Below are 227,626 nucleotides of genomic sequence, written 5' to 3' on the forward strand. Positions count from 1 at the left end.
GGCGCGGCCACCAGTACCATCGATACCACGGCAGTGGCGAACGCTGCGCTCGGCGCGCTGCTGCGGGCGAATTCACCGAAGCGCTGCAGCAGGCCATCGCGCACCAGCGCGCGGGCGCGCGACAGGCGCTTGCGCACGGCGGCGTCACTCAGCCCGAGCAGGTCGGCCACCTGCTGCGAGCGCTGCCCTTCGCGGTAGTACAGCAACAGCACTTCGCGGCTGTCGGCCGGCAACGCGGAAATGATGTCCTCGGCGGCGATTTCCTCTTCCACCCGTTGCAGGCGGTCGGCCGCGCCCGGGGCCGGGTCGGCGGCCATGCCCAGTGCCACTTCGGCCGCCTCGCCGGTCAGTGGCCGGCCGCGCTGCGCGCGCAGCCAGTCGCGGGCCAGGTTGCGGGTGATCTGCCGCAGCCACGGCAGGAAGCTGGTCGAACTGCGCAGTTGATGCAGCTGCTGCCAGCCCTTCACGAACGCTTCCTGGGCGATGTCCTCACTGGCCTGGCGGTCGCGGGTAATGGCCAGCGCGATGGCGGTGACCGTGTTCTGGCAGGCCAGAACGATGCGCCCATAGGCATGCTGGCAGCCGCCAGCGGCCGCAGGCAGTTCGCGTTCCAGGGTCTGGTCGATCGATGCGGCGAAGGTCGTCATGGCGGCGGCTCTCCTGCTGGGATTGTGTCCCATGACGGAGCTGCGTGCCCAATGTGACCAGCATTCTGCGCGGTAGTGCCGGCCGCTGGCCGGCAACCTCATGACAAAAAAGGGGACGGAGGGGATTAAGTCGTTTGTGCCTCAAACGACTTAATCCCCTCCGTCCCCTTTTGCGGTTGCCGGCCAGCGGCCGGCACTACCCGTGCGTTATTTCGAGGGCTGGATGCGGACCCGGATTTCTTCCTCTTCCGGTGCGGCCTGCGGAGCCGATTGTGTCTGCTGCGGCTGGGCCTGCGGGGCAGGGGCCGGGGCAGCCGGCGCGGGGGCGCCACGATGGCGCAGGCCGATCACCAGCGCCACGCCGGCGATCACCACCAGCAGGCCGATGCGGATGCGCCAGGCCCAGCCGCGGCCGCCGCTGGGGGCGGCGACGTCATCGCGGAAAGCGAACTCGGCGGTGGGATGATCGCGGCGGGTTGTGTCGAGCAGGCGCGCGTCGCGCAGGATCTCGCGCGCCCGCGGCTGATCGTCGGCACGCACGATCCACACCGCCGGGTAGGCGTTGGCGTTGCCCAGTTCGGTATAGCTGAACTGGCCACGGCGACGGGTCTTGTACGAGCGCCCATTGGTCACCTTGACCTCGATACCATGCTCGCGCAGGAGCTCGGCGACGCCTTCGACGGTTTCCACGCGCTGGCTGCTGAAAATCTGACGCATCGGATCAATCCTTGGCCGGCACGGCGGCCGCTGCTGCCTGGTCGGGAACGACGCGGATCAGGCCTTCCTGCGCGGTGCTGGCGACGAGTACGCCATTACGGGTGAAGAACTGGCCGCGGGCCAGGCCGCGCGAATCCTGCGCGCTGGGGCTGTCCAGCGAGTACAGCAGCCAGTCGTCGGCGCGGAACGGGCGGTGGAACCAGATCGCGTGGTCCAGCGAGGCCATCTGCACGTGCGGGTGGTAGTAGCTGATGCCGTGCGGGAACGTGGCGGTGCCCAGCAGGTGGAAGTCGGAGGCATAGGCCAGCAGTGCCTGGTGCAGCTCCGGGGCATCGCCGACCGGCTCGCTCAGGCGCAGCCACACCTGGTGGTAGGGCGGGCGCTTGGGCGGGTTGAGTTCGTCACGCGGGTAGACGTGGCGGAACTCGAACGGGCCGCCGCGTGACAGCCAGCGCTGCACCTTGATCGGCAGCCGTTCCAGCACTTCAGCCGGCAGCGGCCGGTTCGGCTCGATGTCTTCCGGCTGCGGCACCTCGGGCATCTTGTGCTGATGCTCGGCACCGGTTTCGGCCTGCTGGAACGAGGCCGCGCAGAAGAAGATCACCTTGCCGTGCTGGATCGCAGTGACCCGGCGCACCGAGAAGCTGCCGCCGTCGCGGGTGCGGTCGACGTCGTAGACGATCGGGTGGTCGATGTTGCCGGCGCGCAGGAAGTAGGCGTGCAGCGAGTGCACGTGGCGGCCGTTGTCGACCGTGGCCTGCGCCGCAGCCAGCGCCTGGCCCAGCACCTGGCCGCCGAACACGTACTTGGTGCCGATGTCGCGGCTCTGCCCGCGGAACAGGTTGTCCTCCAGCCGCTCCAACGTGAGCAGGTCGATCAGCTCGGAGACGACGGGTTCGGGCGTGTCGTTCAAGGGGGCGGCCACAGCAATGAAGATGCCCCGATTATACCGGTGCAGGCCAGTCCATCATCGGTAGTGCCGGCCGCTGGCCGGCAACCTCATGATCCTCCTGGGGCACCTGCGGTTGCCGGCCAGCGGCCGGCACTACCGGTTACTTGCCCAGCCGGGCGACCAGTGCCTGCAGGGCGTTCTGCGCATCCGGGGCGAACCAGGCCTCGACAAAGCGGTCGAGCTGGATCAGGTCCGGCTGCAGCGCCACGTGCAGGTCGGCACGGGCAATCGCGCGGGTCAACAGCATCGGCTGGCGCGGTTGCTTGAGCAGGTTCTGCAGCCAGGCCACCGCACGTGCCACCACCAGGTCGCCCTCGGCCAGTTCATCGACCAGGCCGATCTGCACGGCCTGTTCGGCCGGCACCAGCGAACCGGTGGTCAGCAGGACGCCGGCGCGGTGCACGCCGACTGCGCGACGCAGCAGGCGCTGGATGCCCTCCGGCGCGATCAGGCCCACCTGCACTTCGTTCAGGCCGATCGCATACGGGCGCGACGGATCGGCGCTGCGCGCCATCACCCGGTAATCGCAGCACAGGGCCAGCACGCAGCCACCGGCCGGGGCGTGGCCGGTGATCGCCGCGACCACCGGAATGCGGCTCTCGGCCAGCGTGCGCACGGCGCCAAAGAAGGCGTTCCAGGTGTCCAACAACTTGTGCTTGTCATCGCCATGCGAGAGCAGATGCGGCACGTCCATGCCGCCGGTGAAGACACGCTCGCTGCCCGACAGCACGATGCCGTGCGCGTCTTCGGCCATGGCCAGTTCAATGGCGTGGATCAACTGCCGGCACAGTTCGGTGTCCAGCGCGTTGACCGGCGGCCGCGCCAGGCGCAGTTCGCGGATGGGGCCATGGTTGATCACCTCGATGAGCGTCGTCATGCTGCGGTCTCGTTGCGAAGAAGGAACCTGGGCGATGATAACCAAACCATTCGTTGGCGTACTGTTGGTTCTGTGTGCGGCCGCAGCATCGGCCTCGGCGGCGGAACCGGCCTGCGTCACGGTGGAGCAGGGCTGGGCGCGGCTGCCGCCGAACCCGGCGATGCCGATGACCGCCGGCTACGGCGTGATCCACAACGGCTGCAGCAAGGCGGTGGCGATCACCGGCGCGACCAGCAGCAGCTTCAACGATGTGTCGCTGCACGAAACCACGATCGTCGATGGGGTCAGCCGGATGCGCGCGATCGAGCGTCTGCCGCTGGCACCGGGCGCGCGCGCCGAGCTCAAGCCCGGTGGACTGCACCTGATGCTGATGCAGGGCAAGGGTGCGTTGAAGGAAGGCCAGGTGCTGCCGCTGCGGCTGCAGCTGGAGGGCGGTGGCGAGGCCAGCGCCACACTGACGGTGCGCAAGGTTGCCCCGTGATGCACTGCCCGTTCCGCCGGGCATGGCCCGGCGCTACCCAGGCATGGCCACCGGATCATCATCGGTAGCGCCGGGCCATGCCCGGCGAGCGCGTAGCGGGGTGAGGCTTTACGACCAGTCGTACGAGAACAGCACCGTGCGGCTCACCGGCTCGTACAGCATCACGATCGCGTCGGCGCCGGTGGCGCACCAGTTGTAGCCGGCTACGTCGGCTACGGCGAAGAACTTGTTGCCATCGCGGGTGATGATCACCGTTTCGGCATCGTCCGCAGCGTTGGGATCATCGGCAGCCTCGGTAAAGCCCAGTTCGAAGGCCGCGGGAATTTCTGCGGTTTCGGTCCAGTTGCCGAAACCGATCGGGCCACCGAGCGTATCCAGATAATCGCGCTCGCTGGCCTCACCCTTGCCGTAGCGCGAGTAGCAGGCGAGACGACCGTGTGTGGCATGGTAATCGCGGGCCTTGGCGTAGCTCTCGCGCATCTGCACGATGTGCTCCTGCGCATCCTTGTCCTGCACCGCATCGCCGATGAAATAACCCTCGTTGCCGAGGAAACGCATCTCGTTGCCAGCGGTCAGCTCGAAGGCGATCCAGTTGGTGCCGGTGAACGCGTTGTGGTGTTCTTCAGTGGTCTCGCCGATGCAGCCGTCATACGGCTCGATCGGGCACAGCATCGTCGCCACCTGGCCGGCCAGTTCCGGGCGCAGCACGCCCAGGTCGATCTTCAGCAGCGGCAGCAGGTGCTGGCCGAGCCAGGATTGGTCGGCAGTGAAGACGTCGGCGGGGAAGGGGACCATGCCGGGCAGCAGGTCGCGTAGTTCAGTCTGGTGGATCATGTCAGTCCTTTGAACGGGAACGGTAGCGCCGGGCCATGCCCGGCGGGGCCAATGCCGACCAAGGTCGGCATCTACCGAGGGCGCGTCAGCTCGACGCGTTGCGGATCGCCTCCGGCAGCGGTGCGCTCTTGCCGGTCTGCGTATCCATCCACACCACCACCACGTTGCCGTCGGAATACAGCTTCGACTCGTCCTGCTGGTCGACGATGCGGTGGCCGATGGTCACGCTGCTGTTGCCCAGGCGCTCGACGAACAGTTCGACCAGGATGTCGTTGGGCCATACGATCGGCAGCCGGTAGTTGACGTTGGTCGCGGCCACCACCGGTGCGATGCGGTCGGTCATCGACACGCCTTCCACACCCAGCATCCAGCGCACGCGCGCTTCTTCCAGGTAGGAGATGTACTTGGCGTTGTTCACATGGCCCATGCTGTCCATGTCACGCCAGCGCACGCTGATCGGAACGCGTGCCAGGATCTTGTGCTCGTTGCTCATCAGGCATCCTTCTTCTTGCGGGGCGAAGCGGTCTTGCTGGCCTTGCCGGTGCTCTTGGCAGCGGCCGCCTTCTTCGTCGGCTTCTCCGGCTTGACCTTGCGCGGCGGGCGCGCATCGGGCTTGTTGGCCACGGCGGCGGGCTGGTCCGGGCGCGCGCTGGTGGACGGCAGCATGCGGGCCAGGAACTGGCCGGTATACGACTGCGGGCAGGCCGCCACGTCTTCCGGCGTGCCGGTGACCAGGATGGTGCCACCGCGATGACCGCCTTCCGGACCGAGATCGACGATCCAGTCGGCGGTCTTGATCACGTCCAGGTTGTGCTCGATCACCACCACCGTGTTGCCTTCGTCGCGCAGCTTGTGCAACACGCCCAGCAGCGCTTCGATGTCGTGGAAGTGCAGGCCGGTGGTTGGCTCGTCGAGGATGTACAGGGTGCGGCCGGTATCGCGGCGCGACAGTTCCTTGGACAGCTTCACGCGCTGCGCTTCACCGCCGGACAGCGTGGTCGCGCTCTGGCCCAGCTTGATGTAGCTCAGGCCCACGTCCACAAGTGTTTCCAGCTTGCGCGCGATCGACGGCACCGGCTCGAACAGCTTCAGTGCATCCTCGACGGTCATTTCCAGCACGTCGCTGATGTTGAAGCCCTTGTAGACGATCTCGAGCGTCTCGCGGTTGTAGCGCTTGCCGTGGCAGACATCGCAGGGCACATACACGTCCGGCAGGAAGTGCATCTCGACCTTGATCAGACCATCGCCCTGGCAGGCCTCGCAGCGGCCACCGCGCACGTTGAAGCTGAAGCGGCCCGGCGAGTAACCGCGTGCACGCGCTTCGGGCACCTGCGCGAACAGTTCGCGCAGCGGGGTGAACAGGCCGGTATAGGTGGCCGGGTTCGAGCGCGGGGTGCGGCCGATCGGCGACTGGTCGATGTCCACCACCTTGTCGAACAGGTCCAGGCCATCGATCTCCTTGTAGGGGGCGATCGGGTGCGAGGCACCGTTGATCTCGTTGGCGGCCAGCGAGAACAGGGTGTCGTTGATCAGCGTCGACTTGCCCGAGCCGGACACACCGGTCACGCAGGTCAGCAGGCCCGACGGAATCGCCAGGTCCACGCCCTTCAGGTTGTTGCCGCTGGCGCCGCGCAGGTGCAGCGTCATCTTCGGGTTCGGCTTGTGCCGGCGCGCCGGGATCTCGATCGCACGCTTGCCCGACAGGTACTGGCCGGTCAGCGAACGCGGTGCCTCCAGGATGTCCTGCAGGGTGCCCTGGCCGACGATTTCGCCGCCGTGCACGCCCGCGCCCGGACCGATGTCCAGCACGTAGTCGGCCAGGCGGATCGCGTCCTCGTCATGCTCGACCACGATCACCGTGTTGCCAAGGTCGCGCAGGCGGGTGAGGGTGCCGAGCAGGCGTTCGTTGTCGCGCTGGTGCAGGCCGATCGACGGCTCGTCGAGCACGTACATCACGCCGACCAGGCCGGCGCCGATCTGGCTGGCCAGGCGGATGCGCTGCGCCTCGCCACCGGACAGGGTGTCGGCCTTGCGCTCCAGGGTCAGGTAATCGAGGCCAACATCGACCAGGAAGCCGAGGCGTTCGCCAATCTCCTTGACGATCTTCGATGCGATCTCGCCGCGCCAGCCTGGCAGGCTCAGTTCACTGAAGAACTTCAGGGCCTCGTCGATCGGCAGCACCACCAGCTCGGGCAGCGGGCGGTCGGCCACGAACACGTTGCGCGCGGCCTTGTTCAGGCGTGCGCCGTTGCATTCCGGGCACGGCCGTTCGCTGATGTACTTGGACAGCTCCTCGCGCACCGCCGGCGACTCGGTTTCCTTGTAGCGCCGTTCGAGGTTGGGAATGATGCCCTCGAAGCGGTGCTTGCGCTGGGTGCGGCCACCGGCTTCGGTGAAGTAGGTGAAGGTGATCGTTTCGTCGCCGCTGCCGTACAGCACGGCCTGCTGCACCTTGGCCGGCAGCGAGTTCCAGGCGGCGTCCACGTCGAACTTGTAGTGCTTGGCCAGCGAGGCGATCAGCTGGAAATAGTAGGCGTTGCGGCGGTCCCAGCCGCGCACCGCACCGGCGGCCAGCGACAGCTCCGGGTGCACGACCACGCGCGAGGGGTCGAAGAACTCGGCCATGCCCAGGCCATCGCAGCCGGGGCAGGCGCCCATCGGCGCATTGAACGAGAACAGGCGCGGTTCCAGCTCCGGCAGCGAGTAATCGCAGACCGGGCAGGAATACTTGGAGGAGAACAGCGTCGGCGTGCTGTCGGCAGTGTCCAGGCTCTGCACCGAGGCCATGCCGTCGCCCAGCTTCAGCGCAGTCTCGAAGCTCTCGGCCAGGCGCTGCTTGATGTCCTCGCGCGGGCGGAAGCGGTCGATCACCGCTTCGATGGTGTGTTTCTGGCGCAGTGCCAGCGCTGGCACCTCGTCGATCTCGTACAGCTCGCCATCCACGCGCACGCGCACGAAGCCCTGCGCGCGCAGCTGGTCGAACACCTGGGCGTGCTCGCCCTTGCGGTCGCGGATGACCGGCGCCAGCAGCATGTAGCGCTGCTCCGGATCCAGCGTCAGCACGTGGTCGACCATCTGGCTGACCGTCTGCGCTTCCAGCGGATAGCCATGGTCCGGGCAACGCGGAGTGCCGACGCGGGCATACAGCAGGCGCAGGTAGTCGTAGATCTCGGTGATCGTGCCGACCGTCGAACGCGGATTGTGCGAGGTCGACTTCTGCTCGATCGAGATCGCCGGGGACAGGCCCTCGATGTGGTCCAGGTCCGGCTTTTCCATCACGCTCAGGAACTGGCGCGCATAGGCCGACAGCGACTCGACGTAGCGGCGCTGGCCTTCTGCATAGATGGTGTCGAACGCCAGCGAGGACTTGCCCGAACCGGACAGGCCGGTGATCACGATCAGCTTGTCGCGGGGCAGGTCGAGGTCGAGGTTCTTCAGGTTGTGCGTCCGCGCGCCGCGGATGCGGATGAAATCCATCGCCATGGGGGATCCGGTTGTGGGGGCGTTGGCTGGATGCCGGGCCAGCAGGGAACGGCAATCGGTCAGCCTACCGAGGTGACCAGATGGGGGCAATGGGCGACAATGCCAGCCCGGAGTCTCACCTGCTGAGACCGCCCGACAGCTTTGTGTAGAGCCGAGCCATGCTCGGCTGCCTGGGCCCCGTGCCGTTCAGCCGAGCATGGCTCGGCTCTACAGGGGCGGGGGAAGGGCCGCCCGGGGCCATTCAGGGGGTTGACTTGACCCGCCATGTCCCCTCTGCGTACAATTCCGCTCCTGTCCGCCCTCGATGGCGACAGTCCATAGACCACAATAACTACAGAGGAAGTCTGGTCATGTACGCAGTACTGGTCACCGGCGGTAAGCAATACCGCGTGGCGCAGGGCGAAAAGCTCCGCATTGAAAAGCTCGAAGTCGAAGTCGGCAGCGAGATCAAGTTCGACAACATCCTGCTGCTCGGCGACAGCGATGGCATCAAGATCGGCGACGCCCTGAGCGGCGCTGCGGTCACCGCCACCGTCCTGTCCCAGGGTCGTGCTGACAAGGTCCGGATCATCAAGTTCCGTCGCCGCAAGCACCACATGAAGCGTCAGGGTCACCGTCAGTACTACACCGAAATCGAGATCACCGGCATTGCCGGTGGCAGCAAGTAAGGAGATAGGTCATGGCACATAAAAAAGGCGTAGGCTCTTCGCGCAACGGTCGCGACTCCAACCCGAAGTACCTCGGCGTCAAGATCTTCGGCGGCCAGGCCATCGAAGCCGGCAACATCATCGTGCGTCAGCGCGGCACCCAGTTCCACCCGGGTTCCGGCGTTGGCCTGGGCCGTGACCACACCCTGTTCGCCCTCGTGGACGGCAAGGTGGAGTTCTCGGTCAAGGGCGCCAAGAAGCGTCGCACCGTCAGCGTCGTGTCGGTCGAAGCCTGATAAGGCTTGGCCAGCTGCCATGCCCCGGCATGGCGTCGCTGGTCGAATCGCACGCTGCATGAAGAGCCCCGCTTCGGCGGGGCTTTTCGTTGGAATCAGTGGTACAACGGGCACGGCCCGATCGCGGGGCGCGGCCCCGACAGCTGGAGCGCATCCGGCACGACATTCAAGCAAGGCGGCGGCACGCAGGCCGCGCCCATCGCAGGCATCGAAACAATGAAACTGGTAGACGAAGCAGAAATCGAAGTGTTCGCCGGCAACGGCGGCAACGGCTGCATTGGCTTCCGTCGCGAGAAGTTCATTCCGCTCGGCGGCCCGGACGGCGGCGACGGCGGTGCGGGCGGCAGCGTGTACATCCGCGCCGACGAAAACCTGAACACCCTGGTCGACTTCCGCCATGACCGCATCTTCAAGGCGCAGCGCGGCGAGAACGGCATGGGCCGCCAGGCCTATGGCAAGGGCGGCGAAGACCTGACCATCACCGTGCCGGTTGGCACCGTGATCATCAACGTGGCCACCGACGAAATCATCGGCGACCTGACCCAGCATGGCGACCGCTTGCTGGTGGCGCAGGGCGGCCGTGGTGGACTCGGCAACATGCACTTCAAGAGCTCGACCAACCGCTCGCCGCGCCAGGCGCTGCCGGGCGAGCCGGGCGAAGAGCGCACGCTGAAGCTGGAGCTGAAGCTGCTGGCCGACGTTGGCCTGCTGGGCTTCCCCAACGCTGGCAAGAGCACCCTGATCCGTGCCGTTTCAGCGGCGACGCCGAAGGTGGCCGATTACCCGTTCACCACGCTGTACCCGAACCTGGGTGTGGTGAAGGTGGAGAATTACCGCAGCTTCGTGATTGCCGACATTCCTGGCCTGATCGAAGGTGCTGCGGATGGCGCCGGCCTGGGTGCGCAGTTCCTGCGCCATCTGCAGCGCACCCGCCTGCTGCTGCACCTGGTGGACATTTCCCCGATGGAAGGCGGCGTGGAAGGTATTTCCCCGGTCGAGCAGGTGCGTGCCATCGAGCGTGAGCTGGAGAAGCACGACCCGGAGCTGCTGCAGAAGCCGCGCTGGCTGGTGCTGAACAAGGCCGACCTGATGTTCGAGGACGAGGCCAAGGCTGCGGCCGAGCAGATCGTCGCCGAGCTGGGCTGGAAGGAGCCGTGGTTCCTGGTTTCGGCGCTGGGCCGCGAAGGCACCTTCCCGATCATGAGCCGGATCATGGCGTTCTTCGATCGCCAGAAGGAAGATGAGCTGGAAGCCCGCAACGCGCTGTAATGCCGTTGTGGTTCCGCGCGAAAAACCCGGCTTCGGCCGGGTTTTTTTTGTTGTGCTAGTGCCGGCCGCTGGCCGGCAGTTCACTGGGTTGCCGGCCAGCGGCCGGCACTACCGGATCGCGCGGACCCGGTGGATCGCCTGGATCGCAGGCAACAAAAAACCCGGCCGAGGCCGGGCTTTTGTCTGCAGCCCAACCCCGAAGGGCAGGGCGGCAACGCCGGATCAGGCGGCCGCGAGGGCCTTGATGCGGTCGTTCAGGCGGCTCTTATGGCGAGCAGCCTTGTTCTTGTGGATCAGGCCACGCGCGCTGAAGCGATCCAGGATCGGCTGGGCAACGGCGAAGGCGGCTTGGGCGCCGGCGGCATCGTTGGCGTCCAGCGCCTTGATCACTTTCTTGACAGCGGTGCGCAGCATCGAGCGCTGAGCCACGTTGCGCGCGTTGCGCACGACGGTCTGCTTGGCGCGCTTCTTGGCGGACTTGATATTGGCCACGGTGGTGGTTTCCTGAAAAAATCGGTGTTATGGGAACAGCAAGCTAGCTAGTATGATGGCCCGAGAAATGCACGTCAAGTCGATTGTCAAGAGGGACGCTGAGTGAGTTCACCGAAGATGTTGCGAGGCCTGCTGTCGTTCAGCAGCATGACCATGGTCTCGCGGGTGCTCGGACTTGTCCGTGACCAGGTGATCACCACCACGTTCGGCACCAATGCGGTTACCGATGCGTTCTGGGTTGCCTTCAGGGTACCCAATTTCCTGCGGCGATTGTTCGCCGAGGGCTCCTTCGCCACCGCATTCGTGCCGGTGTTCACGGAAGTGAAGGAGACCCGCAGCCACGCCGAACTGCGTGAACTGATGGCCCGCACCGCCGGCACCCTGGGTGGGGTGCTGATGCTGGTCACCGCGCTGGCGCTGATCTTCGCCCCACAGCTGGCCTCGGTCTTCTCAAGCGGTGTTGATACCGACCCGGTGAAGCAGGGCCTGCTGGTCGACCTGTTCCGGCTGACCTTCCCGTTCCTGTTGTTTGTCTCGCTGACCGCGCTGGCCGGTGGTGCGCTGAACAGCTTCCAGCGCTTCGCGATGCCGGCGCTGACCCCGGTGATCCTCAACCTGTGCATGATCGCCGGCGCGCTGTGGCTGGCGCCGCGGCTGGGCGGCACCCCGGAGAAGCAGATCCTGGCACTGGGCTGGGCGGTGCTGGCCGCCGGCCTGCTGCAGCTGCTGTTCCAGCTGCCTTCGCTGAAGGGCATCAACCTGCTGACCCTGCCGCGCTGGGGCTGGAGCCATCCGGGCGTGCGCAAGGTGATGACGCTGATGGTGCCGACCCTGTTCGGTTCCTCGGTGGCACAGATCAACCTGCTGCTGGACACCGTCATCGCCGCCAAGCTGACCGACGGCTCGCAGTCCTGGCTGTCGCTGGCAGACCGCTTCCTGGAGCTGCCGCTGGGCGTGTTCGGCGTGGCGCTGGGTACGGTGATCCTGCCGGCGCTGGCCCGTCATCATGTGAGCACCGACCGCGAGGGCTTCTCGCGCTCGCTGGACTGGGGCCTGCGCATGACCCTGCTGATCTCGGTGCCGGCCATGCTGGGCCTGCTGCTGCTGGCCGAACCGCTGATCGCGTCCATCTTCCAGCACGGCCAGTTCAGTGCCTTCGATACCCGCATGACCGCGCTGTCGGTGTACGGCCTGAGCTTCGGCCTGCCGGCGTTCGCCCTGCTGAAGGTGGTGCTGCCGGCGTTCTATGCGCGCCAGGACACCAAGACCCCGGTGCGCGCCGGCGTGGCCGCACTGGTGGCCAACATGGTGTTCAACTTCGCTCTGCTGGCGGTGCTGTACCAGGTGATGGTGCCGGACGAACTGAAGGCGCAGGGCGTGATGGCCGCCATCGGCAAGCAGCCGGGCCTGCACCTGGCGTTGGGCATCGCCAGCGCGCTGTCCAGTTACCTGAACCTGGGCCTGCTCTGGTACTGGCTGGGCAAGACCGATGTCTACCAGCGTCGGCCGGGTTGGGGCGGCTATCTGGTACGCCTGCTGCTGGCCTGCGCGGCCATGGTCGGCGTACTGCTGGCCCTGCTGTACTGGCTGCCGGGCTTCTCGGCGATGGGTGCATGGGAGCGGATCGGCGCACTGGCACTGCTGGTCGGCGGCGGTGGCGCGACCTATGCGGTGGCCATGGTGGCAATGGGCTTCCGCCCGCGCGACCTGCGCGGGCATTGATCGCGGCCTGTGGCGGCTATACTTCAGGGTTACACCATTGAAGCGGCGGCCCCGGTTGGGCCGGAACGAGAGTTGATGAGCAGGCTGTTCAGAAGCGTCGAGGGCGGGGAGCTGTTCCCCAACGGAAGCGTGGTCTGTATCGGTGCATTCGACGGCCTCCATCTGGGCCATCGTGCGCTGGTCCGCCACGCGGTTGCCCGCGCGCGCGCCTTGGGCGTGGCCGCAGTTGCCGTGGCGTTCGAGCCGTTGCCGCGTGAATTCTTCGCCCAGGGCACGCCGCCGCCGCGGCTGACCCTGGCGCGCAGCAAGGTCGAGATCCTGCGCGAGCTCGGCGTCGATGCGATCGGCCTGCTGCGTTTCGACGCAGCGATGGCGGCGATGCCGGCCGAGACGTTCGTACGCCAGCTGCTGGTCAATCGCCTGAGTGCGCGTGAGGTCTGGATCGGTCCGGAGTTCTGTTTCGGCAACCGTCGTCGCGGCGACCTGGCCCTGCTGCAGAAGCTCGGCGCCGAGCTCGGTTTCAGCGCTGGCGAGATCGAAGCGGTCGACCTGCATGGCGAGCGCATTTCCAGCACCCGCATCCGCCAGCTGCTGCAGGACGGCGACTTCGCCCGTGCCGGCGACCTGCTTGGCCGCCCGTATGCGATCAGCGGCCGGGTGGTGCGTGGGCGCCAGCTTGGCCGTACGCTGGGTTTCCCTACCGCCAACCTGCGTTTCCCGAAGACCCCGGCGTTGTCGGGCATCTACGCAACCTGGGTGCACGGCGTGTTCGACCAGCCGTGGCCGTCGGTGTCCAGCTTCGGCACGCGGCCGACCGTGGATGGCGTGGAGCCGTTGCTGGAAGCCCACCTGTTCGATTTCCAGGGCGATCTGTACGGGCGCCACATCGACGTCGAATTCGTCGCCAAGCTGCGCGACGAAGAAAAATTCAATGATCTGGCGGCGCTGACCGACCAGATGCACCGTGACGCCGAACAGGCGCGCGCCATCCTTTCCGAACATAGATTGCGAGCCACTGCGTGAGCCAGGACTACAAGACCACCCTGAACCTGCCAGCCACCGAATTCCCGATGCGCGGCGACCTGCCCAAGCGCGAGCCGGGCATTCTGGCGCGGTGGGAAGAGCAGGGGCTCTACCAGCAGCTGCGCGACAACGCCGCAGGCCGCCCGCTGTTCGTGCTGCATGACGGCCCGCCGTACGCCAACGGCCGCATCCACCTCGGCCACGCGGTCAACAAGATCCTGAAGGACATCATCGTCAAGTCGCGCTACCTGGCCGGCTTCGATGCGCCCTACGTGCCGGGCTGGGACTGCCATGGCCTGCCGATCGAGATCGCGGTCGAGAAGAAGTGGGGCAAGGTCGGCACCAAGCTCGACGCCGTCGAATTCCGCCAGAAGTGCCGCGAGTTCGCCGAAGAGCAGATCAACATCCAGCGCGTGGACTTCAAGCGCCTGGGCGTGACCGGTGACTGGGACAACCCGTACAAGACCCTGAGCTTCGACTTCGAAGCCAACGAAATCCGTGCGCTGGCCAAGGTCGTGGCCAACGGCCACCTGGTGCGTGGCGCCAAGCCGGTGTACTGGTGCTTCGACTGTGGCTCGGCGCTGGCCGAGGCCGAGATCGAATACCAGGAAAAGGAATCGCCGGCGATCGACGTGGCCTACGCCGCGCGCGATGCGCAGGCCATCGGCCAGGCGTTCGGCGTGAGCGTGCCGGCCGATGTGGAAGTGGCCGTGCCGATCTGGACCACCACCCCGTGGACGCTGCCGGCTTCGCTGGCGGTGTCGCTGGGCGCGGAGATCAACTACGTGCTGGCCGAAGGCCCGGCGCACAACGGCAAGCGCCGTTGGCTGGTGCTGGCCGCCGCCCTGGCCGAGCGCGCACTGCAGCGCTACGGCGTGGAAGCGGTGGTGCTGCACGGTGAGGCGGACGGTTCGGCGCTGGAAAACCAGCTGCTGGCGCACCCGTTCTATCCGGAGCGCGAGATCCTGGTGCTCAACGGCGAGCACGTGTCCGACGAGGACGGTACCGGTGCGGTGCACACTGCCCCCGGCCACGGCCAGGAAGATTACGTGGTCAGCCAGAAGTACGGCCTGCTGGACAAGTACAACGCTGGCCAGGTCACCCCGATCGACGGCCGTGGCGTGTACCTGGAATCGACGCCGCCGGCGGGTGACGTGGTGCTGGCCGGCCAGCATCTGTGGAAGGCGCAGGAGGCCATCGTCGGCGTGCTGCGCGACAACGGTGCGCTGCTTGCCTTCCACCCGATCCGCCACAGCTACCCGCACTGCTGGCGCCACAAGACGCCGGTGGTGTTCCGCGCCACCCCGCAGTGGTTCATCTCGATGGACAAGGCCAATCTGCGCAACGATGCGCTGGCCGCCATCGACACCGTCGGCTGGTTCCCGAGCTGGGGCAAGGCGCGCATCCAGAGCATGGTCGATGGCCGCCCGGACTGGACCATCTCGCGCCAGCGCACCTGGGGCGTGCCGATCGCACTGTTCACCCATCGCCAGACCGGCGAGATCCACCCGCGCTCGGTGGAGCTGATGCAGCAGGTCGCCGACCGTGTCGAAGCCGAGGGCATCGACGTGTGGTACTCGCTGGATGCCGCCGAACTGCTGGGCGCCGAAGCGGCCGACTACGAGAAGGTCACCGACATCCTCGATGTCTGGTTCGACTCGGGCGTGACCCATGAGGGTGTGCTCGCCGCGCGTGGCTTCGGCAAGCCGGCCGACCTGTACCTGGAAGGTTCCGACCAGCATCGTGGCTGGTTCCAGTCCTCGCTGCTGACCGGCGTGGCGATCGACAAACGCGCGCCGTACAAGCAGTGCCTGACCCACGGCTTCACCGTGGACGAGCACGGCCGAAAGATGTCCAAGTCGCTGGGCAACGGCATCGAGCCGCAGGACATCATGAACAAGCTGGGCGCGGACATCCTGCGCCTGTGGATCGCCTCGGCCGACTACAGCAACGAGATGTCGCTGTCGCAGGAGATCCTCAAGCGCAATGCCGACGCCTACCGTCGCCTGCGCAACACCGCACGCTTCCTGCTCGGCAACCTGGACGGTTTCGATCCGGCCCAGCACCTGCAGCCGCTGGACCAGATGGTCGCGCTGGACCGCTGGATCGTGCATCGCGCGTGGGAACTGCAGGAGAAGATCAAGGCGGCCTACGACGGCTACAACATGGCCGAGATCGTGCAGCTGTTGCTGAACTTCTGCAGCGTGGACCTCGGTTCGCTGTACCTGGACGTGACCAAGGACCGCCTGTACACGATGCCGACCGATTCCAGCGGTCGCCGTTCGGCACAGAGCGCGATGTACCACATCGCCGAAGCATTCACCCGCTGGGTCGCGCCGATCCTGACCTTCACCGCCGACGAGCTGTGGGGCTACCTGCCGGGCGAACGCGCCGAGCATGTGCTGTTCACCACCTGGTACGACGGCCTGGCGCCGCTGCCGGCCGATGCCCAGCTCAACGCCGCCGACTTCGACCAGCTGCTGGCCGTGCGCGAGCAGGTGGCCAAGGTGCTCGAGCCGATGCGCGCCAACGGCGCGATCGGTGCCGCGCTGGAGGCGGAGATCACCATCGCCGCCAGCGAAGAGCAGGCCGCGCGCTGGCAGCCGCTGGCCGATGAACTGCGTTTCCTGTTCATCAGCGGCGACGTGCAGGTGCGCCCGGCGACCACCGACGAGGTGTTCGTCAGCGCGCAGCCGACCACCAAGGCCAAGTGCGTGCGCTGCTGGCACCACCGCGCCGACGTCGGCAGCAATGCCGACCACCCGGAACTGTGCGGCCGCTGTGTGAGCAACATCACCGGTGCCGGTGAAGTGCGGAGCTGGTTCTGATGGCCGCGCCCCGTCCGCATCCGAACGCCCTGGTCTGGCTGCTGCTGTCGGCGGCCATCATCGGCCTGGACCAGTGGTCCAAGGCCTGGGTTCTGTCGAGCCTGCCGGAGTTCCAGCCGGTGGTGGTCATCGACGGCTTCTGGAACTGGTACCGCACCTACAACACCGGTGCGGCGTTCAGTTTCCTGAGCGACGCCGGTGGCTGGCAGAAGCACTTCTTCACCGTGCTGGCGATCGCCATCAGTGGCCTGATGGCCTGGTGGCTGCGCAGCACCGCCCGTGGCAACTGGAAGGCGGCGGTGCCGTATGCGCTGATCATCGGCGGCGCCATCGGCAACGTGATCGACCGCCAGGTGCATGGCCACGTGGTCGATTTCATCCAGTGGTACGTGGGCAGCTACACCTGGCCCTCGTTCAACATCGCCGATTCGGCCATCGTGGTCGGTGCCGTGGGCATCGCCCTGTTCGGCCTGTTCGAAGGCAAGTCCGCCAAAAAGGCGGATAATGCCAACCCGAAACCGTAAGCCGGCCGCTGCCGGGAGACTGAACTGATGGATGTGCTGCTCGCCAACCCGCGTGGATTCTGTGCCGGCGTCGATCGTGCGATCGAGATCGTCAAGCGCGCGATCGAAACGCTGGGCGCGCCCATCTATGTCCGCCATGAAGTGGTGCACAACCGCTTCGTGGTCGATGACCTGAAGCAGCGCGGTGCGATCTTCGTCGAGGAACTGGATGAAGTGCCGGACAACAACACGGTCATCTTCAGTGCGCACGGCGTGTCCCAGGCCGTGCGCCAGGAAGCCGAGCGACGTGGTCTGAAGGTGTTCGACGCCACCTGCCCGCTGGTGACCAAGGTGCACTTCGAAGTTGCCCGCCACTGCCGTGCCGGCCGTGACGTAGTGCTGATCGGCCACGCCGGTCACCCGGAAGTGGAAGGCACCATGGGTCAGTGGAACCGCGAAGCCGGTACCGGCCAGATCTATCTGGTGGAGGACGTGGAGCAGGTTGCCACGCTGCAGATCAAGCAGCCGGAAAACTTCGCCTACACCACCCAGACCACGTTGTCGGTGGATGACACGCGCGGCATCATCGATGCGCTGCGCGAGCGCTTCCCGGCGATGCAGGGCCCGAAGAACGACGACATCTGCTACGCCACGCAGAACCGCCAGGATGCCGTGCGCGACCTGGCCAAGCGCTGCGATCTGGTGCTGGTGGTCGGCTCGCCGAACAGTTCCAACTCCAACCGCTTGAGCGAGCTGGCCCGCCGCGAAGGCGTCGAGTCGTACCTGATCGATGGTGCGCACGAGATCGACCCGGCGTGGGTGGTGGGCAAGCAGCACATCGGCGTGACTGCGGGTGCCTCGGCGCCGCAGGTGCTGGTCGATGGCGTGCTGGCGCGGCTGGCCGAGCTGGGTGCCAACGGCGTGGGCGAGCTGGACGGCGAGCCGGAATCGATGGTGTTCGCGCTGCCGAAGGAACTGCGCCTGCGCCTGGTCGACTGACCGCGGCAGGTGTTCGCCGGGCATGGCCCGGCGCTACCGGGTGTGTGTCATCCACGCATGGTGTGGATCTACTGCGTTGGTGGGTGCGGACCGTTGGTCCGCACTGATGGTCGCACCACCATGACCTTCGGCCATGGGGCCGCGCACGCGACAGGCCTAGCATCAAAGGTTCTACCGCTGCTGGAACCTGCCCGATGAAGACCCGTGCCCTGGTGATGTCCGTGCTGTTCGCGCTGGCCGCCACGCCTGCGCTGGCGCAGACCTCGCCCCCGGCGAACGCAGCGGCCCCCGGCTTGCTGCGCATCGATGTGGACGCGCGTGACCTGGCCCGGCGCATCTTCAAGGTGACTGCCACGGTGCCGGCCAAGCCCGGCCCGATGACCCTGCTGTACCCGCAGTGGATTCCCGGCAACCATTCGCCGACCGGCCCGATCGACAAGCTGGCCGGGCTGCGCGTGACTGCCAACGGCAAGCCGCTGGCCTGGCAGCGTGACCAGTTCAACGTCTATGCGTTCAAGGTGAACGTGCCCGAGGGCGTGAGCGAGATCGTCGCCCACTTCGATTTCCTGTCCTCGCAGGGCGGCAGCCAGGGCCGGGTGGTGATGACCCCGGAAATGCTCAACCTGCAGTGGAACGCCAATTCGCTGTACCCGGCCGGAGTCGATGCGCGCAACCTGCAGGCGCAGGCCAGCGTGACCCTGCCCAAGGGCTGGTCGTTCGCCACTGCGCTTGAAACCGCACGCCGCGACGGTGACACCGTGGTGTTCAAGCCGATCTCCTATGACCATCTGGTCGATTCGCCGTTGTTCGCTGGCGAGCACTACCAGCGCATCGATCTCGATCCGGGCGCAAAGGTGCCGGTGCATCTCAATGTGTTTGCAGACGAAGCCAAGTCGCTGAAGCCGAGTGACGCGCAGATCACGATGCACCGCGCGCTGGTGCAGCAGGCCGACAAGCTCTATGGCGCGCGCCATTACAACCACTATGAGTTCCTGCTGGCGTTGACCGACCGCCTCGGCGGCATCGGCCTGGAGCATCACCGTTCCAGCGAGAACAGTGCCGACCCGGGGTACTTCACAGAGTGGGACAGCAACGCGTGGATGCGTGATCTGCTACCGCACGAGTACACCCATTCCTGGAATGGCAAGTACCGTCGCGGCGCCGATCTGGCCACCGCCAATTTCAACGTGCCGATGGGCGACAGCCTGCTGTGGGTGTACGAAGGCCAGACCCAGTTCTGGGGCCAGGTGCTGGCCGCGCGCTCTGGGTTGTGGTCGACCGCGCAGGCGCGCGACATGCTGGCCAACGTGGCCGCGACCTATGACCGTGGCCGCCCGGGACTGGCCTGGCGCCCGCTGCAGGACACCACCAACGACCCGACCATCGCCCAGCGCCGCACGCTGCCGTACCGCAATTACCAGATGAGCGAGGACTATTACTCCGGCGGCCAGATGCTGTGGCTGGAAGTGGAGGGCAAGCTGCGCGAGCTGAGTGGCAACCGTCGCAGCCTGGACGACTTCGCGCGTGCGTTCTTCGGCGTCGGCAATGGCGACTGGGACGTCAACCCGTACACCTTTGATGACGTGGTCGCGACCTTGAACGGCATCGCCCCGTATGACTGGGCCACGTTCCTGCGCGGGCGCCTGGACGGTCATGGTTCATTGACCGGCGGCCTGGAACTGGCGGGCTGGAAGCTGGTCTATCGCGATGCCCCGAACGATGCCTACAAGGCGCAGGAGAAGCGCGCCAAGGCGGCGCTGCTGGCGTATTCGCTGGGCGCGACCGTGCTCGACAGCGGCACGGTCGGTGATGTGATCTGGGACAGCCCGGCGTTCAATGCTGGCCTGGCGCCGGGCATGAAGGTGATTGCAGTTGGCGGGCGCGAGTACAGCAGCCAGCGGCTGAAGGATGCGGTGGCGGCAGCAGCAAAGGACAAGGCACCGATCGTGTTGCTGGTGAAGCAGTTCGACCGCATCGAAACGATGAGCATCGCCTACCACGGTGGCCTGCAGTACCCGGTGCTGGAGCGCATCACCGGCAAGCCTGACCGCCTGGCGGATCTGTGGAAGGCACGATGAAGCCGCGCGCCCGCGATGGCGTGATCCTGTTGATGGCGATCCTCGCCATCATCGGCGCGTTCCTGCACGGCGATGGGCGCTGGCTGCATTGGCTGGCCAAGCCGGCCACCACGCTGTTGATCGCCGCCATCGCCTGGCGCGTGCATGATCCGGCGCAACCGTTCTACCGCCGCGCGGTGCTGGCCGGCATGCTGCTTTCGTGCGTGGGCGACATTGCGCTGATGCTGCCGGTGGATGCGTTCGTACCGGGGCTGGTCGCCTTCCTGTTGGCGCACCTCTGCTACATCGTCGCATTCCACGATGGCTTGCGTGCCGGTCGTGGCCTGGTCGGCGCCAGTGTGCTGCTCGGTGCATTTGCCGTGCTCAACGTGCTGGGCCTGTGGCCGCACCTGCCCGCACCGATGCGTATTCCGGTACTGGCGTACGTGGTGGTGCTGGCGTCGATGGCGGTGCTGGCCCTGGCACGGCAGTGGGGCAGCCCGCAGCCCGACGCCGTGGAAGCCCGAAGCGCCCGCTGGGCCGCGGCGGGTGCATTGCTGTTCGTGGCCAGTGATTCCCTGCTGGCCTGGGACCGCTTCGCCGGTGGCCTGCCGCTGGCCAGCCTGCTGGTGCTGTCCACGTACTACGGCGCGCAGTACGCCATCGCGCGCTCGGTGAAGTAGCAAAAAGGGGACGGAGGGGATTAAGTCGCAAACCGCACCAAGGCACATGCGACTTAATCCCCTCCGTCCCCTTTTTTTTGTGGTCTACCGGCGGCTCACGCCGAGCACGGTGCCCTGCGCATCGAACTGCAGGCGCACCGATTCGCGGTCTCCGGCAACTTCATCCGGCAGCCACACCAGCTTGCCGCCCTTGCGTACGATCACGTAGACGTGGCCGACTTCAGATGCGGGGTTCTGCAGGGCATTGCGTTGTTGCTGCAGTGCCTGTGCCACGCGCGGCACGGCGTCGAAATCGATGCTGGCCAGGGATGTGCTGCTGCGCTGCAGGCTGATGGTCGGCGCGAACTGCTGCGGATTCACCGGATTGCCCTTGCGCCACTGGCCACGCTCGAAATGGTAGCTGTCGACGTGGGTTGGCTGCTGGGGATCGATCAGATCCAGGTTGATGCGACCATCATCGTAGAAGTGGATGCTGTGGAAGACCGTCAACCGCTGCCCGGCCAGCGCCGGCAGTTGCTCCAGTGCCTGGCGCGCGGCCTGCAGGTAGTCTGCATCGAACAGACGGTTGTTGCGTTCGGGAATCGGAATGGGGTGCGGATCCGGTACCGGCGCGAGCGATCCAGGATTCTCGCGCGACGGCTGCATGGTGACCGGCGCGGGCAACCGGTCGCGCTGCACCGAGTGGCCCAGCGTTTCGCTGATCGTCTGCAATCCGCCGCCAGCAACGGCCACGCCCGCCAGCACCAGCAGCACCAGCGAGAACACCAGCCGGGTGGAGGGCGGCTGCTTCATATCCCCTCCAGGCGCACGTTGCCACGATCATCCGGGTCGTACAGCAGCGTCACGTGCTCGCGCGGGATGTTGGCCAGTTCGATCAGCGGGATGAAGCGACGCACGCTCGCCTGCTGCACAGCGCCTTCGCGGTCGGTGTACTGCAGCTGGAATTCCACCTGCGGCTGTTCGTTGAGATAGGTGCCGGTCTGGCGCACCTTCAGCACCCTGGCTTCCACGCCGATGCCACGGTACTTCAGCGCGTCGCCACGTGCATCGGCGTGCAACAGTCGGCCGAGCAGGCGCAGGCCCAGTGCGTAACCGCACAGCACCAGCGGGCACATCAGCAACGGGTGGCCGAACGACAGGAAGGTCCAGCCCAGGCCTTCGCTCTGCAGCCTGTAGGTGAACACATAGGCACTGGCAACCACCACGATGGCGATGCCACCGCCGATCCCTCGCCGCCACAGGCTGGCAACATCCAGCTCGGGATGGGCGCCGTCGAGCACCACGTTGGGGAATTCGCCTGGCGTGCGGCTCAGGCGTGCATCGAGGTGATTGCCTGCGACGAAGCGCTGCAGCTGCGGTTTGCTGTCGACCACCAGCATCTGCTCACTGATCGGCGTGCCGGACAGGTTCTGGAAGGCCAGCTGCAGCTTCCACTGCGCGAAGCCATGCATATGCACGCCGGTCTGTTCGGCCTGCTTGATCAGTGTGGTGCGCGGCTCACCATCAGTGAGAATCGAGCGCACCCGGTACAGGGCGCGCAACGGGCCCAGCAGCAGGTAATGCAGGAACGCGAGCAGCAGGACCAGCCACAAGGCCAGTGACAACGCCAGCAGCAGCACGGCCAGCCACGGCGGGCTGCGATCGGCCAGCGCCACCGGCCATGACGTGCCGAAATAGAGGATGCAGGGGAAAGGCAACGCGAAGAACAGCAGGAACGCGCCCCAGAACCAGAGATAGGCCTTCATGGGGTGGAGGTGGCAGACCGGTGGAACAGGGCGCGTAGGTTACTACGCTTCAGCGGAATTGCAGGGTCAGCAGATAGTAGCGGCCGAGTGGGTCGTCCAGCCCCGGCATCTGCCCGCCGTTGCCGACCAGATAGTTCACCGGCTGCGTGTCGAGCACGTTGTGCACGTCCAGCGCGGCGACAAGGCGAGGCCCCAGCCGGCGTGCGAGGTGCAGGTTCCAGCGCAGCTGCCGCGGGTTCATGCAGTGGCTCAGTTCGATCTGCTCCTGCGGGCACTCGGCACCGGGCAGCCACGCGCGCGTGCGTCCGGTCTGGTTGCCACGCAGCGCGATATCCCAATTGCTGTTCTGCCATTGCACGTTCAGCACGGCGGCGATCTCCGGCGTAACATGGCCGCGCAGGTCCACCGCGGGTTCATGATCGCGTCGCCGACGCAGTTCCTGCTGCTTCAGCGCATCAACCGAGAACAGCCACTGGCCGTTGCTGCCGGCATCGATGCGGTACTCGCTGCGCAGCACCCAGTTGCGGGACGTGGTGCGGCCGATGTTGTCGAACGACAGGCGCAGGCTGCTCAGGTGTCCGTCTTCGTCCAGCTGCCAGGTGCTGCGGTTCCAGACTGCGTCGGATGGCTGCAGCGCCAGAATCTCGTTGCGCAGCTCGACGATGTTGTGGGTCAGCGACACCGAAAAAGTGTCGTTGGGTGTCCAGCTGGCGGCCAGCGAATGACTGCGCGAGCGCTCTGCTTTCAACGCGTCGTTCTCCACCACCTCGGCGGTGACGCTGCAACGACCATCACTGATGGTCATCGCGCATTCCGGCAGCGCGCTGGAGGCGGGCAGCGTGATCGAGCCGAAGTAGCCGGGCGGTCGCCGCTGTTCGAACAGGCTGGGAGCGCGGTAGCCGCGTCCGCTGGCCAGCAGGAACGACCACTGCGGTGTCGGGCTCCAGCGCAGGCCGGCCCGTGGCGAGAACGCCATGAAACCGCCATCACGATCCCAGCGAGCGGCCAGGTCCGCGCGCAGCGTGGGCGCAAGCGGCAGGCCGAGTTCGGCGTAGACGCCGCTGCTCTGCCGCGACAGGCGACGTTGCTGCTGTGGCAGGCCCAATGCGAGGTCACCCTGGCTGAGCAGCGCATCGGGACGCGACGTCCAGCGTTCATGGCGCAGGTCGATGCCGGTGGCCAGCTGCGCGGGGCCGCCAGGCAGCGGCATCAGTTCGCGCTGCATGCCCCACCAGCCCTGCCACTGTTCGGTACGTCCGCGGTTGCGGATGGACGGGAACAGCGTTTCCACCTCGGCTGCTGGTGGTGCGTCGAAGCCAGGGGTGAATCTGCGGGCCTGCGTCGCTTCCAGGAGCCGGGTCGCACGCACGGTGCCTGCCGTGGACAGCGTGACGTCACTGCGTTGCGAGCTGATTCCCGCTTCCCAGCTGCGTCGGCCCTGGTCACGGCCGAGACCGAAGGTGATATCTGCATCGGTGGCGCGAACGCTGGGGCGCACATTGCCTGCTTCATGCAAGACGCTGTTGAAGGTGATTCCGCGCGAGACCACGGCGATGGCGGTGGGGCCGAGATCGAAGCGCTGCCGGTTGTGGTTGGCGCGCGCTTCGACATAGGCATAGCGTCCTTCGCCGCGTTCATGCCGGTAATGCAGGTAGGCCGAAGCGGTATCCGAGGCGGGTTGCAACGAACGCGGGCGCGCACTGTCGAACCAGCAGCCATCCTCGCGCCGCTTCAGTGGAGGCTCGCAGCGCCGGGCCGGCAGATACCAGTTGCCGAAGATCGCGCCGATCGGATACAGCGAGGTTTCTGCATGCCAGTCGCGGCGATCACCGGCCACATGCTCGACCCGGTGCAGGTCAAGGCCTGCAAACCAGCGGTCACCGCCTTCGCGCAGCCCGCCGGTGGCCATCTGGACACGGTACTGGCCGGCGTCGCCACGGCTGCTCAGCCCGGTCTGCAGCATCGCTTCGGGACCATCGGCCTGGTCGCGCAGGATGATGTTGACCACTCCGGACATCGCGTCGGCACCGTAGATGGCGGAGGCACCACCGCGGACCAGTTCGATGCGATCGACGAAGCTCAGGGGAATGCCGCCCAGGTCGGTCAGCCCGCCCTGTTCCAGCGACACCATCGGGTAGCGCGGCAGTCGCCTGCCGTTGACCAGGAACAATGTTGCACGTGGCCCCATGCCATCGAAGCTGGTGGTGGCCGCGGCTCCCACCGGCAGGTACTGCGAATCACCACTGCGAGCGCTGCTCATCGCAGGAAGGCCGTTCATTCCGGGCAGATGGCGCAGCAGGTCGAACAGGCTGCCGTAGCCACTGCGCAGGATGTCGGCGCGATCGATCGTTGTCACCGGCAGGGTGGTCTGTACCGAGGTGCGTGGCAGGCGGCTGCCAGTGACATGGATTGGTGCCAGTTCCACCTGCGGCGGGCGCTCCGGTGCCGTGCGCGGGCCGGCCACGGGCGTTGCAGGAGATGTCGCTGCTGCGGGCGCGGGGGCCACTCGGATGCGTCGGATGACGAAACCGCCGGACGGCGTACGCAGGACATTCACCGGCATGCCGGCGACCAGTTGTTTCAGGGCCGTGGCAGGGTCTGCCTGGCCGTTGGCCCCATCGCTGTGCAGCCCACTGAGCTCGCGGGCGTCGAACAGCAGGGCGATGCCGCTCTGTCGTGCCCACTGCTGCAACGCCGACGGCAATGGGCCAGCACCGATATGGTAATCACGCGTGCCTGCCGCTTCACCGGCGCTGGCCACCGGCAGCACGGCCGCCAGCAGCGCCAGGTACAGCAGGGGGCGGAGCAGCCCCCACTGCCGCGCGCCCGGACCTGCTGCCATGGCTGGCACCTCTCAGTAGGTGCGACGCAGTTCCAGCGCGCCATCCGGGCGCGTCTGGCCAGCGACGGACCATCCCAGTTCCAGCGCGGACAGCAACTCCTGTGCGTCGCCTGCGCGGAACGTTCCACTTACCGCCAGATCGGTGATCTCCGGGTCGACAATCACCAGTGGCGTCCGGCCATAGCGGTTCATGCGTTCGACCACGATCGACAACGGTGTGGCATCGAACACCAGTTTTCCGCGCAGCCAACCTTCGGCCGCCACGGTGGAGGACAACGCCGGGCCAGGCTGGATGCGGCCGGAGGGCAATACCTGCAGCTGCTGGCCGGGCGCCAGCATGTGCTGGGCCGTGCCGTTGCTGACTTCAACCGCACCTTCCAGCAATGCCACTTCAACCAGTCCATCGCGCAGGCGCTCGACCTGGAAGGTGGTGCCGATGTCGCGGATGGTGCTGTCGCCGGCACGCAGCTGCAGCGCCTTGCTCGACGGCGCGACCTGCAGTTGCAGACGTCCGCGTTCCAGTTCCAGATCGCGATGACGCCAGCCGAAGCGCGCGCGCAGCGTGGTGCCGGCGTCGAGGGTGGCCAGGCTGCCGTCGGCCAGGGTCAACTGGCGCGGCAGACGGGTGTCATTGGCATACAGCTGCGGTGTCGGATTGCCATCCAGCGCAATCATCCAGCCGATGCCGATCGCCAGACAGATGCCGGCGGCTGCGGCCAGGCCGGGCAACAGGCGGCGGCGTGCAGGCCGCGCCACGCGCGCGGCCGCAGTGCGCAGCCACGGGTCGGAGCCCAGCGTCTCGCCCTGCTGGAACAGCGTCTCGGCCTGTACCCAGGCTTTGACATGGGCAGGATCTTCAGCCAACCAGTCTTCGAATGACTCGCGCTCGGCCGCGGTGCAATCCGGGGCTTCCAGGCGTGCCACCCAGTCGCTGGCACGTTCGTACAGCGAGGCATCTTCCTTGTGCCGGAGGCGGCTCATTCGGCGTCCCTGTCGTGATGCAGCGGGTCCGGTCCCAGCTCCTGACGCAGGCCCTGAAGGGCACGGGCAATATGTTTTTCCACGGTCTTGGCGGTGATTCCACAGTGCCGCGCGATCTGCGTATAGCTCATGCCGGTGATCCGGTTGAGCAGGTACACCTCGCGCGCGCGCTCGGGCAGTTTGAACAGGGCCTGCCGCAGCAGGGACAGCATCTGCCCGGACTCGGCCTGGCGCAATGGATCGGGCGACTGGCTGGTGGGCTCGTCGCTGCCATCATGCTCGGCCAATGACAGGTGCGGTCGCGATTGCGGCGAGCGGCCGCGATCCGCCAGGCGGTTGCGGGCGATACGATACAGCAGCAGGCGCAGCTCGTCGGGCCCGTGCGCGCGATAACGGATCAACCGCTCCATGCAGTCCTGCGCGATATCCTCCGCATCCTCCGGCCCGACCCCCCGAGTGCGCAGGAACGCGCACAGCGGCGTGCGTTCTTCGCGTACGAACGCGATGAAGGCGTCCGCGGGCACGGGCAGGTCCGATGCGCGATGGATCAGGGGGGACGGGGCGGACAGGGCTGGCCTCGGCTGGCTGTGGAGAATGCGTCATCGAGTTTTACGCGACGATGACCTGATGGGGAAGAGTGCATGTCGCTCGGGCTCTCATTGTGAATGCATTCATCTTCAGTGGCCTGGCATGCTGGGGGAGATCGGGCCGTTCCGACGTTTGACTCTCTACCCGCGTGTTGCGGGTGGAGAGAGAACGTATGAAGCATTCGAAGTTGAGCCTGGCCCTGGCCGGGCTGCTTGGCATTGGCGCCATCATGGCGGCTGATGACGTCATGGCAATGAGTTATCACGTGCAGGGCGACCGCATCTTCCTGAGCGGCGGCGTGACCTATGCAGACGTGGTGTCGCTGCCGGCGTTGCTGGCCAAGGCGCAGGCCGAGGGCCGGCCGATCCGCGAGGTGGTGCTGCGCACCTCCAATGGTGGCGCGCTGATCGCCGGCGAGTGGCTGCAGGGGGTGATCCGCACCTCCGGCCTGAACACCATCGTGTCCGGTCACTGCATTTCGTCCTGCTCGATCATGCAGTCCGGTGGCGTCGAGCGCTATCTGGCCGGCGACCTGCCGATCATCGACTCGGTGCAGATCCACGCGGCCAGCAGCGGCGGCAAGGTGATCTACACACCGTCGCCGCGCATGACCCAGATCTATACCGGCAACTACGGCGGCGGCATGGATGCCGGGCTGCTGCACAAGGCCATGTATGAAGTGGTGCAACCGAACGGGTTGCTGGTGTTCCGCGATCCGGCCCGTGGCACCGGTCCTTCGGTCACCTTCGATCCGGATGGCAGCGGAACCAAGCAGGAGTCGTTCCCCGGGCAGGACATCTACAGCAACAGGATCATCACCGCGAACGGTTACCGCGATCCGGGTGACACCCTCAACGTGACTGTGAATGTGAGCGGCGACATCAACCCCGGCTACCTGCGCACCGGGCGCCAGTTGCAGACCTTCGTCGATGATGATTTCGCACGGTGGAATACCAACATATCGTCGGCCTACATCAGTCTGGCGCAGGGCATCTACAACGCGTCTGGCAATGGGCCGCAGGGTATTGGCTCGAGATCGGTGCAGAGCTACCAGAACGATCCGCTCTACAAGGCTGCGCTGCTGTCGAGGCTGCGCCTGGCTGATCTGGACGTGTCCACGCTCGACAATTCCATGGGCGTGATCCGCGTCAGCAATGGCGCCACCTGGCGTACCTCCGCGACCACCGGTGCCGACTTCATGCTGGTCGACAACGGCACCATCGCACTGGAGGGGGGCGCCCTGAGAGCACCGGAAGTGCGGGTGCTGGGCGCGGGCATGCTGGTTGGCCATGGTGATGTGGCCGGTACCGCGACGGAATTCAGCGCACTGATCAGCGGCACCCGTCCGTCCTGGCGTGAGGACGGCTTCAACCGCCTGCGCGTGTTCGGGACACTGATGCCACGCGGCGGCGATCTGGTCACCCATGGCTACGTCAACATCATGCCGGGCGGCAAGGTGCTGTTCGACGTGACCGAGAACGGTGGCACTGGCAGTGGTCGCATACGCGTGGGCAGCTTCTTTGATCAGTCCAGTGGCAAGGTGAACGACGGTGCGCTGGTGATTTCCAAGGGCGCCTTCCTTGAACTGAACGTGGCGCAGGGCTACTACGGCCAGGATTTCCGTCGTGACCTGGTGCAGGGGCCGATCTACCAGGGCGGTTTCGAAGAGGCTGTACGCCTGGGCGACACCGGCTACAGTGCCAGCATCACTGGCGGTGATGTGTTCCGCCCGCGCCACAACTCGCTGCTGAGCTTCAACGTGAAGCAGACCGCTGACGGTCTGTGGTTGACCGCCAACCCCGGCTTCGACCAGGTGGGGCTGTTCGCTAATGGCACCTCCGGCGATGGCCTGGGGCGCGCGCTGGCGACCGCTTCCGATCGCCAGGACAACGGCCTGAAGTCGCTGCTCGGTGCGCTGCAGTTCGCCGACCGTGATGTGATCGCACAACAGGCCGGCGCCCTGCGCGGTGATGCGCACGCCAGCCTGCGCCTGGCCGACACTGCGCTGGTGGGCAGCATCGGCAACGTCGTGCAACAGCATCAGTCGGCCATGCGCAGCGGCGGTGATGCCGATGGCCTGGCCTCGCAGGTGGCACAGTCGGTCTCCTCCCAGCCGGGCATGCGTCATGGCAGCCTGTTCAACCAGCTGGCGATGCACCTGGTCGAGCCGGCGTCGGGAAGCGTTGCGGGCAGCGGTGATGCTGGACGCAGCCATGGCATCTGGGCGCGCGGTTTCGCCAGCCATGGCCGCATCGATGCTGACGGTGGCGTGGCCGGCCTGAGCCACACCATCGGCGGCATCGTGATCGGTGCCGACACCCGCGTGGCCGATGACCGCGTCACCCTGGGCGCCAGCGTGGCCGCGGCCGATATGTCGACCAAGGCCAGTGACGGCTCCGGGTTCACCGGCGATGTGCGCGCGCTGGACGTGGGCGGCTACCTGGATGCGACCTATTCGCGTGGCTACCTGTCGGCAGCGGTGCGCTACACCGACCTGCGCCACGACACCCGTCGCAGCATCGGCGGTATCGATGGCCTGCAGCAGCCCCTGCGCGCCAGGTACAGCAACGATGCGATCTCCGCGCGTGTTGAACATGCGTTCTCGTTCACCACCGGCAAGGGGCTGGTGATCCAGCCGTTGCTGCCGGTGGTGGACTACGCGCGCACCTCGGCCACCCGTTTCAATGAAGGGCAGGGTGCCGGTGCGCTGGTAGGTCGCAGCGGCAGCCTGGAGAGCATCCGCGTGGGCGCAGGCCTGCAGCTGTTCAAGACCTTCGAGGGCAACAACGGCGAGCGCATCACGCCGCGCGCCCGGGTGGTCTGGCAGAAGGAGCTGGGCGATTCGCGGGCCCGCTACAGCACCGGCTTCGCCGCGGCACCGGATCTGGTGTTCGGCGCCAGCAGCCAGCGCGTGGGCGAGCAGGTGCTGGCCTGGAACCTGGGTGTGACCAGCCGCGCCAGCGAGCGTCTCTCGATCATGGCCGACTATGTGGGCGAGCGCCGCGACGGGCAGATCCAGAATGGCGTGATGCTGGGGCTGGGCTACAGGTTCTAAGTGGTACACGGTACCGGCGATGCCTGCATCGCCGGTGCCATCCCCAGAGGGTGTGTTGCTGCGGTATGGTCGGCGTGGCATTCCATCCAGGCTCTTTCATGCAGATCGCCGTCTTCAGCGCCCGCCCTTACGATCGCCGTTTCCTTGAGGAGGCGAACCAGCGCGATGCGGCTGGGGACGGCTTTGCGTTCGTGTACTTCGATGTGGCGCTGGACGTGCACACGGCCGCGCTGGCGCAGGATTGCGCAGCCGTATGCGTGTTCGTCAATGACCGTCTCGACGCGCCGGTTCTGCGCGCGCTGCATGCGTTGGGCGTGCGGGCCGTACTGCTGCGCTGCGCCGGCTTCAACAATGTGGACCTGGCAGCCGCGAAAGCGCTGGATCTGTTCGTCGCACGCGTACCGGCCTATTCCCCGGAGGCGGTGGCCGAGCATGCGTTGGCGCTGGTGATGACCCTCAACCGGCAGACCCATCGTGCCTACAACCGTGTGCGCGAGGGCAACTTCATGCTGGATGGCCTGCTCGGACGCACCCTGCATGGCCGCACGGTTGGCATTGTGGGTACCGGCAAGATCGGGCTGGCCACCGCGCGCATCTTCAGGGGCATGGGCTGCATCGTGCTGGGGCACGATCCTTATCCGTCATCCGCGTTCGGCGGTATCGGCGAAATGGTCGGGCTGGATGAACTGCTGGCGCGTGCCGACATCGTGTCGCTGCATTGCCCGCTGACGCCTGAGACCCATCACCTGATCAATGATGCATCACTGGCGCGGATGAAGCCGGGCGCGATGCTGGTCAACACCTCGCGTGGCGCACTGGTCGATACCCATGCGGTGATCCGCGCGCTGAAGTCGCGCCGGCTGGGTCATCTGGCCATCGATGTGTACGAGCAGGAGAGCGCGTTGTTCTTCCAGGACCTTTCCGGCGAGATCATCGACGATGAGGCCTTCCAGCGCCTGATGACCTTCCCCAACGTACTGGTGACTGGCCACCAGGGCTTCTTCACCGTGGAGGCGCTGCAGGAGATCTCGGCGATCACGCTGGGCAACCTGCAGGACTTCGCCGCCGGCCGGCCCTGCGCCAACCGGGTACAGGCGGGCTGAGCCGGGTGGATTGACCGCCGGGGCGCCCAGCCCGTAAAATCGCGGGCTCCGCCGGAATAGCTCAGTTGGTAGAGCGGCGCATTCGTAATGCGTAGGTCGCAGGTTCGACTCCTGTTTCCGGCACCAGTTGTAATGAAAAGCCCCGGCCTTGGTCGGGGCTTTTTGTTTGGGTTGTGCTGACGGGCGCGGGCCCCAAGGCCAGCGCCAGCGTCCGATGGAACTGCGGGCATGTACCTGCTTGGTCGGGGTCATTACCATTGCCGAGGTGGATTGCTTGCGGCGCTGGACTGGGCAAGTCAGTTTCAATCAACAGGGGATGTCATGAAGAAGATCGTGGTGAGTCTGATTGCGTGCGTCGTTCTTGCCGGCTGTGCAACCCGCCAGATCAGCTCCGAACAGGCGCAGCCGGTGCCTGCCGAGCGGATTTTCGCCTTCAATGGGATGGGGGACAGTGCTTCCGGACAGGTCATCGTTACGCGCGACGTCGGCGCGGTTGGTGGGGCGTGCCCGCTTGCGCTGTATATCGACGGCACCCTGGCAGCCCATCTGCAGCGGGGAGAGTCTGTCTCGCTGTCTGTGCCTGCCGGCAATCGCATTGTCAGCGCAAGTTTCGCGGGTAAAGGGCTCTGTTCGTGGGGGGATGAATCGGCGCACAGGCGCGAGATTTCCCACGTGGTCACGGCGGGTGGCAGAACCAGGATCCGTCTCGCATTGACCCATGATGGTGTGATTCAAATCGGTCCGACCGCGTTCTAGACGCACTCCACGCAAGACGAGCAGTTACATCAACAGGAAGCCCTGGCCGTTGCCGGGGCTTTCTGTTTGTGCCCGAAGGGAAAGGTCGGTCGGCAACGTCACCGATGCAAACACACCTTCATTCACGTCCAACGATCCCCGCACCCCTTGCCAGCCACCAGCCGAGCTGCCGGAGATAACCACCCGCTGCTCCCGCCGATGCGCCGATCAGGAGGCGTGCAAGCATTCTGGTCCCGCGTGCGGCCCGCTCCCGCAACCACGGCAGCATCGCCATCACCTGTGCACCCAGCAACAGCGCCAGCACATCCAGCCCCAGCGCATCCACCACCGGCAACAACGGCAGCAGATCCGGATTGCAGGCCAGCACGATCACCAGCACGGTACCGAGCACAGCCATCACACGGCGCCCAGCGGGCAGGGTGGTCCAGTGCAGCAGTCTGGCAATCAGGCGCATGGCGTTCCTTGTGTCATGGGCGTGAGCCCTTACCAGAGCGCAAGCGCACCGGCTGCCGCAGCACGGTCTTCAACCGAGCAGCTTCGGTCCTGCGCGGGTCGCTCAGGTAGATCTCGTGATGGGGGCCGGCAAAGGCATATCCCAGTGCAGGCATCAGCTCGTCATGAAGATGCGCCAGGATCGGCCCCTCGTCATCGTAGGCACCCACATGCAGGGTCTGCAGGCAGAGACCTTCCTCGAGCGTTTCATGGCGAAGGCTGGCCGGCGCCTCACCCAGCTTCTTCCGCGCCTTGCCGAGGGCCGCTTCCAGCTGCTCTGGACTGATCCCTCCCGGCGTACGGATCATCACCGTCCACACCCACTCATCCTTGCGGCGTGCCACGAAGCTGGCGGGATCCTCGGCGGTCCACAGCGCTTCCAAGGGCGGCACCACGTAGTCCTGCTCCTCCGCTTTCAACGCGAACTTAAGTGCATAGCTCACCGCGTACAGCCACTGCACCGCCTCCAGATAGGCTGGCGCGCTGTTCGGGTCGCCGCGGCCGTCGGCCATCAGGTAGGGCAGGGGCGGCACCTGCACCGGAACGAAGTGGCCTGCCGGCGGCTGGTACAGCGCCCGGTCGCGTTTCTTGAAGTCGATCTTGTCCATGCACCTTCCTCCTGTGCCGAGCATCCCACGCCTTGCCTTCGCAGGGATGCCTGAACATGTTCAGTCGACTTTGCCGAACCCGGTCGGAGCCCCCGCCATCGCCCGATACCAGCATGCTGCGCTCGGGCGTTCTGCCCGCCATGCCGCGCAGTGCGACAACGTGTCGCAGTCAGAATCAGGCCTTTCCTGCGCTCGATCATTGTCAATGCCTTTCTTAAATGGTGCGTGACGGCCTAAAATTGAAAGGCTGACTCGACCCCACCTCCCTGCCTGTCTTCCGGACAGGTGGGACCGGCTTTGGCCGGAACAGGCAGGACGGGGAACGGCATTCCCTCGCAATTGGATCGACCGATGATTCCGTTGAAAACCCTTGGGCGCTGGTTGCGCCCGGGCCTGCTGCTGTCGTTGCTGGTGATGCTCACCGGCTGCGATGCCGTGGCCATCCTCAGTCCGAAGGGCCAGATCGGCCAGGATGAGAAGACCCTGCTGATCACGGCTACCGTGCTCATGCTGCTGGTCGTCATCCCGGTCATCATCATGACCCTGACCTTCGCGTGGAAGTATCGCGCCTCCAACACCAAGGCCCGTTACGAGCCGAAGTGGTCCCACTCGACGGCGATCGAGGTGGTGGTGTGGTCCATTCCCTGCATGATCGTGCTGGTGCTGGCGGTCCTGACCTGGCGTTCGTCGCACGCGCTGGACCCGTACAAGCCGCTGGAATCGGACGTCAAGCCGGTCACCATCGAGGCGATCTCGCTGGACTGGAAGTGGCTGTTCATCTATCCGGAAGAGAAGGTGGCGGTCGTCAACGAAATCAAGTTCCCGGTCAACACGCCGCTGAACTTCAAGATCACGTCCGATACGGTGATGAATGCCTTCTTCATCCCGCACCTGGGCAGCATGATCTACTCGATGGCTGCGATGGAGACCAAGCTCCACCTGATCGCCAACGAGACCGGTGAATTCCCGGGCATGTCCTCGCACTACAGCGGCGCGGGCTTCGCCAAGATGCACTTCACCGCCTACTCGGTCACCGATGCCGAATACCGCCAGTGGCTGGACCAGGTCCGCGCCGGCGATCAGACCCTGGACAAGGCTTCGTTCAAGGCCCTGGGTGATGCGCGCAACGCCGAGTGGTATCCGGTCACCTACTTCGGCAAGACCGAAGAAGGCCTGTTCGACTGGGTCCTGGCCAAGCACATGGGCGACAACAAGCATTACGGCATGAAGCACGAGCACAAGGCCCCGGCCGACGGTGCTGCTGCTGAAGGCCACGATGCCCATGCGGGTCACGAGGGCCACGAAGGCCACGCCGACGCCGCTGCCGCTCCGGCCGAACACGCCGGACACACTGCTGACGAACACGCCGCCGCCGGTCACGCCGGCCACGCGGGTTCGGGAGAATGAACATGTTGGGTAAACTCTCAATTGAGTCGATCCCCCACGATCCGATCGTCCTGACGACGTTGATCGGCGCAGTTCTGGGTGGCCTGGGCGTGATGGCCCTGATCACCAAGTTCAAGCTGTGGGGCTATCTGTGGAAGGAGTGGTTCACCTCGGTGGATCACAAGAAGATCGGCGTGATGTACCTCATCGTCGCCTTCGTCATGCTGCTGCGCGGTTTCTCCGACGCCATCATGATGCGTACCCAGCAGGCGCTCGCCGTCGGCGGGTCCGAGGGTTACCTGCCGCCGCACCACTACGACCAGATCTTCACCGCCCACGGCGTGATCATGATCTTCTTCGTGGCGATGCCGCTGATCACCGGCCTGATGAACCTGGCCGTGCCGCTGCAGATCGGTGCGCGCGACGTCGCGTTCCCGTTCGTCAACTCGCTCAGCTTCTGGCTGTTCGTGTCCGGTGCGGTGCTGATCATGCTGTCGCTGTGGATCGGTGAGTTCGCTGCCACCGGCTGGCTGGCGTTCCCGCCACTGTCGGGCATCGAATACAGTCCAAGCGTAGGCATGGACTACTACATCTGGGGTCTACAGGTCGCAGGCCTGGGTACCACGCTGAGCGGTATCAACTTCTTCATCACCATCCTGAAGATGCGTACCCCCAGCATGAAGCTGATGCAGATGCCGGTGTTCACCTGGACCGCCCTGGTGACCAACGTGCTGATCGTCGCGGCCTTCCCGGTGCTGACCATCACCCTGGTGCTGCTGACCCTGGACCGTTACCTGGGTACGCACTTCTTCACCAATGACGGTGGCGGCAACGCCATGCTTTACATCAACCTGATCTGGATCTGGGGTCACCCGGAAGTCTATATCCTGGTGCTGCCGGCGTTCGGTGTGTTCTCCGAAGTCATCGCGACCTTCTCGCGCAAGGCGCTGTTCGGCTACAAGGGCATGGTCTACGCCACCGCCTGCATCGGCGTGCTGTCGTTCATCGTGTGGCTGCACCACTTCTTCACCATGGGTTCGGGTGCCAACGTCAATGCCTTCTTCGGCATCACGACGATGATCATCTCGATCCCGACCGGCGTGAAGATCTTCAACTGGCTGTTCACCATGTTCCGCGGTCGCGTGCAGTTCACCACGCCCGTGCTGTGGACCATCGGCTTCATGGTCACCTTCACCATCGGCGGCATGACCGGCGTGATGCTGGCGATCCCGGCCATCGACTTCGTGCTGCACAACAGCCTGTTCCTGATCGCCCACTTCCACAACGTCATCATCGGCGGCGTGGTGTTCGGCATGTTCGCCGGCATCACCTACTGGTGGCCGAAGATGTTCGGCTTCCGCCTCAATGAGTTCTGGGGCAAGTGCGCGTTCTGGTGCTGGTTCATCGGCTTCTACGTGACCTTCATGCCGATGTACGTGCTGGGCTTCATGGGCATGACCCGTCGCCTGCAGAGCACCGTCAACCCGGCCTACGAGCCGCTGCTGCTGGTGGCTGCCGCAGGTGCCTTCATCGTGGGTGCCGGCATCCTGTGCCAGATCATCCAGGTGGCCGTGTCGATCCGCGACCGCAAGAAGACCGCCGACCTGACCGGCGACCCGTGGGATGCCCGTACGCTGGAGTGGGAAACCTCTTCGCCGCCGGCCTTCTACAACTTCGGCAGCCTGCCGGAAGTCACCGAGCTGGACGATTTCTGGGAGCGCAAGCAGCGTGGTGAAGCCTGGCCGAAGCCGGCCAAGTACACCGACATCCACATGCCGCGCAACACCGGCACGGGCGTTGTCATCGGTGCCTTCAGCCTGGTGTTCGGCTTCGCGATGATCTGGCACATCTGGTGGCTGGCCATCGTCGGCTTCGTCGGCATGATTGCCACGTTCATCTACCGCACCTTCGACCAGGACGTGGACTACTGGGTCCCGGCCGCCGAGGTGGAACGCATCGAGAACGAACACCGCAAGCACCTGGAATCCCAGGGCCTGGTGAAGTCGGAGCTGAAGGCATGAGCACCAATACCTCGACCCTGAGCCACGGGCACGCCGCGCAAGCGGCGGCCCATGGCCATGACGACCACGAGCACCACGACACCGGCGGCAACACCGTCTTCGGTTTCTGGGTGTACCTGATGAGCGACTGCCTCATCTTCGCCTCGCTGTTCGCCACCTATGTGGTGCTGGCCGGCGGTACCGATGGTGGCCCGACCGCGAAGGACCTGTTCGAACTGCCGTTCGTGGCATGGGAAACCGCGCTGCTGCTGACCTCCTCGCTGACCTTCGGCCTGGGCATGATTGCCATGCACCGCAAGCAGATGGGTCAGATGTACCTGTGGCTGGGCATCACCTGGCTGCTGGGCTTCGGCTTCATGTGCATGGAAGTGTGGGAATTCCAGCACCTGATCCATCAGGGCTATGGTCCGGACCGTAGCGCCTTCCTGTCGGCGTTCTTCGCCCTGGTCGGTACCCACGGCCTGCACGTCAGCGCCGGCCTGCTGTGGCTGCTGGTGATGTTCGTACAGCTGAAGAAGTACGGCCTGACCCCGACCAACAAGACCCGCATGGCGTGCCTGAGCCTGTTCTGGCACTTCCTGGACCTGATCTGGATCGGCGTGTTCTCCGTCGTCTACCTCAATGGAGCGCTGTAATGGCACATGACAACCATGCACACGACCATGCCGCTGGCGGCGAAAGCCATGGCAGCGTGAAGTCGTACCTGATCGGCTTCGTGCTGGCGGTGGTGCTGACCGTCATCCCGTTCTGGATGGTGATGTCGGGCGACTTCTCGCGCACCGTCAACGGTGTGGTGATCGCGATCACCGCGGTACTGCAGATGCTGGTCCACCTGGTGTTCTTCCTGCACCTGGACCGCTCTTCGGAAAGCCGCTGGAACGTCAACGCTGCGGCCTTCACCGTGGTGGTGATCGGCATCATCGTGGTCGGTACCCTGTGGGTCATGCACAACATGAACGTGCACATGATGCACTGACGTCTTCGCGACGTTGCCACGCAGAAAGGCCGCCCTCGGGCGGCCTTTTTGTTTGCCTGCGAATGGGTAGTGCCGGCCGCTGGCCGGCAATCGCGGGAAGCCGGCCAGCGGCCGGCTCTACCCCGCCACCCGGCGCAGGAACTCTTCGGCATCCATAGGCCGGCCAAGGTGATAACCCTGCAACTGGTCACAGCCCAGTTCGCTCAGGTACTCACGCTGTGCCTGCGTCTCCACGCCTTCGGCCACCACCTGCAGCTGCAGGGTGCGGCCCAGCGCGATGATCGACGACACGATGGCGGCGTCTTCGTCGTTGCGTTCCAGGTCATGCACGAATGCGCGGTCGATCTTGAGTTCGGTAGCCGGCATCCGCTTCAGGTACAGCAGGCTGGAGTAGCCGGTGCCGAAATCGTCGATGGCGATATGCACGCCCATCGCGGTCAGGTCGTTGAGGATCGCCAGGCTGGCGTCGACATCCTTCATCGCCGTGGTCTCGGTGATTTCCAGGGTCAGTCGCGCCGGTTCGATCCGGTGCCGTTGCAGCACCTCGCGCACGCTGTCCAGCAGCGCCGGTGAGGCGAACTGCAGCGGCGACAGGTTCACCGCCATCGACCATTCCGTATGCCCGGCCTCGTGCCATGCCCGCAGCTGCGCACAGGCGCGGTCCAGTACCCAGTCGCCGATCGGCAGGATCAGGCCGCTGCGCTCGGCGATGGGAATGAACACATCCGGCGCCAGCAGGCCCAGTTCCGGGTGCTGCCAGCGCAGCAGCGCCTCGGCGCCGGTAGCCGGTGCGCCAGCGGCCGGGAACTTCGGCTGGTAGTGCAGCAGCAGCTCGTCACGCGCGATCGCCTTGCGCAGGTCCTGCAGCAGGCGCAGCTGGCGGTTGGCGCTGAGCTGCATCGACGGGGTGAAGAAGGTATAGCCGTTCCGGCCGGTTTCCTTGGTGTGGTACATCGCCGCATCGGCGTGCGCCATCAGTTCGCGTTCGTTGCTGGCGTCATCCGGGTACAGGGCGATGCCGAGGCTGGCGCTGACCTGCAGTTCGGCCGCATCCAGTGTGAACGGCTCGCCGGCGGCGGCGATGATGCGTTCGGCTACCACCACCGCGTCGTCCGGGATGTCGATGGCCAGCACGATCACGAACTCGTCGCCGCCGAGGCGCGCGAATGTGTCCTGCGGCCGCAGCAGGCCGCCGATGCGCTGTGCCACCGCCACCAGCAGGCGGTCGCCCAATTGGTGGCCGTAGGCATCGTTGACCGCCTTGAAGCCGTCCAGGTCGCAGAACATCACCGCCACCGCGCGGCCACGACGGCGCGCCTTCTCGATGGCCTGCTCGATGCGGTCCTGCAGCAGCATGCGGTTCGGCAGCTGGGTCAACGGGTCATGCAGGGCGGCCTGGATCAGCTTGTCGTTGGCGTGCGCCAGCGAATCGGCCAGCAGGCCGGTGCGCACGCGCATCTGCCGGTCGAACAGTGAGGCGACCAGAGCAATGCCCAGCGTGGCCACGGTGGTGACGATCACCAGCACCGCCAGCCAGCGGGTGTCGATGCCGCCACTGCCGACCGCGCCGCAGATGCTGCCTTCAGGGAAACGTGCGGCGGCCATGCCGGTGTAATGCATGCCGACGATGGCCAGGCCCATCACCAGCGAGGCCAGGGCGCGCAGGCGCAGCGTGTTGCGCTGCTCGGCCCGCAGCCGGAAGGCGATCCATAGCGCGGCGCCGGCGGCACCGATGGCGACCGCGATCGAGGCGGCGAACCAGCCTGGGTGATAGTCGATACCCGGCTGCATGCGCATCGCGGCCATGCCCAGGTAGTGCATGGTGGCGATGCCCAGGCCCATCAGCACCGCGCCGGCCAGCAGCCGCCGCCACGGCAGGCTGGGGCGCGACACCAGCCATAGGGCGTAGGCCGAGGCGCCGATCGACACCGCCAGCGAGTACAGGGTGATGCCGAGGTCGTAGCCGACCGGGATCGGCAGGTCGAAGGCGAGCATGCCGATGAAGTGCATCGACCAGATGCCCAGGCCCATCGCCGCCGCGCCACCGGCCAGCCACCAGCGCGCCACACGACCTTCGGCCGTGGCCAGCCGGCCGGCCATGTCCAGCGCCGTGTACGAAGCAAGAATGGCCACCAGCAGGGAGATGGTGACCAGGCTCTGACTGTAACTGCCAGTCATGTCGGATCCAGTGGGGGAGGGAGGGGCGCCCGCAAGGCGCACGCCCGCGACCCCTATCGGCGCAGGTGGGCGGGACTTGAGCGGTCGCAGCAGCTGCGACCCGGCTCGGCTATCCTGCCACGCCTGTTCCCATTGCTGGAAATCATCCGATGGCTAAAGCCCGCACCGCCTACGTCTGCAATGAATGCGGCGCCGAATTCAGCAAGTGGCAGGGCCAGTGCACCGAGTGCAATGCCTGGAACTCGCTGTCGGAAATCGTGTTGGAAAGCGCGGCGGCGGCCAAGGCACCGGCCTCGCGCCGGGCCGGCTGGGCCGGCAAGATCGACCCGCCGAAGATCACCGCGCTGAAGGACGTGGAGCAGACCGAGCACCGCCGGGTCTCGACCGGTATCGGCGAGTTCGATCGCGTGCTGGGCGGTGGCCTGGTCGAGGGCGCGGTGGTGCTGGTTGGTGGCGACCCGGGCATCGGCAAGTCGACCCTGCTGCTGCAGGCGGTGGCGAAGATGGCGGCCGTGCTGCCGGTGCTGTACGTCACCGGCGAGGAATCGCTGGCCCAGGTGGCCGGCCGCGCGCATCGCCTGGAGCTGCCGCTGGACGGCGTCAACGCGCTGGCCGAAACCGGGGTCGAATCGATCCTGCAGCACGCGTCCAAGGGCGGCCCGCGGCTGATCGTGGCCGACTCCGTGCAGACCCTGTGGACCGAGAGCCTGACCGCTGCGCCGGGTTCGGTCAGCCAGGTCCGCGAGAGCGCGGCGCGTCTGGTGCGCTTCGCCAAGGAGACCGGCACCGCCGTGTTCCTGGTCGGCCACGTGACCAAGGAGGGCGGCATCGCCGGCCCGCGTGTGCTGGAGCACATGGTCGATGCGGTGCTGTATTTCGAGGGTGAGAGCGGCAGTCGCTTCCGCCTGCTGCGCGCCTTCAAGAACCGCTTCGGTGCGGTCAACGAGCTGGGCGTGTTCGCGATGGGCGACAAGGGCCTGAAGGAGGTCTCCAACCCGTCGGCGATCTTCCTGTCTGGTGGCAGCACCCACCAGCCGGGCAGCTGCGTGATGGTCACCCGCGAGGGCACCCGGCCGCTGCTGGTGGAGGTGCAGGCGCTGGTCGATGCCTCGCCGCTGTCGAACCCGCGCCGTGTCGCGGTCGGCCTGGAGCAGAACCGCCTGGCGATGCTGCTGGCGGTACTGCATCGCCACGGTGGCGTGCTGGTCGGCGACCAGGACGTGTTCGTCAATGTCGTCGGTGGCATCCGCGTGCAGGAAACCGCGGCCGATCTGCCGGTGCTGCTGGCGGTTCTGTCCTCGCTGCAGGACCGCCCGCTGGCGGAAAAGACGATTGCCTTTGGCGAAGTCGGCCTGTCCGGTGAAATCCGCCCGGTACCCAATGGCGAAGACCGCCTGCGTGAGGCCGCCACCCATGGTTTCAAGCGCGCCATCGTGCCCAAGGCCAATGCGCCCAAGGGTGGTTCGGTGAAGGGCATGGAAGTGATCGCAGTGGAGCGCCTGTCCGAGGCCATCGACGCGGCGTGACCGCGCCGGTAGCGCCGGGCCATGCCCGGCGACGGTTGTCGTTCATCCTGCCGGGCATGGCCCGGCGCTACTGGCGCGGATCTGGAATACGACCTCAAACACGGCAACGGTCAGCCTCCCTGTGCTAGTTTTTCCCGCTCGACGAAGGCGCCCTCTGGCGTCTTTCCGTGCCCAGGAGTAACCGATTACATGCAGGACACCGCGCTCACCGCCCCCAACGCCGAAATCCGTCGCGCCGGGGTCGATCTCAATGGACTGATGACGGTGCTGGGCAAGCACCTGTATTCCACCCCGGTGGTGGCGCTGCGTGAGTTGGTGCAGAACGCGCACGACTCGATCATCCGCCGCCGCATCGAACAGCCTGGCGTCGAGGTGCCCTCGCGCATTTCGGTGCAGGTCGATGCCGCCGCTGGCGTGCTGCGCATCAGCGATACCGGCGCCGGCCTGACCCGTCAGGAGATCCATGACTACCTGGCCACTGTCGGCGTTGGCTATACCCGTGGCCTGCGCCAGGGCGGCGAGGACGATGAAGGCCTGATCGGCATGTTCGGCCTCGGCTTCCTGTCGGCGTTCGTGCTGGCGCGCAGGGTCAGCGTGCGCACCACCTCGTACCAGACGCAGGAGCTGGGGCACCTGTACGTGTCCAGCAACGCCGAGCAGTACACCGTCAGCGAAATGCCGGCGCGTGCGGTCGGTACCGAGGTGGAGCTGGAGCTGCATCCGGATTTCCTGCCGCTGGCCAACGAAGCGCGCCTGCACGAAGTGTTGGGCCGCTACTGCGCGCTGCTGTCCGAGCCGATTTTCATCGGTGCCGGGGCCGAGGCGCTCAACCCTGAGCCGCCGCCGTGGCGCGGCCAGGGGGAGGTCGCCGTGCATCCGGTGCAGGCGCGGCGCCAGGCGCTGCAGTTCGCGGCGCGCTTCGAGCACGACTTCGAGCCCATCGTGGCCATGCCGTTGCGTGCCGATGGCAACAGCGATGCCACAGGCATGTTGTGGGTACAGGACGGCGCTACGTACGGCACCAGTGACAACCGCAACCTGTCGGTGTTCGTGCGCGGGATGCTGCTGGACGACGATGCGCGCGACCTGCTGCCGCCGTGGGCCGGCTTCATCGGCGGTGTGATTGAATCCTCGCGGCTGACGCCCACTGCCAGCCGCGAGGACCTGCAGCGCGACGACCAGTACCGCGCCGTGCAGCATGCATTGCTGGAAGCGCTGATCGATGGCCTGGCCGATGTCGCGCGGCAGCAGCCGGAAGCCTGGCGGCGCGTGCTGAGCCGCCACAACGAGGCGCTGCTGGGCGCGGCGCTGTGTGATGACCGCCTGTTCGAACTGCTGCTGGAGCATGTGCGCGTGCCGACCTCGCAGGGCGACCTGCCGGCCAGCGCGTTGCCGGCGCGTGGCGCGGTGCACGTGATTCTCGACAACGGCGGCGGCTTCGAGGAAATGCTGTTCCGCGCAATGGGCGTACCGGTGGCGCACGGCCATCGCTATGCGGTGGTGCCGTTCCTGCGGCGCTGGACCCAGGCCAAGGGGTTGCGTCTGGTCGAACTCGGCACCGAGCAGGGCAACCGCGCGCTGTTCCGCACCGATGACAGCCTTGATGAGGCGCAGCTGGCATGGCTGCGCGAGCAGCTCGGCGATGGGGAGCTGCTGCTGCCGGCACGCTTCAGCCCCGAGGCACTGCCGGTGGTGGTGGTGCCTGACCGCGAAGCCGAACTGAAGCAGCGGCTGGAAGACGACGAGAACGACAAGCGTGTGTCGATGGCGGCGCTGCGCCTGGCCCGGCAGTTCACCGCGCGCATCGAGTCGCGCGCGCCGTCGCGGCTGTACCTCAATCTCGACAACCCGGCGGTGCAGGCCCTGCTGCGCGCCCAGCGCGACGGCCATCCGCAGGCCGAAGCCGCTGCACGCCTGTTGCGTTCGCTGAAGATCATCGTCGCCGCGCAGGGCCGTCCGCTGGCCCGCACGGCCGCCGCGCAAGGCCCGGATCTCAATGGCGCCTTCGCCGATATTGCCGGTGCCCTGCAGCAGATGCTGCGCTGAGCACCACACCCTCTCATCCAGCCTTCGCTAGACAGGAGCATTTACCCCATGGACATCTGGAACTGGGTCGAAAAACTGCAGGGTGACCTGCGCCAGGCCGGCCAGGCGCAGAACGCGCACCTGCTGAACCGTCTCGCCGACGAGGTCAGCGAACTGCAGGTCGACCGCGTCGACGCACTGCTGCCGGAAGCGCGTGCGCTGGGCAAGGCGCTGGACAACCCGTGGGTCGACGTTTACGTCGGCCACTGGGCGCTACGCAACCGCGTCGGCAACCGCGTCGAAGGCGAGAGCGCGCTGGGCGAAGCCGTGGCGTTGTTCGAGCGTGCGCATCGCGAGGACACCCTGGAGTGCCCGCAGTCGATCTGCGTGACCCAGGATCTTGCCGCCTGCTACGGCAACATCGATGGCCCCGGTTGGGTGCCCGAGCGTATCGAGGTGTGCGATGAAACACTGGGCCGCATCGACCCGAGCTGGGCCTGCTTCCAGTGCCTGAGCTGCGAGAAGGCCGATGCACTGCTTGATGATGGCCGCGGCCAGGATGCACTGGATTACCTGCAGGTGCAGTCCGACGCGATCGAGGCCTGCGGCAAGGAAGTGTTCGACAGCTTCCCGGAGATGCAGATCAAGATCCTGCTGGGCATGGGCCGCGCTGAGGAAGCGCTGGCGCTGATCGAAAAGCGCGAGGCCGAAGTGGCGGCGTCCGGCGAGTACGAGCCGGCCAACTGCACGGTGCCGCGCCGCCTGTCCAAGGCATGGGCGCTGGCCCAGTTGGGCCGCGACGAAGAGGCGCTGCAGCAGCTGGTGCCGTGGAGCGAACTGACGCCTACCTACTGGCGACTGTGGGCGAACACCGCCGCAGCGCTGTGCCAGCGTGATCCGGCGCGCAATACCTGGGACCTGGGCACGCGCTTCAACACCATCATCGAACACTTCGCCCGCGTCGGTTCGCATCGGCTGCTGATCGAGGTGGCCGCGCTGAGCCTGGAGCTGGCCCTGCAGCGGGGCGCGCGCTGGGTTGCGCAGCGCCAGCTGGAATTGGCCCGCACTCATCTGGCGCAGCTGCGCCAGGACCGCGGTGCGGCTGCGCTGGTGGCGGGCCTGGCGGCGCGCATCGATGCGTTGCCGGAGGTCGCACCGCTGCCGGTGCCGGCCGCTGAACTGCTGGCTTGGCTGAACGAGCAGGGAGAACAGAATCAGTCGCGCGATCCCGAACGCGAGGCGCAGTGGCTGTTGCAGGCACAGGCGCAGCTGCCCGATGACGAGGCGCTGGCCGAGATGGCCGCCTCGGCGCTGAGCGCCTGTGGTGCACAGACGGAAGCGCGCGCATTGCTGTGGCGCTTCGTGCGCGCGCACACGCAGGATGATGGCCCGGCCGCCTACACGCTGATGCGTTGGCTGGCCGAGCAGGGCGACGACGACGGCCTGCGCCAGCTCGCGGATACCTATCGCGGCAGCGTGCCGGTGTTTGCGCACTGGTGCGAGGTGCAGCGCGCCCGCCGCGTGTCGGACTGGCCGGCGCTGGAGCAGGCCGCGCAGGCGCTGCTGGCGGCCTCGCCGGGCTCGCATGGCGCACGCGGTACGCTGGCGCGGATGTACATGGAAACCGGCCGCTTCAGCGAGGCGCAGGCCTGCTATGCGCAGCTGGTGGAGCTGCTGGAAGAGCCCAACGCCGCGCACTGGGACCACATGAGTGCGGCCAGCGCGGCACGCGACTGGGACGCGGTGCGTCGCTCGGCGGCGGCGATCGGCATGGAGCTGTCCAGCCAGGACGGCGTGGTCGAGGAGCCGTGGGGCTGGGTGATCATCCGCAGCGAAGAGAACGGCGAGCCGATGGAGTACTACGCGCGCCGCAGTGGCCCGGTCACCGCACGTATCGTCGAGAACGCACCGGCCAACCGTGCGCAGCAGGTGGGCGACTGGGTGGTGTTCGATGCTGCGCTGGTGCACCCGGCGCCGGAGGAGGAGGAAGCGCGCGAGCATTTCATCCCGACCTATGCGCAGGTGCATGTCCTGGAGCGTGGCGGCTTCGCCCGCAGCTGGCTGATCGACGGTGCGCACCCGGGCGAAGACGCGTGGAATGCATTTGTCGCAGCGGCCGAGGCGCAGGGCTGGCAGGTGTGGTCGCACAGCCGCCCGGACTACACCGTGACCGATCCGGACGAGGAGGAGGGCTCGCTGCCGGGCCTGCTGTTCACCGTCGCCCAGCCGCAGGACCATGCACCGCTGGCGCTGCACCGCTTCCTGCAGCAGGAAACCGCGACGTGGCCGCATCCGCATTGCTGGCTGCGGCTGGCCGAAGCCTGCGACCAGGATCGCCAGCCGCACCTGGACGTGATCGAGCGCTACGGGTTGTAAGCTCGCCGTGCCGCGCGCTCGCCGGGCATGGCCCGGCGCTACCCCACCCGATTCCGGTAGCGCCGGGCCATGCCCGGCGTCGCCCACACAAGGAATGGAATACATGCGAAAGACAGGGATGTTCATGATCGCCGGGCTGCTGCTGGCCCCCGCCGTGCAGGCCGCACCGGCCTGCCAGGAACCAGTGGCTGTGGCCCGTGCCTTCTACGAGGCAACCACCGGCAATGGCGATCTGCTGGAACCGCCGCCGGCGCTGGTCAGCCCGGCTTTCGGCAAGGCCCTGCGTGGCGAGCGCGCTTGCCAGGTGCGTGAGGAAGGCATCTGTACCATCGATTCGGACCCGTGGCTGGATGCGCAGGATGGCGACATCGAGAGTCCGGTGCGCTACATCTGGAAAGAGGCCTCGGCGACGTCCGGCCAGGTAGAGATGCGCTATTCGGTATGGAAGAAGGCCTACGTGACCCGGATGCCGATGGTGCGCCAGGGACAGGGCTGCTGGCAGGTGGATGACATCCTCACCAACAGCGGTCGTTCGGTACGGAAGATCCTGGCCCAGCCGGTGCCTTGACCGTCTGCGGCATCCACGCAGGGTGCGGTCCTGTTGCCGGCCAGCGGCCGGCACTACCAGGGTGGGTGCCGACCGTTGGCCGGCACACCGCTATCGCGAATGCCCGAACACCAGTTCGATCGCGAACTGGCTGCCGAAGAAGGCCAGCAGCAGCAACAGCATCGCTGCCAGCGTCCAGTGCACCGCCTTCATGCCGCGCCAGCCGTAGCGGCGACGGCCGATCAGCAGCACGCCGAACACGATCCACGACAGCACGCTCAGCACGGTCTTGTGCACCAGCTTCTGCGCCAGCAGGTCGTCGACGAACAGCACACCGGTGACCAGGGTCAGGGTCAGCAGCGCGAAGCCGACGGTGATCACCCGGAACAGCAGCGATTCCAGATCGGCCAGCGGCGGCAGGGCGCGCAGCCACGGGCGGAACTCGCGGCGGCGCAGGGCGCGTTCCTGCAGCCACAGCATGATCGCCAGCAGCGCGGCGATGCTCAGCGTGGCGTAGGCCAGCAGCGCCAGCCAGGCGTGGCTGGCCAGGCGCCAGCCCAGCACCTTGCTCGGTTCGTGGCCGTAGCCGTGGTAGGCCAGCAGCAGTACCGCGGCCAGCGGGAACACCACCACGCCCAGTGCCGACATGCGCCCGCGCGCGCCGACCAGCGAGGTCAGCCAGGCCATGCCCAGGCCGACCAGCGACAGTGCGGCGAAGAAGTGCATGTCCGGCCCGCCGTTGGTGCGCATGGCCACCATCACGTGGTAGCCGCCGTGCAGCAGCATCGCCGGCAGGGCGGGCCACAGCCAGGCGGGGGAGCCGGTGCTTTCATCGCGGCCAAGCGCACGCACCAGCAGGGCGCTGGCGGCCAGGTAGAGCAGGGCGGCGATGAGAACGATTAACATCGTTGCAGTTTCGCATACCCCCGTGATGCTGGCGACGGCCCCGTGGTCGCAGTCCGGGGAGGGGAGCTGACCCGTTATACTGTCTGCCTTATTGTCCCCCGCTTTCAGACAGGTTGCGCCGCATGTTCGAGTCCCTGACCCAGCGCCTTTCCGGCACCATCGAGCGCCTGCGTGGCCGCGGCCGCCTGACCGAGGAGAACATCCGCGAGGCGACCCGCGAGGTCCGCATCGCGCTGCTCGAAGCCGACGTTGCGCTGCCGGTGGTGCAGGCCCTGATCGAGCGCATCAAGGTGCGCGCGGTCGGCCAGGAAGTGCTGAAGTCGCTGACCCCGGGCCAGGCCCTGATCAAGGTCGTGCGCGACGAGCTGACCGCGGTGATGGGCGCCGAAGCCAGCGACCTGAACCTCAATGTGCCCGCTCCGGCCATCATCCTGATGGCGGGCCTGCAGGGCGCCGGCAAGACCACTACCGTGGGCAAGCTGGCCAAGCACCTGAAGGAAAAGCGCAAGAAGAAGGTGATGGTGGTCTCGGCCGACGTCTACCGTCCGGCCGCGATCGAACAGCTGAAGACCCTGGCCGAGCAGGTCGGCGTGCTGTTCTTCCCGTCCAGCGCCGACCAGAAACCGGAAGCCATCGTCCGCGCCGCCATCGACGATGCGCGCAAGTCGTTCGTCGACGTGCTGCTGGTCGATACCGCCGGCCGCCTGGCCATCGACGAAGCGATGATGGCCGAGATCAAGGCCCTGCACGCGGCGGTCAACCCGGCCGAAACGCTGTTCGTGGTCGATGCCATGACCGGTCAGGACGCGGCCAACACCGCCAAGGCCTTCGGCGATGCGCTGCCGCTGACCGGTGTGGTGCTGACCAAGACCGACGGTGACGCGCGTGGCGGTGCCGCGCTGAGCGTGCGCTACATCACCGGCAAGCCGATCAAGTTCGTCGGTGTCAGCGAAAAGCCAGAAGGCCTGGACGTGTTCCATCCGGACCGCATCGCCAGCCGCATCCTCGACATGGGCGACGTGTTGTCGCTGGTCGAGCAGGTCGAGCAGCAGGTCGACAAGGACAAGGCCGCCAAGCTGGCCGAGAAGGTCGCCAAAGGCAAGAAGTTCGACCTGAACGACATGCGTGACCAGCTTGAGCAGATGCAGAACATGGGCGGCATCGGCGGCCTGATGGACAAGCTGCCGGGCCTGGGCAACATCCCCGACCACCTGAAGCAGCAGGTCAGCCAGGGCAAGGAAGTGCCGCGCATGATCGCCATCATCAGCTCGATGACCAAGAAGGAGCGGCGCAACCCGAACCTGCTCAATGGCTCGCGCCGCGCGCGCATCGCCAAGGGTTCCGGCGTGACCCCGGCCGACGTCAACAAGCTCATGAAGCAGTACATGCAGATGGAAAAGATGATGAGCAAGATGGCCGGCGGTGGCATGAAGGGCATGATGCGCAGCATGAAGGGCATGATGGGTGCCATGGGCGGCCGCGGCATGCCGTTCCGTTGATGCAGCGACGGGGTCGGCGCGCATCGCGATCCGGCCCCGGTCACAATGACTGGCGTATGCTGGGCGGCGACTTCTCCAACAGGTATGTCGCGTGAACGCATCGCCGATTCTTGAACGCGCCGACACTTTCTGTCGGCGTTTTTCATTGCAGCTTCCGATCCTGCTGGCACCGATGGCCGGTGCCTGCCCGGTGCCGCTGTCGGCCGCGCTGGCCAACGCCGGCAGCATGGGCGCGATGGGTGCGGTGCTGTCGCCGGCCGCCGATATCGGCCGCTGGATGGATGACTTCCGCGCTGCCTCTACCGGCCCGGCGCAGGTGAACCTGTGGCTGCCGGATCCGGCGCCCGTTCGCGATGTCACCGCCGAAGCCACCAGCCGCGCCTTCCTCGCCCAATGGGGGCCGGACGTGCCTGCCAGTGCCGCCGATGCTACCCCGGCTGATTTCGACGAACAGTTTGCTGCCTTGCTGGCCGCGCGCCCGGCCGTGGCCTCGACCATCATGGGCGTGCTGTCGCCGCGCCACGTGCAGCAGTTGAAGGACGCCGGCATCGCTTGGATCGCCTGCGCGACCACGCTGGCCGAAGCGCGCGCGGCGCAGGATGCCGGTGCCGACGCGGTGGTGGCACAGGGCGCCGAAGCCGGTGGCCATCGCGGTGCGTTCGACCCCAGCCTGGCCGAGCGCCAGCTGGTGGGCCTGTTCGCGCTGCTGCCGCGCCTGGCCGACCACCTGCAGATTCCAGTGATCGCCGCCGGTGGCATCGCCGATGGTCGTGGCATTGCCGCTGCGCTCACGCTGGGCGCCAGCGCGGTGCAGATCGGCACTGCATTCCTGCGCACGCCCGAAGCGGCGATCGCCTCTGCGTGGGCCGATGGACTGGCGGCCAGCGAACCGGAAGACACCTGGCCGACCCGTGCTTTCAGTGGCCGCCTGGGTCGCGGCCTTGCCACGTCCTATGTACGCGCCGCAGCCGCCGAAGGTGCGCCGGCGCCGCGCCCGTACCCAGTGCAGCGCGGCCTGACCGCACCGATGCGCAAGCAGGCAGCGCAGGAAAACCGGTTGGCCGCAATGCAGGCCTGGGCCGGGCAATCGGCATGGATGGCGCCGGCACGACCGGCCGCCGATGTGCTGCACGACATGTGGAGCCAGGCGCAGGCATTGCTGAAATGACGGTGACCTGCAACGGCCGGCCAGCACAGGTTGAGGATCTGCTGCCGGCGCTGGTCAACTACGGCCACTTCACCTCGCTGCAGGTGCGGGGAGGGGCGGTGCAGGGACCGGACCTGCATCTGGCGCGGCTGTCGCACGCAACGCGTCAACTGTTCGGCAGCGAGTTGGATACGGAGCAGGTGCAGGGCTGGATGGCGCAGGCCCTGCAGCTGGCCGGGCTGGCTGATGCCTCGCTGCGGGTGACCGTGTACTCGCGCCATTTCGATTTCCGCAATCCGCTGGCGGTGGTACCGGTGGACGTACTGGTGGCGGTGTCCTCGCCGGTGACGCTGGCCGTACCCAAGCGTGTGCGCAGCGTGACCTGGCAGCGCGAACTGCCGCAGATCAAGCATGTGGGCACCTTCGGCCTGTTCGCCGAGCGCCGCGCGGCGATGGCTGACGGCTTCGACGATGTGCTGTTCGTGACCGCCGATGGCGCAGTGAGTGAAGGCAGCACCTGGAACCTGGCCGTGCACGACGGTGAACGACTGGTCTGGCCGCAGGCGCCGGCGCTGCGTGGTACCGCCGAGGCCTTGCTGAGGCAGCACTGGCCAGGCCCGCAGGTCACGCGACCGCTGGCATTGGCTGAACTGGGGGGTGTGAGGGCGGCCTTTGCCTGCAACGCCAGCGGCCTGTGGGCGCTGGACGCCATCGACGGGCATGCCCTGCCGGGTTCGCAGGCGCTGGCGGAACAGGGCAGGGCGGTGCTGGCGGCGGTGCCCTGGCGGGGATTGGGGTCAGATCCCTCTTGCCCTGAAAAAGGGATCTGACCCCGGTTGGCCAACCCTGGGGTTGGCTCCGGCCGACACTGCCGCTATAATCGCCGGCTTACCGCGCCATCCTGGCGACTGGGCAATAGGAAAAAAAGACCATGGTCAAGATTCGACTGACCCGCGGCGGCGCCAAGAAGCGTCCGTTCTACCACATCATCGTGACCGACGTTCGCAGCGCCCGTGATGGCCGCAACATCGAGCGCGTCGGCTTCTACAACCCGGTTGCACAGGGTGGCGAGAAGCGCATCGAGCTGGATCTGGCCCGTGTTGACCATTGGGTCAAGAACGGCGCCCAGCCGACTGAAAAGGTCCGCAACCTGATCAAGGAAGCGACCAAGTCCCAGGCCGCTGCGGCCTGATCCCGAAGGGCCGCGCCTGGCGCGGCCCGTCTGGTTGAACGCAGATGAAAGATAACGAGCGCCGCATCCTGCTGGGCAGGATTGTCGGCGCTTTTGGTGTGCGCGGCGAAATAAAGCTCGAGTCCTGGACCGAGCCGCGTTCCGCTATTTTCCGTTACCAGCCGTGGATCCTGCGCAGTCCCAACGGGCAGGAATCCACGCTTGAAGGCGCCCGTGGCCGCGACAGCGGCAAGCATCTGGTGGCCCGTTTTCCGGGCATCGAAGATCGCGATACGGTCGAGGCGATGCATGGCACCGAGGTCTACGTGGCCCGCAGTGCACTGCCACCGCCGAATGCCGATGAGTATTACTGGGTCGACCTTGAAGGCCTGGATGTGAAGACCACCGAGGGCGTTGCCCTGGGCCAGGTCTCGCACCTGTTCAGCACCGGCGCCAACGATGTGGTGGTCGTGCGCGGCGATCGTGAGCGGATGATTCCGTTCGTGTTGCCGGAGTTCGTCAAGTCGGTCGACTTCGAGGCCAACCTGGTCGTGGTCGACTGGGACCCCGAGTTCTGAGTGTGAGCATGCGTTTCGACGTCATCACCCTGTTCCCCGAGTTCCTCGCCCAGTCCGCCGGACTGGGCGTGGTCGGGCGTGCGCGGGAGAAGGGCCTGTTCAGCCTGCACGGCTGGAACCCCCGTGATTACGCCGAAGGCAACTACCGCCGTGTGGACGACCGTCCGTTCGGCGGTGGCCCGGGCATGGTGATGCTGATCGAGCCGCTGCAGGCCTGCCTGCAGGCGATCCGCGATGCTGATCCGACCCCGGCGCGGGTGATCCATCTCAGCCCGCAGGGGGCGCCGTTGACCCAGGCCAAAGTGCGGGAACTGGCGGCGTTGCCGCGCATGGTCCTGCTCTGCGGCCGCTACGAGGGCATCGACGAGCGCTTCCTGGAAGCCAATGTCGACGAGGAGATTTCCCTTGGCGATTACGTGCTGTCCGGCGGTGAGCTGGGCGCGGCGGTGATCATCGACGCCGTGGCCCGTCTGCAGGACGGTGCCCTGAACGATGCTGAATCGGCCGCCCAGGACAGCTTCGAAGGTGACCTGGGCCTGCTCGACTGCCCGCATTACAGCCAGCCGGCCCAGCATCCGCTGGGTGACGTGCCGGAGGTGCTGCGCTCGGGCAACCATGCGGCCATCGCCGCCTGGCGCCGCCAGCAGTCGCTGGTCCGGACCGCGCAGCGGCGCCCGGACCTGCTGGATGAACAGGCACTGGGCAAGGCCGACCGAAAACTGCTCGACCAGGCCCGCCAGGCCCAGAAACAGAAGGCCAGCCCCTAGCGCAGGGCTGGCTTTTTCGGCTATCATGGCCAATTACCGCCAGCTTCGGCCGGCGCGCGCAGTACCCACAACAAACGTGCAGCACAGTCCAGTGACTGCATCAGCCTACGTTGTCGAAACGACACGCCCACCCGAACAAGAATCGGTGTAACCCATGAGCAAGCTGAACAAGTCCATCGTCGCGGAATTCGAATCCGCCCAGATCACCCGCGAACTGCCGAAGTTCAGCCAGGGCGACACCGTTGTCGTCAACGTGAAGGTGAAGGAAGGTGCCCGCGAGCGCGTGCAGGCCTATGAAGGCGTTGTGATCGCGACCAAGAACGGCGGCCTGAACTCCTCGTTCACCGTCCGCAAGATCTCGCACGGCTACGGCGTCGAGCGCGTCTTCCAGACCCACAGCGCCATCATCGACTCGGTCGAAGTGAAGCGTCGTGGTAAGGTCCGCGCCGGCAAGCTGTACTACCTGCGTGGCCTGGAAGGCAAGGCTGCCCGCATCAAGGAAGACCTGGCTGCCGCTGCTGCCGCCAAGGCTGCCCGTCTGGCCGAAAAGGCCTGATAAACAACTTCGGTTGTTGCCGCGACGGCCACCTTCGGGTGGCCGTTTGCGTTTCCGGCATCGCATCGGCCACGATCAGGCGATGAACGAGATCAATCCACGCTATCCCGCCGTGATCCAGTCGGCGTTGCGCTTCCTTGACGGCAAGGGGCTGGCGCGCGTGCAGTCGGCACCGTTGCTGCACCGGTTGTTGTGGCGCATGGGCATCGCACTGCCGCCGCCGATCCTGGCCGGCTTCGCCACCAACGCGCTGGTGCAGGGCCTGCTGTTCGGGCTGTTCTGGACCGGACTGATGTGGCTGATGTTGTGGCAGGGCAGCGAGCGCCCGCTGGTGCTGCTGTTGTTGGCCGGTCTGTTGGCCGGTGCCCTGTTCGGTATCGTGATGGCGGCCCTGATGCGCTCGCTGCGGCGTCACCGCAAGCTACCGGACTGGCGGCAGTTCCTGGCCCGTCAGGCGGACTGAGCCGATGGCGCACCGCGCCGTGACCGGCAGGCGCGCGTCGCGCTAGGCTGCCGTTTCATCCTGATGGACGTGCCGTGCGATGCCTGCCAAGCGAACCGCGCCCTCCGCCCCGCCCAGGCTGCTGTCCGGTGGTAACCCGCAGATCGCCAAGGGCGAGGGCGACGCCACGGTGCAGGCCTATATTGCGGCGATGCCGGACTGGAAACGACCGCTCGGCGCGCGGTTGGATGCGCTGATCGAGCAGGCCGTGCCCGGTGTGCACAAGGCGGTGAAGTGGAATTCGCCGATGTATGCGGTTGCCAAGGGCGAGGGCTGGTTCCTCAGCTTCCATTGCTTCACCCGCTACATCAAGGTGGCATTCTTCCGGGGTGCCGCACTGAAGCCGATACCGCCCGAGCCGTCCAGGAGCGCAGACACGCGCTACCTGCACATTGCACAGGACGGCGTGCTGGATGAAGCCCGGTTCCTTGACTGGGTGCGCCAAGCCGCGGCATTGCCCGGCGAGCGCATGTAAACCCACCGTTCCGATCTACTTGCCGACGAGAACCGCTGATGGCCACGCACGCGCCGAATCCTGCCGATGCCGGACCCCCGGCTGCCGAACTGATCGATGCACGCATCGCCGAGCTGGGCGACTGGCGTGGTGAAACGCTGGCGCGCGTGCGCGCGTTGATCCATGAAGCGCTGCCCGACGTGCAGGAAACCTGGAAATGGCGCGGCACGCCGGTGTGGGAGCACAACGGCATTCTGTGCACTGGCGAAACCTACAAGCAGGCGGTGAAGCTGACCTTCGCCCATGGTGCGGCGCTGGCCGACCCGAAAGGCCTGTTCAATGCCAGCCTGGACGGCAACACGCGACGTGCGATCGACATCCATGAAGGTGCGATGCCCGATGCCGCGGCATTGAAGGCGCTGCTGCGCGAAGCGGCTAAGTTCAACGCTGCGAAAAAGAAGCGGTAGAGCCGGGCGCTGGCCGGCTGTTGCGCGAAAGAAGAAGTGGTAGAGCCGGCCGCTGGCCGGCTGTTGCGCGATGCGTCCGGAGAGGCATGAAGCTGCCGGCCAGCGGCCGGCACTACCGTGCATTGAACGATCCATGAGGTTGCCGGCCAGCGGCCGGCACTACCGCAGCGGCGCGGCATCCGGGTCGGCCACCGGTGAGGGTGGGCAGGCCGGAATCTCCGACGGCGTGGCCAGTTCTTCGGCATGCGACGGCTTGCCGATCATCGTGGCCTTGCGCCAGCCACCCCAGCGGTAATACGCCAGCGACAGCAGCATCGACACCAGCGAGCTGACCGGGAAGCTCCACCAGATCGCATCGGCGCCCCAGTACGGCTGCAGCAGCTCGGCGAACGGTACGCGCACGCCCCACAGCGAACCGGCCAGGATCAGCAGCGGCGGAATCACCGCGCCGGTGGAGCGCACCACGCCAGAGATCACGAAGCTGACGCCGAAGAACAGGAACGAACCGATCACCACATGGTTGAGGTGGCGGGCGATGTCCAGCGCCTCGCTGGCCGGCGGCAGGAACAGCGCCAGCAGTTGCCGATCGAACAGCACCAGCGGCAGGATCAGCGCGCCGGTCAGCAGGAAGTTGAACAGCACGCCCTGCCGCGCGGTGCCGCGCACGCGGTCCCAGCGCTGCGCGCCGACGTTCTGCGCGGCCATCGTCGAGCACGCCGCACCGATCGCCATCGCCGGCATCTGCAGGTAGTTCCACAATTGCAGCGCGGCGCCGTAACCGGCGCCGGTGTCGGTGCCGTACTGGTTGACCATGGTCATCAGCAGGATCACCGACAGCGAGATCAGCACCATCTGCAGGCCCATCGGCACGCCCTTGATCACCAGCGCCTTGAGGATGGTCAGGTCGAGCTTGAGCAGGCGCATGTCGGCGCGGCCCAGCCACAGCGTGTGGCGCTGGTGCCGCATGTACAGCAGCAGGCCGGCCAGCGACAGCGTCTGCGCGACCAGCGTGGCCCAGGCCGAGCCGGCGATGCCCAGCGCAGGGAAAGGCCCCATGCCGAAGATCAGCACCGGGTTCAGCACGATGTCCAGCGCCACCGACACCATCAGGAAACGGAACGGCGTGCGTGAATCACCGGCACCGCGCAGCGCAGCGGTGAGGAAGGCGAACGCGTACAGCGTCGGCATCGCCAGGAAGATGATCTGCAGGTAGGCCTCGGCCAGCGGCAGCGAGGCGGCCGGCGTGCCCATTGCTGCCAGCAGTGGATGCGCCATGAACCAGCCGGCGATGGCGATGATCACCGACAGGCCGATGAAGAAGGTGGCACTGGTGCCGACCACGCGCCGCGCCTGCGCGATGTCGCGCGCGCCGATGGCCTGGCCGATCAGGATGGTCGAGGCCATGCCGAAGCCGAATACCGAGCCGATCAGGAAGAACATGATGTTGTTGGCGTTCGCGGTGGCGGTCAGTGCCGCCTCGCCGAGGAAGCGCCCCACCCATACCGCATTCACCGAACCGTTCAGCGACTGCGCGATGTTGCCGGCCAGGATCGGCAGGGAGAACAGCAGGAGATTGCGGCCGATCGGGCCGGAGGTCAGGTCAAGCGGCGCTTTGGCCATGGAGTGGTGATCGAATCCCGGGAGGCGCACACTAGCACCAAGCCGGTTTGCGGGATGTGGCAATGCATCAACGACTGCGGGTGAAGCGGAGCATGGCGCTGGCCTTGATCGGCGTTGTACTGGCCGCATGTTCGACAGGTGACCGGCTGGGCGATACCCAGGTGCGGCCGACCGACCGACCCGAGTGCCTGGTCGGCAGTCAGCGCCAGGACCTGTCCGCTGGTGTACCCACGTTGATCGGGGGCAGCGGCTGCCGCACCGACCCCGACCATCCGCGTCCTCTGAACAAGCCACCGGAGTAGTCCGTACCGATGCCTGAGCTTTCCCCGTTGTCGCCCAGTGTCCGCCTGGACATCTGGTTGTGGGCGGCCCGTTTCTTCAAGACCCGCAGCCTGGCCAAGCAGGCCATCGAGACCGGCAAGGTCAGCGTGGCCGGGCAGCGCCCGAAGTCCTCGCGCGCGGTGCGCGTGGGTGAGCAGCTGCAGGTCGACCGCGGCGAGGAGCATTTCGAGATCCAGGTGCTGGGCCTGAGCGACCAGCGCGGGCCGGCGCCAACGGCACAGCAGCTGTATGCCGAGAGCGAGGCTTCGAAGGCGCGCCGTGCCGAACAGCGTGCACTGCGCATTGCGGCACGCGATGGTTTCCAGCCGCCGGAACACAAGCCGGACAAGCGCGCGCGGCGTTTGATCCGGGCGTTGGGTGACATCGACGCGCTCTAGCGAAATCCTGATTCCAACGGATTGTTCCTATCGCGGTGCGAAACAAGGCGCCGGTCATGGTGCGTTCGGATTGCGCTGGGCAGGCTGGTTTTTCACCTATTGGAGGCCTGCCCATGCGTCGTCTGCTGTTATGCCTGTCCCTGCTTGCTGCTGCGCCACTGCACGCTGGCGACATCACCTTCTGGGACGTTCCGCAACGCGGTGGCAACAGCATGAACATGTCGCCTCCGGACCGGAAATACTTCGAGGCGCTGCGTGCGACGGGTGCGACCTGGGTGCGGCTGGTGCCGGACAAGTGGAAGGGGCTGGGCGGTCGTGACTTCCTGATCGGCAACGCCGATGACTATCGCGGACTGGTTCCGGCTGACCTGGCCACGCTGCGGCGGGTGCTGGATGACGCCGATGCGGCCGGGCTGAAAGTGGTGCTGACGCCGCTGTCGCTGCCGTTGCTGCGCTGGAAGCAGCACAACGGCGATGTGGTCGACCAGCGCCTGTGGCAGTCCTTCGACAACCATGTGCCGGCCCGTCGCTTCTGGCTTGACCTGGCCACGGCGCTGAAGGGTCATCCTGCCTTGGCCGCCTACAACCTCATCAATGAGCCGGTGCCCGAGTACGGTGCAGGCCTGGCCGAGCATGCGTCCACCGAGGCGATGCAGCAGTGGTATGCCGGTGTGCAGGACGGACCACGCGATCTGCGCCGCTTCTACTCGGAGCTGATCGCCCGCATCCGCGAGGTCGACACCGCGATGCCGCTGATGCTGGATGCGGGCTGGTATGCCGCCGCCGACGGTTTCAACTACTGGCCGGCACCGTTGGCGGATTCGAAGCTGCTGTACAGCGTGCACATGTACGAGCCGTACGCGGCAACCAGTGCGCCGAACCAGACGCGCGCCAAACCCTGGCGCTATCCGGCGCAGGTGCCGTTCGGTACAGGCAGCGAGCGTTGGGATGCGGCGCGTGTACGCCGTTACCTGCAGCAGCCGATAACGTGGGCCGCCTCGCATGGCGTCGATGCCAACCGCATGGTGGTGGCCGAATTCGGCTGCATGCGGCGGTGGGCGGACTGCGGCCGCTACCTGCAGGATGTGCTGCAGGTGCTGGAACAGGAAAGGGTGCACTGGGCCTTCTACGCCTTCCGCGAGGATGGCTGGGACGGCATGGACTACGAACTGGGCGACAAGCCGCTGCCGTGGTCGTACTGGCAGGCGCAGGAAAAGGGCGTCCATGTCGAGCCGCCGCGCTCGATGCAGGCGCCCTTGTTCGCGCCGATCCTGCAGCGTTTGAAGGCGGGCAACCGGTGAGCCGCCGGGCATGGCCCGGCGCTACCCATGGAGATGCCGGTAGCGCCGGCCCATGTCCGGCCAGGCTTTCCCTCAGCGCTTGCCGCCGAGCAGATTGCCGCCCAGCTTGAGCAGATCGCCCACGCCCAGCTGACCATCACCGTCCTGGTCCAGCAGGCTGCCGAGCAGGCCGCCGGCCAGACCACCCTGCTGCTGCACCTGCTGCTTTTCCTGGCCGAGGGCCTGGCTGAGCGAGCCGGCATCGGCCTGGCCGCCACCGAGGCGCTGTGCGAGGAAGGCCATCACGATCGGCGCGAGGATCTGCAGCAACTGGCTGGTGCGGCCACTGTCGAGCTGGGTGGCCTGGGCCAGGCCGGTTTCCACCTTCTGCTGGCTGCCGCCGAAGATGTGGCCGAGGATGCCGGCGCCATCGCTGGCCGCGCCACCGCCGCCACCGCCCAGCACCGAACCGAGCACGCTGCCCAGGTCCAGGCCGCTGTGGTTGTTCTGCAATGCGCCGAGCAGCGCCTGTGCGCCCTGTGGCTGCGAGGCGTTGTTGCCCAGCGCGCCCATCAGCACCGGCAGCGCGGCACTGATCGCGCCGGAAGCCTGGGTATCGCTGATGCCAAGCTGCTGCGACACCTGTTGCAGCGGGGCGCCCTGCAACTTGGTCAGAAGTTCGTCGGTCAGGCTCATCTGCGGAATCCTTGATTGGGGTTGGGCGTGCAGAAGGTACGACGCGGACCGTTAAAACGGCGACGCCGCCTCACGGGGAGGCGGCGTGCCGTACACGGGGCAGGGCGATCAGAGCTCGATGTCTTCGGCGCCCGGGGTGGCGGTGGGGAAGTCCGCTTCCGGCTGCGCCGGCTTGAACGGATCCGACGGCTGGCTGGCCAGCGCCTTCAGGGCCGCGGCAACACCGGCACCGTAGGCCGGGTCGGCCTTGCTGCAGTTGTCGATGTGGCGCTGCTTGATGAAGTCCGGCGCATCGCCCAGGGCACGGGCGGTGTTGGCGAACAGGCGGTCCTTCTGTGCCTGGTTGTAGCTGCGGAACAGCGCACCGGGCTGGCTGAAATAGTCGGCGTCGTCCTCGCGGAAATTCCAGAAGTCGGCGTCGCCCCGGATCTTCATCGGCGGCTCGCGGTACTGCGGCTGCTCCTGCCACTGGCCGTAGCTGTTCGGCTCGTAGTGCGGCAGGCCGCCGTAGTTGCCGTCCACGCGCATCGCACCATCGCGGTGGTTGCTGTGCACCGGGCAGCGCGCTGCGTTCACCGGAATCTGGTGGTGGTTCACGCCCAGGCGGTAGCGCTGCGCATCGGAATAGGCGAACAGGCGTGCCTGCAGCATCTTGTCTGGCGACGGGCCGATGCCTGGCACCAGGTTGCTCGGTGCGAACGCCGACTGCTCCACGTCCTGGTACCAGTTGACCGGGTTGCGGTTCAGTTCGAACTGGCCCACTTCGATCAGCGGGTAGTCGCTCTTCGGCCACACCTTGGTCAGGTCGAACGGATGCACGCGGTAGGTTTCCGCGTCCAGCTCCGGCATGACCTGGATGAACAGCTTCCACTTCGGGAACTCACCCTTCTCGATCGCGGCGAACAGGTCGCGGCCGTGGCTTTCGCGGTCATGGCCGACCAGGATCTGCGCCTGTGCGTCGGTCAGCGATTCGATGCCCTGCTGGCTGACGAAGTGGAACTTCACCCAGAAGCGTTCGCTGTCGGCATTGGTGAAGCTGTAGGTATGCGAGCCGAAGCCGTGCATGTGGCGGAAGCTGCGCGGGATGCCGCGGTCGCTCATCACCACGGTCACCTGCAGCAGGGCTTCGGGCAGCAGCGTCCAGAAGTCCCAGTTGTTGCGCGCGCTGCGCAGGTTGGTGTGCGGGTCGCGCTTGACCGCCTTGTTGAGGTCGGCGAACTTGCGCGGGTCGCGCAGGAAGAACACCGGGGTGTTGTTGCCGACCAGGTCCCAGTTGCCTTCTTCGGTGTAGAACTTCAGCGCGAAGCCGCGGATGTCGCGCTCGGCGTCGGCGGCGCCACGCTCGCCGGCCACCGTGGTGAAGCGGGCGAACATCTCGGTCTGCTTGCCGACCTTCTCGAACAGCCTGGCGCGGGTGTACTTGCTGATGTCGTGGGTGACGGTGAAGGTGCCGAACGCGCCCGAGCCCTTGGCATGCATGCGGCGCTCGGGAATGATCTCGCGGTTGAGGTTGGCCAGCTTTTCCAGCAGCCAGACGTCTTCCATCAGCAGCGGGCCACGCGGGCCGGCGGTCTTGCTGTTCTGGTTGTCCACCACCGGTGCGCCGAAGGCCGTGGTCATCGGCGTGACCGGGTCATCGCCGTGCTTCTGCTTGGGCGTGGTGCTCAGCTCGCGCTGCTGCTCGGCGCCCTGCTCCGGCGACGGGGCGGTGTGATACGGGCACTTGGCGTTGTTGTTGTCGGACTGGCTCATCGGCTGGCTCCTGGTGGCGGTGAAGACGTGGGAGAAACATCTTCACTCGACTTTAGCTATGGCCAGATGAAATGAATAATCGAATGATTCATTCAGGTTGATAGATTCTGTCAATTGAAACGCAGAATCGGATTTGCACAGTCTTTCAACAGGCCTCCCGCAAGGCGGCGGGAGGCCATGGGCGCGCGCTGCGGTTACAGCAGCGCCTTCAACCGGTACAACGCTTCCAGCGCCTGCTTCGGGGTCAGTTCGTCGGGGTCGATCGCGGCCAGTGCGTCCTGCGCCTTGCTCGACGGTGCCGCGAACAGGCCGAACTGCTGCGGTGCATCCAACGCCTGCGGCGCCAACTCGGCGGCATGGCTTTCACCACCGCGCTGTTCCAGCTCGGCCAGGCGCCTGCGCGCCTGCGCCACGGTGGCGCGCGGCAGGCCGGCCAGGGCGGCCACCTGCAGGCCGAAGCTGCGGTTGGCCGGGCCATCCTTCACTGCATGCATGAACACCAGTGCTTCGCCGTGCTCGACGGCGTCCAGATGCACGTTGGCGATGCCGCTGCGGCCGCCCTCGTGCTGCTCGTCGGCCAGCGCGGTCAGTTCGAAGTAGTGGGTGGCAAACAGCGTGTAGCAGCGGTTCTCGTATGCAAGGTGGCGGGCCACCGCATCGGCCAGCGCCAGGCCGTCGTAGGTGGACGTGCCGCGGCCGATCTCATCCATCAATACCAGCGAGTGCGCGGTGGCGTGATGCAGGATGTAGCTGGTCTCGGCCATCTCGACCATGAAGGTGGACTGCCCACGGGCCAGATCATCACCGGCGCCGATGCGGGTCAGGATGCGGTCGATCGGTCCGATCAGCGCACGGCTGGCCGGCACGAAGCTGCCGATGTGGGCCAGCAGCACGATCAGCGCGTTCTGCCGCATGTAGGTTGATTTACCGCCCATGTTGGGGCCGGTGATGACCAGCATGCGACGGTCCGGATGCAGGTCCAGGTCGTTCGGCTCGAACGGCTGGTCGCGCACCGCTTCCACTACCGGATGGCGGCCGCGTTCGATCTTCAGGCACGGCTCGGCCTGCAGTTCCGGGCGCGCCCAGTCCAGCGCCTGCGCGCGTTCGGCGAAGGCGGCCAGCACGTCCAGTTCACTCAGCGCGGCAGCGCATTGCTTGAGCGGTTCCAGCTGTGTGCCGAGGGTATCCAGCAACTGCTCGTACAGGTACTTCTCTCGCGACAGCGAGCGGTCGCGCGCGGACAGCACCTTGTCCTCGAACGCCTTCAGTTCTTCGGTGATGTAGCGCTCGGCGTTGGTCAGCGTCTGCCGGCGGGTGTAATGCACCGGCGCGCGCTCGGACTGGCCCTTGCTGATTTCGATGTAGTAGCCGTGCACGCGGTTGTAGCCGACCTTCAGCGTGGCGATGCCGCTGCTCTCGCGCTCGCGCTGTTCCAGATCGACCAGGAACTGGTCGGCGTGGGTCGACAGCCGCCGCAGTTCATCCAGCTCGGCATCGAAACCGTCGGCCAGTACGCCGCCATCGCTGAGCTTGAGCGGTGGCATTTCGGCGATGGCGCTGGCCAGCAGATGCGCGCATTCGTCGTGCTCGCCAAGTGCGGCATGCAGGGTCTGCAGGCGCGGCGAATCCAGCGGTGCCAGCACCTCGCGCACGGCCGGCAGCAGGCCCAGGCCATCGCGCAGGGTGGAGAAATCGCGCGGTCGTGCCGAGCGCAGCGCGACGCGGGTGAGGATGCGTTCAAGATCGCCAAGGCGACGGAACTGCTCGCGGATGTCGGCGTCGCTGCCGCGATCGATCAGCGTTTCCACCGCGTGGTGGCGCTGCACCAGGACTTCGCGCAGGCGCAGCGGGCGATGCAGCCAGCGGCGCAGCAGGCGGCCGCCCATCGGCGTTACCGTACTGTCGAGCACACCGAGCAGGGTGTTGCGGGTATCACCGTCGACACGTGTATCCAGTTCCAGGTGGCGACGCGTTGCCGCGTTCATCGCGATCGCTTCGCCGGCGGTTTCCATCGAGATGGAGGTGAGGTGCGGCAGGCGCTGCTTCTGGGTTTCTTCCACATAGCCCAGCAGGGCGCCGGCAGCAGCGGTGGCACGTGGCTTGTCATCGATGCCGAAACCGCTGAGATCGTGCAGCTTGAAGAAGTTCAGCAGCTGGCGACGACCACTGTCGGCGTCGAACAGCCACGGCGCGCGGCGGCGCACGCCACTGCGCTGGCGCAGGAACTCGGGCCAGTTCTCCTCATCGGGCACCAGCAGCTCGGCCGGCTCCAGGCGTGCCAGTTCGGCCTCCAGCGCATCATCGGTATCCACTTCGTTGACCAGGAAGCGTCCGCCGGCCAGGTCGGCCCAGGCCAGGCCGTAGCCCTGCTTGCTGCGCGACAGCGTCATCAGCAGGGTGTCGCGGCGTTCGTCCAGCAGCGCCTCGTCGGTGACGGTGCCGGGGGTGACGATGCGCACCACCTTGCGTTCGACCAGGCCCTTGGCCAGCGCCGGATCGCCGATCTGTTCGCAGATCGCCACCGATTCACCCAGAGCCACCAGGCGGGCCAGGTAGCCCTCGTAAGCATGCACCGGCACGCCGGCCATCGGGATCGGCGCGCCGCCGGAGCTGCCGCGCTGGGTCAGGGTGATGTCGAGCAGGCGCGCGGCCTTGCGCGCGTCGTCGTAGAACAGCTCGTAGAAGTCGCCCATGCGGAAGAACAGCAGCAGGTCCGGGTACTCGGACTTGGCTGCGAAGAACTGCTTCATCAGCGGGGTGTGTTCGGCGGACTTTTCTTTTGACATGGGGCTCGTGAATCCGGGGCGTCCGGCCGCGCCGGAGGGCGGCGGCAGCGGAGCTGGTACAGGGCCGTCCATGGTAACGGGTGGAACGGGTCGCGCGTCGGCTGCCTGCTGTCGCAGCCGAAGGTTGGGGCTATCAAGCCCGGCAGCGGGGGTGTAGCCTCCGGTCTGCGGCCAGGCTGGCGGCACGACAATCAAGGAGCGAGCGATGACGCAACATTCTGCGCCCCATGAAGGCCCGCAGGCCAAGGCCGCCGTTGAAGCACCGCCATCGCTCTACATCGTCGCGCTCTACCAGATTGTGGGTGGCGCCTTGGCCCTCTACGGCATGCTTGAAGTCTATGGGCCGAAAGTGCCGGAGTACCAATTGCTGGCGCGGATGAGCCTCTACCACTCCTTGCCTTATGCTGCGCTGGTCACTGCCGGTGTGCTCAACGGACTGGCGGGCATCGTGATCGGGGTGGGCATATTCGCGCGCTGGGGATGGGTTCGCCCACTGTTCGTCATCATGTTCCTGGAGACCATGGTGCTGAAGCTGGTCGATATGAAAAGCGCTGGCCCATTCGAGTTTCTTACGCTTGGCGCGATCTTCTGCGTGTCGTTGTACTGCGCGTTCCTGTTGTACCGTGAGCCGGCAAGCCGCTACTTCGCCAGCCGGGCACGCTGAGTCGATCGGATGCCTGGGCATGCGCAGGATGGAGTTCGATACCGTCAATCCGGTACGAGTGTGATGTTCGGATGGCTGTTGAATATCTGCATGACGATCTCGAAGTAGGTCTGGCCCTCGCCCCGTTGCAGCGCCTGCAGTTGGCGGGCAATGGCTTGCGTATTGAAGCGCCCTGGTGCGTCGAGCTTGGCCTGCAGCCAGCGGCCGGTGGCATCCGCGCCCAGGGCCGTTCGGCTGTGCGCGATGTCGCGCCAGATGACCCTGGCCTGGCCATGCCCGGCCAGCGCGCCATAGCCACCATGCAACAGGTCGTCCAGCGCATCCAGGCTCGGTCCAAGTTGCCAGTGCTCGCTGGCCATGAATACGCGGTTGATCTCCGCATACAGGCTGGCGATATCGTTTATGGAGGCGCCTTCGATGTGCAGCACAAGGGTCATGTGTGGTCTGTAGCCCGTCTGGAACGGTTCTGTCCGCTACAGATAACCTCTGGAGATTATGCAGCAGCGTGAGCGGGGCCTTGGCGCGGAGCCGGTCTGGTTTCAGTCGATCGTTGCGTTGTGATGAATCGTTGAAAATTATTTTTCGGTTAATCGCAACTGCATTTTTATGCTTGCGCTCACAGTTTAAATGCTTTGGATCGATTCAGTAATATCGACCCATAAAGTTTCCCTTGCCTGAGCCGCAACCGATCGTACGGTCATGATCAAGGGAATTGAGATGCTCGCCTTACGAAACCTCCGTGTGGGTTCCCGGCTGGGTGCCGGTTTCGGTCTGCTGTTGCTGTTCATCGTGGCCATCGTCGGCCTGGCGCTGTACGGAAATCACCTGAAGTCCGCCCAGTTCGAGAAAGTGGTGGACGTCAACATGGTGAAGATGCGGCTGTTGAACGACATGCTGGATACCAACAACGCGGTGTTGATGCACCGCCGGCTGATGGTGATCAAGCGCGGCGAGGATTTCGACAAGGATTATCAGAAGGCGCAGGAGCTGTCGCAGACCTACGACGGCATCTGGGCCAAATACATCAAGATTCCGCGTGATGCCACCGGCGATACCCTGGTTGCGAAAATCGACGCGGCACGCAAGGCCACCGATACGTCGACCCAGCATCTACACGATCGGATGAAGGCCGGTGATTTCGACGGCGCGGCCAAGGAGCTGCTGGCCGAGCATGGCTTGGCCACCGCCTGGAACGAATCCATCTCGGCCCTGCTTCGGCATCAGGAAATGCTGACCGAACGGAGTCGTGAGGAATATCGGTCGACCGAAGCCTGGACTGGCACCTTGTCGATTGTGTTCGGCGTACTGAGCCTGCTGCTCGGTTCGTTGGCCGCCTGGGCCATCACCCGCAGCCTGACCCGCCCGCTGGAAGGCGCGGTGAAACTGGCCGACGGCATCGCCAACGGGCGGCTGGACAGCAGCATCGACGCCTCGGGCAACGATGAGGTGACGCAGCTGCTCAGGTCGATGCAGCGCATGCAGGCACAGCTGCAGGCGGTGATGGCGGCGCAGGGTGAGCTGGCGCGCCAGCACGATGCGGGCAGCCTCAGCTACCGCATGGACGAGAGCGCGTTCCCCGGCGACTACGGGCGCATGGTGCATGAGACCAATGCGCTGGTTGGATCGCACGTGCAGGTGCAGAACCGGCTGATCGAGGTGATGAAGCACTACGCACGCGGCGATCTGTCGGTGGACATGGACCCGCTGCCCGGCGAGAAGGCGGCGATCACCCAGGCGATGGACGAAACCAAGTCCAGCTTGTCGGCGATCAACAGCGAGATCCGCCGCTTGGCAACCGCCGCTGCCGCAGGCGACTTCAGCCTGCGCGGCGACGAAGATCGCTTCGCCTATGATTTCCGCGACATGGTGGCCGGGCTCAATCGCCTGATGCAGACCACTGACGAGAACCTGGTGCAGGTCTCGACCCTGCTGCAGGCCATCTCGCGCGGCGACCTGACCGTGCGTATGCAGGGTGACTTCCATGGCGTGTTCGCGCGCATGCGTGATGACTGCAATGCCACCGTCGATCAGCTCAAGCAGATTGTCGGCCGCATCCAGTCCAGCGCGTCCAGCATCAACCTGGCGGCAGGCGAGATCGCCTCGGGAAACACCGATCTGTCGCGGCGCACCGAGCAGCAGGCGGCGAACCTGGAAGAGACGGCGGCATCGATGGAGGAGCTGACCTCCACCGTGAAGCAGAACGCCGAGCATGCCCGCCAGGCCAACCAGCTCGCGATTGGTGCGCACGGTGTCGCCTCGCAGGGCGGCGAGGTGGTCGGCCAGGTGGTCACCACGATGTCGGCCATCGAAGCCTCGTCGAAGAAGATCGCCGAGATCATCAGCGTCATCGACGGCATCGCGTTCCAGACCAACATCCTGGCGTTGAACGCGGCGGTGGAAGCTGCGCGTGCCGGTGAGCAGGGCAGGGGCTTTGCGGTGGTGGCCAGTGAGGTGCGCACGCTGGCACAGCGCTCGGCCGGTGCGGCCAAGGAGATCAAGGGCCTGATCGAGGATTCGGTGGGCAAGGTGGCCGACGGATCGGCGCTGGTCCGTCAGGCTGGCACGACCATGGGCGAGATCGTCGCCTCGGTGCAGCGGGTGACCGACATCATGGCCGACATCTCCGCCGCCTCGCAGGAGCAGAGCTCGGGCATCGAGCAGGTGAACCAGGCGGTAGTGCAAATGGACGAGACCACCCAGCAGAACGCTGCCCTGGTGGAAGAAGCGAGCGCCGCCGCACGCTCGATGGAGGAGCAGTCCAACCTGCTGGCCGAGGCGGTATCGGTGTTCCGCACTGGCGCGGTGACGGCCGCAGCTGCAGTACGCCCGGCCTTGGCCGCAGTGGCTGCCACGGTTACCCCGGTGCGCCGTCCGGCATCGCTGTCGCCACGCATCGAACCAACGCTGGCGGCCAATGCGGGCGGCTGGGAAGAGTTCTAGCAGGGTTGAATTGCCGGCAGGGTGACGGCGCCCATCACGATGGCTGATCGTGATGGGCGCGGATTTTCTTCCTGAACGCGCGATGGCCGATGAGGTGGCGGACACGCGCATTTCACTTCCGGTTGCCAACCGCGGGAGGACACTTGCGCCATACCGGAACTCAGGAGATGGCCATGAAGACCTCGACCCGATTGCTTGTGCTGGGCACCCTGCTGGCGGCTTCGTCGGTGGCCGGCGCGCAGACGTATGGGCCGCGCGATGAGGGACGCAAGTTCAACGACGGCAGCCGCGTGGTCTGCAAGAACGTGGAAGTGCAGCGCAACTCGCGCGATCCCAACCGCATTACGGGTACCGCTACCGGCGCCGTGATCGGTGGCCTGCTCGGCAACCAGGTGGGCGGCGGCAACGGCAAGAAGCTGGCCACCGTGGCAGGCGCCGTCGCCGGTGGTGCAGCCGGGCGCCAGATCCAGGGCAACAGTCAGCAGAAGAATGGTGATCGCGTCGTCGAACGTCGCTGCGAGCGCGTCTACCGCTGATTGCTCGACCCGTTACCCCTTCCACACTGCAGTACTCGGACGCCGGCCCCATGCCGGCGTTCGTCGTTATGGGAAAAGGGGACGGAGGGGATTAAGTCGCAATCCCCCAACCCGGCCGCTTACGACTTAATCCCCTCCGTCCCCTTTTTTGCGAGGAGGCGCCAGGCGGCGAGGGCACCGTAGAGCAGCAGCAGGGCGCTGAGGGTGATCAGTTCATGGCTGACTTCGGCCAGGCTGGCGTCCATCTGGTTCAGGCGCACCATCAGGTTGATGCCGGAGGTGGTCGGCAACAGCTGCGCCAGCCAGACCAGCGGTTGTGGCGTCATCACTGCCGGCCACGACAGGTTGGCCAGGAAGAACAGCGGGATCGAGGTGGCGATGATGTACTGGAAGGCGCGTTCGCGGGTGCGGAAGAAGCTGCCGACGAACAGGCCGAACGCCACCGTGGCGGCGATGAACAGGGTGCCGCCCAGCAGCTGGCCCAGCGGGTTGCCGCCGCGCGGATAGTCCTGCACCCAGGCGGTGAAACCGGCGTAGTAGAACAAGCCGAACAGTCCGATCAGGCCGAAGCCCAATGCCATGCCCGCCAAAGTCGGCAGGTCGAAGCGCAGGCGCCGGCCGAGTGCGAGGCGGCGGCCGCCGAGCAGGACGCCGATGCCCATCAGCAGCGTCTGTTGCACGATCAGCTCGGCCACGCCGGGCACGATAGCGCTGCCGTAGCCTTCCTGGGTGTTGTACAGCGGGCGCTGCACCAGGGTGACCGGTGGTGCCTGCGGCGCGCCCATGAAGGCGGCCTGGCCGACCACGGCCTCACGTCCGAAGGCACCCAGTGCATCGGCCACGCTGCCCAGCACCCAGCTGGCGCGGCCCAGGTAGGCACCGTTGCCGAGCAGCACCAGCTTGGCAGGATGGCCGCGCAGGATGTCGCGCTCCAGGTTGGCCGGGATCAGCACGATGCCTTCGGCGTGGCCGGCTTCCAGCTGTTGGCGTGCGCTGTCGATGTCGGCCGGTTGCCCGACCACGCGCGCGACCCGCAGCGCATCGAGCTTGCGCAGCAGTTCGCGGCTGGTCGCGCTGTGGTCTTCATCCACCACCAGCACCGGCAGGTTGCCGGCCACCTGGTGGCGGTATGCGGCCGGGTAGAAGAACGAATACAGGATCACCGCGCCGACCATCACCACGATCGCATAGCGGTCGCACAGCACCGCCATCAGGGTCTGCCGCAGGCTGCGCCACAGTGCGCTCATGCGTCGGCTCCTGCCGGTTGTGCGGCTTCGGGCGTGCGCGCGAAGGCAATCAGGCGCAGGCCACCGATGCCGCCAGCCACCACTGACATCAGCAGCAACGTGGCCAGCGGCCATACCGAAACCTGCAGCGGCGAACCGATGAACTGTTGCTGGGTCTGCAGCTTGATGTAGGCGCTCAATGGCAGCAGCTGGTGCCAGATGCGGGTGAACAACGGGCCGTCCAGCACCGGGAAGGTGGCGCTGGAGAACGCCAGCGCGGTGCCGATACTGAGGCCGACCGCAGACAGTGCGGTGCCCATGTCGCGGGTGACGCCGACGAAGAACAGCGCGTAGGCGGCGGTAGCCAGATAGAACAAGGGTTGTGCGAGCAGCAGCATGAGCACGCTGCCCGCCACGCCATCGCCGCGCAGCCAGGCGAGGTAGCCGATGCCGAGTGCGCCATACACCGAGAACAGCAGGATGTACGGCGCGACCTTGCCGGCAATCGCCGGCCACGGCGTGCGGCCCAGCCAGGCGGGCAGGGTGCTGTCGCGGATTTCGCGGCCGAGGCTGCCGGCCACCGCAAGCGCCAGTACCAGTGACAGCACCGCCGGGAAGATCAGCGGCAGCAGGAACAGTTCGTAGCTGCGCGCCGGGTTGTAGAGGATGTCTGACTGCACCGCGATCGGCGCGGCACGCAGCTTGCCCGGGCCGACCTGCAGGCCGATGCGCTCGCGCAGCAGGCGCGCATTCCAGGCCGAGACCGCGTCGCCGATATCGCGCGCAGCGGACTGTCCGGTGGTCATGTAAGTGGCGTTGTAATAGGCGAACACCGTGCCCTGGCGCCCACGCAACGCCTGCCGGGTGACATCGCGCGGCACCAGCACGATGGCGAACACATCCAGCCGACGCAGCTGCGAACGTGCGTCCTGCATGTCCGCAGGCTGGCTGGCGATGCGCACGCCGGGGCTGGCATCGAGCATGCGCAGCAGCAGGCGGCTGTCACTGCTGTGGTCGAGGTCGACCACGGCGATCGGGATGTCGCGCATCACCGAGGGCGTGAACATCCACGCCATCACGGCCAGCATCAGCAGCGGCAGCAGGGTGACCAGCAGCAGGTCGGCGCGGTTGCCGCGCAGCGACCGCAGCTCGCGCCGCCAGCTGGCAGCGAAGCCGCCGCGGCCAGGGCTCAGTGCTGGGGCCATGCGAACAGCACGCTCATGCCGGGGCGGAAGCCCTCGATGCGGCGTACCGGGCGCACCCGCACCTCGAAGCTGCGGACGTCGTAGCCGGACGACTGGCGGGTGGTACGCCAGGTTGCATAGTCGCCGGCCGGGTTGATGAAGTAGACCTCGAATTCGCCGTCCTGGCCGAGCGCCGGCACGCTGCCGCGCAGCTTGCTGCCGACCTTCAGGCCCTGCATCTGCGATTCGCGCAGGTTCATCGCCACCCACATGCGGTCGATGTCGACCAGGGTGAACACCGGGTAGCCGGCCGGTACCAGTTCGCCGGGGTCGGCCATGCGCTTGTTGATCTCGCCCGCCACCGGCGCGCGCCCTTCCACTTCGACACGTGCGGCGTTGACTTCGGCCACCGCGCCCTGTGCCTGTTGCACCTGGCCCTGCGCGGCACGCTTGTCCTGCTCGCGTGCGCCGGCCAGCGCCATGTCGTACTGCGCGCGGGCGGCACGGGCCAGTTCGCGCGAGCTGGTGGCCTGGGCATGCGCTTCATCGCGCTTCTGCCGGGTCATCACCCCTTCGTTGAACAGGTTCTGCACGCGCTGGTAGGTCGCTTCAGCCAGCGTCGCACCGGCTTCAGCCCGCTTCCAGTTCGCTTCAGCGGCGCGGATGTCTTCGCTGCGCGCACCTTCGTCGGCCTTGTCGGCCACCGCCTGTGCGGCGGCCAATGCGCCGTGCGCCTGTTGCTCCTTGGCGGCCACTTCGGGGCTGTCGAGCAGGAACAGCACCTGCCCGGGCTGCACGCGGTCGCCCTCGCGCACCTTCAGTTCGGCCACGCGCGCGGTGATCTTGGCGGCCACGTTGATGGTATCGGCGTCGGCCATCCCCTGGATCTGGTCGGCCGGGCTGCGCCAGGCCAGCCACAGGCCGAGCACCACCACGACCAGCAGCACCACTATCAGGATCGGGCCCAGGCGGCGCTTGGCCGGGGGCGTCGTTGCATCGTCGTGCAGCACATCACTCATGGTCGATCACCTCGTCCGCACGCCGCCGGAACTCTTCGAAACGGTCCATCTGTCCACTGACCTCCAGCAACTGTGCCAGCGCAATATCGTATTGGTAGGCGGCCTGTGCGCGCTCGACGCGGGCACCGCCCAGGGCGAGCCGCGCGTCGATCACATCCAGCGAAGTCGCCTGGCCTTCGCGGAACGCCAGCTCCTGCAGGCGCAGGTTTTCCTGTGCCTGGGCGATGCTGCTGTCGAGCAGCACGTATTGCTGACGCGCGGTTTCCAGCTCGTTCCAGGCCTTGCGCACGCCCAGCGCGACCTGGTTCTCGGCCTCGCGCAGGCCCGCTTCGGCCTGGTCCTGCTGCGCACGCGCGGCGCTGATCTGCGCCGGCCGCGAGTTCGGCGACAGGAAGGTGTACTTCAGGCCGATGCCGAATGCCCAGTCCGGATCGGTCAACATCTCGTCACGGCGGCGGAAGTCGTACTGGCCGAAGGCGAAGATCTGTGGCTTCAGCTTGGCCTGCTGCACGCGTACGCCCTGTTCGGCCTGTGCCACCATCGCCCGCAGGCGTGCGATCTGCGGCTGGCGTGCCTGCGCAGTACGCTCGAAGTTGGCCACCGGTTCCAGCGGCACGCGCTGCACGAACAACGGCGACACCGGCTGTACCTCGCCACCACTGCGCAGCAGCGTGGCCAGCGCCGCTTTCAGCGTGGCCAGGTCGTTCACCGTTTTCTGGTATTCGCGCTCGGCCTTGTCGCGGGCCACGGTGGCCTGCAGGCGCTGGGCGCGGGTGGCGAAGCCCTCGCGTTCCAGCTTCTCGGCGTCGGACAGGTGGCGGTTCAGGCCATCGCGTACGTCGCGCCGCACATCCACTGCCTGCTCGGCCAGGCGCTGGCCGAAATAGGCCTGGGCCAGCTGCACGGTCAGCGATTGACGCTGAGCCTCGCGCTCGGCGCTGGCCTGCTCGTGGGCAGCGCTGGCGGCACGCTGCGCGGCCGGAATCACGCCGCCGGTGTACAACGGCAGCACCGCGGTGACCACGGGCCGGGTACGCCAGTCCCGTTCGGTGAACGACAGCGGCGAGTCGATGCCATAGGCCTCGGCCACCGGGGCCAGTGAGCCCAGCGGCAGGGTGAGGGTCTTCTGGAACTGCAGCCGGCGCACTTCGCCGGTGATCTCCGGCAGGCGCAGCAGGCGCGTGGCGTCCTGCAGGTCCTGCTTGTTGCGCACCGCTGCATCGGCGGCGGCCAGTGCATCGGAGACCTGCTCCAGGCGCTGCCGTGCCTGTTCCCAGTCCAATGCGGGTGCATCGGTGAGAGTCTGCGCCGCCGCAGCCAGTGGCAGGCAGGCTGCCAGCGCCAGCGCGGCCTTCGCGCCGTGCATCCTTGTACGTCGGCCGATCACGCCCATGCCGTCCCAATGGTGAAGAAGTGCGCAAACGGTAGTGCGCGCGGCGTGAAGCCCGGGTCTGCGGTCATCGGTTTGTCCTCAACGAAGGGTGCTGCTGGCTGCAGTGCGCAGCGCCTGCGTGATGTGCTGCAGCGTGCTTGAACGCACGGCGGCATGCTGCCAGTACAGCGGCACATCGAGCCAGCGGCGGGGTTCCAGTACCACCACGCGGCCGGCGCGCACGGCGGGCGCGACCAGGGATTCCGGGGCCATGCCCCAGCCGAGTCCGCACGCAGCGGCTTCGACGAAACCGGTGGAGGAGGGCAGGTAGTGTAGCGGCGGCTGCAGCCGCGCGCGGGTCAGGCGCCGCACGAAGCGCCACTGCAGTTCATCCTTGCGGTTGAACACCAGCATCGGTGCGCGCGCCAGTGCCGCAGCCTGCATGCCATCGCTGAAGTACTGGCGGGCGAAGCCGGGCGAGGCGATAGCGTGGTAACGCATCGCGCCGAGTGGGTGCACGTTGCAGCCTTTCACCGGTTGGCTTTCGGCGGTGACTGCACCCAGCACGCTGCCATCGCGCAGCAGTTGCAGGGTGTGGTCCTGGTCGTCCATGCGCAGGTCGAACAGGTAGCCATGGCGCTGGTGCAGTTCGGCGATGGCTGGCACCAACCAGGTATCGAGCGAGTCATCGTTGACCGCCAACGGGATTGGCGTGCGCGCGGCATCGCTGCCGCGTTCGGGCAGCAGTTCGGCCAATGCCTCGGCCTCCAGCGCCTGCATCGGCCGGACCCGGCGCAGCAGCGCTTCGCCTGCGGCGGTGGGCCGGCACGGTGCCTGACGTACGACCAGCACCTGGCCGAGCCGATCCTCCAATGCCTTGATCCGCTGCGACAGGGCCGACGGGCTGATCGACAGGCGGCGTGCCGCAGCCTCGAAGCTGCCTTCCTCCAGCACCGCAGCGAAGGCGGCAAGTTGCGGATGTATCAGGTCCACGCGGCAGCCTCTTCAGTTTTTCTGCACAGGATAAAGAAAAAGCAGATTGTCTTAACGGGGCCGTTGGCCGCACCCTGCGCGTCCCTTCACCGCCTGGCCCGTCCCTCATGTGGATTGCCGCTACCGCCGCCGGTCTGTTCGCAGGTGCCGGCCTGATCATCGCCATCGGTGCGCAGAACGCCTTCGTGCTGCGCCAGGGCTTGCAGCAGCATCGTGTGGGAACGGTGGTACTGGCCTGCGCCGGCGCGGACATCGCACTGATCCTGGCCGGCGTTGGCGGCATGGGCGCGCTGGTGCTGCAGTGGCCGCTGCTGCTGCAGGTGCTGCGCTTCGGTGGCGCGGCCTTCCTGCTCTGGTATGGCCTGCAGGCGGGGCTGCGCGCATGGCGCGGTGGCAGTGCGCTGGCCGCCGCCGAGGCGCAGGGCGGCAGCGGACGGCAGGTACTGCTGACCTGCCTGGCCTTCACCCTGCTCAACCCGCACGTCTATCTGGATACCGTGGTGCTGCTGGGCAGCCTGTCCACGCGCTACCCGGGGGATCTGCGCTGGGCCTTCGCCGCCGGTGCCTGCGCCGCCAGCGTGGCCTGGTTCTGCACGCTGGGCTATGGCGCGCGCCTGTTGCAGCCGGTGTTCCGCAGGCCGGCTGCCTGGCGTGTGCTGGACGCAGGCGTGGCGGCCTTCATGTTCTGCCTTGCGACGTTGTTGCTGCTGCGTCCTTTATCGCCATGAGTGCGTGACGTACGCCGGTGTTGCGTATGTGTTCCACCGGTACGGTTCACGTGGCCGGATACAGCGCGGATAATGCGCGCCTGGTCGCGACCCCGCCGCGCATGCCGTCGTTCGGCAGCCCCCCGGTCGCCTGTGTTCTCGTTGTACGACCGCCACGGCGCGGCATCGGTGCTGCATGAAAGACAATCTACAGCTGCTCCTGTCCCACCTGGGGCGCACCTTCCTGTTCGGCCTGATGATGGCGCTTCCGCCTGCGTTGGCCTGGCTCGACATCCATTGGCTGGGCAATGCAGTCGGCGAGTGGTCGCTGGTCGAACTGACCCAGGAAGGCTTCCTGGTCGCCAGCGTGGCTGCGTTCGTCCGGCTTGCATTGCGGCGTGCCGATGATCGGGCTTTTGCCGTTCTGGCGGCCGCGCTGTTCGCCTGCATGCTCCTGCGTGAAATGGATGAGGCGCTGGACCTGATCGCACACGGCTTCTGGAAGTACCCGGTGGCCGTGCTGATCATCGGCTCACTGGCCTGGGCTAGCCGCGACTGGCGCCGGGCCATGCAGGCGCTGGTGCGTTTTCTCGTATCCCGGCCGGGTACCGTGATGACGATCGGCCTGGTTCTGCTGCTGTTCTATTCGCGTCTGATCGGCATGACGTCGTTGTGGACCGGACTGCTGGGTGACCAGTACATCCGCGTGTTCAAGAACACCATCGAGGAGACCACCGAACTCCTTGGTTACACCTTCATTCTCGCAGCCAGCGTCGGCTATGTGGCACAGCGGGTACGCGAACCGCTGACGGCTCGGAAGCGCGCCCTGCACGAGGGTACCGGGATGCAGCAACGGCCACTCTAGGCGCCATCCACCGCGCATAACGGCGTCTCGCCGGGGCGCAGGGTCAGTACCCGCACGCCGGTGCGGGTGACCGCCACCGTATGCTCGAACTGCGCCGACAGCTTGCCGTCGCGGGTGTACACCGGCCATTCGTCCGGCTGCTGGCGGATGGCCGGCTTGCCCTGGTTGAGCATCGGCTCGATGGTGAACACCATGCCTTCCTCCAGCACCATGCCGGTGTTGGGATGGCCGTAGTGCAGGATCTGCGGTTCCTCGTGCATCTCCTGGCCGATGCCGTGGCCGCAGTATTCCTTCACCACGCTGTAGCCGTGGCTGCGCGCGTGGCGGGCGATGGCGTGGCCGATGTCGCCCAGGCGTGCGTCGGGGCGGACCGCAGCGATGCCTTTCCACATCGCCTGGTAGGCGGTCTGCACCAGCCTGCGCGCGGCGTAGTCGACCTCACCGACCAGGTAGGTGGTGCTGGAGTCGGCGATGTAGCCGTTCTTCTCCAGGGTGATGTCGAGGTTGACGATCTGGCCGTTGCGCAGCACGTCGGTGGTGCTGGGTACGCCGTGGCAGATCACGTTGTCGATCGAGGTATTGAGCACGTACGGGAAGCCGTACTGGCCCTTGCTGGCCGGCCGCGCCTGCAGTTCATCGACGATCATGCGTTCGACGAAATCGTTGATCTCCATGGTGCTACGGCCCTGCAGCGGCAGCCGGTCGAGTGCGGCGAACACCTGCGCCAGCAGGCGGCCGGATTCGGCCATCAGCGCGATCTCGTCGGGACGCTTGATGATCGCCATTGGCTCAGGCCTGGCCCGGCGGCAGCAGCGGCGGCTGCACGCCCGCCGCCCGCAGCTCGCTGGCGACGATGTCCTGGAAGCTCAGCGTCGGGTTCAGCTCGCACAGCATGCCGACCCGGATCCAGAAATTGGCCTGGGCATTGATGGAGCGGCTGGAGACGGTACAGGCACGGCGCAGCTGGTCGTGCAGGGTGTCATCGATGTTGACGATGCCCATGGGCGGTCCTGAAGGAGTGGATATACGAAGCGTATATGTTTCGTATATCCAGCTCAAGGCCGCCCGGTTCAGCTCGCGTCGGTTGCGAAGCGCAGGCGGTTGCCGTCGGGGTCGCGCAGCAGCATCTCGCGGCTGCCCCACTCGGTGTCATGTGGCGGCTGTTCGATCGGCACGCCTGCGGCACTGAAGGCGCGGTGCAGGGCGTCGACGTCCTCGACGATGAAGTACACCGCGCCGCCGACCTCGCAGTCGCCGCTGTGTTCGGTGAGGAAGATCGTCTGGCCATCGCGGGTGAGCTGGGCGAACAGCGGGAAGCCGGGTTCGAAGCGGTGTTCCCAGTCAACCACGAAGCCCAGTCCCTGCACGTAGAACGGCAGGGTGGTGTCGGCGTGGCGCATGCGCAGCTGCGGGATGACGGTCTGGGACATGGCGAGGGCTCCTGGGGCAGGCGTCCAGTGTAGTGCCGGCCGCTGGCCGGCATCCTCGTGAGCCCGGGAACAATGATGTTGCCGGCCAGCGGCTGGCACTACCGACTCTGCCTGGGTCTGGTAGTTGCCAACCTTGGTTGGCATTGCCGGCCAGCGGCCGGCACTACCGAAGCCACGCTGGCCAGCAGCCGGCACGACCGGAAGCGGTCAGCAGGCCGTCGGCACTGCGGCGATGGCTGCCAGCAGCTCCTGGTTCACCTGCTGGTGCCGCGTCTGCCACACCGGCAGATCCTCGGCGCTGACGTCAGGCTGGCCATCCAGCGACGACAGCCAGCGTTTGAAGCGGCTCTGGTAGTTGGCCAGCGACACTTCGCCGGTGATGTCACTGCCGGCCAGGCCGCCGGCGCGCAGCGCTTCGATCACCACCAGCGCGTGTTCCAGCTGGAAGCGGCCCTGATCCCAGTTGCTGCGGGCCACGTCCTCGGTAAACACATCCTTGTCGATCGACAGGTAGGTCGGCTGCGGCGACTTGGCCTGCTCGGCAGCGAACGCAGCCACCAGCGCTTCGGGATGCTCGAAACGGCGGAAGGCGTGGCCCATGCCGAGACGATGCCCCCAGCCCACGTCCACGTCCATGCACCAGTACGTCAGCCGGCCGCTCATCAGCGGGCGCCAGTGGTTCTCCCAGGCATGGCCGAGGCCGATGTCGCTGGAGGTGATGCCGAGCACGTGGATGTGCGAGATCTGCGGCAGCTTGCTGGCGGCGTTCACCCACGACCCGCAGTGCATGCCGAACGGGAAGCGCATGTTGTCCGGATGGTTGTCCAGCACCACCAGCTGGAACGGCGCCTGCGTGCGCATGCGCTGCAGCAGCGGCAGGCTGAGGTGATGGAAGTCGCCACTGCCGAGCATTACCGTGCCGAGCTGCGCGGGCAGCGGTGCCAGCACTTCAGCGGCGAAACGCTCCAGGGTGGCATTGCTGCAGGCGAAGCGCAGTGGATCGTGCCACTGCGGCAGGGCCAGGGTCTGCGCCTGGGGCAGCGGCAGCACGCCACTGTCCAGGTCCAGGATCAGCGGGGAACGCAATGGCATCGCTCAGCCGCCTCCGTCCGGTTCGCCCTGCAGGTAAGGGGCCAGCCTGCGCAGGGCTGCACGCAGCAGCGGGGAACGGGCGTGGATCGCATGCCGGGTGGAGGTGAAGCTGGCACCCAGTTCGGCCTTGATCCGCGAATCGGTCCAGCCGGCCACATAGTGGCTCAGGCCGTGCTGCAGCGCGTACTCGAGGTTGTGCATCCAGCTCACCGCGTACAGGTTGTGCTCGCGCGATTGCGGATAGGCCAGGCCGATGTACTTGTCCACCAGCTTGCCCGCATGCACGTAACACAGGTTCCAGCCGATCAGCTGGCCCTGGTGGCGATACAGGAACAGCCGTCCCTGGCCCAGGCTGTCGGCCAGAAGATGCTGGAAGTAGGACAGGTCGAGCTGGTCGAAATGCACTGCGCTCTGCGCGTACACGCCGAGGTACAAGGCATACAGTTCGGCCTGCAGCTGCGGGTCGGCCAGCGCCGGATCGCCGGTGGCGATGCAGTCGATCTGCAGGTCGTCGCGCGAGCGCAGCTTGCGCCGGATGTTCTTGCGGCGCGAAGACGACAGGCGGCCGAGATAGCCATCGATCGAATCGAAATCGATCGCCACCCAGGCCAACGGCATGCCTTCCAGCTCGACGAAGCCGCGTGCCAGCAATGCCTGCAGGAAGGCGCCGCTATGTGCGTTGGCGGCATCATCCAGCAGCGGTGAATCGATCGCCAGGTCCTTGACCACCAGCAGCCGGGTATCGCCGATCGCGTGACGCGTCACGTCCTCGGCCAATGCTTCTGGTGCGACGTGCGCGGGCAGCGGGGTGTACTCGGTGCTGGTGGCACCGACGAAGCGGGTCTTCCAGGTGATCCACGGCCGCCACAGGCGCGACAGCGGCAGGCCGAGCAGCTTGCCGCGCAGTCCGTCATCCATCGTGGTGGTCAGGTCCAGCGGCGCACGGAAGGTCGGCAGGCCGCTGGGAAGGCGGCCTGCCTCGAACCCGAGCGGCGGGTGGGCCAGGAAGCCCTCCAGCAGCGCGGCCGGTTCCAGCGCGGTGCTGGATGCGCGTGATGTCATCTCCATCGGCACGGGAACCGGCAGCGCATCGACCTCAGCCCTTGGCCTTGGTCAGCGCCTGGTCAAGCAGGGTGATCGCCAGGTCGATCTCTTCGTAGCTGATGTCCAGCGACGGCGCGAAGGTGATCACGTTCTTGTACCAGCCACCCACGTCGAGCACGAGGCCCATGCGCTTGCCGTCGTGCAGCAGGTCACCGGCCAGGCCGATGTCGACCATGCGGTCCAGCAGTTCCTTGTTCGGCGTGTAGCCGTCGGTCTGGCAGATTTCCGCGCGCAGGGCCAGGCCCAGGCCGTCGACGTCGCCGATTTCCGGGTGGCGCTTCTGCAGGCCACGCAGGCCATCGAGGAAGTACGCGCCCTTTTCCGGCACGGTGCGCTCGTAATCCATTTCCTTGCCCAGCTTCAGCACTTCCAGGCCCAGGCGGGTGCCCAGCGGGTTGGAGTTGAAGGTGGAGTGGGTGGAGCCCGGCGGGAACACGGTCGGGTTGATCAGCTCTTCGCGCGCCCACAGGCCCGACAGCGGGTTCAGGCCGTTGGTCAGCGCCTTGCCGAACACCAGCACGTCCGGGGTCACGCCGAAGTGCTCGATCGACCACAGCTTGCCGGTGCGCCAGAAGCCCATCTGGATTTCATCGACCACCATCAGGATGCCGTACTTGTCCAGCACGCGCTTGAGGCCGGTGAAGAAGTTGCGCGGCGGGATGACGTAGCCGCCGGTGCCCTGGATCGGCTCGACATAGAACGCGGCGTACTCGGCCTGGCCGACCTTGGGATCCCACACGCCGTTGTATTCGCTTTCGAACAGGCGCTCGAACTGCCACACGCAGTGGTCGGAATACTCTTCCGGGGTCATGCCCTTCGGGCGACGGAACGGGTACGGGAACGGGATGAACATCGCGCGCTCGCCGAAGTGGCCGTAGCGGCGGCGGTAGCGGTAGCTGGAGGTGATCGACGACGCACCCAGGGTACGGCCGTGGTAACCACCTTCGAAGGCGAACATCAGGCTCTTGCCGCCGCGTGCGTTGCGCACGATCTTCAGCGAGTCTTCGATGGCCTGCGCGCCGCCGACGTTGAAATGCACGCGGCCGTCGAGGCCGAACTTCTCGTGCATGTCCACGGCAATGGTCTTGGCCAGCTGCACGCGGGTCGGGTGCAGGTACTGGCTGGCGACCTGCGGCAGGGTGTCGATCTGGTCCTTCAGCGCATCGTTCAGACGCTTGTTGCTGTAGCCGAAGTTGCAGGCCGAGTACCACATCTGCAGGTCGAGGTAGGGCACGCCCGCACCGTCGAACATGTAGCTGCCTTCGCCGCGCTGGAAGATCTTCGGCGGGTCGACGTAGTGGACGGTATCGCCGAAGGAGCTGTAACGGGCTTCGTCGGCCAGCAGCTGCGCGTCGGAGGCGGCGGCGTCGGCGTTCTTGTCAAAAATGTTCATGCAGTTCGGTTCCGTGAAGGACGTTCGAAAGAGGTAGCGGGGGCGTGCTTGGAAGGGAGTGCTCAGGCGGTGGCCAGCAGCAGGGGCAGTACGGCGGGCTGCGGGCTGGCGTCGATACGACGTGGCTGCAGCAGGCTGCCATCGAGCAGGCGCGGCAGCAGTGCGATTGCATCGTGGAAGGTATCGATGGCGGCATGCTCGATGCCGGCATGGGTGCAATGGGTGATCAGGCGACGCTTGGCGAACACGAAGTCGGCATCTTCGGAGACGCAGAAATCCGAACTGCCATCGCCGATCATCAGCACACGCGGTGCTTCGTTGGCGCGCGCCTGCGCAGCGCAGGTGCACTTGCAGGTGCCGCTGCGGCAGCCTTCGGCCTGGTAGGGCGATTCCAGTTCCCAGTGGTCATCGCACCAGCGCAGGTGGTTGGCCACCACCGGCAGTCGCGACAGGCCGTGGTTGGCGAGGATGCGGTGGATCGCATAGTCCAGGCCGTCGCTGACGATGCGCAGCGGCACGCCCAGCTGTTCGGCACGGCTGACAAAGGCGGCAAAGCCCGGATCGATCTGCACCTGGTCCAGGTGGGCGTCGAGTGTGGCCGGGTCCAGATTCAGCAGCCTGACCTGGCCCTGCATGCATTCGCGCGAGCCGATCTTTCCCGCTTTCCACTGGTCTTCCAGTTCCTGCCAGCCCGGCTGGCCGTATTTCTCCAGCAGCGAGTCGATGACATCTTCGAGGCTGATGGTGCCATCGAAGTCACACAGGATGCTCCAGCGCATGGGCAGGTCCGTCGATGAAAGAAACGTCCGGCGCGATGCCGGGGCAGGCTCAATGTAGGCAGGCAGCCTTTCTCGTTCCTTTCCTGCTGAAAGCCCGGATTTCCGGCCAGGGAAAGCGTTCAGGAAGGTGCAGGGGTGAATGCGTATGGCGCAGGTCATGCGTGCGCCTGAAGGTCAGGCCCGCGCCAGCGCCTGCAGGATTTCGGCGGTGTCTTCACGGGTCTGCCAGGCACTGTTGCCGAGCGTCAGCATGCGTGCGGCGAAGTCGCGTGCGTTGGGCGTCGGGTCATCCGGCACGATGCCGCGCAGGTAGGTGTAGTCGGGCAGGGCATGGATGAACATGCGGCTGACCCCAAGCCCGCGCGGCCACAGGTCTTTCAGTACGCCATCGCGGGCCTGCTGGCTGGGCAGCAGCAGCATCAGCATCGGCCAGGTGCCGCCGGTGCCAGCCAGTCCATCGACCACTTCCACCGCCGGCAGTTGAGCCAACTGCACCCGCAGTTGCAGGGCGCGCAGGCGTCCGGCCTGCAGGAAGGCAGGCAGGCGCCGCGCAGCGTGGGATCCGATGTTCTGCCGCCACCGGCTGACCCGGTGCTGCGGGATATCCAGCGCGAAGATGTCACCCACCGCTTCTTCGAGATCGCCACGCTGCAGCGCACGGCGTAGCGGATTGCCATACACCAGCGACAGCAACGACGGGCGGTAGCAGGCGGCCAGGCCGAGCAGCTGCACGCTGCGCAGCAGCTCCCAGCGAAGGTTGAAACGCGTCTGCTCGGCGGCATGCTCGGCCAGTGCCGCGCGCAACGCATCGTCACGACTGACCAGCAGGCCGCCTTCATGCAGGCTCAGGCCCTTGCCGGCGGCCAGGCTGAAGAATCCGATATCGCCACGCAGGCCGACACTGCTGTTGCCGACCCGTGCGCCGAGTGCCTGCGCGGCATCTTCGATCACCCAGGCGCCAGCGTTGCGGGCGACTTCGCAGGCCAGCTCGACATCGGCAATGCGCCCGCCCAGGTGGGTAGGTAGGATCGCAAGCGTGCGCGCATCGGCCAGCCGCTTGAGCTGGCCCGGATCGAAGTCGAAATGACCGCGCCGGGTATCGCACAACTGCACGCGCAGGCCCAGGCTGTGCACCGCGATCGGTACCAGTGGGCAGGTATAGGCCGGCATGATCACGGTGTCGCGCCTGGGCGCGCGCCTGCGCAGCGTACGCAGCGCGATCAGCAGCGCGTGGGTGCCGGAGCAGGTCAGCTGCAGCGGCGGGGTACCCAGTTGGCTGGCCAGGATCTCGCGCAGGTCGCCACCGCCGGGAAGGAAGTCGCTGGCCTGCATTGGCAGGCCAGCAGTGGGCGGCAGCTCGCGCGCGAACAGGCTCATCGCAACGCGCTCACGTCGTGGCTTCGGCAGGGCTGTGCGGGTCATCCGCCTCGGCACGGCCAAGGCAGACGATGCCGGCCACGATCAGTACCGCACCGAGCAGATGATGCAGCGTCAGTGGTTCATTCAACAGCCACGCCGACAGCAGCAGCACGCTGATCACCTCCAGGTGCGAGGCCGCGAAGGCAGGTCCGATCGGCGCGTGGCGCAGCAGGCTCATCCAGGTGAAGAACGCGCCCACGTAGCCGAGGATCGCGCCGTACACCCAGGGCTGCGACAGCACGCGCAGCAGCCAGGCGGTATTGGCTTCGACCGGCAGCGCGGCATCGCCGGCGTACTTGAAGCACAGCTGGGCCAGCGTATCGAAGGCCATCAGCAGTGGGAAACCGATCACATACAGGCGCCTCACGAGCCGGCCCCCACCACCGCCACGCCGGCGGTGACCAGCAGCATGCCGGTCACCCGCAGCGGTGTCAGTTTCTCGCGGAACAGGATACGGCCGGCGATCATCAGCGCGACGATGTTGATCGAGCCGAGCAGCACGCCCTTGGACAGCGGCACCAGTGACAGGAACGCGATCCAGGCGACGAATTCGAGCACATAGCAGGCGATTCCCAACCACAACCAGGGCCGGCTCAGCATGTGCTTCCAGCGCTGCAGGCCCTCTGCTTCATTCGGGTCGCTGGCGGCGGCCTTGAACGCAAGCTGGCCGCCGGTATCGAGCACCACGTTGACCAGCCACAACAGCGTGGCGAGTGATCCCATTTCAGGCCACCGCCTTGAGGATGCCGCTGCGTTCACCAATTTCGCTGAAGAAGCGCGCGCTGCGACGGATCACGTCGCGCCGTTCGCGATCGATGGTGATCATGTGGTAGCTGTCTTCCAGCACCACCAGTTCCTTCGGGCCGCTGACCCGCGACATCACCAGCTCGGCGTTGCCCATGCTGGCCACGTCGTCTTCGCGGGCGTGCATCACCAGACAGGGGGCGGTGACCTGGTGCAGGTGGCGGCGGGTCCAGTTGCTCAGGGCGCGCATTTCGGCCAGGGCATGCCAGGGGTTGCCCGGCAGGCCGGCGGCGGCGCTGTCGCCGGACAGCATGGCGGCGCTGACCTGCGCGCGCAGGCGCTCGTCACGCAGGCCGTACGGCGGTTCTTCCATGAACATGCGATCGCGGCCGATGTTGAAGCGCTTGAACCACGGCAGCAGGAACGAGAAGCGGGCCACGGCCGGAATGTTCCAACCGTCGTAGCGGAACGTGGCGCCGTATACGCCCACGCCGGAAACCCATTCCGGGCGGCGCGCAGCCAATGCCAGCGACAGTACCGCGCCCATCGACAGGCCGCCGACGAACAGCTGGTCAACCTTGCCGCGCAAGGCCGCTGCCGCATCTTCCACGCCCTGGTACCACTGTTCCCAGGTGGTCGCCAGCAGGTCGTCGACGCTGCCGCAATGGCCGGGCAGCTGCACACCGTGCACGGTGAAACCGGCATTGTTCAGGCCCTTGCCCAGCATGCGCATTTCCGCTGGCGTGCCGGTCAGGCCGTGAACCAGCAGCACGCCCTGCGGGCCACCGGGGAGGAAGAAGTCGTGCGTTTCGGTCACCTGGCGGCTCCGGGGCGGCAGTGGGGATGGTCAGGATCGCAAGCGCGATTTTCACCAGCCTTTCAGCGCCCCGGACCGGGTCAGGGGGCCTTCAGCAGCGGCAGCGTGATGGTGACCTTCAGTCCGCCGCCGGCACGGTTGAGGAAGCCCAGGCGTCCACCGAAGTGCTCCACGGCCTCGTGGGCGATGGCCAGGCCCAGGCCGGTGCCACTGGCCGTGGTGCCCGGGGCGCGGAAGAAACGCTCGCCCAGCCGTGGCATCACGTCCTCGGGCACGCCCGGGCCGTTGTCCTCCACGTACAGCTCCACATCATTGTCGTCCAGCGCCTGCACGCCGACCGTGACGGTGGCGCCGCGGCCTGCATAGCGCAGGGCATTGTCGATCAGGTTGTCCAGCGCCTCCTGCAGCAGGGCGCCGTTGCCGAGCACACGCAGCGGCTGGCTGCTGCCGCGGTAGCCGAGGTCGATGCCATCGCGGATCGCTTCGGGCACGCGGGTGCCCACCCATTGCGGCAGCAGGGTGCCAAGATCCAGCGCTTCGACGGTTTCCGGCACGGTCTGCGCGCGGCTCAGCGCCAGCAGCTGGGTGCTGACCCGCGCGGTGCGCTGGTTGAGCCGGCGGATGTGCTGCAGCGCCTCGCGCACGGTGTCCGGGTCGCCATGTGCCAGCGCCTGGTCCACATGCAGGGCCATGCCGGCCAAAGGCGAGCGCAACTGGTGCGCGGCATCGGCAATGAAGCGGTTCTGCAGCGTGATCATTTCCGCCTGGCGGGCGAACAGGCCATCGATGGTGCTGATCAGCGGTTGGATCTCTTCCGGCACGTCGGCATCGGAGATCGGCGCCAGCTCGCCACGGCGCTGCGCCAGGCGGGTGGTCAGCGGGGTCAGGATGCGCAGGCCATAGGTCACGCCGAACCAGACCAGCGCAGCCGTGCCCAGCGCCAGCATGGTCATCAGCGGGATGATGATCATCAGGATCTCGCGCGCACGCTGTCGGCGGTCGGCCATGCTCTCGGCCACGGTCACCGCCAGCTGGTCCTGCGGGTCGTTCATCGCCTGCGTGCAGACGGTGGCCATGCGCACCTGCTGGCCGTTGAGGGTGCCGTCGTACAGCGCCGGATGCACGCCGGTGCAGTCCTGCGAAGGTGCATACGGGCTGAAGTCGGCGTTGCCGCTGAGGGTGCCCTTGCGGCTGCTGTCGACGTTGAAATAGCGATGGCCGTCCGGGTCGTACTCGATCAGGAAGCGCGCCTGTGGTGACAGGTCGCTGGTCACCGGCATGGTGCTCAGCATCTGGGCGAACGAATGCGTGTCGTCGATCAGGTTGCGGTCGTGGATGCGATTGGAATAGTCCAGCGCAACGTAATAGGCAAGGACCGTGTTGAAGATCAACAGGCCCAGCATCGGCAGCGCCAGGAAGGCGAGCAGGCGCCGGCGCAGGCTGGGCGGGCCACTGATCACGGCGTGCTGTCGTCCTGGGCGTCTTCCAGCATGTAGCCCAGCCCGCGTACGGTGCGGATGCCGATGCCGCCGGGCTGCAGCTTGCGGCGCAGGCGATGCAGGGCGATGTCCAGGCCGTTGTCGGTCAGGTCCTGGCCCCAGTCGCACAGTGCTTCGACCAGCTGTGCGCGCGAGACGATGCGTTCGGCACGCACCGCCAGTGCTGACAGCAGGCCGAATTCGCGTGCGGTCAGCTCCAGCGACTGCTCGTCGATCCACACCCGGTGCCCGGCCAGGTCCAGGCGCAGGCGACCGATGCGCAGATCCGGGTTGCCGTTGCTGGTGACCCGGCGCAGCTGTGCGCGTACGCGCGCTTCGAATTCGTCCAGTGCGAACGGCTTGACCAGGTAGTCATCGGCGCCGAGGTCGAGCACCCGCACGCGTTCGGCCAGGCCGTCACGGGCGGTCACCACCAGCACTGCCAGGCCATCACCGCGCTGGCGCAGGCGCTGCAGCACGTCACGGCCGTCCAGCTGCGGCAGGCCCAGGTCCAGCACCAGCAGGGCGTACTGGGTCGAGCCCAGTGCGGCATCGGCGTGCGCGCCGTTGTCGACGTGGTCGACCACATGGCCCTGCCGGCGCAGCGAGGCGCACAGGCCGGAGGCGATGTCCGGGTCGTCTTCAGCAATCAGAACGCGCATGCGCGTGGGCTCCAGTAGCAGTCAGGCCGGCCGGATGATCGCGGTGGGCCTCTCGGCTGCCGAGGGTAGCCGCAAACCGGGTGAAGGGGGAGCGCGCTGGCGCTTGCAGGCGCCGCCGCGCTGTCCTTCCATTCAGTCCTGCAGGCCGGGCTCGCCCTGCGCCAGCGGCACCCGCGAGCCATCCAGCAGGCCCCGGCTGAGCGTGCCGTTCTCGATGAACAGCAGTTCGCCGTTTTCACCGTTCTTGATGCTGCTGTCGATGGCGATCACGCGGTCGCCATGGAAACTGCTGACGTGCGGCATGGAGGTGTGGCCGACCACGATGCGCTTGAGCTGCAGGCGATCCAGCACCGCCTGTACGCCCTGCGTATCGAGGCGGCCATCGAAGTAGCCGCGGTACCAGATCGGGCTGGTCTTGCCGTCATACAGCGGCGCGGTGGCCGGGTCGGCCTTCACTTCGGCCTTGGGCAGGCCCAGCGACGCCTGGTAGGCCGCATTGGTGCGTGCCGGCTCCAGCGCCAGCTCCACCGCCTCGGGCGAGATGCCGCCGTGCAGGAACAGGGTGTCACCGATCTTCAGCAGTACCGGGCGGGTGCGCAGCCACTGCCCAATCACCGAATCGGCACCGTACAACTGCGGGTAGCTGCGGCCGAGCAGCTGCGCGCTGCGCAGGTACTTCGGATTGACGTAGCGGAGGTCGTCGTACAGCACCATGGTCTCGTGATTGCCAAGCACGAAGTGCACCGCACCACCGGCGGCGGCCGCCTGCTGCTGCAGGCTGTACAACAGCCAGAACGCTTCGGTCACCTGCGGGCCACGGTCGAACACATCACCGGCGATGACCAGCGTGTCCTTGCCCAGCGCCCAACGGTCCTGCGCATCGATGACCTGGTTGGCGCGCAGCAGGCGCACCAGCAGCCCGTACTGGCCATGGATGTCGGACAGCGCAACGATGCGCGGCACGGCCGGCAGTACGGAGATCGAAGGCGCGTTCGGTGCTGCCACATGCACGGTGTGCCCGTAGCCGCAGCGCGTTGCGATATCGGTGCCGGTCGCGGTGGCAGGAAGCGTGCGCGACTCGACCTTGTCGTCGCAGATCCACTTGGCCTGCAGTTGCTCGCCCTGGCGGAACACATAGGGGCCATCGGCGTCCACATGGGCGGCGGGGGCCGCGACCTCGCGTGCGTGCGTGGTTTCTGCGGCGCAGGCCAGCACCGGCAGCAGCAGGGCGGTCAACAGGGAAGGGCGATAGCGCGACATCGGCAGCATCCGGCAGCGGAAAGGCCTGATCCTAACCGGCGTAGCCGGGCGACGGTGTGCGCGAACGGGCGGGTCAGCTGCTGCCGCTCTCATCCTTGAGCTTGCGCACACGGGTGGCAGAGGCTGCCAGCGGTTCGCCATCGCGACCGCGTGGCTGCATGTAGGGCAGCGGTCGCCGTGTGCTCGACTCGATCAGCTGGGAGTGCGGTTCACCGGCCTCGAAGCGATGGCGTTCACCCCACTGGCGCAGCGCGACCAGCAGCGGGAACAGTTCCAGGCCAGCGGCGGTGAGTACGTACTCCTGGTAGGCCGAGCCATCGGAAGCGGGCTTCAGCCGCAGGATGCCTGCTTCGACCAGCCGGCGCAGGCGGTCGCTGAGGATGTTGCGGGCCGCACCGAGACTGCGCTGGAAATCGCCAAAGCGGGTGACGCCATCGAAGGCATCACGGATGACCAGCAGCGCCCAGCGGTCACCGAGCAGATCGGCGCTGCGGGCGACGGGGCAGGGACTGTCGGCGTGCATGGTGGACCTCTCTGATGTGGTTGCAGTTTAAAACCAATGGCAGTAGCCTGCATCAAGTTTCAAATTGCAACTACATCATGAGTGCAGCACCCCTCCCACGCCCCCTGCTGGCCCTGCTCGCGGTTGCCGCAGGTGCCAGCGTTGCCAACGTCTATTACGCACAGCCATTGCTGGAACGCCTGGCACAGGCCTTTGCGCTGGACCCCGCGCTGGCCGGGGCGGTACTGGCAGCGACCCAGGCGGGCAGCGTGCTGGCCTTGCTGGGCCTGCTGCCATTGGCCGACAGGGGCGATCGCCGGCGACTGCTGCGCCTGCAGCTGCTGGCGCTGGTGGTCGCATTGCTGTGGTTGGCGGCCGCGCGAACGGCCATGTGGCTGTTGTCGGGCATGCTGCTGGCCGGCCTGCTGGGCACCGCGTTGACCCAGGGATTGATCGCCTACACCGCATCGCTGGCAGCGGCTGAGCAGCGCGGGCGCGTGGTTGGCCTGGTGCAGGGCGGTGTGTTCATTGGCCTGCTGCTGGCGCGTGTAGTGTCCGGCGTGGTGGCGGCCGCCGTTGGCTGGCGCGCGGTCTATCTGCTGTCGGCAGCGCTGATGGCCGCATTGGCGCTGCTGCTGTGGCGGCGTCTGCCGGCGGTGCCGGTACCGGTGGTGCCACCGGGCTGGCGTGCCTTGATGGGGTCGATGCTGGGCATGCTGCGCGATGACCGGACGCTGCGTGAGCGCGGTCCGTTGGCGCTGTTGTTGTTTGCCGGCCTCAATGTGTTCTGGGCGGCAGCGCCGCTGCCGTTGTCGGCGCCACCGCTGCACTGGTCGACCGCCGCCATCGGTGCGCTGGGCCTGGCTGGCGTGATCGGTGCGCTGCTGGCAGCGCGGGTAGGGCACTGGATGGACCGTGGATTCGCGCATCGGGTCAGCCTCGGCGCGCTGCTGCTGATGCTGGTCGCGTGGTGGCCGCTGCTGGGGTTGCCGCATTCGGTGGGCATGTTGTTGCTGGGCGTGGTCGTGCTCGATCTGGGTGGGCAGGCGCTGCATGTATCGAACCAGGCCCTGCTGCTGCGCGCGCCGGGCGAACAGCATGGACGCATGGTGGCGCTGTACATGCTGTTCTATGCGCTGGGCAGCGGTGCCGGCGCAGCGGCGGGCACATGGATGCAGGCGCGCCATGGCTGGCCTGCGGTATGCCTGCTGGGCGCCGGCATCGCATTGCTGGCGCTGCTGTGGTGGGCGGCGTGGCGGGTACCGCGCCGTGCCGCAACGTAGCGACGCGCGCGCCCGGGGTTGCCGCTACCGCTGCAATGCACGCCGTCCCGGGGCTTCCTGCAGGTCCGCACTGGCCACCACCACGCGGTTGCGACCGCTGCGCTTGGCCTCGTACATCGCCGCGTCGGCACGGGCCATCAGCCGCTCGTAGTCCGGATGACCGTCATGGCCGGCGACACCGATGCTGGCGGTCAGGCTCAATACCTGGCCGTTGGCCAGCGGCACCGGCGATTTTGCGATCTGCCGGCGCAGGCTTTCAGCAATCACTGCCGCCTGTGATTCGCTGGCGGCGACCAGCACCACCACGAATTCCTCGCCACCGTAGCGGAACAGATAATCGCTGCCACGGGTGAGCTGGCCGAGCACCCCGGCCACGTGCTGCAGGGCGCGGTCACCGGCATCGTGGCCGTGGCCATCGTTGATCGCCTTGAAATGATCCAGGTCGAGCAGCAGCAGCGAGAACGGTGTGCGGTTGCGTGTGGCCAGCTCGATCTCCCGGCGCAGCACGGTAGGCAGGAAGCGACGGTTGAGCAGGTTGGTCAGCGCGTCGCTGCCGGCATCCAGTTCGCCGATGCGCTCGAACAGCAGTGTCATCAAGGTGCGGATCGCGGCCAGGTCCTCGCGGATGGCCGGCAGCACCGCCAGTCGCTGCGCCGGAGCATCGCCGCTCGCGCGCTGCAGGTGGCCATCAATGCGGGCCATCAACTGGCCCACCTGCTGCGTTTCGCTGCTTTCGCCGAAGCTGGGGATGCCCTTATGAGTGAACCACAGGCCGAACTCCGAGGTAGCCAGGCTGGCGTTGTCGCTGGCCTGCACGTGACCGGCCAATGCGTAGAGCAGGGCGTTTTCCCAGTCCAGTAGCAGTGCGCGCTGGCGCTCGCGTTCGGTACCGACGTTCTGTACCAGCGAGAACAGCCGGTAGGCGGCGTCGGCACGGGTGGAGCGCTCGCGCGCATGGGTGTAGGCCAGGGTCATGCCTTCCATGGCGATATCCATGATCGCGCTGAGGCAGTCGATGGCGGCGAATGCGGTGTCGCTGTCCGGTGCATCGTCACGCAGGCGCACGAACAGTTCGTGCTTGAGCACGCGCGCACCGCGGGTAACCAGGTCGACCGGAATGCCGACGCGGGCGTGCACGTCGCCGATGATTCGTTGCGAGGCCACCGTGTTGGCGATGCCGCTGGCATCGGTGGTCAGCAGCTGCGCCAACCAGCGCTGCATGGCCGGCTGCAGGCGTTGCTTGACCTGGTCGTGGGACAGGAAACGGCGCGCACGGGTGTCCTGCAGCAGCACTTCGTAGAAGCGTTGGGCCAGGGCCGGTGGGGCATCGGCGGCCGCGGCATGCAGCAGCGCGGTGGCGGCAGGGCCGGCCTGCAGCAGGCACTGCTGCCAGGCCTCGGCCAGCGGCTGGCTGGCGTCGTCCAACTGGGGTGGTTCCACGTCGATCTCTGATTGCGTACGGCAAACCACGGGTATCGGCCGTGGCGGCGTGCGGTTGATGGCGGGCTAGCCGACCAGTTTAAGCGCGATGCAGGCTTGCGCGGTGCGCAAAGCACATCGGCGCCGCTGCGGCAATGAGTGAACGCATTTGAGAATCAATCGCATTGATGGGAGAATGCGCGCACGGAACGGGCTGCAGGTGCCTGCTGCAGGACTGCTCCGCCTCCCCCTCGTCGTTGCCTCAAGCCCTTTGCCAGAGGCCCCGTAGCCCTGCCAGAAGGTCCAGATCATGTCCCGAGCCGTTGTCCTTTCGCCGCGCCCGCTGGCGCTTGCCGTTGCCGCCCTGCTGGCCGGCAGCGCCCTGACCGCCCACGCTGAAGCCGACGCCACCGATATCGACACGGTGCATGTCACCGCCTCGCAGATCGCGCGCCAGGCGCTGGGCACCTCGACCATCACCGCCGAGGACATCGCCAGGCGCCCCCCGGCCAACGACATCGCAGAGCTGCTGCGGACCATGCCCGGCGTCAACCTGACCGGCAACAGTGCGTCGGGCCAGTATGGCAACAACCGCCAGATCGACCTGCGTGGCATGGGCCCGGAAAACACCCTGATCCTGGTCGATGGCAAGCGCATCGGTGCACGCGATGCGGTGCGCATGGGCCGTAGTGGCGAGCGCAATACGCGTGGTGACACCAACTGGGTGCCGGCGGAAATGATCGAGCGCATCGAAGTGCTGCGCGGTCCGGCAGCGGCGCGCTACGGCTCCGGTGCCTCCGGCGGCGTGGTCAACATCATCACCAAGCGCCCGACCGGTGACCTGACCGGTGCGGTCGACCTGTATGGCCTGGTGCCCGAGCACAGCGCCGAAGGCGGCAGCGAACGCGTCGGCCTGCAGCTGAGCGGGCCGATGACCGACACCTTGTCGTTCCGCCTGTACGGCAATCTCAACAAGACCGACGCCGATTCGCTGGCGCTCAACCGTGACTTCGCGACGAATCCGAACGCGGTGCCGCCGGCCGGTCGCGAGGGCGTCAAGAACCGCGATGTCAACGCACTGCTGCGCTGGGACGTGACCGCCAACCAGGTGGTTGAATTCGAAGCAGGCACCAGTCGCCAGGGCAACATCTATGCTGGCGACCGCGCGGTCAGCACCACCGGTACCTCGACACCGATCGATCTGGGGGCGTTGGCCGAGCAGCGGGCCGAGACCAACCGCATGTACCGCACCACCGGCGCGATCACCCATCGCGGCCGCTGGGGTGACGTGACCTCGCGGGTAACGGCTGCAGTGGAGGCGGTGAACAACTCGCGCATCAACGAAGGCCTGGCCGGTGGTCCGGAAGGCAGCTTCAACGGCACCGACTGGTCGACCTCGCGCCTGCGCAACTACCAGCTGGATGGCGAAGTGAGCTTCCCGACCACCCTGGGCGGTGCCGAGAACATCTGGACGCTGGGCTTTGAATACCTCGACAGCCGCCTGACCGACCCGTATTCGATGAGCCAGTCCAGCAGCAGTGGCGGCGGCTTCCCGGGGCTGTCGGCCGACCGTGCGCGCGGCAAGGCCGATGCGCAGACCACCGCCGTATTCGTGGAAGACAACATCTACTTGGGCGAGCGTTGGATCATCACTCCGGGCCTGCGCTTCGACCACCACAGCCAGTTCGGCAACAACACCAGCCCCAGCCTCAATGCGCAGTTCCGCATCAACAGCGACTGGGTGGTGAAGGGCGGTATCGCCCGTGCATTCAAGGCGCCGAACCTGTACCAGTCGAATCCGGACTATCTGTACTACACCCGTGGCAATGGCTGCCCGAACGCACTGCCGAGCCTGGGTGCCGGCTGCTACATGCGGGGCAATGCGGACCTGAAGGCGGAAACCAGCCTGAACAAGGAACTGGGCGTCGAGTGGGCACCGCAGAGCGGCTGGCAGGCGTCCTTGACGTACTTCCACAACGACTACAAGGACAAGATCCAGGCCGGCTACAACCAGATCGGGCTGACTGCCGACACCAAGGGCCGCATCTTCCGCTGGGAGAATGCACCCAAGGCGATCGTGCAGGGGCTTGAAGGCAACCTAGTGATTCCGCTGCTGGGCGAGCAGGGCAACCGCCTGAAGTGGAGCAACAACTTCACCTACATGGTGGAGAACGAGAACAAGAGCACCGGCCAGCCGCTGTCGGTGATTCCGAAGTACACCGTCAACACGATGCTGGACTGGCAGGCCACCGACAAGTTGTCGCTGCTGCTGACCGGCACCTTCTACGGCAAGCAGAAGCCGGCCACCACCAACATCAACAATGATCCGCGCTGCACCGGCACCTGCGATCCGTCGATCGCGCTGCAGGACCGTGGTGCGTACAACATCTGGGGCGTGAGCGCGCGCTACAAGGTGACCGAGACGGTCAGCTTCGGTTTCGGCGTCAACAACCTGGCCGACAAGCGCCTGTTCCGCGAGGCCAACAGCAGCGATGCCGGCGCGGCCACCTACAACGAGCCGGGTCGCGCCTATTGGGCCAGCCTGCGCTTCGGGTTCTGACCGCAGGCGGACGTCGGTCCGCTGTGCTTGCCAGGCATGATCTGGCGCTACCGGGTAGCGCCGGATCATGCCCGGCGGCATCGTCCAGCGATCCGAACCCCCGGTAGCGCCGGGCCATGCCCGGCGAAGGTATCGGTGGCCTGCAATGTTATAAACACCGTGATAGTTTCCCAACGCCCTCCGGCGTAGCCTGCCTCCCATCGCAAAGGAGCTGTTGCCATGGGCCACGACCACGATCACCTGCCATCCGAGATCCGCCACGAGAAACCCTTGTGGTGGGCGCTCGGCCTGACCTCCACCTTCCTCGTTGTCGAGGTGGTGGGCGCGTTCTGGACCAACAGCCTGGCGCTGCTGTCCGACGCCGCGCACATGGCCACCGATGCGCTGGCGCTGATGATCGCGCTGGTCGCGGTGCGGCTGAGCCGGCGCCCACCGGATGCGCGCCGCACCTACGGCTATGCGCGCCTGGAAGCGCTGGGCGCGATGATCAATGGCGCGATGCTGTTCGTGGTCGCCGGCTACATCCTGTGGGAGGCCATTGGGCGTTTCCGCGAGCCGCAGGAGATTGCCTCGTCGGGCATGCTGGTGATTGCCGCGGCGGGCCTGGTCATCAATCTGATCTCGATGCGCCTGCTGCAGGCCGGCAGCGGCGAGAGCCTCAACGTGAAGGGTGCCTACCTGGAAGTGTGGGCAGACATGCTCGGCTCGGTGGCCGTGATTGCTGGCGCGCTGTTGATCAAGTGGACCGGCTGGAAGCCGATCGACCCGATCCTGGCAGTGCTGATCGGCCTGTGGGTACTGCCGCGCACCTATGTGCTGATGCGCGAGGCGATCAACGTGCTGCTGGAAGGCGTGCCCAAGGGCATGGACGTGGCCAAGGTGCGCGACAGCCTGTCCGGCCACGCTGCGGTAATGGACGTGCATGACCTGCATGTGTGGGCGCTGGCCTCCAGCACCCCGGCGCTGACCGCGCACATCGTGATGCGTGATGGCACCGACGCTGATTCACTGCGTCGAGAGCTGGGTGGCCGCCTGCACGATGACTTCGGTATCGAGCACGTGACGCTGCAGATCGAGGCGGATCATTGCGGTGAAGCCTGTGGCGAGCCGGCGCCGGCCAAGGGCGGTGAGCACGAGGGCCATGAAGGCCATGACCACGGCGAGGACGCGCAGGGCCACCGCGGCCACGTGCATCGCTGATTGAAGATGCAAGGGCATCGATCGGGTCAAACCGCCCGGGTGAAGCCGGCCTGGTAGAGTCGATTGTTAGTCGACTATCGCGCGCAGCGCGGGCATTTTCGCGACCTTGCCGAAGAGCAATCGACTAACAGTCGACTCTACCCCGCCGCGAGGCCAGCCGATCCGCCAGCCGGGTCGGCTCCGGCAGCCGATATCCGCGCAACGTGCGCTGCACCCAGTGCAGCGCAGTATCGGCGCTGACCCGATGGCCACCGGCCACGAACAGCGGCTTGCATTTCACCTTACTGCGCAGCACCCAGCCGAGCTGCTCGTCACCGTCCAGCAGCGGTGTATGCGAACCGGCCTCGGCACCCGGCTCGACGAAGCGGCCGACCAGTTTCGATTTGGCCACGCCGATGCTTGGCAGATCGGTGACCACGCCCAGGTGCGCGGCGATGCCGAGCCGCCGCGGATGGCTGATGCCGTGGCCGTCGACGAACACCAGGTCCGGTGCGCGCGGCAGCAGCGCCAATGCGGCCAGCAGCGCCGGCAACTCGCGGAAGCTGAGCAGGCCGGGGATGTAGGGCATCACAGTAGGGATGCGCGCGATTTCCTGCGTTACAGGCAGCAGCGTCTTCGCATCCAGAAGTACCGCAGCGGCACGGGTGGTGGCGCCGTCATCCTCGAAGCCGACATCCAGCCCGGCCAGCCAGCGCACCGTGCGTGGCAGCCGGTCCTGGCGTTCCACGCGACCGGCCAGCTGGATCTGCTGCTCGCGGGCCGCGGCGACGCTGCCTTCCCAGCGTCCGGGGTCGATCACCGTATTCATTGGTTGCAGCATCGCATGTGTGGGGCCACGGCGCGGTGAGCGGCGCCCGGGGCTACAATGGCGGCCTGCCTTTCCTCGCGTTGGAGACCCTGCAGTGACCCGTAAACTCGTACTGTTGCGCCATGGCCAGAGCCAGTGGAACCTGGACAACCGCTTCACCGGCTGGGTCGATGTCGACCTGACCGAGCAGGGGCGCCGGGAAGCGGCTGCCGCCGGTCGCCTGATGCGCGAGGAAGGCCTGCAGTTCGACGTCGCCCACACCTCCGTGCTGAAGCGCGCCATCCACACCCTGCAGGGTGCGCTGGCCGAGCTGGAGCAGGACTGGCTGCCGGTGAACAAGTCCTGGCGCCTCAACGAACGCCATTACGGCGGCCTGCAGGGCCTGGACAAGGCCGAGACCGCTGCCAAGCATGGCGAGGACCAGGTCAAGGTGTGGCGTCGTTCGTACGACATCCCGCCGCCGGCCATGGACCTGGAAGATCCGGGCCACCCGATCCATGACCGCCGCTACGCTGGCCTGGACCGCAACGCGCTGCCGGGCACCGAATCGCTGGCCACCACGCTGGACCGCGTGCTGCCGTACTGGCACGACGCCATCGCGCCGCAGCTGAAGGACGGCAAGACCGTGCTGGTCACCGCCCATGGCAATTCGCTGCGCGCACTCTACAAGTACCTCAACAACGTCTCGCGCGAGGAAATCCTCGAGCTGAACATCCCGACCGGCATTCCGCTGCTGTTCGAGTTGAACGACGACCTGACGGTGAAGTCGTTCCGCTACCTGGGCGACCCGGAAGCGGCGCGCAAGGCCGCCGAAGCCGTGGCCAACCAGGGCAAGGCGAAATAAGTAGATACCCACCGTTGGTGGGTATTCCTCTGCTGGGTGTGTGCGGACCAACGGTCCGCACCTACCCGATTGCGACCACGGGCGTTCCCCCTGTGACCTTTGGCGGTCCCCGCCGCGGGCCTGCCCGGCTACCCTGTGAAATTACCCGCAGGAGAGCCTCATGAACTTCCGCAACCTGGCCCCGTTGGGCCTGACCATCGCCATCGCTGCCTCGCTGGCCGCCTGTGGCAAGAATGAAACCGCACCGGCCGCCAACGCCGACGCCAAGCCGGCCTTCGACCAGTCGCAGATCAAGACCGCGCTGATCAGCCTCAACGGCGCCGACCTCGATCCGGCCATTTCGGCCTGTACCGACCTCAATGGCTTCGTCAACAGCAAGTGGCTGAAGGCCAACCCGGTGCCGGGCGACCAGACCACCTGGGGCAGCTTCGAGATCCTGCGCGAGCGCTCGCTGGAAGTGCAGCACGCACTGGTGCAGCAGGCCGCCGCCAGCCAGGCCAAGGCCGGCTCGGTGGAAGCCAAGATCGGTGACATCTGGAAGACCGGCAACGACGAAGCCAAGATCGAAGCCGCTGGCCTCGCTCCGCTGCAGCCGCAGCTGGACAAGATCACCGCGCTGAACGACACCGCCGCCATCACCCAGTACCTGCGCGACAGCCAGGCCGAGGGCAGGGGCGTGCTGTTCTCGCTGTTCGCCAATGCCGATTACAAGGATTCGGCCAACGTCATCGCCTACGTCGGCCAGGGCGGCCTGGGCCTGCCGGAGAAGGGTTACTACTTCGACGATGCGCAGGCCAAGATCCGCGACGCCTACGTGGCCTACATCGCGCAGGTGCTGACGCTGTCCGGCGTGGACGCGGCGCAGGCTGCCGAGCAGGCCAAGGCCGTGATGGCCTTCGAAACGCGCCTGGCCAAGGCCTCGATGTCGCGCATCGAAATGCGCGACCCGGCCAAGCGCTACAACCCGCTCAGCGCCGCCGACGCCGACAAGCTGACCCCGAACTTCAGCTGGACCGCGCTGTTCGACACCCTGAAGGTGCCGGCCGCGCAGAAGTTCTCGCTGGCACAGCCGGGCTTCTTCGGTGAAATGGACAAGATGCTGGCCGACGTGCCGGCTGCCACGTGGCAGGCCTACCTGCGCTTCCACACCATCGACGACGCCTCGCCGTACCTGAGCAGCCAGTTCGAGAAGGCCAACTTCGAGTTCTTCGGCAAGACCCTGCGCGGCCAGCAGGAGATGCAGCCGCGCTGGAAGCGTGTACTGGAGTCGGTCAACGGCGGCATGGGTGAAGCCCTGGGCCAGCTGTACGTCGACGCCGTGTTCCCCGCCGAGTCCAAGGTGGCCATGCAGCACCTGGTGGAGAACCTCTCGGTGGCGCTGAAGGCGCGCCTGGAGCAGCTGCCGTGGATGGGCGAAGAGACCAGGAAGAAGGCGCTGGAGAAGTGGGCCAGCTTCACCCCGAAGATCGGCTACCCGGACAAGTGGCGCGAGTGGACGGGCCTGCAGACCAACGCTGACAGCTACCTGGGCAACATGCAGGCGGCACGTGCGTTCAACTACCGCTACATGCTGGACAAGATCGGCAAGCCGGTGGACAAGTCCGAGTGGGGCATGACCCCGCAGACCGTCAACGCGTACTACAACGCCACCAAGAACGAGATCGTGTTCCCGGCGGCGATCCTGCAGGCGCCGTTCTTCGACGCCAAGGCCGATCCGGCGCTGAACTACGGCGGCATCGGTGCGGTCATCGGCCACGAAATGATGCACGGCTACGATGACTCGGGCAGCCAGTTCGCCGCCAACGGCAACTTCGACAACTGGTGGACCGACGCCGACCGCAAGGCCTTCACCGAGCGTACCGACCAGCTGGTCGCGCAGTTCGATGGCTACGAGTCGGTGCCGGGCGTGTTCGTCAAGGGCAAGCTGACCCTGGGCGAAAACATCGGTGACCTCGGTGGCCTGACCGTGGCCTACGACGCGCTGAAGATGGCGCTGAAGGAAGACCCGAAGGCGAACGTGGAAGTCGACGGCCACAGCCAGGACCAGCGCTTCTTCATGAACTGGGCCACCGTGTGGCGCCGCAACTTCACCGATGGTGAGCTGCGTGTGCGCCTGAACACCGACCCGCATGCCCCGGCCAACTTCCGTGCCAACGGCGCGCCGTCGAACATGCCGTCGTATGCCGCCGCGTTCCAGTGCAAGGCCGGTGACGCGATGGTGCGTGCCGACGACAAGCGCGTGGTGATCTGGTAATCGATCGCACGTGATGCGTGAAGCGAAAGGCCTGGCGAACGCCGGGCCTTTTGTTTGTCCGATCGGTAGCGCCGGGCCATGCCCGGCGGATCTCAGGCCAGCGCCGGTTCCTGCGCCAGCATGCGATGGAAGCGCTGCAGCACGTAGGGATCGATCAGGCCGCCGGATTGCTCGTCGATGATCCGCAGCACCTTTTCGTGCTCCATCGCGGTGCGGTAGGGGCGCACGCTGGTCATCGCGTCGTAGGCATCGGCGATGGTGACGATGCGTGCGCCGAGTGGAATGTCTTCGCCGCGCAGGCCATCGGGATAGCCACTGCCATCGAAGGCCTCGTGATGGGTGCGGATCAGCCGTGCCACCGAAACGGCATCGCTGCGGCCGGTGGCCATGAAAATGTGCTCGCCACGCACCGGATGCTCGCGCATGATCGCGCGCTCCTCGTCGGTATGCCGGCGCGGGGCCAGCAGCACATCGTCGGGAATGCCGATCTTGCCGATGTCATGGAAGCGCGCGGCCAGGCCGATCTGCGCGCAGGCTTCATCGTCGAGATCGCAGCGTGCGGCCAGGCGCTGCGCGAGCAGGCCGACGCGGTCGCAATGGTGGCGGGTATAGGCGTCGCGCATCTGCAGCGACATCGAGAGAGCATCGATCAGGCAGGCCTGCGCGTGCAGCAGGTTGGGAGCGGGTACGGCGTCAGGGAACATGGTCATCCGCCCGCACCGGGTGGGGGACCGGTGCGGGGTGTTCGGGGGCGATCAACCCGGGGCGAGGGTGGTCAGGAGGGCGCGGGCCGCATTGAAGCGGTCTTCCGGCAGCGGCAGCGGGTGCTTGATGCGTAGCTTGTCGGGCCCTTCCATGGCGTACAGGTTCGGTTGTTTCTGGATCAGCTGGATCACTGCCATCGGGTCGATGTTCGGCTTGGACTCGAACACGATGCGGCCACCGCTCTCGCCCAGGTCCAGCTTGCGGATGCCCAGCGTGTTGGCTTTCAGCTTCAGCTCGGCGATGGCGAACAGGTGCTTGGCCGCATCCGGCAGCAGGCCGAAGCGGTCGATCATCTCCACCTGCAGTTCGCGCAGTGCATCGCTGTCGCGCGCGCTGGAAATGCGCTTGTACAGGGTCAGGCGGGTGTGCACGTCCGGGAGGTAGTCTTCCGGAATCAGTGCCGGCACGTGCAGCTCGACCTCGGCACCGCGCACTTCCTCGCCGGCATCCAGGTCGGGCAGCTTGCCCTGCTTGATGCTGCGAACCGCGCGTTCCAGCAGCTCGGTGTAGAGGCTGAAGCCGACCTCGGCCATCTGCCCGCTCTGGTCTTCGCCCAGCAGTTCACCGGCGCCGCGGATTTCCAGATCGTGCGTGGCCAGGGTGAAGCCGGCGCCCAGCTCGTCCATCGACGCGATTGCTTCCAGGCGCTTTTCGGCATCCGGGGTGATCGAACGACGGTCGGGGGCAACCAGGTAGGCGTAGGCACGGTGGTGCGAACGACCGACACGGCCGCGCAGCTGGTGCAGCTGGGCCAGGCCGAAGCGATCGGCGCGGTTGATGATGATGGTGTTGGCGTTGGGGATGTCGATGCCCGATTCGATGATCGTGGTCGACAGCAGCACGTTGAAGCGCTGCTTCTGGAAATCCAGCATCACCTTTTCCAGCTCGCGCTCCGGCATCTGCCCGTGGGCGATGCCGATGCGCGCCTCCGGCACCAGCTCGGACAGCTCGCGCTGCATGCGGCCGATGCTTTCCACGTCGTTGTGCAGGAAGTACAGCTGGCCACCGCGTGCCAGCTCGCGCTGGAAGGCTTCGCGCAGCAGCGCGTTGTCCCACTGGGTGATGAAGGTCTGCACCGCCAGCCGGTTCGGCGGCGGCGTGGCGATGATCGACAGGTCGCGCAGGCCGGCCATGGCCATGTTGAGCGTGCGCGGGATCGGCGTAGCGGTCAGGGTCAGCAGGTGCACGTTGGCGCGCAGCGCCTTCAAGGCTTCCTTCTGGCGCACACCGAAACGCTGCTCCTCGTCGACGATGACCATGCCCAGGTCCTTGAACTTCACGTCCGGCTGCAGCAGGCGATGGGTGCCGACAATGACGTCGATGGTGCCGGCGGCAACCTTCTCCAGCTCCGCCTTGATTTCCTTGGTGCTCTTGAAGCGCGACAGCACCTCGACCTTCATCGGGTAATCGGCGAAGCGGTCGCGGAAGTTGCGGTAATGCTGCTCGGCCAGCAGCGTGGTCGGCACCAGTACGGCCACCTGCTTGCCGGCACTGGCGGCGGCGAACGCGGCGCGCACGGCGACCTCGGTCTTGCCGAAGCCGACGTCGCCGCAGACCACGCGGTCCATCGGCTGGCTGCTGGACAGGTCGCGCAGGGTGGCGTCGATCGCAGCCAACTGGTCCGGGGTTTCTTCGAACGGGAAACCGGCGGCGAACGGCTCGTACATCGCGCGGTCCACCTGCAGTGCGAGGCCGGCACGCGCCTGGCGACGGGCCTGGATCTCCAGCAGCTCCGCAGCCACATCGCGCACCTTCTCGGCGGCCTTGCGCTTGGCCTTGCTCCACTGCTCGCCACCGAGCGAATGCAGTGGCGCGGTTTCCGCTGAAGCGCCGGAGTAGCGGCTGATCAGGTGCAGCTGGGCCACCGGCACATACAAGCGGTCGCCCTTGGCGTATTCGATTTCCAGGAATTCGCCGGGCATGCCGCCGACGTCCATCGCGATCAGGCCACGGTAGCGGCCGACGCCATGGTCCTCGTGCACGATCGGCGCACCCTCGGTCAGTTCACCGAGGTCGCGGATGATCGCTTCCGGTTCGCGGCCGGCACGGCGCGTGCGGCGGGTGCTGCCGGCGCGCTCAGGGAACAGCTGGCGCTCGGTCAGTACCGCGATGCGCGGATCGTCCAGCGCAAAGCCATCCTCCAGCGGCGCCACCGCGATCGCGAAGCGCGCGTCGTCGGCGAGGAAGCTGGGCAGGTCGGCCACTACCGGTGGTTTCAGTTCGGCGGCCTGCAGCACTTCCAGCAATGCCTCACGGCGGCCGGGTGAATCGGCAGCGATCAGCACGCGGCCCGGGTAGTGGCCGAGGAAGGACTTCAGCGCATCGCCGGCCGGTGCTTCGCGCGCGGCCACCGGCAGCGGCGGCAGCGGCTGGTCACCCAGCGCATGGGCATCTGCGATGCGCGCGTGGTCAGCCGACCATACCTCGATGCGAGGAGTGTCGTTCAGTCGTTCGCGCAGCAGTTCCGGCGACAGGTACAGCGCCGACGGCGGCAGCAGCGGCCGTTCGACGTCGTGGCGGCGCTGCTCGTATCGCTCGGCGGTCTGCGCCCAGAACGTTTCTGCTGCTTCGCCAGCGCCCACGCAGACCACGGGCAGGCTGCCTTCGGGCAGATAGTCGAACAGGGTGGCGGTGCGTTCGAAGAACAGCGGCAGGTAATACTCGACGCCGGCCGGGGCCAGCCCGGATTTCAGGTCCTGGTACAGCGAACTGCGCCGGGTATCGACATCGAAGCGCTCGCGCAGCGTGGCCAGCACGCGGGCGATGCTGGCTTCGTCCATCGGCACTTCGCGGCCCGGCAGCATGTGCACCGCCTCGACCTTGTCCAGCGAGCGCTGGCTTTCCGGATCGAAGGCACGGATCGAGTCGATGTCCTCGTCCAGCAGCTCCACCCGCAGCGGCTCCTCGGCACCCATCGGGTACACGTCGAGCAGGCCGCCGCGCACCGCGAAGTCGCCCGGGTCCATCACCTGAGGCACGTTGCGGTAGCCGGCGCTTTCCAGGCGGCGCTTCTCGGCTTCCAGGTCCAGGCGCTGGCCAACCTTCAGGTCGAAGCTGCCACCGATCACATAGCTGCGCGGGGCCAGCTGCTGCAGCAGGGTCTGCACCGGCACGATCACCAGGCCGCGTTTCAGCTCGGGCAGGCGGTGCAGGGCGGACAGGCGCTGCGAGATGATGTCCGGATGCGGGCTGAAGCGGTCGTAGGGCAGGGTTTCCCAGTCCGGGAAGGCAACCACTGGCAGGGCAGGGTCGCCGCCGAGCAGGGTCTGCAGGTCGGCTTCGAGCTGGTTGGCGCCGTGGTTGTCACGGGCGATCACCAGCAGCGGGGCGTCGTGCGCACGCGCGGCCTGGGCCAGATACCAGGCCAGGGCGGTCGGCGATGCGGGAGCGCGCCACCAGGCGCGGAGCTGGCCGGCGCGCGGCAGCGGCGGGGCGGGGTATGAGGTACGCGACATGGACCCCGGATTTTAGCAGAAGCCCGATCGAAGCCCGGTGGGTCATGCCGGCCATTGGCCGGCAGCCTCATGTGCCGTTGGGGGAACGCAATGCCGGCCAGCGGCCGGCACTACCGGAATGACGCGCCGGGCGATGCCCGGCGCATCCATCAGTTGTCCAGTTCCAGCACCATCCGCACCAGGCCCTCGGCACCGGTCGGGTGCGGGACCGGCTTGAAGCCCAGCGAGGCGGCCAGCTGCTTCATTGGCTCGTTCTCGGCGGCAACGTCGCCGTACAGGCGGTCCAGGTACTTGCCACGGCCCCATTTCACCAGCTTGCGCATCAGCTGCCGGCCCAGGCCCTGGCCGATCAGGAAGCGGCTGATCAGGATCGCGTACTCGGCTTCACGGGTACCGGGGATGATCGAGGCCCGGGCGACCGCGCCGACTACCGCCTCACCGGCGGGCAGGGATTCGGCAGCGACCAGGGTGATCTCGGTCTTCGGATTCGGGTGGGTCAGGCGCTGGGTGGTTTCCGGCGAAAGCTCGGTCACCGCCTGCAGGAAACGATCACGGATTTCTTCCGGCCCGAACAGGCTGAACGCTGCTTGCAGCGGCGCGCCATCTTCCGGGCGGATGGGGCGGATCAGCAGCTCGTGGCCGCTGGGAGCCTTGAAGATCTCATGCCAGGGCGGCATGCGGTTGCGAGTGGCCATACCGGGTGATTCCTTGGTGGTCCATCGATTGTGGCATCACCGGGGCTGCATTCCGTGAACGAAAGGCTCACGGCGGTACAGCCTCGTGAAGGCCGTTATTCGGGTGCTTTGAGCCAATCCAGGCGGGTGCTGGCGCCGGGCTCGCCCAGGTGCTGGCGCAGCGCCGGCAGGGCCGGGCCGACCACCCGGTCGAACTGCCAGGGTGGGTTGAGCAGCAACATGCCACTGCCGTTGAGGCGCAGCGGCGAGTCGTCCGGGCGCACCAGGAATTCGATCGTCATCGCCGATTTCACCGGCAGCGCGCTGGCCTTGCGCAGGAAATGCAGGATGGTGCGGCGCTGCTTGATCGGGAACCAGACCGCACAGGTGGCCTGCGGCCAGCGCGCCAGGGTCTCGGCCAGGGCGGCCAGGACCGCCTGATATTCGGCATCCTGGGCTTCGTAGGGCGGATCGATCAGCACCAGGCCGCGGCCGATCTTGCTGCCGTTGAACTTCGGCGGCAGCAGCGAGCGCAGCAGCGCGTAACCGTCGCCGGGATGCACGCCGACCCGGCTGTCATGGGCGAACAGCGCTTTCAGCGTGGCCGTTTCGGCTTCCTGCAGCTCACAGACCGCCATGCGGTCCTGTGCGCGCATCGCCTGCGCGCTCAGCAGCGGCGAGCCCGGATAATTGGTCATCGCGCCGACCGGATTGCCGGCCTGTACCGCCTTCAGGTAGCGCTCGACCACCTCCGGCAGCTTGGGCTGGGCCATCAGCCGCATGATCCCGGACTCGGCCTCCAGGGTCTTGCGGCTCTCTTCGCTGGCCAGCAGGTAGCGGCCGGCACCGCCGTGGGTGTCGAGCACGAAGAACGGGCTGTCCTTGCGCTTGAAGCTGTCGATCAGGGCCAGCTGCACGATGTGCTTGAGCACATCGGCGTGGTTGCCGGCATGGAAGGCGTGGCGATAGTTCATGGGCGGCAGTGTACGGGGCGGCGGCCGCAGCGGCTATGCTGCGCGCCATGACAGCTCCCGTTGCCCATGTCCTGCTGGTCGAGGACGAAGCCGCCATTGCCGAAACCGTGCTCTATGCGCTGCGCAGCGAAGGCTATGCCGCCAGCCACTGCCTGCTGGGCGGTGAGGCTCTGCTGCGGCTGCAGGCCGGCGGCATCGACGTGGTGGTGCTGGATGTCGGCCTGCCCGACCTCGGCGGCTTCGAGGTCTGCCGCCGGCTGCGCGCCTTGCCGGGCCCAGAGGCGCAGCTGCCTGTGATCTTCCTGACCGCCCGCAACGACGAGGTGGATCGCGTGCTCGGCCTGGAGCTGGGTGCCGATGACTACATGACCAAGCCGTTCTCGCCGCGCGAGCTGGTGGCGCGGGTGCGTGCGCGGCTGCGCCGTGCGCTGCCGGCGGTATCGGCCACAGCCAGCACCGAAGGTGGCTGGCAGGAGCTGGGCACCTTCGCCATCGACCGCGAGGGCCGGCGTATCCGTTTCCGTGGCCAGGCATTGGACCTGACCCGCTACGAATATGCGCTGTTGGAGGCGCTGCTGCAGCGTCCTGGCGCCATCCTCAGCCGCGCCCAGCTGATGGACCGGGGCTGGGACAGCAGTGCCGACAGTGCCGACCGCACCGTCGATACCCACGTCAAGACGCTGCGCGCCAAGCTGCGTGCGGCCGGTGCCAGCGACGATCCGATCCGTACCCACCGTGGCCTCGGCTACGCGCTGGAGGTCTAGCCGATGCGCCTGGTGCTGAAGCTGTTCCTCGGCTTCTTCCTGATCACCGGCATCGCCGCGTTCTTTGTGATGCGCGTGTTCGTCAACGAAGTGAAGCCGGGTGTGCGCCAGGCGATGGAATCGACCCTGGTCGACGCGGCCAACGTGCTGGCCGAGATGGCTGCCGCCGACGTCAAGGACGGCACCATCCGCAGCGGCAGCTTCACCCGCAACCTGGCCAAGGCGCGGCAGCGCGACCTGAAGGCGATGGTCTGGCGCTTCCCGAAGCGCTCGCTCGACTACCGGGTGACCATCACCGATGCCAAGGGCATCGTCATCTACGACTCGCTGGGCCGTGACCTGGGCCGTGACAATTCGCGCTGGAACGATGTCTACCGCACCCTGCGTGGCGAGTACGGCGCCCGTTCCAGTCCCGAGATTGCCGGTGAAGAGGGCGATACGGTGATGCACGTGGCGGCACCGGTATACGACCCGGTGGATGGCCGAACCCTGATCGGCGTGCTCAGCCTGGCCCAGCCCAATCGCAGCATCGATCCGTTCATCGCCGCCAGCCAGCGCGCCATCATCGAGCGTGGTGCGTGGCTGATCGGGCTGTCGGCGCTGGTCGGTGTGCTGGTGACGATGTGGCTGACCACTGGCCTTGGCCAGCTCAGCCGCTATGCGCGCGCGGTCACCGCCGGCGAACCGGTGCCACCGCCACGCCGCCGCCGCGACGAGATCGGTGATCTCGGCCAGGCCTTGGAAACCATGCGCCGCAAGCTGGAAGGCAAGGCCTACGTCGAGCAGTACGTGCAGTCACTGACCCACGAGATGAAGAGCCCGCTGGCAGCGATCCGTGGTGCCGCCGAGCTGCTGCAGGAGCCGCTGCCTGAGGCCGACCGCGTGCACTTCGCACGCAGCATCGTCGACCAGCAGGAGCGCCTGACCGAGACCATCGACAAGCTGCTGGCGCTGGCCGAGGTAGAGCAGCACGGCTGGCTGCAGACCCGCGACCCGATCGCCGTGCCGGTGCTGCTGGCCGATGCTGCTGCGGCGGCGCAGGTGCGCGCACAGGCGGCCGGGGTGCAGGTCCGCATCGGCAGTGTGCCCGACCTGCGTGTGCAGGGCGACACCTATCTGCTGCGGCAGGCACTGCACAACCTGATCGACAATGCGATCGCCTTCTCACCGTCGGGCGCGGACATCGCGCTGCACGCAGATCTGGACGGCCAGGGCGTTCGCCTGCAGGTGGCCGACCGCGGTGCCGGCATTCCCGACTATGCGCGCGAACGCATATTCGAACGCTTCTACTCGCTGGCCCGCCCCGGCAGCGGCCGGCGCAGCTCCGGCCTGGGGCTGCCGTTCGTGCAGGAGGTTGCACGCCTGCATGACGGTCGCGCCAGCGTTGACGACCGCGAGGGCGGCGGCACCGTGGCCAGCCTGTGGTTGCCGCTGGTCGTGCCGGGCCAGCGCCCGCGGCGCTGACTTCACACTCGCTTCAAATTCGCCACAAACCCTGCTCACCGCAGCGGTCCATCCTGCAGTCCTCTCCAACGAGGATGGACCATGAAATCCCTGAAGATGCTGCTGCGGTTCGCCATTGTCGGCGGGCTGATCCTGCTGCTGCTGATCCCGCTGATGATGATCCGCGGGGTCATCAACGAGCGCAGCCAGTACCGCGATGAGGCCTTTGCACGGGTGGCCGACAGCCGCGCCGGCGTGCAGCGCCTGGTGGGGCCGGTGCGTGTGGTGCCGTGGGTGGAACGCAAGGAAGTTGAACTGGTCGACTCGCTGGGCGTCAAGAAGACCGAAGTGCAGGTCACCGAGGGCCATTGGCTGCAGATGCCGGCGTCGCTGGATGTCGGTGGCGAGATGCTGCCGAGCCAGCGCGAGGTGGGCCTGTTCAAGGTGCCGGTGTACAGCTGGAACGGCCAGTTGAAGGCCACCTTCGCCGCTGACGACTATCCGGTGAAGGCCGGCCGCAGCTATGGCCAGCCGTACGTGGCGCTGGGCATTTCCGATGTGCGTGGCCTGGTTGGCACACCGAACCTGCGCGTGGATGGCAAGCAGCTGCGCCTGTTGCCGGGCGTTGGTGCGGCCAGCGAGGTCGGTCGTGGCCTGCATGCACCGGTGGCCGGTTTCGCCGAGGATCAGGGCGGCACCCTGGCCGGCAGTACGGTTGAACTGGAGCTGCGCCTGGACGGCAGCCGCATGCTGTCGGTGGTGCCGGTGGGCGATGACACCAAGATCGCATTGCGCTCCAGCTGGCCGCACCCGTCGTTCAGCGGTGCGTTCCTGCCCAACGAGCGTCGCGTCGACGCACAGGGCTTCGACGCACGCTGGGCGGTGTCCTCGCTGGCCTCCGATGCCCAGCGGCAGCTGCGCAGCGACGGTGCGATCGATTCGCAGGCGGTGACGGTGTCGCTGGTCGATCCGGTCGATGCCTATACCCAGGCCGATCGTGCTTCCAAGTACGGCGTGCTGTTCGTGGTGCTGACCTTCGTCGGCTTCATCCTGTTCGAGCTGATCAAGTCGCTGCGCATCCATCCGCTGCAGTACCTGATGGTCGGCCTCGCACTGGCGATCTTCTTCCTGCTGCTGATCAGCCTGTCCGAGCACATCGCCTTCTGGAAGGCGTACCTGGTATCGGCGGTGGCCTGTATCGGCCTGCAGGCGGTGTACCTGGCCAACGTGTTGGGTCACTGGAAGCGCGGCCTGGGCTTCGCTGCGCTGCTGACTGTGTTGTATGGCGCGCTGTATGGCCTGCTGGTATCGGAAAACAACGCGCTGCTGATGGGCTCGCTGCTGCTGTTCGTGATCCTGGCGCTGGCGATGTGGGTGACCCGCCGGGTCGACTGGTACGCGCTCGGCGCGGACCTGAAGTAAGGAGCAGGCCATGAGCTGGCGCCAGGGATTGCGGCAACGGGCACGGCAGGGCATTCCTGCCCTGCTGGAAGTGGATGCGCTGCTGCAGGCACATGGCGTGCTGGCGGCCCTGCCGGGGGCACGGATCGCCCCTGGCCTGGTCCGCTTCCAGCTGGCAGCGGTGACCTGTGAGGGATTGCAGGGCCAGGGACTGGCCTGGCTGCAGGGCGCGCGGCAGGGGCGCGGCGCGCTGGCCGGCAGGGTGCCGCGCTACCGGCCATGGAAGGCCGGGGCGCAGGCGCTGGCCGAGATCGGCATCGGTGGCCTGCCCGAGGACTGGCCTGAGCATGCGGCGGTGTACGGCTGCAGCAGCATCGACCGGCGGCACTGGTTGCTGCTGCTGCCGGAGCGGGCGCAGCTGTGGCTGGGGTGGAGTGGGTGAGGTGGCTTGGCAGGTGCGAACCAACCGCTCTCCAGTGGGTGCGAACCTTGGTTCGCACGCTTCTACCGCCGTCCATGACCGATGGGACGGTATCCGCGCGCCCCTGCTGGCTAGACTCGATGGGTTGATGATCGAGCCGAAGGGCAGGGGTGCGATGTGTTGAAGTGGGGCATGCTGGCCGCAGCGCTGGCGATGGGTGGCAATGCAGGCGCGCAGCAGCGCGAGACGGTGGACCTGGACATGGTCAGCCGCATCCGCCAGGAGGCCTTCCATCGTTCGCAGGTGATGGACACCTTCAGCTACCTCACCGAACGCATCGGCCCGCGCCTGACCAACTCGCCGGCGATGGGCCGCGCCAATGCGTGGACGCGTGGCAAGTTCAACGAATGGAAGCTGGACAACGTCCACGACGAAGCCTTTGATGATTTCGGGCGTGGCTGGGAGTTCACTTCGGCCAGCGTAGAGATGCTCGGTGACCGCGTGCAGCCGCTGCATGCGCTGCCCAAGGCCTGGACCCCCGGTACCAAGGGCCCGGTTGAAGGCGAGCTGGTGCAGGTCGAGATCAAGAAGCCCGAGGACATCGAGAAGTACCGCGGCAAGCTGCGCGGCAAGATCCTGCTGCTGGGCGAGGCGCGCGAATACAAGCGCGGCACCGAGGCGGATTCGCACCGCCACGACGCCACCTCGCTGGAGGGCCTGCAGGAGTTCACCCTGCCCAAGGACAAGGACGCCACCGCCGAGCGCGCGAAGCGGGTCAAGGAGTACCAGGAGCGCCAGCAGCTGGCGACCAAGGTCAATGCGTTCTTCGTGGAAGAAGGCGCGCTGGCCTCGATCAGCATCAGCAGCTGGGACAACGGCATCATCCGCGTTGCCGGTGGTGGCTCGCGAAAGGCCGGTGAGTCGGTGGGCATCCCCGAGCTGGCGATGATCAGCGAACACTTCAATCCGCTGGTGCGCGCGCTGGAGGCCAAGCAGACCGTGCGCCTGCGCGTGGATGTGGCCGCGCGCTTCACCGACGAGGCTGACCAGCCCGGCTACAACACGCTGGCCGAGATCCGTGGCAGCAGCAGGCCCGATGAGGTGGTGATGATCGGCGCGCACCTGGATTCGTGGCACAGCGGTACCGGTGCGGCCGACAACGCGGCCGGCGTGGCGGTGATGATGGAGGCCATGCGCATCCTCAAGGCTACCGGCGCCAAGCCCAAGCGCACCATCCGGGTGGCGCTGTGGAGCGGCGAGGAACAAGGCTTGATCGGCTCGCAGGCTTATGTGGCCAAGCACTTCGGCCGGTTCCCGGAACCCACCGATCCGGCGCAGAAGGCGCTGCCGGCCTCGCTGCGCGAACCGACCGGCGCGCTGCAGAAGACCCGCGACTACAGCAAGTTCCAGGTCTACTTCAACATGGACAACGGCTCGGGCCGCTTCCGTGGCATCTATGCGCAGGAAAACCTCGCAGCGATGCCGATCTTCGAAGCCTGGCTGGCGCCGTTCCATGACGTCGGCGCCACCACCGTGGCCACCCGCAACACCGGCAGCACCGATCACATCAGCTTCGACCGCATCGGCCTGCCGGGCTTCCAGTTCATCCAGGACCGGCTGGACTACTTCACCAACGTCCACCACAGCCACCTCGATACCTGGGATCACGCCGAGCCGGAAGACCTGAAGCAGGCCGCGGCCATCGTCGCCTCGTTCGCCTACAACGCCGCGACGCGCGAGCAGTCCTTCCCACGCAAGGTAGAACCGTAAAAGGGGACGGAGGGGATTAAGTCGTTTCTCCCCTCCGTTTCCCGGCCGCAGCTCCAGGAGCTGGGCAATCGCGACTTAATCCCCTCCGTCCCCTTTTTCCGTAGGCGGCGGTGGGCTGGTAAAATCGGGGGATTCCCGTTCCTCGAGCCGTCCATGACCTGCCGCACCCGCTTCGCCCCCAGTCCCACCGGCTACCTGCACATCGGTGGTGCCCGCACTGCGCTGTACTGCTGGCTGGAGGCCCGCCACCGTGGCGGCGAGTTCGTGCTGCGCATCGAGGACACCGACCGTGAGCGCAGCACCCAGGGCGCGATCGACGCGATCCTGGAGGCGATGGAGTGGCTGGGCCTGGACTATGACGAAGGCCCGATCTACCAGACCGACCGCGTCGCCCGCTACCTGGAAGTGGCCGAGCAGCTGGTGGCCGACGGCAAGGCCTACTACGCCTACGAGACCCGCGAAGAGCTCGATGCGATGCGCGAGGCGGCCATGGCCAAGCAGGAAAAGCCGCGCTACAACGGCGCCGCGCGCGAGCTGGGCCTGCCGCGCAAGGACGACCCGAACCGCGTCATCCGCTTCAAGAACCCGCTGCAAGGCACCGTGGTGTTCGACGACCTGATCAAGGGCCGCATCGAGATCGCCAACAGCGAGCTGGACGACATGGTCATCTTCCGCCCGGACGGCTTCCCTACCTACAACTTCGCGGTGGTGGTGGACGACTGGGACATGGGCATCACCGAGGTCATCCGCGGTGACGACCACATCAACAACACCCCGCGCCAGATCAACCTGTACGAAGGCATCGGCGCGCCGGTACCGAAGTTCGGCCATATGCCGATGATCCTGGACGAGCAGGGCGCCAAGCTGTCCAAGCGCACCGGCGCGGCCGACGTGATGCAGTACAAGGACGCCGGCTACCTGCCCGACGCGCTGCTGAGCTACCTGGCCCGCCTGGGCTGGTCGCACGGTGACCAGGAGCTGTTCAGCCGCCAGGAGCTGATCGAGCTGTTCGATGTGAAGGACTGCAATTCCAAGGCCTCGCGCCTGGACATGGCCAAGCTGGGCTGGGTCAACCAGCACTTCCTGAAGACCGAGGACGTGGCCGCCATCGTCCCGCACCTGGTCTACCAGCTGCAGAAGCTGGGCCTGGACGTGGCCGCCGGCCCCGCCCCGGAGGACGTGGTGATCGCCCTGCGTGAACGCGTACAGACCCTGAAGGAAATGGCCGAGAAGGCCGTGGTCTGGTACCAGCCGCTGACCGAGTACGACGAAGCGGCGGTGGCCAAGCACTTCAAGGCCGGTGCCGAAGTGGCGCTGGGCAAGGCCCGCGAACTGCTGGCGGCGCTGCCGGAGTGGACCGCCGAGGCGGTGGGCGTAGCCCTGCACGACACCGCCGCCGCGCTGGAGATGGGCATGGGCAAGGTCGCCCAGCCGCTGCGCGTGGCCATCACCGGCACCCAGGTCAGTCCTGACATTTCCCATACTGTGTATCTGGCCGGACGCGATCAGGCCTTGAAACGCATTGATGTGGCCATCACCAAGGTAGCAACGGCCTGAGGCATCCTTGCCAGGCCCGAACCGGAGAACACGCATGCCCGCCAAGACCGCCACAGCCTGTACCGCCCCGCACCACCACGTCCACGACGCATCGGATTTCGTGGCGGTGGTCGAGCGTGTCTCGCGCGAACGCGGGCTGCGCCTGACCCCGATCCGCGCCAACGTGCTGAAGCTGATCGCCGAGGCCGGCAAGCCGGTCAAGGCCTATGAACTGCTGGAATGGGTGCGCAACGGCAAGGGCGTGGGCGCTGATGCCCCGCCCACCGTCTACCGTGCGCTCGACTTCCTGATGGCCAATGGCTTCGTGCACAAGCTGGAGTCGGTGAATGCCTTCGTGGCCTGCCACCACCCCAGCAGCGCCGCGCACTCGGTGCCGTTCCTGATCTGCAACAGCTGCCACAGCGCGGTGGAACTGGAAGACCGCGAGATCGTCACCCAGCTGGAAAAGCGTGCCAAGGAGCTGGGTTTCCAGCCGCAGGCACAGACCCTGGAAGTGCACGGCCTCTGCGCGCGCTGCGCCGGGTAACGCAACGGTAGTGCCGGCCGCTGGCCGGCATAGGAGCGGGATCAGATCCCTTTGCCATTGGCAAAGGGATCTGACCCCGTTTCATGACAAGGCTAGTCCATCGGCTTGCTCGCGGTATCCACCCGCACGATCACCGACATGCCAGGCCGCAGCTGCGCGGCCAGTTTCTGGCCTTCATTGATCGATATCCGCACCGGCAGCCGCTGCACCACCTTGGTGAAGTTGCCGCTGGCGTTGTCAGGGCGCAGCACGCTGAATTCCGACCCGGTGGCTGGCGCGATCTCCTGCACGCGGCCGCGCAGCACCTGGCCCTGGAACGCGTCCACCGAGAACGTGGCCGGCTGACCGATCGCCATCCCCCAGGTCTGGCCTTCCTTGTAGTTGGCCACCACCCATAGCGTGTCAGGTACCAGGAACAGCAGCTGCGAACCGGCGGCGACGTACTGGCCCACGCGCACGCTGGCTTCGCTGATCTGGCCGTCGCGCGGTGCGTGGATCACCGTGTTGGCCAGGTCGATGCGCGCCAGTTCCAGTTGTGCCTGTGCGCTTTCCACCTGTGCCTCCAGGCTCTTGCGCGCCACCTGGGTCGACACCAGCGTTTCCTCGGCGATGCGGATCTGCGCCTGCGACTGCTGCACGCTGGCCTGTGCCGAGGCCTGGGTGGTCCGGAACTTGTCGCGGTCGTTGATCGATACGAGCTGCTGCGCGGCCAGCTCCTCGTAGCGCTTCAGCTCGTTGCGCGAGCGTTGCAGCTCCGCCTGGCCGGCTGACAGCGTGGCCTGCGCAGAGGCGATCTGCGCACGGTTCTGCGCCTGCGACTGGTCCGAGTTGGCCAGTGCCGCGCGTGCGCTGTCCAGGGTCGCCTGCGCCTGGGCGACACGCTGCGTGTAGATGCGGTCATCGATGCGCAGCAGCGGCTCGCCCTCCGTCACGTGCTGGAAGTCCTTCACCAGCACTTCGGTCACGTAACCGTTCACCTGTGGCGCCATCACCGTGATCTGTCCGCGTACATAAGCGTTGTCGGTCACCATCACGCTGCTGGTGAACGGCCACAGGTGCCAGGCACGCAGGATCAACGCGATGCCCAGCAGCGCCACTACCACCATCACCACCACGCTGCGCGCGCTGGGCTTGAGATATTTCGGCGCGGCAGCCGGTGCCGCTGGCGTGGGCGCTGGTGCCGCATCGGTCGGCGGCGGTGGAGTGACGTTGTCGGCGTCGATGTCGTCGGGGCGGGGCGGAACGGGAGGCATGGAAGAGGACTCAGCGGGGTGCGGCCGGCGTGGCCGCAGCGAGGGAGGTGGGGTGGCGCTTGCGCCATTGCTTGAGCACGGCGGTGCGCAGTGACAGCAGCAGCAACCAGCACAGGAAGCCGATCGCCAGCCAGCCGCTGAGGGTGAACACGTCGTTGAAGCCACGCACGTTGGCTTCGCGGCGCGTGGTCTGCGCCAGCTGCGCGTTGCCCTGCGCACTGCGCAGCACCGGGTCGGTGACCTGGGCGCTGTACAGTTGTTGCTGGATGCGCAGGCGCTGCGCCACCACCGGGTCGGCCGGGTCGAGCTGGCTGGTCAACGCGCTGGAGTACAGCTGCTCGCGGTGCAGCTGGAAGGTACCCAGCACCGCCGAACCGGCCAGGCCGCCCAGCGTCTGGGTGATCGACAGCGTCACCAGGAAGGTGATCATGTGGTCCACGCCCTGCTTCAGCGCGGCGGAAATGCCGAGCATGATCAGCGGGCCCATGAACATGCCGGCACCCACCGAAGCCAGGAACTGGCTGACGTAGAAATCGTGCGGCCGATCCATGCTGGTGCGGTGCTGGTCGAAGAAGGCGGCAGCGCCCAGCAGCAGGATCGCCATCAGCAGCTGGGCGATCAGCCGCTTCGGGCCGAAGGTCAGCGATGCACCGGCGATGCCGGTGACCACGCCCGCGAGGATCACCACGAACAGCGGGCGCATCTGGTCCGGGCCCATGCCCAGCGTGCGCATCAGGTTGACCACGCCATAGGACTGTTCGGTGGTCAGGAAGCGGATCAGGAACGCGCCGACGATGAAGTGCAGTACCGGCAGCTTCGACAGCCAGCGGATCTGCAGCAGCGGATTGCGCCGGTAATGTTCGATGATGAAGGCGGTGGTGGACAGCGCGATCGAGGCGACCAGCGCCCAGCCCAGCCACGGTGTGTTGAGCCACCAGCGGGTGTAGCCCTGCGCCAGCACGATCACCAGCAGGGCGACGGCGGGGGCGAGCAGGGCGAAGGTGAGGAAGTCCAGCGGCTCGAAGGCTTTCACCTGGATGCCGGGCGGCAGCTTCAGCACCACCACCGCCGCGAACGCGCACAGCGCCAGCCCGGCTTCGAACGAATACAGCTGGTGCCACTGGCCGGTATCGACCAGGCCTGGCGAGACGATCCAGGCGATCGGCACCGCCAGCTGCGAGAGGCCCACGCCAACCACCAGCAGGTTGCCGGTGAATCGGCGTGGCAGCGCCTGCAGCATGTACAGCGTGCCCAGTGTCGAACAGGCCGCGCCGGCGAAGCCGCTGGCGGCACGGGTCAGCATCGTGGTCTCGAAGCTGCCGACGAACAGATGCAGGACGGCCAGAGCTGCGTACAGCCCCAGCCCGATCTCGGCGAACAGGCGGATGCCGTACTGCTGGCGGAACTTGAAGGCCAGCAGGTTGGCCGTGACGTTGACCATGGCATAGGCCGCCACCAGCCAGCTGCCCTGGGTCGGGGTCAGTGCCAGCTGGCCCTGCAGGAAGGGCAGGTTGGCGGTGACCAGCGCATTGCCGAGGCCACCGGTGATCGCCACCAGCAGCGACACCAGTGCGTAGGCCACACGTCGATACGGTGGGTGCCAGGGCATCGACGCCGAACCGGGCATGGTCGGCTTCTCGTGCTCCTCCCAATCCGGAACCGGCTTCAGATACGGCTGGACCATCAGCGGGCCTCGCTGGTTGCTCCCTGGAGACCCCCGCGCAGCAGCTGCAGGGCACGCCCGGCAAGGTGGGCGCGCTCGTCGCGGGTTTTGCCGCGCAGGGCTGCGCCCAGCATGCCCGAGATCAGTGAAATGTCCGTCTTCTCCAGGTCGGCACGGCACAGTCCGGCGGCCTTGGCACGGGCGATCGGTGCTTCCAGCAGATCGCGCACGGTCTCGCGCGCGGTGCGCATGGCCGGCACGTCCGAATCGACTGCACGCCAGTAATCGGCCAGTGCCGGCGAATCGATGATGCGCTGGGCCATACCCTCGAACACTTCGAACAGGGCATCGTCGCGGTCGCCGAGCTGCTCGACCTGGCGCCGGATGCGATCGACCGTACGTTGCAGCAGTGCCTGGATCAGCGCGGTGCGGTCGGGGAAGTTGCGGTACAGGGTGGCGCGGCCCACCTGGGCGCGTTCGACCACCAGGTCCAGCGGGGCGGTGACACCGTGTTGGCCGAACACATGATCGGCGGCGTCGAGGATAAGGGCGCGGCGGGCAGCAGCATCGGCACGTTGGGCTGTCATGGGTTCATTTTCGGACAAAAGTGTCCGATTGGCGAGACATTGAGTGACGGGATTGTCCGCTTGTTGTGGTACGCACATCTTTGTGACGGATGCGTGATGGACGCTGCACAGAGAGATGGGGGCCAGAAGGCCCCCATCGAATCTGCTTGCAGTGGATCCACGCCATGCGTGGTCTGAGGCTGGGGTCAGAGCCCATTCCTGAGGAATGGGATCCGACCCCGCGGCACGATCAGAAGAACGCGCGGATGCCGAATGCGACACCGCGGCCCGGCAGCGGCGAGTAGTCACGCAGCAGCGAGGTATGCGGACGCACTTCGCGGTTGGTCAGGTTGCTGCCATCCAGGAACACCTCGTAGCTGTTGCTCGCGTTGCGATCCCAGCGGTAGGCCAGGTGCGCGTCGACCAGGGTGTAGCCGTCGCTCGGCGCTTCGTTCTGGGCGACATCCTTCTGGCGGCTGTAGCGGACCGCACCGACCGAGGCGCGCCAGCCGTCCTTCGACCAGCGCAGATCGGCGCCGACGCGGGCCGGGGCGATACGCGGCAGGTAGCCGGTGTTGGCCAGCTCCACGCTGTAGTTGTGGTTGTGGTCGCCATGCGGCACGGCGATGTCGAGGTTGCGGCTGCCGCTGCCATCCAGCTTGGCCTTCACATAGTCGCCGAACACGCGCAGGTCCCAATCACCGGCGCCGCCTTCAAACAGGTGCACCAGCGCTTCGGCTTCGGCACCGCGGAACACCGCATCCTGCTGCGTCCAGGCGCGGACCGGCAGGCCCTCGGTGACGCCGGTGTCGGCCAGGTAGATGAAGTCCTTGAACCTGGTCTGGTAGACCGACGCGGAGAAGTCCAGGCGTTCGCTGTGGGTGTGGATACCCAGTTCCACGCGCTGGCCGCGCTCGGTCTTCAGGTTGGCGTCGCCGATTTCCAGCGAGCGGGTGGCGATATGCGCGCCGGCGGCATACAGCTCTTCGTTGGTCGGTGCACGCTCGGAGCTGTCTACGCCGATGCGCAGGTCGACGGTGTCGTTGAGCTTCCAGATGCCGGCCGCAGACAGGTTGGTGGCGCCGAAGGTGCGGCGGCGATAGTCACCGGTCGGGTCCAGCTTGACCTGGTCGTGGCGGCCGCCCAGTTCCAGCTTGAACGGGCCGAACTGTTTTTCCTGCAGTACGAACAGGCCGATGTTCCTGGTGCCGGTATCCGGAACGAACGCCTCTTCGCCCTTGGCACCGAAATCACTGTTGCCGAACTGCAGGCCGAAGGCGCCGTCCCAGCCACCGATCTGCTGCTGCACCGCTTCCAGGCGCGCCTCGATGCCACGGTTGGTGAAGCGGGTGGACGGCGTGCCGGCTTCCAGCTCCACGTGTTCGTAGTCGGTGTAGGCCACGCGTGCATTGATGTTCTTCAGGAACGAGACCGGGTTGTAGATGCCGGCCTTGGTCTCGAAGCGGTTCTGCACCATGTCGATGCGCACGTCATGCTCGTCGCCGCCTTCCTCTTCATCGCCATGGTCGTGGCCGTGGTCATGGCCATGATCATCGCCATCGGCATGCACGTGCGCGCCATTGGGAATGCCGTAGTTGGTGCGATAGGTGCTGGCCGATACGCCGAAGTAGCCGCCGTCGCCCAGCCAGGTCGCGCCGACGCCGCCGGCGCGGGTGCGGATGGAGCTGTTGTCGAGGCGGCCGCGGCGCGGCTCTTCGCCTTCCTCGCCCGCGTGCTCATGGTCGTGATCGTGATGGTCTTCAAGGCTGTCGATCACTGCATAGCCGGGAATGCGGTAGTCGTCGCCGTTGCGGACCAGGCCGTCAACATGCAGCACGACATTGCCGCTGACGCCATCGAGGCGGAACATGCCGCTGCGCTCGTTGTTCACCGAATTGCCGCGCAGTTCGGCGCGGCCGCTGAGCGGGCGCTCCGGCAGTTCGCGCGCGATGCGGCCATCCACCACATTGACCGCGCCACCGATCGCGCCGCTGCCGAACAGCAGCGTGGCCGGGCCCTTCAGCACTTCGATCTGGTCGGCCAGGAAAGGCTCGATGCTGGTGGCATGGTCGGCGCTGACGGTGGAGGCATCCATGTTGCCCATGCCATTGGACAGCACGGCCACGCGCGGGCCTTCCTGGCCGCGGATGATCGGGCGACCGACACCGGGGCCGAAGAAGGTGCTCTGCACGCCGGGCAGCTTGGCTACGGTATCGCCCAGGGTGCCGGCCTTCTGCTCGTCCAGGCGTTCGCCGGCCAGCACATCAACCGGGCGCGCCAGCGATTCGGCATCGCCCTGCAGCGGCGAGGCAGTCACCTGCACCGACGACAGTTCGGTCAGGTGGCGGTCACGATGCGAGGAGTCCTGGCCGGCTGCAAAAGCGACGGACGGCAGGAGGGTGGCGAGGGCCAGGGCCAGGGAATGCGGCTTGAGCCGCGGGGTGTGGGCGGGCATGAAAGAGTCCTTTGTTACTGTATATCAATCGCTGGGCGCACGAATCCCGTCGGCGGGACAGGGGGGAGGGAAACCGTGCGGGTCGGGAATGGATGTTATATTATTCCATAACGATTCGCCGACCCTGCTGGAAGTCATGTCCCTGTCCTCACGCCTGCGCCACCTGCTTGACCGTTTCGGCGCCACCGGTTCGATGCTGTGCGCGGTGCACTGCGCAGTGATCCCCGTGCTGCTGGCGGCGGCGCCGTCGCTGGGCCTGTCGTTCTGGCTGAGCGATGGGGTGGAACAGGCGCTGGTGGTGTTCGTCACCCTGCTGGGGCTGTTCAGCCTGGTCTGGGGTTATCGCCGGCATGGCGCACTGCGCGCGCTGGGCTTCCTGATTCCCGGCCTGGTCGCGTTGTGGGCTGGCGTGCTGTACGACCCGCTGCACCACAACGCGGTGCCACATGCGGTGGTGATGACCATCGGCGGCTTGCTGGTCGGTGTCGCGCACCTGGTCAACCTGCGCCTCAACCACGGCCACGTACACGACGCCAGCTGCGCGCACTAGGCGCTCCGTGATAGGCTTTCTGATCGTGCGCGGGGGCGCCCAGCAAGGCGGCCCCGCCGAACCCGTGTCAGTACGGGGTAACCAGATTTCACATTTGAGGAGTTGAAGACATGGGTAAGGGTGACCGCAAGACCGCCAAGGGCAAGCGCTACAACGCCAGCTACGGCAACGCCCGTTCGCACACCGCGAGCAAGGTCGCCGTAGGCGCCGCCGCCCCGGTTGCCAAGAAGACCGTGGCCAAGGCTCCGGCGAAGAAGGCTGTGGCGAAGAAGGCCGTCGCCAAGGCCTGATCCGGCTGGTCGACCGCTTCAAAGAAAAACGCGGCGCCTGGCGCCGCGTTTTTTTGTGCTCGTCGTTCCGCTTGCTGCGTTCGCCGGGCATGGCCCGGCGCTACCCATTGCTGGCACTGTAGCGCCGGACCATGCACGGCGGATGACGTACGATCAGCGCAGCGTCTTCGTCAGCGTCTCCGCATTCCCGTCGTTCGGCGCCGCCGGTACCTGCAGCAGGTGCGCCAGCAGCGGGTAGACGTCGACATTGTCGAAGCCGTCGATCACCAGGCCCTGGCGGAACGACGGGCCGCTGGCCACGAACACCGCACGCATCGACGGCAGGGCATTGTCATAGCCGTGCGAGCCACGATCCTGATGGTCGCGCTTGGCGATCTTCTCCTGATGCAGGGCATCCCAGCCTTCATCCATCACGCAGACAATGGCGGGAACGCGCGGATGAGTGCCGTAGTGCAGGCGCGCCGGCAGATTCTCTTTCTTCCAGCACTCATACCGGTCGTGACGACCGAGCAGGGCGCGCTCGGCGGCGGCCTCGTGACCGACCAACGGCGCAAAACCCACCGACTGGCCCTGGCTGACGTTGCGTGCGATGGCCGGGTCGACCATTGATTCGGTGGAGATCACCTGGCCGACCGGGACGCTGGCCATGCCATGGTCGGAGACCACGATCACGTTGGTGGTCGCGGCCAGGCCGCGTTGCTGCAGGCCGTCGAGTACCTGGCCGATGATCTGGTCGGCGCGCACGATGGCGTCGGCGTACTGCTTCGATTCGGGGCCGTAGTTGTGGCCGGCCTTGTCCACGTGTTCCATGTACAGCGTAGTCAGGCGCGGTGCGTCGGCATCGGTCTGTGCAAGCCAGTCCAGCACGGTGCCCGCGCGTTGTTCCAGCGGTTCCTTGCCGTCGTACACGCGCCACTGGCTCGGGCGCACACCGCGGATTTCCGATTCACTGCCCGGCCACGAGGTGGTGGCCGAACGCACCCCGGCGTTCTCGGCGCCGACCCAGATCGGTTCGCCGCCCCACCAGCCGCTGGTGGTGACCGCCTCACGGTTGCTCAGCTCGAACCGGCCCAACGCTGCATCGTCCATGCTGTTGTTGACGATGCCGTGGTGGTCCGGGCGCAGGCCGGTGACGATGGTGTAGTGGTTGGGGAAGGTCAGCGACGGATAGGACGGGGTCATCCAGCGTGCACGCACGCCGCCGTCGATCAGTCGCTGCAGGTTCGGGGTCAGGCCGCGGTCCAGCGCATCGGCGCGCAGGCCGTCGATGGAGATCAGCAGCAGCTTCGGCGGTGCAGCCGCAGCGACGGAAGTGGGAACGGAGGTGGAAGGGGCGGGCGCGGTGGTGGTGCAGGCCGCCAATGGCAGCAGCAGCGCCAGCGCGCAGGTCAGGCGTACGGAAGTCATCCGCGCATGATAAGCCGGCGCAATGACGCGCCCAAGACACGGCGCGCTATCGCGCGCCGTGTCCGCGCATTTTTCCTTATCCCCGCGCCTTTCGGCGCGCCCCCTTCAACAAGAAGGGGGCTTTTCCCCAGGCATGTTCCCGATGCTTCCATCCCCGCATGGCGTGGATCTGCCGTGTCGACCAAGGTCGGCACCTACCCACAGCCGCGCGTACCAATAATCGCCGTTACCAGCAGCCGCGTGAACCTGTCGAAGGCGGGGCGGTGTCGGATTGCGGGGTGTCCGCGGCATGGATGCCGCGGCCAAGCCTACAAGGACGTACTTGCGGCGTCCCCGCAATCCGACACCGCCCCGCCAACCCACGGATAGCCCGCTTTTGACGTTGACGGTGATTCGGCGGGTGCAGGGCGCAGCCCTGCCGGAAAACCTGCCCCTCAGGCGAACAGCGGGGCCTGGCGTTGTTCCAGTCGCAGCAGTGCGGCCTTGGTTTCCAGGCCGCCACCGAAGCCGGTCAGTGCCCCGTTGCTGCCGATTACACGATGGCAGGGCAGGATGATCGGCAGCGGATTGCGCCCATTGGCAGCGCCGACGGCGCGGGTCGCACTGGGTTGGCCCAGATGCTGCGCCAGCTGCAGGTAGCTCCAGGTCTGGCCGAACGGGATCAGAGCCAGCGCCTGCCACACGCGCAGCTGGAACGGCGTGCCGCGTGGCGCAAGCTCAAGGTCAAAGCTGCTGCGTTCGCCGTGCAGGAACTGCAACAGCTGCTCGCGTGCTTCCGGCAGCGCATCCGGCGCGTAGTGCCAGTCGTCGCGCCCGCGTGCCGGGTGGCGGTTTTCCGGGAACAGCACGTGGGACAGGCCACGCTCGTCACCGGCGATGGTCAGCACGCCGATCGGGCTGTCGAAACGGTCGAACAACAAGGTCATGTCGGTTCTCCAACGAAAGTGCCGGACAGGTGCCAAAGATGCAGCACGGCATAGGCGCGCCAAGGGCGCCACGGTTGCGAGCGTGCTTCGGTGGCACGTTCGCTCAGGCGCTGGCCCTGTGCATGGCCGAGCACCTGCTGCAGTACCAGGTCGCCGGCGGGGAAAGCATCGGGCTGGCCGAGCCCGCGCAGGGCGATGTACTGCGCGGTCCACGGACCGATGCCGGGTAGTGCCACGCAGCGGGAAACGAACTCTTCCAGCGCCTGGCCCGGGCCGAAGTCGAGCGCGCCACTGGCACAGGCGGCGGCAAGCGCACGCACGGTGGCGGCGCGGCTGCGTGGCAGGCCGATCGATTCCAGTGGCGCTTCTGCCAGCAGCTCGGGGGCCGGGAACTGGCGATCGAATTCCGGCGGCATGCCCGGCAGGTGTGCGCCATAGGCATCCACCAGCCGCCGCGCGAAGGTGGTGGCCGCGGCCACGCTGACCTGCTGTCCGAGCACGGCGCGTACGCCCACCTCGAAGCCATCCCAGCCGCCGGGGACGCGCAGCCCGGGGCGCTCGGCGATGCCACGCGCCAGCAAGGGTTCCTCATCCAGTGCGGCGTGGACCTGCTGCAGGTCGGCATCCAGATCGAATACGCGACGCACACGGCGGACGATGTCGGGGATCAGGCGCGGATCGACCGCGCCCAGCTGCAGGCGCAGTTCCGGGCGCTTCGGGTCGGCGGTGACGCGCAGCAGGGTGGGGCGCTCCGGCGTGCCGAGCACGCGCTGGTAGCTGTCTTCGCCGATCAGCTCGATGCCGGGCAGGCTGCGCTTGCGCAGGAAGGCCAGCATGCGTGGGAAATCCAGTGGTGGCCGGTATGCCAGACGCAGTACCAGGCAGCCATCGTCGGCGGCCAGCGGCTGGTGCTGGCGACGCAGTGCCGTCGGTGCCATGCCACAGCCCTGCAGGAAGGCGGTATTGAAACGGCGCAGGCTGTTGTAGCCGGCGGCCAGCGCGACGTCGGTCACCGGCAGCGTGGTCTCGGTCAGCAGCTGCTTGGCCAGCAGCAGGCGATGGGTGGCGTGGATCTGCCCTGGCGTTGCGCCCAGATGTTCGACGAACAGGCGCTGCAGCTGGCGCGCGCTGAGTCCGATCTTCTCTGCGAGGTCGGCTACCGGCTGTTCCTGCAGGAAGCCACCATGGATCAGGGCCAGTGCGCGCTGCACGGTCTGCCCGGCCAGTGCCTGCTGCGCCTGCGGTGCCAGCTCGGGGCGGCAGCGCAGGCACGGGCGGTAACCGGCTGCCGCGGCAGCGGCCGCAGTCGGGTAGTAAGTGATGTTGCGCGGCTTCGGCGGCGGTGCCGGGCACATGGGGCGGCAATAGATGCCGGTGCTGCGCACGGCGGTGAAGAACACGCCGTCGAAGCGTGCGTCGCGGGCCAGGCGGGCGCGGTCGCAGGCGGCGGTGTCGAGGGCGAGGGCGGTGTCCATGACGCCAGTCTAGGCGTGTGCGGGCGGCGATACTCGCCGGATTCGGACATGGATGCTGGAGGGGGTTCTGGCAGGGCTTGCAGCCCTGCACCCGCAACGTCACCGTCACCGTCAACGTCTCAATCAAAAGCTGGCAGTCCGTGGGATGGCGGGGCGGTGTGGGCTGTCAGGACACGCCGTAAACCCGTCCATGGGGGCTCGATGGCGCCATCCATGGCGCCAACGGTCCTGTCAGCCCACACCGCCCCACCTCTGACAGTTGGTCGCTGCAGTTGGTGGGTGCCGACCGTTGGTCGGCACGCTTTTGCTGTTGGTAGGTGTCGACCTTGGTCGGCACGCTTTTTTCCCAAGGGTCAGAAGGGGTTCAGTGCCACGCGCTGAATGCGCGCCCTGGACGGGTAGACTGTGGCTCTTGCTCCCATGAATCCCGGTTGCCCGATGTCCGCCAAATTCCGCTGGTTGCCCCTGTTGTGCCTGGCCCTGGCGGGCTGCAGTCAGCTGGAGAATCCGGGCAATGTGACCGCTGCCGACAAGGCGGCGCGGGCGCCGGCCAGCGATGGCGAGAACATGGTGTCGATCAATGCGGCTGACGCACCGCCACCGCCGGCGCCGCCGCGCAGCCGGGCGGATCGGCCGTGGCCGCAGGCGCAGTTGGAGAATGGCCGCGCCTGGGTCAGCTGCAGTACCGAGTACGCCGGTGAGGCGGGCGATGGCGTCGAGCTGGAGGGCCTGCAGCGCGAGCAGATAGCCCAGGCCCTGGCGCCGTGTGCCGAGCGTGGTCTGATGCGGGTGCGTTACGCCGGCAAGATCAATCCGGGCTTCGCCGAAATGATGTGGCGACTTGCCGTGGTCGCCGATGAACAGAAGATCCACAAGCGCATCCTTGACCTGGACTCCAGTGGTGGCCAGGTCGAATCGGCGATCGTCGCCGGTGACAGCATCGGTGAATCAGGCTGGACCATCTGGGTGCGCGAAGGCTCGATCTGCCACAGCGCCTGCGTGTTCGTGCTGGCCGCCGGTGACAACCGGTTGCTGTCAGGCAAGGTCGGCATCCACCGCATGATGCGCATCAGTTCCAAGGCGACCTCGCGCGCTGAGCTCAACCGCGAGCTGCACGAGGTCTACGACAACGTGAAGGACTATCTGCAGCGCAACGGCGTGGCGGTGGGCGTGGCCGATCTGATGATGACGGTGCCCAATCGCAGCCTGCGCCTGCTGACGCCGGACGAACTGCGCCAGTACGGCCTGGACGGCACCAACGCGGTGCAGGACGACCTGGAGCGGATCAAGCAGATGCGTGCCTGTGGTGACGACTTCGTGCAGCGCAAGGATGCGTTCCTGATCGCCTTCGACCAGCAGTGCAAGCACGAAGGCGCCGACATGGAATCGATCAACAGCTGCGGCCAGGCGTTGAAGCAGCGCTTCGGCTTCCCCGATGCGGTGTGCCCGGAAGAAAGCCCGCTGTCGGAGATCGATGTAGCAACGCTGCCGCCTGCGCCTTCGGAGCCACCGCCGGTGGCCGAACAGGCACCGGTGAACACTGCCGCGCCCGCTGCACAGGTCGATGCAGCAGTGGTGGAAGGCAACGCCCCGGCACGCTGACGGCGTAGTCACTGCGCTGGCGTAGACTGCGGTTCTTTCCCGAGAACCGGCGGTGTCCATGAAGCGCGTGCTCCTGCTGCTGTCCTTGCTGCCCTTGATTGCACTGGCGCAGGCGCCTGCACCCGTCACGCCCGCCCCGGCGCCCGCCCGCCCGGCACCCACGTCGCCAGCAGCAGCAAAACCGGCCACGGCCGGCGCGCCGGCGCTGACCGCCGCGCAGCAGGCCCAGGTGCAGAAACAGGACGCGGAAATGGGCGCGGCCGCAGTGAAGGCTGCGCAGCTGGTCGATGCCAACCGCGCCGGCGAATTGTGGGATGGCGCTTCGGCCGTCGCGCGCCGCGCAGTACCGAAGGCGGCCTTCGTCAGCCAGCTGACCAGCGAGCGTGCGCGGCTGGGCGCCCTGGCTGGCCGCGGCCAGCCGACCATCACCCGGGTCAAGTACAACGCCGGTGCTGCGGTGCCCGAAGGCCTGTACATCAACGTCAGCTTCCCGACCCGTTTCGCCAACAGCGCACAACCGGTGCGCGAACTGGTGTCGTTCCGTTTCGACGAGGACCAGGTGTGGCGTTTGGCCGGCTACAGCCTGCGCGCGTCCGGGCCCTGAGGAGATAGACCATGGCAACCGAACTGACAATGCTGGCCTGGGCGATGCTGCTGGGCTTTGTCTACATCTTCGCTACCTCCACCGTGGTCACCCGCGAGCGCGGGATGAAGTGGAATGCCTCGGCGCGTGATGGCGAAGCCAGGCCACTCAGCCCGCTGGCCGGTCGCCTGCAGCGGGCCCAGGCCAACTTCCTGGAGACCTTCCCGTTCTTCGCCGCTGCTGCGATCGCAGTGGTGGTGGCTGGGCGCGGCAACGACACCACCGCATTGGCGGCGCAGGCTTACTTCTGGGCACGGGTGGTCTATCTGCCGTTGTATGCCGCAGGCGTGCCGTACGTGCGCAGCCTGGTCTGGCTGGTGTCGCTGTTGTCGATCCTGGCCCTGGTGTTCGCGCTGCTGTGATCGCGGCCTGATCCAGATCAAGGCCGCTCGGGTCCGCAGCGCTATGCTGGCGGCGACTGAATCAACGGCAGGAGGCGCGCATGCGCAGGATGGACGTGGTGGTGGTCGGCGCCGGACCGGCGGGTCTGTGCTTCGCGCGTGCGCTGGCCGGTAGCGGCCTGCAGGTCGGCATGGTCGAAGTGCAGCCGCGCCAGGCACTGGCCGAGGCTGCCTTCGATGGCCGTGAGATCGCGTTGACCCATGCCTCAAGGCAGAGCATGGAACAGCTGGGCCTGTGGCAACGCCTGCCGGACGCCGAAGTCGCCGAATTGCGCGATGCCAAGGTGATGAACGGCGGCTCGCCGTTCGCGCTGACCTTCGCCAGCGGCCAGGTCGATGGCCAGCCGCTGGGCTGGCTGGTACCCAACCATCTGATCCGCCGCGCCGCATGGGATGCCGTGCAGGACCAGGATGGACTGGAACTGTTCGACGGGCGCAAGGTGCAGAGCGTGCAGGCCGATGCGCAGGGCCATGTGGTCACGCTGGACGACGGCAGCACGCTGCACGCGCGCCTGCTGGTGGCCGCCGACAGCCGCTTCTCCGCAACCCGCCGCATGCTCGGCATCGGTGCGCAGATGCGCGACTTCGGCAAGTCGATGCTGGTGTGCCGCATGCAGGTCGAGCGCGATCATCACCACACTGCCTGGGAATGGTTCGGCTACGGCCGCACCATGGCGCTGCTGCCGCTCAACGAGGGCCAAGCGTCTGCGGTGATCACCTTGCCGCCGCGCCAGATTGAAGAACTGCTGGCGATGGATGAGGTGGCCTTCGGTGAGGCCATCAGCGGTTGCTTCGAGCACCGCCTGGGCCGCATGCAGCCGGTGGCGACGCCGCAGGCGTATCCGCTGGTCGGCGTCTATGCGCACCGTTTTGTCGGCGAGCGTTCGGCGTTGATCGGCGATGCCGCGGTGGGCATGCATCCGGTCACCGCCCATGGCTTCAATCTGGGCCTGGCCAGCGCGCAGCGGCTGGCGCAGGGCATCGTCGAACAGCAGCGTCGCGGTGCCGATATCGCCGCCGCCGGCATGCTGGCCAGCTACCAGCGCGGTCATCGGCTGGCATCGCGGCCACTGTACGAGGCCACCAACGCGATCGCCAGCCTGTATACCGACGATCGCCGCCCGGCGCGGCTGCTGCGCGCGGCCGGCCTGCGTCTGGCACAGGGCGTGGCACCGTTCAGGCAGTTGATCGCCTCACACCTGACCCAGCGCGTGGCCTGAACCGGTTCAGATCAGGCCGTTCACATCAGCCGGCGGCCAGCACGCGGATCTGGCTGTCGGCGAATTCAACCACCTGGCCTGCGCGGATCTTGCAGGCCTTGCGCAGCTCGACCTCGCCGTCGACCAGCACCTGGCCGTCGCTGATGACCATCTTGGCCTCGCCGCCGCTGGTGACCAGGTCGGCCAGCTTGAGCAGCTGCTTGAGCTCGACGTAGTCGCCGTCGAGGTCGAATTCGAGAATCTGCATGGAACGGGTTTCCTGGGAAGGGGCGCCGGATTCTGGCCGGGCCGGGAGAGGGCGCGTATTGTGCGCCAGCACGGGGCATGACGGCACACGCACGGCAACCTGTATGCATGGTTCAGGATCAATGCGGTATGATTCCGCTCTGAGCGAGTGAAATCTCCTCCAACCGAGCAGCGCCAGGGCACGCGATAAGAAGGGCGCCCAAAGCGCGGACCATCACCTTTTTTATCGCACTGCCAGGAAGACGGCAGTGTCTTCGGAGTTCCCCATGTCCCAAGAATCCCAAGCGCAGCTGCAGTTCGCGCAGCTCGGCCTGTCCGAGTCTGTCATGCAGGCGGTCACCGCCATCGGCTACGAAACCCCGTCGCCGATCCAGGCTGCCACCATTCCGGCGATGCTGGAAGGCCGTGACGTGCTGGGCCAGGCCCAGACCGGTACCGGCAAGACCGCCGCCTTTGCGCTGCCGGTACTGTCCAACATCGACCTGCAGCAGATCAAGCCGCAGGCGCTGGTGCTGGCCCCGACCCGCGAGCTGGCCATCCAGGTCGCCGAGGCGTTCCAGTCCTATTCCTCGAAGATCCCCGGCTTCCGCGTGCTGCCGGTGTACGGCGGCCAGCCGTACGGCCAGCAGCTGTCGGCGCTGCGTCGCGGCGTGCACATCGTGGTCGGTACCCCCGGCCGCGTCATCGACCACCTGGATCGCAGCACGCTGGACCTGTCCGAGCTGAAGACGCTGGTGCTGGACGAAGCCGACGAAATGCTGCGCATGGGCTTCATCGACGACGTCGAAGCCGTGCTGAAGAAGCTGCCGGCCAAGCGCCAGGTCGCCCTGTTCTCGGCCACGATGCCGCCGCAGATCCGCCGCATCGCGCAGACCTACCTGCAGGACCCGGTGGAAGTGACCATCGCGGCCAAGACCACCACCTCGGCCAACATCCGCCAGCGCTACTGGTGGGTGAGCGGCATGCACAAGCTGGACGCGCTGACCCGCATCCTGGAAGTCGAGCCGTTCGACGCGATGATCATTTTCGCGCGCACCAAGGCCGGTACCGAGGAACTGGCCAGCAAGCTGCAGGCCCGTGGCCTGGCCGCTGCCGCCATCAACGGTGACATGCAGCAGGCGCAGCGTGAGCGCACCATCGCCATGCTGAAGGAAGGCAAGCTGGATATCCTGGTCGCCACCGACGTGGCTGCCCGCGGCCTGGACGTGGAACGCATCAGCCACGTGCTGAACTACGACATCCCGTACGACACCGAAAGCTACGTGCACCGCATCGGCCGTACTGGCCGTGCCGGCCGCAGCGGCGAGGCGATCCTGTTCGCCACCCCGCGCGAGAAGGGCATGCTGCGCCAGATCGAGCGTGCTACCCGCCAGCCGATCGAAGAAATGCAGCTGCCGAGCGTGGAAGCGGTCAACGACAACCGCATCAACAAGTTCACCTCGCGCATCACCGAGACCCTCGGCCAGGGCGGCCTGGACTTCTACCGCCAGCTGTTGGAACGCTTCGAGACCGAGCAGAACGTGCCGGCCATCGAAGTGGCTGCTGCGCTGGCGAAGATGATGCAGGGCGATACCCCGTTCCTGCTGCAGCCGCCGGTGCGTGCACCGCGCGAAGAACGTGCGCCGCGTGAGCGTTTCGAGCGCACTGAGCGCCCGGAACGTGGCGATCGCAACGAGCGTGGTCCGCGCTTCGAGCGTGGCCCGCGTCGTGACGATGCCGAGGGTGGCTTCGAGCAGCGCCCGCGCCGTGATGTGCCGCCGCGCGGTGCACCGGAGCAGGGCATGGAGACCTACCGCATTTCGGTCGGCCACCAGCACGGCGTGAAGCCGGCCAACATCGTCGGCGCCATCGCCAACGAGGCCGGCCTGGAAAGCCGTTTCATCGGCCGCATCGACATTCACGATGACTTCTCGCTGCTGGACCTGCCGGCGCAGATGCCGTCGGACGTGCTGACCCACCTGCAGAAGGTGTGGGTCTCCGGCCAGCAGCTGCAGATGCGTCCGCTGGCGGCTGGTGAAGAGATCAACCCGGCGCCGCGTCCGTTCAAGCCGCGCTTCGACAAGCGTGGTCCGGGTGGTCCGGGTGGCCCGCGCCGCAGTGGCCCGGGTGGCCCTGGTGGCGACCGCGGTGGTGACCGCGGTGGTGACCGCGACAGCCGCCCGCCGCGTCGTGACGGCTTCAAGCCGCGCGGCCCGCGCAGCTACTAAGCCCCACCTGCGGTCCTGAACAACGCCAGCCTCCGGGCTGGCGTTGTCCGTTGTGGGCCCGGAAAAGGGGACGGAGGGGATTAAGTCGTTTATGCCCGGCAGTGCGCTTATGCCGAAAACGACTTAATCCCCTCCGTCCCCTTTTCGCATGGCAAACACATTGGCGGTCATAGGCTGGCTCGGTTCCAAGGGAGGTTGTCACCGCAGCACATTCGGGGGGATCCGGGATGGGTAGGAGTGGCACGGACCAACACAGCCGGCGGGTGCCGATGACCCGTGGGCTGGGACTGCGATTTGCGTTGCTGACGGGCATGGCGATCGGGCTGGTCGCCTTGTCCGCCCTGATCCAGGAGCTGCAGGCGGCGTCCACGGCCTGGATTGCCGGGCAGGGCTACTGGTCGCGGGGGCAGCAGGATGCGACCGCTGCGCTCAGCCGCTATCTGGCGCGCGGCGACGCACAGGACCTGGACGATGCGCGGCAGGCGCTGCAGGTGCCCTTGGGCGACCTGCAGGGGCGGCTGGCACTGGAGCAGGCTGAACCCGATGAGTCACGGGCCCGGCAGGGCTTCCTGCAGGGCGGCAATGCCCGTGCCGATGTACCGCGGTTGGTGTTCTCGTTCCGCTATGCGCGCGATCTGGGCGCTTTCCGCGAAGCAACCGCGCTGTGGCGGCAGACCGATGGCGACCTGATGGCGGTGCAGAATCTGGTCGCGGAGCTGCAGCGACGGCATGCCGGAGGCAGCTTGCCGGTGGCCGATCGCGATCGCTACCTGCAGCAGCTGCGGGATCTTGATCGACGCCTGCAGGTACAGGCGCAGGCGTTCTCGCAGGCGCTGCTGCGGATGGCCACGATGGTGCGGGTGGCGACGCTGATGGTCGGCGGCCTGTCGGTACTGGCGATCAGCCTGATGGCGGTGGCCCTGGCGCGTCGCGTCGGCAAGGACCTGACCGAGCACGAGAGCCGCTTCCGAGCCGCGTTCTACCAGGCCAACGTCGGCATGCTCAAGCTCGACACCGATGGCAAGGTGATGGAAGCCAACCAGGCGATGGCCGATATCCTCGACTATCGCCGCGACGTGCTGCTGCAGATGTCACTGGGTGATCTGCTGATGGAGGGCGAACTGGTCATCGATGGCGTGGGCCGCATCGACTGGGACCGGCAGCTGCGACCGAGCGAGCTGCGCTTCTGCCGCCGCGATGGCAGCCTGGTCTGGGGGCGCTGGAGTGGTACCGGCGTGCGCAGTGCCGGTGGTGGGCTGTCGGTGTTTGCGATCATCGAGGACGTCAGCCAGAACCATGCACTGGCGCGCGAGATCGAGCATCACGCCAGCCACGATCCGTTGACAGGTCTGATCAACCGCCGCGAGATCGAGCGGCTGCTGGAACGTTCGCTGCTGCAGGTGCGCAGCGAGGGCGGCACGCATTCGCTGTGCTACATCAACCTGGATCACTTCAAGCTGGTCAACGACAGTTTCGGCCACGCTGCCGGTGACCAGATGCTGCGCAGTTTCGCCGACTACCTGGTGGCAGCGGTGCGTGATGGCGACTGGGTGGGCCGGCTCGGTGCCGACGAATTTGCGGTGTTCCTCGCCCATGCCGGGCAGGACGAGGCCAAGCGGGTACTGCAACGGGTAATCCGCAACCTGGGCCAGGCCACGTTCCCGATCAGCGAGGGCAGCCCGCAGTTGAGCTGCAGCATCGGCGTGGTCGAGGTCAATGCCGAGGCGCCGGACGCGAACTGGTTGATGAGCGCCGCCGACAGCGCCTGCTATGCGGCCAAGCAGGCCGGCCGCAACCGTGTGCACTGCTTCAACGAGAACCGCCTGGCGCTGGAGGAGCGGCGCCAGGAAGCCGAGCGCCTGCAGGGCGTCAGCCTGGCGATGGCCGAGAACCGCATGCTGTTGTATGCACAACGCATCGCCCGGGTGGGGGATCCGTCCTACCTGCACTACGAAGTGCTGGTGCGCATGCGTGGTACCGATGGCAGCCTGCACCTGCCCGGCCAGTTCATGCCGGCCGTGGAGCGCTATGGCATGGCGGTGGCGCTGGACCGGCACGTGCTGGGGCTGCTGTTTCGCCACCTGCAGGTCTGCCCGGCACACGTGCGCCAGCTGGGGCTGTGCAACGTCAATGTGTCTGCGCAGTCGATCGCCGAGCCCGGCTTCCTTGCCTTCGTCTGCGATCTGCTCGAGCGCAACCGCGCGCTGGCCTCGAAGCTGTGTTTCGAGATCACCGAGACCGCGGCGATCAGCAACCTCAGCCAGGCCCGCGCTTTCATCGATGCGGTGAAGGCACGCGGCTGCCGGATGGCATTGGACGATTTCGGCTCTGGCCTGTCCTCGTTCGGCTACCTGCGCCAATTGCCGGCCGACATCCTGAAGATCGACGGCACCTTCGTGCGTGACATGGATACCGACCCGATCAGCCACGCCACCGTGCGTGCGATCAGCGAGCTCGGCCGCGAGCTGCAGATGGAGGTGGTGGCCGAATGGGTGGAGACCGCCGAGGTGGCCGCCGCGCTGACCCGGCTCGGCGTGCAGGGGCTGCAGGGGTATGCGATCGAGCGACCGCAGCCGCTGGAACGGATGACCCTGAGTGACCTGAGGCCGGTGCGCCTGGTGGCGGTGAAGGGGCCTCCGGCCGCTGGCTGAACGGCCGGTGGCGACTTTGGTCTACACATGCGCTGCGCGCCCGGCTGCGATAATGCGCGCCAGGGGCGACGCGCAGTGGGCGCGGACGTAAGCAGGAACAGGATGTGGCGTGGGCGTCAGGCAGTGGCGGTACGAAACAGGGACGCTGCTGGTCGTCCTGCTGATGGGAGTGCTGTTTCCCGATCCGGCGCACGCGCGCATGGCCGAGGCCGGCCGGGATTTCCTGCTGGTTGGTGCACCTACGGATGAACCGACGCCGCATCGTGGCTGCACGCCCGCGATGCTGGCCGGGCCACGCGAGCAGGTAGAGGTATCGGCGCCTCCCGGGGGCTGGTCGGGGCAACCCCAGGCCCTGGATGTGTTCAACGTGTTCGCTGGCGAAGTCCGCGTACAGCATGGCGACCGCGAGATCTGCGGCAACATGCACGATGCACGCACCCGTGATTCGCGCTTCCGTGCCGGCATCGGCCTGGTGGCGGTGCCGGCGGCTGGCAGCCATGAGCCGTTCCTGGTGTCGTGGCAGGCGCCGCTGAAGGCGCGCTGGGTGCCGACGTTGCGGCTGGGTGCGCCCAGTCCGGTCCAGCAGAACGATACCGCCCGCCTGCTGGTGCGCGCGGCGTGCATCGCGGTGGCGATCGCGCTGGCGCTGTCGGCATTGATGGCTTACCTGACCACCCGTGACCGCAGCTTCCTGGTCTACATCGGCGCGACGTTCGTGGTGGTGTTGTGGCAGGCGATTCTTGGCGGCTTGAGCGGCTACCCCGAACCCTGGCTGCCGGTGGGGGAGCGCGGCGCATGGTGGCTGCTGGCGCTGACCGCTGCGACCCAGGCGCTGGTACTGCCTGCTCTGTGGCGCCTCAACGGCGGGGACCGCCTGCTGCCACGCTCGCGGCCGGCACAGCAGGGCGTGCTCTGGGGCCTGCTGGGGCTGGCCGCGCTGGTGCCGTGGCTGCGCTGGGAAACCCTGGCGCTGGTCGCGGAGGGCCTGCAGCTGAGCTTCATCCTCGGTTGCCTGCTGTCACTGGCCGCCGGCATACGGGCGTGGTTGCGTGGTGACTGCTGGGCGCTGGCAGGCCTGGCGGCGCTGGTGCCGCTGCTGGTGATGATCGCCGCCGATGCCAGCAGTGCGGGGTGGCTGCTGGAATACCGGGTGGAAGCGCTGCAGCTGTCGGTGACCTGGCTGCTGATGATGGCCGCCTATGCCATGAACCAGCGGCTGGGCCGACTGCGCCAGCAGCGCGATGAACTGCGCCAGCTGGCCGAAACCGATGGCCTGACCGGGCTACCCAACCGCAGGGCCGGCCTGCAGCAGCTGGCCCGTCACCTGGCGCAGGTCGACCGTGAGCGCGGCCCGCTGGTGATCGGTTTCCTGGACATCGACCTGTTCAAGGACATCAACGACCGCCATGGCCACGCGGTGGGCGACCAGGTGCTGGTGGCGGTAGCGCGAGCCCTGCGCACGGCAGTCCGCAGCCAGGACGAAGTGGTGCGGATGGGCGGCGAGGAGTTCCTGCTGCTGATGCCGGGCATGCCGCGCGAAACGGCGTCGGCCCGGCTGGATCGGCTGCGCCAGCGCATCATCGAGGCCGGCCAGGCATTGCAGGTCCCTGGGCTGGAGGTCACAGCCAGCATCGGGCTGGCACAGTGGCGGCCGGGCGAGGATGATCTGGCCGCGCTGCTACGCCGGGCCGACCATGCCATGTACGTGGCCAAGCGGGCGGGCCGCAACCGGGTCTTCGATGGTGAAGAACTCGATCCACCCGTGCCGGAATGAAGCGCAGCGGGCGGCGATGCCGGATAATGGGCCGATGACCACCCGACTCAACAAACATATCGCCGACACCGGCTTCTGCTCCCGCCGCGAGGCCGATCGCCTGATCGCCGCCCGCCGGGTCACCGTCAACGGCCACCCGGCCGGTACCGGCGCGGTGGTGGGCGAAGAAGACCAGGTGCTGGTCGACGGCCAGCCGCTGCGCGCGCGCGTTGCACGCAAGCCCGGTACCCGCCGCCACGTCTACATCGCGCTGAACAAGCCGGTGGGCGTGACCTGCACCACCGAAACCTCGGTCAAGGGCAACATCGTCGACTTCGTTGGCCATGAGCAGCGCATCTTCCCGATCGGCCGCCTCGACAAGGAGTCGGAAGGGTTGATCCTGATGACCAGCAACGGCGACATCGTCAACCAGATCCTGCGCGCCGAGAATGGCCACCAGAAGGAGTACCTGGTAGCGGTGAACAAGCCGGTCACCGACGAATTCCTGCGTGGCATGGCCCGCGGCGTGCGCATCCACGACCAGATGACGCTGCCGTGCAAGACCTCGCGCATCGCCAAGTTCGGTTTCCGCATCACCCTGCAGCAGGGCCTGAACCGGCAGATCCGCCTGATGGCTGCCGAGTTCGGCTATCGCGTGACCCAGCTGCGCCGCGTGCGCATCGACAACATCAAGATCGGCGCGCTGAAGCCGGGCCAGTGGCGCAACCTGACCGAGCAGGAACTGCAGGGCCTGCTGCCGAAGCAGCTGGACTGGTAACGCGAGGTAGTGCCGGCCGCTGGCCGGCTGCACCAGGCATCGGATGAGCGCGGGGTGCCGGCCAGCGGCCGGCACTCCCCGTTGTGCGGATTGCGGACCGGCATCGGCTAGACTCCGCAGTGACCTGCCGGAACGTGACGCTGCATGATCAAGCCCGACAAGCCTGCCAACGAAGCCCTTCGGCTCGAGGCGCTGTACCGCTACCGGATCCTGGATTCGCAGCGTGAGAAATCCTTCGACGACCTGGTCGCGATCGCCAAGGCGGTCTGTGGCACGTCGATGGCGGCGGTGACCCTGATCGATGTGGAACGGCAGTGGTTCAAGTCGATCCAGGGCATCGACGCGGCGGAGAACCTGCGCAGCGATTCGATGTGTGGCCACGCCATCCTGCAACCGCAGGAAATCATGGTGGTGGAGGACGCGTTGCAGGACGTCCGCTTCCATGACAACCCGGTGGTGACCGGCGACCCGCACATCCGCTTCTATGCCGGCGCGCCGCTGATCAGTTCCGATGGCCTGCCACTGGGCACGCTGTGCGTGTTCGATGCGCATCCGCAGCACCTGCCCAGCGACAAGGCCGAGGCGCTGGCGGCATTGTCGCGGCAGGTGATGCTGGTGATGGAGCTGCGCCGTTTCGCGCTCGACATCCAGAAGCACATGCTGGAACGTGATGATTACGAGCGCCTGCTGTCGGAATACCAGGACGTGCTGCTTGCACAGAATGCCGACCTGGCCGAGCAGAGCCGTACCGATGCGCTGACCGGCCTGCCCAATCGCCGCGCGATGGCGGCGGCGCTGGAAGAGGCGGTTGCGGTGGTGGATGATCAACCCGGCGTCGCCTGCGTTGCGCTGCTCGACATCGATCATTTCAAGCACATCAACGATTTCCAGGGCCACGCCACCGGTGACCGGGTGCTGGCCGAGCTGGGTGTGCTGCTGCGCTCGCACTTCGCCGGCCGCGGCATGGCTGCGCGCTACGGCGGCGAGGAGTTCGTGGCGGTGATGCCGTCGACCGACCTGCACACGGCCGAACTGCAGTGCGAGTTCCTGCGCCTGGCGGTGGCCGACCTGCCGCTTGGATTCCCGGTCACGGTCAGCATCGGTGTTGCCCAGCACCAGCCGGGTGAAAGTGTGGATGACACGCTGGCCCGCGCCGACAAGGCGCTGTACCGGGCCAAGGGCAATGGCCGCAACCGGGTGGAACGGGCGGGCTGAAGCCCCTCAGGTAGATCCACGCCACGCGTGGATGAAATATCCATTCGAACGCCATGCGCGTCGCATTCCCTGCGATCCACGTGCTGCACCATGCCGTTCCTGTTCCCACGGACGCCGACCATGCTGCAGACCCTGGCCATCGCCCACTACCGCTCGTTGCACGGGTTGGTGCTGCCGCTGCAGCAGCTGAACGTGGTCACCGGCGACAATGGCAGCGGCAAATCCAGCCTGTACCGCGCGCTGCGCCTGCTGGCGGAGACCGCGCAGGGCGGCGTCGCGGCGGTGCTGGCCCGTGAAGGCGGCCTCGCTTCGGCGCTGTGGGCGGGCCCGGAAAAAATAGATCGACGGGTCACTGCCGGCGAGATTCCATTGCAAGGCGGCCCACGCCAGGAATCGGTGGGACTGAAGCTTGGCTTCACTACTGACGAATTCGGCTATGCCATCGATCTGGGCTACCCGCCACCGAGCCGCTCCGCGTTCGCACTGGACCCGCAGATCAAGGCCGAGGCGATCTGGGCCGGGCCGTTCCTGCGCAGTGCCAACCTGCTGGTCGACCGCCGTGGTGCAATGGTGCGGCAACGCCATGCGCATGGCTGGGATCTGGTTGACGAACACGTGTCACTGTTCGACAGCCTGTTCACCCAGGTCGGCGATCCGCAGCGCATGCCGGAGACCATCGCCCTGCGCGAGTACATCCGCCGCTGGCGCTTCTACGATCATTTCCGCAGTGATGCCGACGCACCGGCGCGACAGCCGGCGATGGCCACACGCACGCCGGTGCTGCATCACGACGGCCGCGATCTGGCCGCAGCGTGGGTGACCATTCTCGAGATCGGCGATCCGGGCGCACTGGCACGCAGCGTGGACGATGCTTTCCCGGGTGCCACGGTCAGCTTCGAGCCGCTGGATGGCCGGCTGGGCCTGCGCTTCCACCAACCCGGCCTGCTGCGGCCGTTGTCGATGGCCGAGCTGTCCGACGGCACGCTGCGCTTCCTGCTGTTGGCCGCTGCGCTGCACACGCCGCGCCCGCCGCCGCTGTTGGTGCTCAACGAGCCGGAGACCAGCCTGCATCCCGATCTCCTGCCGGCGCTGGCGCGGCTTATCATCGCCGCCAGCACACGCAGCCAGGTATGGGTGGTGTCACACGCCAGCCGCCTGATCGCGGCGCTGGAACAGGCACCCGGATGCCACTCGCTGCACCTGCAGAAGGAACAGGGACGCACGCTGTTGAGTGGGCAGGGCCTGCTGGATGCACCGGCATGGCATTGGCCGCAGCGCTGACAAGGCGATTCGCACCCTGCGCGGATACGCTCAGTCGGCGATGTTGCGTGCTTCCGACGTACCGAGAATCTCCGGGTGCTGCACCGGCTTGCGGCGGTTCAACAACGGGTGCAGGAACACGGCACCGACGATGATCGCCACGCCCAGATAGAACCACGGGGTCACTTCGTGCTGCTCGCGCAGCAGCACCACTGCCAGCAGTACGGCGTAGACCGGCTCCAGGTTGGTCACCAGCTGCACGGTGTAGGCGCTTAGGTGACGCAGTGCGACCAGCGCCAGCGCGAACGGCAGCAGCGTGCAGAACCCGGCCAGCACCAACAGCAGGATGCCGTCGTGCAGGTCGGGCACCACCCACAGCGGGCTGGCCAGCGCCGGCAGCAGGTAGGGCATCAGCGGCGCCAGCAGGGTCAGGGTGAGGGTACCTGCACCCAGTTCCAGTGCCGTGACCGTAAGCGGATCGGCGTGGCTGACCATGCGCTTGTTGAGCGAGCCGAACACCGCCACCAGCAGCGCCGAGATCGCACCGATCAGCACACCCAGGCGCATGCCATCGGGCACGCCCCCGACCACCAGTGCAACACCCGGCAGCACGGCCAGGCCGAACGCCAGTTCACGCAGCTGGAACGGCCGCTTGGCCACCCAGGGTTCGATGATCGAGGTGAACACCGGGGCCAGCGCGATGCAGGTGGCGGCCACCGAAGCGTTGGCCAGTTTCACCGCGCCATAGAAGGTCAACCAGTGCAGGGCGACCAGCGCGCCGATGCCGGCGTAGCCCGCCACCACGCGCAGAGGCAGGGTACGCAACCCGCGCCAGACCCGCGGCAGCAGGGCCAGCATCGCTGTCACCAGCAGCATGCGCCACCAGACCAGCGGCAGCGCGGGCAGAGTGATCAGCTTGCCGAGGATGGCAGTGACGCCCCACAGCAGGACACAGAAGTGGATCTGCCACAGCGCTTTGCGGGTGTCGGGTGTGCTCATCCGCCTATTGTGAGGCAAGGCGGCGCCCGTCGCGCATCGGTCGTGCTATGCGCCGCCGTCCACGTGCCGCTGCAGCGCCATTGCCGCCGCCGGATTGCGAGCTTTGGCGGCGCCTATGCACAGCAGGTAGACCTCGCGCGGTATTTCCGTGGCTGCCGTGGCGAGGCAGGGCAGGTCGGCCACCGGCTCGCCGCGTGACCAGCGTCGTGCGCGCTCCGCCCAGCGCTGCTGCACCGGGGCCGGCAGGCCCTCGTTCAAGCGTGCCTGGCTGCGCTTGATCCGCGCGTAGACGAAGCCGGCACTGACATCGCCGTGTAGTGGCGCCTCGTCGCTGTCCTCGATCACCAGCGCCACGCCATGGCGGCGCGCGGCGGCGACCAGTGCCGGGCCATGTGCCTCGGCGTTGCGGACCTCCAGCGCATGCTGCAGCGGCACGCCGTCCAATTGCTTCGGCAGCTGTGCCATCAGTGCGTCCAGCGCTTCGGCATCGGCCGGATGGCGTGGGTCGAACTGCCACAGCAAGGGGCCGAGCCGGTCACCCAGCGCGAGCGCCGCCTGCAGGAACGGCGTTGCAGCCTCCACAGTGCTGGACAGGTCGCGGCGCTGCACCAGGTAGCGTGGCGCCTTCATCGAAAAACGGAAGCCGTCCGGCGTCTGCGCCGCCCATTGCGCGCACTGGGCGGCAGTGGGCGTGCGGTAGAAGGTGCCGTTGATCTCGATGCAGCGCAGCGCGCGGCTGGCATGGGCCAGTTCCTCGCGTTGCGGCAGGCCCGGCGGATAGAACATGCCACCGCGCCATTCGGGAAACACCCAGCCACCGATACCGCAGCGGATCGCGGCCTGCGTCGTTGCGGCCATCACTGGCCGTGGTCCGCGCGCCACGGATCGTAGCTGCCGAACCACCACATGTAACCTTCCGGGTCGGCACAGGCGTAGCCACGGCCACCGTAGTCCTGGTCGGCAATGTCGATGACGATGCGGGCACCGGCAGCCTTGGCCCGCGCATAGTGCGCATCGGCATCGGTGACGATCACGCAGGCGCTCTGCGTCTGGCGGCCGCCGACCTCGTCCGGCATCACCGCCAGCTTGGACCATTCGCCGCTACTGCTGCTCGAGCCGAGCATGATCATGCCGTTGCCGTATGTCAGCTGCGCATGGAACACCGTATCGCCGTCGGCATACACCGCCTGGACGTGAAAACCGAAGGCGCGTTGCAACCACTCGATGGCGGCCTGCGCGTCGCGGTAGCGCAGGCACGGAATGATGGTCGACCCGTTGCTCGGTTGTCCGTTCTCGCCCATGACACCCCTCCTATGGCACAGGGCAGGCTGCGCCCGGGGCCGTTACCATCGCGCGAAACCCTGGTGACGGCCTGCACATGGCCGCCACCCCTGTTCGGAGATCGTGCTGGATGAAAACCTGGATTGGAGGAGCCGTGCTGCTGGCGTGCACGACCATGGCGAATGCTGCGACCCCGGAGCAGCTGCAGGACCTGGATGCCACCGTCGAGCGCGTGCGCGCACAGTTCGACGTGCCCGGCATTGCCGTGGCCGTGGTCAAGGATGGCCAGGTGGTGCTGGAACGCGGCTGGGGCGTGCGCGAGCAGGGCAAGCCGGAGCCGGTGCAGGCCGATACCCTGTTTGCCATCGCTTCCAATACAAAGGCGTTCACCGCTACTTCGCTGAACCTGCTGGCAGAGGACGGCAAGCTGAAGATGGACGACAAGGTGATCGACCACCTGCCGTCGTTCCGCATGTCCGACCCGTTCGTGACCGGCCAGATGACGATCCGGGACCTGCTGTCGCACCGCAGCGGCCTGAGCCTGGGCGCCGGTGACCTGCTGTTCTGGCCGACCACCTCCTACAGCAACGCCGAAGTGGTGGAGCGTCTGGGCAAGGTGCCACTGAAGGGTGGGTTCCGCGAAAGCTACGCCTACGACAACATCCTGTACGCGGTCGCCCAACAGGTGATCGAACATGTCTCCGGCATGAGCTACCAGCAGTTCCTGCAGACCCGCATCTTCGACAAGGTGGGCATGGCCGGCACGCGCTACAACGCCGATCACCTGAAGCCGGGCGACAAGGCGGCGGTCGGCCACGCCAAGTACGATTTCAAGGACCTGCGTACCGTTGCACCGCTGACCTGGTCGAACAACGCCGGCGCCGGTGGCATCTATTCCAGCGCGCACGACATGGCGCGCTGGATGCAGGTGCAGCTGGCCGAGGGCAAGCTGGCCGATGGCACGCAGCTGTTCAGCGACAAGAGCCAGCAGCAGATGTGGCGGATGATCACGCCACAGTCGATCCCGGCGTCGAGCGTGCCGGAGCTGGCACCGGCGCGGGCCAACTTTGCCGGTTACGGCGAAGGCTGGAGCCTGAGCGACTACCGCGGGCAGAAACTGGTCTGGCACACCGGTGGCTGGCCGGGCATGGTTTCACGGCTGACTCTGGTGCCGGGCGAGAAGCTGGGCGTGGTGGTGCTGACCAACCAGGAAGTGGGCGCAGCGTTCAACGCGATCACCCTGAGCGTGCTTGATGCCTATCTGGGCGGCGAGAAGCACGACTGGGTGGATGCCTATGCCAAGGCCGTGGCCAAGGGCCAGGACAAGGCCGACGAGGCCTGGGCCAAGCACCAGGCGGCGCGCGACAAGGGCAGCAAGCCGTCGCTGGCACTGGCTGGCTACAGCGGCACCTTCCGCGACCGCTGGTACGGCGACATGCAGGTCAGCGCCGAGGGCAAGGGCCTGCGCCTGCGCTTCATGAAGACCGCGCAGCTGAGCGGCCGGCTGGAGCATTGGCAGCACGACACCTTCATCGTGCGCTGGGACGACCGTTCGCTCAACGCCGATGCGTTCGTGAACTTCAGCCTGGACCCGGACGGCAAGGTGCGCGAGGTGCGCATGCAGTCGATCTCCGACCTGACCGATTTCAGCTTCGATTTCCAGGACCTGCTGTTCACCCCGGCAACGTAAACCGATGCGGTCCAGATGATCGGTAGCGCCGGGCCACGCCCGGCGAGCGCGCAGCGCGGTTGCAGGGGACCCGCCGGGCATGGCCCGGCGCTACCAGAACCGGAGCATCATCGGCTGGCGTACACATCCGGCGTGGGATACTTCGCCGCTTGCAAGAGGCGAGGGAATGCGATGTTCCGTTGGTTTGAATCCCTGATCCCGGTGTTTCCGCCCGTGGACGGGCGCATGCCGCCGCGCAAGGTGGTGCCGTTCTACCTGCACTACCTGCGCCCGGTGTGGCCGGTGCTGCTGGCCACCCTGATCGCCGGCCTGCTGCTGGCGCTGGTGGAAGTGGCGATGTTCGATTACCTGGGCCGCATCGTCGACATGGTCGCCGAGCAGCCCGGTGCCGGCTTCTTCCAGCGCCATGCCAACGAGCTGGGCTGGATGCTGTTCATCACGGTCATCGCTCGGCCGATCCTGGTCGGCCTGCACAACCTGCTGGTCAACCAGGCGATCGTGCCCGGCCTGAGCAACCGCTCGCGCTGGCTGATGCACAACTACGTGGTGCGGCAGAGCCTGAACTTCTTCCAGAACGACTTCGCTGGAAGCGTGGCCAACCGGGTGATGCAGACCGGTACCTCGCTGCGCGAATCGGCTGTGCAGATGGTCGATTCGCTGTGGTACATCGTGGTCTATACCGGCACTGCGCTGTACCTGTTCGCACAGGCCGACTGGCGCCTGATGGTGCCGTTGATCCTGTGGCTGCTGACCTATGCGGTGATCCTGGTGTACTTCGTGCCGCGCGCGAAGGAACGTGCGTGGATCGCCTCCGAAGCACGTTCCAAGGCGATGGGCCGCATCGTTGATGGCTACACCAACATCCCCACGCTGAAGCTGTTCGCCCATGGTGGCCGCGAGCAGGCCTATGTGGCCGAGTCGATCCAGGAACTGGCGGTCAAGCACCGCGCGCAGACCCGGGTCACCACCGGCATGGACCTGGCCATCGCCATCGTCAACGGTTTCCTGATCGCCGGTACCTGCGGCCTGGCGCTGTGGTTGTGGAACGGTGGCCACATCACTGTTGGCGCGATCACGCTGGCGACCGGCCTGGTGATCCGCATCCACAACATGTCCGGCTGGATCATGTGGACCATCAACGGCATCTTCGAGGACATCGGTACGGTGCAGGATGGCATCACTACCATCGCCCAGCCGCTGACCGTGCAGGACCGCGAGGATGCGGTGCCGTTGCAGGTGACCCGTGGTGGCGTGCACTTCCAGGACATCCACTTCCACTACGGCAAGAAGGGAGGTGTGATTGCCGGCCTCGATCTGGTGGTGAAGCCGGGCGAGAAGATCGGCCTGGTCGGCCCGTCCGGTGCCGGCAAGTCGACCCTGGTCAACGTGCTGCTGCGGCTCTACGACCTGGAAAGCGGCCGCATCCTGATCGACGATCAGGACATCGCCCATGTCACCCAGGAGAGCCTGCGCCAGCAGATCGGCGTGGTCACCCAGGACACCTCGCTGCTGCATCGCTCGATCCGCGACAACCTGCTGTATGGCCGCCCCGATGCCACTGACGAGCAGCTGCATGCCGCCGTGGCCAAGGCGCGCGCCGCAGCCTTCATCGATACGCTGGTGGACGGGCAGGGCCGGCGTGGCTACGACGCGCACGTGGGCGAGCGCGGAGTGAAGCTGTCCGGTGGCCAGCGCCAGCGCATCGCCATCGCCCGCGTGCTGCTGAAGGACGCACCGATCCTGGTGCTGGATGAGGCGACCTCGGCACTGGACTCGGAAGTGGAAGCGGCGATCCAGGACAGCCTGGACCAGCTGATGGGCGGCAAGACGGTGATCGCGATCGCGCACCGGCTGTCGACCATCGCACGCATGGACCGGCTGGTGGTGATGGACCAGGGCCGCATCGTCGAGACCGGCACCCATGCCGAGCTCATTGCGGCCGGTGGCCTGTACGCGCGGTTGTGGGCGCGGCAGACCGGTGGTTTTGTGGCTGCTGATCAGTGATCGTTTCGGGGTGGAGCCCTTTCCGGTGGAAAGGGAACCGACCTCACATCACGTCCCTCGGGGTCGGATCCTTTTCCGCAGGAAAAGGCTCTGACCCCGAGCCCTTTCCGGAAACCAGCATGATCCGATCCCTGTGCCCCCTGTTGCTGGCGCTCACCCTCGCCACCACGGTTGCAGCCGCTGCGCCAGCGCCCGTGGAAGGCGACCACCTCGAGCAGGTTGTCCTGCTCAGCCGCCACAACCTGCGCGCTCCGGTGGTGGCATCGGGTGCTTTGGCCAATGCCACGCCGGAGCGCTGGCCAAGCTGGGACGTAGGTGCTGGCGAGCTGACCACCAAGGGCGGGGTGTTGGAGGTCTACATGGGCCGCTACATCGGCCAGTGGCTGCGCCACGCACAGCTGCTGCCGGTATCAGGCTGCCCGCAGCCGGCGGATTTCCACGCCCATGCCAACAGCCTGCAGCGCACCCAGGCCACCGCGCAGTTCTTCATCGCCGGTGCGTTCCCGGGCTGCCATGTCACGGTCGAGCAGCGCATGCCGCTGGGCACGATGGATCCGTTGTTCAATCCGGTGATCCACAACGGTGATGCGGCCTTCCGCGAACGCGCGTTGTCGGCGATGCAACAGGCGCAGGTCGCATCGGATCTGGCACCGGCGTTGGCAGTGGTGGAGGCGATCACCCGCTACCCGCAGTCGGCTGCGTGCGCAGGCCGCAGCGAATGCCACCTGACGCCGGCCGATTCCATTCTCAGCGCAGAGCCGGGCAGGGAACCGCGTACTTCCGGTTCGCTGGCTCTGGCCAGCGGGCTGGTCGATGCCCTGTTGATGGAGCACTACCAGGGCAGTGGCATCCCCCGCGAAGGCTGGGGCCGATTGAACACGGAGACCCAATGGCAGGCGCTGGCGCAGATCCGCAACGGTTACCAGGACATCCTGTTCGGAACGCCCGAGGTGGCGCGTGACGTGGCCGCGCCGCTGCTGGCAAGAGTGAATGCGTTGTTCGAGGACCCGGCATCGCCGAAGGTGAGCCTGCTGGTCGGCCACGATTCCAACATTGGTTCGGTGCTGGCGGCGCTGGGAATCACGGACTACACGTTGCCGGGCCAGTACGAGAAGACGCCGATCGGCGGCCTGCTGCAATTTGAACGCTGGCGTGATCGTGGGGCCGGCGAAGTGCGTTTCCGCCTGGCCTACGTCTACCCGACCACCGCGCAACTGCGAGATGCGCTCCCGTTGAGCGATGTACAGCCACCCGGTCGGGTGGAGCTCGCGCTTCCCGGGTGTGGGCAGAATGGATGCAGTGACGTGCAGTTCGAGCGCGTGCTGCATCGCGCGGTGAATTGAATGCCATCCACGCATGGCGTGGATCTACTGGCAGGCGGGTAGTAGATCCACGCCATGCGTGGATGGGTCCATCCCGGGACGCCGAACAGAAAACGGCCCGGGTTTCCCCGGGCCGTTCTGCTTCCGCTCACACCGGCGCGATCACTCGATCGGCTGGTCCAGCATCAGCTGGCGTGCGAAGCGCACCGGCGGGGCGCCGTAGGACAGCATCTGGTCGTGATAGGCCTTGAGGTTGAACTTGTCGCCCAGCTTGTCCTGCATCGCCTTGCGGGTGTCGAAGTGTTCCTGCGCACCGACGAAGTAGGTCGGCAGCTGTGCCGAGGTCAGCTGCGCGCGCACCCACTTGCCCGAGGCTTCGCTCTCCTGCTGGAAGGCGTCGTGGGTCATCAGGTGCATCGCCTTTTCGCGATCCCAGTTGTCCACGTGCACGCCCTGGTCGAGGATCGCGTTGGAGATCGTGCGCAGGTAGAACTTCAGCTGCACCAGGTGGAACAGCGGGTCGTTGTTGAGGTAACCCTGCTCCTGCATCATGCGCTCGGTGTAGACCGCCCAGCCTTCGGCGAACAGGCCAGAACGCAGCACCGCACGCAGGGTGGAGGGGAACTTGGCCGAATGCCAGCCTTCCAGGTAGTGGCCCGGGGTGCCTTCGTGGATGCTCAGCAGGTGGATCATGCGCGAGTTGTACTCACGCAGGAACGAGTCGACCTGCTTGTCGTTCCAGTCGTCCGGAATCGGCGACACGGCGTAGAAGGTCTTCAGGTTCTTGTCCAGCGGGCCCGGCGAATCGCAGTAGGCCACGGCCACGCCACGCTGGAATTCCGGCATCAGGATGATGTCCACCGGCGCGTCGGGCAGGGTCATCAGATCGTGCTCGCGCACGAATGCGGTGGACTGCTCCAGTGCGGCCTTGGCATCGTCGACGACCTTGTCGCGTGCCGGCTTGTCGGCGTAGGCCAGCTCCAGCGCGGCCTCGATCGCCTTCTGCTGCTGCTCGTCGGTCGGCTGTGCCGGCATCTCCGGTGCGCCCGGCTTGTCCTTCAGCACGGTCTGCGCGATGCCGTACATGTCTTCGCGCACGCGCTTGAGTTCGGCGCGTGCTCGCTCACCGATCTCCTGGCGCGACAGCGACGAGTTCAGCGCGAATTTCAGCTTCTGGTCGTACTTTTCCGCACCGATGCGGAAGTCGCCCTTGGCGTTCGGCACCAGGGTCTTGTCCAGCCAGGTCTGCTGCTCGTCCACGGCCTTCTTCAGGCCATCGATGGCGGCCTGCAGGCGCTGCTGGTCGGCCTGCGGCAGTTCGCCGATGTGCGGGGTGATGAAGGTATCGACGATGCTGAGGATGCCCTTGTTCTGCTTGGCCACCGTCTCGGCATGGATCTTCGGCACGCGGGCCGGATCCAGGTTCTCGCGGGCCTGGGCGAAGATCGCCGGCAGCTTCTCCATGCGCGCGGTGGCCGACTTCAGGCGCTCGGGCAGCGGTGCGAACTCACGGGCCATCAGGCCGTAGATCGCGCTGCCGGCCACGCCGTTGTACAGCTGCGGGTCCCACTTGCCGGACTGCATGACCTCGGCATTCCAGATCTCGGACTGCAGCTGGTTGCGCAGGATCGCCGCGTCCACCTGGTTTTCGCGGCCGAGCTTGGCCACCTCGATCTTGTCCAGCTCGCCCAGCAGCGCCTTGTAGGCGGCCAGGGTCTTCTGCTGGCCGGCGGCGCTCAGGTCGTCGATCTCGCTGTCGTAGCGGTGGTCACCGATCTGGGTGGCGCTGACCGGCGAGAGCTGCATCCAGGTGTCCAGGGCGCGCTTGGACAGGTCGGCGAAGGCGGCATCAACCGCCGCGTCACCGGCCTGCTGGTTGGCGGCCGGGGTGGAACCGTTGGTCGGGGCGTCGGCCGGCTGGCAACCGGCCAGGGCGGCGACCAGGGCGAGGGCAAGAAGATGCGGGCGCATCGGCGTTCCTGTACTGGGGTCAATTCCCGAGCATAGGCCTCCGGGGCTGCTTTGTCCCCGTGCCATAGGATTACCATGGGCACTGACAAGGACCCTCCAGCGGAGCGCAGGACATGGAATACCAGGGAAGCTGCCATTGCGGCAGGATCGCATTCACCGTACAGGCCGAGGCGCCGATCAGCGACGTCATCGACTGCAACTGCTCGATGTGCCGTCGCCGCGGCAGCCTGCTGTGGTTTGCCCCGCGCGAGGCGTTCCAGCTGAGCACCAATCCCGCGGACGTGGCCACCTACCACTTCAACAAAGCCCACATCGATCATCACCACTGCCGCGAGTGCGGCGTTGCTCCCTACAGCGAAGCGGTGGACCCGCACACCGGCACGCCGATGGTGGCGGTGAACGTGCGCTGCGTACCGCAGGTAGACCTGGCCACGCTGGCGGTGATGTCCTACGACGGAGCTGCACTGTGAGGCCGCTGCGGGCGTGGACGCGTGTGGTGGCAATGCCGGTGCTGCTGCTGGCGCTGGCGGCCTGTGCCAAGAACGGCGAGAGGGCGCAGGAGGCGGGTGCCGCTGCTGCCGATGCTGCTGTTGCTTCGCCGGAAGGTGCGTTCCTGGCCTACGAGCATGACGTGCAGATCCAGCTGGAAGCGGCGCAGATCGCTGTGCGCATCCAGCAGGTGGCGCAGGCCTGCCAGAGCGCGAAGTTCGGTGACTGCGCGGTGCTGCAGGTCGACCAGCGCAGTGGCGAGCAGCCCAGCGGTGAGGTCAAGGTACGCATCGCGCCGAAGGGCACCGAGCCCCTGATCGCGATGGCCGGTGAGGGTGGCACGCTGCAGTCGCGTAACACGCGCGCCGAAGATCTCGCGCAGCAGGTCGCCGACACCGCACTGACCAAGGCGCGGTTGGAGAAGGAACACGCGCGGCTGCTGTCCTACCAGGATCGCAAGGACCTGAAGATCGAGGACCTGATGGCGATCACCACGCGCCTGTCGGAGATCGAAGCGGGCGTCGAACAGGCCAACAAGGATTCGGCGCAGCAACGCCGGCGCATCGATACCCAGCTGGTCACGATGCACTTCGATACCACCTCGGGCCAGCGCAGCCGCAGCGAGATCGGCGAAGCGCTGAGCGAATCGGGCAGCATCCTCAGCACCAGCATTGCGTTCCTGATCCGCGCTGCCGCCGCGTTGTTGCCGGTAGCGGTGCTGGCGTTGATCGCGGCCTGGGGTGTGCGGGCGTGGTGGCGTCGCCGCCGTCGCAAGCCGTAATCGCACGTGTTCGCCGGGCATGGCCCGGCGCTACCGGAACAGACGGCGCATGGCCCGGCGTTACCGGGGTGCTTCGAGCATCGGGTAGCGCCGGGCCATGCCCGGCGAGCCCTCAGCCCTCGTCGGTCTCGTACTCGACGAACACATCAAGCTCCAGCGCAAGCTCCTGCACTGCATCGCGCACCTTCTGCGCGGTGCTCTCGTTGCCCACTTCCACCTCCAGTTCGTGGGTGCCCGGGCCGATGTCATCAGACAGCCCGGCCGAACTGGAATCGTCGTCGTCCATGTGCGGCATCAGGTCGTCGGTTTCCTCGACATGTTCGATGCCATCCAGGCCGAGCAGCAGGTCGCTGATCGCGCGGGCGTCGTCTTCGGTTCCGGTGATGCGCAGTCGCAGCATGGCCATGGCGTAGGTACGGTGTGGGGTTGCCTGCAGCCTAGCCGGCCGCGGGCAAAGACCGGGTGAGGGCACGGTCAGCCGGCTGTAGGCATGCGCCCCAGCAGGCTGTCCGGCAGCGCTGGGATCGGCGTGCGTTCGTCCTGGGCCTGTTCCAGCAACCAGTCGATGAACAGGCGCGCGGCCGGGCTCGGCGCTTGTCCTTCGGCATGCACCACGTAGTAGGCATAGCGCGCCTTCAACGCCGGGCCAGGCAGGCGCAGCAGCTCATAGCGTTGCAGATAGGGCTGTGCGACATGCGTGCGGGCCAGTACCGCGCCCATGCCGTACACCGCCGCACGCATCGCATCGGTGCTGTCGGCGAAGGTGTGCATCGGCGGCATCGGCGAGGGCGGGCGTACGCCGGCGTGGCGGAACCAGTCGCGCCAACCCTGCGGTGACAGATCACTGAGCAGCGGCAGCTCGGCGATGCGTGCCGGGTCCTGCAGCGTTTCGACCCCGGCCAGCGCCGGTGAGGCGACCGGGAACAGGTTGTCGTCCATCAGATGCTGCGCATGCAGGCCGGGCCATTGGCCAAGGCCGTAACGGATGCCGACCTCCGGCCCGTTGTCGTCGTAGCGGTCCAGGCCGCTGCCGGTGTGCAGCTCGATGCGTATGTGCGGATGGGCCTGGGTGAAGCGCGGCAGCCGTGGCAGCAGCCAGCAGTATGACAACGAGCGCAGCGTGGTGATCCGCAGCGGCACGCTGTCGGCGTCAGGCTGCAGATGATGGGCGACCGCAGCCACATCAGCGAAGGCCGCACTGGCGGCATCGGCCAGCTGCCGTCCCTCGGCGGTGAGGCGGACGCCTCGCGCATGACGCAGGAACAGCCGGGTCTCCAGCACCTCTTCCAGCCTGCGCACGTGGTGGCTGACCGCACTGGCGGTCAGGTGCAGCTCCTGCGCGGCCTGGGCGAAGTTCTGATGGCGCGCGGCGACCGCGAACACGGCCAGTGCCGGCAGCAGGGAAGGACGTAGCAACATGTCGAGCCTCAAACCATATTTGTGGCTGGCAGCGATACTACGCGCTTGTGTGGCGGTCGTCTGCGGCCGATCCTGTGAGGCCGGACGAGGAATGCAGTGATGGTTGGAGAACGGATATGAATGCGGTGCCACAGACGGCCGAACGTGACTGGCGCACACCGCTGGAACTGACCCTGCTGGGCGCCATCTGGGGCTGCTCGTTCCTGTTCATGCGGGTGGCAGTGCCGTCGTTCGGCCCCTTTGCGCTGGTCGAGATGCGTTTGGGACTGGGCGCGCTGGTGCTGCTGCCATTCCTGTGGCAAGCGCGGGCGCAGTTTCCGCCGCGGCGCTGGCTGTGGCTGGCACCGATCGGCCTGGTCAATTCGGCATTGCCGTTCGTGCTGTTCGCCTACGCAGCCGAACGTGCACCGGCAGCGATCGGCGCGATCTGCAATGCGATGACGGTGCTGTTCGCTGCGTTGATCGCCTTCCTGTTCTTTGGCGAGAAGATCGGCGCGCGGCGTGCGGGTGCGCTGCTGGTTGGTTTTGCCGGCGTAGTGGTGTTGGCCACGGCCAAGATCTCCGGCCTGAGCATCGGCACGGCGGTGCTGGCCGGCGCGGCCGCTTCGCTGTTGTACGGTATGGGCGTGAACCTGGTGAAGCGGCACATGACCGGGTTGCCCTCGGCTGCTGCGGCGGCCGCCACGCTGTCGTGCGCCTCGCTGTGGGTGCTGCCGATGGCGCTCACCCATCTGCCGCAGGGGCCGATCCCGGGCAAGGCCTGGGGCGCGGCGATCGCGTTGGGTGTGGTCTGCACCGGATTCGCCTTCCTGATGTTCTATCGCCTGATCGGCCGCATCGGCCCGTCGCGTGCATCGACGGTGACCTATCTGGTGCCGTTGTTCGGCGCAGCGTTCGCCTGGCTGTTCCTGGGTGAAGCGGTGACGGTGCAGATGTTGATTGCCGGTGCGTTGATTCTGGGGAGTGTGGCGGTAAGTCAGAAGGGCTGATGCGTTGGCGTTTTGCGCGTGGCGCGTGCTGAAGGTGCTTCATCGTTCATGGGCGTCACTTTTCTTTTCGCGCGAAAAGAAAAGTAACCAAAAGAAACGCGCCGCCAAGTCGCGAGCCGCCGTGCTTCGCACGTCGGTCCCCTGCGCTTCTCGGTGAATCAGGGGACGGTGCCGAACTCGCTACGCTCAGACATCGGCACCTCTTCGCCCCTGATTCCCCTGCGATGCTCGGCTCACTCAAGGCGGACCCAGATCAAAGGCCACAGCCGCGAGTGCGGGCAGCGACAGTGCCGGACCATGCACGGCGAATGATGCGGTCGCCTTGGACGTTGGGTCCGCCTTGAGCGAGCCGAGCACCGCAGGTCCGGCGAGGGCGAAGAGGCGCGGGTGTCTGAGCGCAGCGAGTTCCCGCGCCGTCCCTCGACGGGCCGAGGAGCACAGGGCACCGGTGCGCAGCATCGGCTCGCGGCTGGCGGAACGTTTCTTTTGGTTACTTTTCTTTGCGTACAAAGAAAAGCAACGCCCATGAACAGTGAAGCACCTTCAGCACGCGCCACGCGCAGAACCCGCGACGGCGTTACTTCACCGGTACCGGAATATTGCAAAGATCGATATGCCCCGCCGGGCGCTTGTAGAAATCGTCCACACGATTGCGTCGCGCTTCGACCGTATCGGCGAACGTCTTTGAATCAGTACGCAGTACCTGGATCGGCGTGCGCTCGGCCACCGGCACATCGCTGGCGCGGCGGATCGACACGATCGGCGTACGCAGCTTCGGGTCGGCATAGAAACCCATCGGCGCCGGTCCGCGCGGCGTTGCGCTGAGCAGTTCCATGCCCTTCAGCACGCGACCGACCAGGGTGATGTTGCGGTCCAGCTGACGCGGTGACTGGCCGGTCACCACGTACAGTTCTGCGCCGATGCTGCTGTCTTCCTCGTTGCTGCGGCCAGCGCCGAGCATGCCGTAGCAGTGCGCCAGCCAGGCCTTGCCGGCCTGTGGGTCCTGGCCGACCGGGAAGCCGTCGACGAAACCGGTCTGCGCCGCCCAGCCATCACGGTCCGGCAGCACGCTGACCTTCAGGCCAGCGCTGGCGCGCTCGAACTCGGCCGGCAGCTTGCGCGCGGCACTGCCGAACGGCTTTGCCTTGGCCGCATCATCGGCGTCGGCATCGCCGAACTGCACCACGAAGTTGTCCTGCGAACGGTAGATGCTGGTGCCGTCCCAAAAGTGCTCGTGGGCGAAGGTCTGGATGTTGGCCACATGCCGCGGGGCGAACTGCGGCGCCAGCTCGATGATCACCCGCCCGGCCGGCAGGTCCATGTACAGCAGGTTGGCCGGGTCCGGCGTGCGCCAGTCGCTGGCCGCCGAGGCATCGAGGATCTGCTGCGGGCTGCGGTAGGGCGAGGCCGCACTGGCCAGGACGGGCAGCAGGCAGGCGAGGGCGAGGGCGGTCAGGGCAAGGCGACGACGGTGCGGCATGGGAACCCCGGAACATGAACGAGGCTTTGATTCTGCGCGAGCGGCCTGGTCTCGCCAACCGGCACGATGACTAACGACACATTCGCTATACCGAACTTCGCACTACTGTGGACTTCAACGTAGTGGAGGGCCGGTCATGTCCGAGGACGATGTCCACCTGAAGAAGTTCCAGAAGGAGCTCAGCGCCGGAACGGTGTCGCTGGCCCTGCTGGCGGTGCTGGCCCGGGCCGGCGAACCGTTGTACGGGTACTTGATCGCCAAGGAACTGGAGCGGGTGGGCGAGGGCGTGCTGAGCGGCAAGCAGAGCGCGCTGTACCCGGTGCTGCGCAACCTGGAGGGCGCCGGCCTGCTGGAAAGCCATGTGGAGCCGTCCAGCAGCGGGCCGCCGCGACGCTACTACCGCATCAATGAACGTGGCCGCGAGGTGTTGGCGCAATGGCGCCAGGCCTGGCAGGCCACCCGTGATTCCGTCGATTCCGTGTTGGAGGGGGTACCACAATGAACGACCCGAGCCTGGCAGGCAGTGCCCTGCCGACCACCATTCCGCAGTATCTGGCGCAGCTGCGCGCGGCGCTGGAAGGCGCCGACCCGGCGATGGTGCAGGACGCGCTGTACGACGCCGAGGAATATCTGCGCTCGGAGCTGGCAGCGCAGCCCGGGCGCAGCGAAACCGAGGTGATCGCCGACGTCGCCGGCAGCTATGGCGCGCCGGACGAAGTGGCCGAGATCTACCGCGAGACCGAGGTGACGGTGAACCGTGCGTTGCGCTCGCCGCGTGCGGATACTGCGCCGATGCTGCGTGCGGCCGCGCAAGCGAGCGGTGTGGAGCCTGCCGCGCCGCCGCCGACGCCGGTGCAGCGCTCGCTGCTGGCGCGTTTCTTCGGCGTGGTGGCCGATCCGCATACCTATGGTGCGCTGTTCTACATGTTGCTGTCGCTGGCGACTGGCACCTTCTTCTTCACCTGGGTGGTCACCGGGCTGTCGCTGTCGCTGGGTCTGATGATCCTGATCATCGGCATCCCGTTGACGGTGCTGTTCTTCGGTTCGGTGCGCGGGCTGGCGCTGCTGGAAGGGCGACTGGTGGAAGCGCTGCTGGGCGAGCGCATGCCGCGCCGGCCGCAGTACACCGACCGCAGCCGCAGCTGGCTGCAGCGCATTGGCGACATGTTCACCGATGGCCGCACCTGGCTGACGCTGCTGTACTTCGTGCTGATGCTGCCGCTGGGCATCATCTACTTCACCATCGCGGTGACGCTGCTGTCGCTGTCGCTGAGCCTGATCTGGGCACCGGTCGCAGCGATCTTCAGTGGCGACATCCCCGGCGTGTACATCAACGACGTGAACGTGCTGCCGATGGCGGCCTCGCCGCTGGTGGCGATCGCGGTTGCCGCAGTGGGGGCGCTGCTGCTGGTGCTGACCCTGCATCTGGCACGCGGCATCGGCAAGCTGCATGGGCTGATCGCCAAGAACCTGCTGGTGCGGTTGTAAGCGGTCAGGGGGCGGATCCCTGTTCGCAGAACAGGGCTCTGACCCCGGATTCGATCGTGCTGGGGTCAGAGCCCTTTCCGCTGGAAAGGGATCCGACCCCGGGAGCGCCGACCAAGGTCGGCACCCACCACGGGCGGTTTACCCCGCCTTTCGGCGCAACGGGGTGACGTTGCTCTTCTTCTTTGAGGCCTTCGCCGCCGGTGCTTCGGCATGCGCGGCGAAGAAATCGCGCACCTTCGGGTACACCACTTCGCGCCAGCGACGGCCGCTGAAGATGCCGTAGTGGCCGGCGCCTTCAACGATGAAATGCTCGCGACGGTCCGCGCCGATGCCAGTGCACAGCGCCTGCGCCGCTTCGGTCTGGCCGAGGCCGGCGATGTCGTCCAGCTCGCCTTCGATGCTCAACAGTGCGGTATCGCGGATCGCCGACGGATCGACCTTTTCGCCGTTGACCACCCACTCGCCACGCGGCAGCAGGAAGTCCTGGAACACCACGCGGATGGTATCCAGGTAGTACTTGGCCGGCATGTCCAGCACGGCGTTGTACTCATCATAGAAGTTGCGATGAGCGTCGGCGTCTTCGAGATCGCCCTTGACCAGGTCGGTGTAGAAATCCCAGTGCGAGCTGAAGTGGCGGCTGGGATTCATCGACAGGAAGCCGGCGTGCTGCAGGAAGCCCGGGTACACGCGACGGCCGGCGCCGGGATAGCTGCCCGGCACGGTGTGGATGACGTTGTTCTCGAACCACGACAGCGGGTTCTGCGTGGCCAGGTTGTTGACGGCGGTTGGGCTGCAGCGCGCATCGATCGGGCCCCCCATCATCACCAGCGTGCGCGGGGTCGGTTCACCACGGCTGGCCATCAGCGAAACCGCCGCCAGCACCGGCACCGTCGGCTGGCACACGCTCACCACATGCAGGCGCTCGACGCCGAGGTGGCGGATGAACTCCTGGATGTAGGCGATGTAGTCGTCGAGGCCGAACTCGCCTTCGCTGGCCGGCACCATGCGCGCGTCGACCCAGTCGGTCACATACACGCGGTGGTCGCGAAGCAGGGTGCGCACGGTGTCGCGCAGCAGCGTGGCGTGGTGGCCGGACAGCGGCGCCACCACCAGCACGAACGGCTGGTTGAGCATGGTGTGCAGCTGGTCGGCTTCATTGCTGTGGCGCTTGAAGCGCAGCAGCTTGCAGAACGGCTTGCTCACTTCCTCGTGCACGACGATCGGCACGCGCTCGCCTTCGACATCGATTTCGTTGATGCCCCATTCGGGCTTCTCGTAATCCTTGCCGATGCGATGGAACAGCTCATTGACGGCCGCCAGTCGATCGGCACCGGGCATCTGCGACCACCAGTGGCCCGGGGTGGCGAAGAACTTTGCGTTGGCCTGGGCCTGGTGCACCCAGGGGGCGAGCAGGTTGCGGGTCAGTTCGTGCAGTTGATAGAGCATGCCGACCGAATATGTATGGTCATATGTTGCCGCGCAGCATATCCCATCCGGGTGTCCCGCAGGTTAAGTTGGCTGAAAATAATGAATCCGGATTCACATCCGCTCCAGCGCGGCCGTATCGCCTGCCAGAGCGGGGCCGAGCCAGCAATGCGACCCTACCGGCTGCAGGCCCTGCCGGGCCAGTTCACGCCGGTACCAGCGCGCCGGGCGGGCCTGGAAGCCATCGTGGTCGCCTTCGAACGCATCCTCGGCGGCGAAGGTCTCCAGGAAGGCCACGCCCGCGGTCAGTTCAGCCACGCCGGCCAGGCCTGCGCGCAGTTCGCGATTGGGTACGTAGTGCATCACGTCCGAGCAGATCAGCAGGTCGACCGGGGCACAGGGCCGCAGCCAGGCGAAATCACCGAAGCTGGCCAGGTGCAGGTTGCGGGTCCGCCCGTAGCGGCGCACAGCGTACTCGCTGCTGTCGAAGCCGAGGTATTCGACCTTCGGACGCAGCTTCAGCAGCGGTGCGCGCCAGGCGCCTTCGCCACAGCCGATGTCCAGCACGCTGCGGATCGGCCGTTCCAGGTAGTACTCGGCGCTGGCCACGGCCAGAGCGACCTTGCGCGCCAGTCGAGCGCTGCCGCCGATGTCGGCGCTGCGGTACCAGCGTTGGAAGTAGGCGGCGTCGTAGGTCTTGTCCATGGGGCGGTCGCAGTGGTGAAAACGGCGCTTATCGTACGGCGTTGCGGCGTGCCATGCGTCGATGTGTCGCGGCGCTGGCGCGTGGGGTGGCCCGGCCACGGCATGCGAGAATGGCCGCCAACCTACGCCAGCCGCCGGAGCGAGCGCATGCAGAGCTACTACTGGGTCAAGACCTTCCACATCGTGTTCGTGGTGGCGTGGATGGCGACGGTGTTCTATCTGCCGCGCATCCTGGTGAACCTGGCCGAGACCGCTGGCCAGCCGGCGGTGACCGAGCGCCTGCAGCTGATGGGCCTGCGCCTGTACCGCTTCGGCCACTCGATGTTCGGGTTGGCATTCCTGCTGGGTCTGGTGCTGTGGCTGGGCTACAAGGTCATCCCGGATTTCCCGACCATGGTCGCCGCGGGCGGTGCCGGTTGGTTGCACGCCAAGCTGGGCCTGGTGGTCGTGCTGCTGGCGTATTTCATCTGGATCGGGCGCCTGCTCAAGGGCGTGGCCAAGGGCAGGGCGCTGCCGTCGTCGCGCGCGCTGCGCTGGATCAACGAGATCCCGCTGCTGGCCTTCATCCCGATCGTGTGGCTGGTGCTGGCCAAGCCGTTCTGAGGCGGGGTCATCTGCACCCGGTAGATCGACGCCATGCGTGGATGCTGTCAGGGTGCAAACGAAAGAGCCGGGCATCTGCCCGGCTCTTTCATTTCTGCAATCACCTGCGTGTTGCCGGCCAGCGGCCGGCACTACCGGGCTTATGCCGCTTCGTACGTGCCGTAGCTGCGCAGGCGGGTGTAGCGCTGCTCCAGCAGCTGCTCGGTGGACAGCTTTTCCAGCGCGTCCAGTTCGTTCAGCAGCACCGCCTTCAGGCGTTTGGCCATCTGCGTCGGGTTGCGGTGGGCGCCACCGGTCGGCTCGCGCACGACCTTGTCGACCAGGCCCAGGCTCTTCAGGCGCGGGGCAGTCAGGCCCAGCTGCTCGGCTGCGTCCTTAGCCTTGCCGGCGTCCTTCCACAGGATCGAGGCGCAACCTTCCGGGGTGATGGTCGAGTAGACCGCATATTCCAGCATCACGGTGCGGTCGCCCACGCCCAGCGCCAGCGCGCCGCCGGAGCCGCCTTCGCCGATCACGGTGCAGATGATCGGCACCTTCAGCTCAGCCATCTCGATCAGGTTGCGCGCGATCGCTTCGGACTGGCCACGCGACTCGGCGTCGATGCCCGGCCAGGCGCCGGCGGTGTCGATCAGGGTCAGCACCGGCAGGCCGAAGCGCTCGGCCATCTTCATCAGGCGCAGCGCCTTGCGGTAGCCCTCCGGCTTGGGCATGCCGAAGTTGCGCTTGATCTTTTCCTTGGTGTCGCGGCCCTTCTGGTGGCCGATCACCATCACCGAACGGCCGTTGATGCGGGCCAGGCCGCCCATGATGGCCTTATCGTCGGCGAACGCACGGTCGCCGGCCAGCTCCTGGAACTCATCGAACATCACGCGGAGGTAGTCGGCGGTGTACGGGCGCGACGGGTGACGGGCCAGCTGCAGTACCTGCCACGAGGTCAGGTTGCGGAAGATCTGCGCGGTGCGCAGGCGCAGCTTGTCCTGCAGCGCGTGCACTTCCGCCTCGACATTGACCGCCGGCCCGGCGCTGGCGTTGCGCAGTTCCTGGATCTTGGCTTCCAGGTCGGCGATGGGTTGCTCGAAGTCGAGGTAGTTCGGATTCATCGGAAGCCGTCGTGTAAAGAAGAGGGGAATTCTAGCCGAATGCGTGCAAAGCACCCGTACGCCTTCGTCTGGAAGGCGACGGTAACGCAGCCGGGCGGGGGGCGCCAGTCAACTCAGGGCACCACCAGGGCGCTGCGGCCCATCAGCTGGCTGCGCTGGGAAACGAAGTCGTTGTAGGCCTCGTTGGCCTCACGGCCCAGCCCGCTGCCCAGCGTGGCGGTGACCGAGGTGAAGGCCATCTGCGCGGCGAAGTCCTGCTTGCGCAGGGCTTTCTGTTCATCGGCGGTGGTGGCCTTCAGCCAGCGCGCATAGACCTCACGCAGCGGCGCGGCATGCGCCTCGAAGGCTGGCACCAGCGCCGGCAGGCTGGCCGGGGCCGGTTCCAGGCTGAACGCCGGCGCCACGTAGCCGGCCGGCTGCTCGCGCTTGAACGCGCCGGGTTCGCCCATGCCTTCTTCCACGTAGGCGATGAAGTCCGGCGCGGTGAACACCTTGGCCACGATCTGGCCACCGCTGGAATCGACGTGGGCGACCACCTTTTCCTTGGGGAACGGTTCGCGCACGCCGTAGGTCCAGGTCTTGTCGATGAACAGGTCGTGGCGCTTCTCGAACGGGCCTTCGAAGTCGACGCCGCCCAGCTCGATGCCGGCCTTGCCGGTGCCGAAGTTCTTCAGCTTGCTCTCGTCGGTGACGTAGATTTCGCGGGCGATCACGTACTCGCTCAGGGTCGGGTTGATCAGGCCACCACGACCGTCGACGTAGACGATGAAGCGCACGTCGCCGAGCTTTTCGGTGTGCAGGCGATGCTCGCCCACGGCCAGCGAAATCGGGCGCGAGCCCTGTGCGGCCACCGGCAGGTCCTTGCCGTCGATGCTCACTGCCAGCGGCGTGTCGGTCGGGTTGTCGATCTGGAACTCGATCTTCGACGGGGAGCAGGCGGCCAGCGCGAGCACAGCGGCGAACGGGAACAGCAGGGGCTTCATCGGCAATCGTCCTTGATATTTGGAACGGAGGAACAGGAACACGAGGGAGCCAGCTTCAGCTGGCCCACGGCGGGCTGTAGCGCACCTTCAGCGTGCGCACGGCCGGGTCGGCGCGCAGCGCCTCCATCAGCTTGGAATCGATGCGTACCGCACTCTGTCCGGAGACATCGAGCATGCCGGCAACACCGCCATGCGGGCCCTTCAGCAGCAGGTCCAGGCGCAGTGGCGTGCGGCCGGGGCGATGGCGGTCGAGCAGCGCATCGATGCGTTCCCAGACCGGGCGCTGCTGGCGCAGGTCCAGGCGCAGCGACAACCTCGTGGCGTAGTTGGCGCAGACTTCGTCGAAGTCCCAGCACTGGCGGATGCGCAATGCGAAACCACCGTTGAATTCGTCCTCGCGCAGGCCGCCCTTGACCACCAGGATGCGGTCCTTGGTCATCAGGTGGCCGAACTCGGCCATCGCGTCGGAGAACGCGCTGCACTCGACGCGACCGCGACCATCTTCGAGCTGGATGAAGATCTGGCTCTCACCCTTGCGGCGCACGCCGACCACCTGGCCGGCCAGCACCGTCTGCACCTCCGGTCGCCAGCGCTTCTCGCCGCCGCCACCGCCACCGCTGTTGGCGCTCCAGATCTTTTCCACCGAACCCAGGTCAGTACCGACCAGGTCGCGCACGTCGTCGCGCCACGGGTCGAACGGATGCCCGCTGAGGTAGAAGCCCAGCGTGTCGCGCTCGCCATTGAGGCGCTGCAGCAGCGGCCATTCCTCGGCTTCGGGAAGGTCCAGCTGGATGGTCACCGTGCTTGGGTCGGGCCCGCCGAACAGCGAATTCTGGCCGGAGGCACGCTCGCGCGCCATCTGCTCGGTGGCCTTGATCACTTCCGGCAGCTGCAGCATCAACGAGGCGCGGTTGTGGCCCAGCTCGTCCAGCGCGCCGCAGTTGATCATCGCCTCCAGCGTGCGCCGGTTGAGCTTGGCCGAACCGACGCGGGTGCAGAAGTCGAGCAGGTCCTTGTAGTCGCCGCCCTTCAGGCGTTCGTCCACCACCGCCTCGCAGGCACCCTGGCCGACGCCCTTGATCGCGCCCAGGCCGTACTGGATGGTGTCCGGGGTAACCGCTTCGAACATGAAGGCCGAGTGGTTCACCTTCGGCGGCAGCACGGTCAGGCCGAGGTTGCGCACCTCGTCCAGGAAGCCCACCACCTTCTCGGTGTTGTCCAGGTCCGAGGACAGCGTGGCCGCCATGAACTCGGCCGGGTAATGACGCTTGAGCCAGGCGGTCTGGTAACTGACCAGCGCGTAGGCGGCGGCGTGCGACTTGTTGAAGCCGTAGCCGGCGAACTTCTCCATCAGGTCGAAGATCGCATCGGCCTTGGCTTCGTCCACACCGTCCTTGGCCGCACCTTCGCGGAAGATCTCGCGGTGCTTGGCCATTTCGGCCGGCACCTTCTTGCCCATCGCGCGGCGCAGCAGGTCGGCGCCGCCCAGCGAGTAGCCGCCGACGATCTGCGCCATCTGCATCACCTGCTCCTGGTACACCATGATGCCGTAGGTGTCCTTCAGGATCGCTTCGGTACGCGGATCGGGATAGATGATTTCTTCCTGGCCGTGCTTACGCGCGTTGAAGGAAGGAATCAGGTCCATCGGGCCGGGGCGGTACAGCGACACCAGCGCGATCAGGTCTTCGAACCGGTCAGGGCGCGCGTCCTTCAGCAGGCGCCGCATGCCCGAGGATTCGAACTGGAACACCGCGCCGGTATTGCCGTTGGCGAAGATGTCCTTGTAGGTGGGCGTGTCGTCGAGCGGGATTGCGGCGATGTCCACCGGCGGAATGCCGGCGCGCTCATGGCGCTTGTTGATCGCCTTCACCGCCCAGTCGATGATGGTCAGCGTGCGCAGGCCGAGGAAGTCGAACTTCACCAGGCCCACTTCTTCCACGTCGTTCTTGTCGAACTGGGTGACCGGGTTCTTGCCGAGCCCGTTCTCGTCGTGTTCGGCGTACAACGGGCAGAACTCGCTCAGCGGCTCCGGCCCGATCACCACGCCACCGGCGTGCTTGCCGGCGTTGCGGGTCAGGTCTTCCAGCTGCAGCGCCAGGTCGATCAGGTCGCGGACATCGTCCTCGCTCTCGTAGCGCTGGATCAGTTCGGCCGAGGCCATTTCCGAGCTCGGGCCTTCCTTGCCCTTGCCCAGCGCATCCTTCAGGTGGATGCCGAGGATGTTCGGGATCAGCTTGGAGACACCGTCGACCAGGCCGTACGGGAAACCGAGCACGCGGCCGGAGTCACGCACCACTGCCTTGGCGGCCATGGTGCCGTAGGTGATGATCTGGCTGACGCGCTCGCGCCCGTACTTGCGCGCAACGTAGTCGATCACTTCGTCGCGGCGATCCATGCAGAAGTCGATGTCGAAGTCGGGCATCGACACGCGTTCCGGGTTGAGGAATCGCTCGAACAGCAGGTTGTACGGCAGCGGGTCCAGGTCGGTGATCTTCAGCGCCCACGCCACCAGTGAGCCGGCACCCGAACCACGGCCCGGGCCGATCGGGATGCCCTGGTTCTTGCCCCACTGGATGAAGTCGGCAACGATCAGGAAGTAACCCGGGAAGCCCATCTTGATGATGGTGTTGAGCTCGAACTCCAGGCGTTCGAAGTACTCCTCGCGGGTCTTGCCCGGCGCCAGCGGATTCTTCTCCAGGCGCTCTTCCAGGCCGTCGCGCGACATCTTCTGGATCCAGGTGTCCAGGGTCTCGTCGTCGGGCACCGGGTAGTTGGGCAGGAAGTAGGTGCCCAGCCGCATCTCGATGTTGCAGCGTTCGGCCAGCGCCAGTGTGTTGTCGATCGCATCGGGGATGTCGGCGAACAGCGCACACATCTCCTCGGCCGACTTCAGGTACTGCTGGTCGCTGTACTCGCGCGGGCGCTTGGGGTCGTCCAGCACGCGGCCGGTGGAAATGCACACGCGCGCTTCGTGCGCGCTGAAATCCGTCGGCGACAGGAAGCGTACGTCGTTGCTGGCCACCACCGGCAGGCCACGCTGGCCTGCGGCCATCAGCGCGAACTGGTTGAAGGTTTCCTCGCCCTCGCGGCCGGTGCGGGTCAGCTCCAGGTGCAGGCCGTCGCCGAACACGCGTTGCCAGTCGGCCAGCTGCTGCTCGGCCAGTTCATGCTTGCCGTCCAGCGCCAGGCGCCCGGCCAGGCTCTGCCGGCCAGCGAGTGCGAACAGGTTGGCGTTGCCGGCCTTCAGCCAGTCCGGGTGGATTGCCACGCCGCCTTCCGGGCGATGGCCTTCCATCCAGGCGCGGGTCAGCAGGCGCGACAGGCTCAGGTAGCCCTCACGGTCGCGGCACAGCAGGGTCATCCGCCACGGGTCCTGGCCTTCCTCGGCGATCAGCACGTCGGCGCCGGCGATCGGCTTGATGCCCACGCCTTCGGCCGCCTTGTAGAACTTGACCAGGGCGAACAGGTTGTTGAGGTCGGTCACCGCCAGCGCGGGCAGGCCAAGCTCGACCGAGCGCGACAGCAGGTTGGCCTGCTTGGCCTTCTTCGGGTCGGCCTGATCGGGCTTGGCCGGCACACGGATGGTCGAGTCCGCCAGCGAGAACTCGGTGTGGACGTGGAGATGTACGAAGCGGGAGTTGGACATGCCGGACCAGGTTGGAGCGCGCGGGCCCCGGGTGCTGACGGGGGAATCGTCGCCGGGGTCGGGAAGCGCTGGAGTGCCCGGTCAGGGTAGCGAGGGCAGGGGGTGGCGACAAGGCTTGACGGTACGGCGATTGCGCGCATGCCGCCGGGCATGGTCCGGCGCTATCGGATGCGTTCATATTGCCGAGTACGCGGATTCCCGGTCGCCGGGTGCGTCCACGTTGCCGTGGTAGCGCCGGGCCATGCCCGGCGGCCATTGTTCAGGCGATCGCGATGGCGATGTCAGCCGCAGCCGGCGGCGCTTCCAGGCACTCGCGCACCGGGGCGAAGCTGCGCCGGTGCTCCACGCAGGGACCGTGCTCGCGCAGGGCGGCCAGGTGGGCCGGGGTGCCGTAGCCCTTGTGCTGCTCGAAGCCGTATTGCGGGTGGCGGGAGTGCACGTCCAGCATGTAACGGTCGCGCGAGACCTTGGCCAGGATCGAGGCCGCCATGATCGCGCGGTCGATGCCGTCGCCTCCGACCAGCGCCTGTGCCGGCAGCACCAGGCCCTTCGGCACCACGTTGCCATCGATGCGGGCGAAGCCCGCCACATGGGCTACGGCCGCGACCACGTCGCGCATGCCCTGCAGGGTCGCCTGGTAGATGTTCAGGCGGTCGATGGTGTCCACGTCCACCAGCACCACGTGCCAGGCCAGCGCCCGTTCGATGATGCGGTCATGCAGCTGCTCGCGACGGGCCGCGGTCAGCTGCTTGGAATCGTCCAGGCCATTGATGCGTGGCCGCGCCGGGTCGAACACCACCGCCGCCACCGCTACCGGCCCGGCCAGCGGGCCGCGGCCGGCTTCGTCGACGCCGGCGACCAGGCGCTCCGGCTCGATCACCGCGTTGCCGTCGAACAGCGCCAGGCTGGCCGCTGCGGCGTGGCGGCGGCTCATGCCCGGTCCTGCTCGCGCATCAGCAGTTCGCCGACGGCGTCGGCGGCGCGGGCCGAGGCATTGCGGCGCAGGCGCTCATGCAGCCGGGCATAGGTGCCCTGCAGGTCGGTCACCCGCTGCGGGTGGTCGAACCACTGCTGGACGGCAGCGGCCAGCTTGTCCGGCGTGCAGTCGTGCTGCATCAGTTCCGGCGCCAGGTCCTGGCCAGCCAGGATGTTGGGCAGTGCGAAACGGTCCACCTTGATCAGGCCCAGCGCCTTGACCAGCCGGTAGGTCAGCTCGTTGACGCGGTAACCGACCACCATCGGCCGTTTCACCAGCATTGCCTCCAGGGTCGCGGTGCCGGAGGCCAGCACCACCACATCGGCGGCAATCATCGCGTTGCGGGCCTGGCCGTCGAGCACATGCGAGTACGCCACCGGCAACGCCGAGCGTGACAGCTGCTCTTCGATCAGGCGCTTGCAGGCCGGGTTGGCGGCAGGCACCACCACATGCAGGCCCGGGATGCGCTCGGAGACCTGCCAGGCGGCCTCGAAGAAGGGTTCACCCAGCCGCGAGATTTCACCCAGGCGGCTGCCCGGCAGCACCGCCAGCACCTTGGCCGAGGTCGGCAGGCCTAGCGCGGCCCGGGCTTCCTCACGGTTGCCCTGCAGCGGAATGTCATCGGCCATCGGATGACCGACGAAGCGCGCGTCGACGCCGTGCTTGGCATAGATCGGCGGTTCCATCGGGAACAGGCACAGCACCAGGTCGGCACTGCTGCCGATCTTCTCGGCGCGCTTCTCGCGCCAGGCCCAGACCGATGGGCTGACGTAATGCACGGTGCGCACACCACGCTGCTTCAGCCAGCGCTCGATACCGAGGTTGAAGTCAGGGGCGTCGATACCGATGAACACGTCCGGCTGCCATTCCAGCGCGCGCTGGCGGAACGCCGAGCGCAGCTTCAGCAGGCGTGGCAGGTGGCGCAGCACTTCGGTCAGGCCCATCACCGCCAGTTCGCTGGCATCGTGCCAGGTCTGGCAGCCGGCGCTGCGCATGGCATCGCCGCCGATGCCGGCGAACTCGGCATTCGGGAAGCGCGCCTTCAGTTCACGCACCAGGCCTGCACCGAGCAGGTCGCCGGAGGCTTCACCGGCGACGAGGGCGATCCGCAGTGGGCGCTCGCTGAGCACCCGCTGCGCAGGGACGCTGCCGGCCATCGAGGCCAGCGGGATCACGGCGGCGCCGGCCGGCGCCTGGCCGGTCGCGCTGCTCATCGCAGCAACGGCCTCTCGGCATGCTCGATGAAGTCCAGCATGGCCTTCACGTCATCGCTGCCGCGCGCCTGCTCGGTCAGCTGCTGCTTGGCCTCGGCCAGCGGCAGGCCGGCCACGTACAGGGTGCGGTAGGCACGCTTGATGGCGGAGATGCGCTCGGCATCGAAGCCACGGCGCTTCAGCCCTTCGCTGTTGATGCCACGCGGGCGGCCCAGCGAGTCGGTGCCGACCATGGTGAACGGCGGTACGTCACCGTTGGTCAGCGCGCCCATGCCGAGGAAGGCATGCGCGCCGATGCGGCAGAACTGGTGGGCACCGGCGAAGCCGCTGATGATCACGTAGTCGCCCACGGTCACGTGGCCGGCCAGGGTGGTGTTGTTGGAGAACACGCAGAAGTTGCCGACATGGCAATCGTGCGCCACATGCGTGTAGGCCAGCATCCAGTTGTCGTTGCCGATGGTGGTGATGCCACCGCCACCGCCGGTGCCGCGGTTCACGGTCACGAACTCACGGAACACGTTGCGGTCGCCGATCACCAGTTCGGTGCGCTCGCCGGCAAACTTCTTGTCCTGCGGTTCGCCACCGATCGCGGCGTGGCCGACGAAGCGGTTGTCGCGGCCGATCCGGGTCGGGCCGTGGATGCTGCAATGGGGGCCGACCACCGTACCGGCGCCGATTTCCACATCGGCACCGATCAGGGTGAAGGCGCCCACCTGAACGTCATCGGCCAGGCGCGCGGCCGGATCGATGACGGCAGTCGGGTGGATCCGGGGTGCGTTGTCAGTCATTCCTGCCTCCAGTGGATCAGCCCTTGGCGCCGGCACACATGACTTCGGCCGAGGCAACGACTTCACCGTTGACCTTGGCTTCGCCGTAGTACCAGCCCATGTTGCGGATCAAGCGCTTCATCTGCACATCCAGCAGCAGCACGTCGCCGGGGACGACCTGCTTGTTGAAGCGGGCGTTTTCCACCTTGACCATGTAGAACAGCTTGGACTGCGAGTCGCGGCCGAGCGTGAGCTGGGTCATCACGCCACCGGCCTGGGCCAGCGCTTCGATGATCAGCACGCCGGGCATGATCGGGCGGCCCGGGAAATGGCCCTGGAAGAAGGGCTCGTTGATGCTCACGTTCTTCTGCGCCAGGATGCGCTTGGCCTCGATGTCGAGCTCAAGCACCCGGTCGACCAGCAGGAACGGGTAACGGTGCGGGAGCAGTTCCTGGATCTGGCAGACGTCGATCGGAAGCTGCAGCGTGTCGTTCATTCTTTCTCCTTGCCAGCAGCCAGGACGCGGCGAGCCAATGCGTCCAGCTGCTTGAAGCGCGCGGCGTTCTTGCGCCACGTGCGGTTATCGGTCAACGGGGTACCGGACGAATACTCGCCCGGCTCATGGATGGAGTTGCGGACCACGGACTTGCCGGTGATCACGACCTTGTCGCAGATCTCGAGGTGGCCGACCACACCGACGTGGCCGCCGAGCAGGCAGTAGCGGCCGATCTTGGCGCTGCCGGCGATGCCGGTGCAGCCGGCGATGGCCGAGTGCGCGCCGATCTGCACGTTGTGCGCGATCTGCACCAGGTTGTCGAGGCGCACGTCCTCGTCCAGCACGGTGTCTTCCAGCGCGCCACGGTCGACGCAGGTGTTGGCGCCGATTTCGCAATCGTCGCCGATGCGGACGCCACCGAGCTGCGGCACCTTGATCCACTTGCCGGCGTCCATCGCCAGGCCGAAGCCATCGGCGCCGAGCACGGCACCGGGGTGCACGCGCACGCGCTTGCCGAGCTTGACCCGGGTCACCAGGGTAACCCGGGCAATCAGTTCACAGCCGGTGTCCAGGCTGCAGTCTTCGCCGATCACGCTGCCGGTGCCGATGATGCAGTTCTCGCCGACCACGCTGCGTGCGCCGATGGAGACGAACGGACCGATATGCGCGCTGGCCGCGACCTGGGCGCTGGGATCGATGACGGCGCTGGGATGGATGCCCGGCGGGCGCGTCGGCGCGATGTCGAACAGTGCTGCGATCTTGGCGAAGGTGGTGTACGGGTCCTTGGCCACGAGCGCGGCGCCGGGGGCGGCCTCGGCGTCTTCGGCACGCAGCACCACCAGCGAGGCGTGGCTGTCGGCCAGCTGCGCGCGGTAGCGCGGGTTGGCGAGGAAGGTCAGCTGGCCTGGGCCGGCATGGGCGAGGGTGGCCACGCCATGGATGGCGGTGGCGGGGTCGCCATGGACCTGCAGGCCGAACTGCTCGGCGAGTTGCTGGGCGGTGTAGGTGGGAGTATTCACGGCGGGAGTTTAACGTGTGACGCCATTGCGGTCATGCGGGGGCGAAGGCTTGGCGCCTGCCTGGTACGAGCGGGAGGCGGCGGGTGGCCCTGGCCAGGACACGCAAAAGCCCCTCCATGGTGCTCGATGGCGCCTTGCTCGTGTGCGCTGTCCTGCGCACACGGCAAGACCGGGGTTGGGCGTCCTGCCCAACCCGCCCGAGGCATGCCTCGGGCCCATGGCGCCAACGGTCCTGTCCAGGGCCACCCGCCGCCTCTGGTCAGTTTCCTGCGAGCGCGGCCAAAAGCCTGTCCCCTGCAGTGACATCTGCATCAACGAAAACGCCGGGCAATGCCCGGCGCTTCGCATCCCGTCTGGTGGAGAGCCCCCCTTCTGTTAAGGGGGGCGCGCCAGCGGCGCGGGGGATAGGTGAAATGCGCGGGCAATTCACCGGAGGTGGATCAGTTCTGAGGAACGACGTTCCTCAGAACTGGCCACCGAACGTGAATTGCAGCCGCTCGACCTTGTCGCCGTCTTCCTTCTTCAGCGGGAAGGCGTAGCTGATCGAGATCGGGCCGACCGGGGCGCGCCACAGCAGGGCCACACCGGTGGACACGCGCAGTTCGTTGGCCTTGAAGTTGTCCACGCCGGTGTAGACGTTGCCGAAGTCGACGAAGGCCGACACGCGTGCCGACGGGCTGTCGAACAGGCGCGGGAAGTAGGCTTCGACCGAACCGACGGTCTTCAGCGAACCACCCAGCGGCTGGCCTTCCGGATAACCACGGGTCACTTCGCGCGGGCCGAGGGTGTTGTCCTCGAAGCCGCGCACCGAGTTGGTACCACCGGCGTAGAAGTTCTCGTAGAACGGCAGGCCCTTGGCCGTGACCGAACGCAGGTTGCCGGCTTCGTCCGGCACCATCGCGGTCTTGTCGCTGCCATAGCTGTCGCCGTAACCGACTTCGGCGCGGGTGTTGATGACCAGCGACGGCATGATCGGCCAGTACTTGCTGATCTGGTAGTTCAGCTTGTAGTACTCGATGGTCGAGCCCGGCAGCGTCGTTTCCAGGCCAACGCGCTGGTAGGTACCGCGGGTCGGCATGAAGTAGTCGTTGCGCGAGTCGCGTGCCCAGCCCAGCTCCGTGCGCCAGGCATGGAAGGTCTTGCTGCCCAGTACGTTGATGTAGTCGATGATCGACTGCGGCGTCGAGCCCTGGTAGGTGGTGATCTGGTTGCTGTCGATGCCGAACATCAGCGAGACGGTATCGGTCTCGGTGATCGGCACGCCGAACACCACCTGCGCCGAACCATTGGTGCTGTTGTACTGCGCGGTGTTGAAGTCGGAGTAGTCCAGCTCGCGCCAGGACAGGTTGTAGCCCAGCGAGACGCCGTCATCGGTGAAGTACGGGTTCGTGTAGCTGAAGCCGTAACGCTGCAGGTAGCTGCTGCGCGAGGCTTCGACCGACACGCGGTTGCCGCCGCCGAGGAAGTTGTTCTGCGACAGCTGCACCGAGGTGGTCATACCGTAGGACTGCGAATAGCCCAGGCCGAACACGAAGCTGCCCGAGGTGGTTTCCTTGACGTTGTAGACGACGTCGACCTGGTCGTTGCTGCCGCTGACGGCCGGGGTTTCCACGTCCACCGACTCGAAGTAGCCCAGGCGCTGCAGGCGGATCTTGGAGCGGTCGATCGCGGCCTGCGAGTACCAGCTGTTCTCGAACTGGCGCATTTCGCGACGCATCACTTCGTCGGACGTACGGGTATTGCCGCGGAACAGGATGCGGCGCACCGACACGCGCGGGCCGGGAACGACCTGCATGTTGATGGCGACGGTCTGCTCGGGGCGGTTGGTGGTCGGAATCGGGTTCACCTTGGCGAAGGCGTAGCCGATGTTGGACAGCGAGTTGGTGATGGTGTCCGAGCTGAATTCCAGCAGCGCACGCGAGAACGTGTCGCCGGACTTCTGGATCACCATGCGCTCGACATCCTCCTGCGGGAGGATGGTGTCGCCGCTGACCTTGATCTCGGAGATCTTGTACTGCGCACCTTCGGTCACGCCGGCGGTGAGGAACATGTCGCGCTTGTCGGGGCTGATCGACACCTGGGTCGAGTCGATGCTGAAGTCGACGTAGCCGCGGTCCAGGTACCAGGAGTTGAGCTTTTCCAGGTCGCCGGACAGCTTTTCCTTGGAGTACTGGTCGTCACGGCGGTACCACGACGCCCAGTTGTGCTCCTTGGACTCCCAGGTTTCCAGGATGTCCTTGCTCTCGAACTTCTCGGTGCCAACCAGGTTGACGTGGCGGATCTTGGCCGCCTTGCCTTCCTTGATGGCGATCGCGATGTCCACGCGGTTGCGGTCCAGCGGGCTGACCGTCGGGGTGATCTCGACGGTGTACTTGCCACGGTCGTTGTACTGGCGGCGCAGTTCCTGGGTCACGCGGTCTAGGCTCAGGCGGTCGAAAGTGCCACCCTCGGTCAGGCCGATGTCGGACAGGCCCTTGAGCAGCTGCTCGGACTTGATGTCCTTGTTGCCGGTCACGGTCAGCTTGTTGATCGCCGGGCGTTCCTTGACGGTCACCACCAGGATGCTGCCCTGGCGATCCAGCTGCACGTCTTCGAAGAAGCCGGTCTTGTACAGGGCGCGGATGGTCTCGCCGACCTTGTTGTCAGTGACCGTCTCGCCACGTTCCACCGGCAGGTAGGTGAACACCGTGCCCGAGCTGATGCGCTGCAGGCCATCGACGCGGATGTCGCTGACAGTGAAGGGCTCGGCTGCCTGGGCAAGGCCGGGGGCGCCGGTGACGGCGGCGAGGGCGAGGGCCAGCAGGCGGCGATTGGGGAGTCGCGTCATGTCACGTCCGGTAGGAAGGTCGATTTCATTGGTGCGGGATGCCGACGCTGTAGACGGCAACAACGTGGAAAAGTTCATCGCGGGACCAGGCCGAGGATGTCGTTGTAGAACGCCAACCCCATCAGCCCGGCCAGCAACGCCAGGCCGATGTATTGGCCGGCGGCGATGGCACGCTCGCTCAGCGGGCTGCCCTTGACCAACTCGATAAGGTAATACAGCAGGTGGCCGCCGTCCAAGATCGGGATCGGCAGCAGGTTGATGATGCACAGGCTGAGCGACAGCAGGGCAAGGAACTGCAGGAACCAGTCGAGGCCTCGCTTGGCCGAGACATTGGCTACGCGGGCGATGGTGACCGGCCCGGAAACGTTCTGCAGCGAGGCTTTGCCGGTGACGATGCGGCCCATCATGCCGAGCGAATCGGCCGCCAGGCGGCCGGTTTCACGTACCGCGACGGTGACCGAGTCCAACGGGCCGTAGCGCAGCAGGGTGTCGTAGGGCGGGCTGAATTTGGTCGGGAACTGAACGCCGATCTGCCAGGTGGGGTCGCCCTTGGCGTCCTGGCCCTTGCGTGGCGTGACTTCCAGCGCCAGGCGCTCGCCGCCACGCAGGACCTCGATCATGCCCGGGCCGCCAGCACGCCCCAGCGCCTGGATCTCACCGATCACCTGGTCGGCGCCGTCGATGCGCTGGCCGTCGATGGCCACGATCAGGTCGCCCGGTTGCAGTTGTCCGCTGACGACCGAATCCGGGGTCAGCGACTCCACCAGCGCCGGCTGCAGCCACGACTGCCAGTACAGGCCCGCCAGGATCGGCACCCGTCGTTCATCGAAACCGGCTGGCAGCTGCGACAGCGGAAGGGTGCGCACGCGCACCTGGTCGGCCGGGTCCAGCACTTCCAGCTTCACGTCACGGCGGTCCATTGCCGCAGCGGTCAGCGCCATGCTGGCCTCGCCCAGGGTCACCACCTGGCGCTCGTCCACGCGCAGCACACGGTCACCACTGCCGAGGCCTGCTGTGGCAGCGATGCCGCTGACGCGGCCGATGGTCGGCGAGTAGTCCTGCTTGCCGATCACGAACATCGCCCACAGCAGCAGGATGCACAGCAGCAGGTTGGCGATCGGTCCGGCGGCGACAATGGCGATGCGCTGCCAGACCGTCTTGTGGTTGAAAGCCTGGCCGCGTTCGTGCGGATGGACCTCCACCTCGCGTTCGTCGAGGAACTTCACGTAGCCACCCAGCGGGATGGCGGCAATGGCGAACTCGGTGCCGTGCTTGTCGCGACGCGACCACAGCGGGCGCCCGAAGCCGACCGAGAAGCGCAGCACCTTGACCCCGCACAGGCGGCCGATCCAGTAATGCCCGAATTCGTGGAAGGTGACCAGCAGCCCGAGGCTGACAATCATCCACCAGACCGATCCGATGAAATCAGTCATGCAGGCTCACATTGGCGGGCAGGGGCGGCGTCGTCATGCTGGGCGAGGCGTTCGTTCAGGCGGCGGCGATGGTGTTCAGGGTGAGCTGGCGTGCCCGCTGGTCGGCGGACAACAGAACCTCAAGTGTATCGGCTGCTTGGGTCGGCAGTGTTGAAAGAGCGTTAGCAACCAGTTCCGGAATGGTCAGGAAACCGATCCGGCCCTGAAGAAACGCTGAAACCGCCTCTTCATTGGCGGCGTTCAGCACGGCCGGGGCGGTGCCGCCGGCCTGCATGGCCTGCCAGGCCAGCGCCAGGCACGGGAAGGCCTCGGTATCCGGGGCCTCGAAATCGAGCCGGCCCTGCGCCAGCAGGTCCAGCCCGGCCACGCCCGATTCGATGCGCTGCGGCCAGCCGAGGCCAACGGCCAGGGTGGTGCGCATGTCCGGCAGGCCCATCTGGGCCAGGGTCGAACCGTCAACGAACTCGACCAGCGAATGGACCAGGCTCTGCGGGTGCACCAGCACGTCAATGCGCTCGCCGGGGACGCCGAACAGGTGGTGGGCCTCGATCACTTCCAGGCCCTTGTTCATCAACGTCGCCGAATCGACCGAGATCTTCGGGCCCATCGACCACTTCGGGTGGGCTACGGCCTGCGCCGGGGTGACCGCGGCGAGGTCGGCGCGGCTGCGGCCGCGGAATGGACCGCCGGACGCAGTGAGCAGGATGCGACGCACGCCGGCGCCATCGACACTGGCGTCGCGCGAGCGCAGGCACTGGAAGATCGCGCTGTGCTCGCTGTCGATCGGGATGATCTCGGCGCCCGCCTGCTGGGCAGTACGGGTCAGCAGTTCGCCGGCCAGCACCAGTGATTCCTTGTTGGCCAGCAGGATGCGCTTGCCGGCTGCAGCAGCGGCCAGGGTCGAGGACAGCCCGGCGGCACCGACAATCGCCGCGACTACGGTGTCGCAGGCGTCGCTGGCAGCCAACTGGTCCAGCGCGGCATGGCCGGCGTGGGCCTCGGTGGACAGGCCGGCTTGGCGCAGGCCGTCGCGCAGCTCGGCAAACAGCGATTCGTCGGCGATCACCGCATGCTCCGGCTGGTGCTGCCGGCACAGCGCCAGCAGCGCCTGCACCTGGCGGCCGGCGGCGAGCACGGTGGCCCGGTAACGCTGCGGATGGCGGGCGATCACGTCGAGCGTGGAGGCACCGATCGAGCCGGTGGCGCCGAACACGGCGACCCGGCGCAGGTCTGCGACAGCATTCATGGTCAGAACCCGAAGATTTCCTTGCCCAGCGCGAACACAGGCACGGCGGCGAGAACACCGTCGACACGGTCGAGCACGCCACCATGGCCCGGGATCAGGTGTCCCGAGTCCTTGGCACCGGCGTGGCGCTTGATCAGGCTCTCGAACAGATCGCCCAGCACCGAGGCGAACACGGCCACCACCGAGGTGATCAGCAGGCCCGGCAGGTGTGCGATGTCGATGCCGGCCAGCCAGCCCAGGCCGACGGCCACGGCGACACCGGCCAGCAGGCCACCGAACAGGCCTTCCCAGGTCTTGTTCGGGCTGATGCGCGGGGCCAGCTTGTGCTTGCCGAAGTGACGACCCGCGAAATAGGCGCCCGAATCGGCGGCCCAGACCAGCGCCAGCGCGGCCAGCAGCCACAGGTGGCCCTGCTTGCCAGGCGGATCGCCACCAGCGTGGATCAGTACCAGCGCGGCCCAGGCCGGGACGATGGCCAGGGTGCCGGCCAGCATCTTCACGATCCGCGAGGGCGCCGAAGGCTGTGCGCCGAAGTTGAAGAAGCGCAGCCAGACCAGCGCTGCCAGCCACCAGGCAACGCCGGCCAGGGTGGTGATCTGGAACAGCACCAGCGTGCTGCCATCGGCCCAGACAAGCAGCACCATCAGCAGCAGGTTCAGCACCAGCAGCACGGTACGCGCCAGGGTGTCTTCGATCCCGGCCAGTTTCAGCCACTCCCACAGGCCGATCAGCAGCACGGCAGCGGCGGCGGCGGCCAGCCATTGCGTCGGCAGCAGCAGGATCGCGGCAATGGCGACCGGCGCCATGATCAGCGCGGCGAGGACTCGGGTCTTGGTCATGGGCTGGTGGTCTCGGTGGCCAGTGCGGCGATCTGGGCGCTGGTCAGGCCGAAGCGGCGCTCGCGGCTGCCATAGGCGTCCAGCGCCTGTTGCAGCAGGGCGGCGTCGAAGTCCGGCCACAGTGCCTCGGTGAACCACAGCTCGGTATATGCCAGCTGCCACAGCAGGAAGTTGCTGATGCGGGTGTCGCCACCGGTGCGGATGAACAGGTCCGGCGGTGGCAGATCGGCCAGCGCGACCTGGCGGCCCAGCAGCGATTCGTCGATCTGTTCGGGCAGCAGGCGGCCTGCCGCGACTTCGGCGGCCAGTTCGCGCGCGGCACGCGCGATGTCCTGGCGGCCACCGTAACTTGCGGCGATCGACAGGGTCAGGGTGGTGTTGTCGGCGGTGCGCTGCTCGGCCAGCTGCATGCGGCTGACCAGCCCGGCGCCGAAGCGTTCGCGCTCGCCGATGAAGCGCACGCGCACGCCACGCCGATGCAGCTCGTCCACTTCGCGATCGAGCGCGCCGAGGAACAGCTTCATCAACGCATCGACTTCTTCCTGCGGCCGGCCCCAGTTCTCGCTGGAAAAGGCGAACAGGGTCAGCGCCGGGATGCCCAGTTCAAGGCAGCGCTCGATGGTGCGGTTGACCGCGCGCGCGCCGGCACGGTGGCCGATCACGCGCGGACGACGGCGCTGCTGTGCCCAACGTCCATTGCCATCCATGATGATGGCGATGTGGCGGGGCAGGGCAGCCGGCAGCGGAGGCGGGACTGAAGGCATCGACTTCAGACCGACAGCAGTTCTTTTTCCTTGTCGGCGACGACCTTGTCGACGTCCTTGATATTGGCGTCGGTCAGCTTCTGGATGTCGTCTTCGCCGCGCTTCTTCTCGTCTTCGCTGATCGCCTTGTCCTTGTCCAGCTTGGCGATTTCCTTGTTCGCGTCCTGGCGGATGTTGCGGATCGCGATCTTGGCGCCTTCACCTTCCTTCTGCACCTGCTTGGCCAGCTCCTTGCGGCGCTCTTCGGTCGGCGGCGGCATGTTGATGCGGATCGCGGTGCCCAAGGTGTTCGGGGTGAACTCGGCGTTGTAGAGACCCTTCTCGATCTCCTTGATCATGCTCTTGTCGAACGGCGTGACCAGCAGCGAGTGGGCGTCGGCGTTGGAGATCGACGCAACCTGGTTCAGCGGGGTGCTGGCATTGCCGTAGGCATTGACCGTGACGCGGTCCAGCAGGGCCGGCGTGGCGCGGCCAGTGCGGATCGAGGTGAGGGTGTGCTTCAGAGCGTCGATGCTCTTGGCCATGCGCGTCTGCGCGTTGTTCTTGATGTCGTTGAGCATCGCCCGGTCCTGGGTGTAACTGGAATCGGGCGATTATAGGCGAATACGGGACGCTGCCGGGCCTGAATCGGCCCGCAGCTCGCCTGGCGCTCAGGCTCAGGCCGGATCGCGGCCCTGGACCAGGGTGCCGATGTTCTCGCCGTTGAGGATCTTCAGCAGCTCACCGGGCTGGCCCATGTCGAATACGCGCATCGGCAGGTCGCTGTCGCGGGCCAGCGCGAAGGCGGCGGTATCCATCACTTCCAGGCCGCGGCGGATCACTTCGTCGTAGCTCAGGCTGTCGAAGCGGACCGCGTCGCTGTACTTGTTCGGGTCCTTGTCGTAGACGCCATCGACCTTGGTCGCCTTCAGCAGCAGGTCGGCGCCGATTTCAATGGCGCGCAGGGCGGCGCCCGAATCGGTGGTGAAGAACGGGCTGCCGACGCCGGCGGCGAAGATCACCAGGCGGCCCTTTTCCAGGTGGCGGATGGCGCGGCGGCGGATGTAGTCCTCGCACACGTCGTTGATCTTGATCGCGCTCATCACGCGGGCCTTGGCGCCCAGCTTTTCAAGGGCATCCTGCATGGCCAGCGCATTGATGACCGTGGCCAGCATGCCCATCTGGTCGCCGGTGACCCGGTCCATGCCGCCGGCGGCCAGGCCGGCGCCGCGGAAGATGTTGCCGCCACCGATCACCAGTGCCACTTCCGCACCGGCCTGCTGGGCTTCGATGACTTCGCGGGCCAGGCGGTTGATGATCTTCGGGTCGATGCCGTAGTCCTCATCTCCCATCAGCGCCTCCCCGGACAGTTTCAGAAGGATGCGGCGATAGGCGAGCTTGGACATAGGGACCTCGGGTGCGTGGAAATCGCGGGCGATTCTACGCGCATGCAGCGTTGCGCCAAAGTGTTTTGTGCACTGCGGCGTAAAATACCGGCGTTCGCCCCGGTCATCCGGGGCGTTCGTTCAGCCCAGTTCGGCGCCGGCAGTGGCTGACAGCTCGTCGTGGCCGAGGGCGCCGGGCGAGCGGGCGATCACCCGGTTGCGGCCCAGGTTCTTCGAGCGGTACAGCACGTCGTCTGCGGCGCGCAGCAGGTCCTGCACGTCAGCGAAGCGCTCGTAGCCGCCCTGGGTGGCCACGCCGGCGGAGAAGGTGACGAACAGCGGCCCGCTCTCGATCTCGGCCATCGGCGTGGCAACGATGTTGGCCAATACCCGGCGGATTACGTCCAGTGCCACCGATTCGCTGGTGTTGGGCAGCAGCGCAACGAACTCCTCGCCGCCGAAGCGGGCTACGGTGTCGCTGTTGCGCAGCTGGCCCTGCAGCTTGCCGGCGAAGGCCCGCAGCACTTCGTCGCCGGTCAGGTGGCCGTGCGCGTCGTTGATCTTCTTGAAGTCGTCGAGGTCGATGAAGGCCACCGACAGTGGCCAGCCCTGGCGGCCGGCGCGCAGGAATTCCTGTTCCAGCACCGCCTCCAACTGGCGGCGGTTGAGCACGCCGGTCAGTGCGTCGCGGTGCGCCTGGTCGGCCAGGCGCTTGGCCCGGGCCTCGAATTCGTCGGCGCGACGACGTGCCTGGTCGGCATCCTGCAGTTCGCGCAGGTTGCGCAGGGTCGCCAGTTCCTGGGCGTGGTCGATCAGTTCGCGCACCCGCGACGGCGAGTTCAGTCCGGCCTCGAACAGGCTGGCGATGTCCGGCAGGGCGGCACTGATGCGGGCCAGCACCTGGTCGAAGCGGGCGCTGTCCAGCTCCAGGCGGTCGTGAACCTGCTGCAGGGCGCGTTCGCGGGCAGCGTCGGCATCGCTATCCAGCCAGATGTCGGCCACCGCGCCGGACAGCTGCACGCACGCCTGGAACGGCGATTCGGCAGCGCCTTCGTCCTCGCTGTGGCTGATGCTTTCCACCAGGTAGCGCGGCAGGCCCCATTGTTCGGCCACCCAGGCGCCGACATCGGCGTGGCTGCAGCCCAGTTCGCTGCGCTCGCGCGCCACCAGGTCGGTGTTGTCGCCGGCCTCGCGCAGCAGCGGCAGGTAGCGTTCCGACTCGGCCTGGGCCAGGCACAGCACGCCGAGGTCCTGCAGCAGGCCGGCCAGCATCAGCTCCTCCAGCCGGCGCAGGCCGCGGGCCTGGCCCAGCTGGCTGGCGGCCAGTGCGCTGAGGATGCTGCGCTTCCAGGCGCGCTGGCGCAGGTCGTGGTCGGCACCGGCACCGCCGGTCAGGCCCTGGGTGACGGTGAAGCCCAGAGCGAGGCTGATCGTGGCGTTCAGGCCGAGCATGGTCAGTGCCTGGCCGAGGTTCTCGATCCGGCGGCGGCTGGCATACAGCGGCGAATTGGCGATGCGCAGCATGCGAGCGCTCAGCGCCATGTCGATGGCGATGATGTCGGCGGCGGTGGCGATGTCCGCTTCCGGGTCCTGGGCCAGTTCGATGATGCGCAGGGCAATACCGGGTGGCGAAGGCAGGTTGCGGCAGAGCGCCAGGGCAGCTGTCAGCTCAGGAGGCATGTCGGGTCGTTCAATTCCATTAGGACAAGAATACCTAGGATTGCATCACAGTCCGCGACTTTCGTTCCTGCTATGTGACTGTGGATTCCCTGCGCCGAGTATCGGCCTGATTCGCGCGCAACGCAAAGGTGTCGGTGTGCGCACCAGCGGTGCGCATCCACCGGCGGGGCATGGGTTCACCCCTTGGCCCGTACATAAAAAAAGAGCCGCGGTTTCCCGCGGCTCCTTCTGGTCGCATCACAGCCGGGAGGCTGGAATCAGACCTGCATCGCCTTGGCAACTTCGGCGGCGTAGTCTTCCACCACCTTCTCGATGCCTTCGCCGACGACCAGCAGCTTGAAGCCTGCCACGTCGGCGCCAGCGGCCTTGACCACCTGCTCGACGGTGGTGTCGCCCAGCACGTAGGTCTGGCCGTACAGGGTCACGTCGCTGACGATCTTGTTGATCTTGCCGCTGATGATCTTTTCCAGGATGTCGGCCGGCTTGGCCTTGTCCTTTTCGGACATCTTGGCCAGCTCGATTTCCTTTTCCTTCTCGACGAACTCGGCCGGGACGTCCGCAGCCTTGTTGTGCGGCGGCTTCAGGGCAGCCACGTGCATGGCCAGGCCACGGGCCAGCTCGACGTCGCCGCCGACCAGGTCGACCAGCACGCCAACCTTGCCGTTGGTGTGGACGTAGGCGCCGATGGTGTTGTTGCCATCAACCTTCACCATGCGACGGATCTGGATGTTCTCACCCAGGGTCTGCACGGCGGTGGCGCGGGCTTCTTCAACGGTGCGGCCGTCGGCCAGCTTGGCAGCCTTCACAGCTTCGACGTCGTTGGCGCCCGATGCCAGGGCGGCAGCGGCGACGGAATCGACGAAATTCTTGAAGTTGACGTCGTTGGCGACGAAGTCGGTTTCCGAGTTGACTTCGACCAGCACGGCCTTGCCGCCATCCTGGGCCAGGCCCAGACGGCCTTCGGCGGCCACGCGGTCAGCCTTCTTGTCGGCCTTGGCAGCGCCGGACTTGCGCATGGCTTCAGCAGCGGCGTCGATGTCGCCGTTGGCTTCGGTGAGAGCCTTCTTGCATTCCATCATGCCGGCGCCGGTGCGCTCGCGCAGTTCCTTGACCAGGGAAGCAGTGATTTCCACGGGATTACCTCACGAAAGAAAGGGGTTGGGCCGGCATGGTGGCCGGCCCGTGTGACAGTGTCCTGTCGTCGCGCCATCGGCAGCGGACAGGACTGGTGGGCGCGTGGCGCCCATCGGGGCCTGGATCAGGCCTGGGCTTCGCCCTTGTCGGCAGCAGCCTTCTTGGCCGGAGCGCGGCGGGCCGGCTTGGCGTCTTCGGCCGGAGCGTCGGCGAACTCTTCTTCACGGACGGTAGCAGCGTGCGGAGCAGCAGCCTTGCCTTCCAGCACGGCGTCGGCAGCGGCGCGCGAGTACAGCTGCACGGCACGGATGGCGTCGTCGTTGCCCGGGATCGCGTAATCCACCAGCTCCGGGTTGTAGTTGGTATCAACCACGGCGATGACCGGGATGCCCAGCTTCTTGGCTTCCTTGATGGCGATGTCTTCGTGGCCGATATCGATCACGAAGATGGCGTCCGGCAGGCGGTTCATGTCCTTGATGCCGCCCAGCGAGGCTTCCAGCTTGTCGCGCTCGCGACGCAGGCCCAGCACTTCGTGCTTGACCAGCTTTTCGAAGGTGCCGTCGGTTTCACCGGCTTCCAGTTCCTTCAGGCGGGCAACCGACTGCTTGACGGTACGGAAGTTGGTCAGGGTGCCGCCCAGCCAACGCTGGTTCATGAACGGCATGCCGCAACGCTCGGCTTCTTCCTTGATGGTTTCGCGGGCGCTGCGCTTGGTGCCCAGGAACAGGACGGTGCCGCGCTTCTGGGCAACCGACGAGATGAAGTTCATCGCATCGTTGAACAGCGGGACGGTCTTTTCCAGGTTGATGATGTGGATCTTGCCGCGGGCGCCGAAGATGTACGGAGCCATCTTCGGGTTCCAGTAGCGGGTCTGGTGGCCGAAGTGGACGCCGGCTTCCAGCATCTGACGCATGGTGACCTGGGGCATTGCAATACTCCTGATATGGAACCGGCGATTCCGCCCGCGGGGATAGGTATGCGGGACGCGTGGAAGCGCGGATGGTTCCGGGGTTGGGCTTCCCTGTTGCCTCCGTGGCCGAACTCCTTGCGGAGCACCCCGGCACGGATGGGGGCAGCAGGTGTGGATTCACCGGTGACGTCCGGTGTGGACGGTGTCCCGCGCACAAGGCGGCAGGTCATCCCGGCGATTATAGCCCGGCGGCGGCAGCTGCCGCAAATGACGGGGGAGCGGCGTCCAGCGCGGCCTCGCCGGCATGGTTCAGGCGGGCCCTGAACCCCCCGCCCGCGTAGGCATCGGCTCGCCATGGAAGCGCCCACAGGCGGGCGCGCCCCGGCAGCACGTAGCCGACCAGCCCGTCGATCAGGTGCTGGCGGTGGCCGCGGGAATCAACAAACACCAGGTCCACCAGCTGGGCACGGCCGGAGCCGCCATTATGCAGCCACAGCTGCGGGGGCAGGCCGGGAGGGGAGCGCACCTGCACCTGCAGGGCTGCTGTCACCGGGGTGGGTGGGTCCAGGAACACCGGCAATGAGTAGCGGATGGCCAGCGCAGATGGCAGGTCTGGCGCCGGGCTTATCACCAGCCGGTAGGCCCGCTGCACGCCGGCCGGGGGCGGGGCCAGGCTGACCAGGCGGAGCCTCTGCCGCTGGCCTGCAGCGATCTCCAGTCGGGCCGGGCTCACGGCCACGTCGTCGGCGGGCAACAGCACTTCGCTCTGCTCCTGTTGCTCCCAGCGGTACAGTCGGGCCTGGCCGCTCCAGCCGGTGGCGTCGGTGTTGCGCAACCACAGTTCACCGTCGGCGCGTGCAGCCGACAACCGCACTTCGGTGCTGGACAGCTCCAGGCCGTAGCTGAGGCGCGGTACAGCTGACAGCGCCAGACACAGCAACAGGCGCAGCATCAATAGGTCACCGTCACCAGGGTAGCCGCCGCCTCCGCGGGTGGTGCGGGCGTCAGCGCCTGCACTTGTGGTGGCACCGGTGTGGGGGCGTCGCTGCGTTGCAGGGGCTGCGCGCGTGCATCGGTGATCCGCAGGGTGATGGTCAGGCTGTCCTGTGCCGGCAGGGCGGCAGGTTGTGCGGACCCTACGCAGGGTGCCGTGCCGACGAAGGCGAGGGCGAGAAGGAAACGCAGGTGCATCGCATGGAAGGGCGGAAGGGACGCAGCCGGTATCGGCGCATGCGCGGCGATCTGTAATCGGCGGCGGCAGGCAGTGAGTCGTCAGTAGGTAATGGTAACCGTGACCGTATCGGTATAGACGCCCGGCGGTGTGGAGGTCGCAGGCGTTGGCGCGACCCGGCCGTAGATGGTGAGGTTCTGGGCGGACCCATTGCCTGTCCCGGCCACCGTGCTGGTGTTGAGCACGTTGCCCCAGCGCAGTGTGCGGGCCGCGTTCTGGTACAGCTCATAGGGCACGGTCGCGCCGGTAGTGCCCACGCGCATGCGCCGGTTGCCGCTGCCATCGGCATTGCTGCCATTGTCCAGGCCGATCTGGAACGGGCTGCGGTTGACGCAGGTCAGGCTGAACACCGCCGTGCGGTCGATGTTTGCCAGGACCGTGCCGGTGCTGCTGCCAAAATCCATCGGTGCGGTTACATAGGTGCCGCAGGCTGGATTGACCGTGGCGTTGGCGATCACCGACATCGTCGCGGTGATCAGGCCCGAGTTGCCGGTGACGGTGGGGGCAGCCACGGTGCAGTTGGCCGGGTAGGGCGGCGTACCCAGCAGGGGTTCGTTGTAGGCGTACTGGAATGTCGCCGCCAGGGTGCTGGTGAATGTGCCGGCCGACAGCACCTGGCTGGCGGGATAGCGGCCATAGAGGATGACCGTGCCCGACCCCGATCCACCCAGCGCCGGCACCGGGTACTGCATCTGGTACATGGCCCAGGCCGGACTGCTGGCAACGCTGCTGCCGATCACGGTGGTGCGGTTGGCGTCGCTGTAGATCTGGTAGTTGAGGCGGTCGCCGAAGCTGTTGGCGAACGTGCGCGATGGCGTGATGGTGGTGCCGCCCGTTCCCGCCGGCAGGCCCACGCAGAAGGTGACGCGTACATTGGCCAGCAGGGCGACGGCTCCGGTGGTGCAGGTGATGGTGAAGGAGGTGGTGGTATCGACCAGGCCGTTGGAAACCGTGCCGAAGGCCAGGGTGGGGCTGCTCAGCGAACAGCTGGTCGCGGCCTGCGCGGGCAGGGCCTGCATGCCCAGCCACAGCGCCAGCAGCGCACCCAGTAGACGGATCATGGCCGTGGCTCGGCGATACAGCGCACCGCCGGCAACCGGCGCGTGCCCGCTGCCGGCCGCTGCACCTGCGCACGGCAGCGGCCGAGCTCACTGTCGATCAGCAGAGTCGCCGCCTCGGCGCTGAACTCCAGCCAGGCCTGGCCGTCGTGCCCGATAACGGTCGGTGCGATGCCCTGACCCTGCACCCGTGCACCCAGCGGCAGTGGTTTGCCATCGGCGTCTGTCAGCGTCAGCAATGCACCATGCGATTGCCGCAGCGGGAACTCCACCCGCATGCCGGCGCTCTGGCGTGGGGTAGCAAGTGTCTCCACCTGTTCGGCGCGCAGATCGGCGGGCAGGCCAAGGGTGTCGATGGTCAAGCGGTTGCGCTGCCACGACAGAAGGGGGGTGACCAGCAGCAGGCCCTTGTCATCGGTGACGCCGACCGGGCGGTTCTCCAGCAGCACCGGAACGCCGGGGCGGCCGGTGGACACCACCGCGAAGGCATCGGGTACCTCGCGCGCGGCGAACACGCTGCCGGCCATCCATACCAGGCTGCCGCTGGCATTGCCGTAAGCGAAGGTCTGGCCGCTGTTGCGGGAAATGCCGGCCGAATAGCGGCCATGAGCGCCCAGTGCGCCAATCTCGGCCAGGCCGCCGCCATCATCGCGTGCCTGCAGGCGCCAGCCGGGGCCGCCGCGGCTGCCATCGCCGGGCACCGGGCGCATGATCTCGGCACTGGCGTAGTGGCGCTCGCCATTGCGCTGGGCCGACAGGCTGGCCTGGCGATCCTCGCCAAGCCGGGTGCCCAGCGATAGATAGACGCTGCGGTTGCGCCGCTGGTCGATGTCCTGGGTGGCTGACAGATAGGCATTCCAGCGGCCGAACGCGCGCGACCAGAACAGGCTCAGGTAGCGGCTGCGGCTGAAGGGCAGCGCCTGCGGCGGCGCCGGCTGCGGTGCGTCCAGCAATGGTTGCGGCTGGTCCAGGCGCAGATAGCTGATGCTGAACGAGCCCAGATGCTCCAGGTCAACGCCGAAGGAGGCCTGCTCGCTCACCCGGGGCGGTACGTTGTCCTGCAGGCTGCCCAGATCGCGGTAGTCGCCGCTGGTACGGCGGCTGGCCAGATTGACGTTGAAGCGGCGGTTGTTCCAGTTGTAGCCCATGCCGTACTGGCGGCCATTGCGCTGGCCGTCGCGGCTTTCGCTCCAGTTGGCGCTGAGCACACCGGCCCGCCCCAGCAGCCAGGCGCCGCCAAGCCCTGCGTTGACGATGCCGCCTCCGCCTTCGGCATGGGCCTCTGCAGTGAAGCGGTTGTTGACGCCCCGTCGCAGGGTGGCGCTGGCAACCGTGTCGGCGTCGTAGCGGAAGGAGTGGATGCCATAGTCGCGCCGCAGCCGGCCGATGCCCGCCGACCAGTCGGACAGGCCGGCGGCCAGCAGCTGCTGGGTGCCGTAGAAGGAAAAATCCAGCGTCTGCATGCGGCCGAACGCATCGGTGACCACCACCTGCGCCGTGCCCGTGCCGTTGATGCCTGGCTGCGCCGCCAGCTGGAACGGGCCGACCGGCACCTGCCCGCTGTATTGGCGCAGGCCGTCGATGTACAGCTCGACACTGGAGGGGACCACCGCCTCGCCGAGGAAGGCCGGCGTCGGGGTCAGGACACGGTACGGCTGCAGCCCGTAGTTTCGACCGATCTGGATGCCGGCCATGCGCGCCGGCCGTGACCATTCCAGAAAGCCGCTGTAGAAATCGCCTACGGTCAGGGTCAGTGCCTGCTCTGGCAGGTCCAGGCGCCAGCTGGTATCCAGCCGAACCGATTCCTGCTGCCAGCCTTCGCCGGGCAACTGGTAGCTGCGCATCAGTGTGGTGTTGCGCAGGGTGCCGTTGCCGAACCCGAACAGACGCAGGTCGCTGTTGAGGCTGACGTTGCCCAGCCCGTCGCTGTGGCTTGCATAGACGTCGTAATTGAGAGCCATGCCCGGCGATACCTGCGCCTCCGGAGCGGTCTCGCTGCCCCTGCCCAGCTGTGCCACCGGCAGCTGCAGCTGCTGCAGCGGCACCTGCAGGTCGAGAACCTGAAGGCTGGCGTCGTAATGCACCACCAGCTGCGTGATCTGATCCAGATAAACCGGTGCATCGCCCTGCACCGGAAAGCCGAGCTGGCGCAGCGTGGCAGCGGGCGCCTGCAGTCGCCCGGCCTGCTCGTGGAACAGCAGCAGCCCGCGCGGGGCGTGGTTGAGGCTGGTGTCCAGATACAGCGCCTGCGGCGCGGTCAATGGCGTGGGGGCCGGCAGAGAGACTTCAGCGGAGATGTCGGCGCCAGCCGGCAGTCCGCGGCCGGCGCCATGCACGGAAACCGATGCCAGTCCGGTGCAGCAGGCCAGCACGCAGGCCTCAGCGAGCCGGCGGCGTCGTGGGCAGGGGCGTAAGCTGCGACCCACCATTGATCCTCGCACTGAAGATGCCGCCTGCCAGTTGTGCAGGGGCCTGCTGCAGCGCCCAGCGCATGGTCTGCCCGGGCAGCACATAGCCGACCAGGCCAGGCAGCAACGGCGTGCTGCGTTGGCCCAGCAGGACGGCCAGGTCGGCGACCTGCGCCTGTCCATCGCCGCTGTTGTGCACTTCCAGCATTGCCGGGCCGGCACCGTCCTGGATCAGCCGCGCCTGCAGCCGGGGTGCGGGTGGCTTGCCCTCGGGTTGCACGAACACGGGAATGGAATAGCGCAATACGAACTGCATCCCCTGGCGGGTGGGGTCATAGGCAGGGATCTCATCGACGATGACCCGGAATGCCTGCTGGACGGCGGGGGCGCTGGCATCGACGCGGACCAGGCGGACCAGCTGCCGCTGGCCGGCCGCCAGTGACTGCATGGGCGGGCTGGGCAGCAGGGCGTCACTGGCTTCCAGCTGGTCACGCCCGTCGGCCTGCTGCCATCGGTAGATACGCACCTGCACCTGCACCGGCTCGGTGCCGCTGTTGCTGATCCACAGCGCCTCGGCGTTCTGGTTGGCGCGCAGTTCGAACTGGGTGGGGGATACCTGCAGGCTGGCCGCCATGCAGAAGGCAGGCGGCAACGCGAGCACCATCAACGCCAGCTGTTGCAAGCGGCGTCCGCGGGGCATTGGCATCAGCACGCCCTCAATAGGTGATGGTGGCGGTGATGGTGTCCTGGTAGGAACCTGGGGCAGCGTTGTTGACGCTGGGGTTGGCCACCTGGCCATACACCTGGTAGACCTGGTTGGCGCCGGTGCCGGTGCCGGCCACGGTGTTGGTGCCGGTGCTGGCCCCCCATACCGTGTTGTGGCCCGAATCCTGGTAGAGCTGGTAGCCGACGAAGTTGTTGGCGGTCACCCCGGAGTCGGTGTTGCGCATGCGGCGGGTGGTCACATCGCCGGCGGTGCCTGGGTTGAGGCCGGCATTGAGCGCGATCGTGTAGGGGGTGGTCACGCTGCACTGGGCAGTTACCGTGCCTTGCGCATTCAGCGGGGTGACGGAGCTTGAATCAGCATTGCCGAAGTTGACGTTGGTCGCCGCAGCCGCGGTGATGGTGCAGGCCTTGTTGATGGTCAGCAGCACGTTGAAAGTGACGGTGTCGGCAGCGGCGACGGGGCCGGCAACCAGCAGGGCCAGGACCAGGGCCAAGGGGAGACGAACTGTGGATCGCATGGACAACCTCCCTGACCCGAAGGTCTGTTGAACAGAGCGAAGACGGCACGTTCGGCGCCGCTTTGACGACAGTGGCCCCAGCTTAGGCATCGCAAGTGTCTGTATTCCGTGAGAATCGGGGAATCGAAAGGGTGTTGACCATCACGCTTTCACATTCCTTGCCGGAACCGTGCATGGCCCGGATCGCCAGTTGGGTGGCGTTCGTTCGGATTGCGGCCGGATCGGCGATAATGGGCGCCATGAGCGTGAATCTGAAAACCCCGCAGGAAATCGAGATGATGCGAGTCGCCGGCCGCCTGGCCAGCGAAGTGCTCGACATCGTCACCCCCCACGTCAAGCCCGGTGTCACCACCGAGGAACTGGACCGCATCTGCCACGACCACATCGTGAACGTGCAGGGCACCATTCCGGCCAACGTCGGCTACCGCGGCTTCCCGAAGACCGTGTGCACCTCGGTCAACAACGTCATCTGCCACGGCATTCCCAGCGAAGGGAAGGTCCTGAAGGATGGCGACATCATCAATATCGACGTCACCGTCATCAAGGATGGCTGGCACGGCGACACCAGCCGCATGTTCTTCGTCGGCACCCCCTCGGTGATGGCGCGGCGGCTGGTGGAAGCCACCTACGAAGCCATGTGGCGCGGCATCCGCGCGGTGCGTCCGGGCGCGACGCTGGGCGACATTGGCCATGCCATCCAGAGCTATGCCGAAGGTGAGCGTTTCAGCGTGGTGCGCGAGTACTGCGGCCACGGCATCGGCAAGGTCTACCACGACGAACCGCAGGTGGTGCACTACGGCCGTCCCGGCCAGGGCCTGGTACTGCAGCCGGGCATGACTTTCACCATCGAGCCGATGATCAATGAGGGCACCCGCTACAACAAGGTGCTGCCGGATGGCTGGACCGTGGTGACCAAGGACCGCAAGCTGTCGGCGCAGTGGGAGCACATGATCGCGGTCACCGAGACCGGCGTCGACGTGCTGACCCTGTCGCCGGGCGAGTCGCAGGTCTCCTGAGGATGCTGCCGGCGAGTTCGCTGCTGGACACGCCGGCCGCGTCGCTCAATGACACGGACTGGGCTGCTGCCGCGCGCCAGGCGCTGCAGCAGGCCGACGCGCGCCTCTACCGCCGCTTCGACCAGGGCGACAACATCGAGCGCCTGCTGGCGCTGCGAGCGCGCGCTGCCGACCACCTGATCCGCCTTGCCTGGCAGCGATGCCTGCCCACCGACAGCGGCCTGTCGCTGTTCGCGGTGGGCGGCTACGGGCGTGGGGAACTGTTCCCGTGTTCGGACATCGACCTGCTGGTATTCGGAGAGCCGGCGGCGCAGCTGGCCCACGAGGCCGCGCTGGCGCGCCTGTTCGCGCTGTTGTGGGATTGCGGGCTGGCGGTCAGCCACGCCGTGCGCTCGGCCGCGCAGTGCCGTGAGGCTGCTGCCGACCAGACGGTGATGACCGCACTGATCGAGGCGCGCCCGATACTTGCCGAAGATGCGATCCGGCGCGCGCTGCGCGAAGCCATCGATGACCGTGAGCTGTGGCCGGCGCGTGCGTTCTTCCTGGCCAAGCTGGAAGAACTGCGCAACCGTCACCAGCGTTTCGGCGACACCGCCGACAACCTGGAGCCCGACCTGAAAGATGGTCCCGGCGGCCTGCGTGACCTCAATACGCTGGGATGGATGGCGCTGCGCGCGTTCGGTGTGCGCGATCTGGAAGCGCTGGTCGGGTTGGGCCACCTGGGGGCCGACGAAGCGGCTGCACTGAAGCGCGAGCGCGCGGTGCTGGCACGCCTGCGCTTTGGCCTGCACCTGGTGGCACGTCGCCCGGAAGAGCGCCTGCGCTTCGATTACCAGAAGACCCTGGCCGCGCGCCTGGGCTTCGAAGACGACGCCGAGAACCTCGGTGTCGAGAAAATGATGCAGGGGTTCTACCGCGCCGCACTGGTGGTGCGCCGGATCAGCGACCGCCTGCTGCAGCGCTTCGAGGAGCAGTTCGATGGCGAGGCGCAGCCGGAACCGCTGACCGTTGGTTTCTCCCTGCGTCGTGGCTATCTGGCCGCCAACGAGGCCGAATGGCCGCGTGGCGACATCGGCCAGGTATTCGCGCTGTTCGCCGGTTGGGCCAACAACCCGCAGGTACGCGGCCTGCATTCGTTGACCGCGCGCGCGTTGGCCGAATCGTTGCCACTGCTGCCGGCCTACGACCAGGCCGATTCCGATGCACGCGAGCATTTCCTGGCGCTGCTGCGCGGTCAGCGCCCGGTCGATACGCTCTCGCGCATGGCGCGGCTGGGCGTGCTCGGGCAGTGGATTCCCGCCTTCGCCCAGGTCAGCGGGCGCATGCAGTTCGATCTGTTTCATGTCTATACCGTCGACCAGCACACGCTGATGGTCCTGCGTAACATCGGCCTGTTCGCCAGCAGCCGTGCCGACGAGCGCTTCTCGATCGCGCACGAGGTGTGGCCACGCCTGCGCAAACCGGAACTGTTGTTGCTGGCCGGCCTGTTCCATGACATCGCCAAGGGCCGTGGCGGTGATCACTCGGAACTGGGGGCGGTCGATGCGCGTGCGTTCTGCCAGGCGCACGGACTGAGTGCCTCCGATACCGAGCTGGTCGCGTGGCTGGTCGAGCAGCACCTGCGCATGTCCATGACCGCGCAGAAGCAGGACATCGCCGATCCGGTGGTGATCCATCGCTTCGCCACCCTGATCGGCAGCCGTGATCGTCTGGACTACCTGTACCTGCTGACCTGCGCCGACATCGCCGGCACCAGCCCGAAGCTGTGGAACGCATGGAAGGACCGGCTGCTGGCCGACCTGTACTTCGCCACGCGGCGTGCGCTGCGCGAGGGCCTGGAGCATCCGGTACCGGCCGCCGAGCGCGTGGCCGAAGCACGTGACAGCGTGCGCGCACTGGTGCGCGAGCAGGGTTACGACGACGCCACCATCGATCGCCAGTTCGCGGTGATGCCCGACGAAGGCTTCATCCGCCTGCGCCCGGAGCAGCTGGCCTGGCAGGCCGCTGCCCTGGTGCCGGTGAAGCAGGGGCAGGCGCTGGTGAAGGTGCGCCGGATCAGCGTCGACGATCCCGCGCTGGAAGTGTTCGTGCACTCGCCTGACCGCGACGGCCTGTTCGCAGCGATCGTGATGACGCTGGACCGCAAGGGCTACGGCATCCATCGTGCGCGCGTGCTGGATGGCCCGGCCGATACCATTTTCGATACGTTTGAAGTGAGCCCGGCCGATACCTTCGCCGATGGCAGCAGTGCCAACCTGGAAGCCGCCCTGCGTGAAGCGCTCAGCGGTGACCTGACCCGCCTGCGGCCGTCACGCCGTGTGGTGCCCCGGCAGCTGCGCCACTTCCGTTTTGCGCCGCGCATCGAGTTCCGCGATGAACCCGGCGCGACCCGTTTTGCCCTGGTCGCCCCCGACCGTCCCGGCCTGCTGGCCGATGTGGCGTTCGTGCTGCGCAACCAGGGCCTGCGCGTGCAGGACGCGCGCATTGCCACCTTTGGCGAACGCGCCGAAGATACCTTCGTGATCAGTGACGAACACGACCTCCCCCTGACTGAACCCGCCCGGCAGCAGCTGCATGACGCAATGCTGGCCTGCCTGGACCCTGATCGAAACGCCGGAGACCCCGCCTGATGGCCACCAAGCCCGCCAAGAAAGTTCCACAACAGCCGAAGGCTGGTCAGACTGCCGCGACCACCAAGAGCGCAGCGGCCCGGAAAACTGCTGCCGTCACGCCGGCCGCGAAGAAGGCCGCTGCGCCGAAGAAGGCCGCTGCAGTGAAGGCCCCGGTGAAAAAAGCCGCAGCAGCGAAGAAGGCTCCGGCCAAGAGCGCTGAAACCACGCGCGCCGAGACCATCGCCCGCAAGTCGCTGCGCAAGCCGGCGTCGCCGGGCGTGGAAGAACTTAAGTTCGGCATCGAGAGCGCCTTCGAGCGCCGCGCCACGCTGACCCTGCACGAGCTGGAAGGCTCGACCAAGCCGCTGGTCAACCGCGTGATCGATGGCCTGGAGAGCGGCGAATTCCGCGTTGCCGAGCCGGACGGCCACGGCGGCTGGAAGGTCAACGAGTGGTTGAAGAAGGCGGTGCTGCTGTATTTCCGCGTCAATGACATGGCCGTGGTCGACGCAAAGCCGGCGCCGTTCTGGGACAAGGTCGAATCGCGCTTTGCCGGCTATGACGAGGCGAAGTTCCGCCGTGGCGGCGTGCGCGTGGTGCCGGGGGCAATCGCCCGCCGCGGCACCTACTTCGGCAAGGACGTGGTGCTGATGCCGAGCTTCACCAACATCGGCGCCTACGTCGGCGAAGGCACCATGGTCGATACCTGGGCCACCGTGGGTTCGTGCGCGCAGATCGGCCAGCATTGCCACCTGTCCGGCGGCGCTGGCATCGGCGGTGTGCTGGAACCGCTGCAGGCCAGCCCGACCATCATCGAGGACCACTGCTTCATCGGTGCGCGTTCGGAAGTGGTGGAAGGCGTGGTGGTCGGCCACCACAGCGTGATCGGCATGGGCGTGTTCCTCAGCCAGAGCACCCGCATCTACAACCGTGCCACCGGCGAGATCAGCTACGGCTACATCCCCCCGTACAGCGTGGTGGTGTCCGGCTCGTTGCCGAGCAAGGACGGTACCCACTCGCTGTACTGCGCGGTGATCGTCAAGCAGGTTGATGCCAAGACCCGCAGCAAGACCAGCGTCAACGACCTGCTGCGCGGCCTGGCCGACTGAAGGTGATTGCGCCGGAGGATCTGGCGCAGTCCGCGATCTACCGGCATCCGTCCGACACCCTGGTCGGGCGGATGCTGCCGCGCCTGCTGCACGCTCCGCGCTGGACCCGGCTGCGCCGCGCACTGTCGCGGCGCTGGCCGATGCTGGCGCTGGTCAGTGACGTGCGCGATGTGGTCTACGTGAGCTGGTGGGTCGACGTGCGCCACGCACCAACGCCGCCACCGGGCCATCATTACGTGGTCCATGCCGGACGTACGCCTTACACCATCCTCAGCTACCGTCACGGCCACTTCGGGCCGGCGTTGGCCGGGCCGCTGCGTTTCCTGATGCCGTCGCCAAGGCAGAGCAACTGGCGCTGGTACCTGCGCCGCGACGACGATCCGGACGGAACGCCGGTGGTGCTGTTCGATCGCAATGTGATGGACCAGCTGCCCTTCGTGGCTGGCGCGCGTGCGTTCAGCGATGCCATGCAGCCGCATCTGCCCACACGCTTCGAGCATGTGGTGCGCACCGATGGCGATGGGTACACCCTGATCGAAGGCGGGCAGGGCAGTGCGCCGAGGTTGCACCTGCAGTGGCAGGCCGCTGCAGGCCGGGAGGATGCGGCGGCGTGGTCGGCGGCCTTCGGCGGGCACCAGGCCGTGCTGCGTTTCGTCACCTGCCAGGACGAGGCCATCGCCCGTACCTGCGACGCCCGCTGGGCCAGCACCCGCATCGCGCTGCCGGTGGAGATCGCACAGCTGCAACCGCTGCAGCTGGAAGGCGAACCGCAGTGCCCGCGCCTGCAGGCAATGGGCGTGGCGCTGCACGAGGGGCTGGCCTTCCGGCTGCCAAGGGTGCCGTTCCGGGTCGTGTCCGAGCGCCTGTTGTGAGATTCTGGCCCTCTGTTTTCCAGCATCACAGATGGCCATGAGCACCACTGTCTACGGTTTGAAGAACTGCGATACCTGCAAGAAGGCGACCAAGTGGCTGGACCGCTTCGGCGTGCCGTACACCTTCGTCGACTACCGCGACAACAAACCCAGCCCGGAAACGCTGCTGGCATGGGCGGCGCAGCTGGGTGGCCTGGCCGCGATGGTCAACAAGTCCTCCACCACCTGGCGGCAGCTGCCGGACAACCGCAAGGCTGCTGATTCCGAGGCCGAATGGAAGCTGCTGCTGCGCGAGTACCCGCAGCTGATCAAGCGTCCGCTGGTGGTCACTGCCGATGGCACGGTCAGCCAGGGGTTCAGTGACAACGGTTTCAAGGCCCGCTTCGGCGTGGGTGACGCATGAGTGCGGTCCTCGACCTGACCTGCGAACTGATCGCACGACCCTCGGTGACGCCGGATGATGCTGGCTGCCAGACACTGCTGGCGGCACGCCTGAAGCAGGCCGGGTTCCAGTGCGATCACCTGCGCCTGGGCGAGGTCGACAACCTGTGGGCGACCCATGGGCAGGGTGCGCCGGTGCTGGTGCTGCTGGGCCACACCGACGTGGTGCCGCCCGGCCCGCGCGAGGCCTGGGCCAGCGATCCGTTCACGCCGCAGATCCGTGAGGGTGTGCTGTACGGCCGTGGCACCGCCGACATGAAGGGCAGCGTGGCGGCGTTCGTGGTGGCCGCCGAGCAGTTCGTGGCCGCGCATCCCGATCATACCGGCACGCTGGCGGTGCTGCTGACCAGCGACGAGGAGGGCGATGCCATCGATGGCGTGCGCCACGTTGCACGGCTCTTCGCCGAGCGCGGCCAGCGCATCGACTGGTGCATCACCGGCGAGCCGTCGTCGACCGCGACGCTGGGTGACCTGCTGCGCGTGGGTCGTCGCGGCAGCCTGTCGGCCAAGCTGCGCGTGCAGGGCGTGCAGGGTCATGTGGCGTATCCGGAGAAGGCACGTAACCCGATCCACCAGGCGGCGCCGGCCCTGGCCGAGCTGAGTGCGCGGCGCTGGGATGACGGCTACGAGAGTTTCCCGCCGACCAGCCTGCAGATCTCCAACATCCATGCCGGTACCGGTGCCAACAATGTGATTCCCGGCGAGCTGGAGGTGGATTTCAACATCCGCTACAACCCGCACTGGGATGCGCCGAAGCTGGAGGCGGAGATCACTGCACTGTTGGACCAGCATGGCCTGCAGTACACGCTCAAGTGGCATCGCAGCGGTGAGCCGTTCTACACCCCGGAAGGCACGCTGCGTGCGACTGCGCGCGCGGTACTGGCCGAGCACATCGGCCGCGCACCGGAAGAAAGCACCGGCGGAGGCACCTCCGATGCACGCTTCATCGCGCCGCTGGGCGCGCAGTGCATCGAAGTGGGGCCGGTCAACGCCAGCATCCACCAGGTGGACGAGAACGTGCGCGTGGACGAGCTGGAAGCACTGCCGGGGTTGTACCAGCGGCTGGTGGAACGGTTGCTGGTGTGAGCCCCGCAGTGGGGATGCCTCGATCCTGCTGAGGTGGGTGCCGACCGTTGGTCGGCACGCCTCCCGCCGGGGCCGCTTCTCTACTCCGAAAAAATGAAGAACGGCGGCTCGATCGCCTTCTTCCAATAACTTGGCGCGGCCATGTAGAAGTGCTGCGCCTCGGCGCGCGCGAACCAGCGCGCCGCAGCATCGGTGTCCTTCTCCACGCCCGGCGCACTCCGGCCCAGCAGCAGCCCGGCGAAGTACTGGCCGAACACATTGCCCCTCTCACCGGCGCGCTGGTACAGCTGCAGGGCACGGGCAGGATCGCGTGGCAGGCCGACGCCCTTTTCAAGCAGCGCGCCAAGATCGACCTGTGCGTCGGCGTCGCCTGCAGCGGCGCGGCGTTGGATCCTCGCCACCAGCGGATGCACGGTATCGCCTGTGGCCGCTACCGCACCGGGCAGTCCCGACGATGACGACGCATAGCGCTGGTAGACCATCGCGCGCAGGTCCCAACGCAGTGCGCGCTGGGCGTCGTCGCGCTCGCGATAGGCCTTGGCCAGGTCGAAGAACGCGTACGGATTGCCGTGATTGGCGGCGGCCAGAGACCAGCGTTCGCCACGTCGCCAGGACGCGCGCAGCACCGGTGCTGGGTTGATGTGTGGACTGTCGGCATACCGCAGCGTGCCGGAGGTCCAGATCCGGCCCAGCGCCTCTTCCGCCTTGGTGTTGTGGAAGCTCCAGGGCGTGACCGCCGCGGCGCGCTCGTAGTAGGTGACGGCGCGCAGATCGTTGAAGCGCTCGAAGGTCCGCGCGGTTTCCCAGGCACCGTCGAAGCTGCCATCGGTTCCGCGTTGCTCCAGTGCCTGCTGCTGGTCCAGCTGCAGTGTGGAGGGTGGGGGCAGGCTCTGGCAGGCGGCCAGGCTTAGGCAGAGCAGGGCGGCCAGCGCCCCGGTGCGTCCATTGCGGTGTTGCATTCCTGTTACACGGTTCAGGGCGGGCCATTATGCGCTCCAGGCGTGGTTGCCGACGCAACTGTTGCACCGCGCCGGAAACCGGGGTAGGGTCGATGCCATGTCGATCCGCTTGGCCACCGCCGTCAATAACAACAACCGCAATAATCTGCGCGCGAATAATCGTGCGCGGCCGATGCGGGACTGCGCCCTGGGTAGATAGACAGCAACACACGCCCGGACACCAGAAAACCCGCATCAGCCGATGCGGGTTTTTTTGTGCCCGGGTGCAGTCCCACCCGGGCCTGGTTGCCGGTCGAACACCTTCCCCGTGAAATCCCCACAACAGGAGCTCTGCCATGTGTTCGATCTTCGGAATCTTCGGCCTGCAGGCCGGTGACGATCTTCCCGCCCTGCGCCGCCATGCGCTGGAACTGTCGCAGCGCCAGCGCCACCGTGGCCCGGACTGGAGCGGCGTGTACCTCGACGAAGGTGCGCTGCTGGTCCATGAGCGGCTGGCCATCGTCGACCCGGCCGGTGGTTCGCAGCCGTTGTTGTCGGCCGATGGCCAGCTGGCGCTGGCGGTCAACGGCGAGATCTACAACCACCAGCAGCTGAAGGCCACGTTGACCACCGCCTACGACTTCCAGACCGGTTCGGACTGTGAAGTGATCAACGCGCTGTACCGTCAGGGCGGTACGCCAGCACAGTGGCTGGAACAGCTCAACGGCATCTTCGCCTTCGCCCTGTGGGATCGCGATGCTGGCCGTGTACTGGTGGCACGCGATCCGGTCGGCGTGGTGCCGCTGTACTGGGGTCACGATGCACATGGCCGGCTGCGCGTAGCCTCGGAAATGAAGGCACTGGTCGATACCTGTGCCGATGTCGCGCAGTTCCCGCCGGGCCACTATTTCGACAGTGCCAGCGGTGAGCTGGTGCGCTACTACCAGCAGCCGTGGCGGGACTATGGCGACGTGCAGGGCCGCCAGGCCGACCTCGCCGAGCTGCGCCAGGCTTTCGAACATGCGGTGGAACGCCAGCTGATGAGTGACGTGCCGTACGGCGTACTGTTGTCCGGCGGCCTCGATTCGTCGCTGGTGGCGGCGGTGGCCGCGCGCTATGCGCGCCGCCGCATCGAGGATGGCGGGCAGACCGAAGCCTGGTGGCCGCGCCTGCATTCGTTCGCGATCGGCCTGAAGGGCTCGCCCGATCTGGCGGCCGGGGCGATCGCTGCCGAGGCACTCGGCACCGTGCATCACGGCTTCGAATACACCTTCGAGGAAGGCCTCGATGCGCTGCCGGAGGTGATCCGCCACATCGAAACCTATGACGTCACCACCATCCGTGCCTCCACGCCGATGTTCCTGCTGGCGCGGCGGATCAAGGCGATGGGCGTGAAGATGGTGCTCTCCGGCGAAGGCAGCGATGAGATCTTCGGTGGCTACCTGTACTTCCACAAGGCGCCGGATGCACGCGAATTCCACGACGAGCTGGTACGCAAGCTCGATGCCCTGCACAACTACGATTGCCTGCGCGCCAACAAGTCGATGATGGCCTGGGGCGTGGAGCCGCGTGTCCCGTTCCTCGACCGCGAGTTTCTCGACGTGGCGATGCGCTTCGATGCCGCGCACAAGATGGTCGGTGCCGGCTTCGGTGGGCGCCGCATCGAGAAGGCGGTGCTGCGCGAAGCATTCGAGGGCTACCTGCCGGACAGCATCCTGTGGCGGCAGAAGGAGCAGTTCAGCGATGGCGTCGGCTACGGCTGGATCGACGGGCTGAAGGCGCATGCCGAAGCGCAGGTGAGCGACCGTGTGTTGGCGGCAGCGGACAAGCGCTTCGCGCACAACCCGCCGCAGACCAAGGAGGCGTACTACTACCGCCACCTGTTCGAGCAGTTCTTCCCGAGTCGTGCTGCGGCGGAGACCGTGCCGGGCGGCAAGTCGATTGCCTGTTCGTCGCCGGCCGCCATTGCCTGGGATGCCAGCTTCGCGGCAGCGGCGGACCCCTCGGGCCGCGCGATTGCCGGCGTGCACGAGCAGGCACTGGCCTAAGTCCCAAAAAGGGGACGGAGGGGATTAAGTCGTTTTTGCCACAAACGACTTAATCCCCTCCGTCCCCTTTTTCGTATCATCGCCCCCTGCACATTGGGGAATGTTCATGGGCGTACAGACCGGGGGCCAGGCGCCGCCGATGAAATGGGGATGGCGTTATCTGGCCTGGGCCGGCGTGCCATTGCTGGCCGGGGTGCTGCTGGCGCGGTATGCCGGGCCGGCAGCGCCTGCGGCGGTCGCCCGTGCCTCGGTAGCCGCCGAAGGCAGCTGGGCGCAGCACCTTGCCTCACCGCTGGGCCTGTTCCTGCTGCAGCTGCTGGTGCTGCTGCTGGTGGCCAAGGGCGCGGGCGCGCTGCTCAAGCGCTTTGGACAACCGGCGGTGATCGGCGAGATGGCCGCTGGCCTGATGATGGGGCCGCTGGTGCTCGGCAGCCTGCTGCCGCAGCTGCATGGTGCCTTGTTCCCGGCCAGTTCGCTGGGGCCGCTGGGCATGCTCAGCCAGCTGGGCGTGCTGATGTTCCTGCTGGTGGCCGGTGCCGAGCTGGACCTGGCGGCGCTGCGTGGCCGCCGGCGCTTCGCCTTCACGGTCAGCCATGCCGGCATCGCGGTGCCGTTCGTGCTTGGCGTCGCCCTGGCGATCTGGCTGTATCCGCAGCACGGCCCGCAGGGCGTGGGCTTCACTGCCTTCGCGCTTTTCGTTGGTATTTCGATGAGCATCACCGCGTTCCCCGTGTTGCTGCGCATCCTTGCCGATCGTGGGATCACACAGACGCCATTGGGTCAGACCGCGATCGCCTGCGCGGCATTGGGCGATGCCACCGCCTGGTGCCTGCTGGCCTTGATCGTCGCTGCGGCCCAGGCCAGCGGCTGGTTGCCGGCCAGCCTCAACCTGCTGTGCGTGGTCGTGTTCGTGGCGCTGATGCTGGGGCTGGTGAAGCCGTGGTTTGCCCGCCAGCAGATCGCGCCGGGCCGTGAGGGACGTTGGCTGCTGGGCATCCTGCTGCTGTCGCTGGCCAGTGCGCTGGTCACCGAGATGCTGGGCATCCACGCCCTGTTCGGTGCATTCGCTGCGGGCGTCGCGGTATCGTCCAACGCGCAGCTGCGCGACCTGTTGATGGCCCGCGTCGAACCGTTCGCGGTGACCCTGCTGCTGCCGTTGTTCTTCGCCATGACCGGCCTGCGCATGCGCGCCGATGCGCTGCAGGCCAGCGATATCGTGTTGTGCGTGGTGGTGATTGCGGTGGCCACGGCCGGCAAGCTGCTGGGCACCTTCAGTGCCGCACGCAGCGCCGGCATGCCCACACGCGAAGCGTGGCGGCTGGGCGCGTTGATGAACACCCGTGGCCTGATGGAGCTGATCGTGCTCAACCTGGGCTACGAGCTGGGCCTGCTCGGCGACCGCCTGTTCGCGGTGCTGGTGATCATGGCGTTGGTGACCACGGCGATGACCGGGCCGCTGCTGAACCTGATCGAGCGACGCCGGGGCTGAGCGCTGGACGGTAGTGCCGGCCGCTGGCCGGCATCCAGGCTGGTGTGTCCAGCATCATGAGGTTGCCGGCCAGCGGCCGGCACTACCGCGCTGGCACCAGCGTCATCGTGTGCTGCGCTTTGCCGGGCAGGAACGGCGTCGGCCGCCCATGCACCCAGTCTTCGTGGCCGGCGCCCCAGTACGGCGACAGCGGGTGCCCGCTCTGGCCGCCGGGCATGTGCACGATGCCGTCGGCCTCGTGGCCGGGCGAAACCACCATGCGTTCGGAGGCGCCGAAGTTGGGCGTCTGCACGCGCGGCATGTCACGGTCGCCGGGCAGCGGGTCGGCGGGCATGCACAGCCAGCGCTTGGCGACCTCGGGCAACGCCCGTGTGACAGGGTGGCAGAGCGCCGCGGTGTTGCGCTCTCCCCAGGTGCGCTGGGCCAGTGGGCCCTGCTTGGCCAGCTCGCTCTCGGTGCGGCGTGCGGCATCAAGCAGCAGCGCGTCCCAGCTGTCGTAGGCCGGTGGCAACAGGTTGGCGGGGCGTTGCTGCAGCATCGGCCAGGCCACACCTTCAAGTTGTGCCAGGCGTGGGTCCAGATAGTCATCGCCCAGCTGCGCGTTGGCCGGTGCCAGCAGTGCATCGGACAGGGTATCCATCACCTGCGTTCGGAACTCGCGCACCACCCGGTAGCTCACCGAGCTGGCCGAGGCCCGGCCGCCCCATTGGTGGCTGACGGACTTCAACCGCTTCAGCGCAGGATCGTCACTGCGTTCGATGACGTCATGCAGCAACGCCCACCAGCGCTGCAGAAACACGGCGCGATCATCGAGCTGGATCGCCAGCAGGTCGTGTTCGTCGAAGCGGTCCTGGATGGCGAGCAGATCGCGGATCTGCTGCGCACGCGCGCCGAGGTCATAGCCACCGTTGCCGACGGTAGCCAGCGCCTCGCCGTCGAGGACGCGACCGTTGGCGGTCCACAGGCGATGGTTGGGGGGATCGATCAGCGCCGGCGAGGCATCGCTGCGGATCGGCCACGGCGCGCAGTCCTGGTTGCTGGCGGCATTGAAGCCGGCCGGTGCACAGCCGGGGCCGCGGTCAGGACGGGCACCGATCAGCCGCCAGGCAATGCGTCCGCTGCGGTCGCCGACCACCAGGTTCTGCGCAGGAATGCCGGCGCGGTCGGCGAAGTGCAGGGCGCCGTCCAGGTCGCCGGCACGGGCCAGGTCACCGAAGTCCAGGCGCACCGCGCCGGGCAGGTGTGCGACCCAACGCAGCGCATCGCCGCTGCCATCGACATGGGTGTGCAGGATCGGCCCCCAGGCGGTTTCGCGCACCGGAAACACCACATCGGCCTGGCCGGCCACCGCAATGCGTTCCTCGTGCACGGTGACGGCGGCGTTGGCCGGTTCCGTGCGGTAGTCCGCCGTGTCGATGTAGCTGTTGGTGAAGCCCCAGGCGACGTGGCCGTTGCTGCCGACAATTACCGCCGGCAGGCCAGGCAGCGAGAAGCCGGTGACGTCGACCTGGCCGCCAGCAGCCTGCGGGTCGGGGTAACGCAGGCGCACCCGGAACCACAGGCCAGGCGCGCGCAGGCCCAGGTGCATGTCGTCGGCGACGATCGCGCGGCCGTCGGCAGTGAGTGCGCCGGCCACCGCGAAGTTGTTGCTGCCGATGACGTCCGCCTCCTCCTGCTCGGTGCCCTGCTTTCCCTTCAATGTGCGCAGATCGAGCTGGCTTGCATCGGGCAGGGCCGCGTTGCCGGTGGCTTCGCCAAACAGCGGTGCATCCCATTCGGTGCCGTCGTGGGCGATCAGCGCGTACAGCGCCGGCGGCACCACCGCGCGGATGCGGCTCAGGGCAAGCTCGGTCTGGTTGTTCGGGTCCTGCAGGTCGGCGTACATGGCCAGGCCGGCCAGCACGCTGTCACTGGCCTGCCACGGCTGTGGCGATTGCCGCAGCAGCAGGTAGGCCCACGGTCGCACGGAGAGATCGGTCAGGCCCTCGTTGACCCCTCCGACGTAGGCGCTCACGGCTTCGATGTTGTCGCCCAGCGCAGCCTGCATGTTCGCCTCGGTGCGCGCGCGCAGCCGGTGCACGCGCATGCGCTTGTCGGCGTCGATGGCCTTCGGCCCGAACAGCGCCGACAGCTCGCCGGCGGCACTGCGGCGCATCAGGTCCATCTCGAAATAGCGCTCCTGTGCGTGCACGTGGCCGAGTGCACGCATCGCGTCGGCCTGACTGCCGGCAGTGATGGTGACCACGCCCAGCGCATCGCGCTCGATGGTGACCGGCCTGGCCAGCCCAGGCAGTGCATGTTCGCCGTCGAGGTCGGCCAGGCTGCCGCGCAGCAGCAGCCACAGGCCCAGTACGGTAACCAGCACGATGGCGATCAGCACGCCCAGCACCCAACGCCATGTACGTCGCATCGCACGTCCTTTCCGAACTCGTGGGCCGATTGTAGCCGCAGGCGCAACTGCGACTGATTCCGATTAGATCACCGTATTTTGAAATGCGGCACCCTATGTCACATCGATTCACAGGAGCCCCCCCCATGAAAGGCAACCCGGACGTCATCGCCTGCCTGAAGGAACTGCTGCGCGGCGAACTCGCTGCCCGCGACCAGTACTTCATCCATTCCCGCCGCTACGAGGACCAGGGCCTGTTCGCGCTGTACGAACGCCTGAACCACGAGATGGAAGAGGAAACCCAGCACGCCGACGCGCTGCTGCGCCGGATCCTGTTCCTCGGCGGCGACCCGGACATGCGCCCGCATGCCACCGAGCCGGGCAAGACCGTGGAGGAGATGCTGCAGAAGGATCTCGACACTGAATACGCGGTTCGGAACAATCTCGCCGCCGGCATGAAGCTGTGCGAAGAGAAGGGCGACTACGTGAGCCGCGACATGCTGCTGGCGCAGCTGAAGGACACCGAGGAAGACCACGCCTGGTGGCTGGAACAGCAGCTGGGCCTGATCAAGCGCATCGGCCTGGAGCTGTACCAGCTGAGCAAGATCGACGGCAACGGCGCCCCGGCGCACTGAGCCGGCACCGCTTTCTGTAGAGCCGACCGCTGGTCGGCTGCATTTCGCAGAGCAGCCGACCAGCGGTCGGCTCTACCAGAAGAAGCACAGCGTTCTGTCGCCCGCCAGCATCGGAGCACCGCCAGCCAGCCTTCGCCAGCCAGCTGCTCCACCGCCCGCCAGCCGACAACGAAAAAGCCGGGGAATGCCCCGGCTTTTTCGTGTCTGATCTCCGGCAAGGCGTGTCAACCAAGGTTGACACCTACCAGGGACGTTGCCCGGGGTCAGAGCCCGTTCCGACGGAACGGGATCCGACCCCCAGCCCTCATTCCACCGACAGCCCTTCGACCTTCTGCCAGCCACGCGGCAGCAGGTGGCCGCGGGTGGCGCGGGCGCCGAGGTAGGCGTCGAGCTCGTTGAACTTCAGCCCCATCGTGCGCTGCCCGCTGCGTACCTGCAGGGTCTGCCCCGGGCTGATCGCCACGATGGCGACCACGCGTTCGGTGGCGAGCTTGGCCTTGGGGATCTCGATGATCTTGTTGCCCTTGCCCTTGTCCAGTTCCGGCAGGTCGTTGGCGGCGATTGCCAGCAGGTTGCCCGAACTGGTCACCGCCACGATGCGGTCGGTGGCGACGTTGGCCACCACCGACGGGGTCAGCACGGTCGAACCGGCTGACAGGTTCAGCATCGCCTTGCCGGCCTTGTTGCGGCCGATCAGGTTCTCGAAGCGGGTGACGAAGCCGTAGCCGTGGGTGGAGGCCAGCACGAAGCGGGTCTCCGGCTCGGCGCTGGCCAGGGTCACGAAGCTGGTGCCTGCGGCCGGCGAGAAGCGTCCGGTCAGCGGTTCACCGTTGCCACGCGCGGAGGGCAGGGTATGCACCGGCGTCGAGTAGGCGCGACCCTCGCTGTCCAGGAACGCGACCTGCTGGGTGCTGCGTGCGCGCACCGCACCCTGCAGCGCGTCGCCATCGCGATAGGACAGCGTCGAGGCATCGATGTCGTGGCCCTTGGCGGCGCGGATCCAGCCCTTCTCGGACATCACCACCGTCATCGGCTCGCTCGGCACCAGCTCGGTCTCGTCGATGGCCTGCGCGGCCTGGCGCTGCACCAGCGGCGAACGGCGTGCGTCGCCGAACTTCTTGGCATCGGCGGTCAGTTCGTCGCGGATCAGCTTCTTCAGCTTGGTCTTGCTGTCGAGGATGCCGAGGATCTTCTCGCGCTCCTTGGCCAGCTCGTCCTGCTCGCCACGGATCTTCATCTCTTCCAGGCGCGCAAGCTGTTTCAGCTTGGTTTCCAGGATGTACTCGGCCTGGTCGTCGGACAGGCCGAAGCGCGCGATCAGCGCCGCCTTCGGTTCGTCCTCGGTCCGGATGATGTGGATCACCTCATCCAGGTTGAGGAAGGCGACCAGCAGGCCTTCCAACAGGTGCAGGCGGCGCTCGACCTTCTGCAGGCGGTGCTGCAGGCGGCGGGTGACCGTGTTGCTGCGGAAGGTCAGCCATTCGCTGAGCAGCATCTTCAGGTTCTTCACCTGCGGACGGCCGTCCAGCCCGATCACGTTGAGGTTGACGCGGTAGCTGCGCTCCATGTCCGTGGTCGCGAACAGGTGGCCCATCAGCTGCTCGGCGTCGACGCGGTTGGAACGCGGCACCAGCACCACGCGCACCGGGTTGGCATGGTCAGACTCATCGCGGATATCTTCCAGCCAGGGCAGCTTCTTGGCGCGCATCTGCGCGGCGATCTGCTCGATCACCTTCGACGGCGACACCTGGAACGGCAGCGCGGTGACCACGATGTTGTTGGCTTCCTTGGTGAAGGTCGCACGCGCACGCACGCTGCCGTTGCCGGTCTCGTACATGTTCCGCAGGTCATTGGCCGCAGTGATGATCTCGGCGCTGGAGGGGTAGTCCGGTCCCTGCACGTGCTCGCACAGGTCGCGCACGCTGGCCTCGGGGTTGTCCAGCAGGTGCAGCAGCGCGCTGACGATCTCGTTGAGATTGTGCGGCGGTACGTCGGTGGCCATGCCTACGGCAATGCCGGTGGTGCCGTTCAGCAGCAGGTGCGGCAGCCGCGCCGGCATCCAGGTCGGCTCCTGCAGGGTGCCGTCGAAGTTCGGTGCCCAGTCGGTGGTGCCCTGGCCCAGTTCGCCCAGCAGCACTTCGGCAATCGGGGTCAGCTTGGATTCGGTGTAACGCATCGCCGCGAACGACTTCGGGTCGTCGCTGGAGCCGAAGTTGCCCTGGCCCTCGATCAGCGGGTAGCGGTACGAGAACGGCTGCGCCATCAGCACCAGCGCCTCGTAGCACGCGCTGTCGCCATGCGGGTGGTACTTACCGATGACGTCACCGACGGTGCGCGCGGACTTCTTCGGCTTGGACGCGGCATTCAGGCCCAGCTCGCTCATCGAATAGATGATGCGGCGCTGTACCGGCTTCAGGCCGTCGCCGATGAACGGCAGGGCACGGTCCAGGACCACGTACATCGAGTAGTCGAGGTAGGCGCGTTCGGCGTACTCGCGCAGCGGCAGTTGTTCGAATCCGTGGAACACGGGGCGGGCAAGATCGGTCATGCGGCGTTGTTACCTATTGTCGGGAGGCGGCGACGGCGGTCGCCGCTCGCAATCCTGTGATTATCCGGATGCGGCCGGGGATGCCAAGCCGCGCGCAGGGTCCAGCCCGGTTTCCAGGCCATGCCCGGCCCGCGCCAGGTAGCGCCCTGGCGGCAAACCGAAGTGGCGGCGGAACACGGTGACGAAGGCGCTGGCGCTGCTGAAGCCCAGCGCGTGGGCGATATCGGCCACGCTGCGGCCGTCGGTCAGCTGGCGCAGCGCCTCGGACAGGCGGGCCTGCTGCCGCCACTGGGCGAAGCTGAGCGTGGTCTCGTCGCGGAAGTGGCGGGTCAGGCTGCGCGGCGACAGGCCCGCCCAGTGCGCCCATTCGGCCAGGCTGCGCTCGTCGGACGGGTCGGCCAGCAGCTGCGATGCGATCTTCAGCAGGCGCCGGTCGTGCGGCATCGGCAGGTGCATGCGCTGGCGCGGGGCGGTGCGGATTTCGTCCAGCAGCACATCGATGATGTGCTGGCGCTCAGGGGTGGTGGCATAGCCCAGCGGCCATTCGCAGATACGGTCGGCCAGCGCCTGCGCCAGCTTGGACAGGCCCAGCACGCAGGGGTCGGAGGGCAGGGCGGCGCAGGCGGGCGCGGCCAGCGCCATGCCCCAGCCACGCAATGGCCCGTCGAGGGTGACCGTATGCGGCTCCAGCGGCGGCATCCAGCCGGCCGAACCCGGCGCCAGCGACCACGTGCCGTGCGAAGTGCGGGTGGTCAACAGACCGCGCTCGACACAGATCAGCTGTGCGCGCTGGTGGTGATGCCAGTCCACTTCACGGACCAGGCCCTGCGGGCTGTCGAAGCGGAAAGCGACAACCGGAGGGCCGTCATTGCGCTCGAACCAGTCCAGTGCGTCATCACGCAGCAGGCGCTTGGGAGGGGGGATTTCTGCCTTGTTCATCATATCCGCTGGCTGAAATGTGTCATCCATTGGCTGAATTGTACTACCGGGCCAGCTGAGTGGGCCATTAAGGTGAGCGCCTTCACTGATCCAGCCCACTGCTGCAACACAGCATTCGATGCCAGATCGAATATTTCCATTGAGAAATATTTTTTTTGGAAGAGAATGCTCCCCCATGATCTGTCCTGCAACCACTCCCCCCAGCTTCGGCCTGCTGCTGCGCCAGGTGCGCGACGGCCTGGTCCGCCAACTCGACGCCTCCATGGCTGAAGAAGACCTCGGCATCGGCTTCACCCACTACATCGGGTTGAAGGTGCTTTCGAACATGGCCCCGTGCACCGCCAACGAACTGGCCCAGGCCATCGACCAGGTACCCAGTGCGGTGACCCGCCTGCTGGACAAGCTGGAGGCGCTCGGTTGCGTGCGCCGTGAAGCGCATGCCCAGGACCGGCGTGCGCTGCAGATCGTGCTGACCGATGAAGGCCGCGCCCTGTGGGCACGGTTGAAGCTGCGCGGCGACGCGGTGATGGATTACGCCCTGCGTGACCTGTCCGCCGACGAACGCACGCAGCTGCTGTCCCTCCTTACCCGAATCCGCGATTCCCTGACGACCCCATGAACCCGATCCCGCATTCCACTCTCCGCCGGTCCGGGCGCGCGCTGCTGGTATCAGCGCTGGCCCTGGCCTTGGCCGCCTGCGCCAGCAGTCGTGGCCTCAACCCGCAGGGCCATGTGCTCGAAGTGGACAGCCTGCACAGTGAACGCACCCTGGCCGACACCGATCTGAGCGCCACCGGCTTCCCCGCCCAGGACTGGTGGAAAGCGCTGGGCGATCCGCAGCTGGACGCACTGATCAGCGAAGGCCTGGCCGGCCATCCGAGCCTGGATGCCGCCGATGCACGCCTGCGCCAGGCGCAGTCGCAGGTCGGCACCGCGCGTGCCGATCGCCTGCCCAGCCTGTCGGTGTCCGGTGGTTACACCGGTCTGCGCCTGCCCGAGTCGATGGCCGGCAGCGAGATGGGAGGCCATTACGCTGGCAGCAGCCAGGTCGCGTTTGATTTCAGCTATGGCGTGGACCTGTGGGGCGGCAAGCGCGCTGCCTGGGAGGCCGCCGTGGATGGCGCGCATGCCGCCACTGTTGAAGCCCAGGCCGCGCGCCTGAACCTGTCGACCGGCATCGCCCAGGCCTATGCCGACCTGGCCTACGCGTGGCAGCTCAACGACGTGGCCGAGGAAGAGCTGACCCGCTCGCAGAAGTCGCTTCAGCTGACCCGCCAGCGCCGCAGCGCCGGCATCGACAGCGACCTGCAGGTGCGCCAGGCCGAGGCCCGCGTGCCGGCCGCGCAGCAGCAGGTGCTGGCCGCACAGCAGCGCATCGACGCCGCCCGCACCGCGCTGGCCGCCCTGGTCGGCAAGGGCCCGGACCGTGGCCTGTCGATCCAGCGTCCGCAGGCATTGAACCCGATGGCGCTGCAGCTGCCGGGCGTGCTGCCCAGCGAGCTGCTCGGCCGTCGTCCGGAAATCGTTGCCGCGCGCTGGCGCGTGGAAGCGGCCGACAAGCAGATCAAGGTCGCCAGGACCAAGTTCTACCCGAGCTTCAACCTGACCGCACTGGCTGGCGTGGTCGCACCGAACGTGGGCGACCTGCTGAAGAGCAGCTCCACCTTCGCCTATATCGGCCCGGCGCTGAGCCTGCCGATCTTCGAAGGCGGCAAGCTGCGCGCCAACCTGGCCAACACCGATGCGCAGTACGACCTGGCGGTAGCCAACTACAACCAGACCGTGCTGGATGCACTGCGCGACGTCGCTGACCAGGTCAACGCGGTGCGCTCGCTGGCGCAGCAGTCGAACGCGCAACAGCAGGCGGTGGACACCGCGCGTTCCGCCTTCGACCTGGCCCAGCAGCGCTATCGCGCCGGCATCGGCAGCTACCTGGACGTGCTGACCGCGCAATCCACCCTGCTGCAGTCACAGCAGCAGCTGGCCGGCCTGCAGTCGCAGCAGGTGCAGACCTCGGTGCGCCTGAGCAAGGCGCTGGGCGGTGGTTTCCAGCCCAGTGATGCCGACCGCGCTGCGCCGCTCGCCTCCCATTCCGATTCCTCGCATTCCTGAAGATCCCTGCCATGAGCCAGACCCAAGACACTGCGGCCCCGGCCGCCCCCAACCGCCGTGGCAATCTGCTGCGCGGCCTGTTTGTGATCGTCGTGCTGCTGCTTGCCGCACTGGCGCTGTGGTACTTCATGTTCGGCCGTTGGTTCGAAGAAACCGACGACGCTTACGTGCAGGGCAACCAGGTGCAGATCACCCCGCTGGTGGCCGGTACCGTGGTCGCCATCAACGCTGATGACGGCATGCGCGTGGAGCGCGGCCAGCTGCTGGTGCAGCTGGACCCGTCCGATACCTCGGTGGCGCTGCAGCAGGCCGAAGCCAACCTGGCCAAGACCGTGCGCCAGACCCGTGGCCTGTACCGCAGCGTGGAAGGCGCACAGGCGGATTTGAACGCCCGCCAGGTGACCCTGAAGCGCGTGCGCGACGACTTCGCCCGCCGCAAGGACCTGGCCGCCACCGGCGCCATCTCCAACGAAGAACTGGCCCACGCCCGCGATGAGCTGGCCGCTGCCGAAGCGGCCGTGGCCGGTTCGCGCGAGACGGTCGAGCGCAACCGCGCGCTGGTCGACGACACCGTGATCGCCACCCAGCCGGATGTGCAGGCTGCCGCCGCGCAGCTGCGCCAGGCCTTCCTCAACAACGCCCGCGCCGGCATCGTCGCGCCGGTTACCGGCTACGTGGCCCGTCGTTCGGTGCAGGTCGGCCAGCGCGTGCAGCCCGGCAATGCCCTGATGGCGGTGGTGCCGACCGAGCAGATGTGGGTCGAGGCCAACTTCAAGGAAACCCAGCTGCGCCACATGCGCCTGGGCCAGGAAGTGGAGCTGAAGTCGGACCTGTACGCCGGTGACGTGAAGTACAAGGGCCGCATCGACAGCCTGGGCCTGGGCACCGGCTCGGCGTTCTCGCTGCTGCCGGCACAGAACGCCAGCGGCAACTGGATCAAGATCGTGCAGCGCGTGCCGGTGCGTATCGCCATCGATGCCAAGCAGCTGGCCGAACATCCGCTGCGCATCGGCCTGTCGATGAAGGCTGAAGTGAGCCTGCGCGACCAGAAGGGCGAAGTGCTGCCGAGCACCCCGGCCAAGGGCACGGTGTTCGACACCGACGTGTATGCCAAGCAGCTGCATGATGCCGACGAGGTGATCCACACGATCATCCAGGGCAACCTGCCGCAGCAGGCGAAGGTGGGCTGAGGTCGCCATGTCCGCACAAGCTCCAGCCGCGCCCGGCACTCCGGGCGCACCGGCGGCGCCGGGTGCGGCCTCCGGGTTCCTGCCGCCCAGCGTCGCCCTGTGCACCATCGGCCTGGCAATGGCGTCGTTCATGCAGGTGCTCGACACCACCATCGCCAACGTCTCGCTGCCGACCATCGCCGGTAATCTCGGTGCCAGTTCGCAGCAGGCGACCTGGGTCATCACCTCGTTCGCGGTCAGCACGGCCATCGCGCTGCCGCTGACCGGCTGGCTCAGCCGTCGCTTCGGCGAACGCAAGCTGTTCGTCTGGGCCACGCTGGCGTTCGTCATCACTTCGCTTCTGTGCGGCCTGGCGCAGAGCATGGGCATGCTGGTGCTGTCGCGTGCGCTGCAGGGCTTCGTGGCCGGCCCGATGTACCCGATCACGCAGTCGCTGCTGGTCTCGATCTATCCACGCGAGAAACGCGGACAGGCGCTGGCGCTGCTGGCGATGATCACCGTGGTGGCGCCGATCTGCGGGCCGATCCTCGGTGGTTGGATTACCGACAACTACAGCTGGGAATGGATCTTCCTGATCAATGTGCCGCTGGGTATCTTCGCCGCGCTGGTGGTGGGCAACCAGCTGAAGGGGCGCCCGGAGCACATCGAGAAACCGAAGATGGACTACGTCGGCCTGGTCACGCTGGTGATCGGTGTCGGCGCACTGCAGCTGGTGCTCGACCTGGGCAACGACGAAGACTGGTTCTCGTCGATGAAGATCGTGGTGCTGGCCTGCGTGGCGGTGGTGACGCTGACCGTGTTCCTGATCTGGGAATTGACCGACAAGGATCCGATCGTCGACCTGAAGCTGTTCCGGCACCGCAACTTCCGCGCCGGTACGCTGGCAATGGTGGTGGCCTATGCGGCGTTCTTCAGCGTGGCGTTGCTGATCCCGCAGTGGCTGCAGCGTGACATGGGCTACACCGCGATCTGGGCTGGCCTGGCGACGGCGCCGATCGGCATCCTGCCAGTGATCATGACCCCGTTCGTGGGCAAGTATGCATCGCGCTTCGACATGCGCATGCTGGCAACCATCGCCTTCGTGTTCCTGTCGATGACCAGCTTCCTGCGCTCCGGCTTCAACCTGCAGGTGGACTTCCAGCACGTGGCCGGCGTGCAGCTGATCATGGGCATCGGCGTGGCCTTGTTCTTCATGCCGGTGCTGCAGATTCTGCTGTCGGACCTGGATGGCCGCGAGATCGCGGCGGGCTCCGGCCTGGCCACGTTCCTGCGTACGCTGGGCGGCAGCTTCGCGGCATCGTTGACGACGTGGCTGTGGGCGCGCCGTACCCAGGTGCATCATGCGGACCTGACCGAGCATATTTCGGTCTACCAGCCGGGCATGCAGGACCAGGTAGCGGCGATGGGGCAGGGCGACCTGCAGCATGGCGCAGCGGTACTGAACAACATGATCAACCACCAGGCTTCGCAGATGGGCTTCAACGACATCTTCTTCCTGCTGGGCTGGATCTTCCTGGCGATCATCACCTTCCTGTGGCTGGCCAAGCCGCCGTTCGGTGCCGGTGCCGGTGCAGCCTCTGCGGGCGGCGGGCACTGATCGATCATTGTTGATGAAAGACAAAACCCCGCCGGAAGGCGGGGTTCTTGTTTGCGTGTTGCTGTCAACGCCAGGTCATGTCTGTCAGGTGGCGTACCGAAGGACATCCAGGGCACGCGCATTGGTGCGAGTCTAGCGTGTGCGATATACGCGCTTGAAAACCACGCGATCGCGGAACAGCTGGGCCAGCGCCCACATTCCTGCCACAAGCACGACGCCGCCGCTGACCCAGCCGGCAGTGGCCTGCGGGTGGCTGCCGACGAATGCGCCGCAGACAAGGGCGGCAACAGAAACAACCGCGTACGCTTCCCTGGAAGCGCCATAGTGGACTTCGGCCTGGCATCCCACGCAGACGCTTACGCCGTGGTTGGAGGCAGTGTGGCAGTGGGGGCAGATGATGCTGCGCTGCATGGAGCGTCCTTTATTGGGGGAAGGCGCGCAGGGGCAGGGCATGGTGGGGTAGCTGCACCCGGCACCCGAGAATCTGCCTGCCGGAGGCGAGGAATCGCGAGTGGATTCCGTCCAGGAGAAGTACGAATTCGAACGAAACGTGGAATGAATCCCGAAAAGGTTGTCGTTCAGGGCGTGATAGCGACGCGCCGGTGGGAGCTCGCACGAGCAGATGGCTGCCAGGGAGGTGCCGGATACGACACGCTGAGCGGCAATCGCAATGCATCGCGCATCCCAAACTGCAGGCATGAAAAAACCCGCTTGCGCGGGTTTGATCATTTGCTGAGTCATGGTGCCCAGGAGAGGACTCGAACCTCCACGAAGTTGCCCCCGCTAGCACCTGAAGCTAGTGCGTCTACCAATTCCGCCACCTGGGCGACTCAGGAGAAGAATTTTGCGGCATGGCAGCGAATGTGTCAACACTGTTTCACACTTTTTTTTCTGCTTCGACGCCGAGGTGCAGCAGCAGGCTGCGCATCGGTGGTGACAGCGCTTTCCAGTGTGCGAAACAGGCGCACAGGCGACGCTGTGCCCACGCATCGGCAAGCGGCACCGCAACGGTATGCGTACTGCGCCGATGCTGGCGGGCGATGGAGCGCGGCACGATACCGACGCCGATGCCATGGCCGATCATGATGCACACGCCTTCGAAGGTTTTCATGCGGATGCGGACGTCGAGACGGCGCCCGATGTCGTGCGCCTGGTCCTCGATGTAGGTCTGCAGTGCGTTGCCATCGGCCAGGGCGACGAAGGTCTCGCCGGCAACATCGGCGAAGGCCACGCTGCGCCGCGATGCGAAGCGGTGGTCTGCGGGCAGCAGCATCACCAGCGGATCTTCGGCAACCACGTGCTGCTGCAGCCCGTCAGCGTCGACCGCGTCGCTGATGATGCCGGCCTCGGCCTGGCCGGCACTGATCGCGCGTACAACCTCAGGGCTGGTGCGTTCCAGCAGTTCTACATGCAGTCGCGGCCGTTCGGCCAGCCAGGGGGCCAGCCGCGACGGCAGGTAGTTGGTCAGTGCGGCGGTATTGGCGTACAGGTGCAGGGTGCCGCGCGCGCCGTGGGCGAACGCCTGCATTTCGCCGCGCAGCTGCGCCTGCTGCTGCACGATCAAGCGTGCATGGTGGGCGAGAGCGGCGCCGGCTTCGGTGAGGCTGACGCCGCGCGGATGGCGGTTCAGCAGTACGGTGCCGGCATCGGCTTCGATCGTGCGCAGGCGTTCGCTTGCTGAAGCCAGTGCCAGGTTTGCCTGCGCTGCACCGGCCGTGATGCTGCCCGCCTCGGCAATCGCCAGGAACAGGCGCAGGTCGGCAATGTCCATCCGCATGGGTTGTCCTCCTCGTGACACCAGAGCCTTCGGTTCAGCCGAAGGCAGGGCCGGGAAGACCGCATTGTGCGCCGATGGCCCGCCCGATCCAATGACGGCATGAACGAAACGACGTACTTCTATTCCCTGCTGGTGGCGGTGTTCGTGCTGGCCGGTGTGGTCAAGGGCGTGACCGGCATGGGCCTGCCTACGGTGGCGATGGGCCTGCTGGGCGGCGCGCTGTCACCGGTGGCGGCGGCATCGATGCTGTTCATCCCGACCTTCGTCACCAATGCGTGGCAGTTGTTGTCCGGCCCCTCACTGGGCCACATCATGCGGCGCCTGTGGCCGATGATGCTGGCGGTGGTGGTGGTGACGCTGGGTTCGGCCGCGTTGCTGGTACGGGTGGATCGCACCTGGTCGCGCATGGCCTTGGGAATGGCGCTGGTGATCTATGCCGCGTACGCGCTGTTTGCACCGGTGTTCCGGGTGCCAGAACGGCGCGAGCGCTGGCTGGGGCCGCTGGTGGGTGCACTGTCCGGCATGGTGACTGGTGCGACCGGCGTGTTCGTGATGCCGGCGGTGCCGTACCTGCAATCGCTGGGGCTGCAGCGCGAAGAGCTGGTGCAGGCGCTCGGGCTGGCGTTCACCGTATCGACGATTTCACTGACGACAGGTCTGGTGCTGCATGGCGCGTTCGGTATCCAGCAACTGGGCCTGAGCGCATTGGCGGTGGTGCCGGCACTGCTGGGCATGTGGCTGGGGCAGGTGATCCGGCAGCGGATCAGCGCACGCGTGTTCCGTGCGTGTTTCCTCGGGTTCCTGCTGCTGCTCGGGCTGGAGCTGGTGCTGCGGCCGTTGTTCTGAAGGAGGTCGCGGTCGACTCTACAGAGGCCCGAATCACAGGCAAGAAAAAACCCGCTTGCGCGGGTTGTTTTCTTTCTCGACATGGTGCCCAGAAGAGGACTCGAACCTCCACGAAGTTGCCCCCGCTAGCACCTGAAGCTAGTGCGTCTACCAATTCCGCCATCTGGGCGTCGAGGAGGAGAATTATGGGGTGTTGTTACGGGGGTGTCAACACCTTTTCTGGACCCAGGGTCGGATCCCGTTTCGCGTGCGGAACGGGCTCTGACCCTATCTCACTCGCCTGGGGTCAGAGCCCTTTCCTGTGGAAAGGGGGCCGACCCTGCCGCCGGATTTCAGGCAAAAAAAATCCCCGCCGAAGCGAGGAGTTTTTTCGTTGGTGCCCAGGAGAGGACTCGAACCTCCACGGTTTTACCCGCTAGTACCTGAAACTAGTGCGTCTACCAATTCCGCCACCTGGGCGTTCCAGAGGCGCAATTGTGAAGATGAATTGGCAGGCTGTCAACGACTTCCCTGAATCTTTTCACGCAGATTCTTCAAAAGGCACGCTGACCCGTTCTGCACGCCGTCAACGGCTACCATGTAGGGCGATGACTACCAAAAAACCAAGCAAGGGCGGGACCACGTCCCGCAGCCAGGCCCCTAAGAAGGGCGCCAAGGCGGGCGCAGCCCGCACCACCAAGCCGGGCAAGCCGCTGCCGGGCTGGCTCCCGGAATTGGCCGACGGTGGCGCTCCGCCACGTGGCCGCAGGATCCGTAGCGCTGATGCCCCGGGCCCGGCCCCTGGCCGCAAGCTGCCGCCGACCGGCAAAGTGATCGACGATCCTTATGCCGCCCGCGAAGCAGAGAAATACGAACAGCCCATCGCCAGCCGCGAGGCCATCCTGGCCCTGCTGGAACGTTGCGAAGGGCCGCAGACTGCCGAGGAGCTGGGTGCACGCCTGGGCCTGGGCGCGCCTGACCGTGCCGAGGCGCTGTCGCGCCGGCTCGGCGCCATGGTCCGTGACGGCCAGCTGGTGCAGAACCGCCGCGGCGGCTTCGCACCGATCCAGACCCTCAACCTGGTCACAGGCGTGGTGATCGCCAACCCGGAAGGGTTCGGCTTCCTGCGTCCGGTCGAGGGCGGCGACGACCTGTTCCTGCCGCCGTATGAAATGCGCAAGGTGATGCACGGCGACAAGGTGCTCGCCCGCGTTACCGGCATCGACCACCGTGGCCGACGCGAGGGCAGCATCGCCCGCGTGCTGGAACGTGGCATGACCCGTCTGATCGGTCGCTTCAGCATCGAGATGGGCATCAATTACGTGGTGCCCGATGACAAGCGCATCCAGCGCAACGTGCAGGTACCGCCGGATCAGACCGGTGGTGCGCGCGACGGCCAGCTGGTGGTCTGCGAACTGACCCAGGCGCCGGACAGCCGGCGTCCGCCGATCGGTCGCATCATCGCGGTGCTCGGCGACAAGCTGACCGCCTCGCTGGTGGTGGAGACCGCCATCCACGGCCATGAACTGCCGTTCGAGTTCCCGCAGGAGGTGTTGGACGAAGCCGCGTCGGTGCCGCTGGTGGTCGAGCCGGCGATGATCGGCGACCGCGTCGACCTGCGCAGCACGCCGCTGGTCACCATTGATGGCGAGGACGCCAAGGATTTCGACGACGCGGTGTACTGCGAGCCGAACGCCGATGGTTTCCGCTTGGTGGTGGCCATTGCCGATGTCTCCAACTACGTGCGTCCCGGCACGCCGCTGGACGAGGAGGCACAGAAGCGTGCGACCTCGGTGTACTTCCCGGGCTTCGTGGTGCCGATGCTGCCGGAGACCCTGTCCAACGGTATCTGCTCGCTGATGCCGAAGGTCGACCGCATGTGCTTCGTCTGCGACATGCAGATCGATCGCGATGGCGTGGTTTCCCACTCGCGCTTCTACGAAGCGGTGATGAATTCGCACGCACGCCTGACCTACACCCAGGTCTGGCAGGCGGTGGGCGAGGACGATGCTGGCGCGAAGGCGTTCATCGGCGACCTGCTGCCGCAGGTGCAGCGCCTGCACCAGCTGTACAAGGTGCTGGCCAAGGCACGCGCCAAGCGCGGCGCCATCGAGTTCGAGAGCAGCGAAGTACGCTTCGTTCTGGACAACCGTGGCGAAGTGACCCAGGCCGGGATGCTGGTGCGCAACGACGCACACAAGCTGATCGAGGAATGCATGATCGCGGCCAACGTGGAGGCAGCAAAGTACCTGCTGTCGCGCCATGTGCCGGCCCCGTACCGTGTGCATGAGAAGCCGCCGGAGACCAAGTACGCCGACCTGCTGGAGTTCCTGAAGGAATTCAAGCTGAGCCTGCCGCCGTGGTCGAAGGTGCGCCCGGGTGATTACACCAAGCTGCTGAAGAAGATCCGCGACCGCCCCGATGCAACGCTGCTGGAGTCTGTACTGCTGCGCAGCCAGAGCCTGGCCGTGTACAGCCCGGACAACAATGGTCATTTCGGCTTGGCACTGGAGGCGTACGCGCACTTCACCTCGCCGATCCGTCGCTATCCCGACCTGCTGGTGCATCGCGCGATCAAGCACGCGTTGTCCGGCAAGCCGCTGGACAAGTTCACCTACAACGCGCGCGAGATGGCGGCGTTGGCGCTGCAGTGTTCCGAGCGCGAGCGCCGTGCCGACGAGGCCGAACGCGAAGTCGACGAGCGCTACCGCGCGGCGTGGATGGAAAAGCACGTGGGTGGCCAGTTCGATGGCGTGATCAGCGGCGTGACCAGCTTCGGTCTGTTCGTTGAGCTGGCCGATTCGAAGGTGCAGGGCCTGGTCCACGTGACCCAGTTGCCGCAGGACTATTACAAGTTCGATGCGACCCGCAAGACGCTGACCGGTGAACGCCGTGGCAGCAGCTACCGATTGGGTGACCAGGTACGCATTCTGGTGCTGAAGGCCAGCATGGAAGAACGCAAGATCGACTTCCGCCTGGTCGAGCACAAGGGCGAGGAAGAGGGTGACGGCCTGCCGCCGCTGCCCGAGCGTGGCAAGCCGGCCAAACGCACCAAGAAGCAATATTGAAAGGTGTGCCGACCAACGGTCGGCACCCACCTCACCCGGTCGGCACCTATCTCACCCGGTAGGTGCCAACCTTGGTTGGCACGACGTTTCGGAGGAACGCACCATGCAGGGCCAACCCGAATACAGCGGCGGCTGCCAGTGCGGCGCGATCCGCTTCCAGGCGCGCGGTGAACTGACCGACAGTTCGATCTGCCATTGCCGGATGTGCCAGAAGGCGTTTGGTGCCTACTACGCGCCGCTGGTCTCGGTGCGCGGCGTGCAGTTCAGCTGGACCCGCGGACAGCCCCGCTATTTCCAGTCGTCCAACGTGGTGCGGCGTGGTTTCTGCGCCGACTGCGGTACCCCGTTGACCTATGAAGCCCCCGACGGCGTGGCCGTGGCCGCTGGTGCCTTTGACCAACCCGAACGCCTGCCGCCGACGATCCAGTACGGGGTGGAGCGCAAGCTGGGGTTCGTCGACAGCCTGTCCGGCCTGCCGGCGCGGCGCACCGAGGAGGACATCGCGGCCTTGGAGTTCCTGGCCACGATCGTGTCCCACCAGCACCCCGACCACGACACCCCGCACTGGCCGCCACGCAGCCGCTCCGCCGAAGGCTGAGCGGCGGGTAGCGCCGGGCCGTGCCCGGCGAGCAAAGGCGTGCGGACCAACAGTCCGCACCCACCCGGACCAACGGTCTGCACCCACCCGGACCAACGGTCTACACACACCGGGTAGCGCCGGGCCATGCCCGGCGAGCGCGCAGCGCGGTCGGCGCCGATGCTCTACCATAGCCACCCCCTTTCCGGTCCTGCCCGCATGAGCAAGAACAGCCAGTGGATCGTCGGCGTCAACGCCGTCGCCTCCTCCATCGAGAACGACGCCGAGAACGTCCGCGAAGTGCTGGTCGAGGCCGGTGCGAAGAACCCGCGCCTGACCGAGATCGAGGAAAACGCCCGCCGCAAGGGCATCGACGTGCGCAAGGTCAACAGCCAGGCGCTGGACGGCGTGGGCGGTTCAGTACGCCACCAGGGCGTGGCCGCACGCTATGCCGCGGCCCGGACCTACAGCGAGAACGAGCTGGAAGGCCTGGTCACGGCCGCCGAAGGCAAGGCCCTGCTGCTGGTGCTGGACGAGGTGCAGGACCCGCACAATCTCGGCGCCTGCCTGCGTTCGGCTGCCGCTGCCGGTGCCACCGCGGTGATCATTCCCAAGGACAAGTCGGCCTCGGTGAATGCCACCGTGCGCAAGACCTCGGCCGGTGCCGCCGATCTGATCCCGGTGGTGGCGGTGACCAACCTGTCGCGCTGCCTGAAGGATCTGCAGAAGCAGGGCGTGTGGATCTACGGCCTGGCCGGTGAAGCCACCGCCTCGCTGTACCAGCTGGACCTGAAGGGCAACATCGCCCTGGTGCTGGGCGGCGAAGCCGACGGCCTGCGCCGCCTGACCCGCGAGAACTGCGATGGCCTGGTCAAGATCCCGATGCCGGGCGAGATCGAGAGCCTGAACGTCTCCGTCGCCGCCGGCGTCAGCCTGTTCGAGGCCGTGCGCCAGCGCGGTTGATCGGCTTTCCGGTAGCGCCGGGCCATGCCCGGCGGATTGCTTCGCCGGGCATGGCCCGGCGCTACCAGCGATCCGATTCACGCATGGCGTGGATCGGCCGTGTCGACCAAGGTCGACACCTACCGGTAGTCGCCAACCTTGGTTGGCGCTCCCGCCGCCTCACCCCGCGCTGCCGCCCAGTGCCTTGAACAAGGTCACGTCGTTGTTCAGCTGGCCTTGGCGCACGCGCGCCAGCGACAGCTCGGCGTCGCGCCGGGTCTGCTGTGCTTCCAGCCAGGTGCGCAGATCGGTGGCACCCACGCGGTAGCGCACTTCCTGCGCGCGCTCCACTTCCACCGCTTCGTCGTACGAGGCCTGCGAGGCCGCGACCTGGCGGACCAGCTGCTCGCGTGCCGAGAGTGCGTTGTCCACTTCCGAAAGCGCGGTGTACAGCGTCTTGCGGAAATTGGTTGCAGCAATCTGGTACGCGGTGCCGGCGATGTCCGTATCCAGCTGCGCGCGCTGCAGGTTGAGGAACGGCAACGACAGGCCGGCGCCGAGCGTGGCCACCGGGTTGCGCAGCACATCGCCCAGCGAGGTTGCACTGGAACCGAGGCTGCCAGTGAGGCTCAGCGCAGGGTAGTACTGGGTGGCGGTGACCTTGATGGTCTTCAGGCTGTTGCGCAGCCGCAGTTCGGCCGCGCGCAGGTCGGGACGGCGGCCAAGCAGGTCGGTCGGAAGGCCCTCGGCGATGCTCGGGCTGCGAGCGCCGAGCAGGTCCTGGGGTTCGTCCTGCTGCGGCCACGGCGTGCCGTCCAGCAGGACCGTCAGCGCATTGCGCACTTCCACACGCTGCTGTTCCAGCGCGCTCTGCGAGGCGCGTTGCGACTGCAGGTTCTGCAGCGCCTGGCGCACTTCCAGGCGCGATACCGCACCGGCGTCGAAGCGTGCCTGCACCAGTTCGCGGGTGCGCTCCAGCCGCTCCAGGTTGGCCTGGCCGGTGGCGATCGACTGGTTGAGGTAGGCCAGCGTCCAGTACTGGGTGATGCTGTCGCCGATCACCAGCAGCGCGGTGTTCTGCCGGTCTTCCTCGCTGGCCTCGGCTTCCCAGCGGGCGATGTCGCGCTGGGTGCGCAGGCGGCCCCACAGGTCCACTTCCCAGCCCAGCGAGACGCCGGTGGAATAGCTGCGGCGCCAGTCGTCGGCCTGGTCGGTGGCGCGGCTGGCGCTGCCACTCACACCTGAAGACGAAGGCTGCGGCCACAACGCGTTGCTGGCCAGGCCAGCCTGCAGGCGTGAGCGCTGCACGGCCAGGCCGGCGGCGGCCAGATCGCTGTTGGCCGCCAGTGCCTGCGCCACCAGGCGGTCCAGTCGTTCATCGCCGAAACCGGTCCACCAGGTGTCCTGGCGGATGTCGCGCCCCGGAGTATCCAGGCTGCTGCGCGGATCGTCGGCGGGCGCATTGAGGGTGGAGTCGCCACGACCGTAAGTCGCCGCCACGTCGGGGGCCTGCACCGGATAGCGGCCCATGGATGCGCAGCCGGACAGGGCGAGCAGTACAGCGCCCGCCAGCAGCAGGCGCGAGGGGGCAGGGAAGGGCAGTCGGGTCATCATCTTCATTCGCGGGCCAGGGCCTCCACCGGGTCGAGCTGCGCGGCGTTGCGCGCGGGCAGGAAGCCGAACGCCACGCCGATCAGGGTCGAGCAGGCGAACGCGGCAACGATCGAGGCGGTGGAGAACAGCACCTGGAAGTCGCTGGCGAAGCGGCCGATCATCGAGCCCAGCAGCAGGGCCAGGCCGATGCCGAGCACGCCGCCGAGCAGGCACACCAGCACTGCTTCGATCAGGAACTGCTGGCGGATATCACTCTGCCGTGCACCGACGGCCATGCGCACGCCGATCTCGCGGGTACGCTCGGTCACCGACACCAGCATGATGTTCATCACGCCGATACCACCGACCAGCAGTGCGATGGCGGCGATGGCGCCGATCAGCAGGGTCATCGTGCGCGTGGTCTGCTCGATGGTCTGGCGGATCTCGGCGCTGTTGCTGAGGAAGAAGTCCTCGGTGCCATGGCGCATCGTCAACAGGCGGGTGATCGCTTCCTGCGCCGCATCCATCGGCGTGGCGTCGTCCACGCGCACGGTAATGCTGGACACGTGGCTCTGGCCGAGCATGCGCGACATCACCGTGGTGTAGGGCAGCCACACGCTCAGGCTGGTGCTGCCGCCGAACCCGAAGCTCTGGCGCTTGGCCACGCCGACCACGCGCGCCGGCACGTTGCCGAGCAGGATCACCTGGCCGATCGGGTCGGTATCGGGGAAGAACTGGGCCTGGGTGTTCTCGTCGATCACCGCGACCTGGCCGAGGCCCTTCACCGCGTCACTGTCGAAGAAGCTGCCGCTGAGCAGGGTCACGCCCTTGACCCGGAAGAACTGCTCGCCAACGCCGCTGACCTGGGCGGTGGAGGACTGGTTGCGGTAACGCGCGGTGACCGAGGTCGACACGCTGGGCGTGGAGCTGTCGACGTAGCTCTGCCGGGCCAGCGCATCGGCATCACTGGCTTTGAGCGTCTGCACGCGGGCCGAGCGCATGTCGCCGAAACCACGGCCGGGGTAGACATCGATGGTGTTGGTGCCGAGCGCGCTGATGTTCTGCAGGATCTGCTGCTGCGAGCCGTTGCCCAGCGCCACCACCGAGACCACCGAGGCGATACCGATGATGATGCCGAGCATGGTCAGGAAGGTGCGCAGCCGATGTGCATTCATCGCCAGCAACGCCATGCGGAATGCTTCGGTGAAGCGGTCGCGCGCGGCCCGCCAGCTGTTGCCGCGGGCGACGCCGGTGCTGGCCTCGCGCTGCGCGCGGTAGGTCGGTGCATTCGGATTGGCGCGGTCGGCGATGATCTCGCCGTCGCGGATCTCGATGATGCGCTGCGCGTGTTCGGCCACGCTCATGTCGTGGGTGACGATGATGATGGTGTGGCCTTCGGCGTGCAGCTCGCCGAGGATCGCCATCACTTCCTCGCCGGATTTCGTGTCGAGCGCGCCGGTCGGTTCGTCGGCCAGGATCACCTCGCCGCCGTTCATCAGGGCACGGGCGATCGACACGCGCTGCTGCTGGCCGCCGGACAGCTGGCCCGGCTTGTGGTGCATGCGGTCGCTCAGGCCCAGCCGCTGCAGCAGTTGTTCGGCACGCGCGTTGCGCACCGGGCCGGGGCTGCCGGCGTACACCGCCGGCACTTCCACGTTGCCGCGTGCATCGAGGTCGCCCAACAGGTGATAGCGCTGGAAGATGAAGCCGAAATGCTCGCGGCGCAGTTCGGCCAGCTCGTCCGGCGCCATCTTCCCGGTTTCGCGGCCGGCCACCTGGTAGCTGCCACGGGTGGGACGATCGAGGCAGCCGAGGATGTTCATCAGCGTCGACTTGCCTGAGCCGGACTGGCCGACGATGGCCACCATCTCACCGGCGTGGATGTCGAGGTTGACGTCACGCAGCACGGCGATCACATCGTCGCCGGCCGGGAATTCGCGTCGCAGGTCACGCAGGCGCAGCAGCGGCGCCGTCGTGCTCATCGGCGCCCCATGCCCGGGCCGCCGACCCGCATCTGCATGCCGCCGCGGTTGCCGCCGCCGGCGCTGGCACCGGCCTCACCGACCACCACGCGCTCGCCTTCCTCCAGCCCGGACAGGATCTCGGCAGAGGCACCGTTGTTGATGCCGACGGTGACCTTGCGCGGCTGCGGCTGGCCCTTGTCGTCCAGCACCCGCACCATGCGCTCGTCGCCGCGACGCTTCGGCCCCAGTGCCACTGCCGGCACCATCAGCACGCCCTTGGCCTGCTTGAGCAGTACCGAGACCTGCGCGGTCATGTCGATGCGCAGGGTGCCATCCGGGTTTTCCACGTCGAACAGCGCATTGTAGTAGACCGCGCTGCTGGAGCTGGAGCTTGAAGAACTGCTGGAGCTGGAGGAGCTCTCGTTGGCGATCGAGGCCGGCGCCGGATTGATCTGGCGCAGCGTGGCGTGGTACTTGCGATCCGGATCGCCCAGCGTGGTGAAGTACACCGGCATGCCGGCCTTGATCTTGACCACGTCGGCTTCGGAAATTTCGGCATTGACGGTGACCACGTCCAGCCGCGCCAGCATGACGATGGTCGGTGCGGTCTGGTTGGCGTTCACGGTGCGACCTTCCTCGGCCACCACCGCCACCACGGTGCCGTCCATCGGCGCGGTGATGCGGGTGTAGGCCAGGTTGGCGCGGGCGGTGCCCAGCTCGGTCTCGCGGCCCTTGATCTGTGCCTCGTAGGACTGCAGCTGGGCACGTGCGGTCTTCAGCTGTGCTTCGGCGGCATCGTATTCCTGGCGCGAGGTGGCCTCGGCGGCCAGCATCTGCTGCTGGCGCGCGAATTCCAGTTCGGCCTGGCGCAGGGTGGCCTGCTGCACGGCGCGCTGGGCGGTGACCTGGTCCAGCGAGGCCTGCGCATTGAGCACCTGGTTCTGCTGGGTGGTGGCGTCGATCTCGGCGATCAGGTCGCCTTCCTTCACGGTATCGCCCAGCTGCACCTTCAGCGATTTGATCTGGCCAGAGGCCTGCGCACCGACGCTGACCAGCTTGTAGGCGTCGATCACACCGGTGGCCTCCACCGTCTGCTCGATGTCACCACGGCTGACCGGCGTGGTCGCCACCGCCGGGGTGGCGGGCTTGCGCAGCAGCCACCAGGCGGCTGCGGCGACGATCAAGGCGAGCAGGGCGATCAGTATCAGGCGACCCCGGCGGGTCGCAGGCAGCAGGCGGAACGTCACGTCGTGGCTTCACTCTCGGGGCCGCGGTGGCGGCGTTGGTGGGCATTGTGAAGACCGGGCGATGGACGGCTCAATCCTCAGGGTATGTCTCTATGTAACACTGTCGGTGAATACGCGTAACCACAGGTATCCCGCCCATGGCTGGATACACTGGTACGCATTGCCCCGGATGCGGTTCAGCTGCCGACACGGGATGATCGCGACATGGAGACTGAAAACCCGATGCATCGACTGCTGATCGTCGACGACGACAACGACATCCGCACCCTGCTGGCCGAGCAGCTCGGCCGTGCCGGCTACCAGGTGAGCACGGCCGCCGATGGCACCGCCATGCGCCAGCTGCTGGACCGTGAGCATGTGGATCTGATCGTGCTCGACCTCAACCTGCCCCGCGAGGATGGCCTGACCCTGTGCCGCGACCTGCGCGCGCGCTCGAACACGCCGGTGATCATGCTGACCGCGCGTGCCGAGCCGATCGATCGCGTGCTGGGCCTGGAAATGGGCGCGGACGACTACCTGGCCAAGCCGTTCGAACCGCGCGAGCTGCTGGCGCGCATCCGCAACGTACTGCGCCGGACCGAGGCGCTGCCGGCCAACCTGGAGCCGCTGGCGGTGCGCCGCGCGCGCTTCTCGCGCTGGGTGTTCGACCTGGAGCATCGCCACCTGGTGGACCCGGATGACCGCGTGGTGGTGTTGTCCGGTGCCGAATTCCGCCTGCTGCGGGTGTTCATCGCACACGCCAACAAGGTGCTGTCGCGCGAGCAGCTGGTCGCGCTCAGCAGTGGCCGCAACTACGAGGCGCAGGACCGTGCGATCGACCTGCAGGTAAGCCGCTTGCGCAACAAGCTCGGTGATGACGGCGGCCCGGATGGGCTGATCAAGACCGTGCGCAACGAAGGCTACGTGCTTGCCTCGGCCGTCAATCTGGAATAAGCCGCGATGAAGCGCCTGCGCCACTTCATGTCCTCGATGGTCGGGCGCTTGTTCGTGATCCTGCTGCTGGGCATGAGCGTGGCCGCGATCGGCGCGACCATGCTGGCCACCTCCAAGCGCCAGCAGGAATTCGAGCGGCAGAACCTGAACCGCATCGCCGATCGCCTGCAGGGCTACGTCAACCTGCTCGATGGCAACCCCGAACTGCGCGAGCGCCTGCTCGAGATTGGTGGGCCGAGCGTGCGTGCGCTGCAACCGGGTGCACGCCTGGGGCGGGCCGATACCGCGTTGATGGAGGTGCTGGATGACCGGCCGGGTCCGGTGTCGCGTGCACATGTGCACTTCGCCTCGTTCCGTTCCTGCATTCCCAAGCTGCAGGACCTGCTGCCGCCGCCGCCGCCCGGGCACCGCAGGCATCCGCGTGAGCGTGATCCGGCGTTCATCCCGCCCAAGTGCCGCGCGGTGGACGTGACCCTCAACGATGGCACGCTGCTGAAACTGGCGCTGGATTCGCCGGCCGTGGCGCACAACGGCATCCTCGCCGTCGACCCGTGGTTCCTGACCCTGCTGGTGCTGGCGATCGCCATATTGGCGTACATCGTCGCGCGCATGGCCAGCGCACCGCTGCAGGAGCTGGCTGCAGCGGCGGAAGATCTCGGCGATGACCTGCAGCGCGATCCGCTGCCGCTGCGCGGCCCGCGTGAAGTGCAGCGCGCTGCCGAGGCCTTCAATGCCATGCAGCACCGCCTGCAGCGGCACCTGGCCGAACGCACGCAGATGCTGGCGGCGATCACCCATGACCTGCAGACGCCTCTGACCCGGCTGCGCCTGCGCTTGGAGAACGTCAGTGACGAGACCCTGCGCGAACGCCTGATTGGTGACCTGGCGGCGATGCAGGCGCTGGTGCGCGAAGGCCTGGAGCTGGCCCGCAGCGCTGAGAGTGCCGAGCAGCGCGCCGCGCTGGACCTGGATTCGCTGCTGGAAAGCATCGTCGAAGACACGGCCGAGGGCGGTGGCGATGTGGTCTTCGAAGGCGGCAGCGGGGCGGTGCTGATGCTGCGTCCGCTGGCCATGCACCGCTTGTTCTCCAACCTGGTGGACAACGCGGTGATGTACGCCTACCGGGTGCGGGTACGGGTCGAGCGCAGTGGTGGCGCAATCACCGTGGTGGTGGCCGATGATGGCCCCGGCCTGGCCGAAGATCAGCTGGAGGCGGTATTCGACCCCTTCGTGCGGGTGGAGACCTCGCGTTCGCGCGAGACCGGCGGTGCCGGGCTGGGCCTGACCATCGCCCGCGCCCTGGCCGAAAAGGATGGTGCTCGCCTGTGGCTGCGCAACCGCGCCGAAGGTGGGCTGGAAGCGGTGGTGCAGTGGCCGGCCAGCGCGCAGGTGACGCCACCGGGGCGCGGCGGCTGAGTATCGCCGTCCCCGTGCGGTGACGCCGGGGGCGGGGTTTCGCCTATCATCTGCGTACTTCCCCAGTTCCTCTTCGATGAGCCAGCCCGTACCCGCCGGCATGCCGTTCCACGCTGCCCGGCCGTTCCCGCACGCTGCCAGGCCTGGCAGCCGCACCCGGCCACCGCCGCTGCGCTGATGGGCGGACAGGGGGACAACGGGCGCTGGGTGGAGCGCTGTGGCACGGGATTCGGTCGGGCGTTGCGGCAGGGCCTGCTGTGGCTGCTGCTGATGCTGTCCCTGCCGGCCGTGGCGCAGGAGGGCGCACCGCCGCTGCGCGACTACGCCATCGATGTATGGACCTCGCGCAACGGCCTGCCGCACAACTCGCTGCGCGACATCGCGCAGACCCCCGAAGGCCACCTGTGGTTTGCCACCTGGGAAGGCCTGGTGCGTTACAACGGCCTGGATTTCACCGTGTTCGACCGCAGTACCCGACCGGGACTGCGCGACAACGGCATCGGCGCGCTGCTGGTCGACCGCCAGGGCGGATTGTGGATCAGTGATTCACGCGGCAACGTCAGCCATCGCGGCAACGACGGCCAGTGGCGGGTCTGGGAGCATCAGGCCGGTACCCCGCAGGTGCTGATCCAGTCCATGCAGATGGACAGCCAGGGGCGGCTGTGGCTGCTGTACGAGGGCAAGGGCATCGGCTACCTGGTCGCGGACAAGGGCATCGTCTACCAGGCGCCGGCGGCTGACCTGCCGTTGGCGATGAGCTTCACCAAGCTGGTGGTCGATGCACAGGACCGGGTCTGGATCGGCACGCTCGACGGGCTGGTGCTGCGCGACAACGATGGCGTGCTCAAGCGTGCACCGGCGGCCTGGGGACTGGGCGCCGGCAGTGGCCTGTCATGGCCGTACCGGGCGCCGGATGGCGCGTTGTGGATCGTCGCCGGCGAGCGCCTGTACCGCGTGGAGGACGATCAACTGGTGCTGGTGCATCGCCTGCCGGGTCAGTTGCATCTGACCTCGATGCTGCAGGACCGCCATGGCGACCTGTGGCTGGGCACCGAGAACCAGGGGCTGCTGCGCATCTCCTCACATGGCCTGGAGCGGTTGCCGGCCGGCCTGAACCTGCCGGGCGGACGCGTGGTCAGCCTGCGCGAGGATGCCGAGGGCAGCATCTGGGTCGGTGCCAACGGCGGCTTGTACCGCTTGCGCGAAACGCTGTTCAGCAGCTACACCGAGCGCGATGGGCTCAGTGGCGACTACGTGCGCACTGTGTTCGAGGATCGCGACCGCCAGCTGTGGGTGGGCAGTGCCAGCGGCCTGGACCTGCAGGCGGCGGACGGTCGCTTCCGCGCGGTGCCGCTGCACAACCGCGGTGGCAAGGCACCGTCGGTATTGAGCCTGGCGCAGGGCCCGGACGGCGATCTGTGGGTCGGTACCTTCGGCGATGGCGTTTACCGGCTGGGCCGCGATGGTCGCCTGCGCCACACCTATGCAGCGGCCGACGGCATGCCTGGCGGCAACATCCGTGCGATCAGTGTCGACCCGCAGGGCGTGGTCTGGGCCGGCACGCAGAAGGGGGTGGTACGCATCGACGGCGACCGTGTGCAGGTATCGAGCGTGCCGGGCATGCCCAGCGGCCTGATCACCGCGCTCGAGCATGACCACCAGAGCAATCTGTGGATCGGCACCATCGAAGGCATCCGCGTGCTGCGCGGCAACCGCGTGCAGTCGATCGACCTGGCACCGTTGGGGGGAGGCCGCAGCGTGTTCGGTTTCCACCAGCTGGGCGATGCGATGTGGATCAGCAGCGACCGCGGCCTGTACCGCTGGCAGCACGGAACGCTGGCGCGGGTCGGGCTGGAGCAGGGCATGCCGGTGGACGCGGTGTTCCAGCTGGTGCCGGACCGCCTGGGCAACGTCTGGATCAGCAGCAACCGCGGCGTGCTGCGCACCGACATGGCCACGCTCAATGCGGTTGCCGACGGGCGCGCGCCGCGGGTGGTGGTGGAGCGCTACAACGAGATTGATGGCATGGCCAACGCGCAGGCCAACGGCAGCTCCAGCCCCTCGGCGATCCTGCGCCAGGACGGCACGTTCTGGGTGGTCACCGCTGGTGGCCTGAGTACGGTGGATCCGCAGCGCCTGCAGCGTTTCCGCGAACGCCCCTCGCCACCGGCAGCGATCGAAAGCGTGCAGGTGGATGGCGCGCCGGTGCACTGGGAAGGCCCCGAGCGAAATTACATCCCCGGTGGCCGCCGGCTGGCGGTGAGCTATGTCGGCCTGAGCTACCTGATGTCTGACCGGATCCGCTACCGCACCCGGCTGGACGGACTGGATGCCGGCTGGGTCGAGCGTGGCCCACAGCGCAGTGTCGAATTCGTTGGCCTGCCGCCGGGTGATTACACCCTGCACGTGGCGGCGGCGCATCCAGGCGGCAGCTGGGCGCAGCAGGAAGCGGTGTGGAGCTTCACCGTGGAGCCGTTCTGGTGGCAGCGACGCAGCGTGCAGGCGCTGGGAGGCCTGTTGCTGCTGGCCGCGCTGGTGGCGCTGTACCGGTTGCTGTTGCAGCAGCTGAAGGCCAGCAACCTGCGCCTGGCGCGGCGTGTGGACGAGGCCACTTTCGACCTGCAGGCCAAGACCGTGCACCTGCAGGCGCTGAACCAGGAAAAGACCGAGCTGGCCGAACGGTTGGCGCGGCAGGCCGAGGCCTTCGAGCGCCAGGCGCGCGAAGACGCACTGACCGGCCTGGCCAACCGCCGTGCCTTCGATGAAACCCTGGCGCGCGACTTTGCCCGTTCGCAGCGCAGTGGCCATCCGCTGTGCCTGGTGGTGCTCGACATCGACCACTTCAAGGACGTCAACGACCGCCACAGCCACAGCATCGGCGATGCGGTGCTGGTGCAGGTGGCAACGGTGATCGCCGCCGCCTGTCGTGACTCGGACCTGCCGGCGCGTACCGGCGGCGAAGAATTCGCGCTGCTGCTCAACGACACACGCCTGGAAGAAGCCGCGCAGCTGTGCGCACGCCTGCGCGGCCTGTTCCACGACCACCCGGATTGGGCCGGCGTGGACGGCCTGCGCGTGACCTTCAGCGCAGGCCTGGTGGAGCTGGATGCCGACGACCGTACCCCGGCGCTGCTGTACCAGCGTGCCGACCGTGCGCTCTACCGCGCCAAGAGCGACGGCCGCGATCGTACGAGTATTGGGTGATCGCATCCACGCATGGCGTGGATCTACGGGTGTTGCCGTACCAACCGGCGGTGCCGACCAACGGTCGGCACCCACCAGAGAAGTGACCCACTACAGAGGTGATCGGCAGCCCCAACGAGCGCAGCGACCCGCTGTTGCTCCTGCTTTTCTGATCTTTCCGTGGCGCCCAGCAACGTGTCCGTGGCCGGACGGGTGGGTTGCGCAGGGGCGTGAGCCGCATGGATGCGGCGACCGAGCTTACAGGGGTGAGGGCGCTTTGCTTGCGAAGCACTGCTTCGCGAGCGACCGAACGCACAGTCGCCAGCGGCTGGGCTGGGCCCCGGAGGGGGACTTGCAGCGTCCCCTGCGCAGTCCACCCGTCCGGCCCAACTGATGATTCGCTTCACGCCACGAGGGGCTCCGCCGTTGGCCGCTTCACCGCGGCCAGGCGTTGGCAATCGTGCAGAACAGCCGCGCGGTCTGCTCGGTGTCGTACACCGCGCTGTGCGCCTCGTTCGCATCCCAGCCCAACCCGGCGGCATTGGCCGCACGTGCCAGCACTGTCTGCCCGTAGGCGATACCGGCCAGGGTCACCGTATCGAACACGCTGAAGGGATGGAACGGATTGCGCTTGTGGCCGGTGCGCGCCACGGCGGCATTGACGAAGCCGAGGTCGAAATGCGCGTTGTGGCCGACCAGGATCGCGCGCTGGCAGCCGTACTTCTTCATCGCTGCCCGCACCGGGGTGAAGATGTGGTCCAGTGCCGCCTTCTCTTCCTTGGCCAGCCGGAACGGGTGGTCGAGGATGATGCCGGTCACTTCCAGTGATTTCGGGTCGATCTCCAGGCCCTCGGCCGGCACCACGTGGGCGCTGGCGGTCTGGCCGGGGTAGAGCAGGCCGTTCTCGTCCATCTCGATCGGCACCGCGGCGATTTCCAGCAGCGCGTTGCGCTGGCTGTCGAAGCCGCCGGTTTCCACGTCCACCACCACCGGCAGGAAGCCGCGGAAGCGTTGCGACATCGCGCGCTGCGCCTGGGGAACTGCGGAATCGGGAGCGGCGGCAGGTGCGGGGGTGGGGTCAGTCATGCGTGAATTCTAGCAGAGCGACCCTGAGCGCCCGGCCAGCCTTCGGAGCATGGGTGGAGCGTGTCGACCAAGGTCGACACCTACCGGGGCACCGCGCGCTCAGGATTCCGGTAGGTGCCAACCTTGGTTGGCACACGGTGCGCCGACCAGGGTTGGCGATTACCGGACTGCTGGCCGCGCAGGCGTGGCCGAGGGAGACCACCGCGCCAACCATGCATCCACGCTCAGCCTGCCGGCACCGGTGAAGATCAGCGGCAGCAGCATGGCCATGAACAGCACCGGCAGCTTGAAGTTGCCGAAGCCCTGGTCGCTGATCGCATAGCCCATGGCGAGGTCGGCCAGCGAGTTCCATTCCATTGGCCAGTGCACCGCATAGGTGGCCACCACGGTCAGTACCAGCAGGCTGGCGGCAGCAAATCGGGTACCGAACCCGAACAGCAGGCAGGCGGCGCCGATCAGCTCGAACCAGGTCGCAAGCTGCCAGTTCAGCGCGGCCGGCAGCTGGTCGAACGGGAACGGGAAAGCGTCCTGCAGGTCGGCGAACCAGTTCTGGCCGCGCAGTTTCTCGCGGCCGGATTCGAAGTATTCCCAGGCCAGCAGCAGGCGCAGGCCGAGCGGGGCCAACCAGGGGGCGAGACGGTCCAGCTGGCCACGCGTGGCGGCCAGGGTCGGAAGGTTCATCGGTGGTTCTCCGTGGGGGAAGGGGCGTCAGCCAGGGACTGTGAGCGGGCCGATCACGCCGGCCTGCAGGAACTGCTGCAGCAGCACGGCACCGGGCCCGGCCAGCGCCTCCTCAGCCAGGCCGTTCGCAGCGGCCAATTGCCGCAGATAGGCATGTCCATCGAGGCCGGGTTGTTCGCCGATGCTGGACAGCAGGTACACCGCCAACGGGCTGAGTGCGGCGAAGCGCACTTCGCCATCGGCCTCACGGCGCACCAGCAGGCCGGTCGGTTCGGCCGGCGGCTGCATTGGCGCATCCTCGGCACCGAGTCGATGCACCGGCCACTGGTACAGCAGCGGCCAGGCCAGTGGTGAGCGCTGCAGCGGTACCTGCAGCGGATCGATGTTGCCGGGTGCCGGCAGCGGCTCGGCCTGCAACTGGTACAGCGCGGTCTCCACCCACTCGTAATGAGCGAGTTCGGCCAGCGCCGGGTGCGGCAGCTGCAGCTGTGCCTGCAGCCATTGCACGAATTCGGCGGCCAGCTCGGTGAACAGCGGTGCCTGGCAGCGATGGGTCGCGAAGTACTGGCGGACCAGCGCGCTCCAGGCCGGTTCGCCGAGCAGGCGCACGCAGACCGGGAAGCCGTTGCTCAACAGGCCCAGCAGATTGTTGAACAGCAGCCGTTGGTACACCGCGACCCGGCGTGGCTCCAGCCCGACTGGCGGTGGCACACCCTGCGGATCGCGCAGGTGTGCGGTGAACGCATGCTGCTGTGCGCGCAGCCTGTCGGGAGCATCAGCCATGTGCGCTCCCGGCGTGCGTGGCCTGCAGGCGGCGGATGGTCTGCAGTTCGCCCTGCAGCTCGGCGTACGGGGGGAAGTTGAAATCGCGTTCGAGCAGGGTCGGACGCGCGCCGATGCGTGCATAGGTACGCGCCAGCAGTTCCCAGACCGGGTCGATCACAGCACTGCCATGGGTATCGATCTTCAGGTCCGGTGCCTCATCCAGGTGCCCGGCCACGTGCAGGCAGACGATGCGCTCTGCGGGCAGCCCGGCAATGAAGGTGTCGGCGTCGTAGCCATGGTTGCAGGCATTGACGTAGACGTTGTTGACGTCCAGCAGCAGGTCGCAGTCGGCCTCGGCGAGCACGGCATTGGTGAAGGCCAGTTCGTCCATCGCCGGTTCCGGTGCCAGGTAGTAGGAGACGTTCTCCACCGCGATGCGGCGGCCGAGAATGTCCTGCACGCGCGCGATGCGTGCCGCGGTATGGCGCACGGCTTCGTCGGTGAATGGAATCGGCAACAGGTCGTAGAGGTGGCCATCGTCGCTGCAGTAGCTCAGGTGTTCGCTGTACAGCGGCACGCGATGCGTGTCGAGGAAGTTCCCGACCTGCTCCAGCAGCTGCGTATCCAGGGGTGCACTGCCGCCCAGTGACAGCGACAGGCCATGGCAGCTCAGAGGATGGCGCTGTGCCAGTTCGGCCAATGCATCACCGGCTGGGCCGCCGACATGGATCCAGTTCTCTGGCGCGCATTCGAGGAAGTCGAAGTCACCGGCCGGCGCGTCGCGCAGATCCTGCAGCAGCGCCCGGCGCAGGCCCAACCCGGCGGCCGCCGCACGAAGCGGCGACCGCGGGTGGACGACGGCGGCGCGGACGTCAGTGCTTGGCACCGCACTTGCCTTCGCCGCACTTGCCTTCGGCCGACTTCTTGTCGCCGGTCTTGGCCTTGGCGCCTGCCGCAGCACCGGCGGCCTTGCCCTTGTCGGCGCCGCACTTGCCTTCAGCGCTCTTGCCGTCGGCACCACATTTGCCTTCGGCGTGCTTGGTCGCATCAGCGGCCATCTTGGTGTCCGCTGCCTTGGCATCGGTGGTGGCCTTGGCGGCCTGGCCAGCAACCAGATAGCCCTGGGCCAGGTCACTCATGCTCAGCGCCGAAGCGCTGGCGGTCATGCCCAGGCCAGCGGCCAGGGCGGTAGCAGTCAGCAGGGACAGGGTCTTGTTGGAACTGCTCATCGGTGGTGCTCCTGGGTGGTGTGGGCAGATGCCCGGGTAGCCGGCAGGGATGCCGGTGGAAGCGATGGTGCAGCGATCCTACTCAACGAATCCTCGCCAAGAACTCAAATTTTCGTGAGGTTTGTTACAGAAGGGGAGACCAGCGGCCTGGTAGGCCACGCCATGCGGGGATGAACTGCCGGAACGCCCAAAACAAAAAGGCCGCTGTCAGCAGGACAGCGGCCACCTTGGAGTCAACTCCGGTGTTGCGGTGCAGTATCAGATCTGGTCGGTGCTGGAGGTCTCGTCGCGCTTTTCACGCGGCGGCAGCGGCTGCTCGCCATGCACCAGGAACCACACGTTCTCGGCGATGTTGGTGGCATGGTCGCCCACGCGCTCCAGGTTCTTGGCCATGAACAACAGATGGGTGCACGGGGTGATGTTGCGCGGGTCTTCCATCATGTAGGTCAGCAGCTCGCGGAACAGCGCGGTGTACTGCGCGTCCAGGCGGGCGTCGTCCTCACGCAGGGCCAGCGCGGCATCGGCGTCGTTGTCGCGGTAGGCGGCGATGGCGCGACGGACCTGCTGCGCGGCCAGGCGGCCCAGAGCACGCAGGCCCTGGATCTGCGGCAGCGGCGGCACCTTGCCCAGCGCGATCGAGCGCTTGGCGACGTTGGCAGCGTAGTCGCCGATGCGCTCGATGTCGGCCGGAATGCGCAGGCCGGCGAGGATTTCGCGCAGGTCGCGCGCCATCGGCCCACGCAGCGCCAGGCGCATCACGTCATGGCTGATCTGCTGCTCCAGCGCATCGATCGCTTCGTCGTTGGCGATGATGCGATGGGCGGCGTTCTCGTCGCGCTTCTCGATCACGTCCA

General features: G+C 66.9%; 197 protein-coding genes and 4 tRNA genes (2 of these 201 cut by a window edge). 94 read left to right on the plus strand and 107 right to left on the minus strand.

Annotation, left to right across the window (positions count from 1 at the left end):
• From SMAL_RS05710 to SMAL_RS05725, 4 genes are all read right to left on the minus strand, one after another.
• Positions 1-647 carry the 5' portion of an RNA polymerase sigma factor gene (locus tag SMAL_RS05710; RefSeq protein WP_012510407.1) on the minus strand. Its footprint begins 571 nt before the window's first position, so the window shows 647 of its 1,218 coding nt (coding positions 1-647); its start codon is at positions 645-647; the stop codon falls past the left edge of the window.
• Positions 648-854: 207 nt separating this feature from the next.
• Complete coding sequence (locus SMAL_RS05715; protein ID WP_012510408.1) at positions 855-1,364, minus strand: pathogenicity-like protein; 510 nt, start codon at positions 1,362-1,364, stop codon at positions 855-857.
• Between the two features lie 4 nt (positions 1,365-1,368).
• Positions 1,369-2,289 (minus strand): acyl-CoA thioesterase II, encoded by a 921-nt coding sequence (tesB, locus tag SMAL_RS05720; RefSeq protein ID WP_004148214.1) that lies wholly within the window; start codon positions 2,287-2,289, stop codon positions 1,369-1,371.
• 127 nt (positions 2,290-2,416) lie between these two features.
• On the minus strand, positions 2,417-3,193 hold the full coding sequence (locus SMAL_RS05725; RefSeq protein ID WP_012510409.1) for an enoyl-CoA hydratase/isomerase family protein: 777 nt from the start codon (positions 3,191-3,193) through the stop codon (positions 2,417-2,419).
• 34 nt (positions 3,194-3,227) lie between these two features.
• On the opposite strand from SMAL_RS05725, the gene SMAL_RS05730 reads away from it, so the two are divergent.
• Positions 3,228-3,674, plus strand: a complete 447-nt coding sequence (locus SMAL_RS05730; RefSeq protein ID WP_012510410.1) for a copper chaperone PCu(A)C — start codon at positions 3,228-3,230, stop codon at positions 3,672-3,674.
• A gap of 108 nt (positions 3,675-3,782) precedes the next feature.
• Here the strand turns inward: SMAL_RS05730 and SMAL_RS05735 are convergent, their stop codons facing one another.
• From SMAL_RS05735 to uvrA, 3 genes are all read right to left on the minus strand, one after another.
• Positions 3,783-4,508: a hypothetical protein gene (locus tag SMAL_RS05735; protein ID WP_004148249.1), complete on the minus strand. Its 726-nt coding sequence runs from the start codon at positions 4,506-4,508 to the stop codon at positions 3,783-3,785.
• 85 nt (positions 4,509-4,593) lie between these two features.
• Positions 4,594-5,001 (minus strand): acyl-CoA thioesterase, encoded by a 408-nt coding sequence (locus SMAL_RS05740; protein ID WP_012510411.1) that lies wholly within the window; start codon positions 4,999-5,001, stop codon positions 4,594-4,596.
• Positions 5,001-7,991, minus strand: a complete 2,991-nt coding sequence (gene uvrA / locus SMAL_RS05745; RefSeq protein ID WP_012510412.1) for an excinuclease ABC subunit UvrA — start codon at positions 7,989-7,991, stop codon at positions 5,001-5,003. The genes SMAL_RS05740 and uvrA overlap by 1 nt, the downstream gene beginning before the upstream one ends.
• Before the next feature lie 350 nt (positions 7,992-8,341).
• On the opposite strand from uvrA, the gene rplU reads away from it, so the two are divergent.
• The 3 genes from rplU to cgtA all read left to right on the plus strand — a co-directional run bounded on the left by rplU (position 8,342) and on the right by cgtA (position 10,203).
• Positions 8,342-8,659 carry a 50S ribosomal protein L21 gene (gene rplU / locus SMAL_RS05750; protein WP_004148331.1) on the plus strand — a complete coding sequence of 106 codons (318 nt, stop codon included), beginning with the start codon at positions 8,342-8,344 and terminating at the stop codon, positions 8,657-8,659.
• Positions 8,660-8,670: 11 nt separating this feature from the next.
• Positions 8,671-8,934, plus strand: a complete 264-nt coding sequence (gene rpmA / locus SMAL_RS05755) for a 50S ribosomal protein L27 (protein ID WP_004148333.1) — start codon at positions 8,671-8,673, stop codon at positions 8,932-8,934.
• Between the two features lie 216 nt (positions 8,935-9,150).
• Positions 9,151-10,203 (plus strand): Obg family GTPase CgtA, encoded by a 1,053-nt coding sequence (gene cgtA / locus SMAL_RS05760; RefSeq protein WP_004148388.1) that lies wholly within the window; start codon positions 9,151-9,153, stop codon positions 10,201-10,203.
• 222 nt (positions 10,204-10,425) lie between these two features.
• On the opposite strand, the gene rpsT is transcribed toward cgtA, so the two are convergent.
• A complete protein-coding gene (gene rpsT, locus SMAL_RS05765; protein WP_004148449.1) occupies positions 10,426-10,695 on the minus strand; it encodes a 30S ribosomal protein S20 in 270 nt (89 codons plus the stop codon).
• Positions 10,696-10,812: 117 nt separating this feature from the next.
• On the opposite strand from rpsT, the gene murJ reads away from it, so the two are divergent.
• The 7 genes from murJ to SMAL_RS05800 all read left to right on the plus strand — a co-directional run bounded on the left by murJ (position 10,813) and on the right by SMAL_RS05800 (position 20,510).
• Positions 10,813-12,417 carry a murein biosynthesis integral membrane protein MurJ gene (murJ, locus tag SMAL_RS05770; RefSeq protein WP_012510413.1) on the plus strand — a complete coding sequence of 535 codons (1,605 nt, stop codon included), beginning with the start codon at positions 10,813-10,815 and terminating at the stop codon, positions 12,415-12,417.
• A 75-nt stretch (positions 12,418-12,492) separates the two neighbouring features.
• On the plus strand, positions 12,493-13,440 hold the full coding sequence (locus SMAL_RS05775) for a bifunctional riboflavin kinase/FAD synthetase (protein WP_012510414.1): 948 nt from the start codon (positions 12,493-12,495) through the stop codon (positions 13,438-13,440).
• A complete protein-coding gene (gene ileS, locus SMAL_RS05780; RefSeq protein WP_012510415.1) occupies positions 13,437-16,268 on the plus strand; it encodes an isoleucine--tRNA ligase in 2,832 nt (943 codons plus the stop codon). The genes SMAL_RS05775 and ileS overlap by 4 nt, the downstream gene beginning before the upstream one ends.
• Entirely contained in the window at positions 16,268-16,792 is a 525-nt protein-coding gene (lspA, locus tag SMAL_RS05785) for a signal peptidase II (RefSeq protein WP_004148459.1), read from the plus strand. Before ileS ends, lspA begins: the two co-directional genes overlap by 1 nt.
• A gap of 27 nt (positions 16,793-16,819) precedes the next feature.
• Entirely contained in the window at positions 16,820-17,770 is a 951-nt protein-coding gene (gene ispH, locus SMAL_RS05790) for a 4-hydroxy-3-methylbut-2-enyl diphosphate reductase (protein ID WP_004148461.1), read from the plus strand.
• A 194-nt stretch (positions 17,771-17,964) separates the two neighbouring features.
• Complete coding sequence (locus SMAL_RS05795; RefSeq protein ID WP_012510416.1) at positions 17,965-19,848, plus strand: M61 family metallopeptidase; 1,884 nt, start codon at positions 17,965-17,967, stop codon at positions 19,846-19,848.
• Positions 19,845-20,510, plus strand: a complete 666-nt coding sequence (locus SMAL_RS05800; RefSeq protein WP_012510417.1) for a lysoplasmalogenase — start codon at positions 19,845-19,847, stop codon at positions 20,508-20,510. Before SMAL_RS05795 ends, SMAL_RS05800 begins: the two co-directional genes overlap by 4 nt.
• Positions 20,511-20,594: 84 nt before the next feature.
• Here SMAL_RS05800 and SMAL_RS05805 read toward each other — a convergent pair whose 3' ends face one another.
• The 5 genes from SMAL_RS05805 to SMAL_RS05825 are packed head-to-tail and all read right to left on the minus strand — an operon-like array spanning position 20,595 to position 26,602.
• Complete coding sequence (locus SMAL_RS05805) at positions 20,595-21,302, minus strand: hypothetical protein (protein ID WP_012510418.1); 708 nt, start codon at positions 21,300-21,302, stop codon at positions 20,595-20,597.
• The gene (locus SMAL_RS05810) at positions 21,299-22,255 is read right to left on the minus strand and encodes a hypothetical protein (RefSeq protein WP_004148530.1); all 957 of its coding nucleotides are present in this window, start codon (positions 22,253-22,255) and stop codon (positions 21,299-21,301) included. The genes SMAL_RS05805 and SMAL_RS05810 overlap by 4 nt, the downstream gene beginning before the upstream one ends.
• Positions 22,256-22,304: 49 nt before the next feature.
• Positions 22,305-25,097, minus strand: coding sequence for a TonB-dependent receptor (locus SMAL_RS05815; protein WP_004148532.1), 2,793 nt, complete (start codon positions 25,095-25,097; stop codon positions 22,305-22,307).
• 12 nt (positions 25,098-25,109) lie between these two features.
• Positions 25,110-26,078 carry a FecR family protein gene (locus SMAL_RS05820; protein ID WP_012510419.1) on the minus strand — a complete coding sequence of 323 codons (969 nt, stop codon included), beginning with the start codon at positions 26,076-26,078 and terminating at the stop codon, positions 25,110-25,112.
• Positions 26,075-26,602, minus strand: coding sequence for an RNA polymerase sigma factor (locus SMAL_RS05825; protein ID WP_012510420.1), 528 nt, complete (start codon positions 26,600-26,602; stop codon positions 26,075-26,077). Before SMAL_RS05825 ends, SMAL_RS05820 begins: the two co-directional genes overlap by 4 nt.
• Before the next feature lie 236 nt (positions 26,603-26,838).
• On the opposite strand from SMAL_RS05825, the gene SMAL_RS05830 reads away from it, so the two are divergent.
• From SMAL_RS05830 to SMAL_RS05845, 4 genes are all read left to right on the plus strand, one after another.
• Entirely contained in the window at positions 26,839-29,721 is a 2,883-nt protein-coding gene (locus SMAL_RS05830; protein WP_012510421.1) for an autotransporter outer membrane beta-barrel domain-containing protein, read from the plus strand.
• Positions 29,722-29,819: 98 nt separating this feature from the next.
• The gene (locus tag SMAL_RS05835) at positions 29,820-30,824 is read left to right on the plus strand and encodes a 2-hydroxyacid dehydrogenase (protein ID WP_012510422.1); all 1,005 of its coding nucleotides are present in this window, start codon (positions 29,820-29,822) and stop codon (positions 30,822-30,824) included.
• A gap of 50 nt (positions 30,825-30,874) precedes the next feature.
• Positions 30,875-30,950 (plus strand) — tRNA-Thr (locus SMAL_RS05840).
• Between the two features lie 195 nt (positions 30,951-31,145).
• Entirely contained in the window at positions 31,146-31,580 is a 435-nt protein-coding gene (locus SMAL_RS05845) for a putative periplasmic lipoprotein (protein WP_012510423.1), read from the plus strand.
• Positions 31,581-31,698: 118 nt separating this feature from the next.
• Here SMAL_RS05845 and SMAL_RS05850 read toward each other — a convergent pair whose 3' ends face one another.
• The gene (locus tag SMAL_RS05850) at positions 31,699-32,034 is read right to left on the minus strand and encodes a hypothetical protein (RefSeq protein ID WP_012510424.1); all 336 of its coding nucleotides are present in this window, start codon (positions 32,032-32,034) and stop codon (positions 31,699-31,701) included.
• A 13-nt stretch (positions 32,035-32,047) separates the two neighbouring features.
• Positions 32,048-32,680 carry a GyrI-like domain-containing protein gene (locus SMAL_RS05855; protein WP_012510425.1) on the minus strand — a complete coding sequence of 211 codons (633 nt, stop codon included), beginning with the start codon at positions 32,678-32,680 and terminating at the stop codon, positions 32,048-32,050.
• Positions 32,681-33,031: 351 nt separating this feature from the next.
• Here SMAL_RS05855 and cyoA point away from each other — a divergent pair, with 351 nt between their 5' ends.
• From cyoA to cyoD, 4 genes are read left to right on the plus strand one after another with little or no spacing between them, the layout of a single operon-like run.
• On the plus strand, positions 33,032-34,087 hold the full coding sequence (gene cyoA, locus SMAL_RS05860; RefSeq protein ID WP_012510426.1) for a ubiquinol oxidase subunit II: 1,056 nt from the start codon (positions 33,032-33,034) through the stop codon (positions 34,085-34,087).
• 2 nt (positions 34,088-34,089) lie between these two features.
• Complete coding sequence (gene cyoB, locus SMAL_RS05865; RefSeq protein WP_012510427.1) at positions 34,090-36,087, plus strand: cytochrome o ubiquinol oxidase subunit I; 1,998 nt, start codon at positions 34,090-34,092, stop codon at positions 36,085-36,087.
• Positions 36,084-36,722, plus strand: coding sequence for a cytochrome o ubiquinol oxidase subunit III (cyoC, locus tag SMAL_RS05870; RefSeq protein WP_012510428.1), 639 nt, complete (start codon positions 36,084-36,086; stop codon positions 36,720-36,722). The genes cyoB and cyoC overlap by 4 nt, the downstream gene beginning before the upstream one ends.
• Positions 36,722-37,063 carry a cytochrome o ubiquinol oxidase subunit IV gene (gene cyoD / locus SMAL_RS05875; protein ID WP_004148769.1) on the plus strand — a complete coding sequence of 114 codons (342 nt, stop codon included), beginning with the start codon at positions 36,722-36,724 and terminating at the stop codon, positions 37,061-37,063. Before cyoC ends, cyoD begins: the two co-directional genes overlap by 1 nt.
• A 117-nt stretch (positions 37,064-37,180) precedes the next feature.
• Here the strand turns inward: cyoD and SMAL_RS05880 are convergent, their stop codons facing one another.
• The gene (locus tag SMAL_RS05880) at positions 37,181-39,241 is read right to left on the minus strand and encodes a putative bifunctional diguanylate cyclase/phosphodiesterase (protein ID WP_012510429.1); all 2,061 of its coding nucleotides are present in this window, start codon (positions 39,239-39,241) and stop codon (positions 37,181-37,183) included.
• A gap of 149 nt (positions 39,242-39,390) precedes the next feature.
• Between SMAL_RS05880 and radA the strand changes: the two genes are divergently transcribed.
• The 4 genes from radA to SMAL_RS05900 all read left to right on the plus strand — a co-directional run bounded on the left by radA (position 39,391) and on the right by SMAL_RS05900 (position 45,736).
• Entirely contained in the window at positions 39,391-40,767 is a 1,377-nt protein-coding gene (gene radA, locus SMAL_RS05885) for a DNA repair protein RadA (RefSeq protein ID WP_004148820.1), read from the plus strand.
• A gap of 189 nt (positions 40,768-40,956) precedes the next feature.
• On the plus strand, positions 40,957-42,813 hold the full coding sequence (locus SMAL_RS05890; RefSeq protein ID WP_012510430.1) for an ATP-binding protein: 1,857 nt from the start codon (positions 40,957-40,959) through the stop codon (positions 42,811-42,813).
• 48 nt (positions 42,814-42,861) lie between these two features.
• Positions 42,862-45,168 (plus strand): tetratricopeptide repeat protein, encoded by a 2,307-nt coding sequence (locus SMAL_RS05895; protein WP_012510431.1) that lies wholly within the window; start codon positions 42,862-42,864, stop codon positions 45,166-45,168.
• A 103-nt stretch (positions 45,169-45,271) separates the two neighbouring features.
• Positions 45,272-45,736 carry a YqhG/Tai3 family protein gene (locus SMAL_RS05900; RefSeq protein WP_012510432.1) on the plus strand — a complete coding sequence of 155 codons (465 nt, stop codon included), beginning with the start codon at positions 45,272-45,274 and terminating at the stop codon, positions 45,734-45,736.
• A 90-nt stretch (positions 45,737-45,826) separates the two neighbouring features.
• Here SMAL_RS05900 and SMAL_RS05905 read toward each other — a convergent pair whose 3' ends face one another.
• Positions 45,827-46,621: a cytochrome C assembly family protein gene (locus SMAL_RS05905; protein ID WP_012510433.1), complete on the minus strand. Its 795-nt coding sequence runs from the start codon at positions 46,619-46,621 to the stop codon at positions 45,827-45,829.
• Between the two features lie 122 nt (positions 46,622-46,743).
• Between SMAL_RS05905 and ffh the strand changes: the two genes are divergently transcribed.
• The 10 genes from ffh (at position 46,744) to SMAL_RS05955 (ending at position 53,762) form a co-directional block, all read left to right on the plus strand.
• Positions 46,744-48,120, plus strand: a complete 1,377-nt coding sequence (ffh, locus tag SMAL_RS05910) for a signal recognition particle protein (RefSeq protein ID WP_004149025.1) — start codon at positions 46,744-46,746, stop codon at positions 48,118-48,120.
• A gap of 91 nt (positions 48,121-48,211) precedes the next feature.
• Complete coding sequence (locus tag SMAL_RS05915; protein ID WP_012510434.1) at positions 48,212-49,288, plus strand: NAD(P)H-dependent flavin oxidoreductase; 1,077 nt, start codon at positions 48,212-48,214, stop codon at positions 49,286-49,288.
• Positions 49,285-50,097: an aminotransferase class IV family protein gene (locus SMAL_RS05920; protein ID WP_012510435.1), complete on the plus strand. Its 813-nt coding sequence runs from the start codon at positions 49,285-49,287 to the stop codon at positions 50,095-50,097. The genes SMAL_RS05915 and SMAL_RS05920 overlap by 4 nt, the downstream gene beginning before the upstream one ends.
• A gap of 101 nt (positions 50,098-50,198) precedes the next feature.
• The gene (gene rpsP / locus SMAL_RS05925) at positions 50,199-50,459 is read left to right on the plus strand and encodes a 30S ribosomal protein S16 (protein ID WP_012510436.1); all 261 of its coding nucleotides are present in this window, start codon (positions 50,199-50,201) and stop codon (positions 50,457-50,459) included.
• Between the two features lie 44 nt (positions 50,460-50,503).
• Positions 50,504-51,016, plus strand: a complete 513-nt coding sequence (rimM, locus tag SMAL_RS05930) for a ribosome maturation factor RimM (protein WP_004149035.1) — start codon at positions 50,504-50,506, stop codon at positions 51,014-51,016.
• 8 nt (positions 51,017-51,024) lie between these two features.
• Complete coding sequence (gene trmD, locus SMAL_RS05935) at positions 51,025-51,783, plus strand: tRNA (guanosine(37)-N1)-methyltransferase TrmD (RefSeq protein WP_012510437.1); 759 nt, start codon at positions 51,025-51,027, stop codon at positions 51,781-51,783.
• A gap of 154 nt (positions 51,784-51,937) precedes the next feature.
• Positions 51,938-52,339 (plus strand): 50S ribosomal protein L19, encoded by a 402-nt coding sequence (rplS, locus tag SMAL_RS05940; RefSeq protein WP_004149090.1) that lies wholly within the window; start codon positions 51,938-51,940, stop codon positions 52,337-52,339.
• An 82-nt stretch (positions 52,340-52,421) separates the two neighbouring features.
• Positions 52,422-52,802, plus strand: a complete 381-nt coding sequence (locus SMAL_RS05945; RefSeq protein WP_012510438.1) for a DUF6404 family protein — start codon at positions 52,422-52,424, stop codon at positions 52,800-52,802.
• A gap of 79 nt (positions 52,803-52,881) precedes the next feature.
• A complete protein-coding gene (locus tag SMAL_RS05950) occupies positions 52,882-53,316 on the plus strand; it encodes a DUF1801 domain-containing protein (RefSeq protein WP_012510439.1) in 435 nt (144 codons plus the stop codon).
• A 38-nt stretch (positions 53,317-53,354) separates the two neighbouring features.
• A complete protein-coding gene (locus SMAL_RS05955) occupies positions 53,355-53,762 on the plus strand; it encodes a DUF1801 domain-containing protein (protein WP_012510440.1) in 408 nt (135 codons plus the stop codon).
• 159 nt (positions 53,763-53,921) lie between these two features.
• Here the strand turns inward: SMAL_RS05955 and SMAL_RS05960 are convergent, their stop codons facing one another.
• Positions 53,922-55,382, minus strand: coding sequence for an MATE family efflux transporter (locus SMAL_RS05960; protein ID WP_012510441.1), 1,461 nt, complete (start codon positions 55,380-55,382; stop codon positions 53,922-53,924).
• A 62-nt stretch (positions 55,383-55,444) separates the two neighbouring features.
• Here SMAL_RS05960 and SMAL_RS21300 point away from each other — a divergent pair, with 62 nt between their 5' ends.
• The 3 genes from SMAL_RS21300 (at position 55,445) to SMAL_RS05975 (ending at position 57,402) form a co-directional block, all read left to right on the plus strand.
• Positions 55,445-55,684, plus strand: a complete 240-nt coding sequence (locus tag SMAL_RS21300; RefSeq protein WP_012510442.1) for a hypothetical protein — start codon at positions 55,445-55,447, stop codon at positions 55,682-55,684.
• A gap of 9 nt (positions 55,685-55,693) precedes the next feature.
• Positions 55,694-56,101, plus strand: coding sequence for an RNA-binding S4 domain-containing protein (locus SMAL_RS05970; RefSeq protein ID WP_004149153.1), 408 nt, complete (start codon positions 55,694-55,696; stop codon positions 56,099-56,101).
• Between the two features lie 113 nt (positions 56,102-56,214).
• Positions 56,215-57,402, plus strand: a complete 1,188-nt coding sequence (locus SMAL_RS05975) for a glycoside hydrolase family 5 protein (RefSeq protein ID WP_012510443.1) — start codon at positions 56,215-56,217, stop codon at positions 57,400-57,402.
• A 72-nt stretch (positions 57,403-57,474) separates the two neighbouring features.
• Here SMAL_RS05975 and SMAL_RS05980 read toward each other — a convergent pair whose 3' ends face one another.
• The 3 genes from SMAL_RS05980 to mutS form a co-directional block, all read right to left on the minus strand.
• On the minus strand, positions 57,475-58,077 hold the full coding sequence (locus SMAL_RS05980) for a DUF937 domain-containing protein (protein WP_012510444.1): 603 nt from the start codon (positions 58,075-58,077) through the stop codon (positions 57,475-57,477).
• A gap of 108 nt (positions 58,078-58,185) precedes the next feature.
• Entirely contained in the window at positions 58,186-59,829 is a 1,644-nt protein-coding gene (locus SMAL_RS05985) for a catalase (protein ID WP_012510445.1), read from the minus strand.
• A 194-nt stretch (positions 59,830-60,023) separates the two neighbouring features.
• The gene (gene mutS, locus SMAL_RS05990) at positions 60,024-62,615 is read right to left on the minus strand and encodes a DNA mismatch repair protein MutS (protein WP_012510446.1); all 2,592 of its coding nucleotides are present in this window, start codon (positions 62,613-62,615) and stop codon (positions 60,024-60,026) included.
• 205 nt (positions 62,616-62,820) lie between these two features.
• On the opposite strand from mutS, the gene SMAL_RS05995 reads away from it, so the two are divergent.
• On the plus strand, positions 62,821-63,279 hold the full coding sequence (locus SMAL_RS05995) for a hypothetical protein (RefSeq protein WP_004149778.1): 459 nt from the start codon (positions 62,821-62,823) through the stop codon (positions 63,277-63,279).
• 44 nt (positions 63,280-63,323) lie between these two features.
• On the opposite strand, the gene SMAL_RS06000 is transcribed toward SMAL_RS05995, so the two are convergent.
• Entirely contained in the window at positions 63,324-63,716 is a 393-nt protein-coding gene (locus tag SMAL_RS06000) for a barstar family protein (RefSeq protein WP_004149780.1), read from the minus strand.
• Between the two features lie 280 nt (positions 63,717-63,996).
• Between SMAL_RS06000 and SMAL_RS06005 the strand changes: the two genes are divergently transcribed.
• Positions 63,997-66,219: a methyl-accepting chemotaxis protein gene (locus SMAL_RS06005; RefSeq protein WP_012510447.1), complete on the plus strand. Its 2,223-nt coding sequence runs from the start codon at positions 63,997-63,999 to the stop codon at positions 66,217-66,219.
• Positions 66,220-66,386: 167 nt separating this feature from the next.
• On the plus strand, positions 66,387-66,755 hold the full coding sequence (locus SMAL_RS06010) for a glycine zipper 2TM domain-containing protein (protein ID WP_032127541.1): 369 nt from the start codon (positions 66,387-66,389) through the stop codon (positions 66,753-66,755).
• Between the two features lie 119 nt (positions 66,756-66,874).
• Here the strand turns inward: SMAL_RS06010 and SMAL_RS06015 are convergent, their stop codons facing one another.
• The 5 genes from SMAL_RS06015 to SMAL_RS06035 form a co-directional block, all read right to left on the minus strand.
• Positions 66,875-68,002 (minus strand): ABC transporter permease, encoded by a 1,128-nt coding sequence (locus tag SMAL_RS06015; protein WP_012510449.1) that lies wholly within the window; start codon positions 68,000-68,002, stop codon positions 66,875-66,877.
• Positions 67,999-69,186, minus strand: a complete 1,188-nt coding sequence (locus SMAL_RS06020; protein WP_012510450.1) for an ABC transporter permease — start codon at positions 69,184-69,186, stop codon at positions 67,999-68,001. The genes SMAL_RS06015 and SMAL_RS06020 overlap by 4 nt, the downstream gene beginning before the upstream one ends.
• The gene (locus SMAL_RS06025) at positions 69,171-70,184 is read right to left on the minus strand and encodes an HlyD family secretion protein (RefSeq protein WP_004149835.1); all 1,014 of its coding nucleotides are present in this window, start codon (positions 70,182-70,184) and stop codon (positions 69,171-69,173) included. The genes SMAL_RS06020 and SMAL_RS06025 overlap by 16 nt, the downstream gene beginning before the upstream one ends.
• The gene (locus tag SMAL_RS06030; protein ID WP_041864488.1) at positions 70,177-71,577 is read right to left on the minus strand and encodes a TolC family protein; all 1,401 of its coding nucleotides are present in this window, start codon (positions 71,575-71,577) and stop codon (positions 70,177-70,179) included. The genes SMAL_RS06025 and SMAL_RS06030 overlap by 8 nt, the downstream gene beginning before the upstream one ends.
• 78 nt (positions 71,578-71,655) lie before the next feature.
• Entirely contained in the window at positions 71,656-72,549 is an 894-nt protein-coding gene (locus tag SMAL_RS06035) for a LysR family transcriptional regulator ArgP (protein WP_012510452.1), read from the minus strand.
• A 107-nt stretch (positions 72,550-72,656) separates the two neighbouring features.
• Here SMAL_RS06035 and SMAL_RS06040 point away from each other — a divergent pair, with 107 nt between their 5' ends.
• Together SMAL_RS06040 and SMAL_RS06045 are read left to right on the plus strand one after the other, a co-directional pair.
• Positions 72,657-73,277 carry a LysE/ArgO family amino acid transporter gene (locus SMAL_RS06040; protein WP_012510453.1) on the plus strand — a complete coding sequence of 207 codons (621 nt, stop codon included), beginning with the start codon at positions 72,657-72,659 and terminating at the stop codon, positions 73,275-73,277.
• 175 nt (positions 73,278-73,452) lie between these two features.
• Positions 73,453-74,121, plus strand: coding sequence for a hypothetical protein (locus SMAL_RS06045; protein WP_012510454.1), 669 nt, complete (start codon positions 73,453-73,455; stop codon positions 74,119-74,121).
• Here the strand turns inward: SMAL_RS06045 and map (SMAL_RS06050) are convergent.
• From map (SMAL_RS06050) to SMAL_RS06120, 15 genes are all read right to left on the minus strand, one after another.
• Positions 74,118-74,900 (minus strand): type I methionyl aminopeptidase, encoded by a 783-nt coding sequence (gene map, locus SMAL_RS06050; RefSeq protein ID WP_174238319.1) that lies wholly within the window; start codon positions 74,898-74,900, stop codon positions 74,118-74,120. The two genes, SMAL_RS06045 and map (SMAL_RS06050), sit on opposite strands and share 4 nt — an antisense overlap.
• A gap of 10 nt (positions 74,901-74,910) precedes the next feature.
• Positions 74,911-75,123: a ParD-like family protein gene (locus tag SMAL_RS06055; RefSeq protein WP_012510456.1), complete on the minus strand. Its 213-nt coding sequence runs from the start codon at positions 75,121-75,123 to the stop codon at positions 74,911-74,913.
• 68 nt (positions 75,124-75,191) lie between these two features.
• The gene (locus SMAL_RS06060; protein WP_012510457.1) at positions 75,192-75,551 is read right to left on the minus strand and encodes a bleomycin resistance protein; all 360 of its coding nucleotides are present in this window, start codon (positions 75,549-75,551) and stop codon (positions 75,192-75,194) included.
• A gap of 207 nt (positions 75,552-75,758) precedes the next feature.
• Positions 75,759-76,643, minus strand: coding sequence for an arginase family protein (locus SMAL_RS06065; protein ID WP_012510458.1), 885 nt, complete (start codon positions 76,641-76,643; stop codon positions 75,759-75,761).
• A 3-nt stretch (positions 76,644-76,646) separates the two neighbouring features.
• A complete protein-coding gene (locus tag SMAL_RS06070) occupies positions 76,647-77,711 on the minus strand; it encodes a GNAT family N-acetyltransferase (protein ID WP_012510459.1) in 1,065 nt (354 codons plus the stop codon).
• Between the two features lie 28 nt (positions 77,712-77,739).
• A complete protein-coding gene (locus SMAL_RS06075) occupies positions 77,740-79,140 on the minus strand; it encodes an aspartate aminotransferase family protein (protein ID WP_012510460.1) in 1,401 nt (466 codons plus the stop codon).
• 62 nt (positions 79,141-79,202) lie between these two features.
• Positions 79,203-79,919 carry an MtnX-like HAD-IB family phosphatase gene (locus SMAL_RS06080; RefSeq protein ID WP_012510461.1) on the minus strand — a complete coding sequence of 239 codons (717 nt, stop codon included), beginning with the start codon at positions 79,917-79,919 and terminating at the stop codon, positions 79,203-79,205.
• 174 nt (positions 79,920-80,093) lie between these two features.
• Positions 80,094-81,296: a DegT/DnrJ/EryC1/StrS family aminotransferase gene (locus tag SMAL_RS06085; RefSeq protein WP_012510462.1), complete on the minus strand. Its 1,203-nt coding sequence runs from the start codon at positions 81,294-81,296 to the stop codon at positions 80,094-80,096.
• A gap of 10 nt (positions 81,297-81,306) precedes the next feature.
• A complete protein-coding gene (locus SMAL_RS06090) occupies positions 81,307-81,705 on the minus strand; it encodes a DMT family transporter (RefSeq protein ID WP_041864489.1) in 399 nt (132 codons plus the stop codon).
• Positions 81,702-82,061 carry an EamA family transporter gene (locus SMAL_RS06095; RefSeq protein WP_012510464.1) on the minus strand — a complete coding sequence of 120 codons (360 nt, stop codon included), beginning with the start codon at positions 82,059-82,061 and terminating at the stop codon, positions 81,702-81,704. The genes SMAL_RS06090 and SMAL_RS06095 overlap by 4 nt, the downstream gene beginning before the upstream one ends.
• A 1-nt stretch (position 82,062) precedes the next feature.
• The gene (locus tag SMAL_RS06100; RefSeq protein WP_012510465.1) at positions 82,063-82,899 is read right to left on the minus strand and encodes an alpha/beta hydrolase; all 837 of its coding nucleotides are present in this window, start codon (positions 82,897-82,899) and stop codon (positions 82,063-82,065) included.
• 80 nt (positions 82,900-82,979) lie between these two features.
• Positions 82,980-84,359 (minus strand): sensor histidine kinase, encoded by a 1,380-nt coding sequence (locus SMAL_RS06105; RefSeq protein WP_012510466.1) that lies wholly within the window; start codon positions 84,357-84,359, stop codon positions 82,980-82,982.
• A complete protein-coding gene (locus tag SMAL_RS06110) occupies positions 84,356-85,039 on the minus strand; it encodes a response regulator (protein ID WP_004150098.1) in 684 nt (227 codons plus the stop codon). The genes SMAL_RS06105 and SMAL_RS06110 overlap by 4 nt, the downstream gene beginning before the upstream one ends.
• A gap of 132 nt (positions 85,040-85,171) precedes the next feature.
• Positions 85,172-86,299 carry a metallophosphoesterase gene (locus SMAL_RS06115; protein WP_012510467.1) on the minus strand — a complete coding sequence of 376 codons (1,128 nt, stop codon included), beginning with the start codon at positions 86,297-86,299 and terminating at the stop codon, positions 85,172-85,174.
• Between the two features lie 73 nt (positions 86,300-86,372).
• On the minus strand, positions 86,373-86,822 hold the full coding sequence (locus SMAL_RS06120; RefSeq protein WP_004150103.1) for a winged helix-turn-helix transcriptional regulator: 450 nt from the start codon (positions 86,820-86,822) through the stop codon (positions 86,373-86,375).
• Between the two features lie 77 nt (positions 86,823-86,899).
• On the opposite strand from SMAL_RS06120, the gene SMAL_RS06125 reads away from it, so the two are divergent.
• Positions 86,900-88,084: an MFS transporter gene (locus tag SMAL_RS06125; RefSeq protein WP_012510468.1), complete on the plus strand. Its 1,185-nt coding sequence runs from the start codon at positions 86,900-86,902 to the stop codon at positions 88,082-88,084.
• 24 nt (positions 88,085-88,108) lie between these two features.
• Here the strand turns inward: SMAL_RS06125 and SMAL_RS06130 are convergent, their stop codons facing one another.
• Positions 88,109-89,524: a GGDEF domain-containing protein gene (locus SMAL_RS06130; RefSeq protein ID WP_012510469.1), complete on the minus strand. Its 1,416-nt coding sequence runs from the start codon at positions 89,522-89,524 to the stop codon at positions 88,109-88,111.
• 289 nt (positions 89,525-89,813) lie between these two features.
• On the opposite strand from SMAL_RS06130, the gene SMAL_RS06135 reads away from it, so the two are divergent.
• Both SMAL_RS06135 and SMAL_RS06140 read left to right on the plus strand, forming a co-directional pair.
• A complete protein-coding gene (locus SMAL_RS06135; protein WP_012510470.1) occupies positions 89,814-92,063 on the plus strand; it encodes a TonB-dependent siderophore receptor in 2,250 nt (749 codons plus the stop codon).
• A 219-nt stretch (positions 92,064-92,282) separates the two neighbouring features.
• A complete protein-coding gene (locus SMAL_RS06140; RefSeq protein ID WP_012510471.1) occupies positions 92,283-93,263 on the plus strand; it encodes a cation diffusion facilitator family transporter in 981 nt (326 codons plus the stop codon).
• 124 nt (positions 93,264-93,387) lie between these two features.
• On the opposite strand, the gene nfi is transcribed toward SMAL_RS06140, so the two are convergent.
• Complete coding sequence (gene nfi, locus SMAL_RS06145; RefSeq protein ID WP_012510472.1) at positions 93,388-94,071, minus strand: deoxyribonuclease V; 684 nt, start codon at positions 94,069-94,071, stop codon at positions 93,388-93,390.
• Between the two features lie 94 nt (positions 94,072-94,165).
• On the opposite strand from nfi, the gene gpmA reads away from it, so the two are divergent.
• Positions 94,166-94,915 (plus strand): 2,3-diphosphoglycerate-dependent phosphoglycerate mutase, encoded by a 750-nt coding sequence (gene gpmA / locus SMAL_RS06150; RefSeq protein WP_004150217.1) that lies wholly within the window; start codon positions 94,166-94,168, stop codon positions 94,913-94,915.
• Between the two features lie 160 nt (positions 94,916-95,075).
• On the plus strand, positions 95,076-97,169 hold the full coding sequence (locus SMAL_RS06155; protein ID WP_012510473.1) for a M13 family metallopeptidase: 2,094 nt from the start codon (positions 95,076-95,078) through the stop codon (positions 97,167-97,169).
• A 92-nt stretch (positions 97,170-97,261) separates the two neighbouring features.
• On the opposite strand, the gene SMAL_RS06160 is transcribed toward SMAL_RS06155, so the two are convergent.
• The 4 genes from SMAL_RS06160 to SMAL_RS06175 all read right to left on the minus strand — a co-directional run bounded on the left by SMAL_RS06160 (position 97,262) and on the right by SMAL_RS06175 (position 103,037).
• A complete protein-coding gene (locus SMAL_RS06160) occupies positions 97,262-97,879 on the minus strand; it encodes an HD-GYP domain-containing protein (RefSeq protein ID WP_041864490.1) in 618 nt (205 codons plus the stop codon).
• Between the two features lie 45 nt (positions 97,880-97,924).
• The gene (mfd, locus tag SMAL_RS06165) at positions 97,925-101,389 is read right to left on the minus strand and encodes a transcription-repair coupling factor (RefSeq protein WP_012510475.1); all 3,465 of its coding nucleotides are present in this window, start codon (positions 101,387-101,389) and stop codon (positions 97,925-97,927) included.
• Positions 101,390-101,538: 149 nt separating this feature from the next.
• Positions 101,539-102,084, minus strand: a complete 546-nt coding sequence (locus tag SMAL_RS06170) for a GNAT family N-acetyltransferase (protein WP_004150340.1) — start codon at positions 102,082-102,084, stop codon at positions 101,539-101,541.
• 95 nt (positions 102,085-102,179) lie between these two features.
• The gene (locus SMAL_RS06175) at positions 102,180-103,037 is read right to left on the minus strand and encodes a 23S rRNA (adenine(2030)-N(6))-methyltransferase RlmJ (RefSeq protein ID WP_004150342.1); all 858 of its coding nucleotides are present in this window, start codon (positions 103,035-103,037) and stop codon (positions 102,180-102,182) included.
• Positions 103,038-103,072: 35 nt separating this feature from the next.
• Between SMAL_RS06175 and creB the strand changes: the two genes are divergently transcribed.
• From creB to SMAL_RS06210, 7 genes are all read left to right on the plus strand, one after another.
• Complete coding sequence (creB, locus tag SMAL_RS06180; protein WP_012510476.1) at positions 103,073-103,801, plus strand: two-component system response regulator CreB; 729 nt, start codon at positions 103,073-103,075, stop codon at positions 103,799-103,801.
• Positions 103,802-103,804: 3 nt separating this feature from the next.
• Positions 103,805-105,265, plus strand: coding sequence for a two-component system sensor histidine kinase CreC (creC, locus tag SMAL_RS06185; RefSeq protein WP_012510477.1), 1,461 nt, complete (start codon positions 103,805-103,807; stop codon positions 105,263-105,265).
• An 81-nt stretch (positions 105,266-105,346) separates the two neighbouring features.
• Positions 105,347-106,666 carry a cell envelope integrity protein CreD gene (creD, locus tag SMAL_RS06190; RefSeq protein WP_012510478.1) on the plus strand — a complete coding sequence of 440 codons (1,320 nt, stop codon included), beginning with the start codon at positions 105,347-105,349 and terminating at the stop codon, positions 106,664-106,666.
• Positions 106,667-106,676: 10 nt separating this feature from the next.
• The gene (locus tag SMAL_RS06195; protein WP_012510479.1) at positions 106,677-107,087 is read left to right on the plus strand and encodes a hypothetical protein; all 411 of its coding nucleotides are present in this window, start codon (positions 106,677-106,679) and stop codon (positions 107,085-107,087) included.
• A gap of 171 nt (positions 107,088-107,258) precedes the next feature.
• Positions 107,259-108,836, plus strand: coding sequence for a M20/M25/M40 family metallo-hydrolase (locus SMAL_RS06200; RefSeq protein ID WP_012510480.1), 1,578 nt, complete (start codon positions 107,259-107,261; stop codon positions 108,834-108,836).
• 153 nt (positions 108,837-108,989) lie between these two features.
• The gene (gltX, locus tag SMAL_RS06205; protein ID WP_012510481.1) at positions 108,990-110,393 is read left to right on the plus strand and encodes a glutamate--tRNA ligase; all 1,404 of its coding nucleotides are present in this window, start codon (positions 108,990-108,992) and stop codon (positions 110,391-110,393) included.
• 34 nt (positions 110,394-110,427) lie between these two features.
• The gene (locus SMAL_RS06210; protein ID WP_004150412.1) at positions 110,428-110,919 is read left to right on the plus strand and encodes a Fur family transcriptional regulator; all 492 of its coding nucleotides are present in this window, start codon (positions 110,428-110,430) and stop codon (positions 110,917-110,919) included.
• A 92-nt stretch (positions 110,920-111,011) separates the two neighbouring features.
• Here the strand turns inward: SMAL_RS06210 and SMAL_RS06215 are convergent, their stop codons facing one another.
• The 4 genes from SMAL_RS06215 to SMAL_RS06230 form a co-directional block, all read right to left on the minus strand.
• Positions 111,012-112,172 carry an HlyD family secretion protein gene (locus tag SMAL_RS06215; RefSeq protein WP_004150414.1) on the minus strand — a complete coding sequence of 387 codons (1,161 nt, stop codon included), beginning with the start codon at positions 112,170-112,172 and terminating at the stop codon, positions 111,012-111,014.
• A 10-nt stretch (positions 112,173-112,182) separates the two neighbouring features.
• Positions 112,183-113,856, minus strand: a complete 1,674-nt coding sequence (locus SMAL_RS06220) for an MFS transporter (protein ID WP_012510482.1) — start codon at positions 113,854-113,856, stop codon at positions 112,183-112,185.
• Entirely contained in the window at positions 113,856-114,422 is a 567-nt protein-coding gene (locus SMAL_RS06225; protein WP_010483118.1) for a TetR/AcrR family transcriptional regulator, read from the minus strand. The genes SMAL_RS06220 and SMAL_RS06225 overlap by 1 nt, the downstream gene beginning before the upstream one ends.
• 229 nt (positions 114,423-114,651) lie before the next feature.
• Complete coding sequence (locus tag SMAL_RS06230) at positions 114,652-116,856, minus strand: TonB-dependent receptor (protein WP_004150460.1); 2,205 nt, start codon at positions 116,854-116,856, stop codon at positions 114,652-114,654.
• A 136-nt stretch (positions 116,857-116,992) separates the two neighbouring features.
• Between SMAL_RS06230 and SMAL_RS06235 the strand changes: the two genes are divergently transcribed.
• Both SMAL_RS06235 and SMAL_RS06240 read left to right on the plus strand, forming a co-directional pair.
• Positions 116,993-117,406 carry a MerC domain-containing protein gene (locus tag SMAL_RS06235; RefSeq protein ID WP_008264835.1) on the plus strand — a complete coding sequence of 138 codons (414 nt, stop codon included), beginning with the start codon at positions 116,993-116,995 and terminating at the stop codon, positions 117,404-117,406.
• Positions 117,407-117,516: 110 nt separating this feature from the next.
• Positions 117,517-117,696: a 30S ribosomal protein THX gene (locus tag SMAL_RS06240; protein WP_004150462.1), complete on the plus strand. Its 180-nt coding sequence runs from the start codon at positions 117,517-117,519 to the stop codon at positions 117,694-117,696.
• Positions 117,697-117,849: 153 nt separating this feature from the next.
• Here SMAL_RS06240 and SMAL_RS06245 read toward each other — a convergent pair whose 3' ends face one another.
• From SMAL_RS06245 to SMAL_RS06255, 3 genes are all read right to left on the minus strand, one after another.
• On the minus strand, positions 117,850-119,103 hold the full coding sequence (locus SMAL_RS06245; RefSeq protein WP_012510483.1) for an alkaline phosphatase family protein: 1,254 nt from the start codon (positions 119,101-119,103) through the stop codon (positions 117,850-117,852).
• A 434-nt stretch (positions 119,104-119,537) separates the two neighbouring features.
• Positions 119,538-120,029, minus strand: coding sequence for a methylated-DNA--[protein]-cysteine S-methyltransferase (locus tag SMAL_RS06250; RefSeq protein WP_012510484.1), 492 nt, complete (start codon positions 120,027-120,029; stop codon positions 119,538-119,540).
• On the minus strand, positions 120,026-121,504 hold the full coding sequence (locus tag SMAL_RS06255) for an AlkA N-terminal domain-containing protein (RefSeq protein ID WP_012510485.1): 1,479 nt from the start codon (positions 121,502-121,504) through the stop codon (positions 120,026-120,028). Before SMAL_RS06255 ends, SMAL_RS06250 begins: the two co-directional genes overlap by 4 nt.
• Positions 121,505-121,942: 438 nt before the next feature.
• On the opposite strand from SMAL_RS06255, the gene SMAL_RS06260 reads away from it, so the two are divergent.
• The 4 genes from SMAL_RS06260 to ubiM all read left to right on the plus strand — a co-directional run bounded on the left by SMAL_RS06260 (position 121,943) and on the right by ubiM (position 125,370).
• Positions 121,943-123,106 carry a COG3904 family protein gene (locus tag SMAL_RS06260; protein WP_012510486.1) on the plus strand — a complete coding sequence of 388 codons (1,164 nt, stop codon included), beginning with the start codon at positions 121,943-121,945 and terminating at the stop codon, positions 123,104-123,106.
• Positions 123,107-123,164: 58 nt separating this feature from the next.
• Positions 123,165-123,710 carry a DUF4019 domain-containing protein gene (locus SMAL_RS06265; RefSeq protein ID WP_012510487.1) on the plus strand — a complete coding sequence of 182 codons (546 nt, stop codon included), beginning with the start codon at positions 123,165-123,167 and terminating at the stop codon, positions 123,708-123,710.
• Between the two features lie 11 nt (positions 123,711-123,721).
• Positions 123,722-124,111, plus strand: a complete 390-nt coding sequence (locus tag SMAL_RS06270; RefSeq protein WP_004150677.1) for an MAPEG family protein — start codon at positions 123,722-123,724, stop codon at positions 124,109-124,111.
• Positions 124,112-124,191: 80 nt separating this feature from the next.
• A complete protein-coding gene (ubiM, locus tag SMAL_RS06275) occupies positions 124,192-125,370 on the plus strand; it encodes a 5-demethoxyubiquinol-8 5-hydroxylase UbiM (RefSeq protein ID WP_004150679.1) in 1,179 nt (392 codons plus the stop codon).
• Positions 125,371-125,395: 25 nt separating this feature from the next.
• Here the strand turns inward: ubiM and SMAL_RS06280 are convergent, their stop codons facing one another.
• A complete protein-coding gene (locus SMAL_RS06280) occupies positions 125,396-125,617 on the minus strand; it encodes an RNA-binding S4 domain-containing protein (protein WP_004150681.1) in 222 nt (73 codons plus the stop codon).
• A gap of 265 nt (positions 125,618-125,882) precedes the next feature.
• On the opposite strand from SMAL_RS06280, the gene SMAL_RS06285 reads away from it, so the two are divergent.
• The 6 genes from SMAL_RS06285 to SMAL_RS06310 all read left to right on the plus strand — a co-directional run bounded on the left by SMAL_RS06285 (position 125,883) and on the right by SMAL_RS06310 (position 135,501).
• Positions 125,883-127,823: a DEAD/DEAH box helicase gene (locus SMAL_RS06285; protein WP_004150682.1), complete on the plus strand. Its 1,941-nt coding sequence runs from the start codon at positions 125,883-125,885 to the stop codon at positions 127,821-127,823.
• Positions 127,824-128,050: 227 nt separating this feature from the next.
• On the plus strand, positions 128,051-130,474 hold the full coding sequence (locus SMAL_RS06290; protein ID WP_012510488.1) for a putative bifunctional diguanylate cyclase/phosphodiesterase: 2,424 nt from the start codon (positions 128,051-128,053) through the stop codon (positions 130,472-130,474).
• A 109-nt stretch (positions 130,475-130,583) separates the two neighbouring features.
• On the plus strand, positions 130,584-132,248 hold the full coding sequence (locus tag SMAL_RS06295) for a sensor domain-containing diguanylate cyclase (protein ID WP_012510489.1): 1,665 nt from the start codon (positions 130,584-130,586) through the stop codon (positions 132,246-132,248).
• A gap of 34 nt (positions 132,249-132,282) precedes the next feature.
• Positions 132,283-133,005 carry a pseudouridine synthase gene (locus SMAL_RS06300; protein WP_012510490.1) on the plus strand — a complete coding sequence of 241 codons (723 nt, stop codon included), beginning with the start codon at positions 132,283-132,285 and terminating at the stop codon, positions 133,003-133,005.
• Positions 133,006-133,149: 144 nt separating this feature from the next.
• On the plus strand, positions 133,150-134,220 hold the full coding sequence (locus SMAL_RS06305; protein WP_004150736.1) for a sensor domain-containing diguanylate cyclase: 1,071 nt from the start codon (positions 133,150-133,152) through the stop codon (positions 134,218-134,220).
• Between the two features lie 120 nt (positions 134,221-134,340).
• Complete coding sequence (locus SMAL_RS06310) at positions 134,341-135,501, plus strand: AAA family ATPase (RefSeq protein WP_012510491.1); 1,161 nt, start codon at positions 134,341-134,343, stop codon at positions 135,499-135,501.
• 30 nt (positions 135,502-135,531) lie between these two features.
• Here SMAL_RS06310 and SMAL_RS06315 read toward each other — a convergent pair whose 3' ends face one another.
• The 3 genes from SMAL_RS06315 to SMAL_RS06325 are packed head-to-tail and all read right to left on the minus strand — an operon-like array spanning position 135,532 to position 137,780.
• Complete coding sequence (locus SMAL_RS06315; protein ID WP_004150740.1) at positions 135,532-136,479, minus strand: DMT family transporter; 948 nt, start codon at positions 136,477-136,479, stop codon at positions 135,532-135,534.
• 45 nt (positions 136,480-136,524) lie between these two features.
• Entirely contained in the window at positions 136,525-137,337 is an 813-nt protein-coding gene (locus SMAL_RS06320; protein ID WP_012510492.1) for a DUF72 domain-containing protein, read from the minus strand.
• Positions 137,337-137,780 carry a VOC family protein gene (locus tag SMAL_RS06325; RefSeq protein WP_012510493.1) on the minus strand — a complete coding sequence of 148 codons (444 nt, stop codon included), beginning with the start codon at positions 137,778-137,780 and terminating at the stop codon, positions 137,337-137,339. The genes SMAL_RS06320 and SMAL_RS06325 overlap by 1 nt, the downstream gene beginning before the upstream one ends.
• Positions 137,781-137,890: 110 nt before the next feature.
• Here SMAL_RS06325 and SMAL_RS06330 point away from each other — a divergent pair, with 110 nt between their 5' ends.
• From SMAL_RS06330 to agp, 3 genes are all read left to right on the plus strand, one after another.
• On the plus strand, positions 137,891-139,450 hold the full coding sequence (locus tag SMAL_RS06330) for a serine hydrolase (protein ID WP_004150744.1): 1,560 nt from the start codon (positions 137,891-137,893) through the stop codon (positions 139,448-139,450).
• 171 nt (positions 139,451-139,621) lie between these two features.
• Positions 139,622-141,454: a multidrug efflux ABC transporter SmrA gene (gene smrA / locus SMAL_RS06335; RefSeq protein WP_012510494.1), complete on the plus strand. Its 1,833-nt coding sequence runs from the start codon at positions 139,622-139,624 to the stop codon at positions 141,452-141,454.
• A gap of 119 nt (positions 141,455-141,573) precedes the next feature.
• Positions 141,574-142,797: a bifunctional glucose-1-phosphatase/inositol phosphatase gene (gene agp / locus SMAL_RS06340; RefSeq protein ID WP_012510495.1), complete on the plus strand. Its 1,224-nt coding sequence runs from the start codon at positions 141,574-141,576 to the stop codon at positions 142,795-142,797.
• A 141-nt stretch (positions 142,798-142,938) separates the two neighbouring features.
• Here agp and SMAL_RS06345 read toward each other — a convergent pair whose 3' ends face one another.
• Entirely contained in the window at positions 142,939-144,747 is a 1,809-nt protein-coding gene (locus SMAL_RS06345; protein WP_012510496.1) for a DUF885 domain-containing protein, read from the minus strand.
• A 113-nt stretch (positions 144,748-144,860) separates the two neighbouring features.
• On the opposite strand from SMAL_RS06345, the gene SMAL_RS06350 reads away from it, so the two are divergent.
• The gene (locus SMAL_RS06350; RefSeq protein WP_004150849.1) at positions 144,861-145,217 is read left to right on the plus strand and encodes a GFA family protein; all 357 of its coding nucleotides are present in this window, start codon (positions 144,861-144,863) and stop codon (positions 145,215-145,217) included.
• A gap of 32 nt (positions 145,218-145,249) precedes the next feature.
• Positions 145,250-146,017 carry a DUF4349 domain-containing protein gene (locus SMAL_RS06355; RefSeq protein WP_174238320.1) on the plus strand — a complete coding sequence of 256 codons (768 nt, stop codon included), beginning with the start codon at positions 145,250-145,252 and terminating at the stop codon, positions 146,015-146,017.
• A 112-nt stretch (positions 146,018-146,129) separates the two neighbouring features.
• Here SMAL_RS06355 and SMAL_RS06360 read toward each other — a convergent pair whose 3' ends face one another.
• Both SMAL_RS06360 and SMAL_RS06365 read right to left on the minus strand, forming a co-directional pair.
• Complete coding sequence (locus SMAL_RS06360) at positions 146,130-146,423, minus strand: hypothetical protein (RefSeq protein WP_012510497.1); 294 nt, start codon at positions 146,421-146,423, stop codon at positions 146,130-146,132.
• A gap of 68 nt (positions 146,424-146,491) precedes the next feature.
• A complete protein-coding gene (locus SMAL_RS06365; RefSeq protein WP_004150868.1) occupies positions 146,492-147,436 on the minus strand; it encodes a LysR substrate-binding domain-containing protein in 945 nt (314 codons plus the stop codon).
• Between the two features lie 116 nt (positions 147,437-147,552).
• On the opposite strand from SMAL_RS06365, the gene SMAL_RS06370 reads away from it, so the two are divergent.
• The gene (locus SMAL_RS06370) at positions 147,553-148,425 is read left to right on the plus strand and encodes a DMT family transporter (RefSeq protein ID WP_012510498.1); all 873 of its coding nucleotides are present in this window, start codon (positions 147,553-147,555) and stop codon (positions 148,423-148,425) included.
• 577 nt (positions 148,426-149,002) lie between these two features.
• On the opposite strand, the gene SMAL_RS06375 is transcribed toward SMAL_RS06370, so the two are convergent.
• Complete coding sequence (locus tag SMAL_RS06375; RefSeq protein ID WP_012510499.1) at positions 149,003-149,905, minus strand: peptidylprolyl isomerase; 903 nt, start codon at positions 149,903-149,905, stop codon at positions 149,003-149,005.
• Between the two features lie 136 nt (positions 149,906-150,041).
• On the opposite strand from SMAL_RS06375, the gene SMAL_RS06380 reads away from it, so the two are divergent.
• Together SMAL_RS06380 and SMAL_RS06385 are read left to right on the plus strand one after the other, a co-directional pair.
• Entirely contained in the window at positions 150,042-150,407 is a 366-nt protein-coding gene (locus SMAL_RS06380) for a PadR family transcriptional regulator (RefSeq protein ID WP_004150914.1), read from the plus strand.
• A complete protein-coding gene (locus SMAL_RS06385; protein WP_012510500.1) occupies positions 150,404-151,393 on the plus strand; it encodes a sensor domain-containing protein in 990 nt (329 codons plus the stop codon). The genes SMAL_RS06380 and SMAL_RS06385 overlap by 4 nt, the downstream gene beginning before the upstream one ends.
• A 138-nt stretch (positions 151,394-151,531) precedes the next feature.
• Here the strand turns inward: SMAL_RS06385 and SMAL_RS06390 are convergent, their stop codons facing one another.
• Together SMAL_RS06390 and SMAL_RS06395 are read right to left on the minus strand one after the other, a co-directional pair.
• Positions 151,532-152,839: a polyhydroxyalkanoate depolymerase gene (locus tag SMAL_RS06390; protein WP_012510501.1), complete on the minus strand. Its 1,308-nt coding sequence runs from the start codon at positions 152,837-152,839 to the stop codon at positions 151,532-151,534.
• A gap of 93 nt (positions 152,840-152,932) precedes the next feature.
• Positions 152,933-153,523, minus strand: a complete 591-nt coding sequence (locus SMAL_RS06395; RefSeq protein ID WP_012510502.1) for a class I SAM-dependent DNA methyltransferase — start codon at positions 153,521-153,523, stop codon at positions 152,933-152,935.
• Between the two features lie 147 nt (positions 153,524-153,670).
• Between SMAL_RS06395 and SMAL_RS06400 the strand changes: the two genes are divergently transcribed.
• A complete protein-coding gene (locus tag SMAL_RS06400) occupies positions 153,671-154,126 on the plus strand; it encodes a CopD family protein (RefSeq protein ID WP_012510503.1) in 456 nt (151 codons plus the stop codon).
• A 140-nt stretch (positions 154,127-154,266) separates the two neighbouring features.
• Here the strand turns inward: SMAL_RS06400 and SMAL_RS06405 are convergent, their stop codons facing one another.
• From SMAL_RS06405 to SMAL_RS06520, 24 genes are all read right to left on the minus strand, one after another.
• Positions 154,267-155,226, minus strand: coding sequence for an acetyl-CoA carboxylase carboxyltransferase subunit alpha (locus tag SMAL_RS06405; protein ID WP_012510504.1), 960 nt, complete (start codon positions 155,224-155,226; stop codon positions 154,267-154,269).
• A 113-nt stretch (positions 155,227-155,339) separates the two neighbouring features.
• Positions 155,340-156,209, minus strand: coding sequence for a hypothetical protein (locus SMAL_RS06410; RefSeq protein ID WP_012510505.1), 870 nt, complete (start codon positions 156,207-156,209; stop codon positions 155,340-155,342).
• Positions 156,210-156,264: 55 nt separating this feature from the next.
• Complete coding sequence (gene dnaE, locus SMAL_RS06415) at positions 156,265-159,855, minus strand: DNA polymerase III subunit alpha (RefSeq protein ID WP_004150958.1); 3,591 nt, start codon at positions 159,853-159,855, stop codon at positions 156,265-156,267.
• A gap of 259 nt (positions 159,856-160,114) precedes the next feature.
• Complete coding sequence (rnhB, locus tag SMAL_RS06420) at positions 160,115-160,789, minus strand: ribonuclease HII (RefSeq protein WP_012510506.1); 675 nt, start codon at positions 160,787-160,789, stop codon at positions 160,115-160,117.
• A complete protein-coding gene (lpxB, locus tag SMAL_RS06425; RefSeq protein WP_065722854.1) occupies positions 160,786-161,988 on the minus strand; it encodes a lipid-A-disaccharide synthase in 1,203 nt (400 codons plus the stop codon). The genes rnhB and lpxB overlap by 4 nt, the downstream gene beginning before the upstream one ends.
• Before the next feature lie 53 nt (positions 161,989-162,041).
• Positions 162,042-162,833 carry an acyl-ACP--UDP-N-acetylglucosamine O-acyltransferase gene (gene lpxA, locus SMAL_RS06430; RefSeq protein WP_012510508.1) on the minus strand — a complete coding sequence of 264 codons (792 nt, stop codon included), beginning with the start codon at positions 162,831-162,833 and terminating at the stop codon, positions 162,042-162,044.
• Positions 162,834-162,849: 16 nt separating this feature from the next.
• Positions 162,850-163,308 carry a 3-hydroxyacyl-ACP dehydratase FabZ gene (gene fabZ, locus SMAL_RS06435; protein WP_004150978.1) on the minus strand — a complete coding sequence of 153 codons (459 nt, stop codon included), beginning with the start codon at positions 163,306-163,308 and terminating at the stop codon, positions 162,850-162,852.
• Entirely contained in the window at positions 163,305-164,327 is a 1,023-nt protein-coding gene (lpxD, locus tag SMAL_RS06440) for a UDP-3-O-(3-hydroxymyristoyl)glucosamine N-acyltransferase (RefSeq protein WP_004150979.1), read from the minus strand. The genes fabZ and lpxD overlap by 4 nt, the downstream gene beginning before the upstream one ends.
• Before the next feature lie 463 nt (positions 164,328-164,790).
• Positions 164,791-167,154: an outer membrane protein assembly factor BamA gene (bamA, locus tag SMAL_RS06445; RefSeq protein ID WP_012510509.1), complete on the minus strand. Its 2,364-nt coding sequence runs from the start codon at positions 167,152-167,154 to the stop codon at positions 164,791-164,793.
• 74 nt (positions 167,155-167,228) lie between these two features.
• Complete coding sequence (gene rseP / locus SMAL_RS06450) at positions 167,229-168,587, minus strand: RIP metalloprotease RseP (RefSeq protein ID WP_004151030.1); 1,359 nt, start codon at positions 168,585-168,587, stop codon at positions 167,229-167,231.
• A gap of 55 nt (positions 168,588-168,642) precedes the next feature.
• Complete coding sequence (locus SMAL_RS06455; RefSeq protein WP_012510510.1) at positions 168,643-169,833, minus strand: 1-deoxy-D-xylulose-5-phosphate reductoisomerase; 1,191 nt, start codon at positions 169,831-169,833, stop codon at positions 168,643-168,645.
• A 2-nt stretch (positions 169,834-169,835) separates the two neighbouring features.
• On the minus strand, positions 169,836-170,672 hold the full coding sequence (locus SMAL_RS06460; protein ID WP_012510511.1) for a phosphatidate cytidylyltransferase: 837 nt from the start codon (positions 170,670-170,672) through the stop codon (positions 169,836-169,838).
• Positions 170,669-171,436, minus strand: a complete 768-nt coding sequence (gene uppS, locus SMAL_RS06465; RefSeq protein ID WP_012510512.1) for a polyprenyl diphosphate synthase — start codon at positions 171,434-171,436, stop codon at positions 170,669-170,671. Before uppS ends, SMAL_RS06460 begins: the two co-directional genes overlap by 4 nt.
• A 5-nt stretch (positions 171,437-171,441) precedes the next feature.
• On the minus strand, positions 171,442-171,996 hold the full coding sequence (frr, locus tag SMAL_RS06470) for a ribosome recycling factor (RefSeq protein WP_004151064.1): 555 nt from the start codon (positions 171,994-171,996) through the stop codon (positions 171,442-171,444).
• Positions 171,997-172,092: 96 nt separating this feature from the next.
• On the minus strand, positions 172,093-172,821 hold the full coding sequence (gene pyrH / locus SMAL_RS06475; RefSeq protein ID WP_012510513.1) for a UMP kinase: 729 nt from the start codon (positions 172,819-172,821) through the stop codon (positions 172,093-172,095).
• A 120-nt stretch (positions 172,822-172,941) separates the two neighbouring features.
• Positions 172,942-174,480 (minus strand): GGDEF domain-containing protein, encoded by a 1,539-nt coding sequence (locus SMAL_RS06480; protein WP_004151067.1) that lies wholly within the window; start codon positions 174,478-174,480, stop codon positions 172,942-172,944.
• A 257-nt stretch (positions 174,481-174,737) separates the two neighbouring features.
• Positions 174,738-175,613: a translation elongation factor Ts gene (gene tsf / locus SMAL_RS06485; protein WP_004151069.1), complete on the minus strand. Its 876-nt coding sequence runs from the start codon at positions 175,611-175,613 to the stop codon at positions 174,738-174,740.
• A 125-nt stretch (positions 175,614-175,738) separates the two neighbouring features.
• Positions 175,739-176,542 (minus strand): 30S ribosomal protein S2, encoded by an 804-nt coding sequence (gene rpsB / locus SMAL_RS06490; RefSeq protein ID WP_012510514.1) that lies wholly within the window; start codon positions 176,540-176,542, stop codon positions 175,739-175,741.
• Between the two features lie 220 nt (positions 176,543-176,762).
• Positions 176,763-177,476: a fimbrial biogenesis chaperone gene (locus SMAL_RS06495; protein ID WP_012510515.1), complete on the minus strand. Its 714-nt coding sequence runs from the start codon at positions 177,474-177,476 to the stop codon at positions 176,763-176,765.
• Positions 177,476-177,715, minus strand: a complete 240-nt coding sequence (locus tag SMAL_RS06500; protein WP_012510516.1) for a hypothetical protein — start codon at positions 177,713-177,715, stop codon at positions 177,476-177,478. Before SMAL_RS06500 ends, SMAL_RS06495 begins: the two co-directional genes overlap by 1 nt.
• A gap of 81 nt (positions 177,716-177,796) precedes the next feature.
• A complete protein-coding gene (locus tag SMAL_RS06505; protein ID WP_012510517.1) occupies positions 177,797-178,816 on the minus strand; it encodes a Csu type fimbrial protein in 1,020 nt (339 codons plus the stop codon).
• Positions 178,813-181,242 carry a fimbria/pilus outer membrane usher protein gene (locus SMAL_RS06510; protein WP_079993539.1) on the minus strand — a complete coding sequence of 810 codons (2,430 nt, stop codon included), beginning with the start codon at positions 181,240-181,242 and terminating at the stop codon, positions 178,813-178,815. The genes SMAL_RS06505 and SMAL_RS06510 overlap by 4 nt, the downstream gene beginning before the upstream one ends.
• Entirely contained in the window at positions 181,193-181,927 is a 735-nt protein-coding gene (locus tag SMAL_RS06515) for a fimbrial biogenesis chaperone (protein ID WP_004151081.1), read from the minus strand. The genes SMAL_RS06510 and SMAL_RS06515 overlap by 50 nt, the downstream gene beginning before the upstream one ends.
• 10 nt (positions 181,928-181,937) lie before the next feature.
• Positions 181,938-182,465 carry a Csu type fimbrial protein gene (locus SMAL_RS06520; protein ID WP_004151083.1) on the minus strand — a complete coding sequence of 176 codons (528 nt, stop codon included), beginning with the start codon at positions 182,463-182,465 and terminating at the stop codon, positions 181,938-181,940.
• A 173-nt stretch (positions 182,466-182,638) separates the two neighbouring features.
• Here SMAL_RS06520 and map (SMAL_RS06525) point away from each other — a divergent pair, with 173 nt between their 5' ends.
• From map (SMAL_RS06525) to dapE, 6 genes are read left to right on the plus strand one after another with little or no spacing between them, the layout of a single operon-like run.
• Complete coding sequence (gene map / locus SMAL_RS06525) at positions 182,639-183,481, plus strand: type I methionyl aminopeptidase (protein ID WP_079993540.1); 843 nt, start codon at positions 182,639-182,641, stop codon at positions 183,479-183,481.
• A gap of 20 nt (positions 183,482-183,501) precedes the next feature.
• Positions 183,502-186,111 (plus strand): [protein-PII] uridylyltransferase, encoded by a 2,610-nt coding sequence (locus tag SMAL_RS06530; RefSeq protein WP_485616898.1) that lies wholly within the window; start codon positions 183,502-183,504, stop codon positions 186,109-186,111.
• Positions 186,111-187,202 (plus strand): 2,3,4,5-tetrahydropyridine-2,6-dicarboxylate N-succinyltransferase, encoded by a 1,092-nt coding sequence (gene dapD / locus SMAL_RS06535; protein ID WP_012510520.1) that lies wholly within the window; start codon positions 186,111-186,113, stop codon positions 187,200-187,202. The genes SMAL_RS06530 and dapD overlap by 1 nt, the downstream gene beginning before the upstream one ends.
• Positions 187,203-187,204: 2 nt before the next feature.
• On the plus strand, positions 187,205-188,074 hold the full coding sequence (locus SMAL_RS06540; RefSeq protein ID WP_012510521.1) for a hypothetical protein: 870 nt from the start codon (positions 187,205-187,207) through the stop codon (positions 188,072-188,074).
• A 31-nt stretch (positions 188,075-188,105) separates the two neighbouring features.
• Positions 188,106-188,477 (plus strand): arsenate reductase, encoded by a 372-nt coding sequence (locus SMAL_RS06545; RefSeq protein ID WP_012510522.1) that lies wholly within the window; start codon positions 188,106-188,108, stop codon positions 188,475-188,477.
• Complete coding sequence (dapE, locus tag SMAL_RS06550) at positions 188,474-189,601, plus strand: succinyl-diaminopimelate desuccinylase (RefSeq protein ID WP_012510523.1); 1,128 nt, start codon at positions 188,474-188,476, stop codon at positions 189,599-189,601. The genes SMAL_RS06545 and dapE overlap by 4 nt, the downstream gene beginning before the upstream one ends.
• An 80-nt stretch (positions 189,602-189,681) precedes the next feature.
• On the opposite strand, the gene SMAL_RS06555 is transcribed toward dapE, so the two are convergent.
• Positions 189,682-190,560: a tetratricopeptide repeat protein gene (locus SMAL_RS06555; RefSeq protein ID WP_012510524.1), complete on the minus strand. Its 879-nt coding sequence runs from the start codon at positions 190,558-190,560 to the stop codon at positions 189,682-189,684.
• 335 nt (positions 190,561-190,895) lie between these two features.
• Between SMAL_RS06555 and asnB the strand changes: the two genes are divergently transcribed.
• Together asnB and SMAL_RS06565 are read left to right on the plus strand one after the other, a co-directional pair.
• Complete coding sequence (asnB, locus tag SMAL_RS06560; protein ID WP_012510525.1) at positions 190,896-192,587, plus strand: asparagine synthase B; 1,692 nt, start codon at positions 190,896-190,898, stop codon at positions 192,585-192,587.
• Positions 192,588-192,687: 100 nt separating this feature from the next.
• On the plus strand, positions 192,688-194,076 hold the full coding sequence (locus tag SMAL_RS06565; RefSeq protein ID WP_041864491.1) for a cation:proton antiporter domain-containing protein: 1,389 nt from the start codon (positions 192,688-192,690) through the stop codon (positions 194,074-194,076).
• Between the two features lie 82 nt (positions 194,077-194,158).
• Here the strand turns inward: SMAL_RS06565 and SMAL_RS06570 are convergent, their stop codons facing one another.
• Positions 194,159-196,486 carry a penicillin acylase family protein gene (locus tag SMAL_RS06570; RefSeq protein WP_012510527.1) on the minus strand — a complete coding sequence of 776 codons (2,328 nt, stop codon included), beginning with the start codon at positions 196,484-196,486 and terminating at the stop codon, positions 194,159-194,161.
• Positions 196,487-196,611: 125 nt separating this feature from the next.
• Here SMAL_RS06570 and bfr point away from each other — a divergent pair, with 125 nt between their 5' ends.
• Positions 196,612-197,100 (plus strand): bacterioferritin, encoded by a 489-nt coding sequence (gene bfr, locus SMAL_RS06575; RefSeq protein ID WP_004151115.1) that lies wholly within the window; start codon positions 196,612-196,614, stop codon positions 197,098-197,100.
• 304 nt (positions 197,101-197,404) lie between these two features.
• Here bfr and parC read toward each other — a convergent pair whose 3' ends face one another.
• Both parC and SMAL_RS06585 read right to left on the minus strand, forming a co-directional pair.
• Entirely contained in the window at positions 197,405-199,648 is a 2,244-nt protein-coding gene (gene parC / locus SMAL_RS06580; RefSeq protein WP_004151158.1) for a DNA topoisomerase IV subunit A, read from the minus strand.
• Positions 199,649-199,708: 60 nt separating this feature from the next.
• Complete coding sequence (locus SMAL_RS06585; RefSeq protein WP_012510528.1) at positions 199,709-200,590, minus strand: helix-turn-helix domain-containing protein; 882 nt, start codon at positions 200,588-200,590, stop codon at positions 199,709-199,711.
• A 172-nt stretch (positions 200,591-200,762) separates the two neighbouring features.
• Between SMAL_RS06585 and emrR the strand changes: the two genes are divergently transcribed.
• Genes emrR through emrB form a run of 4 tightly spaced genes read left to right on the plus strand, consistent with a single transcriptional unit; the run spans position 200,763 to position 205,486 of the window.
• Positions 200,763-201,206, plus strand: a complete 444-nt coding sequence (gene emrR / locus SMAL_RS06590) for a multidrug efflux system transcriptional regulator EmrR (RefSeq protein ID WP_012510529.1) — start codon at positions 200,763-200,765, stop codon at positions 201,204-201,206.
• Positions 201,203-202,699, plus strand: coding sequence for a multidrug efflux transporter outer membrane subunit EmrC (emrC, locus tag SMAL_RS06595; protein ID WP_012510530.1), 1,497 nt, complete (start codon positions 201,203-201,205; stop codon positions 202,697-202,699). The genes emrR and emrC overlap by 4 nt, the downstream gene beginning before the upstream one ends.
• Positions 202,700-202,710: 11 nt before the next feature.
• Positions 202,711-203,889, plus strand: a complete 1,179-nt coding sequence (gene emrA / locus SMAL_RS06600; protein WP_012510531.1) for a multidrug efflux MFS transporter periplasmic adaptor subunit EmrA — start codon at positions 202,711-202,713, stop codon at positions 203,887-203,889.
• A gap of 7 nt (positions 203,890-203,896) precedes the next feature.
• Positions 203,897-205,486, plus strand: a complete 1,590-nt coding sequence (emrB, locus tag SMAL_RS06605; RefSeq protein ID WP_012510532.1) for a multidrug efflux MFS transporter permease subunit EmrB — start codon at positions 203,897-203,899, stop codon at positions 205,484-205,486.
• 132 nt (positions 205,487-205,618) lie between these two features.
• Here emrB and SMAL_RS06610 read toward each other — a convergent pair whose 3' ends face one another.
• The 3 genes from SMAL_RS06610 to SMAL_RS06620 all read right to left on the minus strand — a co-directional run bounded on the left by SMAL_RS06610 (position 205,619) and on the right by SMAL_RS06620 (position 207,263).
• The gene (locus SMAL_RS06610; RefSeq protein ID WP_012510533.1) at positions 205,619-205,897 is read right to left on the minus strand and encodes a hypothetical protein; all 279 of its coding nucleotides are present in this window, start codon (positions 205,895-205,897) and stop codon (positions 205,619-205,621) included.
• Positions 205,898-206,226: 329 nt separating this feature from the next.
• Positions 206,227-206,313: transfer RNA gene (locus SMAL_RS06615), tRNA-Leu, on the minus strand.
• Between the two features lie 50 nt (positions 206,314-206,363).
• A complete protein-coding gene (locus tag SMAL_RS06620; RefSeq protein WP_012510534.1) occupies positions 206,364-207,263 on the minus strand; it encodes a LysR family transcriptional regulator in 900 nt (299 codons plus the stop codon).
• A 99-nt stretch (positions 207,264-207,362) separates the two neighbouring features.
• On the opposite strand from SMAL_RS06620, the gene SMAL_RS06625 reads away from it, so the two are divergent.
• Entirely contained in the window at positions 207,363-208,109 is a 747-nt protein-coding gene (locus SMAL_RS06625) for a sulfite exporter TauE/SafE family protein (RefSeq protein WP_012510535.1), read from the plus strand.
• An 82-nt stretch (positions 208,110-208,191) separates the two neighbouring features.
• On the opposite strand, the gene SMAL_RS06630 is transcribed toward SMAL_RS06625, so the two are convergent.
• Positions 208,192-208,278: transfer RNA gene (locus tag SMAL_RS06630), tRNA-Leu, on the minus strand.
• Positions 208,279-208,483: 205 nt separating this feature from the next.
• A tRNA-Leu gene (locus tag SMAL_RS06635) sits at positions 208,484-208,568 on the minus strand.
• Between the two features lie 128 nt (positions 208,569-208,696).
• Here SMAL_RS06635 and rnr point away from each other — a divergent pair.
• The 3 genes from rnr to rlmB all read left to right on the plus strand — a co-directional run bounded on the left by rnr (position 208,697) and on the right by rlmB (position 212,696).
• The gene (gene rnr / locus SMAL_RS06640; RefSeq protein ID WP_012510536.1) at positions 208,697-211,156 is read left to right on the plus strand and encodes a ribonuclease R; all 2,460 of its coding nucleotides are present in this window, start codon (positions 208,697-208,699) and stop codon (positions 211,154-211,156) included.
• 103 nt (positions 211,157-211,259) lie between these two features.
• Positions 211,260-211,754 carry a GFA family protein gene (locus SMAL_RS06645; protein WP_012510537.1) on the plus strand — a complete coding sequence of 165 codons (495 nt, stop codon included), beginning with the start codon at positions 211,260-211,262 and terminating at the stop codon, positions 211,752-211,754.
• 198 nt (positions 211,755-211,952) lie between these two features.
• A complete protein-coding gene (gene rlmB / locus SMAL_RS06650) occupies positions 211,953-212,696 on the plus strand; it encodes a 23S rRNA (guanosine(2251)-2'-O)-methyltransferase RlmB (RefSeq protein ID WP_012510538.1) in 744 nt (247 codons plus the stop codon).
• A 159-nt stretch (positions 212,697-212,855) separates the two neighbouring features.
• On the opposite strand, the gene SMAL_RS06655 is transcribed toward rlmB, so the two are convergent.
• Genes SMAL_RS06655 through SMAL_RS06665 form a run of 3 tightly spaced genes read right to left on the minus strand, consistent with a single transcriptional unit; the run spans position 212,856 to position 217,479 of the window.
• Positions 212,856-214,295 (minus strand): efflux transporter outer membrane subunit, encoded by a 1,440-nt coding sequence (locus tag SMAL_RS06655; protein WP_012510539.1) that lies wholly within the window; start codon positions 214,293-214,295, stop codon positions 212,856-212,858.
• Entirely contained in the window at positions 214,292-216,250 is a 1,959-nt protein-coding gene (locus SMAL_RS06660) for a MacB family efflux pump subunit (RefSeq protein WP_012510540.1), read from the minus strand. The genes SMAL_RS06655 and SMAL_RS06660 overlap by 4 nt, the downstream gene beginning before the upstream one ends.
• The gene (locus SMAL_RS06665) at positions 216,247-217,479 is read right to left on the minus strand and encodes an efflux RND transporter periplasmic adaptor subunit (RefSeq protein ID WP_012510541.1); all 1,233 of its coding nucleotides are present in this window, start codon (positions 217,477-217,479) and stop codon (positions 216,247-216,249) included. Before SMAL_RS06665 ends, SMAL_RS06660 begins: the two co-directional genes overlap by 4 nt.
• Positions 217,480-217,683: 204 nt before the next feature.
• On the opposite strand from SMAL_RS06665, the gene SMAL_RS06670 reads away from it, so the two are divergent.
• The 3 genes from SMAL_RS06670 to SMAL_RS06680 all read left to right on the plus strand — a co-directional run bounded on the left by SMAL_RS06670 (position 217,684) and on the right by SMAL_RS06680 (position 223,032).
• On the plus strand, positions 217,684-218,412 hold the full coding sequence (locus tag SMAL_RS06670) for a response regulator (protein ID WP_004151313.1): 729 nt from the start codon (positions 217,684-217,686) through the stop codon (positions 218,410-218,412).
• Between the two features lie 6 nt (positions 218,413-218,418).
• Positions 218,419-219,828, plus strand: coding sequence for an ATP-binding protein (locus SMAL_RS06675; protein WP_012510542.1), 1,410 nt, complete (start codon positions 218,419-218,421; stop codon positions 219,826-219,828).
• A 177-nt stretch (positions 219,829-220,005) separates the two neighbouring features.
• Positions 220,006-223,032: a ligand-binding sensor domain-containing diguanylate cyclase gene (locus SMAL_RS06680; RefSeq protein WP_012510543.1), complete on the plus strand. Its 3,027-nt coding sequence runs from the start codon at positions 220,006-220,008 to the stop codon at positions 223,030-223,032.
• A gap of 414 nt (positions 223,033-223,446) precedes the next feature.
• Here SMAL_RS06680 and rnt read toward each other — a convergent pair whose 3' ends face one another.
• From rnt to phoU, 6 genes are all read right to left on the minus strand, one after another.
• Positions 223,447-224,097, minus strand: a complete 651-nt coding sequence (rnt, locus tag SMAL_RS06685) for a ribonuclease T (protein ID WP_004151343.1) — start codon at positions 224,095-224,097, stop codon at positions 223,447-223,449.
• A gap of 159 nt (positions 224,098-224,256) precedes the next feature.
• A complete protein-coding gene (locus SMAL_RS06690) occupies positions 224,257-224,778 on the minus strand; it encodes an HvfX family Cu-binding RiPP maturation protein (protein WP_012510545.1) in 522 nt (173 codons plus the stop codon).
• 27 nt (positions 224,779-224,805) lie between these two features.
• Positions 224,806-225,561, minus strand: a complete 756-nt coding sequence (locus SMAL_RS06695) for an HvfC family RiPP maturation protein (protein WP_012510546.1) — start codon at positions 225,559-225,561, stop codon at positions 224,806-224,808.
• Complete coding sequence (locus SMAL_RS06700; protein WP_012510547.1) at positions 225,554-226,429, minus strand: HvfB family MNIO-type RiPP peptide maturase; 876 nt, start codon at positions 226,427-226,429, stop codon at positions 225,554-225,556. Before SMAL_RS06700 ends, SMAL_RS06695 begins: the two co-directional genes overlap by 8 nt.
• Complete coding sequence (locus SMAL_RS06705; protein WP_012510548.1) at positions 226,416-226,772, minus strand: hypothetical protein; 357 nt, start codon at positions 226,770-226,772, stop codon at positions 226,416-226,418. The genes SMAL_RS06700 and SMAL_RS06705 overlap by 14 nt, the downstream gene beginning before the upstream one ends.
• A gap of 258 nt (positions 226,773-227,030) precedes the next feature.
• A protein-coding gene (gene phoU / locus SMAL_RS06710) for a phosphate signaling complex protein PhoU (RefSeq protein ID WP_087943698.1) crosses the window boundary here: on the minus strand, positions 227,031-227,626 show its 3' portion. 118 nt of this gene lie beyond the right edge of the window; 596 of the gene's 714 nt are visible here — the last part of the coding sequence; the start codon falls outside the window, past its right edge; it ends in the stop codon at positions 227,031-227,033.

Source organism: Stenotrophomonas maltophilia R551-3, assembly GCF_000020665.1.
Lineage (GTDB): Bacteria > Pseudomonadota > Gammaproteobacteria > Xanthomonadales > Xanthomonadaceae > Stenotrophomonas > Stenotrophomonas maltophilia_L.

Excerpts from the sequence above, each read along its gene's own strand:
- SMAL_RS06080 (WP_012510461.1), bottom strand. The coding sequence starts at position 79,919 with ATGCGCTGGAGCATCCTGTGTGACTTCGATGGCACCATCAGCCTCGAA.
- SMAL_RS06625 (WP_012510535.1), top strand. The coding sequence starts at position 207,363 with ATGAACGAAACGACGTACTTCTATTCCCTGCTGGTGGCGGTGTTCGTG.
- SMAL_RS05740 (WP_012510411.1), bottom strand. The coding sequence starts at position 5,001 with ATGAGCAACGAGCACAAGATCCTGGCACGCGTTCCGATCAGCGTGCGC.
- ispH (WP_004148461.1), top strand. The coding sequence starts at position 16,820 with ATGGATGTGCTGCTCGCCAACCCGCGTGGATTCTGTGCCGGCGTCGAT.
- agp (WP_012510495.1), top strand. The coding sequence starts at position 141,574 with ATGATCCGATCCCTGTGCCCCCTGTTGCTGGCGCTCACCCTCGCCACC.
- SMAL_RS06070 (WP_012510459.1), bottom strand. The coding sequence starts at position 77,711 with ATGGAGATGACATCACGCGCATCCAGCACCGCGCTGGAACCGGCCGCG.
- creB (WP_012510476.1), top strand. The coding sequence starts at position 103,073 with ATGCTGCGCGCCATGACAGCTCCCGTTGCCCATGTCCTGCTGGTCGAG.
- mutS (WP_012510446.1), bottom strand. The coding sequence starts at position 62,615 with ATGTCAAAAGAAAAGTCCGCCGAACACACCCCGCTGATGAAGCAGTTC.
- pyrH (WP_012510513.1), bottom strand. The coding sequence starts at position 172,821 with ATGTCCAAGCTCGCCTATCGCCGCATCCTTCTGAAACTGTCCGGGGAG.
- trmD (WP_012510437.1), top strand. The coding sequence starts at position 51,025 with ATGCGTTTCGACGTCATCACCCTGTTCCCCGAGTTCCTCGCCCAGTCC.
- SMAL_RS06655 (WP_012510539.1), bottom strand. The coding sequence starts at position 214,295 with ATGAAGATGATGACCCGACTGCCCTTCCCTGCCCCCTCGCGCCTGCTG.
- SMAL_RS06160 (WP_041864490.1), bottom strand. The coding sequence starts at position 97,879 with ATGACCATGTTCCCTGACGCCGTACCCGCTCCCAACCTGCTGCACGCG.
- SMAL_RS06020 (WP_012510450.1), bottom strand. The coding sequence starts at position 69,186 with ATGGCCCCAGCACTGAGCCCTGGCCGCGGCGGCTTCGCTGCCAGCTGG.
- SMAL_RS05970 (WP_004149153.1), top strand. The coding sequence starts at position 55,694 with ATGCCTGAGCTTTCCCCGTTGTCGCCCAGTGTCCGCCTGGACATCTGG.
- SMAL_RS06065 (WP_012510458.1), bottom strand. The coding sequence starts at position 76,643 with ATGCCATTGCGTTCCCCGCTGATCCTGGACCTGGACAGTGGCGTGCTG.
- SMAL_RS05985 (WP_012510445.1), bottom strand. The coding sequence starts at position 59,829 with ATGAGCCAGTCCGACAACAACAACGCCAAGTGCCCGTATCACACCGCC.
- emrR (WP_012510529.1), top strand. The coding sequence starts at position 200,763 with ATGATCTGTCCTGCAACCACTCCCCCCAGCTTCGGCCTGCTGCTGCGC.
- SMAL_RS06695 (WP_012510546.1), bottom strand. The coding sequence starts at position 225,561 with ATGGCTGATGCTCCCGACAGGCTGCGCGCACAGCAGCATGCGTTCACC.
- SMAL_RS05960 (WP_012510441.1), bottom strand. The coding sequence starts at position 55,382 with ATGGCCAAAGCGCCGCTTGACCTGACCTCCGGCCCGATCGGCCGCAAT.
- uppS (WP_012510512.1), bottom strand. The coding sequence starts at position 171,436 with ATGCCTTCAGTCCCGCCTCCGCTGCCGGCTGCCCTGCCCCGCCACATC.
- SMAL_RS06660 (WP_012510540.1), bottom strand. The coding sequence starts at position 216,250 with ATGAGCACGACGGCGCCGCTGCTGCGCCTGCGTGACCTGCGACGCGAA.
- SMAL_RS06140 (WP_012510471.1), top strand. The coding sequence starts at position 92,283 with ATGGGCCACGACCACGATCACCTGCCATCCGAGATCCGCCACGAGAAA.
- emrC (WP_012510530.1), top strand. The coding sequence starts at position 201,203 with ATGAACCCGATCCCGCATTCCACTCTCCGCCGGTCCGGGCGCGCGCTG.
- SMAL_RS06510 (WP_079993539.1), bottom strand. The coding sequence starts at position 181,242 with ATGGTGGGTCGCAGCTTACGCCCCTGCCCACGACGCCGCCGGCTCGCT.
- SMAL_RS06515 (WP_004151081.1), bottom strand. The coding sequence starts at position 181,927 with ATGCCAATGCCCCGCGGACGCCGCTTGCAACAGCTGGCGTTGATGGTG.
- SMAL_RS06680 (WP_012510543.1), top strand. The coding sequence starts at position 220,006 with ATGGGCGGACAGGGGGACAACGGGCGCTGGGTGGAGCGCTGTGGCACG.
- SMAL_RS06360 (WP_012510497.1), bottom strand. The coding sequence starts at position 146,423 with ATGGCCATGCTGCGACTGCGCATCACCGGAACCGAAGACGACGCCCGC.
- fabZ (WP_004150978.1), bottom strand. The coding sequence starts at position 163,308 with ATGAACGACACGCTGCAGCTTCCGATCGACGTCTGCCAGATCCAGGAA.
- SMAL_RS06310 (WP_012510491.1), top strand. The coding sequence starts at position 134,341 with ATGCTGCAGACCCTGGCCATCGCCCACTACCGCTCGTTGCACGGGTTG.
- SMAL_RS06645 (WP_012510537.1), top strand. The coding sequence starts at position 211,260 with ATGCAGGGCCAACCCGAATACAGCGGCGGCTGCCAGTGCGGCGCGATC.
- SMAL_RS06555 (WP_012510524.1), bottom strand. The coding sequence starts at position 190,560 with ATGCAACACCGCAATGGACGCACCGGGGCGCTGGCCGCCCTGCTCTGC.
- bamA (WP_012510509.1), bottom strand. The coding sequence starts at position 167,154 with ATGACGCGACTCCCCAATCGCCGCCTGCTGGCCCTCGCCCTCGCCGCC.
- SMAL_RS06495 (WP_012510515.1), bottom strand. The coding sequence starts at position 177,476 with ATGCTGCGCCTGTTGCTGTGTCTGGCGCTGTCAGCTGTACCGCGCCTC.
- SMAL_RS05855 (WP_012510425.1), bottom strand. The coding sequence starts at position 32,680 with ATGGACAAGATCGACTTCAAGAAACGCGACCGGGCGCTGTACCAGCCG.
- SMAL_RS06320 (WP_012510492.1), bottom strand. The coding sequence starts at position 137,337 with ATGGCCGCAACGACGCAGGCCGCGATCCGCTGCGGTATCGGTGGCTGG.
- SMAL_RS06520 (WP_004151083.1), bottom strand. The coding sequence starts at position 182,465 with ATGCGATCCACAGTTCGTCTCCCCTTGGCCCTGGTCCTGGCCCTGCTG.
- rimM (WP_004149035.1), top strand. The coding sequence starts at position 50,504 with ATGAAAGATAACGAGCGCCGCATCCTGCTGGGCAGGATTGTCGGCGCT.
- SMAL_RS05725 (WP_012510409.1), bottom strand. The coding sequence starts at position 3,193 with ATGACGACGCTCATCGAGGTGATCAACCATGGCCCCATCCGCGAACTG.
- rpmA (WP_004148333.1), top strand. The coding sequence starts at position 8,671 with ATGGCACATAAAAAAGGCGTAGGCTCTTCGCGCAACGGTCGCGACTCC.
- ffh (WP_004149025.1), top strand. The coding sequence starts at position 46,744 with ATGTTCGAGTCCCTGACCCAGCGCCTTTCCGGCACCATCGAGCGCCTG.
- SMAL_RS06675 (WP_012510542.1), top strand. The coding sequence starts at position 218,419 with ATGAAGCGCCTGCGCCACTTCATGTCCTCGATGGTCGGGCGCTTGTTC.
- SMAL_RS05945 (WP_012510438.1), top strand. The coding sequence starts at position 52,422 with ATGAACGAGATCAATCCACGCTATCCCGCCGTGATCCAGTCGGCGTTG.
- SMAL_RS06060 (WP_012510457.1), bottom strand. The coding sequence starts at position 75,551 with ATGTCCCAGACCGTCATCCCGCAGCTGCGCATGCGCCACGCCGACACC.
- SMAL_RS06290 (WP_012510488.1), top strand. The coding sequence starts at position 128,051 with ATGGGTAGGAGTGGCACGGACCAACACAGCCGGCGGGTGCCGATGACC.
- gltX (WP_012510481.1), top strand. The coding sequence starts at position 108,990 with ATGACCTGCCGCACCCGCTTCGCCCCCAGTCCCACCGGCTACCTGCAC.
- SMAL_RS06375 (WP_012510499.1), bottom strand. The coding sequence starts at position 149,905 with ATGCCGCACCGTCGTCGCCTTGCCCTGACCGCCCTCGCCCTCGCCTGC.
- rnr (WP_012510536.1), top strand. The coding sequence starts at position 208,697 with ATGACTACCAAAAAACCAAGCAAGGGCGGGACCACGTCCCGCAGCCAG.
- SMAL_RS06115 (WP_012510467.1), bottom strand. The coding sequence starts at position 86,299 with ATGTCGCGCTATCGCCCTTCCCTGTTGACCGCCCTGCTGCTGCCGGTG.
- emrB (WP_012510532.1), top strand. The coding sequence starts at position 203,897 with ATGTCCGCACAAGCTCCAGCCGCGCCCGGCACTCCGGGCGCACCGGCG.
- SMAL_RS05905 (WP_012510433.1), bottom strand. The coding sequence starts at position 46,621 with ATGTTAATCGTTCTCATCGCCGCCCTGCTCTACCTGGCCGCCAGCGCC.
- SMAL_RS06400 (WP_012510503.1), top strand. The coding sequence starts at position 153,671 with ATGCAGAGCTACTACTGGGTCAAGACCTTCCACATCGTGTTCGTGGTG.
- SMAL_RS06225 (WP_010483118.1), bottom strand. The coding sequence starts at position 114,422 with ATGACAGCCCAACGTGCCGATGCTGCTGCCCGCCGCGCCCTTATCCTC.
- SMAL_RS06565 (WP_041864491.1), top strand. The coding sequence starts at position 192,688 with ATGTTCATGGGCGTACAGACCGGGGGCCAGGCGCCGCCGATGAAATGG.
- radA (WP_004148820.1), top strand. The coding sequence starts at position 39,391 with ATGGCTAAAGCCCGCACCGCCTACGTCTGCAATGAATGCGGCGCCGAA.
- SMAL_RS05920 (WP_012510435.1), top strand. The coding sequence starts at position 49,285 with ATGACGGTGACCTGCAACGGCCGGCCAGCACAGGTTGAGGATCTGCTG.
- SMAL_RS06000 (WP_004149780.1), bottom strand. The coding sequence starts at position 63,716 with ATGACCCTTGTGCTGCACATCGAAGGCGCCTCCATAAACGATATCGCC.
- smrA (WP_012510494.1), top strand. The coding sequence starts at position 139,622 with ATGTTCCGTTGGTTTGAATCCCTGATCCCGGTGTTTCCGCCCGTGGAC.
- SMAL_RS06085 (WP_012510462.1), bottom strand. The coding sequence starts at position 81,296 with ATGAGCCTGTTCGCGCGCGAGCTGCCGCCCACTGCTGGCCTGCCAATG.
- SMAL_RS05835 (WP_012510422.1), top strand. The coding sequence starts at position 29,820 with ATGCAGATCGCCGTCTTCAGCGCCCGCCCTTACGATCGCCGTTTCCTT.
- SMAL_RS06300 (WP_012510490.1), top strand. The coding sequence starts at position 132,283 with ATGACCACCCGACTCAACAAACATATCGCCGACACCGGCTTCTGCTCC.
- SMAL_RS05775 (WP_012510414.1), top strand. The coding sequence starts at position 12,493 with ATGAGCAGGCTGTTCAGAAGCGTCGAGGGCGGGGAGCTGTTCCCCAAC.
- SMAL_RS06215 (WP_004150414.1), bottom strand. The coding sequence starts at position 112,172 with ATGCCTCCCGTTCCGCCCCGCCCCGACGACATCGACGCCGACAACGTC.
- SMAL_RS05805 (WP_012510418.1), bottom strand. The coding sequence starts at position 21,302 with ATGAAGCAGCCGCCCTCCACCCGGCTGGTGTTCTCGCTGGTGCTGCTG.
- SMAL_RS06240 (WP_004150462.1), top strand. The coding sequence starts at position 117,517 with ATGGGTAAGGGTGACCGCAAGACCGCCAAGGGCAAGCGCTACAACGCC.
- SMAL_RS06120 (WP_004150103.1), bottom strand. The coding sequence starts at position 86,822 with ATGCACGCCGACAGTCCCTGCCCCGTCGCCCGCAGCGCCGATCTGCTC.
- SMAL_RS05795 (WP_012510416.1), top strand. The coding sequence starts at position 17,965 with ATGAAGACCCGTGCCCTGGTGATGTCCGTGCTGTTCGCGCTGGCCGCC.
- SMAL_RS06380 (WP_004150914.1), top strand. The coding sequence starts at position 150,042 with ATGTCCGAGGACGATGTCCACCTGAAGAAGTTCCAGAAGGAGCTCAGC.
- SMAL_RS06270 (WP_004150677.1), top strand. The coding sequence starts at position 123,722 with ATGGCAACCGAACTGACAATGCTGGCCTGGGCGATGCTGCTGGGCTTT.
- SMAL_RS06610 (WP_012510533.1), bottom strand. The coding sequence starts at position 205,897 with ATGCAGCGCAGCATCATCTGCCCCCACTGCCACACTGCCTCCAACCAC.
- SMAL_RS05975 (WP_012510443.1), top strand. The coding sequence starts at position 56,215 with ATGCGTCGTCTGCTGTTATGCCTGTCCCTGCTTGCTGCTGCGCCACTG.
- SMAL_RS05730 (WP_012510410.1), top strand. The coding sequence starts at position 3,228 with ATGATAACCAAACCATTCGTTGGCGTACTGTTGGTTCTGTGTGCGGCC.
- SMAL_RS06305 (WP_004150736.1), top strand. The coding sequence starts at position 133,150 with ATGATCAAGCCCGACAAGCCTGCCAACGAAGCCCTTCGGCTCGAGGCG.
- cyoD (WP_004148769.1), top strand. The coding sequence starts at position 36,722 with ATGGCACATGACAACCATGCACACGACCATGCCGCTGGCGGCGAAAGC.
- SMAL_RS05830 (WP_012510421.1), top strand. The coding sequence starts at position 26,839 with ATGAAGCATTCGAAGTTGAGCCTGGCCCTGGCCGGGCTGCTTGGCATT.
- dapE (WP_012510523.1), top strand. The coding sequence starts at position 188,474 with ATGAGTGCGGTCCTCGACCTGACCTGCGAACTGATCGCACGACCCTCG.
- SMAL_RS06505 (WP_012510517.1), bottom strand. The coding sequence starts at position 178,816 with ATGATCCGTCTACTGGGTGCGCTGCTGGCGCTGTGGCTGGGCATGCAG.
- SMAL_RS06235 (WP_008264835.1), top strand. The coding sequence starts at position 116,993 with ATGTCCCTGTCCTCACGCCTGCGCCACCTGCTTGACCGTTTCGGCGCC.
- murJ (WP_012510413.1), top strand. The coding sequence starts at position 10,813 with ATGTTGCGAGGCCTGCTGTCGTTCAGCAGCATGACCATGGTCTCGCGG.
- parC (WP_004151158.1), bottom strand. The coding sequence starts at position 199,648 with ATGACCGATCTTGCCCGCCCCGTGTTCCACGGATTCGAACAACTGCCG.
- SMAL_RS05890 (WP_012510430.1), top strand. The coding sequence starts at position 40,957 with ATGCAGGACACCGCGCTCACCGCCCCCAACGCCGAAATCCGTCGCGCC.
- SMAL_RS06370 (WP_012510498.1), top strand. The coding sequence starts at position 147,553 with ATGAATGCGGTGCCACAGACGGCCGAACGTGACTGGCGCACACCGCTG.
- lspA (WP_004148459.1), top strand. The coding sequence starts at position 16,268 with ATGGCCGCGCCCCGTCCGCATCCGAACGCCCTGGTCTGGCTGCTGCTG.
- SMAL_RS06265 (WP_012510487.1), top strand. The coding sequence starts at position 123,165 with ATGAAGCGCGTGCTCCTGCTGCTGTCCTTGCTGCCCTTGATTGCACTG.
- cyoB (WP_012510427.1), top strand. The coding sequence starts at position 34,090 with ATGTTGGGTAAACTCTCAATTGAGTCGATCCCCCACGATCCGATCGTC.
- rpsB (WP_012510514.1), bottom strand. The coding sequence starts at position 176,542 with ATGCCCCAGGTCACCATGCGTCAGATGCTGGAAGCCGGCGTCCACTTC.
- SMAL_RS06195 (WP_012510479.1), top strand. The coding sequence starts at position 106,677 with ATGAGCTGGCGCCAGGGATTGCGGCAACGGGCACGGCAGGGCATTCCT.
- SMAL_RS06200 (WP_012510480.1), top strand. The coding sequence starts at position 107,259 with ATGCTGGCCGCAGCGCTGGCGATGGGTGGCAATGCAGGCGCGCAGCAG.
- SMAL_RS06015 (WP_012510449.1), bottom strand. The coding sequence starts at position 68,002 with ATGAGCGCACTGTGGCGCAGCCTGCGGCAGACCCTGATGGCGGTGCTG.
- creC (WP_012510477.1), top strand. The coding sequence starts at position 103,805 with ATGCGCCTGGTGCTGAAGCTGTTCCTCGGCTTCTTCCTGATCACCGGC.
- SMAL_RS06385 (WP_012510500.1), top strand. The coding sequence starts at position 150,404 with ATGAACGACCCGAGCCTGGCAGGCAGTGCCCTGCCGACCACCATTCCG.
- SMAL_RS06350 (WP_004150849.1), top strand. The coding sequence starts at position 144,861 with ATGGAATACCAGGGAAGCTGCCATTGCGGCAGGATCGCATTCACCGTA.
- SMAL_RS06055 (WP_012510456.1), bottom strand. The coding sequence starts at position 75,123 with ATGGGCATCGTCAACATCGATGACACCCTGCACGACCAGCTGCGCCGT.
- SMAL_RS06280 (WP_004150681.1), bottom strand. The coding sequence starts at position 125,617 with ATGCAGATTCTCGAATTCGACCTCGACGGCGACTACGTCGAGCTCAAG.
- asnB (WP_012510525.1), top strand. The coding sequence starts at position 190,896 with ATGTGTTCGATCTTCGGAATCTTCGGCCTGCAGGCCGGTGACGATCTT.
- SMAL_RS05880 (WP_012510429.1), bottom strand. The coding sequence starts at position 39,241 with ATGACTGGCAGTTACAGTCAGAGCCTGGTCACCATCTCCCTGCTGGTG.
- SMAL_RS06480 (WP_004151067.1), bottom strand. The coding sequence starts at position 174,480 with ATGCCTCCTGAGCTGACAGCTGCCCTGGCGCTCTGCCGCAACCTGCCT.
- SMAL_RS06005 (WP_012510447.1), top strand. The coding sequence starts at position 63,997 with ATGCTCGCCTTACGAAACCTCCGTGTGGGTTCCCGGCTGGGTGCCGGT.
- SMAL_RS06220 (WP_012510482.1), bottom strand. The coding sequence starts at position 113,856 with ATGGTCCAGCCGTATCTGAAGCCGGTTCCGGATTGGGAGGAGCACGAG.
- SMAL_RS05810 (WP_004148530.1), bottom strand. The coding sequence starts at position 22,255 with ATGAAGGCCTATCTCTGGTTCTGGGGCGCGTTCCTGCTGTTCTTCGCG.
- lpxA (WP_012510508.1), bottom strand. The coding sequence starts at position 162,833 with ATGACTGACAACGCACCCCGGATCCACCCGACTGCCGTCATCGATCCG.
- uvrA (WP_012510412.1), bottom strand. The coding sequence starts at position 7,991 with ATGGCGATGGATTTCATCCGCATCCGCGGCGCGCGGACGCACAACCTG.
- SMAL_RS06585 (WP_012510528.1), bottom strand. The coding sequence starts at position 200,590 with ATGATGAACAAGGCAGAAATCCCCCCTCCCAAGCGCCTGCTGCGTGAT.
- SMAL_RS06010 (WP_032127541.1), top strand. The coding sequence starts at position 66,387 with ATGGCCATGAAGACCTCGACCCGATTGCTTGTGCTGGGCACCCTGCTG.
- SMAL_RS06500 (WP_012510516.1), bottom strand. The coding sequence starts at position 177,715 with ATGCACCTGCGTTTCCTTCTCGCCCTCGCCTTCGTCGGCACGGCACCC.
- bfr (WP_004151115.1), top strand. The coding sequence starts at position 196,612 with ATGAAAGGCAACCCGGACGTCATCGCCTGCCTGAAGGAACTGCTGCGC.
- rplU (WP_004148331.1), top strand. The coding sequence starts at position 8,342 with ATGTACGCAGTACTGGTCACCGGCGGTAAGCAATACCGCGTGGCGCAG.
- SMAL_RS06125 (WP_012510468.1), top strand. The coding sequence starts at position 86,900 with ATGAGTGCAGCACCCCTCCCACGCCCCCTGCTGGCCCTGCTCGCGGTT.
- SMAL_RS06245 (WP_012510483.1), bottom strand. The coding sequence starts at position 119,103 with ATGACTTCCGTACGCCTGACCTGCGCGCTGGCGCTGCTGCTGCCATTG.
- SMAL_RS06095 (WP_012510464.1), bottom strand. The coding sequence starts at position 82,061 with ATGGGATCACTCGCCACGCTGTTGTGGCTGGTCAACGTGGTGCTCGAT.
- SMAL_RS05715 (WP_012510408.1), bottom strand. The coding sequence starts at position 1,364 with ATGCGTCAGATTTTCAGCAGCCAGCGCGTGGAAACCGTCGAAGGCGTC.
- cgtA (WP_004148388.1), top strand. The coding sequence starts at position 9,151 with ATGAAACTGGTAGACGAAGCAGAAATCGAAGTGTTCGCCGGCAACGGC.
- SMAL_RS06030 (WP_041864488.1), bottom strand. The coding sequence starts at position 71,577 with ATGGGCGTGATCGGCCGACGTACAAGGATGCACGGCGCGAAGGCCGCG.
- SMAL_RS05850 (WP_012510424.1), bottom strand. The coding sequence starts at position 32,034 with ATGCGCCTGATTGCCAGACTGCTGCACTGGACCACCCTGCCCGCTGGG.
- rnt (WP_004151343.1), bottom strand. The coding sequence starts at position 224,097 with ATGACTGACCCCACCCCCGCACCTGCCGCCGCTCCCGATTCCGCAGTT.
- SMAL_RS06705 (WP_012510548.1), bottom strand. The coding sequence starts at position 226,772 with ATGAGCAGTTCCAACAAGACCCTGTCCCTGCTGACTGCTACCGCCCTG.
- SMAL_RS06670 (WP_004151313.1), top strand. The coding sequence starts at position 217,684 with ATGGAGACTGAAAACCCGATGCATCGACTGCTGATCGTCGACGACGAC.
- SMAL_RS06250 (WP_012510484.1), bottom strand. The coding sequence starts at position 120,029 with ATGACCTTGTTGTTCGACCGTTTCGACAGCCCGATCGGCGTGCTGACC.
- frr (WP_004151064.1), bottom strand. The coding sequence starts at position 171,996 with ATGCTCAACGACATCAAGAACAACGCGCAGACGCGCATGGCCAAGAGC.
- SMAL_RS06025 (WP_004149835.1), bottom strand. The coding sequence starts at position 70,184 with ATGAGTGATGTGCTGCACGACGATGCAACGACGCCCCCGGCCAAGCGC.
- SMAL_RS05995 (WP_004149778.1), top strand. The coding sequence starts at position 62,821 with ATGACGCAACATTCTGCGCCCCATGAAGGCCCGCAGGCCAAGGCCGCC.
- creD (WP_012510478.1), top strand. The coding sequence starts at position 105,347 with ATGAAATCCCTGAAGATGCTGCTGCGGTTCGCCATTGTCGGCGGGCTG.
- SMAL_RS06355 (WP_174238320.1), top strand. The coding sequence starts at position 145,250 with ATGCCGGTGCTGCTGCTGGCGCTGGCGGCCTGTGCCAAGAACGGCGAG.
- SMAL_RS06620 (WP_012510534.1), bottom strand. The coding sequence starts at position 207,263 with ATGCGGATGGACATTGCCGACCTGCGCCTGTTCCTGGCGATTGCCGAG.
- SMAL_RS06040 (WP_012510453.1), top strand. The coding sequence starts at position 72,657 with ATGTGGATTGCCGCTACCGCCGCCGGTCTGTTCGCAGGTGCCGGCCTG.
- dapD (WP_012510520.1), top strand. The coding sequence starts at position 186,111 with ATGGCCACCAAGCCCGCCAAGAAAGTTCCACAACAGCCGAAGGCTGGT.
- SMAL_RS05980 (WP_012510444.1), bottom strand. The coding sequence starts at position 58,077 with ATGAGCCTGACCGACGAACTTCTGACCAAGTTGCAGGGCGCCCCGCTG.
- SMAL_RS05955 (WP_012510440.1), top strand. The coding sequence starts at position 53,355 with ATGGCCACGCACGCGCCGAATCCTGCCGATGCCGGACCCCCGGCTGCC.
- SMAL_RS06325 (WP_012510493.1), bottom strand. The coding sequence starts at position 137,780 with ATGGGCGAGAACGGACAACCGAGCAACGGGTCGACCATCATTCCGTGC.
- SMAL_RS06690 (WP_012510545.1), bottom strand. The coding sequence starts at position 224,778 with ATGAACCTTCCGACCCTGGCCGCCACGCGTGGCCAGCTGGACCGTCTC.
- SMAL_RS05735 (WP_004148249.1), bottom strand. The coding sequence starts at position 4,508 with ATGATCCACCAGACTGAACTACGCGACCTGCTGCCCGGCATGGTCCCC.
- SMAL_RS06460 (WP_012510511.1), bottom strand. The coding sequence starts at position 170,672 with ATGACCAAGACCCGAGTCCTCGCCGCGCTGATCATGGCGCCGGTCGCC.
- SMAL_RS06405 (WP_012510504.1), bottom strand. The coding sequence starts at position 155,226 with ATGAATCCGAACTACCTCGACTTCGAGCAACCCATCGCCGACCTGGAA.
- SMAL_RS05820 (WP_012510419.1), bottom strand. The coding sequence starts at position 26,078 with ATGAGCCGCCTCCGGCACAAGGAAGATGCCTCGCTGTACGAACGTGCC.
- SMAL_RS05800 (WP_012510417.1), top strand. The coding sequence starts at position 19,845 with ATGAAGCCGCGCGCCCGCGATGGCGTGATCCTGTTGATGGCGATCCTC.
- map (WP_079993540.1), top strand. The coding sequence starts at position 182,639 with ATGGCCCGGATCGCCAGTTGGGTGGCGTTCGTTCGGATTGCGGCCGGA.
- SMAL_RS06045 (WP_012510454.1), top strand. The coding sequence starts at position 73,453 with ATGAAAGACAATCTACAGCTGCTCCTGTCCCACCTGGGGCGCACCTTC.
- SMAL_RS06075 (WP_012510460.1), bottom strand. The coding sequence starts at position 79,140 with ATGAACATTTTTGACAAGAACGCCGACGCCGCCGCCTCCGACGCGCAG.
- SMAL_RS05815 (WP_004148532.1), bottom strand. The coding sequence starts at position 25,097 with ATGGCAGCAGGTCCGGGCGCGCGGCAGTGGGGGCTGCTCCGCCCCCTG.
- SMAL_RS06260 (WP_012510486.1), top strand. The coding sequence starts at position 121,943 with ATGTCCGCCAAATTCCGCTGGTTGCCCCTGTTGTGCCTGGCCCTGGCG.
- lpxB (WP_065722854.1), bottom strand. The coding sequence starts at position 161,988 with ATGGCCGGCAGCGTCCCTGCGCAGCGGGTGCTCAGCGAGCGCCCACTG.
- nfi (WP_012510472.1), bottom strand. The coding sequence starts at position 94,071 with ATGAATACGGTGATCGACCCCGGACGCTGGGAAGGCAGCGTCGCCGCG.
- SMAL_RS06570 (WP_012510527.1), bottom strand. The coding sequence starts at position 196,486 with ATGCGACGTACATGGCGTTGGGTGCTGGGCGTGCTGATCGCCATCGTG.
- ubiM (WP_004150679.1), top strand. The coding sequence starts at position 124,192 with ATGCGCAGGATGGACGTGGTGGTGGTCGGCGCCGGACCGGCGGGTCTG.
- SMAL_RS05900 (WP_012510432.1), top strand. The coding sequence starts at position 45,272 with ATGCGAAAGACAGGGATGTTCATGATCGCCGGGCTGCTGCTGGCCCCC.
- SMAL_RS06365 (WP_004150868.1), bottom strand. The coding sequence starts at position 147,436 with ATGTTGCTACGTCCTTCCCTGCTGCCGGCACTGGCCGTGTTCGCGGTC.
- SMAL_RS06135 (WP_012510470.1), top strand. The coding sequence starts at position 89,814 with ATGTCCCGAGCCGTTGTCCTTTCGCCGCGCCCGCTGGCGCTTGCCGTT.
- emrA (WP_012510531.1), top strand. The coding sequence starts at position 202,711 with ATGAGCCAGACCCAAGACACTGCGGCCCCGGCCGCCCCCAACCGCCGT.
- SMAL_RS06155 (WP_012510473.1), top strand. The coding sequence starts at position 95,076 with ATGAACTTCCGCAACCTGGCCCCGTTGGGCCTGACCATCGCCATCGCT.
- rlmB (WP_012510538.1), top strand. The coding sequence starts at position 211,953 with ATGAGCAAGAACAGCCAGTGGATCGTCGGCGTCAACGCCGTCGCCTCC.
- SMAL_RS06170 (WP_004150340.1), bottom strand. The coding sequence starts at position 102,084 with ATGGCCACTCGCAACCGCATGCCGCCCTGGCATGAGATCTTCAAGGCT.
- SMAL_RS06455 (WP_012510510.1), bottom strand. The coding sequence starts at position 169,833 with ATGAATGCTGTCGCAGACCTGCGCCGGGTCGCCGTGTTCGGCGCCACC.
- SMAL_RS05845 (WP_012510423.1), top strand. The coding sequence starts at position 31,146 with ATGAAGAAGATCGTGGTGAGTCTGATTGCGTGCGTCGTTCTTGCCGGC.
- dnaE (WP_004150958.1), bottom strand. The coding sequence starts at position 159,855 with ATGTCCAACTCCCGCTTCGTACATCTCCACGTCCACACCGAGTTCTCG.
- SMAL_RS06230 (WP_004150460.1), bottom strand. The coding sequence starts at position 116,856 with ATGCCCGCCCACACCCCGCGGCTCAAGCCGCATTCCCTGGCCCTGGCC.
- SMAL_RS05950 (WP_012510439.1), top strand. The coding sequence starts at position 52,882 with ATGCCTGCCAAGCGAACCGCGCCCTCCGCCCCGCCCAGGCTGCTGTCC.
- SMAL_RS06255 (WP_012510485.1), bottom strand. The coding sequence starts at position 121,504 with ATGGACACCGCCCTCGCCCTCGACACCGCCGCCTGCGACCGCGCCCGC.
- rseP (WP_004151030.1), bottom strand. The coding sequence starts at position 168,587 with ATGACTGATTTCATCGGATCGGTCTGGTGGATGATTGTCAGCCTCGGG.
- SMAL_RS21300 (WP_012510442.1), top strand. The coding sequence starts at position 55,445 with ATGCATCAACGACTGCGGGTGAAGCGGAGCATGGCGCTGGCCTTGATC.
- SMAL_RS06285 (WP_004150682.1), top strand. The coding sequence starts at position 125,883 with ATGTCCCAAGAATCCCAAGCGCAGCTGCAGTTCGCGCAGCTCGGCCTG.
- rplS (WP_004149090.1), top strand. The coding sequence starts at position 51,938 with ATGAGCAAGCTGAACAAGTCCATCGTCGCGGAATTCGAATCCGCCCAG.
- SMAL_RS06330 (WP_004150744.1), top strand. The coding sequence starts at position 137,891 with ATGAAAACCTGGATTGGAGGAGCCGTGCTGCTGGCGTGCACGACCATG.
- SMAL_RS06345 (WP_012510496.1), bottom strand. The coding sequence starts at position 144,747 with ATGCGCCCGCATCTTCTTGCCCTCGCCCTGGTCGCCGCCCTGGCCGGT.
- SMAL_RS06410 (WP_012510505.1), bottom strand. The coding sequence starts at position 156,209 with ATGAAGCCCCTGCTGTTCCCGTTCGCCGCTGTGCTCGCGCTGGCCGCC.
- SMAL_RS06110 (WP_004150098.1), bottom strand. The coding sequence starts at position 85,039 with ATGCGCGTTCTGATTGCTGAAGACGACCCGGACATCGCCTCCGGCCTG.
- SMAL_RS05895 (WP_012510431.1), top strand. The coding sequence starts at position 42,862 with ATGGACATCTGGAACTGGGTCGAAAAACTGCAGGGTGACCTGCGCCAG.
- rpsP (WP_012510436.1), top strand. The coding sequence starts at position 50,199 with ATGGTCAAGATTCGACTGACCCGCGGCGGCGCCAAGAAGCGTCCGTTC.
- mfd (WP_012510475.1), bottom strand. The coding sequence starts at position 101,389 with ATGTCGCGTACCTCATACCCCGCCCCGCCGCTGCCGCGCGCCGGCCAG.
- cyoC (WP_012510428.1), top strand. The coding sequence starts at position 36,084 with ATGAGCACCAATACCTCGACCCTGAGCCACGGGCACGCCGCGCAAGCG.
- SMAL_RS06315 (WP_004150740.1), bottom strand. The coding sequence starts at position 136,479 with ATGAGCACACCCGACACCCGCAAAGCGCTGTGGCAGATCCACTTCTGT.
- SMAL_RS06395 (WP_012510502.1), bottom strand. The coding sequence starts at position 153,523 with ATGGACAAGACCTACGACGCCGCCTACTTCCAACGCTGGTACCGCAGC.
- SMAL_RS06210 (WP_004150412.1), top strand. The coding sequence starts at position 110,428 with ATGCCCGCCAAGACCGCCACAGCCTGTACCGCCCCGCACCACCACGTC.
- cyoA (WP_012510426.1), top strand. The coding sequence starts at position 33,032 with ATGATTCCGTTGAAAACCCTTGGGCGCTGGTTGCGCCCGGGCCTGCTG.
- SMAL_RS06175 (WP_004150342.1), bottom strand. The coding sequence starts at position 103,037 with ATGAACTATCGCCACGCCTTCCATGCCGGCAACCACGCCGATGTGCTC.
- SMAL_RS06545 (WP_012510522.1), top strand. The coding sequence starts at position 188,106 with ATGGCCATGAGCACCACTGTCTACGGTTTGAAGAACTGCGATACCTGC.
- rnhB (WP_012510506.1), bottom strand. The coding sequence starts at position 160,789 with ATGAGCCGCCGCCACGCCGCAGCGGCCAGCCTGGCGCTGTTCGACGGC.
- SMAL_RS06390 (WP_012510501.1), bottom strand. The coding sequence starts at position 152,839 with ATGCTCTATCAACTGCACGAACTGACCCGCAACCTGCTCGCCCCCTGG.